The sequence below is a fragment of the Arthrobacter sp. TMP15 genome, assembly GCF_039529835.1.
In the GTDB taxonomy this organism is placed as follows: domain Bacteria; phylum Actinomycetota; class Actinomycetes; order Actinomycetales; family Micrococcaceae; genus Specibacter.
The window spans coordinates 115,344-346,029 of sequence record NZ_CP154262.1 but is presented as its reverse complement, the minus strand read 5'-3'; the positions used below and the strand labels follow the sequence as shown (position 1 = coordinate 346,029).

The window sequence follows — 230,686 nt, the reverse complement described above, 5'->3', positions numbered from 1 at the left end:
AAAGAGGAAGAAGCCGCCGTCGGTCACTATCGGGCCAAAGAGCACCCCTTTGGAGGCGCCAATGTTGGAGAGGATGACGATCACCGCCATGCAGGCCAGCAGAATACCGAAATAGGGGCTCCCTACGGAAGCAAAGGCGGGGGCGGCTCTCACGCCATTCTTAAGAGGGGTTGCCGAAGCATTGCTTTGCAGCGGGGACATAGTAGAGTCTCAAATTTCTTTAGCTAAGTGGTTCGCTCATACCCGCATAGTCAATGGAGCGTCTGCGGGCCGGCTGTATTATCACTGGGCCCGTCTGCACCCGGGCCATCCCCTATTCTGCCACGAACCCCACGGGTACGGCACACAGTCGGTGCAGCTCCGGCGGGAACCCCGGGGCAGCTATTTAGTGAAAGTGAGAATCTCCGCCGCCTTGGTCCACCCGTCAACGGATAAAAATCGTTCTCCTTGTTCTTCATTGGCAATCAGGTAGAGGGTGTCAACGCCGTGGGTGAAGGCTTCTTCGCCGAGCCCGGCGACCATGGCCTGTTCAAAAACGTGAACAAATTCCTGCGCTTGCTCATCCACTACCAACAGGGCCAGGACCCCCACGTCTTCTCCAAGACTGAGGCGGCCGCTGGCAACGGGCCGGTCAAAAAGGGCCACCTCAACCAGGTCATAGTTTTCCATTGGCGCAGCTGCGAGGTTGCCATCAGGTGGCAGTTGCGGCACAAGGTCAAGACTGTCTGTCTGTGCGCAGAGCAGAATCTGGTGCGACCCAGCATGGAGCCCTTGGGATTGGGCGAATTGAGTAGCTCCGGCCGGATCTTCTGTCACAAGAATCAGCTCAGATGCGGAGTCCATTTGTGCGCTCTGGGCAGAGCCGCCCGGTCCTGGCCAAACCATCGCGTGCTGGGTGCCTATGGTGAGAACTGCGTCCTCCACCACGGACTCTAGATCCTGCACTGCGGCCCATGCTTGAGCCCAATCGTGAAATGTGTCCTGCCAGATGGCCATTTTCTCACCCTTTTTCAGCGTGCCAGTCTCCCGCACGGAACCGTACGGTCACCGGAGTTGGCCGCACGAGTGCGCCCCTCAAGCATAAGCACAGATGCAAGGGGGCACAGATAATCACAGCCAAGGAGCAGTGCGGCAAGCGCGGATCGGCTGCACCCGCTAGCATCATGCCATGATCTCTTGGCAGCAGGACGTCCTTGGCCCGAATTTCCAACAGCTCACCATGGACCTGCCTTCGGGTTCCCCGGCAACGCTGGTGAAGTATGTGGCAGATGTGCCTGCGTGGCCATCCTCGCCGCTTGCTGGGGCGGATATTCTGTACGTACACGGCTGGTCAGATTATTTTTTCCAGTCTGAACTTGCCGAGTTCTGGCACCGAGCCGGCGCAAATTTCTACGCCCTGGACCTCCACAACTATGGCCGTAGTTTGCGTCCTGGCATGGTGCCCGGACAAGTCTCCTCACTGACCGATTACGACGCCGACATTGCCTCCGCACTGGACGCCATGGGGCGTAGCGGGGTCAGCGAAGGGGTGATGCCTTTGCCAACCGATGCACAAGCCCAAGACCAGCAATCATTTGAACTCGATTTTTTAAACGAAGCTCGCCATCGACTCAGTGCCGCCTTTGACGCGCTCGTTGGCCGGGAGCGGGTGGAAGAAACTCAGGAAATATCCAAAGAACGTCCACTAGTTCTCCTGGGTCATTCAACGGGAGGGCTGACACTGAGTCTGTGGGCCGCTCGGCACCCCGGCGCGGCGGCGGCCGTGGTACTTAACAGTCCTTGGCTTGAGTTTCAGGCCAGTGAAGTAGGCAGAGCCATGGTTGCACCTCTCATCGAGGCCCGGGCAAGGTTCCGCCCCCTTGTTCCGTTGCCAGGTGTCGACCCGGGTTTCTATACCCGGGCAGTATCAAAAAAGTACGACGGCGAGTGGGAGTATGAATCCGACTGGCGCCCCGATCGTGGGTTTCCTTTGGCACCTTCATTTTTGAACGCCGTGTTTCAAGGACAAGCGCAGGTGGCACGCGGCTTGGGCCTGCGGGTGCCTGTGCTTGTGATGCTCTCGGATAAGAGCTACCTGCAGCCAAAGTGGTCATCAAGCGCGTTGGCGGCAGACGTTGTACTGAACGTTGACGCCGTCGCCAAGCGAGCCTTTGACCTAGGCTCCAATGTGACCTTGCACAGGATTACAGGCGCGTTCCATGATGTGTTTCTCTCGCCATCGAAGATCCGTGCGCAGGCTTACGCTGGCATGGGTAGCTGGGTGGAGGCAGCCTTGGATACCGTTGCGCACAATCGCTGGCTTGAGCGGGCCGAACGGAAAGTACGTGCAGATGGCGAGTTGTAATTCATCTCACCTGACCCGTGCGCCGCGGTGAGCATGCCCTGAGAATGTGCCCTGAGAAAAGGGAATCTTTCAATCGCTTTAATAGTTGGAGCTGGTGGAGTCAACGAAAGGAATCAGCACCATGAGTTCATCAATGAAAGCTATGACCTACGCCCAATACGGTGGCATCGAGGTTTTGGAGCAAACTGAACAGCCCACACCCAAGGTCTCCCCTGGCTCTGTGTTGATCCGGGTCAAGGCCGCAGGGGTGAATCCTGTGGATTGGAAGGTCATGTCTGGCGGACTCGAGGCCATGATGGACGTTACGTTCCCTGTAACGGCGGGCTGGGATGTTGCCGGAGTGGTGGAGGCCGTTGGCTTTGATACTCCGGAGTTTCACGTAGGTGAGGAAGTTTATTCAAATGGCCGCCGCGACACGGTCCAGGGCGGCACCTTCGCGGAGTTTGTTGCCCTGCCGGCAGTGATGGTGGCGCACAAGCCTGCATCACTTTCTTGGGAACAGGCAGCGGCACTGCCTCTCACAGGTCTGACTGCCCAGCGCACTCTCGATGTTTTGGGCCTGGAAACTGGTCAGACGTTACTGATCCACAACGGCTCGGGAAGCGTGGGCCGCACCGCGATACAGCTGGCAAGCTTGGCAGGTGTGCGGGTCATCGCCACTGCATCTGCCAAAAACCATGAGCGTCTGCGCGTGTTGGGGGCCGAACCTGTTCAGTACGGGGACGGTCTGGCGGATCGTGTCCGCGCGCTGGTTCCTGACGGAGTCAATGCCGTGGCAGATTTCAACGGCGGCGTTCTTGCCGACACCCTTGCGTTGCTCAAGCATGGCGGTAAGCACGCCTCCATTGCCGACTGGTCAGTTCTTGAGCACGGCGGCGAGTACATTTGGGTTCGCCCTGATGCCCAGGAATTGAAACGCCTCAGCCAGCTGGTCCAGGACGGGAAGCTCAGCGTGGATGTGGCACAGACTTTTCCCATGCAGGAAGCCGCCAAGGCCTTCGAATCAAGTATGTCCGGCCACGGCGCCGGCAAAATTGTTCTGACAGAGTTCACTAACTAATAGATTTCGCTGCATTTTTTGTCTACGCGGTGGACGCTCCCTCCACGGTTCAAGGAGCGTCCACGCAGTGAAGTGAGAAAGGCTCGGTGCGGCTACGGTTAGAGGATCCCGCCCCGCTCACTGCAAGGAATCCTGTGGCCAAGAAGCCAACTATCACCAAGAAGTCCCGTTTCGGTAATCCTGTCAAAGCTGCCGCTGACGCTGCTGAACGCGCAAACGTTCTTTCCCTAGCTGACGTACGGCTGGATCGGGCTATGGAGGCTCTGTCCCCGGGGTTCGTTTTATGGCTTGAAGCCCAAGGGCGCAGTGAAGAGAGCGTAGACATCGCCTTGATGATTCTTGACGACTTTTTCGACATGTACCGTCTGCTTGAGCCAGCGACCAATGCAATGGCTCTTGTTCCGGAGGCAGTACAGGAAGTCCTGGAAGTCTCCGCCGATGTCAATCCGCAGGCAACCTTTGCGGTGCGCAGCGGTGTCCGTGACTATGTTGATTATTTACTGGCAGCCTCGCTCTGGACTGGGACATTACAGGATGTTTCAGCGCTCCAGGAAGTGCTCAAGCAACCCGATTGGCCCGGTTGGAACCCTGACGCGCAGCTGAAACTGGACGCTCTGGCGCCCAACCACGACGTCACTGGAACCGGCTCCGACTCCGACTCCGACCACAGTGACTTTGATCCGGCCGCTAGCGAGTTCCTTGACGTTTATATTCCTGAGCTGAGCGCCGAACTCCTGCGCGCGGCAGTGGCGGATTCGCCACTGTGGCAGAACATGGTGTGCCTGCTCATTTGGGTTGGGGATGGTAGAGCAGTCACCGGCAAGGGTTCACTGCAAAAAAAGGACCATGCAGAAGCTGCTGCAACATTGGTTCACACAGGTGCCAGCACTCTCGAGGCGGCCTTCCATTCCTCCGCGTCAGAGGGCGAACTTGAGGCAGAGACCATCAATAGGCTCAAACTGTATTGGCATCTGCTTAGCAGCTCCGGATTGATTCAGTTCAAGTCCGCGCGCGTGAAACTCTCCCCCCGCGCCAAGGAATGTGTAGCCACCCCTGAACCCATGGTTGAGGAGTTCCGGGATGCGCTGAGCCGCTTCATTTTCATTTCAACTCTGACCGGCTCCGAGCCCGGCTACTACGAGCCTTGGAACATCGATATGTCATCATTCCTTACCCGGTGTGCGTCCGTTTCACAGCCTGAATCTGCGTTCCTTGCCGCTGCCCTAGAAGCCCCTGACACCGCCGATCCTGAGGTTTTCATTTTGGCCAAAAACGTTGCAAGCTGGGCTGCCGAGGGCCTCGTTACAGTTGGCGAGCACCTCAGCGTTCCGCCTGCTTTTCGGCCGGATCTGGTTGAAGTCCTCCATGCTGATTTCAATATCAAGGCGGTTGGACCAGGGGCTGACACCAATGTGGCAACACTGCTTACCCACACCCGATAGTTGTTAGCTGCTCAGCCCTTGCGGAGCACTGCTATATCGTGAACGCGCAGCTGCATTAGCGCTAGGTCAAGCAGCGGTGTGGCTACCTCGTAGGTGGCTGCTCTGCGGGCAAAGTCACCGATGATGTGTTCGCCTTCATGGGCCAGCCCTGCTGTAACGTCGCGGTAAAGCGAGGATGTGAATGTGGAGCCGGGCTGGGTCAGGAAAGCTAATGAGTTCGCGTTCTCCTCTTCCGGCACAGGGAATCCGGCGGCGGCGGACACGCCGGCAACCTCCGCCAGGACAGAGGCCACGAATACGTCCCCGCCCTGAACCGCGGCGATGTCACCCACGGACCCACGCATCAAGCACGTCACAACGCCTGCTGCGGTGATGAAGGCCCATTTGTGCCACATGGCACTCAAGCCGTTGGGCACTGCTAGTAAGTCATACCCAGACACAGAGATCTCGGCTAGAACTGCCTGAATACGGGAGGTAAATTCTCCACGTTGCTCACCAACAGTCCACCGGGCCAGTGGGTTCAGGATTTCTATATCCCCATCGCTATTGATGGTGGAGACCAGGTGAATGACCGAGCCAAGCACTTTTCCGGTACCAAAGGCTGCCCCGAGGGCATCCATGTGCGCCATTCCGTTCAGAAAAGGAATAATGAGCGTCTGGGCTCCCACTGCGGGGGCCATATCGGCAATGGCCTGCTTTAGTCCCGTCGCCTTGACAGTAAGAATGACGACGTCGAAGGTCTTATCCAGCGTCTGCGCCGTGAGGAGTTTGGGTTCGATCCGGCTCACGTGCCCCGTGTCAGCAATACGCAGTCCACGTGCTTGTAAAAATTCGGCCCGTTTTTCGCGCACCAAAAAACTCACGTCACGCCCTGCCCGGGCAAGACAGGCACCAAAGTACCCGCCTGTGGCACCGGCTCCCACAACAAGAATTTTCACGTCTGTCCCTCCAGCTTTCGTCGTCGGTGCCGTCCGTATTCATGGCCTGTCAGCACAACGATCAGGATATCGAACACTGTCAGCGCAACCAGCCCCGCCGACGGCGTCAGCGTCAATTGGTAGAGCTGGTAAAGGATGAAGACCACCAGAACTGCGATCATCCAGGGGTACGCCCACAGCTTGTTCATCAGCAGTGCCAGCACGAGTACCACCTTCACGAGGCCATGGGCCAGCAAGTAAAGTGCGGTAAATAGGACCACATGGTCGCTGAGCCCTAAGGCTCCGCGCAGGATGTGGTTGGACAGAAAATCGTTGGGGTCCTCGGATAGTTCAGGCTGGGTAATAAGGACGGCAATGTCATGGATTGTCGCTGGTGCAGCGAACAGTAGGAGAGAGCCACCTAGAAGTTCAAGGACGCCGTCAAGGCCTTTGAGGATAATGCCAATGGCAAAGAACTTGTCCCACCAGTCGGTCATCCGCAGCATCCGCATTGCCCCTCCAACCCTTTTCTGACTGGAGCCTAGCACCGTCAGCCTGTTGGAGTCTGGGCGGCAATCGGCCCCGCTGCTCCGAACGTTTCAATGGCGAAATCGAGCAGGGCCTTTGCCCTGGGGCTCAGTCGGAAGTCTTCTGGCCAAATGCCCGCCATGCTCGTCTGGCTGCACGGCGGTGACAAGGGGCGGATAGCCATGGGGAGCCCTTCCAAGCTGACCGGGGCGCAGTTTGGTCGCGACATCAGCAGTGAATATCCCAGGCCACGGGCCACCAGCGCCTGAACCAGGATGACCTGCGGCATATGCGCCACGATGGTGGGCCGCAGCCCACGCTCCGCGAAGGCCCGGTGAGTATTCGCTGTGCTGGGGCTGGAGTCGTACATGATCAGGGGCTCCGCTACCAGTTCAGCCAAGTCCACGGATCCTTGCCCTGCCAGCGGATGGTCCATTGGCAGCACCGCCTGCAGCTCGGTCTCATAGATGATCCGCCGCTGAAAACCAGGTGGCAGCTCCATGTCGTAGACAATGGCTAGGTCCAGCCGGCCGCTCTCCAGCGCCGGCAGCAACTCGTCGTGTGTGCCCACCACCACCTCCACCGTGACCCCTGGATGGAGCTTGGGAAAACCATCCAGGATGGCTGGCAGTACGCTAGCGGCAAAACTGGCAAAGCAGCCCAATTTCACCGGTCCCTTAAGTTCACCTGTTTCTCCGCTCATCTCCACCAACAGATCCCCTGCGTCCTTCAGCAATCCCCTTGCCCGAACCGCAAAGTGCTCCCCTGCCGGAGTCAGTTGCAGCCCGCGGGACTTGCGGCGGATGCACAATTGCTCACCCACGGAGCTTTCCAACCGTGTGATGGCCTGGGAAAGTGCTGATTCCGAGAAGTGCAGGGACACTGCCGCCTCGCTCAGTGTAGGGAAGTCTGAGAGGGCCACAAATAGCTCCAACTGGCGGAAAGTGAACTTAACCAAAGCAACTTCTTTCATAAAACCGAATATGTATTGCTATTTTTATAAGTTTACTCATTGTTGAAGAAGTGTGACACTAGTTACATCCAGACTGATTCCGCCACGTTGCCGCATCACTGCCTCAGCCAGGGTCGAACAGTTCCCCCGGAGCAAAGTCAAGGACACGAACCCATGAGCATCCCTTCCGTCGTTGACACGCGACGCACGCAGCGTCGCGTGGCTATGGCTACCCTTATCGGCACCACCGTCGAGTGGTACGACTACTTTATCTACGCCACAGCCGCCGGCCTGGTGTTTGCGCACCTATTCTTCGAGCCCGCCGGACCCCAGATCGGCCTGCTGCTCTCCTTCGCCTCGGTAGGAATCAGCTTCTTGTTCCGCCCACTCGGCGCCTTCCTGGCAGGCCACTATGGCGACAGGATTGGCCGCCGGGCCATGCTGGTGCTGACGCTGCTGCTGATGGGCGGTTGCACCACGCTGATCGGTCTGCTGCCCACCTATGCGACGGCTGGCGTGCTGGCACCCATACTGCTGCTGATCCTTCGCATCCTGCAGGGCGTCTCCGCTGGCGGGGAATGGGGAGGCGCAGTTTTGATGGCCGTCGAGCACGCCCCTAGCGACAAGCGCGGGCGGGCAGGTTCCTTCCCTCAGCTCGGCGTACCGCTGGGTCTGCTCATGGCTTCAGGTGTCATGGCCTTGATGACCGGCGTGATTGCCCCGGGCGACGCCTTCATTCAGTGGGGTTGGCGCGTGCCGTTCCTACTCAGTGTTGTGCTGATCGGAGTGGGCTACTTTGTGCGCCGCGCAGTGGAGGAAAGCCCGGTGTTCCTGGAAATCGCCGAAAAGAAGCAGCAGCCCAAGGTGCCCATCGTGGAACTCTTCCGCAAGCACTGGCGCCTGGTGATCTTGGCAGCACTGATCTTCGCCGGCAACAACGCCTCCGGCTACATGGCGACCGGTGGTTTCATTCCCAGTTACGCCACAAACCCGGACGGCAACGTGGGACTGGAGAAGACACCCGTGCTGCTCGCCATGACCTTCGCGGCGGCCACTTGGCTCATCTTCACCGCACTGGCCGGCGGCATGGCTGACAAGATAGGGCGCAAAAACACCTACCTGATCGGCTTCACAGCCCAGGCACTAACTGTCTTCCCGCTGTTCCTGCTCATCAATACTGGTGAACTCTGGGCGTTGTTCCTTGCTTTGTTCCTGTTCACGTTCGGTCTGGGCCTGACCTACGGCCCGCAAGCAGCCTGGTACAGCGAGATCTTCCCGGCATCTGTGCGCTTCTCCGGCGTTTCAATCTCCTACGCGATCGGGGCCATTATTGGCGGCGCCTTTGCCCCCATGATCGCCCAAGCGCTTCTGCAAGCCACCGGCACCAGCCTGGCCATCTCCGCCTACCTGCTGCTGATGACGCTTCTTGGCCTGGCTGCGGTGATCATGCTCAAGGACCGTCCCGGGATCAACCTGAGCATCACCAACCAGGCGGAGCAGGAAGTCGGCGCCACCATCTTCGACAAGCGCCAGCCGGCAGTGGACGCAGCCAGCACGCAGGCCTGACTCCCCTCGAGAGCGAAACACTCTCCCGTGAAAGCAGAACGACGGCGGCACCCACCTTGCGTAGGTGCCGCCGTCGTCCGTTTTGCTGATTCAAGACGCCTTGCAGGAAGTTCTATAATTGAACTTCCGTCCCAAATAAGGAACGGCTGTTTCGGCGGTGACTGAAAAGGATGATGACGTGAGCACAGACGCAGTTGAGGGTTCCACGGAGAAGGCACCTGCCCATTCGCAAACCCTGTCCCGCGGCATCCGTGCCCTGGAAATCCTGGCCGCAGCCCCCGCCCCCATGACCATTGCCGAGCTCTCCGCCGCCTTGGGTGTGCACCGCTCCGTCGCCTACCGCATCCTGCGCACGCTTGAAGATCACGCACTGCTCACTCGGGATGATGCCGGCCGCGTCCAGGCCGGCCCCGGACTGGCCGCCCTTGCCCGCGGCGTTTCCCGCGACCTGCAAACTGCTGCCCTTCCGGAACTGACGGAGCTGGCCAATGAACTGTCCATGACGGCCTTCATAGCAGTGTGGGACCACCGCGATTCCGTCACGCTGCTGACTGTGGAGCCTAGGCGCTCCGGCGCCACGTTGGCCCAGCGCCCTGGCACGCGCCATTCCTTCAGCTCGGGTGCACCAGGCATCGCTATTCAGTCGGCCATCAGCGAGGACGCCTGGGCGCGTCTGGCACCAGGTCTGCCATACCGGCCAGAAGCACGCGCCGCCCGCACGGCCGGGTATGCCACCAGCCATGACGAAGTGCTCCCGGGAGTCTCCGCGATCGCCGCACCCATCCATATTCCCGGTGGCATGCCCGCCTCCATCTGCGTGGTTTTTCTGGGAACTGACAGCAATCAGGCCACTGTTGGTGCGCGGTTGGCTGCCAGCGCATGGGCCATCGAAGCGCAACTGCAGTAGTCCCCCAACCTGCCGCAAGCGCTGCTGCCATTCCAACCAGGGGCAACATGCCCTGCGACGCAGACTCTTGGCTAAATAGTTTCCCACCACCCCTTGACGTGATCGGGATAACACGATTACGCTGATCGTATACGATTTCGTACTTGATATGCGGGCCGGAAAGATCGTCCCCGCAACAGATCCCAGGAGAGTTTCGTGGAACAAGTCACCGCAGACACGCTCAAGCAGGCCGGCAAGGTCATCGCCGTCCACCTTGCCTACCAGTCGCGGGCCGACCAGCGCGGGCGCACCCCCGCCAAACCGTCCTACTTCCTGAAGGCATCCTCGTCGCTGAGCCTCAGCGGCTCGCACATCGAGCGCCCGGCAGGCTGCGAACTGCTCGCCTACGAGGGTGAAATCGCCCTCGTCATCGGCACGGCGGCAAGCCGCGTCAGCCTCGAAGACGCTTGGTCCCACGTCAGCCACATCACGGCCAGCAACGATCTTGGCGTTTACGACCTCAAGTACGCGGACAAGGGCTCCAACGTCCGTTCCAAGTCAGGAGACGGGTTCACCCCGTTCGGCCCGGGCCTCATTCCGGCAGCAGGGCTCAATCCGGCCGCCCTGCGCGTGCGCACCTGGGTCAATGGCGAACTTGTCCAGGATGACACCACCGCAGGATTGATCTTCTCCTTCAGCCAGATCGTGGCGGACCTGTCCCAGCTCATGACGCTGGAGCCCGGCGATGTGATTCTCACCGGCACCCCGGCGGGATCCTCCGTTGCTGGCCCTGGCGACGTGATTGAGGTCAAGGTGGACGCCCCGGAGGCAGGGCTGTCCACGGGACACTTGAGCACCACCGTCGTCCAAGGCACCATCGAGATGGCAGACTTCGGCAACGGCCCCAAGACCACCGATGCCGACCGCGTGGACGCTTGGGGTTCCCCCGAAGCATCCGGCTTGGCACCGAAGGGCCTCAGCGCCGAACTCAAGCGCAAGCTGACAAGCGTTGGTACCGCCACCCTCAGCGCCCAGCTGCGCAAGCGCGGGCTGAACAACGTCAGCATCGACGGGTTGAAGTCCACCCGCCCCGAACTGCGCATCGCCGGCATGGCCCGCACCCTGCGTTACGTGCCCAACCGTGAGGACTTGTTCAAGTCACACGGCGGCGGCTACAACGCCCAAAAGCGCATCATTAACACCTTGAACGACGGCGACGTGCTCGTCATGGAAGCCCGGGGCGAGCCCGGCACGGGCACCGTCGGGGACATCCTGGCCCTGCGTGCACAGATCAACGGAGCCGTGGCCATCGTTACCGACGGCGGCGTCCGCGACGTTGACGCCGTGGCAGCACTGGAGATGCCCACGTTCTTCACCGGAGCACACCCCGCCGTTTTGGGCCGCAAACACATTCCGTGGGACACCGATCTGACCATCTCCTGCGGCGGCGCCACGGTCCAGCCCGGCGACATCATTGTCGGGGACTCGGACGGCGTGCTGGTGATCCCGCCGTCGTTGGCACAAGAAGTCGCCGATGACGCCATCGCCCAGGAACACGAGGAAACGTTCATCGCGCAAATGGTCGCCGAAGGCAACAGCGTGGAGGGCCTGTACCCGATGAATGCCGCTTGGCAAGCAAAGTTCTCCGAGTGGGCCACCACGCACCCCAATCCGGCTGCACAGCCGTGATCACCGCGTCAGTCGGCGCACCTGCCGGCAGCAAGTCCGAGCAGGCCTACGCTGCCATCAAGGACAAGATCCTGGCCGGGAAATACACCCCCGGCTACCGGCTGGTGCTGGCCAAGCTCGCCAGCGATCTGGGATTCTCCGTGGTCCCCGTCCGCGAAGCCATCCGCCGGCTGGAGGCGGAAAGTTACATCACGTTTGAACGCAACATTGGCGCCACGGTGGCCGGGATAGACCCCACGGAATACCTGTACACCATGCAGACCCTGAGCATTGTAGAAGGCGCCGCCACGGCACTTTCCGCGCCGATGATCTCAGCAGCTGACATTGCCCGTGCCCGCGCAGTGAACACAAAAATGCGCGAGTGCTTAGCAGATTTCGACCCGATTCTGTTCACGGCGCTGAACCTGGACTTCCACAGCATCCTGTTTGAGAACTGCCCCAACCCGCACATCCTGGACCTTGTCCACCGCGGCTGGAACCGGCTGCAGGCGCTGCGTTCCTCCACGTTCAGCTACGTCCCTGGCCGGGCACAGCAGTCCGTGGCCGAACATGAAGCACTGCTGTCTTTGATCGAAAGCGGTGCCGGGCCCGACGCCGTCGAACATGCCGCCCGCGCTCACCGCACCGCCACTCTTGACGCCTACCTGGCGCGCACCAACCACCTAACCCAGCACTGAAGAAAAGGACCAACTCAATGGCTGATCACTACGTCCCGGAAAACCTTCCCACCCACATTCAGCACTACATTGACGGAAAGTTCGTCGATTCCGTCAACGGTGCAACGTTTGACGTCCTGAACCCCGTCTCGAACACCAACTACGCCACCGCTGCCGCTGGCCAGAAGGAAGACATCGACCTGGCCGTGGCCGCCGCAACCAGGGCCTTCAACGACGGGCCGTGGCCGCGCATGAAGCCGCGCGAGCGTTCACGCATCCTGAACAAGATCGCCGACGCCGTCGAAGCCCAGGAAGCTCGTTTGGCCGAGCTGGAGAGCTTTGACTCCGGCCTGCCCATCACCCAGGCACGCGGCCAGGCCATGCGCGCCGCAGAGAACTTCCGCTTCTTTGCCGACTTGATCGTGGCCCAGTTCGACGACGCCATGAAGGTCCCCGGCTCCCAGATCAACTATGTGAACCGCAAGCCGATCGGTGTTGCCGGGCTCATCACCCCCTGGAACACGCCGTTCATGCTCGAATCCTGGAAGCTGGCCCCCTCACTGGCTTCCGGTTGCACCGTGGTGCTCAAGCCGGCCGAGTTCACTCCGCTCTCCGCCTCACTGTGGGCCGGGATCTTCGAGGAAGCCGGACTCCCCCAGGGCGTGTTCAACCTGGTCAACGGCCTCGGCGAAGAAGCAGGAGACACACTCGTCAAGCACCCCGACGTCCCGCTGATCTCCTTCACCGGCGAAACCACCACCGGCCAAACGATCTTCCGCAACGCCGCCACGAGCTTGAAAGGCCTGTCCATGGAACTGGGCGGCAAGAGCCCGTGCGTGGTGTTTGCCGACGCTGACTTCGACGCCGCGATCGACTCCGCACTGTTCGGCGTTTTCTCCCTTAACGGCGAGCGCTGCACGGCTGGCTCACGCATTCTGGTTGAGCGTTCCATCTACGACGAATTCTGTGAAAAATACGCCGCACGTGCCAAGAACATCGTGGTCGGTGACCCGCACGACCCCAAGACCGAGGTGGGCGCCCTGGTCCACCCCGAGCACTACAACAAGGTCATGTCTTACGTTGACATTGGCAAGTCAGAGGGCCGACTGCTGGCCGGCGGCGGGCGCCCCGAGGGGCTGGAGCACGGCAACTACGTGGCCCCCACCGTCTTTGCCGATGTGAAACCCGAGGCACGGATCTTCCAGGAGGAAATCTTCGGCCCCGTTGTCGCCATCACCCCCTTCGACACCGACGAAGAGGCCCTGGAGTTGGCCAACGGCGTCAAGTACGGGCTCGCCGCCTACATTTGGACGCAGAACCTGACCCGTGCCCACAACTTCGCCCAGAACGTCGAGGCCGGCATGGTGTGGTTGAACAGTCACAACGTGCGTGATCTGCGCACCCCGTTCGGCGGGGTCAAGGCATCAGGATTGGGTCATGAGGGCGGCTTCCGCTCCATCGACTTCTACACCGATCAGCAGGCCGTGCACATCACGCTCGGTGCTGTCCACACCCCAAAATTCGGTGCCTCCGCCAGCGAATAAGCACCTCCCACCAGCATCTCGCATCAGGCATCCCCCACTCAACGAGGAGTACATCATGACCAACTTTGTCCCAACCCCCACCGCCCCGGCACCGGATATTGTCCGCTGCGCTTACATGGAGCTCGTGGTCACCGACCTGGCCAAGTCCCGCGAGTTCTACGTGGACGTGCTGGGTCTGCACGTCACTGAAGAAGACGAGAACACCATCTACTTGCGCTCCCTGGAGGAGTTCATCCACCACAACCTGGTGTTGCGCAAGGGCCCCCTCGCCGCCGTCGCCGCTTTCGCCTACCGGGTGAAGTCCCCTGCCGAGGTAGACGCCGCCGAAACCTATTACAAGGAGATAGGCTGCCGCACCGAGCGCCGCAAGGACGGCTTCACCAAGGGCATTGGCGACTCCGTCCGCGTTGAGGACCCACTGGGCTTCCCCTACGAGTTCTTCTACGAGACCGAACATGTGGAGCGCCTCACCCAACGCTATGACCTGTACTCCGCTGGCGAACTGGTCCGGCTGGACCACTTCAACCAGGTCACCCCCGATGTGCCGCGCGGGCGCAAGTACTTAGAGGACCTGGGCTTCCGCGTCTCCGAGGACATCAAGGACTCCGACGGCGTCACCTACGCCGCCTGGATGCACCGCAAGCAGACCGTCCATGACACGGCCCTGACGGGCGGCGACGGACCTCGCATGCACCACGTTGCCTTCGCCACGCATGAGAAGCACAACATCATCCAGATCTGCGACAAGATGGGTGCGCTGCGCATTTCCGACCGGATCGAACGCGGCCCCGGCCGCCACGGCGTCTCCAACGCGTTCTACCTGTACATCCTTGACCCGGATGACCACCGTGTGGAGATCTACACTCAGGACTACTACACCGGTGACCCGGACAACCCCACCATCACGTGGGATGTCCATGACAACCAGCGCCGCGACTGGTGGGGCAACGCCGTGGTCCCATCCTGGTACACCGAAGCCTCCCTGGTCCTGGACCTGGACGGCAATCCGCAGCCGGTCATCAAGCGCACCGACACCTCCGAAATGGCCGTCACGGTAGGCGCCGACGGCTTCTCTTACACCCGCGAACCGGGCGAGGAGCGCGGGTTCAAGTTGGGCACCCAGCTCTAACAAACAAATATCTTCGCCGGTCAGGCGATGGCCCCGCGCCCGTCCCCGGAAGCTCCCAACGCTCGCAAGCTCGCGGTGGACCCCTCGCTTCCGGGGGCCCCCCGCGGACGCCCGATAGATTCCGGTGCCATGCCTCACCCGGCTCCCGTCGATCGACTCACGACACTCGGGTTCAGCCCTTCAAACGTTAGGAGATACACCATGCTCGATGATGCAACTATTGCCGGCATTGCCGACGAACTTGTGGAGGCCGGTACAAGCCGGGTCCCGGTACCCCGGTTGACCCAGCGCTACCCGGAGATGACGGTGGAGGATTCCTACCGTGTCCAAAGGTTGTGGCGCGAACGCGGCGAGGCTGCCGGGCGCGTGCTGGGCGGGCACAAGATTGGCCTGACGTCCAAGGCCATGCAGTACGCCACCGGCATCACCGAACCGGACTACGGGGTCATTTTCAAGGACATGATCCTGGAGAACGGCTGCACCGTGGAGTGGTCACAATATTCGCACCCGCGCGTTGAGGTGGAGCTGGCGTTCCTGCTCAAGGAGGACGTGGAGGGGCCCAACGTCACGATCTTTGACGTGCTGCGTGCCACTGAATACGTGGTGCCTGCCCTGGAGATCCTGGATTCCCGGATTGAGATGGAGGGCCGGACCATTGTGGACACCATCAGTGACAACGCCGCCATGGGCGCCATGGTGGTGGGTGGCATCCCGGTGCGGCCCGACGACGTGGACCTGCGCTGGGTAGCCGCCATCCTGTACAAAAACCAGGCTGTTGAGGAAACAGGCGTCGCGGCCGGCGTGCTGAACCATCCGGCCCAGGGTGTGTCGTGGCTGGCCAACAAGATCGCCCCGCACGGGGACGGGCTCAAAGCGGGCGAGCTCATCCTCGCCGGCTCCTTCACGCGGCCCATGTGGGTCAATGCCGGGGACACCGTTTTTGCCGACTACGGAAAGCTGGGGACCATCACATGCCGCTTCGAGTGAGCCTTACCCCGTCTTTCAAGGACGCTCTGGCAGCAGCCGGCCGGCCGCTGGCGGGCATGTGGGTGTGCTCCGGCAGCCCGCTCGTGGCGGAAATTTGCGCCGGTGCCGGCCTTGATTGGCTGTTGGTGGACGCCGAGCACAGCCCCAACGGGCTCGAGGGCATCCTGGCTCAACTCCAGGCCGTCAGCGGGTATCCGGTCACGGCCGTGGTGCGTCCGCCCGTCAATGACACCGTGATCATCAAGCAGTATCTGGATTTGGGCGCCCAGTCGCTGCTGATCCCCATGGTCCACACGGCCGACGACGCCCGGGCTGCGGTTGCCGCTACCCGCTACCCCCCGCAAGGTGTGCGCGGTGTCGGCTCGGCCCTGGCCCGTTCGGCACGGTGGAACCGCGTCCCGGACTATCTGGCTCGGGCATCGGACACCGTCACCGTCTTGGTCCAGATCGAGTCCTCCGAGGCCGTGGGGAATATCGAGTCGATCATGGCCGTGGACGGGGTCGACGCCGTGTTCATCGGCCCATCCGATCTCGCAGCTTCGATGGGGGTGCTGGGGCAGCAGGAACACCCTGACGTGGTGGCCGCCGTGGAACATTGCATCACCCTGGCTAAGTCTGCCGGAAAGCCGGTTGGCGTGAATGCCTTCGGCGAAGCCACTGCCAGCCGATATTTGGATGCCGGGGTGGATTTCATCCTCACCGGCGCCGACGTTGCCCTGCTGGCCCGCGGCAGCGAAGCCCTGGCCAGCAAATACGTACCGGCCGTCGACTCCGGCCCGGCCACGAGCTACTAATCTCCACACCCGCTCGCAAGCTCGAGGCGGGTCCCTCGGGCGCGTGGGCCCAAAAGGGGTTTTTACGACAACCAGCAATTGGCCGCGAAGCGGAACTGCTCGCCTCCGTCCCCACTGGCTTACTCATCAGCAGGCAATGGCGCAACGCCGCCGTGATCTCCAACGCTTCCGCGCCCTTTGGTGGCGTCAAGCACTCGGGCCAGGGCCGGGAGAGCGGCAGCGAAGGCATCGCGGAATACACCACCTCCCCCGGCCGCCTACGCATGAGCCAACAACATACAGTTCAAAAATGGTGATGTAAGAGTCAGCCAAAGAAGCCTCCGGCTTGTATACCGAGGGTCTTCTTGCGGTAGCGTGGAAAGTCAAGACGCCCGGTGAATCCGGGCCCGGAAGGAGCACAAGTGTCCATCGTTGTCATTAACGCCCTCAAGGTTCCCGTTGAGGCAGGATCCGAACTGGAAGCGCGATTCGCTGCGCGCAAGCACTCGGTGGACGGCTCCCCGGGTTTCGAGGGTTTCAAACTGCTGCGCCCCGTCTCCGGTGAGGACCGCTACTTCGTCTACACGCAGTGGGCCACGCGAGAAGACTTCGAGAACTGGCGTGCCCTGCGGGCCGGTCACGACCACGCCGCCCAATCCCCCGTTGCAAGCGGCATGGACTTGCTGGAGTTTGAGGTTGTGGACCTAGGTTAAGCCGGCCAAGGAGCCCATGCCGTGATTGACCCGCGTAGCCAAGCCATCTTGATCCATTCCCGCGACGGGACGTTGTTCCAGGACAAAACCCAAAACGTTCTAGCGTACCGAGTGGACCGGTCCCGTACTTACGTCACGATGCAGGTCGGGGGTGGGGAAAAAGAGTACGGTTACGGCTCCGAGCGGGTCGTTATCTTGCACAATCCAAAAGTGGTCCCGCTCACCACCGGTACCCGGGTCCAAATTCACGGAGCCATGCGGAGCACTGCAACCGAAGCGCGGCGCTTCCAAGGTCCGCGCGGGCCGTGGTGGCGGATCTTCTTCGTCAGCGCTGGAGAGGACGTCTACCAGAACTACGCTGCAGAAGAGGTCAGTTTCCACCAGGATGCAGCGCAGTCATCCCGTGCATCAGGTGTCCTGGACTATTGGCGCCGCATCGTGTCCGGGCTGGACGCGCAGGATCCGCTCCGGTTTCCCTTCGGGAAGCTTGGGTTTGTGGACGCGGAGAGCGCCTTGGCCGCATACGTCAACGCCGTGCCCATCGAACGCTCCACCATCACCCAGCCCCTGATCTTCCCGTTCTCAGCAAACCTCAGCCAGCGCGAGGCCGTCACGACGTGCCTCAGTCACCCCATCTCGGTGATCGATGGGCCTCCCGGCACCGGGAAAACTCAAACCATTTTGAACCTCATCGCCAATATCATTGCCACCCCCGGCGCTACTGTCGGCATTGTGTCATTCAATAACTCAGCCGTGGACAATGTCCGCGAAAAACTCGAGGAGGAAGGGTTCGGCTATGTGGTCGCCGGGTTGGGCAGCCGTGAAAAAAAGGTGGAGTTCTTCGCCCGGCAATCCTCGAGAAATGAGAAAGTCAGCGGCTTGATCGAGAGTTCGGTGACGGCACTGCCGCCCGAGGAACAGCTCAGCAACGTCGACGAACGTCTGCAACTTTTGCAGCAGACGGAGTTGCAGTTGGCCCAGTTGCGGCAGGAGCACGATGCCTACCTGCTCGAACAGCGCCATTTCAGCAAGTACCTGCAGCGCCACGAGCCAGCCGAACTGGAAAATCTCCCGCTGCTGCATTCATCGTCGGGAACAATCTTGGACTATCTGGCCGAGACCGCACAGTGGCGTGCAGGCGAGAATCCGCTCCGACGCTGGGCGCGAGCGATCAGGGGATACTTCCGATACGGTCCCACTGGGAAACTTGACCCCACCGACACGGACACGCTGCTGCACCTTCAGCGCGCCTACTACGACAACAAGATCAGCGAGCTGCAACGCGAGATCAAAAAGTTGGAACAAACCCTAGAGCAGGCCAGCAGTGCCCAGCTTGCCAAGGAACACCGGCAACTCTCAATTCAGGCGCTGCGTGCCGGACTCCAGCAGCGGTACGGCCAGTCCATGCCGAAAAAATACGCGCTGGAGACATACAAACACGATTTTTCTGCGTTCACACATGACTACCCTGTCATCCTCAGCACCTGCCACTCACTGGGGCTCAGTCTCCCTGACGGATATCTGCTGGATTACCTAATCATCGACGAGTCCTCCCAGCTGAACCTGCTAGCCGCCGGATTGGTACTAAAAAGTGCCCGAAACGTGATCGTCGTGGGCGATCTGCACCAACTGCAGCACATTGCCCATAAGGCTGCAGGCGATGCTGCGAGCCCGGCACCAGCACCCGCCTACGACTACCAGCGACACAACATCCTGTCCTCCGTAATTGCACTTCACGGCGAAGCCCTTCCCCGGACAATGCTACGAGAACACTACCGCTGCGATCCGGCCATCATCGGTTTCTGCAACAAGAAGTATTATGACGGGCAGCTCGTGCCTTTCACAGCTCACAGACCTGAAATGCGCCCCCTGCGGATCGTGCGCACCGCCGCAGGGAATCACATGCGGGAACACCTTGACGGTGGCCGGTCCAATCAACGAGAGATCGACGTAGTCGTTCAGGAAGTCATCGAAGGGCAGTTCGCTGACACTGACAAGAAAACTATCGGCATTGCAACGCCCTATCGGATCCAGGCTGGCAAATTCACAGAACAACTTACAAGCATCCAGGCGGACACGGTCCACAAGTTCCAAGGCCGCGAAAAGGAAGTGGTCATTATGAGCACAGTCCTGGATGAGACGGCTCTAGGCCGGAAAGGCGTAGCCTTCGTCGACGACCCCCATTTGATCAATGTAGCCGTATCGCGGGCCTCGAAGCAGTTCGTACTTGTCACTAATCACGGCATGCTTCCCAAGAGCCGCAACCTGCGGGACCTCATTGACTACATCCAATACCAAGATCCGGACCAGGAAGTGCTCGAGAGCAACATCGTGTCCGTTTTTGACCTGCTGTACAAAGAATACTCACCACGCCTGGCACCGCTGGCAGCTCGGTTGAAGCACAGGACGGAATTCGCCTCCGAGAACATTATCTGGACGTTGCTCCATGAAATCCTTCAGGAGCGAGCGTACGTCGATTTCACGGTGGTGGATCAGGTCGTTCTGCACAACCTGCTTCCAGATCTCACAAAACTCACTCCCGAGCAGGCAGCGTACCTCAGGCACCGCACAACAACTCTGGACTTTGTGGTTTACAACCGAATCACCAACCGGCCAGCCTTCGCAATTGAAGTCGACGGGTTCGCCTTCCATGAAAACGATCCCATCCAGCTGGCGCGGGACGCTCACAAGGATGCGATCTGCGCCGTGTACCACATCCCCCTTCTACGACTGGCCACCACTGGCAGCGGGGAGGAAAACATCCTCCGCGGGTGGTTGGACGCCAAGGCGCTGGGCGGGGCGTGATGCAGGATGCCCGAGCACCTCTTCACAGCTTTTGCCCTTAACGAAACACCGCCCTGCTAAACGCGCTGGCCCGAATGGATCTGCGCGAAGAATGTGCCCAACTCGGCAGTGGCGGTCAGCGGCAGGATGTTGGCCACGTACTGGTCCGGGCGCACCACGACGACGGCACCGGTGCGGTCAATCTCGCGCACATCAAAGATGTCGTTGCCGGGGATGATCCCATAGGCCTTCTCGTAATCGGTGAGCTGGAATGGTCCCACGAGCGGCTTGAACGCTGCTGGAACGGCGTTGATGTCGAGGTCTTCATGTTTGTGCTGGTAGATGACCTTCACATCAAACCAGGCATCGGCGTCGAGCCCTGCCGGTGTTACCGCAAGGGGTGAATCCGGCGCCGTGGAGAGCCATTGCGCCAGGGCGTCGGTCGGTGAGCCGGTTCCTGGCAGGGCCGGGTCGGCAAAGACGTAGATACGCCAACGGCCATCTGCGGTGGCGTGGTGGCCAAGGTGAATCGGGTTCGTGTCACAGATGCGTGAAGCGTATGTGGATTTAAAGCGCTTGCCCACCGGGAAACCGACGGCAAGATGTTGGTGCACGGAATCAGCGGTAATCAGCGACGGCGCATATTCGGTCATGAACCCAGCCGGAAATTCGGCCGTGCGCACGTAGTAGTCCTCCAACTCCGCTGGATTCTGGAACTCCTCGGGCTTCTTGGCCATCAGCGCTGACCATTCCTTATCGAAGTCGATGAGGTTCTTGGCCACCACCTGACGCTCAGCCGAGTATGTGGACAGCAGGGTCTCGGGGCTGCGCCCGTCGAGGACGTGAGCGAGTTTCCACCCGAGGTTGAAGCCGTCCTGCATGGAGACGTTCATCCCCTGACCGGCCTTGGCACTATGCGTGTGGCAGCCGTCTCCGGTGATGAAAACACGCGGGGTGCGCCTCCCTATGTCCTCCAAGAGGACGTCATCAAAGCGGTCCGTCAGGCGGTGCCCCACCTCGTACACGCTGTTCCACGCAACATGACGCACGTCCAGGGTGTAAGGGTGGAGGATTTCGTTGGCCTTGGAGATGATCGCCTCCATGCTGGTGTTGCGCACGGCACCGTTGTCATCTTCGGGCACAACCCCGAGGTCCACGTACATACGGAACAGGTAGCCTCCTTCGCGCGGGATCAGCAGGATGCTTCCGCCAGTGTGGGACTGGATGGCGCATTTGGTCCGGATGTCCGGAAAGTCCGTGCTGGCCAAAATGTCCATGACGCCCCATGCGTGGTTGGACTTGTCTCCCGCCATGGTGGCACCGATCGACGCGCGGACCTTGCTGCGGGCCCCGTCGCAGCCGACGACGTACTTGGCGTGCACCACGCGAACGGATCCTTCGTCCGGGCCGGCGCTGCGTGCGAGGGTAACCTTGACGGGGTACTCGCCCTCATCGGCAACCTCAAGCGTTTGGAAGTCCCAGCCGTAGTCGGGTGTCAGGCGGGCGGGTGAGTTTTGTGCCACTTCGGCAAAGTAGTCAAGCACGCGGGCCTGGTTCACTATCAGATGCGGGAATTCGCTGATCCCTGTCGCGTCGTCAACAGCGCGGCCGCCCCGCACAATGCGTGTGGCATCCTTCGTGTCCGGGCGCCAGAACGCCATCTCCGTGATGTGGTACGCCTCGGCGATGATCCGCTCGGCAAAGCCAAAAGCCTGGAACGTTTCTACACTGCGAGCCTGAATGCCATCCGCCTGGCCAATCTCCAGACGGCCTCCCCGGCGCTCCACGATCCGCGTGGTGATGTCGGGGAACTGGGAAAGCTGGGCGGCGGTGAGCATGCCGGCCGGACCCGATCCGACAATCAAAACATCCACTTGCTCGGGCAGCTCTTCAGGGCGGTCGATCCCGGTCCCTGCTGCCTCGTGAATGCGCGGGTCACCGGAAACGTATCCGTGGTGGTGGAATTGCACAGGGTTCTCCTCGTTGCACTGGGGCGGCTCATTCACCACCACCCTCAAGGTGTTCACTATTTGAACACAACGTTCTAATAGCGCACACTAAGCATAATTGTGTGTGACAGATCACGCAACCCTGCCACTTGAAGATGCCAGAGGTGATGGCCTTGTTTGGGGTGATCAACGTGCTGGCCATTGGGATGGGCGTGATCGCCGACCACTATCTGAGACACACCATGGCTGAGGATGTGCTGCGTGGGTGGCCGCCGTCTCCAGAAGCTGCGGAACACCCGTCTTTAGTGCGGCACCGAACGTTTCATCCTCGGCGCGGGCCCCTTGCTGGACCGGCTGCTTGCCGGTACCTGCCAGCATTCGGGGGATTGGCGCCAGGGTCAAGAGATTCAGGGTCAAGAGGTTCAGCCCTTGTCGCGAAGGGCCCCCCGTTGTCCGGCGCTAGCAACGGCTGAAACGTGCAACTGAACCGGGGTGCTGCCATCACGATTCAAGGGTGGGCACAGCTCCACGCGCATAGCATCCTCAAGACTGGCGAGGCGCTCCAAGTCCTCAACAACGCAGAATGACATCCCCAGGTTACCCACCATCCAATTACTCAGGACCTCTTCGTCAGCATCTGTCAGCCGTGGGTGCGCTGACTTTCCATGCCATTGCGCCTGCAGTCCCAGAAGCGCCGCCAACGAACGGCGAAAAGTGGACTTAGATGTCTGCACATTGTGGTGCCGGGCACGGCTGCGCAAGTTCGTGGCTCGTCCCACATATATCAGGTCTCCACGTTTGAGCGGGCTCAATTCAGCAGGCCAGCTCATACCCTTCGGCATGGCACCGGTGAGATAACACTTGTAGATGCCGGGAGCAAAGGGCATAGCCGCCCACGCATTTTTGATGGCGGTTGTGTGCGTGAATTTGAGATCTTCCATCCGTTGACTTTATTACATCGCGACGGCTTTCCCTTTTTTCGAAAAAATCCCCTTGCGTGCCAGCCTTAGGCGAGGTCTGCCGGGTCAAACTCAACAGTTGCAAGGGTCTGCCTCGTTGCAGGATCAATCATGACAGCCTCGATGTCGTCGTCGAGCATAATAAAATCGCCCTTGTTAGTCCTGAAGTGCCAGGCTAAAACGGTGTCGCCGTTGCGGGCGTAGTGAGGATCTCCCATGATGATCTTCTCCAAGGTGTGGCCTGCCAGCTCACAAAGTTCACGAATGATCAGCTCAAACTCGGGGGCATCCTCTAGTTCAGCTTCCATTCGACGCTCTTCAAGGTCTGTCACAGTGCCAACGCGGGCTTCGATGTGAGCCCTCAGATCGTCGGCGTTCAGTATCAGCAGCCCATCCTGACCGCGCAGCCACTGCGCGTTCAGACCAGTGACGTCCTCGGTTTCCAGCAGTTCTTCAAATTCACTATCAAGGGCTTCAAGCGCTGCAACACCATCAGAGCGGTCAGCGCTTTGATCTACTTCATCTTCAAGGTAAGCGGCAGTATCGGCTTCGGAGAGGAGTTCATAAAGTGCCGCGGTACGGTTGAAAAGTTCCAGATGCCCTTTCGCCCCCATGCCTTCCAGCCCTTCCCGGATGTAGCCATCGAGCTCTTCTCGGTCTGGTGTCATGAAAACATACTGGGCGAATCCGCCGTCGAGCGCCGCGGTGAGGTAAAAGTCTACGAAGTAGCTGCGCAAGGCATTGGGTGCGATCTCATCGGCGTTCAACAGCGCCAAGTACATCTCGTTCACCACTGAAACGTTGTCGCCAACAACATCTTCGTTATCGGCGGCGGCGCCTTCAGTGGTCAATACGACGGGGAATTGTTGCGTGCTCATGAAAGTTCCTCACGTTTGGGAGCCTTATTGCCCTTGACACCTTCACGCTATGCGGCGCCGTCGGATAGGGACCCTAGACCAAGTGAACGTCAGAGGAAAATCAGTGGAACATATTGCGCCTTGCCCCTTAGCTAGCCCGTTTTACCTCCCTTGGTGGGCCTGCAGAAATTTGTACACTTCAGTCTCATCAACGCCTGGAAACGCTCCCTGGGGCATGGCTGCCAGCAAGTGTGAGTTGGCGCGCGTTGACGGCCAAGCAAGCCCCGCCCATTCAGCCGAAAGCTCCTCCGGCGGGCGACGGCAGCATGAAGGATCAGGGCATTTGGATGCCGAGCGCTCAGTGGTTTCCCGGCCACGGAACCACTTCACATGCGCATAAGGCACCCCGATGCTCAGTGAATAGTCACCCGAGGAATGCTTTTCCGTCCGGGCGGTGCACCAGAACGTTCCCACCTCTGTGTCGGTGTACTGATTAAAGGCCCTGAACTTATCTGGCACGTCAAAAACGGCTCGTGAGGTCCAGAATCTGCACACCGCCTGCCCTTCGATGGCACCTGTGTGATCGGCGGGGAAGTTCACGTCGTCATTCTCATACGCTTTGTGGATGATCCCGGATTCATGCACTTTTTGAAAATGTGTGGTGATGCCTAAATGTTCGGTGGCTAGATTAGTGAACCGGTGAGCTGCCGTCTCATATGAAACAGCGAAGGCATCACGAATGTCCTCGATGGCCAACTCTTTAGCTGCCTTGGCTTCTTTGAGGAAGCTGACAGTGGCGCGTTCTGGCATTAGCAGTGAAGCGGCAAAATAATTGGTGTAAACGCGCTGGCGTAAAAAGTCTGCGTAGTTACGGGGAGTCTTATGCCCCAAAACGTAGTGCCCCAGTGCCTGCAGCAGCACCGAACGGGGGTCATGATCCGATCGCTGACCCTGGGTGAGATAAATTCGGCGATTCTTCAAGTCCGTTACTGACCGGGTTGAATGTGGCAAATCTCCCACATAATGCAGGTCAAAACCAAGGTGCTCCGCCACGTCTGCAGCCACGTGGTGGGACAACGGGCCCCTGTCGTGCCCCACAGCTTTCAACAGGTCTTGAGCTTGACGTTCAATCTCCGGGTAATAGTTGTTGCGTTCACGCATTTCCATCCGCAACTCATTGTTGGCCCGCCGCGCTTCTTCCGGCGTGGCCGACTGCTCATCAAGGCGGCGTTCCAGCTCGTGCTGCAGACCAACAAGCGACTCCAAAACTTCCGTGGAAAGCCGCGAACCCACGCGCACTGTGGGTAATCCCAGCGACTGATAAAGCGGACCCCGCTGCGCCCGCTCCAGCTCAATTTCAAGAGCCGCCCGTCGGTTTGGCGGCTCCGCTCCCAGCAGTTGTTCAAGCCCAACTCCCAGTGCCACCGCCAGTTGCTGCAGCAGGGTTAGCTTGGGCTCCCGCTTGCCGTTCTCAATGAGAGAAAGTTGTGACGGGGCGGTCCCTACTTTCGCACCCAAATCATCCAGTGTCATGCCCAGATTCTTGCGCAGATGGCGGACCCTCCTGCCCAGCGAGATGATATCCAATTCACCCGCACCCTCGCCTCGCAGCGCCGGTGTTTTGCCCACATACCAACCCGTATTAGCCATTTCTTGAGTATATGCGAAGAAATGCGAATCTTTCCACTAAAGACCACTAGCTTTGGGCCGAAAACACCTGAATAGTTGAAATCACGAAGAAAGAACGTGGTTCTACAACCTCAGAGACGAGTTTGAGCCCGTGACTTCGGCAAAGGACACCCCCAACAAGGAGCCATCACCATGACTGCAGCATTCGAACCCGCAACGACGCCCGAGCAGACCAATGCACAGGCGGCCACAGCCCTCGAACTCGAGTGGGCAGCCAACCCCCGTTGGTCCGGCCTCGAACGCTCGTACCCTGCCGCCGATGTGATTAAGCTCCGCGGCCGGGTCCAAGAAGAGCACACCCTGGCCCGTCGCGGCTCCGAAAAATTGTGGGATCAGCTGCGCAACGCCGCCCCGGGTGGCTACACCAACGCACTGGGTGCCCTGACAGGAAATCAGGCAGTCCAGCAGGTCAAGGCTGGCCTGAAGGCCGTTTACCTCTCCGGCTGGCAGGTTGCTGCTGACGCCAACTCAAACGGCAATACCTACCCTGATCAGTCCCTGTACCCGGTGGACTCGGTGCCCAAGGTTGTGCGCCGCATCAACAATGCGTTGCTTCGCTCGGATCAGATCGAATTCTCCGAGGGTCTGAAAAGTGTTGATGATTGGCTAGTGCCGATTGTGGCCGACGCCGAAGCCGGCTTTGGTGGTCCGTTGAACGCCTACGAGCTCATGAAATCCATGATCGTTGCCGGCGCATCCGGTGTGCACTGGGAAGACCAGTTGGCCAGCGAGAAGAAGTGCGGCCATTTGGGCGGCAAGGTTCTCATTCCCACCTCCCAACATGTGCGGACACTGAACGCTGCACGCCTGGCAGCCGACGTTGCCGGCGTACCTTCAGTCATCATTGCCCGTACTGATGCCGAAGCCGCCACCCTCATCACCTCAGATGTGGATGAACGCGATCAGCAGTTCGTAACCGGCGAGCGCACAGCAGAAGGTTTCTACCACATCAAGAACGGTCTGGAGCCCTCCATTGCCAGGGCCCGCGCCTACGCCCCGTACTCCGACCTCATCTGGATGGAGACGGGAACCCCCGATCTGGAGCATGCGAAAAAGTTTGCCGAAGCCGTCAAATCCGAATTCCCTGACCAGATGCTCGCCTACAACTGCTCACCGTCATTCAACTGGAAAAAACACCTGGATGACTCAACAATCGCAAAGTTCCAACGGGAGCTTGGCGCCATGGGATACACCTTCCAGTTCATCACACTGGCTGGTTTCCACTCCCTGAATTACTCGATGTTTGATCTTGCCCATGGCTACGCCCGAGAAGGCATGAGTTCATACGTCGAACTGCAGGAGCGAGAATTCGACTCCGAAGCACGCGGCTACACCGCTACCAAGCACCAGCGCGAAGTGGGCACAGGCTACTTCGATCTGGTCGCGACAGCCCTGAACCCAAACAGCGGCACCCTCGCATTGGCTGGTTCCACCGAAGCCCAGCAGTTCCACTAACAGCTTTCACCTTTCTCATTTATGAGGCAGTTGATGGTGCAAAGAGGTCCAACCCGGTCTGCTTTGTTCCCCAGCTGCCTCATAGGTGAACCAGACTTGGAGAATTCCCATGAACTCGACTAACAGCCTGAACGGAATTACGTTCAACGGCATCACACTGACAGCCCCGCCGATTCACCGCCAGGATGAAATCCTGACTCCGGAGGCTCTGGATTTCATTGCGGCACTGAACCGCAAAACAACTGCACGCAGGCACGAGCTGCTCGCAGCCCGCCAGACTCGACGTCGCCAGATTCTCAGCGGCACCGATCCTCGCTACCTGCGCGAAACCTCCACTATCCGGGAAGATCCTAACTGGCGAGTAGCTCCGCCGGCACCCGGGCTGGAAGACCGTCGTGTAGAGATTACGGGTCCGGTTGATAAAAAGATGACCATCAACGCCCTGAACTCGGGGGCTAAAGTGTGGCTGGCTGACATGGAAGACTCCTCAACCCCTACCTGGGGCAACGTAATCCGTGGACAGCTGAACTTGATTGATGCGCTGGAACGCCGCATTGATTTCACCAGCCCCGAGGGCAAAGAATACCGTTTGGCCCCGCAGGAGGACCTGCCCACTATTGTTGTCCGTCCGCGCGGATGGCACCTGCCAGAGAAGCACCTGCTGATCAATTCCAAGCCGATGGCTGGTGGAGTTGTGGACTTCGGGCTGTACTTTTTCCACAACGCCCACCGTTTGATCGCCCAGGGCAAGGGACCGTACTTCTACCTTCCAAAGATTGAAAACCATTTGGAAGCCCGCCTGTGGAATGACATCTTCATCCACGCCCAGGACCTGTTGGGCATCCCGCAGGGCACCATCCGTGCCACGGTTTTAATCGAGACCATTACGGCCGCTTTCGAAATGGAAGAGATCCTCTACGAACTCCGTGATCACGCTGCCGGGTTGAACGCCGGACGCTGGGATTACCTGTTCTCAGTGATCAAGAACTTCCGTACCCGCGGGCCTCGTTTTGTACTCCCTGACCGCAACCAAATCACCATGACAGCACCGTTCATGCGCGCCTACACCGAACAGCTGGTAAGGGCCTGCCACCGCCGTGGCGCCATGGCTATCGGTGGGATGGCAGCATTTGTGCCCAACCGTCGCGATCCGGAAGCCAACGCCAACGCGATGGACAAGGTTCGCGCCGATAAGACCCGTGAAGCCAATGACGGCTTTGACGGCTCTTGGGTGGCCCACCCTGACCTGGTTCCGGTTGCCATGGAGGTCTTCGACGAGGTCCTTGGCTGGAATCCCAATCAGATCAGCCGGCTGCGTGAGGATGTGGAGCTTGATGACAGGGCACTGCTGAACGTTGCCGGCACCCTGGGCAATATCACCGAACAGGGAATCCGAGACAACATTTGGGTTGGTGTCCAATACATCGAGTCTTGGTTGCGCGGGCACGGTGCCGTTGCCCTGAACAACCTCATGGAGGATGCCGCCACCGCGGAGATCTCCCGCTCTCAGATCTGGCAGTGGATCAACAGCCAGGCCATCACAGACACAGGGGAACTGATTACCTACGACTGGGTCCACGAGATGGTTCAAGAGGAGTTCGCCAAACTTCCCCGATTCGATGCGGACCGTTTTGACGATGCCCTGGAAATCTTCACCGATGTTGCCATGGGCGAGGAATTTCCGGCCTTCTTGACCACATCCGCCTACGCCAACTACCTCCACGCAACACCGGAGCAGGCCTCCAGCGGAACACACCAGCTGGCGGCAGCATAAGTTTGGTTGTTTCCCGGACGCTAGCCACTGCAGGCCCGATCGTCGGGTCCCGGTGAAGCAACCTTAATAGTGAGTATCCATAAGTACGACGGCGTTTGGCGGGTTCACATGGAACCCGGCAAGCGCCGTCGTGCTTGGGCTGGAATAACGGGCGTGTTGCCATGGTTCTGGCAGGTATGAAGATCGAAATTTTCTCCGACGTGGCTTGCCCGTGGTGCTATATTGGCAAGCGCCGTTTTGAAACCGCCCTGAACGCGTTCCCGCACAAGGATTCGGTGGAGGTGCTGTGGCGCAGTTATCAGCTGGACCCCACACTTCCCCAGCACTACGACGGCACCGAGCTGGACTACCTTGTGGAGCGCAAGGGCATGGATCGCGAGCAGCTCATGGGCATGCTCGGCCAGGTCAAGGATGCGGCTGAGGGTGAGGGGCTGCACTACAAATTTGAAGAGATTGTGGTGGCGAACAGCTTCTCCGCCCACGAACTGCTCCATTTGGCCGCCGCACACGGCAAGGCGGATGCTGTTAAAGAAGCGTTGCTCTCAGCGCACTTTGAGCACGGTGCGGACATCGGCGACCGCGAGGCGCTGGTGAGCATTGGCGCCCGTGCGGGTCTTTCCGCCGTTGATATCAATGAGGCACTGGACACCGGCAAGTATGCCGATGAGGTCCGCAACGACTTCGCCGAGGCACGTGCCATTGGTGTTACCGGTGTGCCGTTCTTTGTGATCGATCGGAAGTACGGAATTTCCGGCGCCCAACCGGCGGAATTGTTCAGCCAAGCACTCGAGGAGGCGTGGCAGGAAGCCAACCCGCTGACAATGGTTGACTCAGGATCTGAAACCGCCGAGTCCTGCGGTCCCCAGGGCTGCACCCCTTGAGAGTCCCCGTCGCATTTAGCAACCAGGACTGAACTTTTTTCGCAAAAGCCGCCGTTTGGGAGATAAGCCACCCCGCGCGGGGTGGCTTATCTCCCAAACGGCGGCTTTTTTCGTATTCTGTGCCCGCGATAGAGTGGTTGAACTATGAGCATCCCCAAGAACGCGCCCGCTTCGGTGCGCATTGACGCGTGGTTGTGGTCAATTCGCGCGTACAAGACTCGTTCCGTGGCCACCGCAGCCTGCCGCGCCGGTCACGTAAAACTCAACGACGCCAACGCCAAGGCCGCGCACACAGTTGTCCCCGGGGACACTATTCGCGTCCGTCAACCCGGTTACGACAGAATCCTTGAGGTCCGCAGGCTCATCAACAAGCGCGTCGGGGCCGAGGCCGCCTCGCACTGCTTCACCGACCACACTCCCGCACGCCCCGCCCTTCCGGCGCTTGGTCTGCCGCAGCGTGATCGCGGCACCGGCCGGCCCACTAAGAAGGACCGTCGAGACATGGACAAATTGCGCACAGAAGACTAGCCCGCACCCAGGGCAAAGTTTGCAGCGCAAAGCAAAGTGCCGCCGTCGTTCTTGAAGAACGACGGCGGCACGCAACTTGCAGTGGTGCGGATTACGCTTCCACGATGATGACTGTGTAGACCGGCTTGCGGCGCAACGCCCTGTCCGACCAGCGCAGCAAGGAATCGGCAATAGCCTTTTCTGCGACTGGACCCGTCTTCTCGCCACGGAGACCGGAGATTGCCTTCTCCACAACGCCGGTGGCCTTTTCCAGGTCCTTCTCAGTGAGGTTGAAGCCAACCGGGAAGAATTCCGGGTCTTCTTCAATGCTGCCGGTGTCAGGATTGACGATCAGCAATAAGGTCACAGCGCCGTCTGCACCCAAGCGGAGACGGTCCTGCAAGGACTCCTCCGTGGCGGCACCGGCAACCATATTTTCTACGTAGACGTACGCGGCGGGAACACTACCGCTCACCCGTGCCACGCCGTCCTTGAGGTCGATCGTGGTGCCATCTTCAACGATCAAAGTGTGCTTGGGATCAACACCGGTGCGGATGGCAAGTTCGGCGTTGGCCTTCAAGTGCCTGTACTCACCGTGGACCGGCATCACATTGCGCGGGCGGACCAGGTTGTAGCAGTAGACGAGTTCACCGGCGCTGGCGTGGCCAGAGACGTGAACCTTCGCGTTGCCCTTGTGAATAACATTTGCGCCCTGCTTGGTGAGATCGTTGATCAACCGGTAAATAGAGGATTCGTTACCCGGGACCAATGAGCTGGCCAACAGGACGGTGTCACCCTCTGTCAGGTTGATCTGGTGGTCGCCGTTGGCCATACGCGCCAGAGCAGCCATCGGCTCACCCTGAGAACCGGTGCAGATCAGAACAGCCTTGTTCGGCGCCATCTTCTCCAGTTCCCTGGCTTCTACCAGCATGCCGCGCGGGATTTTCAGGTATCCCAGTTCGCGCGCAGTGGTCATGTTCCGGACCATGGAGCGGCCAACGAACGCTATCTTGCGGTTGTATTTGTGCGCAGAATCGATGATCTGCTGGATGCGGTGCACGTGGCTGGCGAAGCTGGAGACCACTACGCGGCGCGGGGCGGTGCGCATAACCTGGTCAATCGCTGGAATCAGGTCAGCCTCAGCTGCCAAAAATCCAGGGACTTCGGCGTTGGTGGAATCAGGCATGAACAAGTCAACGCCTTCTTCTCCCAAGCGGGCAAAGCCGGCCAGGTCAGTGATGCGCTTATCCAACGGGAACTGGTCCATCTTGAAGTCACCAGTTTCCAGCACCAAACCGGCGGGCGTGCGGATGGCAACTGCAAGGCCGTCCGGGATGGAGTGGTTTACTGCCAGGAATTCAACGTCGAACGGGCCGAACTTGCGGCGGTCGCCTTCCTTGACCTGGATCATCTTGCCCTTGATCCGGTGCTCATCCAGCTTGGTCTTCAGGAACGCCAGCGTCAGTTTGGCTGAGATCACGGGGATGTCCCCGCGGTGCTTGAGCAGGTACGGCACTCCGCCAATGTGATCCTCGTGGCCGTGAGTTAGCACCAAGCCAACCACGTCCTGCCATCTGTCCTTCAAGTAGGAGAAGTCAGGCAGGATCAAATCGACGCCGGGGTGGTGCTCTTCAGGGAACAAAACTCCGCAGTCAACGATCAGCAGTTTTCCTGCGAATTCGAAGACGGTCATATTACGGCCAATCTCCCCCAAACCACCAAGGGCAACAATGCGCATGGCACCATCGGCAAGGGCGGGCGGGGTTTGGCGGGCAGTTCTTCTCATGGATTCCAGACTTTATGCTGTAGTGGGCGACAGGCTGGCGAGGTTGCGCCGCCGTTTGTTGCGATTCTTTCGGTCAAGTTTCAGACCGGTATCGCTAAAAATTTTGGGGTTGCTTAGCTGATTTTACCACCGCCACCGCACTTGATTTCCCGCATCCACGAAGAGCATGCATCACTTCGACCAAACGCGGGGGTAGTTGATACTTTTTGCACCCGGTAGACCACGTGCAAAAAGTATCAACTACCCCCGCGTAGACGAAAAATGGGTCTCGACTACGCACCCACCCACAACACGTGCAGGCTTACGCGTCTTGCCGCCACGAGTTCCACAACGCAGCGTAGGATCCGCCTTGCGCCAGCAGTTCATCGTGGGAACCCAGCTCGGAAATTCGTCCCTTTTCCACCACCGCCACACGATCGGCGTCGTGCGCGGTATGCAGGCGGTGCGCAATCGCCACAACAGTCCGTCCGGCCAAAACGGCACTCAGTGAAAACTCCAGATCGCGGGCGGCCTGCGGATCGATCAACGAGGTCGCCTCGTCCAGCACCAGTGTGTGCGGATCCGCCAGCACTAGCCGGGCCAACGCCAGTTCCTGCGCCTGAGCGGGGGTCAGCGTGTGTGATCCCGAACCCACTTCAGTGGCAATACCTTCGGGGAGGGCACGCACCCAAGATAAGGATCCGACGTCGGAGAGGGCCTTTTCGATCTGCGCGTCAGTTGCATCGGCCTTCCCCAAGCGGACGTTGTCTGCCAGCGTTCCCACGAACACGTGGTGTTCTTGGGTGACCAAGGCGACCTCTCCTCGTAATTCATCCAGCGGGCGGTCAACCAACGGCACCCCGCCCACCGTGACGGAACCGGAAGTAGGTCCATGGATTCCGGCCAGCAACCGGCCAAGGGTGGACTTACCCGCCCCAGAAGGACCCACCATGGCCAGACGCTCGCCGGGACGGAGCGTGAGATCGATCCCGTGCAAAACGTTGTGGCCTTCACGGTAGGCGTAACGGGCGTTGTTGAGAATAATTTGCTCATCTGTGGGCACCGCATCCGTGGCGATCCTGTCCGGAGAAACGTTGCGGATGCCCACAATGCGGGCCAACGATGAGGCGCCCACCTGGATCTCGTCGATCCACATGATCAGCGTGTCCACGGGGTCGATGAGTTGCATGGCATACAGCGCAACCGTGGCCACCATGCCAGTGGTGACAAGGTCTTGGGATGACAGCCAGCCGCCCCACAACAGCACGGCAGCCACCGGGAGCCAGAAAGCGAGTTCGGTCACCGGGAACAGTATTGTGCGCAATCCCAGCGTGTACTTTTCACGTTCAAAGCAGTTTTTTAGAGCCGCATCGATCCTGTTGCGCCGGTGCGGCCCAAGACTCAGCGCGTCAACTGTGCGGGCACCCTCGATGGTCTCGGTGATGGCGCCATTGAGCACCGCGTAGCTTTCGCGCTCCGCCAAGTATCCGGCAGTGGCGCGCTTGAGGTACCAGCGTGTGACGGGAATCAGCAATGGTGTACCCACCAGCAGGGCCACGGCCACAAGTGGACTGGTCAAGAGTGCTGCGGTGGCCGTCAGCGCAATGGTTGCTACTGAAACCAGCACCTGTGGAACACCAAAGCGGACGGTGTGTGAGACCGAGTCAACGTCGTTGGTTGTGCGGGACACAAGGTCACCGGTCCCCGCCTTTTCCACGGTAGATAGCGGAAGCGAGGTGACCTGCTCCATGAATTCCTCACGGAGTTGGGCAAATACTTTCTCCCCCAACACCATGCCTTTACGCCTGGCCCATCGCGCCAGTATGGTCTGCACAATCACAAAGCCAGCCAAGCTCATCGCCACAGTGGCAATAAACCCGGCAGTGGTGCCAACGCTGATGGCGTCTACCAGCCTGCCCAAGAGGAACGGTCCGGCCAGACCTGCCGCAGCAGACACAACATAGAGCCCAACCACACCGGCCAGTGGCTTTTTGTGTGCGCTCATCAAACGCAAACCCTCTGCCTTAACCTGAGCGGAATCCGCCACAGGAAGCTTGTTATCAGCCATCAGTTTCCCCCACCGTTTGTGCCGGTATTGTTCACAACTTCGGCGCTGTGGCCATCCATACCTTCGCCGCGGATTACCACTTTTCGGTAATCCGGAACGGTGTCCAGGAGCTCGCGGTGCGTACCCTGCGCTAAAATTTTCCCGTCCTGCAGGAACACCACAGTATCCATAGCGCCCAGTAGCAGCGGGCTAACACTGACCACCACTGTGGTGTTCTCAGGTACCCCGCGAGTGCGTTGCAGGGCCGTGGCGATCCGGGATTCGGTGTGCGCATCAACGGCACTGGTCGGTTCAATCAGCACCAGCACTTCCGCTTCTGTCAGCACTGCGCGCGCCAAAGTTAAACGTTGGCGCTGCCCGCCGGAGAAACCGCGTCCTTTCTCCGTCACTTCGTCATCTAGTCCGTTGTCCAGACCATCAAATACGTCATGGGCACTAGCTACCTCAATGGCATCCATGATCTGGGCATCGGTATGCTTTCCCGTAGGATCCAGTTCCTCCCGCAGCGTTCCGGTGAATAACTGCGGCTCAGCATCAGAGACAACGATCCGTGAGCGGACCTCACGCAGCGGCATCAGGTGCAGCGCTTCGGCACCCCAGCGCACCTCCGCCTCACGCAACACCGCATCCTCAAACCGGCCAAGCCGCCGGGCTAGATTTGCTGACTGGGCAGGATCGCCGGAGACGACGGCGGTTAGCGTACCTGGTGCAATCACCACCCCCGTTGCCGAATCGAACAAAGCGCTCGGTGCGAAGGGGGCCGGCACTGTAGCCTCGACGTCGTGCACGGCAGAAGGGGTGGCCAAAACATCAATGATGCGCCGGGCTCCCACTTGGGCGCGAATAAAACGCGAAACTGCATCGGCTGCGGTGCGGATGGGGGACACCAGGAATACCGCGTACCCATAAAGAGCCACGAGCTGGCCGGTGTCGATTTGTCCGGATAATGCCTGCAGGGCGCCGATCCAGGTGAAGGCCACGCTGAACACGCCAACCACCAAGACCTGCGCAGCATCCAAATCGGCCAGCGAATACGCCACCTTATTACCCGCCAGCTGCGTAGTACGTGAACGCTCCCTGTAACGCTGAACGAAGATGTGCTCCCCGCCAATGCCCCGCAAAACGCGCAGGCCCGTTACGGTGTCTGCGCCCAAGGCAGTCATCTGGCCGGCGGCCTCACGCTGTTCCTTTTGACGCCTTTGCAAAGGCCGGATCACGAACATCAGTGCGGCACCGCATAGCGGCACACCAAATAACACCACCAATCCCAACTGCCACGATGATTGGAAGACCAAAAAGGAGACCAGCAGGTAGCCCACCACGGAACCGGCCAAGCGCGCGGCCACGTCAAAGATCTCCCCAATGCGCATGGCATCGGAGGCACAAGTGGAGACCACTTCCCCCGTGGAGAATTTTTGCGGCAACGCATCTCCACTGCGGGTCACCTTGTAACCCACCACTTGGGCGGAACGGTACGCGGCCTGCAACCAATTACTCACGGCTGCGCGGTGACGCAAGGTAGCGGAGATGGACTGCACGATTGTCAACGCAACCAATACGCCCACCCAGGTAGAGAGGCGGGCGAAGTTGCCGGGCAGAATGCCCTGGTCAATCGCCTGACCCAGTACATAGGGAGTCAGCGCTTGGCAAACAGTCCAAATGGAGCCGTACACGATGCCAATCAAGAGGGTCCCACGCTGAGCGCCAGCCAACCACAGAAGATAACGGCCAGGGGAGCTCAGATTCGGTTTTTTAGCGGATTTGTAAGGAAAAGAGCGCACTACGGCCTTCTAACACATTGCGGATTGGCAGGCATTTCTGACGCGATCCAGCAGTCCGCAGGCAATGCGGAGCGATCGGCGTGGGGCGGAGGCTGCGTTATCTATCTCACAAGTATTTACTCTAGTGCACATCGGGTTGAGATTGTTCACCAAAGAGCGGGCCACCACAAATTCATTGGCTGGCTGACCGCGTCCGGTGACTGGCTGGCTGTTGGGGAGCTCCCTAACAAAGCTCCTTAACCAACCGCTAGTAAAAAATCCTAGCGAAACAGCCCGCTGTAGGCGTTGAGCGCCAGTTGTCCGCCGAGGTGCGCGTAGAGGACGTTGCTAGTAGTCGGGATGTCCTTGGAGCTGACCAGATCAATGAGTCCGGCCATGGACTTGCCCTCATAGACGGGATCAATAATCATTCCCTCGAGTGTGCCGGAGAGGCGGATAGCTTCCAGGGTGGAATCCACGGGAATCCCGTAGTAGTCACCGGCCCAGCCTTCCAGGACGGTGATCTCATCATCGCGAATGTCGCGCTCCAAGCCAATCAGTGCCGCGGTATGGCGGGCGATCCTTGCCACCTGAGCACGAGTTTTTTCGATCGTTGCGGAGGCGTCAATGCCAATGACTCGCCGCGGGCGGTCCTGTCCGGCGAACCCCGCGATCATCCCTGCGTGGGTGGATCCTGTCACTGTACAGACCACGATCGTGTCGAAAAAGATGCCAAGTTCCTGTTCCTGTTTTTCAACTTCGTAGGCCCAGTTCGCGAAACCAAGTCCGCCTAGGTGGTGCTCCGAGGCTCCAGCGGGAATGGGATAGGGCTCGCCGCCAGCGTCTTGCACATCTTTGATGGCCTGCTCCCAGCTGTTGCGAATGCCAATGTCAAAGCCCGCGGAGTCGAGGTGGACCTCAGCACCCATGATGCGGCTTAGCTGGATATTGCCCACACGATCACTGAGTGGGTCAGGCCAGTCCACCCAGTTTTCCTGCACGAGCCGGGCTTTCATCCCGAGTTTGGCGGCAACGGCAGCTACTTGGCGGGTGTGGTTGGACTGGTAGCCGCCAATGGACACCAAAGTGTCAGCGCCTTGGGCGATGGCGTCCGGGACGATGTATTCCAGTTTGCGTGTTTTGTTGCCGCCAAAAGCCAGGCCACTGTTCACATCCTCGCGTTTTGCCCAGATTTTTGCCCCGCCCAGGTGCTCACTTAAGCGTGGCAGGTCATGGATGGGACTGGGGCCAAAAGTCAGGGGATAACGCTCGAAATCTGAGATTGCCATGACGTCCTTGAACTTTAGAGTGAAACACACTAGGTATGCAATATATTGCATTCCATTAATACACTCTTGTCAAGGGCGCCGTTCAGGTGTTGGCACGCCTTCAGCATTCTGGCTTTCAGCATTCGTACCGTCCCACGTGCGCCCACCACGCGGCTTGGCGATATATCCTATGTTGCATGCCCACTCCCCTGCCCCACGGAATCCACAAACGGTCTCTGCTGCGCAATGATGTCTATGAATCCATTCGCGACGCCATCATTGATGGCACCTTCGCCGCCGGCGAGCGGTTGCGTGATCCTGAACTGGAAGCGTGGCTGGGCGTGAGCAGGACCCCGATTCGGGAAGCTTTGCTTCGTTTGGAACGGGCCGGGCTGATTGTTTCCCAGCCGGGCAGGGCCACGATGGTGGCGTCCTTGGACCCTGCCGCCACAAAGGATGCCCGGCAGGTGGTGGCGGCGATGCATGAGCTGGCAACCAGATTGGCTGTCCCGGTCCTGACCGAAGAACATCTTGCCAATATGGTCACGGCCAACGCCAAGTTCTCCGCCGCGCTGGAGACCGACGACGTCGATGCCGCCTTAGCTGCCGACGATCAGTTTCATGCCGAAATGGTTGCAGCCTGCGCCAACGCAATGATTCCGCTGGTGCTTGATCAGAGCATGCCTGTGCTGCGGCGGATGGAGTATCAGCGCTTTAGTTCCGATCAGGCACGGCATTCGGTCACGGCACATGCGCAGATCATTAAACTGGCCAGCCTTGGGGACACCGAAGCCGCCTCGCTGGCCACCCGGGACAACTGGTTGTCACTGGATACTCAGATACAAAACTAAGTGCACCTAAAGTGCCAGCGGCGACTAGCTTTTCCTAACCACAGCGCTCACGGGTGTGGAGTTGCTGAGCATGTCCTGCACGGGACAGCGCGCCTCCACTGTACGGGCAAGTTCCTCATAGCGTTCCTGCGTTTCGGGGCCGGAGATCGAAACAGCCAACCGGATATCACTGAATCCAGGCCGCACGGCGGGGTCGATCCCAAACAGGCCGCGCACGTCCAAATCCCCTTCGGCGTTAATGGTGATGTCATCGATCTGGATCCCGAGTTGTTCGGCATATAGCCGGTACACCACCACCTGGCAGGCGATGACAGCGCCCAGCACGTACTCCACCGGACTGGCCGCCGCGTCGTCCCCGGCCAGCGCTGCCGGCTCATCCACAGTGAATTGGTGCTTGCCAGCGTTGAGTCGCGTGGCTACCGAGCCGACACCCACACCAGCCACCTTGTACGTCAGCTTGGCATTCTCGGCGTTGAGATCGATCCGCTGCGCCCAGGCTGCCCCGGCCTCACCCAACCGGGCCGAACGCTGTGCCGCGTCGTTGCTGTTTTCGGTAAGAGTTGCTTCGCTCATCTGCGTTTCCTTTGATTGCGGGCCAGTGCCTGTGGTTGAAATTCTTGATTCTTCAGTGTGACCACCCACCACTGGCGGCTTCAAACCGTTCGTCACATCTTGCAATACTTGGGCGGCTGTGGCCCCTTGCCCAGTACGACGCCGGGAATCATCTTCCAGCACCGGGCCACCCCCTTGCGGGTCAACAGATGCCAAGGAGTGAGAGGGCACACTTCGCTGAGGTTCAGAGAGTGCTCCGAAGCAACTTAAGATGGAGTCATGAGCGCAACACTTGTGGCAAAGGACCTTGCCGGCGGCCACGCACACCGCACCTTGTTCAATAACCTTTCTTTCACCGTGGCCCCAGGCGATGTGATTGGCGTTGTGGGCGCTAATGGTGCCGGGAAATCAACGCTGCTCAGTCTCTTAGCGGGTGCATCGATACCGCAGGGCGGCTCCGTCAGCACGGCCCCGCAGGATGCCTTTATCGGCTGGCTGCCGCAGGAACATGAACGGATTGAGGGCGAATCAATTGCCTCCTACATTGGCCGGCGTACCGGCTGCACCCAAGCAACGGTTGAGATGGAGACCTCAGCTGAGGCGTTGGGCACGGGCACCTCTGCGGATAATGACAGGTATGCTGCCGCGCTTGATCGCTGGCTGGCCTCTGGCGCCGTTGATCTTGCGGAGCGCATCCCTGCGATACTGGCAGAACTGGGACTCACCGTTGATCCCCATGGCGCCATGACAGGACTTTCCGGCGGTCAGGCCGCTCGCGTAGCGCTTGCCGCGCTGCTGCTGAGCCGTTTTGACATCGTCCTGCTGGACGAGCCCACCAACGACCTCGATTTGGCCGGACTTGCCCGGCTCGAAGATTTCGTGAAGGGACTACGCGGTGGTGTGGTGCTTGTTTCTCACGACCGGGAATTTCTTTCGAGGTGTATAACTTCGGTGGTGGAGCTGGACCAGGCACAAAACAAGGTAGCTGTTTATGAAGGTGGCTATGACTCGTTTCTGGAGGAGCGCGCCATCGCCAAACGGCACGCCCGCGAAGCTTATGACGAATTTTCCGATAAAAAGGCTGACCTCGTAGGGCGTGCACGGACCCAGCGTGAGTGGAGCTCTCAGGGTGTACGCAACGCCATGAAGAAGAGCCCGGACAATGACAAAATCCGTCGTCGCGCCAGCGCCGAGTCCTCCGAGAAGCAGGCCCAAAAGGTACGCCAAATGGAGTCCCGCATTGCCCGGCTCGATGAAGTAGAAGAACCACGCAAAGAATGGGCACTGCAATTTCGCATTGGTGAAGCACCGCGTTCCAGTACTGTCGTTTGCACATTAAATGCCGCCGTTCTCACTCAAGGCAGCTTCACCATGGGCCCGGTCTCGGTGCAAGTCAACGCTGGCGAACGGATTGGCATCACAGGCCCCAATGGCGCAGGCAAATCGACCCTGCTGCGATTGCTGCTTGGCCAGCGCGCCCCTGACAGCGGAACAGCGTCCCTGGGGGCAAATGTCTCAATCGGAGAAGTAGACCAAACCCGCAGCCAGTTCCCCGAAGACAAGCCCCTGGGTGCTGCTTTTGAAGAGCTTGTGCCGGAGCTAAACCAAGGCGAGGTCAGGACGCTCTTGGCCAAGTTTGGCTTGAAGGCTGACCAAGTGAGTAGCGTCGTGGGCGCCCTCTCCCCCGGGGAGCGCACCCGTGCATCCTTGGCGCTTCTGCAGGCACGCGGAGTGAACGTCCTGGTGCTGGATGAACCAACCAATCATCTGGATCTGCCTGCGATCGAGCAACTGGAGCAGGCTCTGGATAGTTACGAAGGCACACTGCTACTTGTCACCCATGACAGGCGGCTATTGGAGAACGTTTCCCTTGACACCAGGTGGGCTGTCGATGGCGGTCAGGTCACAGAGCTTTAAAACGCCTTGATCAGTAAGCAAAAATAAACTATTTGTTGATTTTGACTTATTTTTCCTAAAATGTTGCAATGGTTACAGGTTTGCTGCTTCTTGGATCTGCGGCAAACCGCTTAACGAATCCGGGTGCTCACAAACACCCAACCCCGGTTCCGGACAGTGCCACTGGCGCTTGAGTTCGGCATAACCGCAGGCGATCAACCGCCCGAACATTTGCCGCAGTCTTTATCTGCCGCCGCGCATTACGCGCCTTTGACGCTCTACCTTGAGGAACCGATCACGGCACCTCGCAACATAGCCACTGAGCGTGGATTCGAAGCGTCGATTCATGAAGACACAGAGGATCCAAGTGATGAGGAGAGCAGCATGAGATTACGAGTTGGAATCATTGGTGCCGGGCCCAGCGGTATGGCTCAGTTGCGGGCGTTTGAGTCTGCCCGGCAAAACGGCGCGGATATCCCTGAGATTTTGTGTTTTGAAAAGCAGAACAACTGGGGTGGCCAATGGAATAGTAGTTGGCGCACCGGTTTGGATGAGCATGGCGAGCCTGTGCACTCCAGCATGTACCGCCACCTGTGGTCCAACGGCCCCAAAGAGTGCCTGGAATTCGCCGACTACTCCTTTGATGAGCACTTTGGCCGCGCCATCTCATCATTCCCGCCCCGTGAAGTCCTTTTTGATTACATCAAGGGCCGCGTTGAAAGCTCCGATGTTCGCAAATATGTCCAGTTCAACACTGTGGCCCGCCACACCAGCTACAACCCGGACACAGAAGAATTCACCGTGACAGTGGAGGATCTAACCACGGCCACCACTACTGATCACGTCTTCGATAAACTGGTAGTCGCTACGGGCCACTTCTCCACTCCTGCCGTGCCGGAATTCACTGGTATCAACACCTTCCCCGGCGAAGTCCTCCACGCTCATGACTTCCGCGGTGCAGAACGCTTCGCAACCAAAAATCTACTCATGATCGGCAGCAGTTACTCGGCCGAAGACATTGGCATGCAAGCCCATAAAATGGGTGCGGCCTCCATTACTTTCAGCTACCGCACAGCTCCGATGGGCTTTGACTGGCCAGAAAACACAGTTGAACGCCCCCTCGTCAGCCACTTCCAGGGCAGCACCGCGCACTTCAGTGATGGCACCTGCGGGGAATTTGACGCCGTGGTACTTTGCACCGGGTACCAGCACAAATACCCGTTCCTACCCAGTGAGCTGAGCCTGAAATCCAAAAATGTGCTCTACCCTGCCAACCTGTACAAGGGCGTGGTGTGGCAAGAAAACACCAACCTGTTCTACTTGGGCGCGCAGGACCAGTATTACACCTTCAACATGTTTGACGCACAGGCATGGTTTGCCAGGGACGTCATCAGTGGCGCCATCGAGCTACCGGCCCCGGCTGAGCGCGAAGCAAATATTCAGCTCTGGTTGGAACGTCAAGCGGCCCTGCCCGATCACAACGCCCAAGCCGATTTCCAGTCGGAGTACCTGCGCGAGCTCATCGCAGCAACCGACTACCCGACCTTCGATCTTGACGCCGTTTCGCAGCTGTTTAAGGATTGGATGAGACAGAAGGAAACGGACATTCTGGGTTACCGCGACACTATCCACCGCTCGGTAATTACCGGAACGATGGCCACAAAACACCACACGCGCTGGATCAACGCTATGGATGATTCCCTAGGACGCTACCTCAACGGCCCATCGCAGGATATTGATACTGGCACGCTAAAAGCTGTCACAGAGGAAATGCCCGCCAAGTAGCTTTTTTTGCACCGGAGAACAGCGTGGCTTGGGGCTAGCCGGGAGGTTGATTCCGACAAGCCCCAAGCTGCAAAAAAATAAGACCCTTCGAGGCATTGACATGCAATCGCATCAGGCGCATTCTAAAAACATAAGAACAGTTTTTAGATGGAGGAGTCATGACAACGCATTCAATCCCCACCCCATCCAGTGGATGGAGATCACAGGCACTGACGCGGGCCAGGTCCGAGCCAGCCTACGGCGCATTCTTGCTGCTGCGGGTTGGCTTTATCGCAATCCCAATGATCATGGGACTGGATAAGTTCTTCAACGTCCTCGCCAATTGGGAAAGCTACTTGGCTCCGTGGATCGCGAATATTTCACCCTTGAGCGCCCAGGGCACCATGATGGCCATTGGCGTTGTTGAGATCATCGCAGCTATCTCTGTTGCCTTGCGGCCGCGGTATGCAGCCTATGTGGTGGCCTTGTGGCTGGCGGGGATCATCATGAACCTGCTCACCTACTCCGGGTTCTACGATGTGGCGCTGCGTGACTTTGGCCTGATGGTGGCAGCCATCGCCCTGGCCCTTCTTGCGCGCACATACACCAAGCCAGGTCTGCGCTCACCACAAAAGCGCTGATCAGGCCTATTGGGTGCACAAACAGCAACGCCCCAAAACGCGAAAATGCGTTCCGGGGCGTTGGCGCCTAACGGGGGTTAGCTGCCCACTCCTGCGTATGAGTGCAATCCGGAGAAGTACACGTTCACGATGGTGAAGTTAAAGACAACGCAAAGGTAGCCAACTATGGAAAGCCAAGCAGCGCGCGTCCCTGTCCAGCCCTTGGTAGCCCGGGCGTGCAGGTAGCCCGCGTAAACCACCCAGATTACGAACGTCCAAACTTCCTTGGTATCCCAGCCCCAGAAACGTCCCCACGCCTTTTCAGCCCAGATGGCACCGAACATGAGCGTCAATGTCCAGCCCACAAACGCAATACCGTTGATCCGGTAGGAGAGATTTTCAAGGCTTAGCGCGTTGGGCACAAGACGCAAAACAGGTGCCTTGTCTTTTTTGCCCAGAGCGATCGAGGCCTCGCGGCGGCCCTGAATAAGCTGCAGAACCGACATGGCAAAGGTAATAGTGAAGAATGCTGAGGACAGCACGGCAATGGAGACGTGGATGATCAGCCAGTAGCTTTGCAGAGCGGGCACCAGGTGGCCCACAGGCGTCCAGAACGAGACGGACGCGGCAACAATCATCACCAGCACCAGGCCAATGACGAACGTCCCAAGGAACCGCAGGTCCCGGCGGGTGAGGACCAGCAGGAACACTATCGCAACAACGAAGCTGCCCGTCGTGCAAAATTCGTACATGTTGCCCCACGGAACACGCCCTGCAGCCAGTCCGCGGAAAAGCACCGCAAAACCTTGTACGACGGCGGCCACAACTGTCAGTGCCACGGCCACGCGGGCAACAACCCGGCGTTCCTTGCCGTAAAGCATGGAGTCTCCGGCGGTAACACCGTCGGAGACGGTATGGGTCTTACTGCTGGGACGCGTGGCGCGGTCCAACGGGCCGGAGCCTAGATCCTGTCCCTCGGAGCTGCGCGCGCCAACACCACTAAGCGCCAGTTCTCTAGCCTCGGCGCCCTGACCAGCAGCCTTGCCTGCTGTTTCTTGGCCTGCCAAACCTTTCTTAACCGCTTGGTTAAATGTCACCAGGTCCCACGCGTAGGCACAAAACGCGACAGCATACGCCAGCCCGGCAACCAGCATGAGCTGCTCGCTGAGCTGGGCAAAGCTTTCATTGATCTCTGGCATTACTGATCCTTACTTGCCGCGGTGACGCTTTGTGCGGAGTCGTTGATTATTGGTTGTGCCTGCTCACCATTTTGCCCTGCAACATCAAATGGCACCAGCCATTTGGCATGCAGAGCTTTGTTGATTGCAGCGTATTCGCCAGCCAGCCGGTGGTCCTCACCTCGAGCGAGTAGGCCGAACTCGACCATGGTGCGTCCATCAGGGTGATTTCCTGTGCGTACCCATACACGACGACGGTTCAGGAACAGTGAGCCCATGAGCCCGGCCAGCGCTATAAGTGCGAACACCAAAACATATATCTGTCCCGGATCGTGCCTGATGTCCAGAGCAGCAAATCGTTTGATTCCATCAAAGCTAATGGTGCCGCTACCTTCAGGCAATGTGTAGCTTTGGCCCGGCACCAGCACAATGCCTCCCGAGTCAAGGCTCCTGGAGTTGATCTCTTTCAGCTCTGAGGTATCCAGCGTGTACACGTTGCGCGGTACACCATTATCCAAACCCAGATCGCCTGTATAAGCGTTCAGGTTCAGCTGGGGATTAAACGGATCAGGGTCGGAGCCGAAAGCAACGCCTTTTTCATCAATGAGTGCCGTAGGCAGAAAAAATCCGACAAAGCCAAGCTGCTTCGGCTTGGCGTCAGGGACCTTGACAACCATCAAAGACGTATAAGCACCATCAGTGGGGATGGTGATGACTGGGCCCTGAAAAGCAACTTTGCCCTGCCCGTCCTTGACAGTGATGATCGGGGCATAACCATTACCCACCAAATACACGTTCGTTCCGCCCACAGCTACCGGTTCGTTGACTTTAAGCGTCTTTTTTTCCGGCGCCGCTCCGGGCTTGTCTTTGAGCGTGAGCGTGGCGTTGAAGTCTAGCGGCTGCCCGTAATGAGCTTCTGTTGAGCGATCATATTTAACTACCAACCGGTCTAACTGAACAGAGTAGGGGCTCAAGCTCTCGTCACTAAAATTGGCTCCGGGCGTGAACGTGTCATAACCCGTGAGTGTATTGACGAATGTCTCGCCCTCCACCAAAACTCGCTGACCGCTGTAGCCAAAGAGCCCGCTGAACGCGATTGCCGCAAGGACACCAATCATGGCCGTATGAAAGAGCAGGTTCCCTACTTCTTTGAGGAAGCCCACCTCAGCGCCCACTGAGGGACGATCTGTATCAAGATCGCGCACATCCACCCGGTAGCGGCGGCTCTTAAGAATATCTGCTGCATCTTTTACTGCCGTCTCTGCGTCAATGCCACTGCCGGCGGGGATCTCCACCGTGCCGTATTCAGCCAGGCGCGAGAGACGTTTAGGCGTACGTGGCGGAGCCGAACGCATAGCCTTCCAGTGAATTTTGGCTCGCGGCAATACACAGCCAACCAGAGAAGTGAACAACAGCAGGTAGATGGCTGCGAACCAGGGTGATGAGTAAACATCGAAGAGTTTGAACCAGTCCATTACGGGCCCGGAGCCAGGATTGTCCTTCAGGTACTGAGCAACTTCCGCCGGTGCTGACGGGCGTTGCGGGAAGAGTGAACCGGGTACTGCAGCCACGGCAAGCATCAGCAGCAGGAACAAGGCCGTGCGCATGCTTGTCAACTGCCGCCAAGCCCAGCGGAGCATACCGACAAACCCGAGTTGCGGCAGGACGGCTTCCTGGCCACTCGTCTTCGGCTTTTTGCTCTTGGCTTCTTTCACCACTGTCTCTTTCATTAGATTGGCAATCTCACATCATTGGCAAACCAGAACTGCAGTTGATTGATCCATGTTCCCCACAACCCAGAAACCATCAGCAGACCCAACACAATCAACATGCCACCGCCAAAGTACTGCAACCCGCGGCGGTGTTTGCGGAAGAAAGCTAAAGCACCCAATCCCCTGCGTGCGCCCAGCGCAATCAGCAGGAAGGGCAAACCCAGCCCCAGGCAGTAAATAAACGTTAGGAACGCGCCCTTAATTGCATTTGGTCCGTCCGAGACCGCCAACAACTGTACGGCGCTGAAGGTGGGGCCTATACAAGGCGCCCAGCCCAATCCAAAGGTTAGCCCCAAAACAGGCGCACCCCACAGTCCAGCAGGCGGTTTCGCATGAATTTTGGCTTCTGACTGAAACCAACCCATGCCACCAAGGAAGACAACACCCATCAGGATCACAACAACACCAAGCACTTGCGTGACCCACGCGGCGTCGGGCCCCATCAGCCACGCACCCAACTGGCCGAATACGGCGCCGATGAGCATAAAGACAACTGAGAAGCCCAGCACGAAAAGGCCGATTCCGGCAAACATCCGCCCACGCCGCTGGTCCTGAAGATCAGCACCACTGAGCCCGCTCACATAGCCTAAATACCCTGGAACAAGCGGTAGTACGCAGGGTGACAGGAAGGAGACTAGCCCGGCGAGCAGGGCAACGGGGATGGCCAGCAGCATTGACCCGTTGAGGATTGTTTCGGCAAATGGATTGTTCATAGGGTGGGGGCGGCTGCTATTTTTCTGCCAGCGCGGTGGTGATAAGGGCTTTCAAAGTGCCCTTGTCGGCGACGCCCAGGATGCGGGCGGAGACCCTGCCCTTCTTGTCCAGAATCAGGGTGGTGGGAACGGCTGCCGGAGGAACAAACTTTGTCAGCGCCAACAGCACCCCGCCATCTTTGTCAGCGATGCTCGGGTAAGTCAGGGAGAAATTGCGTTCAAACGCTTCTGCGGTGGCTTTTTCATCCCTGACGTTGACTCCTAAGAAAGCAACACCCTGGGGTCCCATCTCCGCATGGAGTGCCTGCAAATCCGGAGCCTCCAGACGACACGGTGCACAAGCTGCATACCAAAAATTCATAACAGTGACTTGGCCAGGAAAATCGGCGGCATCAATCTTTCCACCATCGAAAAGTGTGCCTGTGAATGTGACGGGTTCCTTGCGGTCCGCTGCCCCGTACTCGGTTACTGAGCCGTCTCCGGCAATATAATTTTTATTATCACCGGCGTTAGCCTGCTGTGCCAGCGGGTCGTTGCTGGTGCAGGCGGCTAGTGCCATAGTGAGCACGGCGCCACCAGCGGCCAAAAGCGATCTACGGCTCATCGAAGAAGTCACGGCGCAAGTCTTTCATTTCATTGGGAAGCCACGTCACTGACGCAGACATGACACATTCTTCTACGCTACGTCGAAAAGCTGACTGTCAGCTGAGTGTAACGCCTTCGGCGCTAGGCCCCTGGGGTGGTGGCCGCACCGGGGAGCAGCGCGGCAGCGGGTTCGCTGTAGTGGACATCCACAATGTCATCGCCGTCAAATGTCAAAGAAGTCAGGGAGGCAAGTGTGCACTCTCGGTTCCGCGGGTCATGCCACAGCCGCTTCCCCTCTGCACTGCGCCGTGTGGACCAGATCGGCAACTGGTGGCTCACCATAACGGCCTGAGCGCCATCACCACCAATCTCCAGTGCACATCTGGCAGCATCCCGCGCCGCTTCAATCATGCGCTGAGCCTGCGCCGCGTACGCCTCGCCCCAGGAGGGGCGGAACGGATTGAGGAAATATGGCCAATGTTTGGGCTTGCCTAACTCAGTCTTGCTCATGCGCAGGCCCTCGAAATGATTCTCCGCTTCTATGATCCGCGGATCGGTCACAATCTCCAGACCCAACGCCTCAGCCGTGGGCTGTGCGGTTTCTTGGGCACGCGTCAGTGGTGAGGCAACAAGATAAACCGGTGCGCCGCCGTCGTTCGCCATAGCTGCGAAGTGCTCACTGACCATAACGGCCATGGCGCGGCCACGCTCGGAAAGATGAAATTCAGGGAGTCGACCGTAAAGGACGCCATCGGGATTGAATACCTCGCCGTGGCGCAGAAGATGAACTGTTACTCGGGACATGTCTGCCAGTTTCTCAAAGTTAGTGACCAAGAGGTTAATCCGGCTCTGGAAAGTTTTTTCAGGGCACGGGAATAGTATATGCAAACGCATGCTTATACGGGGTGGAAGTCAAGGACACGGGCCATTGCGCCCATGTGCGGACAAAATTAAAAGGAGCTCCACATGTCAGTCACCACCATTGAGTCAACCGGCCTCACCCAAGGCAACTGGAACTTCGACGCCTCGCACTCGGAGGTGGGTTTCACGGTTCGCCACGCAGGCATCTCTAAAGTTCGCGGAAAATTCACCGACCTCAGCGCCTCACTGACACTCGGGGAAACATTGGCACAATCCGTTGTCACGGCCACTATTCAGGCCGCGAGCTTCAACTCCGGCGATGAAAACCGCGACGGGCATGTCCGCGGCGCCGACTTCCTGGACGTTCAGGAGCACCCCACCCTGACATTTGTATCTTCCGCCGTGACTGGGGATGCACAGGACTTTGCGCTCACAGGCGAGCTGACGATCCACGGAATTACAGTCCCTGTCACGTTTAAGGGCGAGTTTAACGGCGTCGCAGTAGACCCCTTCGGCGCAACTCGTGCCGGCTTTGAAGCTAAAACCGTCATCAGTCGCAAGGAGTTCGGTTTGACGTGGAATGCAGCCCTGGAAGCCGGCGGAGTCCTAGTTTCAGATAAAGTCACAATTTCACTGGATGTGGCATTTGTGAAGAGCGCCTAGGCCGTTGCGCTAAAGTCCAGATCTTTAGCACACGCACCTCAAGGCCGGTCCGTCAGCGTGGTGGACCGGCCTTTTACGTGCTGTTTGCGTGCCTATACAACCGTTCTTCCCCCGACTAGGGTTCATGCTATGAGCACATCAAATGAGTTCCCAGGTCCCGAGCAGCCCGCCTCCGAGCCATCTGCTCCCGGTTATGGATCCCAGCGTGATCCAAATACGCCACCAGCACCCACTGGCGCTACGCCCACTGGTGCTACGCAGCCTCCCCCTGGCTACCAGGGCGCCCCGGGGCAACAGCCTCCTGCGGGCTACCAGCCACCTCCGAATAATCAGCCGCCAGCTGGCAATCAGCCTCCGCCGGGTTACCAGCAAGCCCCTGGCACATACCAGCAGCCTCGATACCAGCAGCCTGGAGCACCTGCGGGCAGCGGGAAGTTTGAGATGCCAGCGGACATGCCCCGGTCAATCAAAGATGTCATGCCAGCGGGTGGCTTCACCGGCATTTTTAAAATGGGCGATTTGCCTCAGCTACTGAAGATCTCTTACATCATCTGGCTGGTGACAGCGGCCCTTTGGCTGTTTTTCACTTTCTTCGCGTTTATCGGTTCGCTGTTCCTGTTGAGCTCTTCTTACTACCGCGGTTCAGGTGTGCGGGGAATCGTCATCTCCATCATTTCCTTGGCGCTGATCGCTGCGATCGTAGTCTGTGCCATGAAACTCAAGGAAGGAATGCAGTGGGCGAGGATAGCCCTTTCGACCATCGCACTGATCAGCATCTTCTTGTTCGTGACCAGCAGCCGTGGTGGCGGTTTGTTGAGCGTAGTGGCCGCCGTGTTGATGTGGCTGCCAGAATCCACTGCATGGCTGAATTCCAGGTCCAAGGGAGTTAGATAGTAGTTTGAGCACACAGTTCTAAGTCAACTTGATCAGGTGGTTGAGTTGGAGGAGGTCGCGTAGGGTTTGTAACAAACCCGACGCGGCCTTTCTTCTTCTGGTGCCACGTTCCGGCGTAATCATTTGGCCCGCACTTTCGGCCAAATCCTCAGCAATACCGAAATCGGCCACACTGAAAGAGCAGCTGTCATGAGCACCCATGGTGAAGAACCCCAAGAGCAACCTGCTTCCCGCCCGGGAAGCTACGGTGAGATCGCCCCAGGCGTGCCGCGCTACGGCCAGTACGCTCCGGTCGGGTGGGAACCGCCTCAGGACGTTATAGACGCACAGAAGGGCACCTCGCAGCCAGGCTCAATCACCCCATCGTCGGCGTATCCCGGATTTACGGGCCTACAGCCTGGCGCTCGGGAGGACTCTGGGGCACCTACGGAAGCGCCAAAGAGGGTGCTGCTGGCTACCAAGTTCATTATGGCTGCCGGAATCTTGCAACTCATTGCACTGCTAATTTGGGCGTTTGCCCTAACGACACCGGGCGGACAAGAGGTCCTGAGATCCGCCGTCGGGCAAGCCATGGCTACGAACCCGGAAGCGGCGGCCACCGTCAGCGCCCAGCAGCTTTTCATTACAGTGGCCATCTTTATGGGCATCATTCAGCTCACCTGCGCTGCCGGCTATTTTTGGATTGCCGCCAAGCTGCGCCGAGGCCGTAATTGGGCCCGGACCACCGCGCTAGTCTTCGCCATCGTCTCGATTGTTCTTGTCCCGGAAGGTGGATCATATGCGTTTTATTCCGGTGCCCGCATCATTTTGGGGTTAGTCGCCGTATTCATGCTGTTCAGGTCCCCGGCGAAGGAATTCTTCTTGGCACACAAGGCCAAACGGAACGCATTGAAGCGGTAATCCGTTCAAACCCGGCGCTGCGCGTCGCCAGTTGCCACTTATGGCGCCCAAACACACGTTTTGGGCGCCATAAGTGGCAACTGGCGAAGGATCGGCCACAAAAATAGCACCCGTAGGGGTTTATGCTCCCGGCAGATCCTGTATGAGGGAGGGTTCTTGCAGACGTTGGGCGTGATAAGCCAGAATCTGCAGCTCGGTAGCCATGTCCACTTTGCGCAGATTCACGTGATCCGCCACCGTCAGTGCAATGGGAGCAAAGCTCAGCACGCTGCGCACCCCGGCTGCCACAACCCTGTCGCATACCGCTTGAGCCACGGAAGCAGGGAGTGCTAAAACAACCATGTTCACCCTGGCGCTCTCAACCACATCTTCCAGATTTGCCGCATCGCTGACACGCAACCAACCGATTTCACTGCCAATGATCATCTGGTCTGCATCCAGTAGTGCCACAACGTCGAATCCACGCGATTCAAATCCGGCGTACCGTGCAAGAGCCCGGCCCAGGTTTCCCGCACCGACAATGGCTACCCGCCATTCGTTGGTTAAGCCAAGCGCTTGGGAGATTTTGCGGCTCAGATTGGCCACATCGTAGCCAACCCCACGTGTCCCGTAGGTCCCGAGGTAAGAAAGATCTTTCCTGACATTTGATGAGCCCACGCCGGCCGACTCCGCGAGAGCCTCAGACGATACGCTTTCGGCACCTTCAGCAAGGAGCGCGTTGAGCGTACGAAGGTACAGCGTCAAGCGCGAAACGGTGGCAGAGGGTAACTGCCGGGCTGGCTCGTCCGGCTGACCATCCGAGGTCTGCGCTGAGGTCAAGACTTCACTCCACATTCTCAAACTAAGGCCGCGCCCAGATGCTGAACACGTGTCCGTGAGGTCCGCACCGACCTTCACCCACTGTAAGTCGTGGCACGGCCATAGCCAAAAATACGCAGCCCAGACCAAGCATCAAGGCAGAGCATCAGGGCAAGCGGCTAGCTCAGGAGGCGCCGGAGACGGGCAGGGTCTATATGCCAGAAGTCTCTCTGGATCCCGTCCACAAGCACCACCGGGATTTCTTCCCCGTAACGCGCTATGAGCTCGGGGTTGTTATCAATGCTCAGCTCGGACCAGGTCAAGCCAAGACTGCCTGCTACTTCGGCGACGACTGTGCGGGCAGCCTCACACAAGTGGCAATTGGACTTGGTGACCAGCTCCAGTAATGGAACGTGAGCATTGCCTGCGGTAGAGACATCACTTGTGGCCGGATGGTTGGCAGCATATTCCATGTCTATAACGGTACCTAGTCAAAGTGTGTGGTGCCGCATCTGTTCCTTTGGCAGCGTCAGGACGGGCTCTGCTGCGTAAAGAGCGGGTTTCTCCACCAAACGGTAAATGAAAGTTTCACCACAGTTAACCGCTGCCTCCGGTGGCGGAGCGGGCAGAGCGTGTCTGGATTGACTAGACTCATTCCATGCCCGACGTGATTACCAACAGTGCCGAGGCCGCCTCGACCACTGCGCAACACCAGGGTGAGGCCGCTTTCTTTGATGTGGATAACACATTGATGAAGGGTGCCAGCTTGTTCCACGTGGCACGAAAAATGTATCAAAAAAAGGCATTCACGTTGACTGATGTCGCTGGCTTCGCGTGGAAACAAACCAAATTCATCATGCGCGGCGAGAACATGAACGACGTTCATTCCGTTCAGGACTCAGCACAGAAGCTGGCCGCTGGAATCAGTGCCGATTTTATCCGCCAACTCGGCGAAGAAGTCTATGACGAGATGATTGAATCTAAGATTTGGCCCGGCACCAAAGCCCTGACGAAAGAACACCTCAAATCTGGGCGGCAAGTGTGGCTCGTGACAGCCACCCCTGTTGAGGTTGCTGCTGTCATTGCGACTCGGCTGAACCTTACGGGCGCCCTTGGCACTGTGGCCGAGATAGAAGACGGCATCTACACCGGCCGCCTGGTGGGTGAGATCCTCCACGGCGCAGCAAAGTCACGTGCCGTGCGTGAACTGGCACACAGAGAAGGTGTGGATCTTTCGCGCAGCTGGGCCTACAGCGACTCTTACAACGACATCCCGCTGCTAACAGCCGTAGGTAATCCGGTTGCCATCAATCCCGACGCCAAGTTGCGAAAGCATGCACGGGAAAATAATTGGCCCGTTTACGATTACCGTTCAGGGCGTCGGGCCGCAACTCTGGGCCTACAAGCCGCAACGGGTGCCGGAGTGGTCTACGGATTGTGGAAAGGCGTCGCGATGGTGCGTAAGCGCTAAATGATGCTGGCCACGTACTAAACCGGAAGCAGAAATCTCACACGCTAAGTTTGCCCGGACATAAAAACACCCGCACACCACAACGGTGAACGGGTATTTTTGTGAAGACGAAGCTTTACTTCTTGTTACGACGCTGGTGACGCGTCTTACGAAGCTGCTTACGGTGCTTCTTCTTGGACATCCGCTTGCGGCGCTTCTTAACTACTGAACCCATGAAAGTTCCTCACAAACTGCATAGAACAACCTCGAATGAGGCCGTAAACGATTAGGTTGACCGATCGCAGGAATCGGTCTAGCCGAAAATGGATCTTTCCTAGGGTACCGCCTTTACCCTGTATGCGCCGAACCGGAGGGGCCGTGAGTCTCTGTGCCATCCACCACGGCCGAGCGCAAATAGCTCTCAACTGCGTTGGCAGGCACCCGATATGACCGGCCAAAACGTACGGCAGGCAGTTCTCCAGCATGAACCATGCGGTAGACGGTCATTTTGGACACGCGCATGAGCTCGGCCACTTCCTGAACCGTCAAAAAGGTCACATTGGAGAAATTCTGCTCCTGCGTCATCGCTGTCCTCGGTATCCATTTCCATTAGAAAAGATCTAGCTGCCGGAGCACAGCACCTTCCGCTCCTAGAGCTAACTGTAGGTGCTGAAGGTGCTTATGTGAAAGCTGTTCCCTCAAATGACGACCTGAGAGCGTGCTAGCCCCTCTTCTCTGTACGGCGTGCACTGGAGGCGTAAGCCAACTTTGCCAGCACCTCTGCCGTTACTTCCCAGTCCATGCAGGCGTCCGTGACGCTCTGCCCGTAGACCAGCTCTGAACCGCCGGCGGCAATCTGCTCCACGTTGAGGTTCTGGGCTCCGCCTACAAGAAAGCTCTCCAACATGACCCCGGCAATGGTGTGCGCCGAGGCGTCACCCGCTTCCAGCTGGGCACCAATTTCCAACGCAACCTGGGCCTGACGGTGGTGACTTTTCCCAGAATTTGCGTGACTGGCATCAATGATCAGGCGTGGATTGACTCCAGCCGTTGTCGCAGCCGCCGTGGCCTGGGCGACGTCAGCGCTTCGGTAATTCGGTGCGTCGCGCCCACCACGCAGGATGATGTGCGCATCCAAGTTCCCGGAGGTGCTGACAAGGGCGGCCCGGCCATCGGCGTCGATCCCTAAGAACGACTGAGCAGCCAACGCGGCGTTGCACGCGTCAAGGGCCACTTGAAGTCCGCCGTCGGTCCCGTTCTTGAAACCCACCGGCATGGACAGCCCCGAAGAGAGTTGGCGGTGAATCTGACTTTCGGCAGTCCTGGCCCCTATGGCGCCCCAGGAGATAAGATCTGCCGTGTACTGCGGGCTGATCGGTTCAAGGAATTCGGTGCCGGTAGGCACGCCCAGTCGGGCAACCTCCAGCAAGAAACTACGCGCCAGCTCAAGTCCCCTGGCCACATCGTGGCTGCCATCAAGTCCTGGATCGTTGATCAGCCCCTTCCAGCCCACAGTGGTTCGGGGCTTCTCAAAGTACGCACGCATCACTATCAACAGGTCCGCTTGATGCTCCGTAGCCACTTCGGCGAGCCGGCGAGCGTATTCCAGCCCGGCTTCGGTGTCGTGAATTGAGCAAGGACCAACCACCACCAGCAGTCTGTCATCGAGCCCGTTCATGATGGCCCGAACCTGATCACGGCCGCGTTCGACGACGGTGCTGGCGTAGTCGTCGATCGGTAGCTTAGCGGCCAACTCCGCAGGAGACACCAACGCGGTGAATTGGCTGACACGCAGGTTGGCTGTGGTGTGCGGCGTGGCCGGGATTTTTTTGGCTGCTGTAAGGCTCATGGAAAGAATTTCCTTTGGTGGGAGCTGGCAGCGAGCCCCCACTTCGGAACCCGCTTGAAAATAGCGAAGGACAGAGAAAGATTTCTCTGTCCTGTTGGCTCTGAAGGTGATTGGATGCGTGTCAGTTAGACGCAGGCCCCTCCAGAGCCAACGAAAAATACGCATACCAACGGTTTGTCATGCACACACCATACTCCCGAATTTATTCGGTCAACAAATCTGTTTCGTCACAAAGCAGCCCTCAGCCTGTCAGCAAATGTGCAGATCTTGCCCGACCTGAATTGCTCGCAGCGGTGGTAGCCCCGGATCGCCTCATCATCGCCATATCTATCCACACTCATGCTGCCCTAGGGGTCGCTGTCCTGGCCGCCGGCGCCGGTGTATATATGCAAAGAGCCAACAGCTGCCTCCATGTCACAATTCCAGGAGCTACGCGCCGTCGCAGAGCTCACACGCGGAGCGGTTTAAGTTGGCTTCCACTCGCGAGGTTCCCTAGCATTGCCGGGATTCACTCCGGGGATGCCGTTGAATCCGTAGAGACCGATCTGCACGGCGCCCACGACATCGAAGGCGATGACACTTCCACAGTGAGCATCACGCCTAGGGTGGGGCCACAGTTGTAAGCGCCTTGACGCTCTGTGCACCTTCTCAGATGGAACGATTCGTGAGCGTTCACGGCACTGCCGTGCTGGGCTCGCTAGAGAACGGCGGCGCCTTTGTGCGCGTACTGGAGGCAGTGCGCACGGCCGAGGCTCCCCAAATCATCCCCGCTACGTACATCAACTGCGTGGGAGAGGGGCAGGATGCATACCCAGTCATCGCCGACGCTGAGGCGTGGATAGGGCGCGCGATGTGGGCGCAAGCCACTTTTGCCGAACTGGGCGCCCGTGGGCCCGCCACCACAAGAACTGAAATGGTAGTGCGGACCCACTGAGCGTACTAGCGCAGGGGGTTGAAGTGGCGCATGCTCGGTGGCGGGGTGTTTGCCGTCATTTGTGCGGCAATCATTTTGCCCGTCAGCGGACCTAGCGCGATTCCCCACATACCGTGGCCGCCGGCAACGTGGACGCGTGGAGACCTTGTGGCCCCTACCAATGGGAAACCGTCGGTGGTGCACGGCCGCGCCCCCACCCATTCTTCGGCACGGTTCTCCCAGTCAATGCCTGTGAACATGGGAGATGCGGCCTCCACGATCGCCTTGATGCGCCGCGGATCCAAGGTTGCATCAACGTTGCGAAACTCCATCATCCCCGCAACCCTGAACCTGTCCCCCAAGGGTGTGCAAGCAACACGCTGCGCCGGAAAGTAGATGGGGTGACTGGGCATGGCTTCGGGAACCACCGTGAAACTGTAGCCGCGACCAGCCTGAACCACGGCTTTCACACCAAATTTACGCGCAAGGGCACCCAGCCACGCACCTGTGGCGAGGACGACGGCGTCGGCCGTAAGTGAGCGTCCTTCCGAGCCAATCACTTCCACTGCGGTGCCGGTGTCACGGACGTCAAGAACGTTGAAGGAATTCACCAGCGTGGCGCCTCTGGCCACCACAGTCTGCGCCAGGGAGTCCATAAACGCAGGTGGGTTAATGAACTTTTGATTGCGGATTTCTATTCCGGCAACAACGCCAGCACCCAGGGTGGGTTCCAGCTGCCGGATCTCATCCCCGGTGATGAGGTTGAAATCGACCTGGCCGCCCGTTTCGCGGATCACGTGGAACTCTTTGACGAGGGCGTCACGGTCCTTCAGTGAAGCGAATCCAGTCAGGAACGGTTCGGCTGGATGAGTCGTTTCAGTCAGCGGAGGCGTCCCGGCGGCAAGCTCGTCGAAGGCATCTATCCCAGTGCGGCCGATTTCGGCAAAGACTGCCATGGCCGCCCGCCATCTCGCTGGAGTGCAGTTCCGGGCAAAGCCAAGAAGGAATTTCAATAGCGAGGGGTCAGTGGAAAACGGAATATACAGCGGGGATGCCGGATCCAACATGGCCTTGAGCCCATATTTCAGCACGGCTGGCTCGCTCAGCGGCAATGTTAGTGCCGGAGTGATCCAGCCTGCGTTTCCCCACGAGGAACCTGCGGCCACACCGCCACGGTCAACGATGGTGACTTTAATGCCGTGCTCCTGCAGATACCACGCAGTGGACAGCCCAATGATTCCTGCACCTACAATAACCACATGCTCAGGCGCCTTTGCACTGACCACGATTCACTCTCCTCGCGCGTTGGCCGGCCACTTTACTGCCGGTACTAGCACCAGCCTAACCGCGTTTGGGTTGGAGGTTCTCGCAATCACGCGGATCCAAGGATTGCACCCTCAACCCAGCTCAGTGACCACAAGATTTCTATAGGCTGCCCGCAACGGTGCCATCTGCCGAAACCCTATATAACCGCCGCCTAACTGCGGCCCTGTGGAGGGATCGTCGTCCATCCAGTCAAAAATGACAAGATTATTGATGCGCAAACGCACCCGGGCACCGTCCTTACACACTTCCATCCGGTAAAAACCGTCCGCTTCTTCAGGTGGCGGCAGCGGATCTGCCCCTTGGGCAACCAGGTGCGCGCCGGGACTTTTGCGCAAATTACAGGTCCGAAAGGCCCGTTCAGAGGCAAATTTTCGCCGATGGTAAGAGACATGCAACGTATTGATATCTGAGGAATGATACTGCGGATAAACGCCCTTGCGCGAGGCGAGTTCCGGGGAGAATAAATCCAAATTCTCCTCGCCTTCTGCACTAAAGAACAACATGGCAAGACCCTGGCCCTCCAGAGGGTAGTATTCCCAGGAAATCCGGATGTGATCGGGGAATTTTTCCGGACACCACAAGAGGAAGTGGGCCTGTTTGCCGAGTTCCTCCGCGCCCGCATAGCTGCTCAGCACAGCACCACCCTCGCCATCAGCGACGGAGACCGGCCCCTCCCCCACCCAGTCCGCCAACGAATCAGCCGACATCTTATTGCTGTACAGGATGCGTTCTGGTTGGCTGGAGGCACTCATTTGTGTCCCCGGAGACGCAGAATCCTGCACCGGAGCGGCTCGGTCCCGAAGTAGCCACAGGTGGCTCCGTCTCCCACTACCCCGTCACCGGGGCCACCGGTGCCACTACTCTCGCCGCTCAGCAGGGTTCTCATTCTCCGACTCTCAGTTTCAGTTTCAGTTTCAGTTTCCATATACGGTGTTCTGACATACAAATATATAGCTCGGCAATAAATGCTGCGACGGCGCGCCCCGGGATGATCCGGGACGCGCCGTCGAGTGTTCAGAGACTTTGTACAGAAAAGCCCCTAGATGAGCCCTTGGGCCAGCATGGCGTCAGCAACTTTGACGAAGCCGGCAATATTGGCGCCAACCACGTAGTTCCCCGGTGATCCGTAAGTATCCGCAGTTTCAGCACAGCGGTCGTGAATGCCCACCATGATCTGCGCCAGGCGAGATTCCGTGTGCTCAAACGACCATGCGTCCCGGCTAGCGTTTTGCTGCATCTCCAATGCGGACGTTGCAACACCGCCGGCGTTAGCTGCCTTGCCCGGTGCGAACAAGATTCCGGCTTCCTGGAAGACGGCTATGGCGCCGCTGGTGGAAGGCATGTTGGCCCCTTCCGCGATGGCTGTCAGCCCGCTTTTGACCATGCGGGTGGCTGACTCGGTGTTGATCTCATTCTGCGTTGCACAAGGCAGAGCGACCGAGGCGTTGACGTCCCATACGGAGCCGCCTTCAACGTAGCTGACAGAAGCGCCACGGCGCACAGCGTATTCCTTGAGTCGTCCACGCTCTTTTTCTTTGATCTGGCGCAACATGGGAACATCAATACCGTTCTCATCCACAATGTAGCCGGAGGAATCAGAGCAGGCCACTACTTTGGCGCCGAGCTGTTGTGCCTTGGCGATCGCGAAGGTGGCAACGTTACCGGAACCTGACACCACAACGCGCTTGCCATCAAGGGAGGTGCCGCGTGTTTTGAGCATTTCCTGAGTGAACATCACAGTGCCGAAACCCGTGGCTTCTGGACGGACAAGCGATCCGCCCCAACCAATACCCTTACCAGTCAATACGCCCGATTCGTAGCGATTGGTGATGCGCTTGTACTGGCCGAACAGGTAGCCGATCTCCCGACCACCAACACCAATGTCGCCCGCCGGGACGTCGGTGTACTCGCCAATGTGGCGGTACAACTCGGTCATGAAGCTCTGGCAGAAACGCATGACCTCACCATCAGACTTGCCACGCGGGTCAAAGTCGGAACCGCCCTTGCCGCCGCCAATGGGCATACCCGTCAGGGCATTCTTGAAGATCTGTTCGAAGCCAAGAAACTTCACAATGCCCAGGTACACCGAGGGATGAAACCGTAGCCCACCCTTGTACGGGCCGAGAGCTGAGTTAAACTCGACTCGGAAACCGCGGTTGATCTGCACGCGGCCGGCATCATCCATCCACGGCACGCGAAAGATAATCTGCCGCTCGGGTTCGCAAAGACGCTGGAGAACCGCTGCATCTACGAATTCTGGATGTTTATCCAAAACCGGGCCCAGACTTTCAAACACTTCCAGAACAGCCTGGTGAAATTCTTTTTCCCCGGGGTTGCGTTCTAGAACCTGCTCGCGAATGGCTTCTAACCTAGTATCCATGCGTCTCCTGAAAGGGTACGGCGCCGATGCACGGCGCATAAATATGCTCAATGGCAATTTTCCAGTCAGGCATGCACTTCGACTAATTTTGCTCAATAATCGAAACAGTATGCAAGATCATGCGTATATTGTTAGTTCAGGACGAACATTCTGTGGTACTTTTCAGTCTTTTCGTCGCCTGAATGTAGGTAGAGCTGGGAGGTTCGCCAGTAAATCAGCAGCCTTGTTCGCCGCTCGGCCTACGCTGCGGCTAATTTGCCCCTGCACACCGCCGTCGGCCTCGCTCGATTGCACAACGCCCACCTGCGCTGAAGAGCTGGGGACGGCATTAAGCGAAGATTGACTGGGGGTTGCACCAGTGCCGTTGACAGTATTTTTTGCAGTCTGCGCTCCGGCGGCTGAGTCTGCTCCGGCGGCTGCCTCAGTGGCTAGAACATTAGCGGCATGAGAAGACTGGCGGTTCACAGCCGCTGCACTGACAGATGGCCTAACTATCTGCTGCCCCCTCTCTTCTCGCTCCGGAAGGAGTGCCGCCTTGGGCACCAGCTCAGATAGGGCCGCAGGTAGGGCCGTCCCAACGCCGTAATCGACTTTTCCGGGCTGCGCACCAGAAGCGGAAACGCGAGCAGCCGCTGAACTCGTGCTGGCGCCGTCAGGGGCGCCTGCGCCGAGCGATTCCAGCCAGAGCGAGACCAATGTCAAGGGCTCGGTGTTAATGCCGTAGAAGCGTTTCTGCCCCTGGGCTCGCATAGTCACCACTCCGGCCTCACGCAGAACACGCAAGTGTTTGGACACTGTTGGCTGCGAAACCCCGAGTTCATCCACCAGCTGGCCCACAGCTTTGCTCTCCTGGGCCAGCGCTGCCAAGATGTCCCGGCGGGTGCTTTCGGCAATTACCGCGAAGACTTTTTCTGCAACCATTCCACTACCCTAACGACATATGTCCGGCACAGCATCTTGAAAGATAAGATCCGCCGGTGCCTATGTGCAAAATGATCCAAACTGGTTAGGTTCTGCAGAGATTACTTCGGCGATTTATTCCGCAGGCTGGCGGGCACTAGTCAAACCACGGGTCAAGCCCGTACAAGGGAAAAACGGCTTTTCTGGTGGCCATGACTGTGCGATCCAACGCATCCGATGGGTTGTACCCAACTTCCCATGAGCGCCACCACGTATCAGCGTCTTCACCCATCAGCAGCGGAGCGACTTTGCCGTATTTTTCGGCCACGTAGTTTCGCCACGACTCGGGTACGGGGGTGCGCAGCGGTACCGGTTTTCCGGCCACTATCGCCATCAGATGTGACCAGACCCGTGGCACCACGGAGACAATGTTGTATCCACCGCCTCCGGTGGCGATCCAGCGACCACCGCACACCTTATCGGCCAAGGCGGCGATGCTCAGGGCTGCCTCTCGTTGACCGTCTACCGATGTGTTTAGGTGGGTCAGCTCATCGTCTCGGTGGGAGTCACAGCCGTGCTGGCTGACTATAACTTCGGGGCCGAAGGCTTCAACGAGTTGAGGTACCACGGCGTGGAAGGCTCGCAACCAGCCGGCATCCGAGGTGCCCGCTGGCAGGGCGACGTTCACGGCTGAGCCCACAGCCTGCGGGCCGCCTAGATCGTTGGCGAAGCCCGTGCCGGGAAACAGCGTCAGGCCTGTTTCATGTAGTGAAATTGTTAGCACGCGCGGATCATCCCAAAAGATGCGTTCGGTGCCATCCCCGTGGTGCGCGTCTATGTCGATGTAGGCAACTTTAGAAACACCGGAGTCCAGCAACTTCTTGATGGATAACGCCGTGTCGTTGTAAATGCAGAATCCACTGGCCTTTTCCGGAAAAGCGTGGTGCATACCACCACCGAAATTTACCGCCCGCGGGACTGCACCACTGATGAGGGCGTTGGCGCACACTATTGATCCACCGCCAAGCCGTGCACTGGCTTCATGAATTCCAGCAAACGCCGGGTCGTCTTCGGTGCCTAGCCCGTGATCAGGATCGGTCAGTGTGGGGTCATCTCCAACCCGGCGCACCGCCGCAATGTAGTCAGGGGTATGTACGGTGGCCAGTTCGTCGTCAGAGGCCACGTAAGACTCAACAACATCCACCTGTGGCATATCGAAGATCCCCAGCTCTCGCGCCAGCGAGGCAGTAAGGTCAAGGCGCTTGGGCGACATGGGATGATTTGGGCCGAAGTTGTACGCAGACATAGCTGCATCGCAGACTATGCTTGTCGGGACGGCCACTGGCCCTGAGCTGACAAAGGATGACATTCCTCACAGGCTACCGAAGTCTGGCCACAATTGCCGTATCCGCGGCATCTAAATAGTTTCTGGCAGGAGGGGCAATAGAGCGTTGAGCGCTAATTCGACACTTTCCCAGCGGCTGCCACAATGGCCTTTAAGAGTTGTGGTGAGCGTCCGCGACTTTGTTGACAAGGTTGCCAACAGCTCACCTGCCAGATTGGCGCTTATTGTTTTTGCCCTGGTCATCCTTGCCTTCACCCTAACGTTGTGCCTGCCCGCAGCGTCCCGTGACGGCCAGCCAACGGCTTTTCATGACGCATTGTTCACAGCCGCTTCAGCTGTCTGCGTGACGGGGCTGACAACTGTTTCAACTGCCTTGCACTGGTCTTTTTTTGGTCAGCTCGTCATTTTGATTGGTATTTTTGTTGGTGGTCTGGGCATCCTCACGCTGGCCTCCCTGATGTCACTCATGGTGAGCAAGCGCCTCGGTGTGCGTGGGAAACTTATTGCCCAAGAAGCCATGAATGCCGGGCGGCTAGGTGAAGTTGGTACCCTGCTGCGCATTGTTATCAGCACCTCCGTAGCCATTGAACTGGTGCTTGCCCTTGCACTGGCACCACGCTTTCTCATCTTGGGAGAGTCCTTGCCGGAGGCAATCTGGCATGCGGCCTTCTACTCCATCTCCGCTTTCAACAATGCTGGTTTCACACCACACTCAGACGGAGTTGTCCCCTACGAGGCGGACCTGTGGATCCTGACCCCGCTGATGATTGGCGGGTTCATCGGCAGCCTCGGTTTCCCAGTGTTGATGGTTCTGCTGGCCACCGGATTCCGCTTCAAAAAGTGGACCCTGCACGCCAAGCTCACCATTCAGGTCTCTTTGATGCTTCTTCTCACTGGCACCATTTTGTGGGGTGCCATGGAGTGGACTAATCCGGACACCATTGGCGGGTTAAGCGTGGGAGATAAAATCACGCACTCTCTGTTTGCTTCGGTGATGACACGCTCCCTTGGTTTCAACTTGGTGGATATGAATTCCATGCACTCCTCCACCATGTTGCTCACCGATGCCCTGATGTTTGTGGGAGGAGGTTCCGCCTCAACGGCCGGCGGTATCAAAGTCACTACACTGGCCGTGATGTTCTTAGCGATCGTCGCCGAGGCGCGAGGGGATAATGATGTAAAAATCTATGGCCGTACCATTCCCCAAGGCACCATGCGGGTCGCCATTTCAGTAATCATGATGGGCGCAACGTTCGTAATGATCGCCTGCGGTTTGCTGTTGGCAATCTCTGGGGAAAGCCTTGACAGGGTACTTTTTGAAACCATTTCGGCATTCGCCACGGTGGGCTTGAGCACGGGGCTCAGCGGGGAGCTGCCACCCTCGGGCAAGTACGTGCTTAGTGCCATGATGTTCTTTGGTCGCGTCGGTTCCATCACTCTGGCAGCCGCTTTGGCCTTGCGTCAGCGTCGTCAGCTGTTCCACTACCCGGAAGAAAGGCCAATCATTGGCTGAGAAAATAGACTCCAGCAATCGTCCCCCGCACAACGCGCCGGTACTCGTCATTGGACTGGGCCGCTTTGGGGCAGCCACCGCTCACCAACTTGTCAAACAGGGACGTGAAGTGCTGGCTATTGAGCGCGATCCCGCCCTTGTGCAGAAGTGGGCCGGCGTACTCACCCACGTGGTTGAGGCGGACGCCACAAATATTGATGCCCTCCGCCAGCTCGGCGCACAGGACTTCAGCTCCGCCGTCGTCGGAGTGGGTACCTCCATTGAATCCAGCGTGCTCATCACGGTGAATCTAGTGGACCTGGGCATCGCACACCTGTGGGTTAAAGCCATCACACAGTCGCACGGGAAAATCCTGACCCGAATTGGCGCCAATCACGTCATTTATCCTGAGGCTGACGCTGGCGTCCGTGCCGCACACTTGGTGGGCGGGCGAATGCTTGACTTCATTGAGTTCGATGACGATTTCGCCATCGTAAAAATGTACCCACCCAAGGAAACCCAGGGCTTCACTCTCGAGGAGTCCAAGGTGCGCTCCAAGTATGGGGTGACGGTGGTGGGAGTGAAGTCCCCGGGTGAAGATTTTACCTACGCACAGCCGAACACCCGGGTTTCCAGCCGGGACATGCTCATTGTCTCCGGCTATGTTGACCTCCTTGAGCGCTTCGCCTCCCGACCCTAAAACTCACGTTTTCCCATCGCGCCGCGTCTACAGGACAAGGAGGTAATTTTGATGCTCAGGCACTCAATTTTTGACTCGCCTTTGGGCCTGTTGACGGCAGTGGCGAACGACGGCGCACTGGCAGCTGTGTACATGGCGGAACATGTGCGCCGCCCGGCATTGGCTACGTTTGGTGAACGGGTGGCTGGCTCTGCCTGGCCCGTTCTGGCTGCGACGGAGGCACAATTGGGCGAGTACTTTGGAAGTGACCGGCGTACATTTTCTATTCCGTTGGCGCCGCAGGGCAGTGAATTCCAGCATCGTGTCTGGGCTGCGCTTAGTGAAATTCCTTTCGGTGAGCTACGCAGTTACGGTGAGCTCGCCGCGTTGTTGGGCGATAAATCCATGGCCCAAGCGGTGGGATCAGCCAACGGCCGCAACCCCATCAGCATCATCGTGCCGTGTCACCGGGTGGTGGGGGCCAACGGCTCCCTCGTTGGCTACGCAGGGGGACTTGAACGCAAACAGTTCCTGCTTGAGTTGGAAAACCCGTTGAGGTTCCACACAGAAGCGCTCTTTTGAGCACCGCTGCCGCGTTGCCACCCTTTGAAACTCTTGTGAGCGCCCACGGCGCCTGCGTATTGCGGGTGGCCCGGGGACTGGTGGGAGTTGTTGACGCCGACGATATTTGGCAGGAAACGTTCCTAGCAGCCTTGCGCGTCTACCCAAGCTCAACGAACGTGCACAACTGGGAGGCCTGGTTGGTCTCGATCGCCCGGAACAAGTCCATTGACCACCACCGTAAAGCTATCAGGCTCCCCATCCCCATGAATAACCCCCTGGACGGCTTTGGGTCCATTGCTGGCGCATCCCGGGACGGGCGGCCACCGGATGCCAGCCCGGTCGGGTCCCCACGACCGTCAGGAGGTGCTTCTGGCGACAATGGCTGTGACAGCGTGGTGCGCGCAGTGGAAGCCGGTGGGGCTGCCACTGAGGTATGGGCGGCGCTAGCCAAGCTGCCACCAACACAACGGGAGGCGGTGGTTTATCATCATCTGGCCGGGCTCCGCCATGCTGTGGTGGCCGAACTTTTGGGCAACTCCGAGGCTGCTTCACGGCGAGCCTCTGCGGATGGGATGAAGACGTTGCGCACGCTACTATCGCCACCGGAAACTAGCGCCACCGGAAGAAAAGGATGACGGGGATGCTCTCTAGGCATGAAGTACCTGAACGGCTCGAGTCCTTACACGATGCAGAGCCTACGAAACTGACGCACTTGGGCCGGGCACTGTCTCAGGCAGCTGTAGCTGCTGGGCTCGTCGATGTTGCTTACAGGATTGTGGACTCTCCTGTTGGAGAGTTACTCCTGGCCGCGACGAGTGCCGGTTTGGTCCGTGTGGCTTTCGCGCGGGAAGGCCACGAGGCAGTGCTGGAATCATTGGCAGCAACTATCAGCCCCCGCGTTTTATTTGCACCTGGCCGGCTGGATGATGCCGCGAGGGAACTCGAGGAGTACTTTGCGCACCGGCGCCAGTCCTTTGACCTACCCCTGGATTTCCGGCTGACTCAGGGCTTCCGACGCGAGGTCCTGGGATATTTGCCTCGTATTGCCTACGGCCACACAGCCAGCTACGCCGCCCTGGCAGCCATGACCTCAAGCCCGCGTGCGGTGCGGGCCGTAGGAACTGCCTGTGCCCGCAATCCTCTCCCGCTAGTGGTCCCGTGCCATCGAGTTATCCGTACCGATGGAGGACAGGGAGCCTATCTGGGCGGGCCGGAAGCCAAAGCAACCCTGCTGGCCTTGGAGCTGGAATTAACAACTTAGCCCCTGACAGCCTCAGCGTCCGCTGGCAGCCGCACCAGTGGCCCAGCTGCCACCGGCGCCGTTCGCAGTGCCGCCTACTTTGAGTTGAGCTCTTCGGTGATCTGAGCGGCCCTGGCAGCAGCGGCCTGAGCACCAGTTTTGATAACTTCTCCCAGATTGTCCCGTTCGAAGCTTTTAATGGCCTGTTCGGTAGTGCCGTTGGGGCTGGTGACAGCACGACGCAGCTTTTGTGCATCGGCACCGGGCTCGGTCAGCATGATGCCCGCGCCTGCGACGGTTTCGCGTGCCAGCACCTGAGCGACTTCGGGGGTAAGGCCCATGGCTTCGCCAGCGGCAGCCATGGCCTCGGCCAGGAAGAACGTGTAGGCGGGTCCGGAGCCACTGATGGCCGACACCGCGTTTTGTGCCTCCTCCGGTACATCCAGGACCACGCCAGCGCCATTGAAGATCTCGTGAACTGCGTTCAGGTGCTCCTCCTTGACGGCGGAGCCAGCAGAAAGGGCGACCACTCCGCGGCCCACCTTCAGCGGCGTATTGGGCATTGAGCGCACAGCAGGCTGCCCGGGTGAGAGTGCGCTTTCCATCTGCGCCAAGGAAACAGCAGCCGCGACGCTGACCACTACCGTATTGGAATCCAGGGCCTGGGCAACTTCTAGGCACATATCCATGATCCCGATGGGTTTAACCGCCAGAATCACTACACTGGCACCCTCGACGGCCTGGACGTTGGCCCCGGCTTCCTCATTTGTGGCCATAGCGGTGACGCCGTGGCGACTGGCTAGTTCAGTGGCCCGCTCCGGCCTGCGAACAGTAACAACCACTGACTGCGGAGATACACCGGAAGCCAACAAACCAGCAAGAATAGCTTCACCCATGGAACCACAGCCAAGAAATACAATCTTTTTCATCATCGTTCCATACTTCTATGCTGGGCCAAGGCATGCAAACGCGCGGTTGCTGCAGCCAACGAATCCCGCCAATAAATAGCCGTTCAGGGCAAACGCACAGCTTGTGCCCCGGCAATTCCCAAACGGGGGACGTATTCTTTTAATTACCTCATAAGGGTGCGAGTGATGATCGGATTGACCTTGTCCTGAAGGTCAATCAAATCGCCGGAGACCTCGCCAGTGAATCCCCCCTCCACTGGTGAAGCGTCTCCGGCGATTTCACGTTAACGCGCTGTTTAGCGCCGACCCTATTTGGCCTTCTGGCCCAAGTGCATCCGGGCAAACTCCAACGTTTCCGCCAGCCATTCTTCGCGCTGCCCGGCTCCCTTGGCTTTGCGGGTGGATATTTCCGCCACCACTGCGCCGTCGAACCCGTTGTTGGCAATGTGCTCCAACACCTCAACACACTCTTGAGTGCCGTGACCTGGAATCAAATGCTGATCCTTGGTGGAGGGTGAGACACCGTCAGTGAGGTGAATGTGCCGCAAACGTGAACCCAAGGCCTTCACAGCGTCAAGGCTGGAGGCTCCCGCAGAAGCTGCATGGGAGAAATCCCAGGTGACGTCTTTGTAATCTTGCGGAACCGGATCCCAATGCGGCAGATATGCTAACGCCTCGCGGCCGCGCAGCCTCCACGGGTACATGTTTTCAACAGCGATCTTGACCCCAAACGCATCAGCAATGTCACGCACACCCTGGGCGAACGTTTCCGCGTAATCGTTTTGCCAGCGGAACGGCGGATGCACCACAACAACGTCCGCGCCAACATCCACAGCCATTTGCGCGGAGCGCTGGACTTTATTCCATGCACTGCCCCAGACCTGTTGAGTCAGAAGCAGTGTAGGGGCATGGATAGCGAGAATGGGTTGCTCGTAGCGCTCCGAGAGCCGCATTAGTGCTGACGCATCCTGACTGTCGCCGTTATGCGTCACAAGCACCTCAACGCCGTCGTACCCGAGGTCTGCAGCCACGGCAAAGCCGTCATGAACCGAGAGCGGATACACCGAGGCGGTGGACAGTGCCACAGGAATGTGAGCGCGGGCCACACCGAAATCATCAGCGCCTTGATCGTCAGTGGAATTCATGGGTGTTTGGGTCATTTTTTCCTTGTTTTGTCTCCGAATTGCTCAGCTTACCAACGTGGGCGGGCGGGTCCAGCGGGCCGTCAAACACCAACTGATCAAGGCGGCGTAAAATCAGCCCTTCACGCAACGCCCACGGGCTAATCTGCATGCTCGTCACATTGAACATTTCTAATGCGGTTTGTGCCACCAGCGCCCCGGCCAGCACCTGTGGGGCTCGTGCGGCGGACACTCCTGGAAGGTGCAGCCTGTCGGCCGAGGACATTGCCGATAACCGTTGAGACCATAACCCTAAGTCACTTAGGTGCAGTTCCCTGCGAACATAGGGTCCCATGGACGACGGCGCTGCTCCCGTTATGCGTGCCAGTGCCCGGAACGTCTTGGAAGATCCAGTGACAATATTTGGTACGCCAAGAGTCTTGGTGGCGGCCACAGGATCCTTCAGTGTCTCTTTGATGTGCTTGCGCAGCCGTTTCACACTCTTGGCCGTGGGAGGATCCTCCTCCAGCCATTCCCGGGTCAACCGGCCCGCACCTAGCTGTACTGAATGTGCCAGCTCAGGCAACTCGTTGCTGCCTTGGGAGATTTCAAAGGACCCGCCGCCAATGTCCAGATTCAAAATCGTGCCCGCACCCCAACCATGCCAACGCCGCACAGCAAAGAAGGTCATAGCTGACTCTTCTTCACCGGTGAGTTCGGTCAGCCGGATGGTGGTTTCATGTTGCACCCGCTCCAGCACTGCGGCACCGTTGGTTGACTCCCGGATGGCGGAGGTACAAAACGCCAACAGGTCCTTGGCCTTGTGCTTGGCCGCGAATTCCCACGCTTCAAGAATGAACTCAATCAGTTCATGTTGGCCTTCATCACTGATGTTGCCCTCGGCATCCAAGTATTTCACCAGGCTCAACGGCCGCTTGTGCGAGGCGTATGGCACAGGATTAGCCCCCGGGCGGGCATCAACAAGGAGCAGGTGGACAGTATTTGAGCCGATATCGAGCACGCCTAATCTCATGAGGCCATTATTCCCCCTCCACCCCCTTTCCACGCCAATGGCCGCACCGCTCCTCCCACCCGAGGTGGGTTTGTGTCAGGATATGCACCATAAAAAAGCAGCCCCGCGCTCCCTTTCGGGAATGCGGGGCTGCTTTTTGCGGAGCGGTTTTCTCTTGATTACTTCTTAGCGGCGGCTTTTTTCTTGGGTGCAGCTTTCTTGGCTGGCGCTTTTGTAGCCCGCTTAACAGGTCCACGCTCACGTTTATCGGCCAAAAGTTCAACGGCGGTTTCCCGGGTCAGCTCCTCAACATCAGTACCGCGGGGCACAGTAATGTTGGTGATGCCGTCGGTGATGTAGGCGCCGAAGCGGCCTTCCTTGACCACAATATTTTTCCCTGAGACGGGATCTTCACCGAACTCAGCCAGCGGAGCCACTGCTGCACGAGCTCCGCGCTGCTTGGGCTGCGAGTAGATCTCCAGCGCGGCCTCCAAGGTGATGCTGAAGATCTCCTCCTCAGTGCCGATGGAACGTGAGTCTGAGCCCTTCTTCAGATAGGGTCCGAAACGGCCGTTTTGAACCGTGATTTCATTCTCTTCAGCATCGGTTCCTAGGACTCGAGGCAGGCTCATAATCGCCAGCGCCTCCTCCAAAGTGACACTGTCAACGCTCATGGTTTTAAACAACGAACCAGTACGCGGTTTGGCCTTGACTGGCTTCTTCGCGGGCTTTGGTTTCCCGTTCTTGTAGTACTCCACCGGCTGATTGGCGATCTCTTCTTCTGTCATCTCCGGGATCAGTTCGGTGACGTAAGGACCGTAGCGGCCGTTCTTGGCAACAATCGTGTGCCCGGAAACGTCGTCAATACCAAGAACACGCTCCTCGGGGGCGGCTGTATCCATGAGTTCTTGCGCTTTATCAGGCGTGAGCTCATCCGGGGCCAGGTCCTCGGGCACGTTGGCGCGTGCGGCCTCAATGATCTCGCCGGTTTTGGCATCCAGGGTGGGGACGGTGCTCTCCAGATACGGACCAAATTTGCCCACCCGCAGTACCAGGGTGTCGGTGATGGGCATGGAGTTGATGTCCCGTGCGTCAATCTCGCCCAAGTTATTGACAATGTCTTGCAGTCCACGGTTGCCGTCATCACCAAAGTAGAAGTGCTTGAGCCAGTCGGAGCCCTGCTCTTGGCCGTTGGCAATCCTGTCCAAGCCTTTTTCCATGCCGGCGGTGAACTCGTAGTCCACGTAGTCGGTGAAGTGCAGTTCCAGCAGGCGCACCACAGAGAACGCAATCCAGCTCGGAACCAGAGCCGAGCCCTGTTTGCTCACGTAGCCGCGGTCCATGATGGTGGACAAGGTCGAGGCGTAGGTGGATGGGCGGCCAATGCCGCGTTCTTCCATTTCCTTCGTCAGCGATGCTTCGGTGAAGCGTGGCGGTGGTGAGGTGTCATGGCCGTTGGCCTTGACTTCGGTGGCGCTGAGAGTGTCCTTTTCCTTGACGTTGGGCAGGCGGCGGTCCGAATCCTCGGAGTCGTTGCGGGACTCGTCACGGCCTTCCTCGTAGGCAGCCAGGAAGCCGCGGAAGGTGATGACAGTACCGGAGGCAGAGAACTCCGCATCCTGACCATCTGCAGCACCGCCGGAAGCGGTGGCGCCCAACTTAATGGTGGCCGTGGAACCTTTCGCATCAGCCATCTGGGAGGCAACTGTGCGCTTCCAAATCAGCTCGTACAGTTTGAACTCATCCTTGCCCAAGGCGCTTGCCACTTGTGCCGGGGTGCGGAATGAGTCACCGGCGGGGCGGATGGCCTCGTGCGCTTCTTGGGCGTTCGCGCTCTTGCTGGCGTAAACCCGCTTGGCGGCGGGCACAAATTCGGGGCCGTACAGCTCCGAGGCCTGGCGGCGTGCTGCGTTCACTGCCTCATCGCTGAGCGAGGATGAATCGGTACGCATATACGTGATGTAACCGTTTTCATACAGACGCTGGGCTGTCTGCATGGTGGATTTTGAGGAGAAGCGCAACTTGCGCCCGGCCTCCTGCTGCAGGGTCGAGGTCGTAAACGGCGCAGCGGGACGGCGGGTGTACGGCTTGTGCTCAACTGAGCGGACGGCGAAGGGCGCATCTTGCAAGGCTGAGGCGAGAGCCTTGGCGGCAACCTCGTCCAGGTGGGCAACGTTCTTGCCCGTCAACTCACCCTTGTCGTTGAAGTCCCGTCCTGAAGCCACCCGTTTGCCATCCAAAGCGGCCAGTTTGGCGTTGAACGGCTCTTGACCGTTCACTGAAGCGAACGTACCAGCTAGGTCCCAATAGTTGGCGGTACGGAACGCCATACGCTCACGCTCACGCTCAACCACCATGCGGGTTACCACGGACTGAACTCGACCCGCCGAGAGCTTTGGTGCCACCTTGCGCCACAGCACCGGGGACAGTTCGTAGCCAAACAAGCGGTCAACCACACGGCGCGTTTCCTGCGCATCCACCAAGTCAGTGTCCAGCTCCCGCAGGTTCCCGAGAGCGCGCTGCAGTGATTCCTTGGTGATTTCCGCAAATGTCATCCGGTGCACCGGCACCTTGGGCTTGAGCACCTCAAGTAAATGCCACGCGATGGCTTCGCCTTCGCGATCCCCATCAGTTGCGAGGTAAAGTTCGTCGGCGTCTTTGAGCTGTGCTTTGAGCTCCGCCACCTTCTTTTTCTTGTCGGAAGAGATGACGTAGTAGGGCTTGAAATCGTCCTCAAGATCCACGGCAAACTTACCGATTGAAGACTTCTTCAGCTCCGCGGGCAGCTCGGAAGGCTGCGGCAGGTCACGGATGTGACCAATGGAGGCTTCGACGACGAAACCCTCGCCCAGGTACTTGGCGATGGTCTTGCTTTTGGCCGGGGACTCTACAATTACGAGCTTTTTACCGGTCTTGGGCTTGCTGGCTGCTGCCTTGCTGGGCACTGTACTCCTACGGGGAATGAAAGGTGGACGAACGGCGTCCCCAAGAGCCTAGTTCACCATATTTTTGTCACGAACGCGTATTGGACCCAAATCTGAACGCAAAATCTAGGCCCCACACACCGTCGCTATTCGTTCTCATCGTCAAAGGAAATAGCCTTAATACCGGGTAGCGCCGAAAGCTCTTGGAGGAGCGTCCCACGTGGCGCCAGTCCCTCAATTTCCAGCTCAACTTCGATAAAGTCAGTTCCGTTGGCATCAGTTTCGTCATTGAGCACCCGGCCTAGTACCCCGCTGCCTGAATGTTCCAACGGCCGTGTGGTGAATCCCTGGACCTGAAAGCCAAGACTCGTACAATGTTGCAGGATTTCTCGCAGGGCACCTGTCCCGTCCACATACGTAACCTGCAGCGCGTGGTAACGCCGTCCGGATACCCGCAACCGCGCAATGACCTTGGCATACACCACTACCACCAGGAAATATGCACCGGTGGCGAAGACTGCTGGCAACACGAGCCCGGCCCCGGCTGCCGAACCCACGGCGGCCGTGAGCCAAACTGAGGACGCCGTGGTCAGCCCCCGCACCTTGTTTCTGCGCACAAACACCAGCCCTGCGCCAATGAAACCAATACCTGTCACAATCTGTGAAGCCACCCGAGACGGATCCAACCGGACCAGATCAACCTCAAGCACATCAGAAAATCCGTATTTGCTGACCACCACAAAAAGCGCCGCACCCAACCCAACGAGGGCGTGAGTACGCATGCCTGCTGACTTGTTGTTGATCTGCCGTTCCAGCCCAATCAGCGTGGGAAGCACGACGGCGGCAAGCAAGCACAGCAAAATGGCCCACCAAGGAGCATTGCTGGCCAACATCATATCGACTGCCTCATTCAGGTTCCCTTATTGTCCTCGTGCCGTGCCCTCACCGTACTACTCCACTGCCGTCCTGCGGGCCCACTGCTGTCATGCGGGGAGGAGAAAGCCATCGCGCACCAGGTTGCACACCTCGGAGTAGAGGTTCCGGGAAAATTCGGCGTCAGGCCGATCCAGGAGATCCGCGAGCGCACCAATCAGCGCTGCTACGGTGAGATCGCCGTCGCTGGCGGAGACGAACCCGGCGAGTTCGGTGCTGAGCAAGTTGGTGCGGCGCAGCCCAGCGCCCTGCCGCAGCAGGATGACTCCGGGATGTTCGGCGCCCGGGCGTTGATGGCGTTCCTCGGTGACATCCTCAGCCACCACAAGGAGTTCATCATGGATGGACTCTCGGTGCTCCAGCCACCTTTCCCGGTCCAACGCGGCGGCCAGGTGGGGACCTACGGGTTGTTCAATGGGGTACAGAATTTCCTCAAAGCGCGCTTCTGGCACACCCTCTCCTGCAGCGGGTGTGCGCAGCAAGATGTAGCCGAATCCAATTCCAGCCACGGCACGGGAGGCAAAGTCCAGCACATAGTTCTCGTAGGCGGTCACATAAGCCTGGGACTCCCGCCCTTGGGAAGCATCCTGCAGCCACGTTTCGGCGTAGCCGCCGGGACTAACCTGCTCTCGCTGGATAAACCAGGCCTGTACCCCCTCTGGTATCCACAGACGGGGGCGGTCGGACCACTCAACTGGGGCGCCGGCGTCGTTCGCGGTGGTCTTGATCTCCCAGTTGCCCAACATTTGCGCCGTACCACCGGGAGCAAGAACTGCAGGTAGTTCCCGAACCAGCCTCTCCACTATTGCATCCCCGGCCAGGCCGCCGTCCCGGTAGGTGAACTGTTGGCCCGCATCTTCACCGAAGTGACGAGGAGTGATGACGAAGGGCGGGTTGGAAACAATGAGATCGAAGCTCTCCCCGGCGACGGGCTCCAGCAAGCTGCCAAGGCGCAGAGAAACGCGCGGGGCAACCCGCTCTGGGTTCCCGGCAGGGTTCACATCATTGGGCTCCAAGTCACCAACGTTGAGGCCCAGTGCGGGAGCGTTCAGGAGCAGATTGAAACGGGTGAACGCTAGCGCGCGGACGGAAATATCGGTGGCTACAACGGTTTTGGCGTGCTGGAGTAGATGGAAAAGCTGGATGCCACAGCCCGTTCCCACATCCAATGCCTTATTTACTTCACGGCGGATGGTGCCCTGAGCCAAAGTCAGTGAAGCCTGCCCGATGCCCAAAACATGATCATGACGCAGAACCCCGGGACGCTGGTGTGCGCCGAGATCGCTAGCCACCCACAGATTTGTATCATTTCCACCTTTCCCGTCAGCCGGCCAGCCATAAGGACGCAGATCGATGGCAGCGCGCACCCTGTCCGCACCCGGAACCGCTTCAATGAGCCCAAGCAATGAAAGCGTCTCGATGCTCAAGCTGGGCAGTACCACGCTCAGCTCCTTGTTCTGGATGTCTTGGGCCAACAGCCAAAGCTTGCACACAGTTGCCAGTGGCTCCGTACTCTCACGCAACACCAGAACGGCGGGCACTGTCTGGTCCCTGCCCAAGGCTTGGTGAGCTTCCTCACCCAGGAGCTCCGCCACGCCGTCGACCGTGTAATCAAGGGCGAGCAAATCGGCAGCCAGGGCGGCTAGCAGGTCAGGGTTGTCGCTGCGCGGGGCATCTGGCACTGTGGAGAAGTCAGTCATACACCAAGCTTAACGACTCTTTCAGGCGCTTAGACGCTGTTGCGGCGCGTCCGCATTTCTAGGAAGTGCGGGTTTGTCATCACACCCAAAATGTTGCCGAAGGGGTCAATGAACGATGCAGTGGCGAACCCGGATTCGCGCTCCGTCAACGGCTCATATTCGCTGGCTCCCATTGCCACCAGTTCATTCACAGTCGCGGACAGGTCATCCACATGCCAAAATGCCACGGCACCGCCCGAACCGCTGGAGGCTGCGGACGGTGCATACTTGCGATCGATGAAACCAAGCTCGGCTTGGTCCCCGCCAACTCTAAACTCGATGTACGCCGCGGGCGCAGGCTGCGCAGGAAACACGTAATAAGGTTCGACCCCGAGCAACTCGGTGTACCAGTGTGCTGCCGCGACCAGGTCGTCCGCGTAGAAACTTATAGTGGCTAGTCCTTGAAACATCGTTGCTCCCTTTGCTGATGCGGTTATCTGAGCAGGTGTGTGGCTGCTCACTTGATATCCATCAGCATGACGGATGAAAGTGCTCACCTGGTGAGCACTTTCATCTGTCAAACTTATGCCATGAGAGCGGACAGGCTGCTTGCCACGTTGTTGCTAATGCAGGCCCGCGGCCGGGTTACCGCCGCCGAAGTCGCAGCAGAGCTCGAGGTGTCTCTGGCGACCAGCCGGCGTGATTTCGTGGCGCTGTCCACGGCGGGCATTCCTGTGTACGCGCAACCAGGGCGTGGTGGCGGCTGGACATTGCTCGGTGGTGCTCGCACGGATCTGACGGGCCTGACTTTGGGTGAAGTAAGGGCCCTGTTTTTGCTCACAGGTTCTGCCGCAACATTGGATTCCACGGCGCGTTCTGCTCTGTCGAAGCTTGTGCAGGCCCTGCCCCAGACCTTTCGCGCTCAGGCTCAAACGGCGGCCACTGCCATGGCTCTCGATCCCACGCCGTGGGGTGAGCATGAGCACCTCCGCCCCGAACCGGTTGCTGCACTTCAGGACGCCATTGTTGCTGGCCGCAAGGTCACGCTCGAATATGAAAATCATGCCCATGAATTAACCCGACGCTTGGTTGACCCGTGGGGCGTAGTTAGCAAAAACAATATCTGGTACCTCATCGCCGGAACCGAGGCGGGGCAGCGCACGTTCCGTATAGAGCGGATCATTGAGACAGTAGTTAGCGACCTTGCCTCTACCCGTCCCAGCAACTTCGAGCTGACGCGTGAATGGGGGCTTATAGTTGAGGACCTCGAGCAGCGACGCTCCCTGGTCCAGGCCACAATACTTACCGATCCTGGCCTGGTTCTGCCACTTCGCGAACATTTTGGCCGTCACTGCCAGGAGCTCGGCCTCGATGCTGACGGACGGGTTCGGTTGCAAGTCGCGGCGCCAATGGCCCGCTCGATCGCAGAACAGCTCGCGGGTTGGGGAGGTGGCGTGGAAGTACTGGAACCTGAAGCGGTCAAAACTCATTTGGCCGCTCTAGGGGCGGAGTTGGTTCACTTATACGGCCCTAATCCAGCAGGGCGTCCGCAGGCTCAGCAGGAGGGTTGACGCTGTCTTTTTTCGGCGTTCACACAGGTTGCGCTCGGGCAAGCAGTAGCCGGCGGAGGACTAGGGGACGGCTAGATATGATGCTGGAATTAGCTCCGCACCCTTCACATTGGCAAGAAACTCCGGTTCAATAGGGAAACCTGCTCGCAACACACTGATTTCTCCTGTCGATTCAAAGATCACACAGGCGACTTCCTTGCGGCTGCGGATACCGGCCACGCGTAGTCGCGCGGTAATTTCCGCCTCCGAGACGTGCGTTCTGCGAAGGTTTGAGACAACGATCTCGCTTCCAGCCATGAGTAGATACGCGCGGTTATTGACCGCGGCTAGGCCTCCGGGAAAGCGGCGCAGCTGCCCCGTGAGCGCCTGCAGAACCAGCAACGTCACCAAGCCCAAGGCTCCGGCCACCAACGTAGGGGTGTAACCCAGTATTGCCCGTCCCACAACAGCGCCGAGGGCAACCGCGGCCGCGAGATCAAAGCTGGACAAGTTCGCCATAGTGCGCTGGCCCATGAACCGAATCAGAAGCAGCACAAGAGCGTACAACCCCACTGCGGAGAGCACTACCCGGCCAGCATCGCCCCAAGTCAAGCCAAATTCATTCCACATGATGCTGCCTTCCTGAAGATCTATTTCTGTCATCCTGGCGCTACCTGGCACCAACAAACTTATGCAGATTCCTTTATGCCGATGACCGGTTACTTGATTGCTCGGCGTTACGTGCCTGAGGCAGGTGCTTCGTTTCTGTCCAGAGACCGGATGTAAGCTGCGTTTCCGCTAATAGCGCTCTTGTAACGATCTATATCGGAACTTTCTACGTAGTCCACCGTCAGCTCGAGTAGCGAAGCAAAAGCTTCATTTGCTCGTCCCTCTGCATGGAACGTGATTGCTTCAAATACAGCCAACGCAGGGGAATCGGGGAACTCTTTGCGGGCTGCTGCAAAAACATCACGGGACTTCCCGAACTCACCCACGTTCCGGAGGGTGGAACCATATTGAACATAGCATCGGCGAAGAAGATCACCTTCCAGACCGGCCTCAAGAGCTCGCTCGTAAAACCCCTGCGCTACTTGTTCTTGACCTGCCGTGTCATAAGCGCCCGCAACCTCATAAAGCACGCGAGCGTTCTCGGGATGAGCTGCATGGAGGCACACCACAGCCTTGATCGTTGGCGCCATGTTGTTGCGGTCCCGGGTGGCTAAAAGATGGTCAAGCTCGTCATTCAAGGTCATGCCGATCATTCTCCCACGCACCGATAAAGCGGGAGGGCGCCGGTAGTGCCACACTCACCAGATTCCCACGGGAGGCTGTGGAGGGCGTGGGTGGGCCCACGCGCCCGGGGGACCCGGCACGAGCTTGCGAGTGTTGGGAGGGCGTGGGTGGGCCCACGCGCCCGGGGGACCCGGCACGAGCTTGCGAGTGTTGGGAGGGCGTGGGTGGGCCCACGCGCCCGGGGGACCCGGCACGAGCTTGCGAGTGTTGGGAGGGCGTGGGTGGGCCCACGCGCCCGGGGGACCCGGCACGAGCTTGCGAGTGTTGGGAGGGCGTGGGGACTAGTCGGTGCAGCCTTGGGGGCAGAGCAACGTTTCGGGTGTGCTGGCGCAGTCAGCACAGTAAAGATTGAGATTTCGACAGCTCGGGTTGGAGCAGTTCTCAAACTTATTGCTGGGTTTATTGCATCGGATGCAATGGCCGATTTCTAGAGCTTCGTCACTGAATTCAAGGTGCATGCGCTTGTCAAACACATAGAGCGAGCCTTCCCACAGGCCTTTGTCCTTGAACGTTTCTCCGTAGCGGACTATGCCGCCGTCCATTTGGTAGACCTCTTTAAAACCACGGTTGATCATAAGCGAGCTGAGGACTTCACAGCGGATCCCACCCGTGCAGTACGTGACAACCGGTTTGTCTTTGAGCCCGTCGTATTTACCGGAGTCCAGTTCCTTGATGAAGTCTGCTGTGGTGGCGACGTCCGGGACTATGGCATCTTTAAACTTACCGATTTGGGCTTCGAAAGCGTTGCGGCCGTCGAAGAACACAACTTCATCGCCGTTGGCTTCCTTGGCGGCAACGAGCTCGTGGAGTTCTTCGGGTTGCAGGTGAGTGCCCCCTCCCACGACGCCGTTTTGATCTACTTTGAGCTCACCGGGCGCGCCGAAGCTGACAATTTCCTCACGGACTTTCACACTCAGACGAGGAAAATCATCCCCCATGCCATCGGACCATTTGATGTCCATGTCCTTAAAACCGGGATACTCACGCGTGGCTTTTAGGTATTGTTTCAGGTCTCTGATGTCACCACCCACAGTGGCGTTGATGCCATCCTTGGAGATGATGATGCGACCCTTGAGGTGCAGCTTCTCACCCAACGCGCGCTGCCACAGTCTGATCGCCGTCGGATCACTGAGCGGGGTAAAACCATAAAAAAGCACAATTTTGTTCATCGACACGTCTTAAAGCCTACTTTGCGCCACCAAATGCCGGCATTCACGGCTGACCCCACCGTCCGGGGCTAGGCTGAGGACATGTTGGTTGGTGCCAAAGAACTGAGAGAGCATGCAGAGGCATGGTTTACCGGCTGGAGCGCGCTACGAAGCTATCAAACCCGCTCGGGGGAAGACTATTGGGCCGCCCTAAGGCTTGATCGAAGCAGTGACTGGGAGTATTTCACCTGCGATCCTTCCCCTGCTGCTTTTACAGCCTTGGCTGCTGAAGTAGCGGCTTCGCCGAAACGGGCGTTATGCGTGATCGGACCTCGTGTGCATGAATATGTAAAGCTTGCGCACCACGCCAAAATGGGCATGGTCTCAACCTCTGAACATCTCATGATGTGTGACATGGAAAACCAAGATAACCAAGACCCTTTCCTTGGTGATCCTGAGTTGACTCTACTGGTCAAAAAATTTGGTGGAAAACGCACTACCTCTCCCTGCCAAGCCCGTTTTTCAGTGGCCATCGTGCGGGGAGAAACAGTCATGGCCAGAGGAACGGTCGGCATATATGGTGAGAATGCGATTTTTGACGGGCTAAAAACGCGTGCCGCCTACCGCCGCCGCGGATTCGGGATGCTCATGATGAAAACTCTCACCGCCAAGGCCCTTGACTACCCTGTGACCACCGGTCTGCTCTTGGCCAGCACGCGCGGCCAACGCCTGTACAGCAAACTTGGCTGGGCCTCTCTAAGCCCCGTCACTGTTCTGGTGCCCAAGGAGCGACTGGCGCAGATGACAAGGCTGTAATGGTAGCGGTGGCACAATGATGTGATGCCCACAAATACTTCGCTGATCTCTTTGCTGGGCGGAGGAATGAATCCTCCGCAATTGCAACACGTCCACAGGATTCCGTCCCGGCAAGCCATCAACGAGGCATGGCCCGAGTGGGTCCATCCCGACCTTGTCAGCGCCTATTCATTCCTTGGCGTGGTGCAGCCGTGGCGTCACCAGATACTAGGAGCTAACGCCGCCCACCAGGGCCAGCACACAATCATCGCAACAGGAACAGCTTCGGGGAAGTCCCTGGCGTATCAGCTGCCCGCGGTCGATGCTGTTCATAGAGCCGCACTTGCGGTAAGGGAAAATCCTGGCCAACTAGAGGCCAACGGCGCAGTTGCCTTGTATCTTTCTCCCACCAAGGCGCTCGCCGCAGACCAACTGGCCGCGTTGAACGCACTGAAACTGTCCACTCTTCGTGCTTCCACGTACGACGGTGACACTGCCACAACTGACCGTCGTTGGATTCGGGACCACAGTAATTTCATCTTGTGCAATCCGGATATGCTCCATTTTGGTGTCCTGCCCAACCACACATGGTGGGCCCATTTTTTCAAGCGTCTGAAATATGTCATCGTCGATGAAGCCCACAGTTACCGCGGCGTTTTCGGCTCCCATGTGGCCGTGCTCCTTCGTCGATTGCGCCGGATATGCGCGCACTACGGGTCAGAGCCTGTTTTCATTGGGGCTTCAGCCACTTCTGCGGATCCCGGCACTGCCTTTTCTCGTCTAATCGGAGCAGACGTCACGACCATCACTGAAGACTGCTCCCCTCATGGTGCAACCACAGTTGCCTTGTGGGAGCCGGAGTTAACCGACTTTAAGGGTGAGAACGGAGCCAAGTCCCGTCGCACTGCCATTGCTGAAACCTCTGATTTGTTAGCTAACCTTGTCTCCTCGCATGTTCGGACCATTGCATTCATAAAGTCCAGGCGCGGCGCTGAAACCATCTCTAGCGTGACCAAAAGACTCTTGGAGGACGTGGATCCGAGTCTTCCTCCTCGGGTTGCTGCTTACCGTTCAGGTTATTTGCCGGAGGAGCGCCGTGAGCTTGAGAAGGCTTTGCGTGCGGGAGACCTTCTGGGTGTTTCAAGTACTCCTGCACTGGAACTTGGCATTGACATCTCCGGCCTGGACGCCGTCCTAGTTGCTGGCTGGCCAGGCACTAGAGCCTCCTTCTTTCAACAGATCGGCAGGGCAGGGCGGTCCGGCCAAGACGCCTTGGCCGCGTTTGTGGCAAGCGATGACCCGTTGGACACATTCCTGGTTCACCATCCGGAAGCAATCTTTGACCGGGCGGTGGAGGCTACAGTGTTCGATCCTGCCAATCCATACGTTCTTGGTCCGCACCTCTGTGCAGCTGCCGCGGAGCTTCCCATCACTGAACAAGACTTGGCCCTTTTTGACTCAACTACTCCTGCTTTACTGGAGCAGTTGGTAGCGCAGGGATATTTACGAAAACGTCCAGCCGGTTGGTTTTGGACACATCCTCAAAACGCAGCCGCCATGGTAAATCTGCGTGAAGACGGTGGTGGGCCCATCAACATCATTGAGGCAGACACCGGTACTCTGCTGGGAACAATGGGCTCGCCGCAGTCCCACTATCAAGCTCATACAGGCGCCGTCTACGTTCATCAGGGGACAAATTACGTGGTGCTTGAACTCAATGAGGCAGAGCATTGCGCCCTGGTACGCCGTGGCACACCAGATTTCTACACCACTGCACGAGATGTCACACAGATCGAGGTGCTGGAATCGACAAAACACGAATTGTGGGGCCCGGTGGAAATGCACTTTGGATCCGTCCAAGTCCAAACCCAAGTTGTTTCCTTCCAACGTAAGGCCATCATCTCCAATGAAGTACTGGGCGAGGAACCGCTGGAGCTAGAAGCCAGGGACCTCTTCACCAAGGCGGTCTGGTTCACCGTGGACAATTCGACGCTGCTAGCCGGTGGCCTGGTGGAACCACAATTTCCGGGTGCCCTGCACGCCGCCGAGCACGCAGCCATCGGCCTGCTCCCACTAGTCGCCTCCAGCGATAGATGGGATGTTGGCGGCGTATCCACCGCCATTCACGCTGACACAGGACAACCAACAGTATTTGTCTATGACGGCCACCCCGGAGGTGCGGGGTTTGCCGAGCGAGGATTCGACATGGCTCGTGTCTGGCTCAGGGCCACCATGGAAGCTATCCAAGCGTGTGAGTGTCAGTCCGGGTGCCCCTCATGTGTCCAATCCCCTAAATGCGGCAACAAGAATAACCCCTTGGATAAAGCCGGCGCAGTCCTGCTGCTGCAGATCTTGCTTAACAACGCACCGTAACGATGGGGCCGCAATGAAGGTCCTGGAAGCAAATCACCGCAAAGAAGGACCTGGAGTAATTGGCCTGATTAGGCCCCGGGTAGTCATGGTGGAAAACAGCGTAGGAACCAACGTTAAGTCAGGCTTTGTGACATCTATCAGGGCTGCAGCGGTGGGCTGGAGTCCGGAGGTGGGCCTGCTCTGGCCTTACCGGTTGCCTGCAAGGGAACCCCCATACCAGTTGCAAAGTGCACCTCTACCTGTACCGAGAAATCACCTGCCGCAATGCACCCAGTAAGGATGGCTCCGTGCCGCCCTGCCACGTCAGCAGCAACGAGGCACGGCTCTCCCTCTGCAAGCCCTCGGTGAGCATCTGCCGCCGCAAGGGCGGCCATATCCGCGGCGGTGGCTGCCTTGGCAGCTGCGGCCGCTGCTTGAGCTAACCCTAGGATCAAAACCATGAGTATCAGCATGGTCAGCGCAAGCCCGGCAGCCAATACCGTTCCCGAGCCTCGCTCACCCGCGGACAACACAACTACCGCTCAGAGCTACGGCCGATCTCCCACACAGACCCGATCGAAACTGACATTCACCAGACCGGGCCCACCGCCACAGTGCGGCCCTGAGCGTCCTAGCTCCGCCAAGAAGATTCCTTTCTATTGGCTTGTGCCGGACAAGTAAAAGTGCCGTTTGTACTTCTACCTTGACGCTGGAATGCGCAGTTTGGGTCCATTGAATGAGACCGGAGAGAACCCCTCCAACTCTGCCCTGAACTGTAACGGTGGCATAGCCGCCGGACGTCCCCACGGAGACATCTACTTTCTGCCCCGACACCCGGGCCACAATTTCCAGGACCTCCACTGAAGAATCGCCTCGAGCCAGAGCGCGAGCCCCTGCTCTAGCACCCTCCTCCAAACGCAATTGCAAGATGCCAGCCGCAACACTGAACAGCAAAATAGCAAGAAGAACCGTCATCGCCGGCAGTAAAATGGCGAATTCAGCTGTCACCGATCCTGTATCAGCTTTCGCATTCCGGACTCCACCTAATGTCTCTTTCCTAAGGACAGATACTCTGCGGCCCCTGCCTGGCCAGACTGAATGCTGGCGCCGCATTCGGATCACCCGTCTATGTTTTTCCTGTGGCTGCATTACTTTCCTCCTCCCACACGCACGCCCGGTGATTGGTGCCTTTTTCCGGGGCTAGAAGCTCAGGGCTGTTCGGATAATGTTCAGCAAGAATCCCCGTACCTCGTCACTTTTGAGAATTACAACAAGGAGCCCGGCAAACCCCACAGCCGCCAACGTTGCGATGGCATATTCAGCTGTCGCCATGCCCGCTTCCCTGCCTGACTTTGCCCAACGGCTTGCCCAACGGCTTGTCCAACGGCTTGTCCAACGGCTTGAATGCTCATGCTTCCTCGCGTGGCCTGGTGGCACTAAATAGTTCACCACAGGCGGGCTGCTGCAGGCCCCCACAAAAATTTCGCGGACGTTCTCTGCCGCAAAAACTCCCTCTTTGCCTGGGAGGTGTCCTCTGGCGGCTTCGTTGGTGGTCATTTTCACTCCTTGAATTAATTTGAATCAATCGCTTGTGCGAATAGGTTGTACGAGTAGTTTTTCTCACTTGCTTTTTCTTGCCTTCACGCACTAAATGTTGTTGCGAGGTCTGCTGTGAACCCCGCCCACTTTCGGCTGGTAAAGCAACTCTTCTCCTCATCGGAGCTTCGCGAAAGGTACCTTCCAGCGTTAGTGGACTTGTGAGATGACAGCCCTACCTGTGGATAAATTGATCCCGTGAAGAACCAGCAAAAAACCTGTTTACCGACTCCCGGAGACGGCCTGACGGGGCTAGAAAAATGAAACTAGAAAGTCGGAATCATCGCCATCACTACCGGAACCACGCCCAACGCAATGAAAGCCGGCAACGAGCAGAGCCCCAGTGGCAGCACAAGCTTCACGCCCAGGGCTGCTGCACATTTCTCAGCACTGCGAGCGGCTGCTACTCGGCATTGTTTCGCCTCGGCGTACAGCAAGGGTGCTGCGGATGCCCCAGTGAGTGCCCCAAAACTTAGTGCTTCATGGATTTGTGCGACATCGCTACGGATAAAATTTCCATCCCACGAGTCTTGCCACGAGGCCCCAATCTCCATACCTGCCACCACCCTGAGCAAACTCTCACGCATATCTTGTTCTGCCACCGCGGCAACCACGCGCAAGGCGCTTGGGAGCGTAAGTCCGGCGTCCAAGGCTGTTCCAAGGAAGTCCAGTAAGAGTGGCACAGAGGTCACGCCGCCAGCGCTACCTTCAGCTGCGAAGGAGCCATAGCTATTTGGAATACCTGCAAGAAATCGCGTCCCAGAGGTTTTCTTTCTATCCCGCGCCACTTGGCCTCGGAATAGTCCTGGGCAGGACCCACCCCACAGACAGAGGAATGCCAGCATAGATAGCGTCATTGCTAGCCACCCATTCACGGTCACCGCCGCCCACCGGGCTTGGCATAAACGGGCCGTGCAGCATCACCGATCATTTTTGCTGACCATAATTTGCCCACCATAGTAAATCCCACCCCTACCATCAGCACCATCCAGCCCATAGGACTGCCAAGGAGTGCGGCCAATGGGTCAACGCCCATCACCATGCCTAATCCAAGCCCAATAAAAGGCAGCCAGCTTAACAGCCGTGCTGTTGCACGAGGACCCGCGAGCGCAGTTTCACGAAGCGCAGCGGCATCGTTATCGGCATCGATGCTGCACGCAAGACGCTCTAACACGGCCGCAACCGGAGCCCCGCTTGTCTCACACAGCTCAAAGCATGCCGCTAAATCCAACCAGGTCCTATGCTGTTGGGTTCTCCGAGCATTGCGGCCGTGCGTGATTCTGCGGCCATGCTCAAAATCAGCTGCGCAGGCATTGCGGATCGCTGTTGCAGTTGGCAGTCCCATGGCGCTGGCTCGTTGGACAGCAAGTACCAACAGTAGTGTGGCGTTCGATTCCCCAGCAGTGGGTGGAATTGCCCCTGCGCCTGGTATTTGTTGCGGCGTCCTAACGGCATTGACTGCCGAGACTCGGCGCAGAACCTTGGCACCATTGTCGACCCGGTATTGTTCCGCACCCAGAACATATGCCATGGCTCCCCACAGGGCTGGTCCGCTTCGGCCTGCTGCCAACAGGGATGCCAGTTGGCGAACCATCCGGGATAGGGACTCTGCTGACGGCACAGAACCACGAGTCCAGATTCTGTGCCGGCGCCTTGTGTATGACCTCGAGCCTGCCCACGAATGCGAGTTGTTGACGGCAAAGAGGAAAAATGCTGCGCCTACAAGGGCAAGCAATACACCGGCGTTCATGGCTTCTCATTGAGTTTGTCGGCAGCGATTTTGTTGGCAGTATATTTTTCGCTGGGTTGCGCATCGAGACGCTCATCGAAGCCTAGTCGCGCCGCCAGTATGGGCCAGCCGGGGCCTTTGATCAATTCGGATGATATCCGCTCAGAGTCTTTGGGAGTGAGGCTAGCTGAATCCCTACTGGCCAGACTGTCAGGCTGACCTGCGTGCCTGCCAGCCCTTCCTCGAGCCACCCACTGCTGTTCAACGGATTCCTTGGCCTCAGCCTCCATGCCGTTCCCACAAGCAGCAAGTGAGAGCGCTGGAATAATATCAAGTCCCTTGTTGTGCAAAGCTACGACGGCCACCTCAGAGACCACCCGGAGCCCCCTGATCCTCACTAGGTGGATGACAATATCCAATGCGCTGGCGCCTTGTAAAAACACCGCTTCCGGGCTCATGGAGGCAAGTGCTCCTAAAGCTGCCAACCTGGCTGGGACGTCGTGAGCGCTATTTGCGTGGATTGTTCCGCCGCCGCCGCTATGACCGGTGTTCATGGCCATCAACAGTTCGCGAACTTCCTTTCCTCGGCACTCGCCAACAATGAGCCGACCCGGGTTCATGCGCAGGGCGTGGCGGACCAATTCCGCCAAATCTAAAGCGCCAGCCCCTTCCGCATTTTCATGACGCGCTTCCAAAGTCACAACGTGCGGATGCTCCGGGTCCAGCTCGGCTGCATCCTCTATGAGTACCAGCCGTTCTCTGGCAGGGCACAAGCCCAAAAGCGTTGACAACAGTGTGGTTTTGCCAGCCCCTGTTGCACCACTGATGAGAAAGTTCAGCCTCCGCTCCACTACGGCAACCAGCACTTGGGCTAGAAAAGGGTGGATGCTCCCAGTCGCAACCATTTCTGCCAACGTCAGGACAGTGCGGCGTTTGATTCGGATGGAAAGCAGTGTCCCTGCGGCAGAGATCGGCGGCAAAACAGCGTGGATTCGATAGCCGCAGGCTATTTTCACGTCGACACACGGACTACTTTCATCGAGTCTGCGTCCGCCACTGGCAACCAGCCGCACTGCGAATGCGCGAAGTTCTTCCTCAGTGGAAAATTCCACTGGCACTCGTTCGGGCCCATCGCCACGGTCCTGCCAAACAGAGTCAGGGGCATTGACGAAAATATCGGTCACATGAGGGTCTTTGGCCAATCCTTGCAACGGCCCCAGTCCATTGAGTTCCGCCGCGATTCGCTCCATGGCAAGCAAAGATCCAGCTGCCCCAAGCAGCCTGCCGCTTTCCCTTACTGCCGCAGCCATCTGCAGGTCTGTCACCGGGCCCGATCGGGAAAGAACGCTGCGCCTGACAACGTCCAACAGGTCCGCGTCGACTGGCCCTCCCCAAGGGTCTGGTGTGTGGCTGCCGGTCTGCCGTTGCGCATTCATGGTTTGCTCCCGTTTAAACCGGTGCCAGTGTCACTGCGCGGGCTATCCCCAACCATCCAGTCTAAGATGTTGGCGACAACAACTCGCACGGGTCTACGCCGCAACAGTTCCAACAGGCGCTGCGACTCCAAAGCCTCGCTGACCCCGCGCAGTTGTGGCAGTCTGCCCACAAGAGGCAGCCCCACAGCGCTAGCAACCATAGTTGCATCCAGCCCCTCCCCCAGCGCCCCACGCACAACTGCACCTACCGGCATTGGCGGCAGGACAGTCATCATTTGCCGTGTAGCTGCTAGAGCACGCGCCCGTGCAGGGATCACCACCACTAACCCGTCGCATTGCAACGCCAACGAACTAAAGGCTTCCGGTGTTCTGCCCAAATCCACGACAATTAGTCCAAAGGCTCCACGTGCGGACCTCATCACCTCTCCAATAGCCGTCCGCGTGTGGGTGGCATCCTCTCCGGGAGCTGGAGTCGCGCCACCCCTAGATAGACCGGAGAATGACCCGTCCATGGTCCCGGCGTTCCCTGCGTTATGGCCGCTGCCCCAGGACAACAGGGTCAGCCCCGCAACCTGAGGAAGGGACATGGCAAGTTGTTCTGGATTAATCGCCCCGGAAGCCATTAATAATTCCGGCCAACGCAACCCTGGGCTGGCCTCGGCAGATAACGCGGCACATAAGCCGCCACCCCATGGGTCCCCGTCCACCAATAAAGTCCGGGTGCCTCGCTCAGCAGCCTCGGCTGCCACAAGCACGGCAAGCGTTGAGGCGCCTGCCCCTCCGCAACCCCCGACAACACCCACGACGCCGGCACCCGTTACGGGGTTCTTCAAACAACTCAGATAGTTCGCCAGCCAGGGAGCTGAATCTGGCAGAACAGCTACTCTGTCGGCTCCCAGCCGTTCGGCGCTATGCCACATCAACGCTGAATCCTGCGCAAGTCCAACAATTATTGTTGGTCCACGCCACCCTGCAAATCCAACGTCCAGTCCGATCTCCTCCGCTACGACCGCATCAATGAGTACTGCTGCCACTTCATCCCACGGCCCCGCAACCGCGTCCAACCGCTCCTCCACGATCAGTTCGACAGCCGCCGCAGCGCTGACTCGCCCCACTGCGCCTTGGAGCTCGGTGCCAACGGAGAGCAACAACACTGTGGTGTCGCGACGCGGGAGCCACTGTTCCGATCCGGGTCTGTTGGGCAAACTGTTTCGGTGCTTCATGAAGCAACTGTGCGCTTCTCTTCCGCCGAAGCACACAGCTATGGACATCAAAGTGTGGAAGATCAAGGACAGCCCTATCTGTGGAGGAACCACGGGCCACATCAGTGGAGAATAGGAGCTATGTACGCATTGCTGGCCGCAGGCCCTGAAGCTTCCACCGCCGTGGTTCAGCTCAGGTATGAAGACGGTGCCCCCGCTTCTTCCCTTCAAACCGTTGCCCTCGGCACCCTAGCCTCACTCGTGCGCGACATCGAAGATGCGCACCATCCTCGTTGGGTTTGGGATAGGGCCTCACATTGGTACCCCGCACTGCTCGCCGCCAATGTGCGTCTAGAGCGGTGCCACGATCTATCCCTGTGTCAGAACATTTTGTTGGACTCCGAATTTGCTGCACTCACCGAATACCACCAGCAATTCACTTCGTTGCCACCGGAAAGTCACTTGCTGCGAGAAGACTCATCGATCACGGGCGCACAGGCAGGGCAGGAAAGTTTATTTCAGACTCCCGCCACCCAGAGTGAGAGTCAAGATTGGGATCTTGCCACCGTAGCGAAGGAGCTTGGCGCCCAAAAAGCAGCCACGAGTTCCTCCACACATCCACCTAGGCTCACACTTTTGCTCAGTGCAGAATCTGCTGGTGCTTTAGTGGCTGCAGAGATGCAGTATGAAGGTATGCCTTGGAGAGAAGACCTGCATAGGAGGTTGCTGAGTGACTTGCTTGGTCCGGAACCACAAAATCAAGCCCGCCCGGAAAAATTGGAGGCGCTTGCCGCAGAGCTGCGCGCCGCTTTGAACGCCCCCGCACTGAATCCTGACTCTCCACAGGACCTCATCCGGGCCCTGCACAGAGCGGGAATTGACGTCAAATCAACTCGTAGCTGGGAGCTTATGGAGTTCAAGCATCCTGCCATAGAACCCCTGCTGACGTACCGCAAACTGAGCAGGCTTTTCACCACCAACGGCTGGAACTGGCTCAGGCAGTGGGTGCGTGTCGGTCGCTTTCACTCTGAGTATGTTGTTGGCGGTGTCGTGTCAGGACGGTGGGCTTCCCGTGGTGGCGGTGCCATGCAAATTCCCGCGCAGATTCGGGGGGCCGCCGTTGCCGACCCTGGGCACACGTTCGTGGTCGCAGACGCGGCTCAGCTGGAGCCTCGAGTGCTGGCCGCGCTCGCACAGGATAGCGCCATGGCCGCCGCCGGTCAGGACTCTGCCGGAAAAAACAAGGACCTCTACGCCGGAATTGCGGCTCAAGGATTTGGCGGTGACCGCAGCATGGCCAAGGTCGCTTTGCTTGGTGCCATCTATGGCGCCACCTCCGGGGAATCCGGCAGATTAGTGCCCCAGCTTGCCCGTATGTATCCCCGCGCACTGGATTTTGTGGAACAGGCCGCCCGTGCCGGCGAGCGCGGCGAACGCGTCAGCACCTACCTGGGCCGCAGCACACCCGCCACTACCCAAGAATGGCATGCTGGGCAGCAAAGCTCTACCGCTCAGGAACAGCGCCGGGCAGAGTCGGCAGCTCGCTCAAGAGGCCGTTTTACCCGCAATTTTGTGGTTCAGGGAACGGCTGCAGAATGGGCGTGTTGCTGGTTGGCTGAATTGAGACGTCGCTTGCGGGTCCTCGCTGCCACCCTCCCTCCTGCCGGTGCCAACCCAGCAATTGGTACACCGCAGTTGGTGGCTTTCCTCCACGACGAGGTGGTGGTGCATTGTCCGCTTGGCTTGGTGGATGAAGTCACGACTATTTTGCATGAGTCCTCCCGTGCAGCAACTGGACTGATCTTTGGCAACATTCCACTGGAATTTCCCGTCAAAGTCACCGTTGTTCCGTGCTACGCCGATGCGAAATAGGACGCAAATAATCACGCCCGGCCAAACACCTCCCCGACTGGTGTGCTCAGATGAGCTGGACGCCTGATTTAGAGCGGCGCCGGAATTTCGCGCTGCGCGTCCCACGGCACAGCCCAACCCATTTCCTCAAACACATACGTGAGAATGCCAGCCGTGAATCCCCACACCACCACGCCATTGATAGCGAACGCGGGGCCGCGATGAGTATGCCCCTCACGGACCAGCACAGCCGTAAAACGGTTGTCCGGGTCCAAGAGGTCCCGGACAGGAACCCTAAATACTTGGGCTGATTCGCCATAATCCACCACGTTGACAGGTGTTTGTTTTGCCCACCAGCCAACTACAGGAGTTACCACAAAATTACTCACTGGCAAGGGGACCTCGGGCAGCAGCCCCAGAACTTCAATCCCCAAGGGATCGAGCCCGGTTTCTTCCTCAGCTTCCCGCAATGCAGCAGCGGTGATGGATGCGTCTCCAACATCCACTCCCCCACCGGGGAAAGCCACCTGCCCCGGATGATCGTTTAACGTGAGTGCACGCTCAATCAGCAGTACATCCAAATCTGCTGAAGCGAGCGGTTTCGTTGAGGCCGCAGGTATGTCATCCAAGGCACCAAAGAGCATCAGCACAGCAGCTTTGCGAGTTGTGGCGGGATCCATAGGCATCTTCCACAGAGTGGCCCGACCCAATGTGGCCGCATCAGGAAGCGCCGCAGTGGCTGCTGCTTTCCCAGCCAATACTACTAAATCCGTGTAGGCACTCACCCTTGGGTTCCCGTGGCCAAAATTTCTTGGGACCCATTCTTGGTCCTTGCCGCCAGTTGGGATTCCTGACGGTAGCGAGCGGCATTATCCACATCAGCCAGCATCCGTGCCAGCAGTTCCTCTTGCCCGGGTGCCAACTCATATTTGAGCAGCTTCGCCGCTTTCACTGGATCGACCTCACCGTCCCCGTAGGAAGGGCACAGGTGGGCGATGGGGCAAACCCCGCACGCTGGCTTCCGTGCGTGGCAGATGCGCCTCCCATGAAACACAACACGATGAGAAACCATTGTCCAGTCTTTGGATTCAAACAAAGCCGCAACGTCTGCTTCAATGCGGACAGGGTCTGTGGACTCTGTCCAGCCAAAACGACGGGCCAATCTGATGAAGTGGGTGTCGATAGTGATCCCAGGAACCCCAAAAGCATTACCCAACACCACATTGGCCGTCTTTCTCCCCACTCCAGGCAGCGTCACTAAAGCCTCAAGCGACCCAGGCACCTCGCCGTCGTACTCATCAACCAGGCGGTTCGCCAGGGCAAGCAGATTCGCTGACTTGGCCCGAAAAAATCCTGTTGACTTGATCAGCTCCTCCAACTCCACGCTGTGCGCTTGGGCCAACATTATTGGCGTAGGAAAACGAGCGAAAAGTGCCGGAGTTACAGCATTGACACGGATATCAGTGGTTTGAGCTGAGAGTACCGTGGCCACCAGCAATTCAAACGGATTCCGAAAATCCAGCTCTGCGTGGGCATAGGGGTAGAGCTGCGCCAGCTCACGATTGATCTTGCGGGCACGACGCTTGAGACCCAGCGCCGATTCCGCTGCCACAACCATGGCCGTTAAGCACTATCCGAGGCGCGCTCAATTCCCACAATGTCCAGCAGAACACCCGTCTTGCCATGGTTGTTCTGAACGAGGAAGCTGGTCCCGCGGTCCTCCAAAGCCAGAATCCACGAGCCCGGTGTCAGCTTGAAAACAAATTGGCGTGATTTATCATCGATCACGTTCTGTGGCCGATCCACCGCAAACCAGAACGGCTCGGCAATCACGGCTGCGGCGCTGGTTTTGGGGCTAACCGTGGCAGCAATGCTCTCCTTAGCCGGTGACGCGTCACCATGAGTGGTGCTTGGGTCAGTGGTGCTTGGGCGCGAAAGAGCGGAGTCGCCCTTTGCGGGGGCGCTCTCCTTTGCTGGCACCGCAACCTGCGGGTTCAAGGTGGTTGCTGCGCCATCGTCGGAGCGAACGGCTGTGCTTGAATCCGAGGAACCGTGTGCCGGCGCGGGAGCTTGATTTGAAAGCTGTGCCGGAGCCGCAGCTGAGCTGGATGCGTGCCCGTGGGTGTCCGCGATATTTGCGCCGTCCCAGGAAACGCCCTCCGCTGCAACGGCTGCCGCGGCCGCAGCAGCCGGGGCATGGCTCGTGTCCGCCGCAGCGGATCCAGCCTGAGCTGGGCCCGTGGAGCTATTCGCCGGGGTGAAGATTTGGCCAGCGGAGGTGTGCCCGGAGTGTTCCTGTGCTGCGGGCCGAGCACCTGTCGGCTGGTTCTGCTGCCCACCTACAGGAGCCTGCGTCGTCTGGCCGGGCACATATTGCCCCTGAGCCCCGGGCCCTTGGGGCTTGCCCTGACCAAATGCTCCGCCGCCGTTCTGGTTGGCGACTACCGGCTTGGGTGCAGCGGGACGCTTGTGCGCTGGTACGGCGTCACGCGCCGCAATATGTGCAGGAACCTCAACGCGGCCGGCAAAGTCGGAGGCGAGGAAAGGTATCCACTGGGCGCAAACGGTGGCTGCCAGAAGGATCAACGATCCAACCAACCCCACCAGAAGAGCGAAACTGAAGTTGGTTACTGTGCCGGTGAAGAAGAAAAATGTGGCGAAGGCGGCCACCACTGAGGCGAACTGATCAATTGAAAGTGACCCAACCCGGACCTGGGTTTGCGGGCTCAGCCTGCGTGCCAGGAACAGGCCACCAACTACCAGCGGCAGGATGACTCCTATCCCAAGGAAGAACAGCCCACTGGTGTTCCAGATGTTCAGGCTGCCCGCGATTGTCACAATGATCGGCACCACTGAGGCGATAAAAATGATCGCTACGCCGCCCAGGACAACAAGGTCCCGTATGGTCAGCGGGCCAACTACGGCGTTGCTGACAGCCGAGTTCTCAGGGCTGGTAGCTGCCTGCTTAGAAGGCGTGTGTTGCTCTGTCATGGTCTTACTCCTCAAAGTCACGTTCGCTATCCAGCCTAGTTACCCCAGCCAAGCAACACTAGCCAGCCACAGCTTAAACAGCTCTAAAATGCCCTAATGGGGAGAACTACCCATCAACGTAGGGAGCCTGTGGATGCACTTGAGCGCAGATATGACGCCATTGGACCCGTTGAGCTGTGACGACAGACACGTTATGTTCCCCAAAGGGCTACAGTTAAAGCTGGAATAAAACGTTGCCCCCCCAGTAGCCATTTCGCGTATCTCCGCCTTCCCAAGAGGTAAAAGCCACGCATCTGGATTCAACGGGGCATCAGCTAAGAAGGAACGAAGGGATTTTAGATGTCTGAGGTCACAACCGCAGCGGACAACCAGTCCGGGGATGCGCTGGAGAACTTACTCACGGAGAGCCGCCAGTTCGAGCCGAGCCCGGAATTTGTCGCCAACTCGGTGATCCATGGTGACGAATATGCCAAGGCCGCCGCTGACCGTCCGGAATTCTGGGCCCAGCAGGCGCGCGAACTCCTGAGCTGGTCCAAGCCCTTCACAAAGACACTTGATTGGACCAACCCACCTTTTGCAACATGGTTTGAGGACGGCGAAATCAACGCTGCCTACAACGCGCTGGACCGCCACGTTGAGGCCGGCAATGGCAACCGCGTGGCCATCTACTTTGAGGGTGAGCCCGGCGACACTCGCACTTACACGTACGCGCAGTTGACTGAAGAGGTCAAAAAGGCCGCCAACGCTTTCCAGACTCTGGGACTTATTAAGGGTGACCGCGTGGCGGTTTACCTGCCCATGATTCCCGAAGCCGTCATCACGCTGCTTGCCTGCGCCCGCATTGGCGCCATCCATTCTGTTGTTTTTGGCGGCTTCTCCGCGGACGCCCTTCGTTCACGCGTAGATGACGCCGAAGCCAAGCTTGTTATCACCGCTGATGGAACTTTCCGTCGGGGCAAGCCAAGTTCCTTAAAGACTGCTGTTGACGAAGCCTTAAGTGCCCCCGGGCACAGCGTCCAGCACGTTGTTGTTGTCAAGCGCAATGGTCAGGACGTCGACTGGGTTGCGGGCCGCGATGTTTGGTGGGATGACACTGTGGGCACCGCATCGATCGAGCACACAGCCATTGGCCACGCCGCCGAGCATCCGCTATTCATTCTGTATACCTCTGGGACCACGGGGAAGCCAAAAGGCATCCTGCACACCACCGGCGGCTACCTCACACAAACGGCTTACACCCATCGCGCCGTGTTTGACCTGCACCCGGAAACGGATGTTTTCTGGTGTACGGCCGACGTCGGATGGGTCACCGGCCACTCCTATGTCACCTATGCGCCACTGATCAACGGGGCAACCCAGGTCATGTATGAGGGAACCCCGGATTCCCCCCACCAGGGCCGCTTTTGGGAGATCGTACAAAAGTACAAAGTATCGATTTTGTACACTGCACCCACCGCGATTCGAACTTTCATGAAGTGGGGCGAGGATATCCCCGCCAAGTACGATCTTTCCTCCATTCGACTTCTCGGTTCTGTGGGCGAACCCATCAACCCTGAGGCCTGGATGTGGTACCGCCGTGTCATTGGTGGGAACCAAGCACCCATCGTGGACACGTGGTGGCAGACGGAGACTGGGGCCATCATGATTGCCCCACTACCCGGGGTTACCAGCACCAAACCCGGATCGGCTCAGGTGCCCATGCCAGGGATCGCCGTTGACGTGGTTGATGAGATGGGCGCTTCAGTGGGCAACGGGCACGGCGGCTACTTGGTGATCCGCGAACCATGGCCGGCGATGTTGCGTGGAATTTGGGGCGACAACGAACGCTACAAAGACACGTACTGGTCTCGTTTCGATGACATGTACTTCGCCGGCGACGGCGCCAAATGGGATGAAGACGGCGACGTTTGGTTGCTGGGCCGCGTTGATGACGTCATGAACGTGTCCGGGCACCGACTTTCCACCACGGAAATCGAATCTGCCCTTGTCAGCCATCCCTCCGTTGCGGAGGCAGCAGTTGTAGGTGCAGCGGATGAAACCACCGGTCAAGCAGTTGTGGCATTTGTGATTCTGCGCGGTTCCGCTGTAGAAGATGACGACATCGTCACCACCTTGCGCAACCACGTAGGCAAGGAAATTGGTCCCATCGCCAAACCAAAAACCATCTTGGTTGTGCCGGAACTACCCAAAACCCGCTCAGGCAAGATCATGCGCCGTCTCCTCAAGGACGTAGCGGAGGGCCGTGCAGCCGGCGATTCCTCAACCCTTGCCGATAACACGGTCATGAACCAGATCGTCGAGTCGCTAAAGGCCTAGCAACTCCCAACTGACCCGCACTAGTTGTTGAAAATCCACAGTTTGTGATGATTTCCTGCCACTAGTGCGGGTTTGTTGCTTGTCTGAGGCATTATTAAGCCATGACCTCAACCACTGCTGCTGACCGCGGCGCTTTGCTGATCCTCAATGGACCTAACTTGAATCTGTTGGGTACCCGCGAACCACAGATCTACGGCTCAACCACACTTACCGACGTCGAAGCGCTCACCACAGAAGCGGCCGGGGCAGCAGGGTTCAGTACCATCTGCGTGCAGTCAAACCATGAGGGTGCCCTGATCGATGCAATTCATTCAGCACGCGGCACTGCCGTAGGTATTATCATCAACGCAGGCGCCTACACGCACACCTCAGTTGCGCTGCGCGACGCGATTGTCGCCGTCGAGCTCCCCGCAGTGGAAGTGCACATCTCAAACGTTCACCAACGCGAGGAATTCAGGCAGCATTCGTACCTGTCGGCGGTGTGCAGCACAGTCATTGTCGGGGCCGGAGTTCACGGTTACGTCCTGGCAGTGAGCGCTTTGGAGAAGTCGCTGCCGTAGCGCTCCGTTGCACCCAGTTAGTTCAGAATAATCCCAGCAGCTAGCCGACCCTACAGGCCCCTGAAGGAACAGCACTGTTGAGCATGGGCGCCGCTGAAATGACGGGGCCGGCTTCCTTCATTGTGAGTGCGAAGCCCACGTTCTCGGTTGTAGTGGCCTTCGCGAAGACCACACCGACCACCTGGCCCTTCGCATCAAGCAATGGTCCGCCCGAGTTGCCCGACTGAACGGTGCCGGCCAGCTGGTAGATATCCAGAAGCGACTTGGCGCCGCCGGTAATATCCGGGACAAGTACGGGGCCGGCAGACAGGACCGTTGCCGGCCGCACCTGCAAGGGTCCGCCCAAGGGATAGCCGGCAAATGCCGTGGCCGTGTTTGCCGTTACCGTGTCCGCCGCGGGTAGCGGGGCCGCAGCCAAGGAATCTACCGCGAGGATAGCCAGGTCTTGAACCGGGTTAAAGTACACCACCCGGGCAGGCAACGCACCCTGTTTTTGCGTCTGCACCACTGGCATCGACACGCCAGCAACTACGTGCGCATTTGTCAGCACCCGTTCTGGTGAAATGACGAACCCGGTTCCTGTCTGGTTTTGTCCGCACTGGAACGCCGTGCCTGAGATTTTCATGACTGACTGCGCCGCCTTATTCCATGCCGCTGTGTTCGTGTCCGCATTGGGGACTGCTATCTCAACGTTGGGTCCCGACGGGGCCAGCAACGCGGGGATGCCTTCCTCCAACACCAAGGAACGGATCTGGGCGACAGCAACTTTAACAGGATCGGGGGTCCAGGAATCGATTCTGGAAACAATCTGCGAACCGCTCAATGCTGTGGAGACGGCAGGGATACCCAAGTTGGAGACGCCAAAGGCAAGCATCGAGATAACGAGGGCACCAACAAAAAGATTCAGAGCACCACCCAACAGACGGTTGACGGCACGGATGGGTTCGGACTTAACCCTTCGTCCCATGGCTCGGCCCAAGCGGATGCCCACAGCATGACCAACAAGTATCAACACGATCGTGGCGCCGATCACCATAGCTGTTCGCCAGCTTGGACTTGGCGCGAATTGGTTGACGAGCGGCGCGGCGAAAAAGGCCGCAACGCCTCCCGCGACAAATCCGGCGAGACCGCCCAAACCAACCACGAGTCCAACGTTCAAGCCGTAGATCAATTGCCATAAAAGCCAAATGATCAGCACCGCATCCAGCCACGAGAACCCAAACACCCTTGTGCACAGCCTGTCCCGGGCAAAAGCCCACATTGCGTTTTATTGGCATCGTTATGCCCCGGATCCACATATTACCGGCCCAACCATGCCAGTGCTGACGTTTTTCGGTGTCTAATCTGCCAATATGCTGATAACGAACGCTCCGAATGCCAAATTGGTCACAAAAGCAGAAAAGTTCTGGAACAATCAGTATTAGGTCACAACTGATTAGTTACATACTGTAAGGAGTTTTCATGGACATCGAGGTACTACGCCGGGCACCATTATTTGCCACTCTCGACGATGAGGCTTTCCGCCTTGTCACCGATGAGCTGGCCGAGGTGGATCTTTCCCGCGGGGCTTCAGTGTTCCGTGAAGGCGATCAAGGCGATCAGCTGTATTTCATTGTTTCAGGCAAGGTGAAGCTAGGCCGAACATCCTCTGATGGCCGCGAATCACTGGTCGCGATCCTTGGACCAGGAGAGCTGTTCGGGGAAATGGCGCTCTTTGATCCGGCACCTCGCAGCACCACAGCTACTGCCGTGTCTGAAACTCGGCTCGCCGGTTTGAAGAATGAATCTCTTAACGCTCTGCTGCGCAACCGTCCCGAGGTGTCCATGCAGCTGCTGCAGGCTCTGGCCCGCCGTCTGCGACGCACCAATGACAACCTCTCCGATCTTGTGTTCTCCGACGTGCCTGGCCGCGTCGCCAAGGCCATCTTGGATCTAGCGGACCGGTTCGGTCGCCCGGCCACCGACGGCATCCTGGTAGCTCACGAACTGACCCAGGAAGAATTGGCCCAGCTGGTCGGCGCTTCGCGAGAGACTGTCAACAAGGCGCTGGCCGAGTTTGTTCAGCGCGGCTGGCTTCGTTTGGAAGCCCGCGCCGTTGTGATCTTGGACGTCAATCGTTTGCGCCAGCGTTCACGCTAGACACCAGGCTACCCGCCCACTTTAGGGCGCCCGCCTAGAAGAAACGGCCCGGCCACCTTAGGGTGGCCGGGCCGGAGTTATCTGCGCTGAAACCCATAATTCCTGTTTGGCGGATTGCCTTAGGTGGCATATTTTTACAGCCGGAGCACCAACGCGTTGGCGGTCAACCCGGCCGCCGTTCCAAAAAGAAGTACTGTCTGGCCCTCACGCACCCGTTCTTGCTCCATCACCTGCGCCAGCACATAGCCGACAGATGCGGAAACCATGTTTCCAATCTCGGCCACCCAGTCAATATAGCTATCCTTCGGGATTCCTATCCTCTGCATTGCCAAACCCAGGGCCGGGCTCGCCTGATGCGGGATAACAAGAGAAATATCACTTAGATCAAGACTCGAACGGGCAAGGAAATCGCCCAAGAAGTCAGGGAGTACCCGCATCATGTTCCGCAATGCTGCCCGGCCATTCATGTCAAAGAGATAATCGGCAGGGTCGGCCCCCGCATAGAGTTGAGCCGGGGAGCGGCTTAGCCCGCCTCTAATCTCGGTGTCATGGGCGTAAGCGGCCCACGTTCGTTGGGTGCTGGCCACGACTCCTTGAGAAGGGTCATCGGTGGAGGTCAGCACAAAGGCAACGGCGGCATCGGAGAACAGGGAAAAGCTTTCCTTCTGCTCCGGGTTCAGAAAACGGGAACCTACGTCCCCGGCTGTAATGAGAATGCTCTTGTATGTGCCGTCGGCAATATAACGGGAGGCAATATCCAAGGCAGTAATCATGGAAGTACAGGTGGAGTTCACATCGAAAGCCGCTGCCACCCCATGAGGTGCAATCTTTTCAAGTACCAGGGCAGCGGTGCAAGGAATAGGCTGGATGCCCGCTGCACTGGCGCCAATGACACATTCCAGCTCGTCCGCCTTGACACCGGCCCGGGCTAGAGCGTCCGCGGCTGCCGAAGTGAGCATGTCAAGCTGACTTACCCCCTCCGGAACCCGGTACCGTCTCTGATTCCCAAATTTTATTTGATTCTCCGGAAGGTACGTTCCGTATCCAGCAATACGGCAATTACGAATTCTGAGTATTCGACCAGGCTCCGTCATTGTATTTCCCCCTGTTGAGTGTTGTTGGTTCCTGCAGGTCATGAGAACAATTGCTTGCGATCTTGGGGATCATGACTGAAATATAGTTGAATTCCATTGCCTTTCATCCTTTGCACTCGCTGGACGGTTTCCTGGTATTCAACCCAGTTGTGCGTAATCGCCTTAGGCACTGCCTTCATACGCGGAACCTCCCCCATCAAGTCCTCGCCCCAGGAGGCATCCCCGGCCAGCAGGGCGCGCTCTTCAACCAGTGCACCCATGTGTCCTTGCGCATGCCCCGGCAGACCAACTAAGCGATAGCTGCCATCGCCCAGGAGGTCGAATTCACTTAATTCTGGATCAACAATCAGTTTCTGGGCTGCGCTAAACCACTGCGGCAGCAGCCCGGGAAGGAAACCTTCCTGCAGCTTGGCTTGAGAAAGCGTTGCCAGCATCGGTGTACTTAGGACAAAGGTGGTTTGAGGAAAGTACCGCGCTCCGCCAATGTGATCCGGGTGCAAGTGGGACAACACCACGTACGTGATCGAGTCCACGGATATGCCATCACGTGATAGCTGAGCGGCAATATTTTGTTCTTTTGCTAGGCGTACAGGCAGTAGCAGATTGTAAAGAAATCCCTTGATCCCGGCCCGCCAGGTTGCCGGTGCGTAGCCGGTGTCAAACAGCACGTTGCGCCCGTCTGGGTGCTGATACAGGAATACCCCAGCGGGAAAGGTTCTGCGCTCGCGTGGCGCAGAGCGCATCAGTTGTTTCATCTGATGAGTGGTGTATCCACAGGCGTAATAGCTCAGCCGTCCTTTAGGCATGTTCTCCCCCGTATCCGGTTGCAAAGGCGGCAAGTGCAGATTCAATATCCACCTGAGGCTCATAACCTAGCTGATCGCGGGCGCGCGAGATGTCCAGAGTCTGAGAATAGGCAATGGTGGAGACCATGTATCTTGTCAACGGCGGCTCGGGTGAACCCGGGACCAGCTCGAAAATATTCTCCAAGACCGCACCCAATGCGAAGAACAAGGAGGCGTTGGCCCGGCGGTAGCGTGGTGGCAGATCCAACTCCCGAAAGAGGATCTCCAGCAAGTCTTTGAAGGCCCGTGGCTGGCCGTTCGTGATGTTGTACACCTGCCCAGAAGCATCCTGAACACAAGCGGCCAGCCGCAGCGCGTACGCCACGTTCTGAACTGCTGTGAGGTCCACCAGGTTCTCCCCGCCGGCAAAAAGAGGGACACCAATCTTCCGATACGCAGAAAGTAGCCGCGGCGCAACACTTGTGTCGCCGGCACCGATGATGCCCCTCGGACGAATCATCACCAATTCCTTCACCCGTCCCAAGCCGTGAGCTTCTTGCAGAAGTGCCTCGGCTGCCACCTTGGAACGGATGTAGGAGTTTAGCGGTCGACGCCGGATAGGCTCGCTTTCCTTGATGGCAAGACGGTCCCCCCTATCCGCGTACACACTGGGGGAAGAGACAAAGACCAGACGCGGAACTGCGTTTCTTTCCATAAAGCTGACCACGTGGGCTGTGCCGGTTACGTTGTTGAGTTCAAAATCCGGCCACCGCCCCCAAGGGCTCGAAAGTGCAGCCGCGTGCACCACAACATCAACAGGTCTCCGAAGCTGCGAAAGCCCGGCAAGATCACCCACTATCGTTTGGGCGCCCATGAGCTCTAACCGCTGAAGCGCGGCAGGGTTGCGGCCATGGGCGAGCACGCGGAATCCTTGGGAGATGAATTCCTGGACTGCATATCCGCCAAGGAACCCCGTGGCTCCAGTAATCAGAACCACGGGCGGCTCACCGGAAGGATCAGTAGTCATTTGCCTATCGTAGAACCACAGAGCCAAACCACAATCCACCACGCGGACATCTGCCCATGTCCAGGTCGGCGCACTGGCGTTTGGTGTGGGGAGGAATCGCTGGGACGTCCCTATAGTTGAAACATGCACATTGCCATGGTGACCGACTATTACCTGCCAACGCTTGGCGGGGTACAGACAGCCATCAAGGCGGCAAAGGAGTCGCTGAGTCAACTGGGCCATCACGTTACTATCTTCGCCCCACTTCATACTCCTTCCACTGACCTGGATTCCCTTGACCCGGATGTGGTGGCTTTGCCTGCTTCCAAGGCGTTCAAACCGGATGGGTTTCCGTTCACGTGGCCACCTCAAAAAGCGTTTGAGGTGCTCACGGCAGCGCTCGCAGAGAGGAACGTTGATGTGGTGCATGTACATTCAGAAATTTTCGCCGCCCTTGCCGGTATAAAGGCCGCTCGGACGCTGAGTCTGCCTTTGGTGCAGAGCATGCACGGTCGCTTGGATGTCTACACAGCCAATGTTCTTCCCGTTCCCGAGATTACTACTCGCGTGCTTGCCGCAGTTCACCGACGCCACCTTGGCCATGGGTCTGCGCCGGAGCATCCCGAAGATGCTTATATGCATTCCGCGGTGGCGCGACGGATGTGGCAGCTGATGACCACCCAAGGTAATACCGCCGATGCTGTGGTGGTGCCATCAGCTCACTTTGCCGCCAAATTGGTCCGTCAAGGGCTCACGGCACCAGTTCACGTGATCTCCAACGGTCTAGAAGACTCCGTGCTAAATTCTGTGGGCACCGCCCAACCTCGCACCAAGGCTGCCCACGAGCCGCTTAAGTTGATGTGGTGTGGGCGGATCTCCCCGGAAAAACGGCCCGAAGTGTTTGTACAAGCTGTAGCCGCCGCTGGCGAGGCCGTGGTAGCCAATATTTACGGCGACGGCGCGGCTGCGGCCAAGCTCCAACGGCTCGTCAAACACCTTGGAGTGGACCATAGAGTACGGATGCACGGCAGTGTTGCACAGGAGGAAGTTCTGGCGGCCATGCAACAACACCACGCTTTTGTATCATCTTCTTATGGTTTTGATAATCAACCCATGGTGATACTTGAAGCAATGTCCTGTGGCTTACCAATTGTGCTTTCCGACCCTGATTTAGGGGAAGGGTTGCCGGTTGGCGCTTACGTAGTAGCCGCTACCCAGAGCCACCAGGATCTCGCAGCGGCATTTCGGTTGTTGATGGCCAACACAAGCACCCTGCCGTCAATGAGCACGACACTAGCTATCCCTCAACAGCGGGTTTCAGCAAGTGCACATGCAGAACTTCTCGTGGGCATCTACAGCAATCTGCTTGCAGCACGGAGCTAGCACGCTCACGCTGCAGAAGTGCCTACCGTTCCCGGCAGGGGCCACCTTCAGATGCTGGAGCCGTCGAGACTTCAAGGCTGAAATCCTCGTCGGTATCGGTGACAAGCTTCGGCTGGTACTCGTTGATGGCGCGTTTGTGGTTTAAGTAGGCAATACAGCCTCGGGCAGCAGCGATTTTTTCCAAAATTATTTCAACGCCCGGGACAACAAGTTCACCCAGAGCCAGTCCGGCCGTGGCGGGCACACCTATTTCATCGCCCAGGGCGGCGGTGGCACGGTCGCCAAGAATCTCTGCGGCACTTGCCCATCGGCCCCATACTCCCTTGCTTGTGAGCAGCGATGGTTCCTGATTCACTGGCCTTGCTGCCGCAAAATATCGTGTGTCGAATCGTCGGTGCGCGAAGTCCGGGCTCATCCAGTGGCTCAGCGGCTTGAGCAGATCGGTACGCAGGGCCAAGCCGTAGCGTTCCAGAAGTGCGGAGAATGTAGATTCCTGGGCCGCAATAGACTCACGTGCGCGCATCCAGTCTGCCCCAGAGATATTTTCCACCAGAGACGACGCGTCCGGTCCGGCAAGCAACACACCGGTCTCTTCAAACAGTTCACGGATAGCAGCCACCACGTGACGTTTGGCCAGGGAACTGTCAACAGTGCCCATGCTTTTGGCCCACGCAAGCGCCGAGGGACCCACCCAGTCGGTCACGTCGTCGTCCGCGGGATCAATGGTGCCGCCGGGAAAAGCAACTGTGCCCAGCGGTGATCCGCCGGGCCGGTACGTCAAAAACGTTTTCAACCCGGCTGGGCTGTCCTTCAACAACACCACGGATGACGCCTGCCGCGGTTTACTGGGGGTGCGCGCACCAAATTCAACCCAAGCCTGCGCAGCTTCCCGCTGATCATTGTTCAGCGGGAAGCACCGCGTACCGCCGGGTCTGAAGACGGCAGGATTATTACTGGAATTCGGCAATCAGCTCAACCTCAACGGGGGAATCCAATGGCAAAACGGAAACCCCAACAGCGGAGCGTGCGTGCACGCCTGCCTCGCCAAATATTTCACCGAGCAGTTCCGAGGCACCGTTAACAACACCCGGCTGACCGGTGAAAGACGGATCCGAGGCAACAAAGCCCACAACTTTCACGATCCGGATCACACGGTCAAGGTCACCAATGACACTTTTAACTGCCGCAATGGCGTTGATAGCGGCAGTTGCGGCCATGGAGTTTGCGTCCTCAGCGGAAACCTCGGCGCCCACCTTGCCGGTAGCTGTGAGTTTGCCATCAATAAATGGCAGCTGGCCTGAGGTATAAACGTGCTTGCCTGAGACCACGGCCGGCACATAGGCCGCCACCGGGGCGGCCACGGCAGGAAGGCTTAAGCCAAGCTCCGCCATGCGCGCTTCAATACGTGAAGTTCCTTGATCTGATGCGGTATTCAAGACTAAGCCTTCTCTCGTTTCAAATACGCAACAAGGCCTTTGCCATCCGGGCCAGGAACAACTTGGACCAGCTCCCAGCCCTCGTCACCCCACTGGTCAAGAATCGCCTTGGTGGCATGGATAATCAGCGGAATCGTAGAGTACTCCCATTTGGTCATACTTCAAAGCGTAGCCCCTGCAGCTAAGCTGAGAAAATGGCAGCAAAAAAACACCCTATTTTCGATACCGCCACAACTCTGGGCAAACTGGTCGCCTTCATGGGCATTAGCTCTATTTGTGGTGTCCTTGTGGCAGGACTCATGGTCCCGGCAGTAGCCCTGGCAGGCGGCACGGCGTCCTCATCGATCACATTCTTCGATGACCTTCCCGATGAGATGGCCATCGGCACTCCTGCCTTGTCATCGAAGATTCTGGCCTCAGACGGCTCGTTACTTGCCACTTTCTACGATCAAAACCGGACAGAGGTGGGGTTGGATAGCATCTCCGACTTCATGAAGGATGCAATCGTCGCCGTTGAGGACGCTCGCTACTACGAGCATGGTGGCATCGACACTCGCGGCCTGATGCGTGCTGTAACTGCCATGGCCAGAGGCGGTGACCGCCAAGGCGCCTCCACCATCACACAGCAATACGTGAACAACGTAATTATTCAGACATTCGCGGCCAACGGTGAACTGGAGAAGGTCAAACAAGGTGGGGACAAGAAAGTCGGGGACAAAGTCCGCGAAATTAAGCTCGCCATTGCTGTGGACAAAAAATATTCCAAGGATGAGATTCTTCAGGGTTATTTGAACTGGGTGTTTTTTGCCAACAACAACTACGGCATTGAATCGGCGTCCAACTTCTACTTTGGTGCCCATGCCAAGGACTTGAACTTGCCTCAGGCTGCGTTACTTGCAGGTGTGGTTAACCGGCCCAGTTATTACGATCCTCTGGTCAATCCCGAGAACGCTATTTCACGCCGAAACATGGTTTTGGATCATATGCTGGATCAGGGAAAAATTGATAAAAAGCAGCACGAAGAGGCCGTGGCCACGGACATTGGGCTCAATGTCCAACCCAATCAACGGGGCTGCACTACGGCGGTCCGTGCAGAGTACTTCTGCGAGTACGTCACTCATCTTTTCGTCAACGACCCTAGCTACGGAAAAACTGTGGAAGCACGGCAAAAACTGCTGCTGCAGGGTGGATTGACCATCACCACCACACTGGATGCCGGTCTGCAGGATGCGGCCCAAACCCAACTGCAAAACTTCACGCCAATGGATAACAACCCGGATAAAGTTGGTCAATCGCTGGTGACGGTCCAGCCAGCCAGTGGAAAGATTTTGGCAATGGCGCAAAACACCAAGTTGGCAGCACCGGAAGGACAGTGGAAGACCGACTACAACTTCAATGTTGATCGTGTTGATACCAAAGGCAATTCCCTCGGTGGCTCCGGTGGTTTCGATGTGGGCTCAACCATTAAGCCATTCACCTTTGCCGAATGGCTTAACTCCGGGCACAAGATCAACGACTCTGTGAATGCCGCGGTGCGCCGGTACCCGGCCTCCCACCAATGGAATAACTCCTGTGGGGCAACCGGAGGTATCTACGATTCCAGTAATCCGGAAGCCGCCGACGATCTCCAGAACGCGACTGAGGGCTATTACCGGACCGTGACGGCTCGGGAGGGCTTGTACAACTCCCTAAACACTGCCACGTTCGCCAGCGCTGACAAACTGGATGTCTGTAACATTCAGAAAATGATGACGGCAACCGGCATTCACTTGGGAGAAGACCCCAATAAGCCATACAACGTTGACTACATCAGCAGCCTGCTGGGTAGTGGCGAGGTTGCACCCCTGACCATGGCAGCCTCATTTGCCACCTTCGCCGCAGGTGGGATTCACTGCGACCCCATCGCGTTGATTTCCATCAAAAATGCGAAAGATGAACCACTTCCCGTGCCCAGCGCCAACTGCAATCAATCGATCAAGCCAGAAGTTGCTGCGGGTGTGAACAACGTGCTCCAGGAGGTCCTGGTTCGTGGCTCCGGCTACCAGCTGGGCTTGCAGTACCCGGCAGCAGCCAAGACGGGAACAACCAATGACTCCCAACACACGTGGACCATTGGTTTCACCCGCGGTTTGGCCACGGCCTCATGGCTGGGTAGCCCGGAGGATAAGAACGCATCCAACAACGGCAAACTGATCGCCAACCAGCGCATCGACTACGTTGACGGCGCAACCTACGCTGGGAAGGCCTGGCAGGGTTACATGAACCAGATCGCGGGGTTCTTTGATGTCAATGGCTTTGACCTCCCACCAGCCAGCATGGTCAACGCGCCGGTGATAATTCCGCCCAAGCCCAAGGATTCTGACAAGCCCAAGGACGGCGACGATAAAGGCAATAACAAACCTGACGATAAAGACAAGAAAGAGTAGAGCGTCGCCCTGATGTCACGAACGTACGCAGCCCCGTCCCGCTTATCCACATTCAGTGCGGCGGCGGGGGTTGTCTTGGCCGCTGGTGCCGGCGCTGTGGCGTACGGTGCCTTAATTGAACGGCATTGGTTTGCACTCCGGGAAGAATCTTTGGCCATTCTCCCGCCCGGTTCGGCGCCCTTTACTGTGCTGCATCTTTCTGACATCCACTTATCCCCGGGCCAGCACAAGAAGACCCGGTGGCTCAGGGAGTTGGCCTCGTTGCAGCCGGATCTTGTGGTCAACACCGGCGATAACCTTAGCCACCCGGATGCGATTGCTCCGCTTTTGGATGCCCTCGGTCCGCTAATGAAGTTCCCGGGGGTTTTTGTACCGGGCTCAAACGACTATTTTGCCCCTAGTTTCAAAAACCCTTTCTCCTATCTAACAGGTCCCTCTAAGCACCCATCCGGGACCAGGCACCATCCCATCCCGCTGGACACGCAGGCACTGCACACGGGCTTTGGGCTTGGTGGTTGGGTCGATCTGACAAACCGTGCCCAATCCCTTCCGATGAACGGCATTCGCTTCGATTTCAGCGGCGTTGACGATCCACATCTAAACCGGGAGCGTTACGCCGGTTGGCCGCAGGGTTCAATCAACCAAGATTCCGCCCCGCACGTGAAAATCGCTGTGGCGCATGCCCCGTATCAGCGTGTTCTTGACCATTTCACTCAAGAGGGCGCGGATTTGATCCTTGCTGGCCATACCCATGGCGGCCAGGTCTGCATTCCCGGCTACGGGGCACTTGTCAGTAATTGCGACTTGCCTACGTGGCGAGCTCGGGGCCTCAATGACTGGGAGGCCTATGGACGTACGACGCCGGTGAACGTCTCCGCAGGGATAGGCACCGCACGCACTGCCCCCTTCCGCTTCGCGTGCAGGCCTGAAGCTGTTGTGTTGACTCTCACGGCTCGACGCTAGGAACCTAAGAACCTAAGGAAACAGGCAGTTTGGTCAGTTCGTATTCACGTGTTTCCTTGACCTAATACCTCGTAATCTACGAGTCAGGGGCACGCCACGATTTCGTGATCATGGCCCCTGTCCGCTAGTCTTGAGTGGTTGCTTTTTCAGACCTTCGCAGGTTAGGTGAAAGCTACGGATCGGGGTGTGGCGCAGCTTGGTAGCGCGCGTCGTTCGGGACGACGAGGCCGCAGGTTCAAATCCTGTCACCCCGACCAGATTAAATAGCAGCGGCATCCATTGGATGTCGCTGTTTTTTATTCCGTACGTTTCTCAGGGCTTTAGTGCAGGCTGGTGGCTCCAAGACTAAAATGGGGATGCGGCTAAGATGGAGGCCATGAGTGAGACCCTTTCTCCGTGCCCCGTTTGCGCCTGTGAATACACCTACCAGATGGGCGAATTATTGGTTTGCCCAGAATGTGCACATGAATTTGTGCCGGTCCAAGCACCTGATGCGGCGCACGACGCGTTGGTTCAGGCGGTAGTTAAGGACGCTGTGGGAAATGTCTTGAACGACGGCGACACTGTGAGCATCGTGAAAACGATGAAGATTAAGGGTAGCCCGCAAGATTTGAAAATTGGTACCAAAGTTCGCAATATCCGCCTTATAGACCCCGTCAATGGGCATGACATTGACGCCAAGGTCGACGGCTTCGGCGCCATGAAACTTAAATCCAGTGTGGTCAAAAAGGCCTGACCCGGCCCAACAATCTAAGACAGGATGTTTGGGTGAGTTCATGGTTTGAAGCGCTGCCAGCTTTCATTGTGGCGTTGTTTATACTCACCCTGCCCGGCGCGGCTGTGCTGGCAACGTTGCGTGTACGCTCTTTGATGGCCTTTTGTCTGGCCCCTGCAGTATCTGTTTCGATTGTGGCTGTCAGCGCCATAGTTGCCCCCTTGATCCATCTGCCATGGCACATCCCGGTGGTGCTACTGGGGACGCTAGTTACGGCCGCGACAGCTGCTTCTGCACGGTACTTCATCCCGGCCCTAAAAATTGCGTTACCCCTGCGCAAGGAAAAGTTCAGGGCAAGCATCCTCCCAATGCTGGCGGGAGTCTTGCTGGCACTGGCAATGACAACGACATTGTTGGTCTTGGTTGCCCAAAATCCTGAACAGTTCACCCAAGGCTACGACTCGGTATTCCACCTGAACGCCACAGCGTTTGCCGTGGAAACATCCAACGCCTCCTCCTTCGCCCTCTCAAGCTTCATTCTTCCCACAGTTAAAGCCGCCTTCTACCCTGGCGCATGGCACGGTCTCACCAGTCTGCTTGCCATCCTCACCGGCATCAGCATTCCCGCTGCCACCAACATCATGTGGCTAGCAGTGGCCGGTTTTGTATGGCCGCTAAGTTGCGTGTTCCTCACGCGTGTGTTGTTCGGCGGCAAAGCTATGCTGCTCGTCTGCGCAGGTGCTTTTGCCGCAGCTTTTCCTGCTTTCCCGTGGCTTTTAGTGCAGTACGGCTCCGCCTATCCAAATGCTCTGTCCAACGCACTGGTACCTGTGGGGATCGGGTTGGTGTTGCTGATCCTGCGACCCACCGTCCATTCGGGCCTGAACCCTGCACAAGCGTTGGCTGTCGTGGCACTGTTCCTGCCTGGTGCAATCACAGCCCAGCCCAACGGCGTGTTCAGCGTCCTGCTGGTGCTAACACCCCTGTTGGGCTATTTGCTGTATTCCTGGATACGCACCGCTTTTGGCCGCAGCTCCTTCCATGGCTGGAAGCGGTTGGGTTTCTTTGTGATGGTGACAGCTGCCGTTTTAGCCGCGTTGTATACGCTTCCCCAAATTCGTAGTCTGTTCAATTACACAAGCCCAGCGTTTTTGTCCTTCCCGCTGGCGCTGATCCGCAATTTCACCCACGCTCCGGCGCCCATCTGGTTTCCGGCGTTGGCCTTGAGCGCATTGGTTCTCATAGGTGTGCGCGCCGGTTTTCATCTCACTGGATTGCGCTGGTTGCCGGCCTCTTTGGTGCTGCTAATTCTCACTTATCCACTATCAGCCGGCACAAACTTTGTGCTGGCGAACATCGCGATGGCTCCCTGGTGGGACAATCCGGAACGAATTGCTGCGCTGATGCCCCTGCTGGCGGTGCCACTGGCGGCCCTTGGCATGGTCACGCTTTCTGGCTGGTTTAGCCACCGTTTCCCAAAGATCTTTTCCGGTTCGGCCCTGTGGCAGCGCAAAGGCAAGACGGCGGCGGTGGCAGCGCTCGTCGTCGTACTGACTTTCACTAACCCGGGACTGTGGCAGATGAAAGAGCAGGTGGGCATTATGTATAACGTCCCTGCGAGTCCTAACGGGCTGGCGCAGGTGGATGCCCAGGAGCTTGCGTTGATCCACCGGCTCGGGAACTACACCACCAAGGATGATGTGATTGCCAATAATCCTTATAACGGCTCAGCTCTTGCCATGGCGCTGGCAGAGCGGACAATGCTCTTTCCTTATAGTTCCCAAGGCGATCTAAGTCCGGACTTGTACATGCTGCGGTTTTGGCTCAACCGCATCGGTACTGATCAAGAGGTTTGTGCGGCTGCAAAACGGCTGGGTGTGACATACCTCCTTGATTTTGGCACGGACTATATTCCAGCGTTTAATAACCCCCGATCCCTCTACCCGGGTGTGACTCTGGCACCAGATTCGGCGGCCTTTTCCTTGGTGGCCAGTGAGGGCCATGCCAAGCTGTACAGGCTGACCAAGTGTGGCGGCGTCTCGATCTCCGAAAAGCCCTAGGTGCTTCCCCAACCCTCTTTGACAGATTCTGTTAGGTTTTAGGCTAGACATGGTTCATCTGGCCTTAGGGTTGAGCCAACAGTGTGGTGAAACCCAAGCAAGGAGCAATAGAGTGGGCAGCAGTTTTGGTGACCGGCTGAAACAAGAACGCTTATCTCGGAGCCTGACTCAAGGCGAACTTGGCGGCGAACTTTATTCAGCGAGCTATATTTCACTCCTTGAAAGCGCCCGCCGCGAGCCTACAACGGACATCATCCGGGAGCTCGCACGCCAACTCCAACTCACACCTTGCACAGTTGCGGAGTGGGCAGAAACCGCCTCCCCGGAAGAAAGCGAATACCTCAGACTTTCCCTTAGTGCCCGGCAAAGTTGGGACACCCGTGATTACGTCGGTGCGGCAAATAGTGCCCAGTACGCCGCAAACCTTGCACGCGCCAGCAAAGACCCAGTCACATGGTGGGATATGACCTTTTTGGCAGCTAACTCGCTGCGTCAAAATGGGGACTACAGTGGCGCGTGCGAAGTCCTGCAATCACTGTTGGAGCACTCCCTCACCCGGGAAAACGATGCTCTCTCGCTGCGCGCCCATCAAGTCATGGCAGCGGCAATGCTTGACGCAGGTTCTTTGCAGGACTCGATTATCCACGCAACCCAGGCTGTTGAAATTGGCTCCGGCGATAGTGCCGAAGAGTTTAGCGCGTACCTGATGGCGCTACAGACACTTGTTGGCGCCCTTGCTGAGTCCGGCCGCCTCGACGAGGCCTGGACACATACCCTAACTCTTGCCGAAGCTGTCAATGAGGAGACCTCTGCGCAGATAGCGGGAGAAATTCATTGGGTCATCGGCAACGTGGCGTTCATTCGTCAAGACACTCGCGCAGGACTCAAACATCACGCCAAGGCGAGCCACCTTCTTTCCCCTTCTGTGGATCTTTCTCGTTGGGCCCAGTTCAACAAAGCAACAGCCTGGGTGCGGCTAACAGCAGGAGTCGTGGAACCAGCCACGCTGCAAGCCATTGAACGCAGCGAGCTGGCCCACTCAATAGTTGGTGCCACGACGGCTGAAAACTTAGAAATCTTGCTTTTGCGTGCCCGCTGGAATTATCTCAACGGGGACTTTCCCCAGGCTTTAGAACTTTTGGGGCTCATTGAAGCGCAGAAGACCGAGCTTGCTCCTCACATTGCCGGGGACAGCGCTTTGGTATTGGGCAATGTTTTGCAGGCATCGGGCCGTCTCCAAGAGGCCCTTGGTGCATATCGGGATGCTCAGGATAGGTATGTCCGGGCTGGCGCACTTGATCGTGCAGCCGTGGCTCGGGACCATGCCGCCCAGATTGCTACCGACCGTACCTAAACCACTTCGCGCGTGCGGCTAAATAAAAGTGCTGCCCGTCAACCGCTCAAAGGCTTCAATGTACCGTGCACGGGTACGCTCCACAACCTCTGCCGGGAGTGCTGGGGGCTCAGTGTCTGAGGATCGGTCCCAACCTGACTCCGGGCTAGCCAGCCAGTCACGCACGTATTGTTTGTCAAAGCTTGGTTGAGCCTGACCGGGAGCCCACAGCTCGGCATCCCAGAAGCGTGAGGAATCAGGTGTTAGCACTTCATCGCCTAAGGTGATGGCTCCGCTAGCAGGATCGGTGCCGAACTCAACCTTCGTGTCAGCTAAGATGATGCCGCGTTCCCGGGCCACTTCCTCTGCACGTGAATAAATTTCCAAAGTTAGCTTCCGCAAAGCTTCTGCAGCCGGAGCGCCAACAGAGCCCACCATGGTTTCAAAGGAGATGTTTTCATCGTGTTCACCCACTTCGGCCTTTGCTGAAGGGGTGAAGATGGCTTCTTTCAACCGTGAACCATCCAGCAGACCAGCAGGCAGTGGCAGGCTGCAGACCGTTTGTGAGGCACGGTATTCAAGCAGCCCGGAACCCGTGAGATAGCCGCGGGAAATGCACTCGATGGGGAACATTTGAAGTTTCTTGCACACCATTGCCCGGCCCGCCACTTCGGCGGGCACACCATCGGCAACAGTGGTTGCCAGCAGGTGGTTTGGCACGTTCAGCTGCTCAAACCACCACAGGCTCAGCCCTGTCAGAATTCTTCCCTTATCGGGGATTTCGGTGGCTAAGATATGATCGAATGCGCTGATTCGATCGCTAGCGACCACTAGAACAACGTCGTCACGACCTGCGAACGGAGTGCTAACAGAGTCTCCAGCAGAGTCCTGCTCGGGGCCCGCTGCTGGCACATACAGCTCACGGACTTTGCCCGAGTATACGTGTGTCCAACCAGCTAGAAGTGGTGCTGCCGGGATTGCTGAATTCATGGTGCGCCTTGGTCCTTATCCATGAGTGGCGGGGTCCGCCACGGTAATTTCGCCACGGGCAGCCTTCGCCGCAATGTCTGTGCGATACTGTCCGCCTTCGAGGGATATCTGCTCTATGCCGGCATACGCTCGCTCCCGAGCATCCTGCAGGTCAACGCCCAATCCGACAACTGCCAGTACGCGACCGCCAGTGCTGACAGTGTTCTCCTCCTGGTCAGTACCGGTACCCGCATGCAGAACATGGACGCCGTCGAGCCTGTTTGCCTTCTTCAAGCCGCGGATCTTCTCACCTGTGCGGGGGTTCTCTGGATAGTTTTCGCTGGCAAGTACCACGGCGACGGCGGTCTCTGGTGCCCAGCGCAGTTCCTCGATCTCATCTAACTGCCCCCTAGCAGCAGCCATCAGCACCCCGCCGAGCGGTGTTTTTAAACGGGCTAACACTGCCTGCGTCTCAGGGTCGCCAAAGCGGGCGTTAAATTCGATAACGCGGGTTCCCCGACTGGTCAGCGCCAAGCCGCAGTACAAAACACCCGTGAAAGGTGTCCCGCGGTGGGCCATAGCGTCGATAGTTGGCTGGGCCACGCGATCAATAACTTCCTGCACAAGACCTGCCGGCGCCCACTCAAGCGGAGAGTAAGCACCCATACCTCCGGTGTTCGGGCCCTCATCACCGTCAAAAATACGTTTGAAGTCCTGGGCCGGAGCCAGCGGGACTACGCTGCGTCCGTCGGCAAGAACAAAGAGGGAAACCTCCGGACCATCAAGAAATTCCTCAATGACAACCGTCCCACCCACGGTGAAGCAGGACTTCGCATGAGCCAGGGCCTCGGCGCGATCATTGGTGACAACAACGCCCTTACCTGCGGCCAATCCATCATCTTTGACCACATACGGGGCGCCAAAGGTATCGAGGGCATCAGCGGCCTCCGCCGCGTTGACGGCAACCATTGCCATTGCCGTAGGCACCTGAGCTTCTGCCATCACCTTTTTTGCAAAAGCCTTGGACGCTTCTAGCTGCGCCGCTTCCTTACTGGGACCAAATACGAGAATTCCGGCTTCCCGCACCGCATCGGCCACTCCGGCAGCCAGCGGAGCCTCGGGCCCCACAACAACCAAATCACTTCCAAGCCTGACAGCAAGAGCGGCAACCGCGACGGGATCGCAGGTGTCGAGCTGATGGGTAGGAACTATTGCAGCAATCCCGGCGTTGCCTGGTGCAGCATGGACCTCGCTGACGTTGGGGTCGCTGAGCAACGAGCGGACAATGGCGTGTTCGCGGCCTCCGGGGCCAATGACTAAAACCTTCACGATCCTAGGGTACTTGGCTTCAGCGTTGAGGCCGCAAAATGACGCTGGTCCAGCGGGGCACAGTTACCAACGGGCTTATCTACCGGGTTGTCTTCGAGTTGCGCGCGGCAGCGTTATGAGTCACCTCTGGCCACACACTCACGCGCAAACGTCACTGGTGAGTTCTGCCATCTGCGCCAAAGCTGGGCTGCGAGTCAAAATGTGTCGAAACTATCACACACATGTTGCATCGCCTTATTCCACTTGATAGCTTTATTTTTGGACTGCCTACTTTTTTTACACGCACCAGGCACGGGTGCTTTCTCGCCCACATCAGGCCCGGTGACTTTGGCATCATCACCGAACACCTTTTAATTCCTTCAGGGGGAACCTCTACATGCAAGCATCCAAACGCGCCTTTTTCAGCCGCGGCGGTGCGGCCTGCGCCGCAGCCGCGATTTTGATTGGCAGCTCACTGACGGCGAGCGCCGCCTATGCAGCACCCTCAACCGCGCTGGCACCGGCCCCGATCACGGCAGAGGTCCAGTCCTCGGCTGCAACCGACGTTGAATCGCTATTCGCCGCATATGTGGCCGAGTATGGCGTCCAGAAACTTGAGGCGGTCACGGTTGACGCCGCGGGCAACTTCACTATCCGCACCGGTGAGCCAGCTGCGGCCGCCCCAGCAACTTCCAGCGCCCAAAGCCGCTCCGCCGCCCCCGAGACCAAGCAGACGGACGAGGAGTTCAAGGCCACTGTCGGCGGGAATGTCACGATTGACCGTGAAAACGTTGCTGGCCCGGCAGCCGCCTTCGCTACGGACGTCACAAACGGCCAGGGCTATACGCTTGACAACAACAACTACACCTGCTCGATTGGCTGGAACGGTTTTAGTGCGGCAGGCGATCCTGCTGTAATCACGGCCGGCCACTGCGCGAACGATGGTGCCGCCACCAAGACGGAGCTTACCGACTCGGAAGAGGAAGTAACGGCGGGCGGTCCCGGATTTATAACCACCGGTCCTCTGGGAACTTTTGGCTTTTCACAGTTCGGCGGACCTGGCAACTCGCGCGCAACAAACGTTGACACTCCCAATCCGGGGAACATCGGCACGGATATTGCGGTCATCGACGGCATCGACACCGAGCTGAACCAGCTGGCCAAGGTCACCGACTGGACAACTCCCGCTGACCCCAAGGCCTCCGGCCCGAAGGTAACAGGCGTTTCCGAGGCCATCCCCGGTGCCAAAATTTGCAAGTCGGGCCGCACTACAGGCTGGAGCTGCGGAACCGTCGAGGCAAAGGCAATCTTCCTCGTTGGCGGCGGCAGCGGTGAAGCGGACGACGTCCGCGCCGTCCGCGGTTTCTCCTCAAAGAATCTTAAATCCGCACCAGGTGACTCCGGTGGAGCCATCATTTCCGACACGACAGCAGTGGGCATGATCAGCGCCGGTAGCAAAGACGGTAAGGTCGTTTACGGCGTCAGCATCAAGGACGCCCTGGCCGCAACTGACGGCTACACAGTGAAGATCTTCCTGAACGCACCCAAGGTCACCACCACGGCGCCCGTTTACCGCAAGGGCGCCATCACCGGCTCCGTTGCTGGCGCCCCTGCTGGTACCAAAGTTGCTGTCAAAATTGACGGTACAACTACCGAAGTTGCCGTTGACAGCGAAGGTAAGTGGACTGCAGCAGCTCCCAACAAGTTCGGCACCTTTGACGTGACTGCCGCAACCAAGAATGGTTACAGCACGTCAGAGACCACCGAGGCTTCCATTGAGGTCATCAAGGAGACCCTTGCCGTTCCGGCAATCACGGCACCTGCACAGGACAGTGAAGTCGCTGCTCCGGTTACTACCATCACAGGCACGGGTAAGGCTGGAGCAACCATCGAGCTGACCGGCGACGTTAGCGGCAACGCTGAAGTTGGTACAGACGGCACTTGGTCCTTCACCGTTTCCCCTGCCCTGAAAGTTGGCAACTACGCGGTCACCGCCAAGCAAACTCTGGACAACTGGAACGATTCCAAGACTGTCACAAACAAGTTCAACGTACTCCCGGCGGCCCCAGCAGTAACCTCGCCTACTGACGGCCAGAAGTTCGCCTACGATCAAGGTCCGTCGGTTCTCTCCGGCACCAACATTGCAGGTGCAACGGTTTCTGTGGATATCAACGGCGTGCAGCTAAAGGCCACCGTATCCGGCACCACTTGGAACGTATCGCTGGGTGAGAAGCTCAGAACCGGCCAATACAGCGTCTCTGTAGTGCAGAGCGTTGATGGCATCGACTCATTGCCAGGGACTTCCGCATTCAGTGTTTCCGAAGCTCCGGCACCGGCCCCCACCACGGAGCCTGCACCGGTTGTGCCGGCACCCACCACAGACCCGGCACCGTCAGCAACACCTGCACCCGCACCTAACGAGAACGATCTGGCCAACACAGGTGTATCCAACCCGGTCATGCTCCTCGGGGCAGCCGGTGGAGTACTCATGATCGGCGGAATTGCGTTCTTGCTCTTCCGCCGCCGCAACTCAATGAACTAGCAGCGAAAACCGCTAAACTGTAAAAAGTTTGCTGCAACACCATAAGCAGTGGGTCCCATTCAACAATGAATGGGACCCACTGCTTTATACCCACCGTTTTATCCCCGCTGCTCAAACAGCGGGCCCCCACCAGCGGCACAATTTCAAGAAGCCCAGGAGGCACCAATGACTAACAGAAAAATGGCAGCAGTGGTCTTGGTTGCCACCTTGACAGGAGGTCTCGTTATGAGCGCATGTGGACCAGTAGATGGCCCTGAAAAAGCACCGTCCGCAGAATCAACCGCCAGCACCGATTCCAGCGCCTTGCTGCTACTCAACGACACCTTGCGCACCAAACTGGGTGCTGCTTACTCGGATTCCTGGATCGAGGAGAACAAACTTCATATTGCCGTCACCACAGAGTCTGCAGCAGAAATTGTGAAAGAAGCCGGTGCAGTTCCAAAAATCGTCAGCATTGACGCCGCCCAACTTGAGGCTGCCCTGCAGGCAGTCTCGGCCTGGCAAGCAAAACTCCCTGAGGGTCAGGGCGCAGCCATTCACAAGATCGTCCCCGATGGCCGCACTGGAACCCTGACCATCTTCGTTGCTGCCGAGAAACTCGACGCCGTATCCATAGCCGCGAGCGCCGATAAACCTGCCGGTGAGGTACCCCTGGTAATTAAAGAATCTGCCGGACTTGCCACCCCTTACTAACAAGTATTAGCTTCCAACACTCGCTAAGATGACACCATGATCCATACCTTCAGGGCGCACGACGCCGTTGAACTCGCCGTCCTGGAACGCAGTGGTTTTGTTGAATCTGCTCACGTTGGCTCCGCCGTTGTTGTAGCAGCAGACGGTTCGGTTGTAACGGCGCTAGGCAATATTGCAGCTCCCATCTATCCGCGCTCGGCCACCAAACCATTTCAAGCTCTTGCCGCGATGCAGGCAGGAGTGCCGCTGCGAGGTGTCCAGGTGGCTATCGCAGCCGGCAGCCACACCGGCTCCCTTGATCACATGGATGTGGTGTCCGGGATGCTCAAGAACGCCGGACTCAGCGAAAACCATTTGCGCTGCCCCTCAGACTGGCCCTCTGACGGAGCCGCCCGAGCCTGGATGGTGCGTACGGATCGGGCCAAGTCCAAGCTGGCCATGAACTGCTCAGGTAAACACGCAGCTTTTCTTTGGGCCTGTGTTGAAAACGGGTGGGACCTTTCCGGATACTTGGAACCCAACCACCCAATGCAGAGGGCCGTGCGAACAGTTCTGGAGGAATATACCCAAGAACCAGTGCTCCACACAGGCGTTGACGGTTGCGGGGCACCCGTCATGGCGGTGACGCTCACAGGTTTGGCCCGCGCCTTCAGCACACTTGCGAAGGCGCCATCGGATAAAAATGCCAATGCTCGCGCCGCCACGATCGCCACCTCAATGCTTGATTATCCATGGGCAGTGCAAGGTCATGGCAAGCCCAATACCGTGGTTATGGAAGATCTGGGTATTCTGGCCAAACTGGGTGCCGAGGGCGTTCTGGCCATGGCCACACCCACAGGTGCCAGCGTGGCAGTAAAAATTCTTGACGGCAATGGCCGGGCCGCAACTCTTGTAGGGCTGACATTGCTGGCGGCAACAGGTGCCATCGACATCCCTGCTGCGGCTACCGTCCTGGCAAAAGTTGTCCCTCCCGTCATGGGTGGAGACGGCCCGGCCGGGAGCCTGCGCTTGGGTCAAGCAGTCTTGGCCCTTCTGGATTAACCCTTCAGGATTAACTACCCCGCTCGCATACCGGGTCAGATGGACCAGCCTGGGCCACCGCCGTCGAGCATCAAAAAAAATTAACTCAGGGAGAATCACACATGAGTGCACGGCGTCGCATAGACATTCTCGAGGGCCAGGCGGCACTGTCAGCCTGGCTCAACGGGGAGAGTTCGCGCCCCGTCACGGCCATGGCAGTGCGCTACACCCTAGAGGAATTGGCCGCTCGCGCGCCGGGCAACTCGGTCGAGGTGCGGGTACCTCCCTTTGGTGTCACCCAATGCATCGCCGGGCCCAGGCACACCCGTGGCACCCCGCCAAATGTGGTGGAGTGCGACGCCGGAACCTGGCTGGCGCTGGTGAGCGGCGGAACCAGCTGGGCTGACGCCGTCGGCCGCGGACTGGTGGCAGCCTCAGGCTTGCGTGCGGACTTATCTGCAGAACTACCCTTTTAGCGAACCCTTCCCACACGCTTAAACTGCTCTCATGTTGGGGCGGTACCCTTGATTCATGACCTCTCACCCTGAAACCACCGCAGGGGAGCCGCGCAAGCTCACTGTGCGCCGGGCCCCCAAGTATGTCCCGTTCCTGATAGCAGGAGCCTTGGCCGGTGTTGTAACTGCCGCAATTTTCACGTTCTCACTGCCAGCAGATGGAGAGTTCGCAGCTTCCAGCGTCTTTGGTCTGTTTGCCGTGCTCATGGTGCTGCCGGGTGCCGGATTGGGGGCCATCGTGGCTCTTGTCCTTGACCGTCAAGGCAGGCGCCGGGCAAGCACCTTGGTCGTGGAATCGTTGCCCGATGATGACAGTAACGCCGAGGCCGAGATCGCGTAGTTCTGCTGCAATGCAGGAAAGTCCCGCCAAGCCGTGGAGATCGGCTGGACGGGACTTTCCTGTGTGAACTCAGGATTTTGAGAACCCGAGCTTTTATACGTGAAGGGAACTTGCCCTTATTTACAGGCCCCTACATTTTCCCAGGCACCCCACTGTGAAGTACCGGGCTTCTCACCAACCGTCCACCACTTCGCCTTGTAGCTGGAGCCGTCAAGGGAAACCTTGGTACCGCCAACATAGGTCGCAGTTGCGTTCCACACCTCGCCACAGTTCGAATTGGCTGGCGGTGTTGTGGGGGCAACCGTCGGAGCGGTGGTCGGGGTGGGTGTCGGCGTAGGCGTCGGGTCTGTGGGAACTCCTGCGCAATTGGCTACCTTCTGCCACGCACCGTCGGCACCCGGTACACCACCTTGTGTCCACCACTTGGCTTTGTACTCAACTCCCTTATGGCTGACCTTCTCACCACCGTTATACACAGCGGATGCGGACCAAGGCGTTGCTGTACATTCCCCCGGAACGGGAGGATCAGTGGGACTCGGAGTAGGCGTTGCGCTAGGAGTGGGCGTGGGACCGGTGGTGCCTGGAGGGGCCGTCTCGGTGACCGGCCCCGGTGCTGCTGCCCGGAACTTATCAGACATGGCGCCAATCAGTTCACCATTGCGGTCACCTGAGAGCTCCCACCACATTCCGCCACCAAGACCCTTACTGACAATGTAGTCAGTTTTTTGTTTAGTGGTGGCAATGTTGTCATAGCTCCACCACTGTGTGCCGTCATAGCGCCATGCAGAGCCGGTTGCGGCGTCGTAGTGATCCGTACCAAGTGTCTTTAGCTTGTCGTAATCCTCATTTGCCTTTTCGTACGTGCCCGGAGCGCCATCGGTGGCCGGACCCCATGGGGCAACGCTCGTGGCCCCGGTCCAGCCGCGGCCGTACGCTGCCAAGCCCAGGCCCAGCTGCTTGGGATCAATGCCAGCTTCAAGGTACTTCTTCACTGCCTTGTCGGCACTGAATTTTTTGTTCGGCTCACGAGGATCCGCGGGGTCGTCGTAGAGGTTGGCCTGGTGACCGGTGAGCGTGGGGTTCCACGCACCATGCAGGTCATAGCCCTGGATATTGCCAAAGTCCAAGGACTTGAAGTTGGCCGGATCATTCCAGCCGCCTGCATCAATGTCCTCGGGGTTGGCCGGCAGGAAGGCACTCAGGACATACTTCTTGCCATTTGTGGTGCCGTACGCGTCGAGTTGCTTACGGAACTCGGCCAGCAGGGCCTTGAAGTTTGCACGGTCATTGACTGTGTCTACACCGTTGCCTTCTAGACCGGAGTTGGTACCCGGCCATTCCCAGTCAATATCAATGCCATCAAAGATCCCCGCAGCCGCACCAGGGCCGCCACGTCCTTCGAAGTTTGGCAGGTTGCCCTTGATGTACAGATCAATACAGCTAGAGACCAGTTTCTGGCGGGACTGCTCGGTGGCTGCTGCCTTCGAGAAGTTCTTGGACCAGGTCCAGCCACCCAGGGAGATCATGACCTTCAGCTTCGGGTTCTTGGCTTTGAGCTGTTTGAGCTGATTGAAAGAACCTGCCAACGGCTGGTCCCAGGTATCGGCCTTGCCAGAGACAGACTTATCTGCCGCGTAGCCCATACCAAAGTCGGCCCAAGCATCGCCTGCACCGTCGGAACCGTTGGGACCAGTCCCCTGCGCCTTATTTGCCATGAAACAGGTCAATGACTGGTTGTTGATGTTACCGAAGGAGTAGTTGATGTGGGTGAGATCTTTCGCAGTTCCGGAAACGTCGAGCTGCTTTGCTTGGAACGCACGCCCGTACACCCCCCACTGCGCAAAATATCCAACATTGCGGTAACCGTTGACAGTTGAGGTGAGCGGAGCATCTGCACCTGTGTCGACAGGTGCGGCATTTGCCCCGAGGGCACCCACACCACCTGCCAATCCAGCAACCATGGTGCCCGCAGCCACAGCAGCCCACACCTTCGTGAGGCGCTTGCGCCGATTGATTTTTTCTGACATTCGTAATCCCTTGAACAGTGAGGTGCGCTGATCGCACCGTCGTCCGGGAACAACGCTATTCTTCCGTGTCCCAAGTCACATCAGCATCTTCCACATACTTTCCCCAGCTGATAGTCACCTAGGTATTGATACCTAGGTTCTTGTGAGTGTTGGTTTCTGGAACCCTCATATCCGTTTCAGCTCGGTCCGTGTTTGCCTGCACCATCACGTAATAAACGCAAAAGTGGCGGGATTCCAAAGAACCCCGCCACTTCATGTTGCTTGCATCGCCTTAATTACGTTGCGATTGCCGCTCCAGCCCGCGGAGCTCGGCTCACTTACCGCACAGGATAGGAGAACCCCAGGCGTTGGCCGCACCGGAACCCGGGACTTCGCCCTGGTTCCACCACTTGGCCTTGTAACTGGAACCGCCGTGGCTAACAACGTCCCCGCCGGTGTAAACGGCCGCAGCGGACCAGGCACCGGCTCCGTTGCAGCTTTCAACTGGTCCCGCGCCGTTACCGCCGCCGGTGCCTGCGGAAGGCTCCACAACACTGACGCCACGAGGGTAGTCAGCCAAGATGGCGTACGTTTCCGAACCAATGCTGACCCGGAAGTTGGAGATCATTGCAGTGGGCAGCGTCCATGCCAGCTTGGTGCTGACAGTTGCGCCAGCCGCAATACCTCCGGATGGCACCTTGATCGTGTAGGTGTGGAAATCGCCTTTGAGCCCTCCAACATTGTTGCCGGAGTGGTCGCTGAATACCTTGGTGATGGACCACCCACTTTGTTCTTTCATCTCACCGGTGTCGCTTGTTGCACTGTCGAACGTGATTGTTGCACCGGCCGGTATGGCGGTTTTGGAGTTGTTTGTGAAGTGCACTTCCGGGTTGATGGGGTAATTATTGTCACCCAAGGCGAAGTTTTTCAGTTCAACACCAAGATCAATGGCCTTGGTGGGCATCTTCACGTTTGCCTTGGTTGCGCCGTAGGGCTTGGAATTTGACAAGGTGGAGTGGATCTTGTCCACGAGCGTGGACCCCATCTCGTACTGGCCTTTGCTGGCGTTGTACTCGTAGTCGCCTGCAAGCTCCCAAATCATGACCCCGCCAAGACCTTTGTCTGCCACATAGTCGGCCTTGGCTTGGATGGCTTGGTCGGCGTCTCCGGTAAGGAACGTCTTGGTGGTGTCATTCCACCACCACTCGTTTTTGGTGACGTTATCAAAATGGCGTGTATAGGTGCCCTTAAGCGCACCCGTTGGTGAACCATATGAAGCAGCGTAGTCGCCTACAACACCCTTTTGCAGGTTCAGCACATGCCATATTGGGTTAGCCCCTGCGGCCAATTCGCCGCCCATTGGGTCGCTGTCATGCCACAGGTTGTCGATGCCGCCGGCACCGTCACCACATTTGGAGTTTCCACCGGCTTTAGGGCCGGTTCCGGGAGCACACTTGTTCTGGTCGGCCAGCACGGAGCTACCGTAAAGGCCATTGGTTCCGCCCTTTACGTTTGTCCAGCCGCGAGTGTAGAACGGTACGCCCAGGTTGATGCGACCGGCCGGCATTGCGCCACGGAAGTAGTGGTACGCCCAGTCAGAGTTCAAGTAGCCAACCCCCTTGTAGGCGTTGTACACGCCTCCAGCTGCGAGTTCCGGGTCCTTTCCATCGTCGAAGAGCGCTGCGTTGCCGCCTACGTAGTTATTCCATGCACCGTGCAAGTCATAGCTCATCATGTTAACGAAGTCCAGGTATTTGACCACCTGATGCGCTTCCATGCCACGCAGTAGCCAGCCCGATGCTGGAGCGGCAACTGTGAGCTGGTAGTACGTGCCATCAGCAACACTGGCTTTGTCCAGTTTTTCGCGCAGGGTCTTCATCAGTTTCATGTAGTTCTCAAAGAGCACGGCACGGCGAGGCTCAGAGATGGCGAAGTCATCCGGGTTACCCGCCTTAGAGTTGCTGGTGGCATATTCGTAATCGATATCAACACCGCTAAAGCCATACTTACGGATAAATTCCACGGCTGAATCGGAGAAGGTATCGATCTTGGCCTGGGATTCTGTCAACGTATAGAAGCCGCCATCCCCCACACGAGTGCCATCAGCAGCGAAGTAACCACCGGTCTCCGCCCAACCACCAACCGAAACAAGAGTCTTCACTCCAGGGTTTTCCTTCTTGAACTTCTTCAGCAGGTTCAAGTGCCCCTTGTAGGGCAACGATGGGTCCAGCTCGGCCCCAGCAACGCCGGGCCAGGTCAGGTCAGTGGCCGCATTACCGGGCGCCTCTGCACCGACGGAAACTTTATTGTTGCCGTCAATGTGCGCAAAAGCGTAGTTGATGTGGCTGAGTTTCTTCCACGGGATATCACTGGCGAGGTAGCGCGGGGCGCCGTTCTCACCGGTGCGCCAGCTGGTGAAATAGCCGATCACGCGCTGTTCCAGACCATTAGGAAGAAGTTCCCTGCCCGTTTCGTCATATACGGAGCAATAGGGAACATCAACACCGGGGGTCTGGTACAGGCCGTCGGGCCGGCATTTCTCATCCGGGTTAGACGTCCATGGAGTTCCAGGAGCGTCAGTGGGCGGCGTTGTCGGGGTTGGGGTAGCCGTTGGGGTTGCGGTTGGTGTTGCGGTCGGAACCGCAGTGGGAGTGGAGGTTGAGGTGGCAGTGGGAGTCGGCGTCGGATCCGTCCCCGCCCCGCATGCCCCTTGACTGGTCCACGGCCCCCATGGATCAGCGCCCGGCACGTTGTTTTGAGTCCACCACTTGGCGGAGTAGTTCACGTTCTGATGGGAAACAACCGTGCTCCCCGTATAAACGCTGGACGGAGCCCAAGCGGGGGCGCACGCCTTTGTTGTCGATGTTTGAGACGGTGCGGCGTGAGCCATCTGCGTCGTTATGCCGATCGAGGCAACAAGGGCGAACCCCGTCACGATGGCGGCACTACGATGCCGCCATCCCGGCAATGTTGGTGTCTGCATGGATTTCCTGTTCTGCTGTGCGAATGAGACCGCTGCAGCGCAGGAAGTAAGCTCCTACGCTTGCTGGCCCAAGGTTATCCATGGCTAGGGTCACCGCACATCAGCACAACCACGCATAGGTGCGACTACGTATCGACCTGGTGCCATTCGCTACCCATGCGGTGCGCCAACACGCTTAACTCCACCCGTGAACGCACATCGAGTTTGGTGAACACATGGCCCAAGTGGACCTCTACCGTGCGCACAGAAACATGTAGCTGTGCCGCTACCTGCCGGTTTGGGGCACCGTCAACAACGAGCATGGCCACCTCAAGCTCCCGCTCAGTCAACACCTCGCCCCACTCTTGCCGACAGCGTTGCAGAGGACCGTCGTCGTACTCTTTCAAGGCTTTGGCGGGTGCCGCAAAGTTCCCCGGCCGCCTATGGAGCTGATCCTGCGCCGTCGTGGAGCTCATCGCTTTCCGCGGCCCAGCGTCCTCATCACTGGTTTCCTTTTCAGTAGCTACCCCCGGCCCCATTACACGGGCAGCGAGGTGACCATCAGGCGGTGGCAGACTGCTTAGCGTATTTTCCACGCAACGCAGCCACGCCATGGCACCCACTTCCCGGAAGAGGTCAGCGGCCACAACAAGATGTTCCCGGGCCATGGCAACAGTGCTGTGCAACAGGCATGCCCGACCAATAACGAACTCGGTGCGGGCTCGTTCGTAATGCGAGCGCAACATCACGCTAACACCCTCGGCATACTCATAATCCTTGGCAAACCGGGAGTTATCGGTGGAACAAAGGGCCACGCGGGCGGAGCTTGCTCGACGGTGCCCTGACGGCATTCGTGGTCCGGGGGCAACTCCACCATTGTGCGTTTGCCCCTGCTCATCAGCGGTGGCACTTCCCCGCGGTGCCATCTCATCAAAGCCGGGGACATACAGTGGCGACGCTGCGCCCCGCAACGCCCGCTGCGCTGCCAGCCTGCCCAACGTGGAGGCCTCTTCGACCCGGCCATCCAGGTAAGCGCTCAACGTCCTGTCCATGAGGTCTCCGGTGCGGATGAATGCTGAGCTGGCGGCTGGATAGCTTGCTTCCATGGCGTGCGCCAAGGTACCCACCTCGCCTGTTGTCAGCACGTCAAGGCGGCGGGCTACAATGACGCCCAGGCCAAAGAAAGGCAGACCCACGGGCACCGAAACTGCTGCTCGTCTCAGTTCGGCGGCCGCTCTGGAAACATCGCCGAGCCAAAGCTGAAGTAGTGCTGCGACTACTGCCCCGTATGCCAATCCCAATGGAGTTGGCGCCCACCGGACCTCACTGCCTCGGTTGCCACCGCTCACAGACCGTCCGGATTCTGGACCGTCGTGTAGTAAGCGCAGACCGGCGTAGGCATCATCATCAAGTCCAAGCGTTAACGCGTCCATAACAACGCGTGCATCCGAAAAATCAGGCAACCCATCCAGGCATTGGCGACACCGGCAGGCATATTCAGGCTCGACGGCGGGACCTCCGAAGGTGGCACACCAGAGTCGCGCTGCGCATAGCGGCAACCCGTCAACGTTATGTTCTTCCGCAAGCCGTTCTGCCTCATCGAGTAGCCGTGCGGCTTCTTCATGCGTGCCCCGTGCCGCACACAGGCCAGCTGCCAGACCCGTGGCCTTGGCAACTTGGCGGGCAACCGTGGCGGAGTCCGCGGCTTCCAGCGCCTCTGCTCTTTTGAGAAAGGAATCACTATGGCGGGCCAGAGCCACAATAGGTACCTCCCCTGCCAGGAGTGACTCGGCATGAACAAACGGCGGCAGCGCCCGTGCAGCCACCAACACATCCGGGGAAGACATTGCCCCGCCAAGCCAATTGGCTGCATCTTCCACTAACCCAAGGTTGAGTGCGGCCACGCCAGCACACAGCTGCGATTCAAAAAATTCTGCACCAAGAGCATGGCTGGAAGCTTCGCGAGCAATGGCATGTGCCCAGACGGCGTTGTCGGCAGCATTCGCTTTGCGTGAGAGCCTAAGCAGAGCCGGGACAAGCAAGTTATCACCCTCAAGGGTTGCCAAGGACTCGTGCCAAGTGGCCTTATCCGTGTCACCCAGGGCGGTATAGGCGCGCTGCATTTGAACATGTTCCGTTGTCCGCTCAGCCAATGTAGCTGACCCGTGGACCCATACGCGCATGCGTGGATCAACAAAGGAAAAGTGTCCTGCTACGAAGAGCAGGTGGGTGCCCAAACGGGTGGCTATGAGTTCGTTCATGGTGACCTGCTGTTGCTCCAGCAGTACTTCGGTCCGATCCTCAACGCAGATTGCTGCAGCCAGCAGACCAGCTCGCTCTTCGGCGTCGAGTTCTCCACCGACGGCTCCTACACGTGCCAGAAGACCCGGCAGCAAAGGCAAAGGGTCAGGGAGCGCGCAGTGCCCCGAGAGTTGGGAAGGGGTGAGGAATCCTGCCACTTCAAGCACCGCGTCAATGTCGGAGGACAAATCCGTGAACAAGGCCGATGCAACATGGGGAGCCAAGGTAAACCCCTTCTGGGAAAGGAGCTCCAGCAATGCAGGGACTGTGTCCACCGTTGTATGGGCCAAAGGGAAAACCGCCACCGTTCAAGTCCTCCATTCGAGTCGTCATCATTAACGCGCTGGTTGTATGTTAGCAGTCCTTACAAAGTGACCGCCATCACCATCCATAACTAGAATCAGGCCACGGATCCCACTAGGAAATATGAAGAACGCACCTTGTATCCCCGGAATATCGCCACGAGCACTCACCGCTTTTCATGGGCGTAGAGGCAGCCATGAAAGCCACACACAGCTAGGACAATAGCTTCGAACCCAAGGTGGCCCAACAGCCTCGCTGTGGATTAGTTTCGCTCAGCCCACTCCCCCGGTTACGGCCCGGGCCTTTACATGAGATAATTCTCAGGTGGCACGCGGAGACGGAAAATTATCCCATGATCTTTTACCCGGCGAAAAGGGACCTCAGGACGCTTGCGGCGTTCTGGGCATCTGGGCACCCGGTGAAGAGGTTGCAAAACTAACCTATTACGGACTGTATTCACTACAGCACCGCGGTCAGGAATCTGCTGGTATCGCTACAAGCGATGGCAAGCGGATCAGTGTGTACAAGGACATGGGTCTGGTATCCCAAGTCTTTGATGAATCCACGCTGAACACCCTGACCGGGCACATGGCCGTGGGCCACTGTCGGTATTCCACAACGGGAGCCGCCAACTGGGCCAATGCCCAACCCACTCTGGGCGCAACAGGCAGCGGCACAGTCGCACTGGCGCACAACGGCAATCTCACCAACTCAGCGGAACTGCATGAGATGGTCATTGCCAAGTACGGTGTCCCAACCTCTGGGGAAATGGCCCAAGGCAACACCACAGACACTGCTCTTGTTACCACCTTGCTGCAAGGCGATGAGGGCCGCTCCCTGGAAGACACAGCCATGGAGTTGCTACCCAAAATCCATGGTGCCTTTAGTTTCGTCTTCATGGACGAACATACGCTATACGCAGCCCGCGACCCCCATGGTGTGCGCCCGTTGGTACTCGGCCGCCTGGACAGTGGCTGGGTTGTTGCCTCTGAAGGCGCAGCGCTAAGCACCATCGGCGCTACTTTCATCCGTGAAATTGAACCCGGCGAATTCATTGCTATCGATGAAGACGGTGTCCGCGCACAGCGGTTTGCCCCGGCAACACCGGCCGGTTGTGTCTTTGAATACGTTTACCTGGCCCGCCCGGACGCCACCATTGCTGGCCGCTCAGTCTACGAATCCCGCGTGGAGATGGGACGTCAACTTGCACGTGAAAACCACGCAGAGGCCGATCTTGTCATCCCCGTCCCGGAGTCAGGCACCCCGGCGGCAATTGGCTACGCCGAGGAATCGGGCATCCCTTTCGCTCACGGATTCGTCAAAAATGCCTATGTTGGCCGTACTTTCATCCAGCCCAGCGAAACCTTGCGCAAACTCGGGATTAGGCTCAAACTCAGTGCCCTTGAATCGGTAATCCGCGGCAAACGCATCATTGTTGTGGATGATTCCATTGTCCGTGGCAACACTCAGCGAGCCGTTGTCCGCATGCTTAAGGAAGCCGGCGCAGCAGAAATCCATGTCAAGATTTCTTCCCCCCCAGTACGCTGGCCATGCTTCTACGGGATTGATTTTGCTTCACGCGCTGAGCTGATCGCCAACGGCGCCGCAATAGATGAGATCGCCAAATCAATCGGCGCCAATTCCCTGGAGTACATCTCCGAGGACGGCATGATCAACGCCACGCAGCAGCCGCGCGAACGCTTATGCACGGCCTGCTTCACTGGCACGTACCCCATTGAACTTCCCAGCAGCGACCGCCTAGGCAAAAATTTGCTTGAACGTACAGCAGCCGGCAATTCCACCCCCTCCACCGGATGCGACCCCGGCCCCGACTCGGAAATGGAATCCATCCTGTCCGAGCAAGACCGCGCCGTATCCAACGGTTCCTAAGAAATTCCACGAAAAGAGACGCCATGACCAACGCCTCCCATGATTCCGCTGCGGCAATCACTTATGCCAGTGCCGGCGTTGACACCGAAGCCGGTGACCTCGCAGTTGAGCTGATGAAGGAGGCCGTTAAGGCTACCCACGGCCCAAACGTTGTTGGCGGCTTCGGCGGCTTTGCCGGTTTGTTTGATGCTTCCAAACTGCTCAGTTACAAGAAGCCGTATTTGGCAACATCCACTGACGGTGTGGGTACCAAGGTGGCAATCGCCCAGGCCATGGATATCCACGACACCATTGGTTTTGACCTGGTGGGTATGGTTGTCGATGACATTGTTGTGGTGGGTGCCGAGCCGCTGTTCATGACGGACTACATTGCCACCGGTAAGGTTGTTCCCCAGCGCGTGGCAGATACTGTCCGTGGCATTGCTGCTGCCTGCAAGGTTGCCGGGACCGCCCTGGTGGGTGGCGAGACTGCTGAACACCCAGGCCTGCTTGCCCCGGATGAGTACGACGTCGCGGGTGCTTGTACCGGAGTCGTCGAGGCTGACTTGCTGCTGGGTCCGGAACGAGTACGCGAGGGTGATGTCATCATCGGTATGGCGTCTTCCGGCCTGCATTCCAACGGCTACTCGCTTGTTCGTCGCGTTATCAACCACGCGGGTTGGGCTCTTGAGCGTCAGGTGTCTGAACTCGGACGCACCCTGGGCGAAGAGCTCCTTGAACCAACCCGCGTGTATGCAGCCGACTGCTTGGATCTGACCCGGTACCTTCCTGTTACGCAGGAAAAAGCTGTGCACGGTTTCAGTCACATCACCGGTGGCGGTCTGGCTGCCAACTTGGCACGCGTCCTTCCGCAGGGCCTGATTGGCACGGTTGACCGTTCCACGTGGAGCCTACCGGCCATTTTTAACTTGGTTTCACAGCTGGGCAATGTCCCGTTGGCCGATCTCGAACGGACACTGAATTTGGGTGTTGGCATGGTGGCAGTGGTGTCAGCCGACGCCGCAGACTCAGCAGTTGAGCGGTTGAATTCTCGTGGCTTGCCGTCATGGGTCATGGGAACCGTCACCACGGAGTCTTCCAATTCAGATAAAACTGGCTCTGATTACACTCAGGGCGCCAAGGGTGTCAATGGCGGCGCTGTTCGCCTCGTGGGTAGCTACGCTTCCTGAGACGTAACGATGGTCCGTAAAAAGCCGCCGTTTGCGGATAAAGCCACCCGACGCCGGGTGGCTTTATCCGCAAACGGCGGCTTTTTCAGTAAGTGGACGAATTTCCTTGAGCGCAACAAAATCCCCACACGTCGCTTCAGCTTTTCTGCTGAGCGTCGTGCAGGGTTTGTTACGTTTGGTGTCTAAGCGTCCCTAGCCAATGCGGCGGGTGTCCACTTCGTCGTCGTCCTCAAACTGATCCGCATATTTATCTTCATATGCCGAATAATCCGGCTCTGCAGGAATCTCAACGTGATGGCTCGGGGCTCGCCGAGTAGTCGCACCGAGCTCTTTTTGCAGAGCAGAATAATCAGTGTTCGGGGAGTAGTACTTAATGTCCCGAGCCTGCTTGGTTGCCTTCGCCTTTTGACGGCCGCGCCCCATGGCGTGACCCCCTTTTTACACTTGGACCAGAGGTGGTCGCTCGGGCTAAGAGCGAGGCTCCGGAATATTCGGTCAATTTGTCGTATTCCTAGATTACATTAGTTCTGCGATGGTCGTGTCCCACCATGGGGTGTTCTGCCCATAGCCAAACCGTGGGATTGGGCCGGTTGGAACGCTTTATTCGGTAGAGTCACGTGTAAGTAGAGTATTTATTCCATGAGGGCGGCGTGCCGACGGCATCCACAAAGTGTCTGTAAACACTTTCCCTCACCACACGCACAACGTTTGCCCAAAGCAAAATGCGCAGCACGGAAGGTTAGTCCCCATGAACGAGAGCAGCAACGCCAACGATCAGGGCGCCCAGAACAGCCCTCCACCGGAGCCGCTTGAGCCAACCACGGCTCCAGAGCCAGCAGCACCAGCTCAGGAAAACCTCGAGCCTGTCATTTCAGGCTCGGACTACACCTTTGACGAGCCACAGCTTGGGGCCGCGGAAATCAGCGAGGAGGTCGCCGAAAGCGTTGACCTGCAGGCTGCTGCCGCTGAGGCAGCGAAGGTAGAACACGAAGCCGAATTGGCCGCCCAGGGAGTGTCCTCAACCCTCGCCACTGACATTCCCGCGCCTACATTCAAATCCCCTGAGTCCACCCCGGAGCAACCGATCGATTGGGACGATGCGCCTACTGTTATGCGCACGGATTTCTCTAAGCCTCCTGTTGCGAGCAATCCCTGGACCCAGGGGGAGGCCGCACAGGGAGAGACCGCCCAGGGAGAGACCGCCCAGGCAGAGGCCGCCGTAGGACAGGTCGCTGACGTGGAGCCAGTTCAGCAAATGGCTACCCCCACCGAATCGGTGACACCCCCGAGGCAGGTTCCCGCAACGCCTCCTGCGCCCCCGACCATGCCACCTGCTTCCTCTCCCCGAGAGCAGCCGCAGAACGAGCAGCCCACGCAAGAGTTTGCTACGCAGCCACAGAACCAGTCCGACGACGGCGCCCCTGCAGTTTCCGCTACTGAGGCTATTGAGGCTGCCGCGCTCACAGAGCAGGCAGCAACCGCAGACTCTGTCGGTGGAGGTGCCCCTGACGTGGCGCCTGAAGCATCCCCCGATGCATCAGGGCCCCTTGAAACTGCAGCTCCTGAAACTGCACCCCCTGCAGCTGCACCGCACTTTGGTCCTGGCGTGGCTGACGGTCACGGCTGGCGTCGTCCCGAAACCCAATGGCAGCAATCGGCTACGCCTTGGCAGCCGAAGGCTGGAGGCTGGCAATCCCCTGCCCAGCTGGCCCGCGGTGAAGCCGATGCTGCCGCCGCGGCTGCACTGGCAAGCTCGCAACAATCTGAAAATTCCGGCGCCCCTACCTCCGCAACCGGCGAAGTTCCCACTGCGGATCCAGGCTTCTCTGAGGCCACGCTGCCCCTTGAACAGCAGCAGTATCAGGCTGGGCACAGTGCACCGGCTCCGTTTGGCCAGCAGGCTGCTCCTGGCGGCCAAGCACCCTTTGGCGCAACAGGTCAGCAGGGAGCGCCCACCCAACCGGCCACACAGCAGTACGGTGCAGGTCAATACGGCGCAGGTCAGTACGGCGCACAGCAGTACGGCGCAGCCGGTGTTCCGCCGGCACCGGGAACAGGCACCCCTCCATACCAAGGCGGACCGCAAGGCCCCGGCTATCCAGGTAATCAGGGCCCCGGGTACCCCGGCGGCCCACAAGGACCAGGCTACGCCGGTGGGCCACAGGGGCCAGGCTATCCTGGCGGTCCCCAGGGCCCCGGCAGCCCCAATGGAAGTGGCCCTGGTGGAAACGGTGGTGGCAACGGTGGTGGCAAGAAGAAGCTCTTCATTATCCTCGGTATTGCCGTACTTGGTTTAGGTCTGATCATCTTCTTCGTGTGGCTTCTCCTTGGTTTGATCCTTGGAAATATCAACAAAGCAGACCCCAGCCCGGTCGCCGCTTCGCAGTCGCAGCAGCAGAGTCCAGCCACTGAGCCCAGTGACAACGCCACTGCGGCTACGAGCGCCTCACCCACCGAAGATGCAACGTCAACTGACGGAGTTGCGGATCCTGACACGGGCCTAATGTTCCCCGCTCTATCACCGTTGGAATGGCTGGAGGGGGATTGTTTGCGAGATTTTAAGAATGCTTCCACACCGGCCGACGTTGTACTTTGCAGCACACCTCACAACGCCCAGCTCGCAGGCACTTTCAACTATGAAATCTCGGACGACTTCCCGGGGGCAGAAGCGCTTAAAGCTAAAGCTGCTGACGTGTGCAACGGCGTTGAGTTAACGTCAGCGGCCGCTAAAATCACGACCCTGAAACAAACCACCGCTTATCCTTCCGAGTCCACCTGGACTGAACGCGATGATCGTCGGGTCGACTGCATGGTTCATGACACGCGGGACGGCAATCCGCTGGAAACCTCGCTGACAAAATAGCAAGAAGTAGGCCAGCACCGAGAAATACGAGAGGGGTGGGAAACGGATTACCCGTTTCCCACCCCTCTCACCAGTTAGGCGGCCAGGATTCCCTGGGTTCTCTATTTCCGGCTGACAGTCAGTCCGGAGGTAGCACCTGAAATCGGGTCCAGTTCATCGAAGTCGGCCGAGGTATCCACCAAAACTGTGTCGCCGTCGGTAATGGCACCAGCCAAAATTTCCTTGGCCAGCCTGTCACCGATCTGTCGTTGCACCAACCTGCGCAGGGGCCGCGCACCGTAGGCAGGATCGTAACCCGTCAGAGCCAGCCATGCCTTCGCAGCCTCGGTCACCTCAAGGCTCAGGCGCCGCTGGTACAGCCGGGCTGCCAGAGACTGCACCTGCAGGTCAACAATTCGCGAAAGTTCATCCACGGTGAGCGCATCAAACATGACGATCTCATCGAGCCGGTTCAGGAACTCAGGTTTGAATGAGGACTCCACAATGGACATGACTGCCTTGTGCTTTTCATCCTCTGACAGTGACTGGTCAACTAAGAACTGGGAGCCCAAATTCGAGGTCAGGACAATGATGACGTTGCGGAAATCAACTGTTCTACCCTGACCGTCGGTGAGCCGACCGTCGTCGAACACCTGCAGAAGGATGTCAAAAACTTCCGGGTGCGCCTTTTCAACTTCGTCCAACAGCACAACGGAGTATGGCCGGCGGCGTACGGCCTCAGTCAGCTGCCCACCCTCGTCGTAACCCACGTAACCGGGAGGCGCACCAACCAGCCTCGAGACGGAGTGCTTCTCAGAGTATTCGCTCATATCGATGCGGATCATGGCGCGTTCGTCGTCGAAGAGGAAGTCAGCCAACGCCTTGGCCAGCTCAGTTTTACCAACACCCGTGGGTCCAAGGAACAGGAACGAGCCCGTGGGCCTGTCCGGATCGCTGATGCCGGCGCGTGCCCGGCGGACGGCGTCAGAGACAGCGGTGACAGCTGAGGCTTGGCCGATTAGTCGGGATCCCAAAACCTGCTCCATTTGCAGCAGCTTTTGGCTTTCACCCTGCAACATCCGTCCGGCCGGAATCCCTGTCCAGGCCGAAATGACTTCTGCTATATCATCAGCGGTGACTTCCTCTGCCACCATGAGTTCTGCCTTATCAGCGGACTCCTCCTCAGCCGCAGCAGCCTCTAATTCGTGCTGTAAAGCCGGGATTTCCCCGTACAGGACCCGAGACGCCTGCTCAAGATCGCCGTCGCGCTGTGCCTTGTCCGCAATGGAGCGCAGCTCATCAAGTTTGGCCTTCAGATCACCCACACGGTTCAGGCCGGCCTTCTCGGCTTCCCACCGGGCGTTCAATCCGGAAAGCTCTTCCTTTTTGTCAGCCATATCCGCGCGGAGGGCATCAAGGCGTTCCATGGATGCCGCATCAGTTTCCCCGCTGAGGGCCAATTCCTCCATTGTCAGGCGGTCGACGGCGCGGCGCAGCTGGTCGATCTCCTCCGGCGCGGAGTCAATCTCCATGCGCAGCCGGGAAGCCGCCTCATCCATCAAGTCAATGGCCTTGTCAGGCAGGTGGCGGCCGCTGATGTAGCGGTTGGACAGTGTTGCGGCCGCGACCAGGGCAGAGTCTGCGATGGCCACTTTGTGGTGCGCTTCATAACGCTCCTTCAGCCCACGCAAAATACCGATGGTGTCATCAACACTGGGTTCACCAACGTAGACCTGCTGGAATCTGCGCTCCAAAGCCGGATCCTTCTCAATGTTTTCCCGGTACTCATCGAGGGTTGTGGCACCGATCAGGCGCAACTCACCGCGCGCCAGCATGGGTTTGAGCATATTGCCCGCATCCATGGAACCTTCCGAGGCACCAGCACCCACAACCGTGTGGATTTCATCGATGAACGTCACGATCTGCCCATCGGAGGCCTTGATCTCCTCAAGGACAGCTTTGAGGCGCTCCTCAAATTCGCCACGGTATTTGGCCCCGGCCACCATGGCTGAGAGGTCAAGACTGATCAACGACTTACCGCGCAGCGATTCGGGCACATCCCCTGCAACCATCCGCTGGGCCAGACCTTCAACAACGGCTGTTTTGCCAACGCCAGGCTCCCCGATCAACACCGGGTTATTCTTGGTGCGACGGCTCAGTACCTGGATGACCCGGCGAATCTCGGCATCGCGGCCAATCACCGGATCAAGCTTGCCGGAGCGGGCAATGGCTGTCATGTCAACACCAAATTTTTCCAGTGCTTCAAACGTGTTCTCGGGATCGGGGGTGGTGACCTTGCCATCGCCACGCACTGACGGAAGCGCCGCATCCAGCGCGGCTCTAGTGGCACCACTCTGGCGCAGGGCACTTCCTGTTGCTCCGGCGTCGTCCGCTAGACCCAAAAGCAGGTGCTCGGTGGAGACATAGTTATCTCCCATGCGCTCGGCGGTCTGCTGCGCGGCCTGCACCACCAACAGGGTGTTTCGGCTCAATTGTGCCTGGGCTACCGAGGTCCCGGACGACGACGGGAGGTTGCGAATGGCTGTACTGGCACCAACACTGACCTCATCCGGGTCCACTCCTGCGCCCTTCAAAAGGGCCACAGCAACGCTTTGGCGCTGATCCATGAGGGCCTTGAGCAGGTGGGCGGGCTCCACCGCAGGATTCCCGGCGGTGGAGGCGTTCATGGCGGCGGCGGAAAGAGCCTCCTGGCTCTTAGTGGTGAATTTGGCGTCCAAGAGAAGTCCTTTCATCGGCTGGGGGAGGGCGTAAAAACCCATCCCGATAAAGTTGAGTCTACTACGCTCAACTTTGAAATTGGGCGCCTTATTCCAAAGATTTTTTAGACCTCGAAAAATCCTGCGCCAAAAACGGCTCTTTAAGCACGGCTGTTGGCGGAATTATCCATCAACGCCAGGCATCAACCCATGCGGACGTCCCGGCAATCCCCGCCTGCCGGTAGCGTTCCTTTTGTCCGGGTTTTCAACGTGTGCGTTGAGGGAGAATTCCCTGAAGGGTTTCCCCTCCGTCCCACCCATCGAATAAAACATGGAAGTTTCCTCAGGTTGGCTTACGCGCCACCCAAATCATGTTGGTGCCCATGAACCTGGGCTTCACCTGGACGTGCTCAAACCCGGCCTGCTGGAACTTTTGCTCCAACGCCTTAGGGGTCAGGAAGCCCAGGGTGGAATCGACCAGGTACTGGTATGCCTCACGGTCGCGGCCAATGATTGCCCCCAACGTTGGGATGACTATGCGCATGCCAAGACGGATGAATGGGGAAAGCATGCCGCTGGGAGGGGACGATTCAAGAGCTGCCACTACTCCGCCAGGCTTGAGTACGCGGAACTGCTCGTTCAACACCGTATCCAGATCGCTGACATTGCGCAGGAGGTATCCGTGACTCACGCCGTCGAACGTATTGTCCTTGAAGGGCAGTTCATGGGCATCGGCAAACTGCCACTGGATATTTGTGTTGCCCGCTTGCTGGCGGGCCACCTCCAACATGGACTCGGAAAAATCAGCTCCAATGATGGTAGCCGCAGGGTGCACCGCTGCGATGGCCTTGGCAATGACGCCTGTCCCCGTGGCCAGATCAAGGTAGCTGCGTCCGGGCGCGGAGGTGGCAATGGCGGCAACGTCCCGGCACCAGCGCCTATGTGAATTCAGCGTCATGAGCCGGTTCATTAGGTCATAGCGCCGGGCGATGGCGTTGAAAGTAGCCTGAACTGAAGAATCTTCTTTTCGCATTGCCATTGACCTTCATTTGATGTGTTGGACCCAAACGATTCTATGCGGGCTCAGCTCTATGCGGGCGCAGCTTCGCGGCACATTCGCAGGGCAGTCCACTTGGAGCCAGGGCAGGAGCGAGCACCTAAGCTAAAAGCATGATCTTCATCGATCCGCCCTACTGGCCAGCGCACGGAACCGTGTTCTCGCATCTGATCTCCAACACCTCACTTGATGAGTTGCACGCCTTTGCGGCAGCCAATGGAGTCACCAGACGCGCTTTTGACCTTGATCACTACGACGTCGCGAAGCGCCGTTACGAGGGTCTGGTCGCAGCAGGAGCTATTCCGGTATCAGGCAAGGAGTTGGCCCGCACACTGATGGACTCTGGGTTGCGAATCAAAGCAAAATACCGAGTCAAATCTGTTGCCTCGGTATTGGGGTTGCGCTGGAACGCCCTCCTGCCGGGCCAGCCACACCTTGGCTCCGATATACTCACCCGCTGGAACGAGCCGCACAGGCACTACCACTCGGGAACGCACCTACTGGCGGTACTGGAAGCACTAGAGCTGCTCACTGAGCGCTGCGTCCCCCGCACCGTGGAACTAGCCGCCTGGTTTCATGACGCCGTCTACAACGGCACCGCCACGGACGAAGAAGAGTCGGCCAAATTAGCGCAACTGTACTTAAAAGATGTAGTGACCCCCGCGGAAGTAGCAGAAGTTGCTCGGCTTGTTCGCCTCACAGCTACCCATGCCCCCGAGCCTGGCGATAGCTCCGGGCACTTGCTTTGCGACGCCGACCTAGCCATCCTTGGCGGTACGCCGGAACTCTATTCCCGCTATATTTCTGGCATTCGCCGCGACTATTCACACGTTTCGGACTGCAATTTTACCAACGGAAGAGCTACCGTAGTACGTCAATTACTAGCCCTGAGACCGCTATTCCATACGCGCAAAGGCCAGGCGCTGTGGGCGGCGCAGGCACAGCACAATCTCAGTCGGGAACTAGAACAGTTGAACCAAATAAATGCCGTGGGTTCATAGTATGACTGACTGCAGCTCCCTGCCGATTGTTGAGTTCGCCTTCCCGGGACTGCTACGCGAACAACTGCTCGCAGCAATCTTGGACGGCTCAAAAACTTCCACTACCCCGACACTCATCGAAGATGAGGTTGAAAACGAAGAATTACCCCGCATTGGCCAGCAGGAGCTGGTGATTAATTCGGCCGGAAAAGGTGTTGCCGTCATTGAAACTACCGAGGTACGCCACGTGAAGCTGGCCGACGTTGATCTCCAGGACGTCATCGATGAGGGCGAGGACTACACCACCGTGGCACAGTGGCGGGCCGGACATGAAGAGTTTTGGCACTCCCCGGATATGCGCAAGGCCATGGGAGACCCAAAGTTTACGGTGGATGATGACACCATATTGGTGTTGCAGCGCTTTCGGGTCATCGCCAAACTCGAGTCCTAGCACCGGCGGCTTCCGTTCCCGCTGGTGGCTATCAGATTTTTTCGCTCACCGCGGCCGGGTACCCTGTGTGCATGGCTTCGAAGAATGAACCCCGCGCACCCCGCCTCTCTCCCCTAGAACTGCATGACCTTGTAGTAAATGACGATGCTTTCTTTGGTCCCGGTGAGACGTATGACGGGCAACGTTTTGAGCAGACCTCCTTTGATGAAGCCGATCTGAGCTCAACGGACTTTCTAGACTGTGAGCTCAATAGACCAACTTTGAATAACACCGAGCTTCGTGGTGTGCGGTTCCGTGGCACGGTCGTCAATGACAGCTTCGCCCCGATCATGAAGGGCGCCCGAACCAGCTGGCGGGATACCGAAATCACTGCACCACGGTGGGGCTCTGCAGAACTGTATGACAGCAGTTGGCAGTCGGTACGGATCGACGGAGGGAAGATCGACTTTTTGAACCTGCGCACCGCTAAGATCACCGACCTTCAGATCAGCGATGCCATCATTGGCGAACTTGACCTTGGCGGGGCAACAGTCACCCGCATGTCACTGAAGAACTGCCGGATTGGCACCCTCGACCTCCAGCAGGCCAAGCTCAAAGACCTCGATCTGCGCAGCACCGATTTTCGGATTCTCAACGGCATCGGTTCCATGTCCGGGGTTGTCATTGACGATTACCAACTAAGCCTGCTTGCCCCTTTCATGGCAGCGCACCTTGGCGTCACCATCGCCTAGCCCCTGGGCCATTGAGAAACCCGTGCCCAGAGATGATCGGGGCAGCGCTTAGTCCCTCACGCTTAGGTTCAGCAAAATCAACAAAGGCGAGCGCTAATTCCCCTCACCTAGCAATTTGCCAGCCAGGGACCCTTGCCCCACAACCCAAAGTACGGCAGCATTTTGCTTGGCAGCACCCATGCCGGACAATTCGGGTGGGCAGAGAGCCAAGTGAGGGCGCGAAGCAGTATGCAAACAGTGAAATTAGGCGGCCAAGGACTTGTTGTATCCGCTGAGGGACTAGGCGCCATGGGCATGAGTGCGTTTTACGGTGCCCGCGATGACGCCGAATCAACGGCCACGCTCAACCGCGCCCTTGATTTGGGCATCAGCTTGATTGACACGGCGGAGGTTTACGGGCCGTTCCTCAATGAGCAACTCATAGGCCAGGCCATTGGGCACCGCCGAGGCGAGTATGCCTTGGCCACGAAGTTTGGCAGCGAAGTTAACGATGATGGTTCCCGGCGGCCCGTCAATGGCAGCCCCGCCTATGCCCGCAGGGCGCTGGAGAGGTCCTTGCTTCACCTTGGCACGGACTACGTGGACCTTTACTATCTGCATCGCGTGGACCCCAACACCCCGATCGAAGAAACTGTGGGAGCCATGGCCGAGTTCGTTGCCGAAGGCAAGGTGCGGTTTCTTGGCCTTTCAGAGGCGGCCCCGGCGACACTTCGGCGCGCACACGCCACCCATCCAATAACCGCGCTACAAACCGAGTACTCCATGTTTGAGCGCGAGCCGGAGAGCAACGGAGTCTTAGCGACAGCCCGCGAACTCGGCATCGGCTTCGTGGCGTACTCCCCGCTGGGCAGAGGTCTTTTGACAGGCGGGATCACCAGTGAAGACGATCTCGCCGCGAACGACTGGCGTCGAGGCATGCCCCGCTTCACCCGTGAGAATATGGCAACGAACTTGTCCATGGTTGAGCAGATCACCGCAATTGCCGCAGCCAAGGAGGTCACGGCCGCACAGCTGGCACTGGCATGGGTCATAGCCCAAAACACTGTTCCCATACCTGGCACCAAACAACGCAAGTATTTGGAGGAGAACGCGGCAGCACCGGACATTGTGCTCACCACCGAAGATCTTGCCGCTATTGAAGCAGCCGTGCCTGCCGGCAGCGCGGCAGGCACCCGATACGATGAAGCCGGCCTAAAGTCCGTCTACAAGTAGTCCGGACAGCATGGACCGTGAACTGGAGGCAGTTCGGTGTAGTCATTCAGCCAACACAGCGGCACACAATACCCATGAACTCCCCGTGGCATCAGGGCTGGATATAATTCAAAGCTGGTCAGTTGGAAACCATGACGTTAGAGAGCCCAGGATTCCCCGCCAACCCGCCCATCCTGCTCTCGCTCGGGCATATCCAGGTCACCGAGCAATACGTCATAACTCCGGCCGGAACGTGGCCCTTGGCCGAAGTGACGTCACATCCGTTGATCAAACCAGGGTCACCACTTTCACCCCTACTTGGGCTATTGTCATGGTGTTTTTATTCATTTGGTTTTTCCTCATTAGCCTGCTTTTTCTCCTCGCCCGCGATACTCGCATGGAGGGTTTCATCGCCGTGAATATTCAGGCCGGTAAATACTCCTACACGGAGCAGCTTCCCGTGGGCAATGAGGTTCAAAGGATCGATGTGTTCAACAGGGTGCATTTCTTGCAAACCCAGATCGGTCGGGCCCGCTCAGTCGGTTAGCCCCACGCATCTGGGTTCCATCACGGCTAAGCTCATCATGTGACCACTCGTCCTACCTCCTCTGAGTTTGTTCTTGCCCGTCGCGGTGTTTCCGGGCACCGCCAGTACCGCATCCCGGCCCTCGCGGTATCCACTCACGGCACACTCCTGGCCGCCTACGACGGCCGGCCCAATTTGGATGACCTCCCCAACCCAATCGATCTGCTGATCCGCCGCAGCACCGATAATGGAACCTCGTGGGGTCCGCAACAAACAATCCGCACAGGCACCGGTTTGGACGGTTACGGGGATCCAAGTCTGCTTGTTGACACCGAAACCGGGCGCATTTTTTGCTTCCACGCGGCGGGGACCCACGCTGGTTTCTTTGAGGCAGTTGAAGGACTAGAGGATAAGGATGCCATCCAGCACGCGGACCTGAGCTTCTCAGACGACGACGGTCTCACGTGGCAGCATCGCAGCCTCACCGCCATGCTCAAACGCCCGGGTACAACCGGACTTTTTGCTGCTGCGGGCGCTGGCATTCAAATTCACACCGGCCCGTTCACGGGGCGTCTTGTGCAGCAGTTCGTGCTACTTCACCAGGGCCACATTAAGGCCGCCAGCGCCTATAGCGACGATCATGGCGAGATTTGGACTCTCGGTGAATTCATTTCTGGAGCCAATGAAAACAAGGTTGTTTGTTTGGCTGACGGATCACTGCTGATGCACTCCCGCGCCACACCACACAGGCTCACTGCCCTCTCCACAGACGGCGGTCACAGCTATACAACCGCGCAACCGCACAGTGAATTGCCCGACCCCAGCGACAACGGTTCGGTGGCACGCTTCGACGGCTTACCCAATGTGGCAGCGTGGGCCACACCTGAGACTGAGAACTGGCTCATCGCCACCCACAATCATGACCCCCTGCTGCGCCGCAATACGCTCCTGAAGCTAACTGTGGACAACGGCGCAACCTGGCCGTACGCCGTCGTACTGTGTGCAGGCAGTTCACAGTATTCCACCGCTGCCCGCCTGCCCGACGGCCGGATTGGTGTGTTGTATGAGAGCCAGGGTTACCAGGAAATCGTTTTTGTTGCCTTCGATCCGCAAGAGCTCCTCACCTCCCCTGTCGGCTCACTGAAGCACGACGTCGGCACCTCCTATGCCGGAAGCGTTGGGCTGAGCGTTGTGCTGCGTTCCATCACGCCGGGACGCCCAGTGGTTTGGAACAGTGTTGGCGAGACTGTTGTATTGGCTGCGACTGAAGGTGATTGGGACCCGGCCGCTTGGAAGGAAGTCGGTCAGGGCTATTCTGATGAGGCTCCCCAGGTACTTTCAAACCGCGAATCACAGGATGGAAACTACGGTGCCATCATTCCGGGCTACAAGGCTGGAGACGTTCTGGCGTTTGCCGGGAGGGTGGAGAATTCTGCGCAAACCAATGTTCAGGTGGTGTCGGTGCTTCGTGAGAACGGCTCTACCGAGGTTGTTGCCTGCCCTGAAGCGTTGCCAGCCGGGACGGCTCGTAGTTTCAATGCCACATACGAGGTGACTCAGGCCGACATTAACGCCGGCTGCCTCACCGTTGCATTCGTCATGGGTGTGCGGGACTGCGGCCAGGGTCTTGAGGCCAAACGATCCTTCACCTTCGACGTTGCCACTGGCGATATTTCCGAAAGCTGACGCTCGCGTCTTTGACTCCTGCGCACCGTGAGTTGTCATGGTGCCGCCACTTCGACGGTGGCGGCACGGGCTCAACTGACCATGCGCAGAGCTCAAACTACGGGCGCTCCGCCTGCCCTACCTCTGGCTTTTTGAATTCCTCGAGCGCTTGGGCGATGGCGTGATCGGCGTGCGCCGCAGATTGCGTGGCCTTGAGCGTTTCAACTGTGACGTTGAAGCCGCTGACGCGGGCTTGGAGCTGAGCTAGGGCGCCAATCAGCATGGTTTCCTGTTCGGCCAAGGCGTTGCGCTGGTTGACGATGTCCGCCAGCTGCCCGCCCATAATCAGGTGGCGGCCCATGGCAGTTTGGGCAGCTAGCTCATCCCCGTCAAGGCGAGATTTTTCCGCTTGCCGCACCAGTCTGTCAAGGGCCTGTTCTAGATCCGCGGCCTGGATGTCCAACCGCTGCCTACTCACCGAAACATCGGCAACTCCACGGCGCATCTTTTGCACGGCGTTCCTTTGCTTAAACTGGGCATCCCTCAAGGTGAGCGGGTCACGGCTGGAGGCTCCGCGGTCGTACTTCACCGAGAGCTTGGGGCGAGAAAAAATGCCCACAATCCGCGCAAAAAAACTCATCGTTCTCAGTTAGTCTTCGCCAAGGTCCGTGTATGTTTTAGACCAATTCTTAAGCATCGAAGCCTCAATTTCAAGCGTGCGGGTGAGGTCTTTGAGGTCAACTTCGGCAGTCGGCGCGCCAGCACTGGCGAGAGCGTTGCGGACTCCCCTGGCGGTCTGGGTGATCTGCTCCACTTGCACGCTGAGTGTCTTAGCATAGAGGGCCTGGACAGCGGGTTCGGGTTCCCGTTGTGCCACAATTAACTGGTGTTCCATGACGGCGGCTGTTTGCTGCAGGGTCTTGAATACGGACTCAAGATTTCCGGTATATTGCCCGGTGGACTGGGCCACACCCAACGACCTGTGCGTCGCTTCAAGGGATTCTTGCAGGGCCACACGCTGCTTGAGGATCTCCGCAACGGGGCCGGTACTGGAGCTGGCCCGAACTTTCAGGGCGCTACGCTTTGCCGACTCGATCCTGGGCTTAGAAAATTTCGCTAAGCCAATGACGCCCCGGGAAACTAATATCCCCAAGGTGACGGCGACGCCCAAAAAAATGGCAACGATCACCAAGAGAAGAATCAAAAAGACTGTGCCTAAGTCCATGGAATGGTAGGTTTCCTTGCCAGATTGAGGAACTGAGCCGTTGCAGATCAGCGTAACACCGCAAGGCTATCCCAGAGATTCACTCCTACAAGAGAGGTGTTATGCCGGGCGGCTCCTTCGTTTCAGTTCGAAAGCGCCCTTTGTCGGTGCCAGCGGGCAGAATGGGGGGATGAAGACAATTTTGAATGTCATTTGGTTGGTGTTCGGCGGCTTTTGGTTGGCGCTGAGCTACTTTTTTGCCGGAATTTTGTGCTGCATTCTCATCATCACCATCCCCTGGGGTATAGCCTCATTCCGCATTGCCGGGTACGCCCTGTGGCCTTTTGGCCGAACCGTTGTTGATAAGCCCGGCGGCACGGGCCTGGCCAGTACGCTGGGCAACGTCATTTGGATTTTGGTGGCGGGAATCTGGATAGTGATTGCACACGTCAGCACTGCAGTTGCCATGGCAATCACCATCATCGGTATCCCCTTGGCTATTGCCAATCTGAAGATGATCCCTGTTTCTTTGATGCCGTTGGGCAAGGAGATAGTGCCCACCAACCGGCCATTTGTGGCCAGTTACCGCTAGAACGGTCAGCCCCTGAACCATCCACGCCAAAGAGGAGTTGTCCACGAATCTGGTGAAGACGTTTGCCGCGTAAGCTTGTCTCATGCGCAATAAGACCGATTGGTTGGACGTCATCGTCAACTTCGCCAGTTTCGCGGCCATGATTTTAGTGCTGAGTTTTGCTAGATTCGGCCTGCCTGTAAAGATCGTGCTCGCCTTCGCTGTTTCCCTGGCCATCACAGGTGGTTGGTCTTATTACAAACGAAAGCTCCGCCGTCGTCCATCTGACCCGAAGCGGCTGCATATTTACAGCGTGAAGAATGCGGACGAAAAATAATGCAAATCATCCGCTACTCCGCACTCGAAGCAACGCCTTGGCACAATGGCGGTGGGCTAAGCCGGCAAATTGCTGCCGGCCCGGCAGGATCAGAGCCGTGGCAATGGCGTGTGAGTCTGGCAGAGGTTTCCAAAGCCGGCCCCTTCTCGGAACTACCAGGGGTGGATCGCATTATCACGGTGGTAGAGGGCGAACTGATCGCACTGACAATAGATGGTGTGGAGCAGGCACTTGAAAAGTACCGTCCGTTCCGTTTTTCAGGCGATTCACAGACCTGCGCAGCCCTACCAACAGGTGCTCTGAAGGACTTGAATCTCATGACCCGACGTGGCGCTTTCAAGGGCTACGCCGCCATCATCGAACTGTCCAAGAAGCGTCCACACCCGGTCTTTGCCGACCAGTTTGCCGTGCTGCTTCAGGGCTCGGCCAGCGTTACGCCAGCGCCCTCGACTGTTGCCCCGGACCATCCGCAGGCATCTTCCCCGGTGCCAGCCGCTGAGGCGCTTGGCAAGTTCGATACGGTGGTAGGTTCCGAGGATGCCCCGGAGGTTTCCGGCCGCGGCTTCCTTGCTGTGCTCAGCATCGACCCGGTCGGCACCTGAATAGAGCATCCAGCTCCAAACGAAGTGGGACCGCGATCCGGCTGTCCATCAGATGCCAGTCCACCAGGTGCCAGAGGGTTACACACTGGCATTAGTTAAAAAGAATCGGGCCCGCAGGAAGCGGGCCCGATTCTTTTGGTATCTAGCGGCTGCGACGCTGGTTCGAAGCCGGTGCAGAAGCGCGGCGGGGTCCGCCGGAGCGAGAGGATCCACCACCGTTGGCGTTGTAGCTGCCACCGGAAGTACCTCCGGTGTTGGATGACCAAGCAACACTGGAGCTGCTTCGTGCACCCTCGCGGGCGCCTTCACGTGAACCACTTGAATGAGGTGCGCGCTTGCCGCGGGCTCCCTCACCATCGCGTGCCGGACGGCCAGCACCAGCTGGGCGGCCCTCGCCGGAACGTGCCGGACGCCCAGCGCCAGCTGGGCGTGAAACCTGACCATCGCGACGCTCTGAACGGTTACCCTGTCCCGCAGGAGCCGAACGCTCGCCACCTTCTGATGAGACGCGGCCACGTCCACCACGGCCACCCCGGCCACCGGCTGTGGGAGCGGCACCGGAACGAACTGAGCGCTTGCGCTGAGCATTGGCTCCGGTTGATGAACCGCCACCCTGTGCCGGCGCCTTGGCGGCCAGGAGTGCCGCGCGGGTGCGTGGATCAATCTTGTCAGCTACGTTGCCCACCAATGTAGCAATGACCGGTGAGCTGGTGGTGACGCGCTCAAAGTTCACGTCAACGCCTGCTGCACGCATGAGCTTCTTGACGTCGCTCTGCTGCTCCGGCAAGGTCAAGGTGACAACAACGCCGTCGGACCCGGCCCGCGCCGTACGTCCTGAGCGGTGCAGGTATGCCTTGTGCTCTGTGGGCGGATCAACGTGGATGACCAATTCGATGTCATCGACGTGGACGCCGCGGGCAGCAACGTCGGTGGCAACCAGCACGCGGACGCCGCCGGTGGAGAATTCGGCCAGGTTCCTATCGCGTGCGTTCTGTGAGAGGTTGCCGTGCAGATCAACGGCGGGGATACCGGCGTCGGTCAGGGTTTTGGCCAGCTTGCGGGCGTGGTGCTTGGTGCGCATGAAAAGAATGCGGCGACCGGCGCCCGATGCCAGCTCAACGATGACCTGCTTCTTCACCGTCTGGTCACCAACAACGAGTACGTGGTGTTCCATGGTGGAGACAGCAGCCTTGGCCTCGTCTACCGAGTGGGTGAGCTGGTTGGAGAGGTAACGCTGGACGATCTTGTCCACGCCGTTATCCAACGTTGCGGAGAACAGCATGCGCTGGCCCTGCGTGGGAGTGGTGTCCAGCAGGCGCTTAACAACGGGCAAGAAGCCAAGGTCGGCCATGTGGTCAGCCTCGTCCAAAACGGTGATCTCAACATTTTCCAGCGACACGATGCGCTGCTTCATGAGGTCTTCTAGACGGCCGGGGCAGGCAATGACAATGTCAACGCCTGCGCGCAAAGCCTTTTCCTGACGAGCCTGTGAAACGCCACCGTAAATGACCGTGGTGTTCAAGCCCATGGACTTGGCCAGCGGCTCAATGGTGTTGTTCAGCTGTGTGGCCAGTTCGCGGGTTGGTGCCAAAACCAGGCCCATGGGACGGCCCGGCTTGCGGAAGTAAGGGGCTTCGCGCTCAGCCAAACGGGCAACGAGCGGGATGGCGAAGGCAATGGTCTTGCCGGAGCCGGTGCGGCCGCGCCCCAACACGTCCCGTCCTGCCAAAGTATCTGGCAAGGTCTTGACCTGAATGGGGAATGCTTCCTCAATGCCCTGAGCGGCGAGTGAAGCAACGATTTCCTTGGGCGCACCAAGGGCAGCAAAAGTTGTCATGTAAAGAGAGAATCTTTCGTAAGGCGGTTCAACGTCCCACGAGCAGTTTTGACCGCGGGTTCGCCGATTCAATGCCAGAGCGTGTCAACCGCGATTTGCCTGAAGCAAAATCAGTGCGGGACAAGTTGAATGCGTTCATCGACGCAGAATGCACTAGACGCGCATTAAGTAATGTCAGTCTAGCAGCGGTACGACGCCGGCGCTCCCCTTAGTGCCCCAACTCACGTTCGAGTACGTGTTGAACCCCTGCGCACCGTCAGTGGCGTACGTGCCGCACAAGTGGCTGTGGCGCACGCTCCCCACGCCAACCATGCGCAGGCGTGAAAGTCGCGCTACTGCCCGTGGTCACCGGTACGCTTAAGAGTGATGAGCGAAAACCCAGTCCCTGAACCCTCCGCACGCGTTAACACCTCCACCGGGCAGCCGGCCCCCCGCACCGAAGACGGCTCGGCACGCCCTGTCACCCCGGGAAGCCAGGCCGCAGAAGGTACCTACCGCGCCCAACCGGTGTCATTTGTGCGCCGCGGAACACGTCTGCAGGGTCGCCGCCAGCAGGCATGGGACGATCACTCAGACACTCTGGCAGTGGATGTTCCGCGCCACATTTCAGACACCTCGGTGCACCCCGAGTACGTTTTTAGCGCAGCCGAAGAGTTTGGCCGCACCGCGCCGCTCGTTGTTGAAATTGGCTCAGGTCTGGGCGATGCCGTGGTCTACGCCGCAAAAGAAAATCCCGCCATGGACTTTCTGGCCGTGGAGGTTTACACACCAGGACTGGCCCAGACCATCCAAAAAATCGTTGCCAACAAGCTGACCAATGTGCGGGTCGTCCAGGCTAACGCCCCTGAAGTTCTCAGTACTATGCTGCCGACTGGATCTGTCAGCCAGGTGTGGGTATTTTTCCCGGACCCCTGGCACAAGACCAAGCACAATAAACGTCGGATGGTGAAGGACACTTTCGCCCCATTGGTTGCCCGCGTACTCAGCCCTGGCGGCACATGGCGCTTGGCCACCGACTGGTCAACGTATGCCGAGCAAATGCGCGAGGTGGGCACTGACTCGAAGGAATTCACCAACCCGCACGACGGCGAGCGCAAGTCCGCCGAGAGCCCCCTCACCCAGGCGCGGCTCAGCGGCGTGGACTGCGAGCAAAGCAACGAACCGGATGACATTGGCGGTTGGGCGCCGCGCTTTGACGGTCGAGTTCTGACGAGTTTTGAAAACAAGGCCCACAAAGCGGGGCGTGTGATTTTCGATCTGGCCTTTCGCCGGAACTAGCAGGCTGGGAGCTAACACATGGGCGGAGGTAAACGTCCTGCTTTCGTCATCTAGGCGCTTTGCCATGACACAAAAGTCGGCACAAAATCCTAAAGTCGCATAATTTGGGCAAGAATTAGATCAGCCTTGTGTTGACTAATCAAATGGCTATAGAAATCGACCCAACCGCACCCTAGGGTGGGGTCATGACTGCTGAACCTTTAGTCGCTGGGGTCGATGGACCGGCGTCGGACGCCATGTTGAAATTGGGCCGCTTCTTCACCAAGTGGGACCAGACCGACGATTCCCGCGTGGTCTTCCGCGAGGGCGGACGCGCCGGTGACATCTTCTACCGTGACAGGTGGAGCCACGACAAAGTGGTGCGCTCCACGCACGGGGTGAACTGCACAGGATCGTGCTCGTGGAAGGTGTACGTCAAAGACGGCATCATCACGTGGGAATCCCAGCAAACCGACTACCCCAGCGTGGGCCCGGACAGTCCCGAATACGAGCCCCGCGGCTGCCCCCGCGGCGCCGCCTTCTCTTGGTACACCTACTCCCCCACCCGCGTGCGCTTCCCCTACGCCCGTGGCGTGCTGGTGGAAATGTACCGCGAAGCCAAATCCCGACTGAAGGACCCCGTCCTGGCGTTCGCCGAGGTCGCCGGAGACCCCGAAAAGCGCAAACGCTACCAAAATGCTCGCGGCAAGGGCGGCCTGGTCCGCACCTCATGGGCTGAGGCCCTGGAAATCGCCGCCGCAGCACACGTGAACACCATTAAAACGTACGGCCCCGACCGCTGCTCAGGGTTCTCCCCCATCCCGGCCATGTCCATGGTCAGCCACACCATCGGAACCCGCTTTGTCCAGCTCGTGGGCGGGGTCATGACCTCCTTCTACGACTGGTACGCGGATCTTCCCGTGGCCAGCCCGCAGGTCTTTGGCGACCAGACGGACGTCCCCGAATCCGGCGACTGGTGGGACGCCACCTACCTGATGATGTGGGGCTCCAACGTCCCCGTCACCCGCACCCCGGATGCCCACTGGATGACCGAGGTCCGGTACCGCGGCACGAAGGTCATCGCCATCAGCCCCGACTACGCGGACAACACCAAATTCGCCGACGAATGGCTTCCTGCACAGGCCGGCACCGACGCCGCGCTGGCCATGGGCATGGGGCACGTGACGCTGAAGGAATTCTTCGTTGACCGTCAGGTCCCCTTCTTCCAGGGATACGTGCGCCAGTTCACCGATCTGCCGTTCCTGGTGCGTTTGGTGAAGAACGACGACGGGACGTACTGTCCCGGGAAATTTCTCACCGCCGCCTTCGTCCCCGGCAACGAGAACGAAGAAGATGCAGCCTTCAAAACGATGCTCTTTGACAAGGTCACCGGCACGGCCATCATTCCCAATGGAACGCTGGGCCACAGGTACTCCAAGACTGGTGAGGGCAAATGGAACCTTGACCTAACAGGCATTGAACCGGCCTTGAGCTTGGATGAAATTTCCACCGAATCCGCAGAAATTCTGCTGCCATGCTTTGAGGATCCGGGCGGGGCAGGCTCTGTGTTGCGGCGCGGCGTACCTACCACTCGAGTGGGTGAACACCTGGTCACCACGGTGTATGACCTGATGCTCGCCCAGTACGGCGTAGGCCGTGACGGTCTCCCCGGAGACTGGGCCAAAGACTACAACGACACCAGCACTCCTTACACCCCTGCGTGGCAGGAGGAGATCACCTCTGTTCCCGCACAGGCCTGCATCCGGATTGCCCGCGAGTTCGCTCGCAATGCCGAGCAGTCCAAGGGCCGCTCCATGATCATCATGGGCGCCGGTATCTGCCAGTGGTTCCACGGCGACACCACCTACCGCGCCATTTTGGCTCTCGTCATGTTGACAGGCTGCATGGGCCGCAACGGCGGTGGCTGGGCGCACTATGTGGGCCAGGAAAAGACGCGTCCACTCACCGGTTGGGTGTCGTTGGCCAACGCCCTTGACTGGTCGCGCCCGCCGCGGACCATGATTGGCACCGGCTACTGGTACATGCACACTGACCAGTGGCGTCAGGACGGGTACTCGGCGGATGCGCTGAAGTCGCCGCTATCCACCGGCAGCCTTGACGGCATGCATACCGCCGACGCCTTGGCGCAGTCCGCCCGGCTGGGCTGGATGCCCTTCTACCCGTTCTTTGATAAGAACCCATTGGACATCGCCGATCGGGCCATTGCGGGGGTTGCCGCCGGCGAAGCCCCGGATGAAAAGACGTGGGTGGCGCAGGAACTCAAGAACCGTCATCTGGACCTGGCCATCGAGGACATCGACGCCCCGGAGAACTGGCCGCGGACCTTAATCCTGTGGCGCTCCAACCTGTTTGGCTCCTCTGCCAAGGGCAACGAGTACTTCCTGCGCAACCTATTGGGCACGCACAACAATGTGATGGGCCAAGACAGTGAATCCTCACTGAAACCGAAAACCGTCAAATGGCATGAAAAGGGCCCGGAAGGAAAGCTTGACTTCTTAATGTCAGCGGACTTCCGCATGACCAGCACCACCTTGCTCTCCGACGTGGTATTCCCCGCAGCCACCTGGTATGAGAAGCACGATCTCTCTTCCACTGACATGCACCCGTTTGTGCACGCCTTCACCCCGGCCATCGATCCGCCGTGGGAAACCAAGACTGACTTTGAGATGTTCCACCTCCTCGCCGAGGAATTCTCCCGCCAGGCAGCCAAACATTTGGGCACCCGCAAGGACCTGGTGACGGTGCCGATGATCCACGACACCGTGGGCCAGATCGCCCAGCCCGGCGGAGTGGTTCGCGACTGGCGCGAAGACGGCATCGACGGCGTACCGGGGCAAAACATGCCGAACTTCACCATTGTGGAGCGGGACTACACAGCCATCGCACACAAGTTGTCCGCCGTCGGGCCGCTAGCTGACAAGCTGGGTTTCACCGTCAAGGACGTCAACTACAAGCTGGATAAAGCCCTCGACCATCTGGCCAAACAAAACGGTGTCATGATGGGCGGATTCGCGCACGGGCGCCCCGCGATCGACACGGACGCGAAAATGGCAGAAGCCATCCTGACATTCTCCGGAACCTGCAACGGTCAGCTGGCCGTCAGCGGCTTCAAGGAGTTGGAGAAGCGCACCGGCGTTAAGCTGGCGGACCTGGCCGAGGGTTCAGAAGAGAAGATCATCTCCTTCGCCATGACCCAGGCCGGGCCGGTCCCTGTCATTACTTCCCCGGAGTGGTCGGGTTCGGAAACTGGTGGGCGGCGCTATTCACCGTTCACGCAGAACATCGAACGGCTCAAACCGTTCCACACGCTGACCGGGCGCATGCATTTCTTCCTGGACCACGACTGGATCATCGACATTGGCGAGGCCTTGCCGATCTACCGTCCGCCGCTGGATATGCAGCGCCTGTTTGGTGAACCGAAGTTTGGTCCCAATGGGGAGAAGGAGGTGGTGGTGCGCTACCTGACCCCGCACTCCAAGTGGTCCATCCACTCCGAATATCAGGACAACCTACTGATGCTCTCGCTCTCCCGCGGTGGTCCCACCGTGTGGATGAGCCCGCAGGACGCCAAATCCATCAAGGTCAAGGACAACGACTGGGTGGAGGCCGTGAACATGAACGGTGTGTTCGTTGCCCGAGCCGTGGTCAGCCACCGCATGCCAGAGGGTGTGGTGTACGTCTATCACGCACAGGAGCGCACCATCGATGTACCCAAGTCCGAGGCCACCGGACGCCGCGGGGGCATTCACAACTCCCTTACCCGGTTGCTGGTCAAGCCATCGCACCTGATCGGCGCCTACGGGCAGCTGACCTACGCCTTCAACTATCTTGGCCCCACCGGAAACCAGCGTGACAACGTTTCCACTATCCGCCGTCGTTCCCAGGAGGTGCAGTACTAATGCGTGTAATGGCTCAAATGGGCATGGTCATGAATCTGGACAAGTGCATTGGCTGTCACACGTGTTCTGTCACGTGCAAGCAGGCATGGACCAACCGGGCTGGGGTGGAATACGTCTGGTTCAACAATGTTGAGACCCGCCCTGGGCAGGGTTACCCGCGCCGCTACGAGGATCAGGAAAAGTGGAAGGGCGGCTGGGAACTGAACAAGCGCGGCCGCCTCAAGCTCAAGGCCGGCGGACGTGTGAAGAAGCTGTTTGGGCTCTTCGCCAACCCCATCCAGCCCGAGCTCAAGGACTACTACGAGCCCTGGACCTACGATTACAAGACCCTTGTTGACGCTCCCCTGGGTGATGACTTCCCGGTGGCCCGGCCCAAGTCCCTGATCACCGGCAAGGATACGAAGATCACCTGGAGCGCCAACTGGGACGACGACCTGGGCGGCACCGAGGAAATGGGTCACCTTGACCCGATCGTGGAGAAGGTGCGCCGCGAGTCCGAGGACAAGATCAAGTTTGAATTTGAACAGACGTTCATGTTCTACCTGCCCCGCATCTGTGAACACTGCCTGAACCCGTCCTGCATGGCCTCCTGCCCCTCCGGCGCTATTTACAAGCGGGTGGAGGACGGCATTGTTCTGGTTGACCAGGACCAGTGCCGCGGCTGGCGCCAGTGCATGACGGGTTGCCCGTACAAGAAAATTTACTTCAACCACAAGACCGGCAAGGCCGAGAAGTGCACGTTCTGCTACCCGCGGATCGAGGTGGGCCTGCCCACCGTGTGCTCGGAAACCTGTGTTGGCCGGCTGCGTTATTTGGGTCTTTTCTTGTACGACGCCGACGCCGTCACCGCGGCGGCCTCCGTCACCGACCCAAAGCACCTGTACCAGGCACAGATGGATGTGCTGCTGGACCCCAACGATCCTGCTGTCATCAAAGCTGCCCGCGAACAGGGCATCGCCGAAGACTGGATCGATGCGGCCCAGAAATCGCCCGTCTATGCGCTGACAAAGGTGTACAAGCTGGCGCTTCCGCTGCACCCGGAATACCGCACCATGCCCATGGTTTGGTACATCCCGCCGCTGTCCCCGGTGGTTGACCTTCTGCGCGAGCAGGGGCACGACGCCGAGAACCAGGACGTTCTCTTCGGTGCCATTGACGCTTTGCGCATCCCGGTGGAATACCTGGCCGAGCTGTTTACGGCCGGAGATACCGAGCTGGTCACCGAGGTACTGCGCAAGCTGGCAGCCATGCGCTCCTACATGCGCGGTATCTCCTTGGGTAACGATCCCGATGAGTCCATTCCCGCCTCCGTGGGCATGGATGGGGAAACCATGTATGAGATGTACCGGCTCATGGCCATCGCCAAATACGAGGAACGCTATGTGATTCCCAAGGCGCACGCCGAGCAGGCCCATGACCTGGAGGAGATGGGCTGCTCCCTGGACTTCGACGGCGGACCCGGCATGGGCGCCATGGGAGACTCCCCGTTCGGGGAAGCCAGCGGACGGCCCACCCCCGTCGCCGTGGAAACCTTCAACGCCCTGCGGGACCGGCAGACTTCTGACTCGGTGGCCGGGGCTGATACCTTGCGCGGCCGGGTGAACCTGCTCAACTGGGACGGCAACGGCGCACCCGCCGGACTGTTCCCGCAACACCATCCCACGGAGCCGCCACGGGAGATTGACCGCGAAGATGCCCTCGAAGGCGGTGGGGGGGCATGAGCCGCAAAGATCAGGTAACATTTCTGGCCGCAGCCTGGTGCCTGTCCTACCCGGATGAGCAACTCCTTGAACGCATTCCGCTGATGAGGGCAGCCCTCGGTGAGTTTCCCGGCGCAACCAAGCCATTCGACGTCGTACTTTCCACCTTGGAAAGCAAAGACTTAATGGCTTCGCAAACCCAATATGTCAAGGAGTTTGACCTTGGCAAGCGGCATGCGCTGCACCTCTCCTACTGGACCGATGGCGATACGCGTCGCCGCGGCGAGGTGCTGGGAGCGTTTAAGAAGGTGTATCGCGGATCGGACACCTTAGTGGATACCCGAGGCGAACTTCCCGATTATTTGCCCATGGTGCTGGAGTATGCGGCCACCGTAGACATGGGCGCGGGCAAGGATCTCCTGCAGCAGTACCGGCCCAGCCTTGAGCTGATTAAATTTGGTCTGCTTCGGGACGATCTGCCGCATACCCACATTGTGCAGGCCATTTGCAACACGCTTCCGGGAGCTTCTCCGGCGGACGAACAAGCCGTGATGCGCATGGCAGGCTACGGACCGCCCACTGAATCCGTGGGCCTTGACCCTTACGACCCGCGACTGCTGCCCATGAAAGGTGCTTGAGCAATGGACATATTTTTGTGGGGCGTGCTGCCGTACCTCATGGTGGTCATCCTGGTGGGCGGCTCCATCTGGCGGTACAAATATGACCAGTTTGGGTGGACAACCCGTTCCTCCCAACTTTATGAATCCAGGCTGCTGCGCATTGGCTCACCGGTCTTCCACTTTGGTTTGCTGGCCGTCATTGCCGGGCACTTCTTTGGTCTGGTCATCCCCAAATCGTGGACAGAAGCTGTGGGCATGAGCGAGAACATTTACCATTTCAACGCCCTTTTTGTGGGTACTGTTGCCGGGGTTGGCACGCTGGGCGGGATCATTCTCTTGATCTACCGTCGCCGCAAAACCGGGCCGGTCTTTATGGCAACCACCAAAAATGACAAGTTGATGTATGTGGTGCTGGTGGCCGCCATTGTGTTTGGTTTGTGGACAACGTTGGCCAGCGTTTTTTGGCCCGATCACGACTTGACCTACCGGGACACGGTGTCACCGTGGTTCCGTTCACTGTTTATCTTCAGCCCCGACGTTGCCGCCATGGCTGCTGCGCCGACGGCCTTCCACATTCACACACTGGTAGGAATGGCATTGTTTGTCATCTGGCCGTTCACCCGTTTGGTGCACGCCTTCACAGCCCCCTTGCACTACCTGTTCCGGCCCTACATTGTGTACCGCTCACGGGACAAGGGCCCCACGGTAGCCAACCAGCATGGTTGGTCAGATGTGGGCACGCACGACCGGGACACCAAACACCGTTAATTACTGCTTTTTGAACCGCCACTAGTTGCACGGCTACTAGTCGCATCAGCCATTGCCTGCACCAGCCACTACAGGAGAAATCATGGCACGAGAAACCACAATAAGCGCGCCTGCGCTTGAAGCAGTCAAGGGCCAGGCCCTGAACCTTATTTTGGCCACAGCCGCCTCGGTGGTGGGCTTCTGGGCGTGGAACGTCATAGCCACGTTAAGCACACACTATGCAAAGAACATGGAACTCTCTGCCGGGACCATGGGTATTTTGGTGGCTATGCCCATCTTTGTGGGTTCTTTGGGTCGCATTGTGGTGGGCGCCATGACTGACAAGTACGGCGGACGGGCACTGTTCACCTTTGTTTTGCTGGCCACCATCCCCACAGTTCTGCTTGTAGCTTGGGGCGGGGCAATAAACTCCTTCCCGATGGTACTCGCCGCCGGTTTTTTGCTGGGCGTAGCCGGCACGGTCTTTGCTGTCGGCATCCCCTTTGTCAGCGCGTGGTACCCGCCGGCCAGGCGCGGATTTGCCACGGGAGTTTTTGGGGCCGGAATGGGCGGCACGGCCCTTGCCGCCTTCTTGAACCCGCGCCTTGTTAAGTCCATAGGCTACGTTCCCACCCACCTATTGATTGCCGTTCTCTTGGCTGTCATGGCAGGCCTTGTCTGGTTTTTCATGAAGAACTCCCCCGACTGGGTGCCCAGTAAGGAACCAGTACTACCTAAACTCTTGGACGCCTCAAAACTGGCTGTCACCTGGAAACTGTGCTTCTTGTACGCCGTGGTCTTTGGCGGGTTCGTTTCCTTCGCCACGTATCTGCCCACATACCTGCGTGACGTCTACGAATTTGATCCCAGCGCGGCCGGTGCCCGAACAGCCGGGTTCGCGTTGGCAGCAGTGCTGGCCCGCCCCATTGGCGGCGTGCTGGCTGATAAAATTGGTTCCAAACCTGTAGTGATTGCATCGCTTGTGGGCGTGGGCATTTTGGGCTTCATAGTAGCTCTTGAACCGGCCGCCGATGTGCAGGCCGGCCCCATTTTCATTGGCCTGGCTGCCGCGCTTGGGCTGGGTACCGGTGGTGTGTTTGCTTGGGTAGGCAAACTATCCCCTGAAGGAAAAATGGGCACAGTGGGCGGTATTGTCAGTGCCGCCGGTGGCCTGGGCGGTTACTTCCCACCACTGATTATGGGTATGACGTACAACGCCGACGCCGAAAGTTACAAGTACGCCATAGGACTTTCACTCCTGGTGGTCACGGCCGTGGTGGCTTTGCTGTTTGCATTGATTTTTGTGAAGACGCCCGCAATGGAGCCCGTACCAGCCACGAAATAGTTCCTTCTCCGTGCTGCGCCCCTTCCTCTCCTTCGTGGGTTGAGGTTGGAGGTAATGACGTCCCTCCGGGACGTCATTACCTCCAACCTCAACCTCGTGTGGCGGGCTTGTCACGCTGTCGGGTAAATGAGTCTCTCAATACTGCGTAGGATTGATAGATGTGGTTCTTGCTCTTGGACCACCCTCAACCGACAGGTGGAAAAGTTCCGTGACGCACTCCTCCGCTGATTCTCGTCTCCTAACCCGAATCGCCGAGTTCACCGAGAATTCCATTGCCGCTGGCCGGGTCTATGCTGATCAGGGCCGGGTCAGCGACATTGTTTTGGAACCTGCCACCGGACTGCTTTCGGGCAGGGTGACCGGAACCCACGAATACCGGAGCACGGCGAAACTTGTGCGTGAGCATGACGGCGTCATTGCCTGCCGAGTGGGCATCTGCAACTGCCCTGTACGCCAAAATTGCAAGCATGTTGTTGCCCTCATCTCTGCCGCCGAACACGACCAGGCATTCACGGACTTTTTTGTTCCCGATGAAGCACCCCGGGAACCAACATTCCTGGAGACCCTGCTGGCAAAAGCCAAGGACGGAAAGTCAGCAGCAGCCGCGGCGCCCATTCACAGCGAAGACGAACCGGCCGTTGATTCCTGGGAAGCTGCATTGTCAGCGCTGCTGCCACCCGCGGCGGCCGCTCCCAGCCAGGACACGCCCGCGCTTGGACTGCAGTTTGAACTTCATCTGCCGCCACCGCGCTTTTCCTACCGTGGCCGCGGCAACACAGTGCCCTCCGAACCTGTTCTGAACGTCCGCCCCGTTGTCATGGGCACCCGCGGAAAATGGGTCAAGACAGGAGTCAGCTGGGCAACCCTGGGCTACCTTGCCTACGGTGGCGCGCATGACCGCACCCAGTTGGAATGGCTCAGCGAATTCCTGTCCTCACACAGCCCGCGCCAGTACAACCACGGAAACGCCGGTGCGTGGCTATCCATAAATGACTTCGCTGGCCGTAACCTGTGGCAGCTGCTGTCCAGTGCCCACAAGAACGGCATAGCCCTGATCCAGTCAGGCGGCGGGGACCCCATCAGAGTTGTCAGTCAGGAAGCATCACTGCAGTTGGATGTTAGCCAGGCGGACTCAGGGGGACTGGATGTTAGTCCGCTGATTGACCTTGATGGTGTCCGGATCGAGGCTGAGGTTCTTGGCCGAGTTGGGTCTCCCGTCAGTGGACTCTTTTTCAGCTCCAAAGCCGAGACCGGCGGCACCGCAGGGAGCACTGCCCAAGGCCGCGACGCCGTCGTCCGCGGAAGTATCACGCTGGCACCTCTGCCCGCAGATGTCTCTGCCCAAATGCTCGATTTTGCACTGCGGAAGGAAACAGTCCACGTCCCTGCGCAGGCGCGGGATAAGTTCCTCACCCAGATTTATCCGCAACTCAAGCAGGCTGCCGCAGTGGTTTCGGCCGATCATTCGGTGGAATTGCCCGCATACGTGGAACCTACCTTGTCGCTTCTGGCGGCGTATGGCGGTGACCACACTGTGCGTTTGCATTGGGAGTGGCATTACCCTGTGGGCTCCCGCGTGACGTCCCTGCCCTTGTGGCCTGAGCTCGGGGAGAGCGCTGTCCGGGATGCCGGGGCAGAGGCCCGCTTAATCGAGAGTGTGGGCCAGCCGTGGGAGGACATCACGGCTATGGGCGTTGCGGCTAACCATGCGTGGGGGGAGCCTTCACTTGCAGGTTCCGCTTCCTTGACAGATTTGGACACGCTCACATTTACCGAGACTGTGTTGCCTAGACTAGAGGCACTGCCCGGGGTTCAGGTTGAAACTTCCGGCAACATTGCCAGCTACCGTGAAGTTACCGAAGCACCCATCGTCACTATTTCAACCAAGGCTACCGACGAGCGCGACTGGTTTGATCTGGGCATTGTCATTACGCTTGAAGGCCAGTACGTCTCCTTTGCCGCCGTCTTCTCGGCTTTGGCTGCCGGAAATTCACGCATGCTGCTGCCTAGCGGAGCTTACTTCTCCTTGGACCGCCCCGAACTCCATCAGCTGCGTGCCTTGATAGATGAAGCTCGCAGTCTCAATGACAGCAAAGATGGCGAACTGCGCATCAGCCGGTTCCAGGCCGGGCTTTGGGATGAGCTGGCCCAGCTTGGCATCGTTGACGAGCAGGCACAGGCTTGGCGCAAGACCATCTCTGGCCTGCTCGACGGCGGACCCCCCGTTGCACTGCCTGCGCCCCCAGGGTTGAATGCAACCCTGCGCCCCTACCAGCTGGATGGCTTTAACTGGCTGCACTTTTTGTATAGCTTTGGTTTGGGCGGCGTCCTTGCAGATGACATGGGTTTGGGAAAGACAGTCCAGACCCTGGCGTTGATGTGCCAGGTCAAGGCCGATAACGATGCACGCGGTTCGAGCAACCCGCCGTTTCTTGTAGTTGCACCCACCTCCGTGGTGGGTAACTGGGCCAGTGAGAGCATTAAGTTTGCGCCTGGGCTCAAGGTCGTGACAGTCTCTGAAACCTTTGCCAAGAGCGGGCTGGACTCGGCAGAATTCTTTGGCGATGCCGACATTGTCATCACGTCCTACGCACTGTTCCGCATCGATTTTCCTGAATATGGAATGCAGGATTTTGCCGGACTGATTTTGGATGAGGCGCAGTTCGTCAAGAACCACCAGTCGAAGGCATACCAGTGCGCACGGAAATTGAGGTCCCCCTTCAAGCTGTCCGTCACAGGAACACCCATGGAAAACAACCTCATGGAGTTGTGGGCGTTGCTGTCCATTGTGGCTCCTGGACTTTTCCCCAGCCCAAAGCGATTCGCCGAATTTTACCAGCGTCCCATTGAAAAGAACGCAGACTCTGAGCTGTTGGCGAAGCTGCGTGCGCGCGTCAAGCCACTCATGCTGCGACGCACCAAGGAACAGGTTATTGCTGATCTGCCTGCCAAGCAGGAACAGATACTGGAAGTGGAGTTGAATCCGCGTCACCAGAAAATCTACCAAACGCATTTGCAGCGGGAACGTGCCAAGATCCTTGGCCTGCTAGAAAATGTTAATAAGAACCGCTTCACTATTTTCCAGTCCCTGACATTGCTTCGTCAGCTCAGCCTGGACGTGTCCCTTGTTGATGAAAATCATGCCGGAGTACGCTCCTCGAAGCTGGATGTGTTGTTCGAGCAGCTAGAAGACGTGGTCAGAGAAGGCCACAGGGCACTGATATTTAGCCAGTTTACGGGTTTCTTGGGTAAGGTTCGTGAGCGTCTCATAGCTGAAGGCATTGACTTCACGTATCTTGACGGAGGCACACGCAACAGAGCCGCCGTCGTTGATGAATTCAAGACGGGGACGGCACCACTGTTCTTGATTAGTCTCAAAGCCGGTGGTTTTGGATTGAACCTGACGGAGGCGGACTACGTGTTCATTCTTGATCCGTGGTGGAACCCCGCCTCGGAGGCGCAGGCGGTGGACCGTACTCACCGCATCGGGCAGAAGAAGAACGTCATGGTGTACCGATTGGTTGCCAAAGACACGATCGAAGAAAAGGTCATGGCGTTGAAGGCGAAGAAATCCCAGCTGTTCTCAGATGTAATGAGTGGAGATTCGCTCTCCAGCGGGGCACTGACGGCAACCGACCTGGCCGGGCTCTTCCGGGACTAACGAATTTTCCACCTGAGGGCGTGCCATGCTGGCGGGGGCGTATGAACTTTCATACGCCCCCGCCAGCATGGCACGCCCTCAGCGCTGTGGACGCCAGATGACAACTGCCTGGCTACGGGGACGCGGGCGCTGACCGCGGGCCAGCGCAACAATATCCCCGCCGGTGAGCCCACCGGCAAATACTCGGGTGTTGGCACGGGGCGGACGCGAGGCCATCTGCGCTGCGGCGTCTTCGAGTGCATCGCTGAGCTCCACGACTTTTGCGCGCAGGACATCCACCTCGTTTTGCAGCTCCATGACCCGTCGGATCCCCTCAAGGGAGATCCCTTCTTGCGACAGTCGCTGAACTTCACGCAGCATCTCAACATCGTGTTGGGAATAGCGGCGCGACCTGCCCGGGGCACGGCGGGGCTTGACGATGCCCAACCTGTCATATTGGCGCAGCGTTTGTGGGTGCATCTCTGCCAGCTCGGCCGCCACGGAAATCACAAAAATGGGTGAGTGGGGATCAACAAACATTGCAACGTCCTTTCTTTGGCGGCTCTGGTGTCTTTGGCGGCTCTGGTGCTCACGGAGCCTGCCGTCCCTCGGGCCCCGTTATGGGTCCGCGAGAGTGGTCAGGTAGCAAGCTACAGCTTTGCTTTGTCCTTGAGTGCAGCACGGACGTCCTCGTCAGCTGTTGCTGAAGCGAAAGCGCGCACGGCGGCTTCAGCTTCCTTGTTCAGCTTTTGCGGCACTGTCACGTCAATGGTGACGAGAAGGTCACCATCACCCTTCTTGGTTTTAACGCCTGCCCCCTTGACGCGTAGCGTCCGTCCGGAAGGGGTTCCGGCCGGAACGCGGACACGCACAGTTTCTCCCGTCAGCGTGGGCACGCTGATGTCTGCCCCTAGCGCGGCTTCATGGAATGCCACGGGGACATGGACACGAATGTTGTTGCCATCACGCACGAAGAAGTCGTGCGGCTTGACCTTAACAGTGACCATTAGGTCACCCGGGCCGGCAGCACCTGACTGGCCCTTGCCTCTGACCCTGACCTTCTGACCATCCTTGATACCTGCGGGAATCCGTACATCGATCACGTCGCCGTTAGGCTCACGCAGACCAATCTTGGTTCCGGTAATTGACCCGCCAAAGGAGATGGTTGTTGAGGCGCTGCGGTCAGCACCTTTCGTAGGTGTTGACTGGAAGCCGCCAAAACCGCCGCCACCGCCGCCAAAGAGGTCCGCGAACTCCGGCGGTAAGCCTGAGCCGTATCCTGGGTTCCCACGAGGTGAGCCACCAAATCCGGGATTCCCCCGGGGCGCTCCGCGGCCGCCACCAAAGAGGTCGCCAAAGACATCCTCGAAGCCACCGCCTCCGCCGTGTCCACCAGTGCCGCCTGCGCTGAAGCGGGCGCCGCCACCCATGGCACGGATGGCGTCATATTGTTCGCGATCTTCTTTACTTGAGAGTACTGAATACGCTTCGGAGACGTCCTTGAAAGTTTTTTCCGACGCAGGATCACCAGAGTTTGTGTCCGGGTGATACTTACGGGCTAACTTCCGGTAGGCCTTCTTGATGTCGGTGTCCGATGCATCTTTGGACACTCCGAGGATTTTATAGAAGTCTTTCTCGACCCAATCCTGACTTGCCAAGACGCCTCCTTTCTAAAAGTTTGTTGGGGGTAATGCTTCGCCAAGGGCGGGGCTGACCGGGACACAAGTGCCTCGATCAACCCCACCGGTGGCTTAGGCCCACCAGAGGGCCCCGGGACGAGCTTGCGCGTCCCGGGAGGCACTGGTGGGCCCACAGTTCCGAGGCCCCCGGTCGAATCTGCGCCAGCGGATTCAACCGGGGAGGAACCGGGGACTATTCAGGTACTGCCACGATGACCTGTGCGGCGCGCAGAATTCGCTCACCGGACTTGTATCCGTTGCGTAGCACCTGACTAACAGTGTCAACCTCAATATCGGCGCCAGGCTGCTGAATGAGTGCCTCGTGAATGGTCGGATCAAATGCCACACCAGTTGTGTTGATCTTTTCCAAACCGTAGGTAGCCAAAGCTGTTTCCAGCTTTGCCGCGATGGCCGAAAAGGGGCCATCGGTGAGGTCGCCGTGCGCACGCGCCGCGTCAATGTCATCCACCACGGGCAGTAGCGAGTTCAGTACGCCAATGACGGCCATCTGTCCTGCCACTGCTCGGTCGCGTTCAACACGCTTGCGGTAGTTGACGTATTCGGCTTGTAAGCGAAGAAGGTCATTCTTCCACTCGGCAGCCTCATCGGTGAGCACACCTTGGGCAACTGACTCATCAGCCGGAACCTCAACACCGTTGAGGATATCTTCCGCCTGGGAGAGCGCATCGCCCTCGTTAGTAGCGTCTTCGGGGATTCCGTCTTCCGGAACCTCTTCAGGGTTTACTGACTCAGACATGCTTACTTCTTCTCGTCTGCGTCTTCGTCGATGATCTCGGCGTCAACGATGTCTTCTTCGGCGTCACCTTCCGGTGCGGCGCCTGTGGCACCTTCGGAAGCTCCGGCGTCGGCCGTTGCACCCTCAGCCTGCGCTGCGGCGTAAATTGCCTCGCCCAGGGTTGACTGTGAAGCCTGCAACTTCTCAAACGCAGTCTTCACTGCTTCGTCGTCGTCGCCGGCCAGGGCTGTCTTGAGCGCGGTGACATCTTCCTTCACCGGGTTCTTGACATCGTCAGCGAGCTTGTCGTCGTTATCAGCCAAGACCTTGTCCACGGAGTAGTGGAGCTGCTCTGCGGAGTTGCGCAGATCGGCTGCCTCGCGGCGGGTCTTGTCTTCAGCTGCGTGCTCTTCAGCTTCCTGAACCATGCGCTCAATGTCTTCCTTGGACAGTGAGGAGCCGCCCGTGATGGTCATTGACTGCTCAACACCGGTGCCCTTGTCCTTAGCGGAGACGTGCACAATACCGTTGGCGTCAATGTCGAAGGTGACCTCAACCTGCGGGACGCCGCGCGGAGCCGGCGCAATACCGGTCAGCTCGAACGTGCCCAGCGGCTTGTTATCGCGTGTGAACTGACGCTCCCCCTGGAAGACCTGAATGGCCACCGAGGGCTGGTTGTCATCAGCGGTTGTGAAGGTCTCGGAACGCTTGGTGGGGATGGCCGTGTTGCGTTCGATCAGGTTGGTCATCACTCCGCCCTTGGTTTCAATTCCGAGGGACAACGGGGTGACGTCAATGAGCAGAACGTCCTTGCGCTCACCCTTGAGGACACCGGCCTGCAGTGCTGCGCCAACGGCCACCACCTCATCCGGGTTGACGCCCTTGTTGGGCTCCTTGCCGCCAGCCAATTCCTTGACCAGTTCAACAACGGCAGGCATACGGGTGGAGCCACCGACCAGAACAATGTGATCAATGTCAGAAACCTTGATCCCGGCTTCCTTGATGACGTCATTGAACGGCTTCTTGGTGCGCTCGAGCAGGTCCTTGGTCAGCTCCTGGAGCTTGGCACGGGTGAGCTGCTCGTCCAGGTGCACCGGTCCGTCAGCGGTAACCGAAAGGTACTGCAAGGAGATGTTGGTGCTGGATGCCGAAGAGAGTTCCTTCTTGGCCTGCTCTGCTGATTCCTTCAGACGCTGCAGGGCGATCTTGTCCTTCGACAGGTCGATGCCCTTGACCTTGAGCTGGTTCAGCAGGAAGTCAACGATCCGCTGATCCCAGTCGTCACCACCGAGGCGGTTGTCACCGTAGGTCGCGCGAACCTGAATGGTGGAGAACTCGTCTTCATCCTTGCCAACTTCAAGCAAGGAAACGTCGAACGTTCCGCCACCGAGGTCGAATACCAGGATGAGTTCGTCTTCTTTGCCTTTTTCCAAGCCGTAGGCCAGCGCTGCTGCAGTGGGCTCGTTAACAATGCGCAATACGTTCAGACCGGCAATTTCGCCGGCTTCCTTCGTTGCCTGACGCTCAGCGTCATTGAAGTAGGCCGGGACGGTGATAACAGCGTCGGTGACCTTCTCGCCCAGGTAAGCTTCGGCGTCGTTCTTGAGCTTCATCAAGGTACGAGCGGAGATTTCCTGCGCCGTGTACTTTTTGTCATCGATCGAAACTGACCAGTCGGTGCCCATGTGGCGCTTGACGGATGCGATGGTGCGATCAATGTTGTTCACTGCCTGGCGCTTGGCGATCTCGCCGACCAGGACTTCGCCGCTCTTGGAGAAGGCGACTACTGAGGGGGTGGTGCGGCCGCCTTCAGCGTTGGCGATGACTGTGGGCTCGCCACCTTCGAGGACGGATACAACAGAGTTGGTGGTTCCGAGGTCAATACCTACGGCACGTGACATAAGTGGTTCCTTTCATGAGCCGCTGCGTGAACTTATCCGCCATGATGGCGGCGGGTCGCTCAACCAGCGGTATTGAGCGTTCTGGACTCAACTTTACTCAGCCTCGCCGCCATGTCAAATGAACTTGAGCGTAGTAGGCTCAACTTTCACTTTAGGCGAACATGCGCGACGTCGGATGGCTGGCTTGGGCTGGCAGACCCGCCACCGGGCCAGGAGGCCAGCAGGTGTTGCTATATGGACAATCGTCAATCGCGGGGATAATGGGGCCATGGACACTTCGCCCTCACTCAGCCCGGGCTCAGCTCTCGCCAGCTCTGCTCTCGCGAGCCCTGCTCCCATGGGCCCAGCATTGGTCAGCCCGGCAGCTGCGTGCGGCCCCGGCACTGAACCAACTCTGAGCGCAATCCAGGCCCAACAGACCGCCCGGCTACTTAAAGCTCTCGCCGATCCCAACCGTTTACGGCTGCTCTCCATCGTTAAAGCGGGCAACGGCGGTGAGGCCTGCGTATGCGACCTCACTGAGCCACTGGACCTTGGCCAGCCCACCATTTCCCACCACCTAAAAATCCTGGTGGATGCAGGCTTGCTGAGCCGCGAAAAACGCGGCACATGGGCTTACTACTCCTTGGTGCCAGGGGCACTCGAGGCTGCCTCAACAAGTATTCTTAGCCTATAAACTCCAGGGTTCGCAGGCTGAGGGCCCAGAGCCGACCCTGTCAGCACGAACCCGCTTCCGCACCCTAAACTGAACGGGTGCAATTCTCCCTTTGGCTAGCCCTAGCAGGCGCTGGCGCCATGATCTCCCTGACTCCCGGCGCGGGCGCCATTAACACCATGTCCAACTCGTTATCGGCAGGCTTCCGCCGCTCATTTTGGGGCATCCTGGGCCAGCAATTGGCCTTGGTAATTCATATTGTCATCGTGGCCGCAGGAGTTGGCATCATCGTTTCCAGCTCCCCGATCCTCTTCCTCCTCATCCGTTACGTGGGCGCCGCCTACCTGGTTTATCTAGGCATCAGGTCGCTGCTGGCTAAGGTTGAGAAGAACGACGGCGGGAAATCCGCTGCCGCTGTTGAGCCGGGCCTCTCGATGTTCCGTCGCGGCCTGTGGGTGAATCTCCTCAACCCCAAAGCGATCGTCTTCTTCCTAGCGTTCATGCCCCAGTTCATTCGGCCGGCGGATCCGCTGCTCCCGCAATACGTAGTCCTGACCGCGACGGTGGTGCTCATTGACATCATTGTCATGTGGTTTGTTTTTGCCGCCGGCGCAAAGCAACTCAAACACCTAACGGCCAGCGAGCACGGGCAATTACTGCTCAACAGAATTTTTGGCGTGATGTTCATTGTTGTTGGGATCCTGCTCGCGCTGGTCTAGCGTCGCGCTGGTCCGCAGGCTAATCCACCCAACTTCACGCCGATAGACTAACCCCATGACCACTCCTTATCGGATCATGACCGTTTGTACCGGCAATATCTGCCGCTCCCCTATGGCCGAATACATGTTGGTCAGCGCCGCAACAGAGGCTGGCCTGGATCTCGAGATTGATTCCTGCGGGACTACGGCATGGGAGGTTGGGAACGCGATTGACCCGCGTGCCAAAGCACTCTTGGCGCGCCACGGCATTGAGAGCAGTGACCATCGTGCTCGGGCATTTAATCCTCGTTGGTTCACCGAACGGGACCTCATCCTGGCCCTGGACATAGACCACTTCCAAGCTCTGCAGGCGCTTGCCCCGGACGCAGCTGCAGCCGCCAAGATCCGCATGTTACGCTCCTTCGATCCGGCGTTGTCCGGCGCCAAACCCAAACAACAGGGCATCTACGATCCTTGGTTTGGGGACGCGAAAGACTTTCAGGTCAGCTGGGATCTGATTGCGGCAGCAATTCCCGGTATTTTGGCACACACTCGTGGCTAGTACCCCACGGCCTGTCATCATCGCCATTGACGGCCGCTCCGGTGCGGGAAAAACTACCGTGGCAGTGGAGCTGGCCGCACTACTGCGCCGCCATAGGCCCGTGTCGTTGTTTCATCTGGAAGACATCTACCCGGGGTGGGATGGCTTGGCCGGCGGCGTGCAGCGCTACATCGACTCCGTTCTGCGCCCCTTGCACCAGGGCCTGCCCGCTACCTGGACCGCGTGGGATTGGGAGTCCAAGAACGACGGCGCCCCGCGCGACGGCGCCCCGCGCACCACCGCCGTGGCCCCGGTGGTGCTCGTGGAGGGTGTGGGTTCCTCGCATGGGAAGGCTGCCGAGTTCCTCGACGCGATCATTTGGGTTGATGCTCCAGGCTTGGTTCGCAAGCAACGCGCTTTGGCCCGTGACGGGGACACCTATGCGCCGTTCTGGGATATTTGGGCCGAGCAGGAGGAACGGCTGCTGGAGCAGGAAGCAGGTGAGAGCGCGTCAGCTGCTGTGGCCGACATTATTATTGACGGCACCCACGGCGTCGCTGACGCACCTCCGGTGGTTCTTCAGGCGCTCTCAACTCTTCCCGCCATGGAGCATGTGCTGGGGCCCGAGCTTGCACGCCGCCGCGGCCTGGACTTTTCAGTAGTTTGCCTTGACGGTCTGCCACCTGCCGCTATCCTCTTTGACGTACTCTATGGCAACGCACAAAACGCCGTGTGGTTGGACAGTTCCGACTCCGCCACGGATAAGCAAGCGGCCTCCCGTTCACGGTTTTCCATCATGGCCGATGATTCCGGTTGCTTCGGCCAGCTCGCCCGCCATGAGCATGGTGTGACAACTGTGTTGGCCGGTCAGGTCACAACCCGTATTGGCGGCCCCTTCTTCCAGTGGCTGGATTCTGTCTGGGGGAGAAAAGCTGTGCGGGCCCCATCGCATTACCCCGGTGATTTCACCCTGGGCTGGCTAGGCTATCTGGGCTACGACCTCAAAGCTGAAACCGGCGGCTGCGCGTCCCCCACCCCAAGGAGCACCACGCCCCCTGGTGACACGGCCCCTGATGACACGCCCCCCGGCGTGACTGTCCCCGCAGCGGCTTTGCTCTTTGCCGGCCGCGCCGTGGTTCTTGACCATCTCCAAGACTGCCTCTACGTTTTGACGCTGACAAGCCCCCACCAGCCTGGCTCCACCCAAGAAGCAGCGGACTTTTGTGCCAGGGTCCGCGCGGCCATTGCCGCGGCAAGGGCCGCCGCACCCAACGAACCTGGCCAGTCGGCGTCGTCCGTCTGTGGAGCCGCGCCGCAGTTCACAATCCGTGACGGGGAACTGCGCTACAAGTCGATGATCGCCGCCGCGAAAGCTGAAATTCACGACGGCAACAGCTATGAAATTTGCCTGACCACCCAGTTGGAGGCCCGCTTACCGCTCAGAATGGCGCCCTTGAGCACCTATGCAGCGTTGCGAAAGCGGAACCCAACACCGTTTTCGGCCTTTGTACGCCTTGGCACAATGAGTGTTTGCAGCACCTCCCCCGAACGTTTTCTGCGCATTGACTCTGAGGGACTCATGCGCGCCGAACCCATCAAGGGCACGCGCCGCCGCGATGCAGATCCGGAGTTGGACGCCGCGCTCAAGGAAGATCTGGGCGTCTCGGAGAAGGACAGGGCGGAGAACATCATGATCGTGGATCTGCTCCGGAACGACCTCTCCCGCTTCGCCATCCCGCAATCCCTGACGGTCCCGCGCCTGTGCCAGATCGAAACTTACGCCACCGTGCACCAGATGGTCAGCACCATCGAAGCCCGGCTGGCCCCCGGAAGTTCGCGGGCACAAGCCGTTGCCGCAGCTTTCCCGGCCGGTTCAATGACGGGCGCCCCCAAAATCAGCACCATGGCCATCCTTGACGCGCTCGAGGCCGGGACCCGCGGGATCTATTCGGGCGCCATTGGCTACTTTTCGCTTAACGCGGCCACCGATCTCTCTGTTGTGATCCGTACCTTAATCTTGCAGGACACGCACGACGGCGGCACGCACCTTTCCCTAGGTATCGGCGGCGCCATTACGGCTGACTCCCAGGACGAGGCAGAGTGGCAGGAAATCCAGACCAAAGCCCATGGCATCCTGTCTACGTTGGGCTCAACCTTTCCTGCGCACCATTGTTGACCAATAGTGCGCCACGGGCACTGTGGCGCACCATTCGTTAACAATGGCGCGCAGAAGCGACGCTACTGCAGGGTGGCCGTCAGCCTGGCCACGTTATCCACATACCGGGCAAGAATAGGTCGGTTGCGCCACTCCTCCAGTTTGAGCTCACGCGACATGGCGCGGTAATTATCTTCCACCAAGTGCATTTGTTTGACCACGTCGCGATCAATCATCATCACAGTCACTTCAAGGTTCAGGGAGAAGCTGCGCATGTCCATATTCGAGGATCCAATCACCGCAACGTCGTAGTCAACTGTGAAGTGCTTGGCATGCAGAACCAATGGCTTGGGATACAAGAAAATGTGCACCCCAGCCTTCAGTAAAGCCTCATAGTAAGAACGCTGGGCGTGGTGGACAAGAAACTGATCTCCCACCTCAGAGACAAATAGCTCCACGAGCACCCCGCGCTGGGCGGCCGTTGTGATGGCGTAGAGCAGCGAGTCATCGGGCACAAAATAGGGGCTGGAGATGGTGATGCACTCCTCCGCGGAATACAGCAGCGTGTTGAATAAGCGCAGGTTATTCTCCGTAACGAATCCCGGACCACTGGGTACCACCTGACACAACGAACCACCCGAGAACGAGTCCCAGTGGTAGGCCGCGAGCTGCGATTCAAGAGTCTCTTCAGTCTCCGCAGACCAGTCGGTGGCGAACATGACGTTCAGCGTTCCCACAATGGGGCCTTCTAGACGAGACATCAGTTCCACCCATTGGCGGCCAACCCTGTGGTTTTTCCTTTTATGATAAGAAGGCTCAATAATATTTTGGGATCCCGTAAACCCGATTCGACCATCCACCACCAGTATTTTGCGGTGGTTGCGAAGATCTGGTCTACGCCACTGCCGCTTGACGGGCATCAGGGGAAGCATTCGTCGCCACTGAATCTGGCTGGCATTTAAACGCCGAATCATGGTCCTATATCCGGACACCCGTAAAGAACCGATGTGATCAAAGAGAACCCTGACTCTGACCCCACGCTCCGCTGCCGCCTCAAGTTCGCAAAACAACCTATTGGTGCAGCTGTCCGAGCTCATAATATAAAACTCGGCGTTGACGTACTCGGTGGCCTTGCTCACCTCATCAGCCATAGCATCAAGTGAGGCTTGGTATCCATCTATGAGCTGTACCGAATTTCCACCCAACGCCGGGAAGAAACCAAGGTTCTGGTTCAGTTCCATAGCCGATCTCACCCAGGCGGGTCCCTCATATGTCCCCACTTGAGAGGCCACTTCCCGGGTGCCCTCAACGATGCGTTTGTTAACCGCATCCTGGGCCTCGCGTCGGCGCCTGGAAAGCCGGAAGTTTCCAAACATCAGGAACAAGATCAACCCAATATAAGGCAAGAAAAAAATGCACAAAAGCCACGCCATGGCAGTTGTGGGACGGCGGTTTCCAGGGATGATGCCAAGCACAACGATTCGAATCGCTAGATCCACCACGATAATGAGCACCGAAAACCAAGAACCAGCTGTGGGCAGACTAAACGCCGTCCAGATCATGCAGGTGACTCCTAGTTTGTTTCCAAGCAATCCACACAGCGTATGCCACCGCTAGTGACAATAGCCTAACCGCATGAGGCATCTGCGTAGCCTGTGCCGCTCCGGACACTGTCGCGGCTATGCTGTGCATAAAGTGCAGTTCAACAGCAGAAAGAAGCGCCGTCATGAGTAGCACGGACAGCCCCCACAGCAACACCGACGTCTTTGCTCTTGATCCGCACAGGCTTACCCAAACAGCGGTCAAGGGACTGCGTATTGCGTTTGCCATCAGCGGCGCAGTGGCCCTGGTCCTAGGTCTGCTGCTTTTGCTCTGGCCCACCAAGACGTTGGCTGTCGTGGCCATTTTCCTTGGCATCAACTTTCTCATCACCGGAGGCGTGAAAGTAGCGCTCGGAATTTTCAGCCACAGCCTCTCCGCAGGCATGCGCGTCTTAGATATCCTGCTCGGTCTATTCGTTATGGTTGCAGGCATCATCGCCCTGCGGAACTCTGCCGCCACCGGCGAAGCCCTTTTGGTGTTCACTGTCATCTTGATCGGCATCGGCTGGATCTTCGAGGGCATCATCGCTATGGCCGAAGCTGGCAAGGGCCCCACCCGTCTCTGGGCCATAGTCTTTGCCGTCATCAGTGTCCTAGCGGGAATCATGGTGCTGGCGGTTCCCGCTTGGACGGCCATGTGGTTGCTGCTGATGACTGCCATCATGTTGATCATTCTGGGCATAGTTGGTCTGGTTAGGGCGCTAACGTTCGGCAAGAAAATCACCCACACCCGCTAAACTCCGAACATGACAGTTTTGGTATTTTTGGACCCCGCCCATCCGGCAGGACGGTTGGCGGACGCCGCCTCGCCCACCATTTTGGCCACGGATCAGGGCGTCACCAGGGGAGATGGAATCTTCGAATCCCTCCTAGCCATTGACGGTGTCCCGCGCAAAATTCAGGCGCACCTTGACCGTTTTGCCGTATCCGCGAACACCATGAGCTTAGAGATACCCGCGGCAAAGGTATGGCAGGCGGCAATTACGACGGCGTTGCAGGCCTATGCTGGCGCCACCGACCAAGCCGTTGTGAAACTGGTAGCCACGCGTGGCCCCGAGGGAGCCAACACCGCCTCCGCTTGGGTGCAAGTCTCGGAAATTTCGCCAAAGCTGGCGCAACAAAGGGCCCAAGGTTTGGACGTTATTTTCTTGGAGCGTGGCTACGACAGCCAGATTGCCGCCCGCGCACCGTGGCTGCTGATGGGCGCTAAAACACTCTCCTACGCGCTCAACATGGCAGCCCTGCGGTATGCGCACCAGCAAGGTGCTGATGACGTGATCTTCACCAGCTCAGACGGATTGGTGTTGGAAGGCCCAACATCGTCGGTGCTTTTGGCCCACATTACAGATGAATTCGGTGCGCCCATCAAACGACTCATCACACCCCACTTAGACACGGGTATTTTGCCCGGCACCACCCAAGGGGCACTTTTTGCTGCTGCAAAGTCCGCCGGATGGGAGTTGGGATACGGCCCCGTTGCCCCAGCGGATTTGCTCGATGCAGACGCGGTGTGGCTCATCTCCAGCCTGCGCTTGTTGGCGCCGGTGAATACGATCGATGGCACGGAAATTGGTACCCCCAAGATCCGGGCAGAACTGAGCACCGAACTTGGGGAGCTATTGGCAAAAACCCTTTAGGTGGCACTAGCGACGGGCGCAATAGCGGGACGCAGCTTGTTTCCCAGCGCAATCATCAACACACTCATGATCACAAAAGTAACCGCGATGATCAGGCAGGTCAACAAAACTGCACCGTAGCCGCCGTCGTCCGGGTTCAGGAACGGGTAGGCATACCAGTTGGTAGCCGCCCCACGAATCAGCGAATACGCCAGGTACACGAGCGGGAACACCATGGCGATCCCAACTCTTTTCAAGGGAATCCGCTGGCGAGGCGGTTGGATCAGCCAGTCTGCCACCACAACCACGGGCATCACATAGTGCAGCCATGTGTTGATCCATGGAAGTAACGCACCCAAATCCACATCGCGCAGCAGCGCCTGAAAAACGATACCAACCAACGCCATGCACACCACCGAAATACAGCGCAACAGCTGCCACACCGGGCCTAATTCTTTCCCGCGCCACGTCAGCACGGACTCTACAACGAGGACGACGGCGGCGAAGATGTTTGAGAGGTTGGTGAAGTAGCTGAAGAAGTTCAGCACACTGAAGCCGTGGCCGGCATGGATGCCCAGTTGGATTCCTACGGCGGTGAGGGCCACCGCTCCAAACAGGAAGCGGATAGCAGCAAATGTGCGGTGCGAAGTCATGGTTTCATAGTGCCAGTACAGTGGGCCGCGTGTCTGTAGCGCAGCCGTCATGTTCCGCCACACTTCCCAGTTTTTAGTATTGGCAAGGGATCGGTGTGTTAGCTTCAAAGTGAGTAATGAGTGCCAGTGTCAAGCCCTGACTTGCTGGCCGGCAACCCTCTTTCCGGCGGGGTGCCTCAGGTGAATACTCGGCAAATCAAGCTATCAACGGCTTAAGTTTGCAAGCGTGGACGTAACTTGCAGCGTGTATTTAGGAGCTCAGTTTCTAACTACCTGCACAGCTCCCCCTTGCAGCCCTCCGGCCATTTGCAATGAGGAGAAATCATGTCCACTGACCCATCCAGCTTGGCCTACAGGCTCATTACAGGTCCCGATGACCGTTCCTTTTGTGAGCGCATCTCAACGGCCCTGGATGAGGGCTATGTTTTGCACGGGGGTCCTGCGCTCACCTTCGATGGCAGCTCCGTGATCTGCGCCCAAGCGCTCATCCTCCCGCAGGCCGTTGCCACCAGTGACGCCGCAGTGGCCACGGCAATAGACGAGCTGGATACAGAGTTGGCACTTCATGGAGAGGTCATCAAATGAGCTACGCAGGGGATTTGCCGCCGGTAACAGCATGGGAGCATGTGGCGGCCGGCGCTGTTCTGTTGGATGTGCGCACCCGCAGTGAATGGGAGCATATTGGTGTTCCCGATACTTCCGCCCTTAATACCGAGCCGCTTTTTATCCAATGGAACCTTGCCGACGGCAGCCACAACCCCGAATTTTTGGCGCAGCTACAGGCCGCGGTACCCCGTCAGGCACCCCTTGTGGTGCTGTGCCGTTCGGGCGCCCGCTCCATTGCCGCTGCCGAGGCTGCTACGGCCGTCGGCTACACGGCGTACAACGTCTTGGAAGGCTTCGAAGGCGTCCCCGACCCCTACGGCGACAGGGTGATCAACGGCTGGAAGAACCAACAACTACCCTGGCGCTGAACCGCCGTCGCACTTTATGACACGCCACTGAGAGACCACCAGCGAAAGCCAAGGATACATAATTGAGCAACTTTAACCAGCACGCAGCCACCTGGGCAGAGGACACCCAAGCCGTACGGGGCGGCCTTGACCGCAGCAATTTTCAAGAAACCTCCGAAGCCCTCTTTTTAAACTCCGGCTTTGTGTATGAATCGGCGGAAGCCGCAGAAGCCGCTTTCACCGGCGAAACGGAGAGGTTTGTGTACTCCCGGTATGGGAACCCCTCAGTGGCCACCTTTCAGGAACGGCTGCGACTGTTGGAAGGTAAAGAAGCTTGCTTTGCGACGGCGTCGGGAATGTCTGCTGTATTCACCGCCTTGGGTGCATTACTGGCGGCCGGGGACCGCGTGGTTGCCTCACGCTCGCTCTTTGGCTCCTGCTTTGTCATCCTTAACGAACTGCTGCCGCGTTGGGGAGTGGAGACCGTGTTTGTTGACGGACCCGATTTGGATCAGTGGCGAACCGCCCTCTCGGTTCCCACAACAGCTGTGTTCTTTGAATCCCCCTCAAACCCCATGCAAGAAATCATCGATGTAGCGGCTGTGTGCGATCTTGCCCATGCAGCCGGTGCGCAGGTGGTGGCCGATAACGTTTTCGCCACTCCTCTCCTACAACGCTGCGGGGACTTTGGTGCTGACATTATTGTGTACTCGGGCACCAAACATATTGATGGCCAGGGCCGGGTATTGGGTGGCGCCATCTTAGGTACCCAGGAATTCATCCAGGGCCCCGTCAAAAACCTGATGCGCCACACCGGACCGGCATTATCTGCCTTCAACGCCTGGGTGTTGACGAAGGGGCTGGAGACTATGAGTTTGCGCGTTTCACATTCATGCAGGAGCGCGCTGGCATTGGGTGAGTTCTTGGAGTCTGCGCCAGCTGTCAGCCGTGTCCTCTACCCGCACCTGCCATCGCACCCACAGTTTGAACTAGCTAAAAAACAGATGAAAGCCGGCGGAACTGTCCTGACGTTTGAGCTGGCAGAACCTACTGTAGGCACCGCAAAAGATGCGGCCTTTTCGTTTTTGAATGCGTTAAAGATTATCGATATCTCCAACAATCTTGGCGACGCAAAGTCCCTGATTACCCATCCAGCAACAACCACCCACCGCGCCATGGGGCCCGATGCCCGCGCCGCTATCGGACTCAGCGATGGCCTTTTGCGCCTCTCCATTGGCCTGGAGGACGTTGACGATTTGCGCGCCGACGTGGCTCAGGCCCTGGCCGCCATTTGAACGCTTAGGCCCTGGGCCACCACCAGCCGCGCAGAGCGCGGGCTAGTCCTGGAAGTACTCGATCTCAGCACCCACTGTGTTCAGCCGCTCGGCTAGGTCTTCATAGCCGCGTTCAATGACGTATATGTTGCGTAACTCGGAGGTGCCCTTCGCAGCGAGCATAGCCAGTAATATGCAGGCCGCAGGGCGCAGGGCCGGGGGACAGCCGATTTCTGCGGCGCGCCATGCGGTGGGTCCGGTGATGTCAATCCGGTGCGGATCCAGCAAGCGGACACCGGCCCCCAAACGGTTTAACTCCGTCAAATAGATGGCCCGGCCCTCGTAGACCCAGTCATGGATCAAGGTGGTGCCCTCTGCGCAGGAAGCAATGACGGCAAAGAACGGTAGATTATCTATGTTCAGGCCGGGGAAGGGCATGGGGTGGATCTTATCCGGAGCGGCCACCAGGTCAGAGGGCAAAGTGGTGATGTCCACTAAACGTGTTTTGCCGTTGCGAGCCATGTACTCGGCAGATTTCAGGTAGTGGAACCCCATCTGCTCCAGCACCTTCAGTTCGATTTCCATGAATTCGATGGGTACGCGCGTTACCGTCACCTTTGACTTTGTCACGATGCCGGCAGTAATCAGGCTCATGGCCTCGATGGGGTCCTCAGAAGGTGCGTATTCAATATCAATATCAATCCGGGCCTTGCCGGTGATGGTCAACGTGGTGGAGCCAACGCCCTCAACTTGCACTCCCAAACCCTGGAGATAAAAGCATAGATCCTGCACCATATAGTTGGGGCTGGCATTGCGGATGACTGTTTTGCTTTCCCGGTGGGCAGCGGCCATGATGGCATTTTCCGTCACTGTGTCACCCCGCTCGGTTAACACAAAGGTCCTGTCCTCGGTGTCACTGAACGGGGCCTGTACTTGGTAGAACCCGTCGTGCGCATTGACCGTGAGCCCAAACTCTCGAAGTGCCTGCATATGCGGTTCAACCGTGCGCGTGCCAAGGTCGCAGCCTCCGGCGTACGGGATACGGTAAGAGTTTTCTTCATCCAGCAGCGGGCCCAGGAGCATGATGACACTGCGGGTGCGCTTCGCTGCTGCGATGTCCATAGAAGCCAAGTCCAGCGTGGCGGGACGGCGGATTCGCAGGTCGTTGTCCTCCAGCCATGTGCATTCAACGCCGATGGAGGTCAGCAACTCAACAATACGGTTGACTTCTTCAATGCGTGCCAGGCGCCGCAACGTGGTGGTTCCTCGGTTGATTAGACTGGCACAGAGCAGGGCTACACCTGCATTCTTGCTGGTATTAACCTCAACACTGCCAGAGAGTTCACGTCCACCATGAACCCGCAGGTGTGTCACGGCGTTCTTGCTTGCCGCACCAACGTTAAAGAGATTTGCTTCCAGCAGCGTCTCCATTCGCTGGATCATTTTTAGACTCAAGTTCTGCTTGCCTTGTTCCATCCGGGCTACAGCACTTTGGCTAGTTCCCAGCTGGGTGGCCAGTTCCCCTTGGGTCCAGCCTTTTTCGGCTCGCGCATCTCGGAGCAATACGCCAACGGTTTCTGCAGCCATTTGAGTCATTATACTTTTATATCATAGGGTGCATATTTCCAAGGAATCAGATGACCTTTGGGGCCGTTTCGGGACAATTCTGGACGATTTTGGACGATTCATGCCAAATTGTTCATCAAATAACCGTTTCATGCGATAATTTCCATGGCCGGATCAGCCAGCCTCGCAGCATCCCTCCACGTTACCCCCTCTGGAGATTTTTAGCTGAAACGGCAGGCTTGCCCGCGGTGACGCTGCACCGTGTTGACGCTTTAGCCCAGTACCGGATTAGCCCAGTACCGGATTCCATGTTCCCAGAACAAGTGCGGCACCCATCGACAGTGCTGCAATCGCTACTCCGCCGGCGGCCACCACCAGGTCCCTGCGGACGAAGACGGATTCCCGCGCCCAAGTCCGCGGTCCCGCTCCGAAGCCCTTTGCTTCCATGGTGACGGCAAGTCGCGAGGCACGCCGCACAGCCTGCACCAACAAGGCCATGGCCTGGCCCAGCTGTGATTTGATCCCGCGGAAGAAACCGGGCTCTCCGCCGACACCTCGTGCGCGTCTGGCCATGCCGAGTGTTTGCCACTCAGCAACAAGCAGTCCGACCAGGCGCATGGCTGCCAATGCCCCCAGTACAAAGCGGTGCGGAAGGCGCAGCTTCTGCGCCAAGGCGTCGGCCAGATCCGTGGGGTCGGTGGAGAAAAGGACAATGATGCCAGGCAAAGCTACCGCCAAACCACGCAAGGCAATTGCCACACCGGCTTCCAAGGATCCGGAGGTAAAAGTGACTGGGCCGAAGGCGAGCAGCAGTTCCCCGGTTTTGGGCGCCAGCAACGCCGTGCCATACCCGCCCACAACGGCCGCAATGAGAATGGGCCAGCCGCGCAGCAAGAGCAGCCGGGCGCTCACACCGGCCAGCGGCAGCAAAGCACATTCGATCACCAGCGCAACCGTGGCCGAGACCCAGTCCACACTGATCAGCAGCACCACGGTCAGGAACATCCCCGCCCCCAGCTTCGCCAGCGGGTTGATTTGCGCCAGCCAGGCCGCTGAGCGCTGGGTCTGGATAATCTGCGCGCTCATCGCCGCACCGGCTTCGTTAGCTCGTCTTTTGTGGCAGCAGGAGGGGCACTTTCAAACGGCTCAACGCCGGCCCCCAGTACCAGGCGGTCCCCGCCCAGGACGGCACTAAATGCGGCATCATGTGTCACAGACACCACGGCAGTTCCTGCATCAAGTAATTCGCGCAGCAACGATGCCAGCTCCGCCCACGTGTTGGCATCCTGACCAAAAGTGGGCTCATCCAGCACCAGGACTTGCGGACTGGCCGCCAGAACCGTCGCCACGGACAGTCGCCGTTTCTCGCCTCCAGAAAGAGTAAACGGATTCGCCTCCGCTAGATGCTCTAACCGCAGCCGCACCAATAACTCGTCCACGGAATCTCCACCACGGCCCAGTAGTTTCGGGGCAAAAAGCAGCTCGTCCCGGACGCTGCCGGTAACGAACTGGTGCTCTGGTTCCTGAAAAACGGTGCCAATCCTGCTAATCAGTTCCTTGCCCCGCCACTTCACTGGGGATATTCCGGCCCCTCGTGCCAGCTCAGGTAAGGCTGTTAGCTCGCCACCAACAGCCGGCAGCAGTCCCGCCAACGTCAGTGCCAGAGTAGATTTTCCCGAACCGTTGGGTCCTGTCACGCTCAGGGCTTCCCCTGCCCGCACCAGCACGGATGGCACCACAGCGGCCGGCACCACAGGATGTTTGCGTCGACTTTTGGTGCGGGAGACAGCCAAATTGTGCGCTTCAAGGAGAAGTGGGGAGCCGCCGTCGTCCAGGGAATGCTGGAACTGCGGACGCGTGCGCGGCCGAACCGCTGGGATATGCCCAGGTACCCAAATCCCTGCACCGGCCAAGAGCTCCTTACTTTGCGCAAGAACCGTGGCGGGCGGGCCGTCAAAAAGGACGCCGCCAGGTTCACCGAGCCGTGTTGGGGCCAGCACCACGATCCGATCCACAACATCCAACCAGACCGACACCCGGTGCTCCACAACCACTAAGGTTGCCCCGGTTTCAGCCAAACTACGACTAACGGCGTCGCGCACCTCCACAACTCCCGCGGGATCCAAATTGGCTGTGGGCTCATCAAGTAACAACAAACCGGGGCGCATAGCCAGCATTCCGGCCAACCCCAGGCGCTGCTTTTGCCCACCGGAGAGGGCGGAACTGGAATGATCCAACGGTAGATCAAGACCAACAGATTCCAGCGCTGCATTGACCCGGCGCCAGATTTCATCCCGTGGGACTGCCAAGTTTTCCGCTCCAAAGGCAACGTCGTCACCAATACGCGAAAGGACCACCTGCGCATCCGGGTCCTGCTGCATGAGCCCTGCCCGGCCGCGGGATTCCACTGCGGGACGGCCATCTATGAGCAGTTCACCGATCTCATTCGCGTCCTCGTTCTCTCCCAGGACACCAGCCAAGGCGTGCAGCAAAGTGGACTTTCCGGCCCCGGAAGGCCCCAACAGCAGGACCCGCTCACCCGGCTCGATCACCAGATCCAGTCCGTGCACGGCCCGGGCAGCGCGGCCGGAATGCTGCCAACCCCAGCCCTTGGCATTCACTCGCGCCGGTGCTCCGCGGTTCTGCACACCAGCCATGACTAAACCGCTCGCTCTGTGGCAGCGCCCCGGGATGGCAGATTCGCCAGCGCACCCGTGCGGGCTAGTCCGCGCACAGCCAGCCACGGCACCAGTCCGGCAATGAGCGCACCGGAGATCATGGAGAACAGAACGTAGACCAGCTTCCATTCAATTGCCCAGGCGACGTTATAAATAAAGGCTCCATTGACGCCCATGGCCAACCCAGCCAGCACCCCTGCCAATGCTGCTACGGGGAGGTTGAACTTGCGGTAGCGGAACAGTGCAAAGCCCAACTCGGCACCCAGGCCCTGGACCAGTCCGGAGATCAGTACAGTGAATCCAAAGTGTGTGCCCAGCAAACCCTCAACGGCTGCGGCAATGAGTTCGCAATACAAGGCGGCGCCCGGTTTGCGGATCACAAGCCCACCCAGGATGCCAGCGATCAACCAGCCGCCGCCGTACAGGGCCCCGGCGGGTGGAAAGGCAATCGAGAGTGCGCTGATCAACCCGTAGCCGGCGGACCAGAGCCAGAAAATAACACCCACGGCCACGCCCAGCACTGAGAGGACAACAATATCCACTACACGCCACGTGCTCTTTTTGGCTGGTGCAGCGTTGTTAGGTGTGTTTTGATTTTGCCTGGCGTTTTCGCCCGCTAATGACTTGCTCATGTTTCCTCCTTTTCAGGAGGGGCGGTTGCGGCGGTATTTCCGCGCAGCCGAAGAGAACTCGACTTCCTTCGCCGGTACTAGCCGGGGCAGGTTCGAGGGTCTGCGGCGAACCGCACTCTCAGCGTCGATACCCGGGTCGGGTAGACGCTCCCCTGTCGTGTTTGAATTGCGGCTTCATCATACCTCGCTCATGTAGAGAGGGACAATGCGTGAACCACGATGAAGTCACACGGCAGAAGCTCTGCGCATCGTAGTTGTGCGAACACGGATTTGCACAAACATGCAGAGGGCCCCTGTGGAGGGAAGGGAGCGGCTAGGCTAACATTAAGGTTTTGCCCGCCACGGGGCCCGAAAAGACTAAAGGAGTCCTTCATGAACATCGTCTTCAAATTGCTTGGAACCGGAGTGAGCCTGGGTGCCGGGTTTTTGGCCAGCAAACTCGTTGATAAGGCTTGGGAAAAGAGCACGGGCAATAAGCCGCCCAAGGACGGAGCTGATCTAGAGAATAGTCTCCGTTCAGCGCTGACGTTTGCGCTGGTTTCTTCGGTTGTTGCAGCCATAATCCAGACACTGGCCAGCCGGACCACTCAAAAAGCGATAGCACGGTTCAACAAACACCCAGAAGAGGTCTAGGCGCCCGCGGCTCTCACCCCACGACCGCGAGTTGCCACTTGTGGTGTCCAAAACGCAATTGTGGACACCACAAGTGGCAACTCGCGTTAGTTGGGTGAGGCGTCCTCGATCACGGCAGCCACAACCTCATCGAGTTCATCAACGCTGAGCAGTTCCGGACGTCGATGCTTGGTACGGTATCCGGCGCGTCCCACCATGTGCGCTGATACCGGAACGGTAAGAAGTTGAAAGAGCCACGCGACAAGCAGGATCGGCGCCAGCACCCATAAACGCAGTTGCAATCCCATGGCTGCAAGCATCAACAATAAACCTAAAACCTGTGGTTTCGTGGCAGCGTGCATGCGGCTCATCAGATCCGGGAATCTCAAGAGCCCGATGGCCGCTGCCAGACTCATGAGAGCACCAAGGAGCAGGCAGATGGCCGTGAGCACATCTAGAAAAGTGTTCATGCATCCTCCTTTTTATGTCCCACGAATCGAGCCACAGTAACTGACCCTAAGAAGCCGATCACTGTTAGCACCACCAAGAGTGCCAGGTTGTCCATGTGCTTGTTCACAGCCATTTCCGTAGCCAGCGCAGCTCCAAAAATGGCCAGTAGAACATCTGCGGCAATGACCCTATCAAGCAGAGACGGCCCCTTGGCAATACGGTAGATAGTCCCAGCGCCAGCCAATGAGAGCACCACAGCGACGATTATTGCAATAATTTCCAGGACCGTCATTATCCCTCACCTTCACGTTTTTTCGTAGCCGTTGTGGCCTCTCGTCCGTGGGAATGAGCTTCGGCATCGGAGTGATTCGCTAGTGCCCGGACGCGATCCGCGTGCGTAAGCATTAACTCCCCTGCCTTCTCCGATTTCAAGGCCGCGAGTTCAGCTTGGGTCCCCATGACACGGATTAGCCGGGCCTCGATATCCTGAATACCTGCACGGACCTGTTCAACACTTTCCGCCGTTGGTGCGTTCATCGCATGAACATAAAGCGTCGCCGAACCTCTATTCACCTCAACCACCAGTGAACCCGGAATCAGCGACAACACGTGCCCTACTGCCGTCATGAGCAGGTCCGAGGGGCTGCGCAAAGGCACCGCAATGACCGCATTGCGTATGCGTGGGCCCTTCATAACGGCCCAATACAGGACCTGAAAGCTGGCAATGGTGACCTGCTTGAGGAACCACAGCAAGAAAGTCACTGCACGCAGGACATTGAATCGGCCGCTCAATTCAATGGGTGGGAGATAGAACGCTTGGAAAACGACGAGCGATATCAGCGCACCAAAAAGAAGGTTCCCCGCACTGAAATCCTGCCACAGAGCACCCCACACCAGTACTAGCCAGATCAGCAGCGGCAGTTTTTGCACAAGATTCCACTTCGGAGTCTTAGAGAGGTTCATCGCGTTCCCGCCCCTAGACCCAGCACAGCTTCAATATAGGGAGTGCGTTCAAGCATGCCTGTGGCTGCTGTCTGGCACAACTCAAAGAGCGGTCCCGCAAAGACTGTCATGGCCACCCCAAGAACTACCAAGCCCATCGTGGAATACACCATTGCACTGGGCAGGATCGGAATCTCATTGTCTCCGGCAAAACGCCCCTTGGTGGCATCAACATGTTTACTGGTGCGAAGTGCCCGCATACTTGGCGTACCCGAAGCGTCGGGGGCAGTTGCCAGCAGCACTGGATCCGGGTCCTGTGCATCTGCGGTACTACGCCAAAATACACGGTTCCACACTCTGGCCATGACTAGCAGTGTGAGCAAACTGGCCACCACTGCGCCCACCACAAGGGCGTAAGCGAGCGGCGTACCGTCAGCCACACCTGCCTGCAGCAAGCCCAGTTTGCCCAGGAATCCGGAGAACGGCGGGATTCCGGCCAGGTTCATGGCGGGGACAAAGTACAGCACCGCCAGTATGGGAGAGAGCTTCGCCAGACCCCCCAGACGCGCAATCGAGGAGGTCCCGCCACGCCGTTCGATCAGCCCCGTCACCATGAACAGACTGGTTTGGACGGTGATGTGGTGAATGACGTAGAAGATTGTTGCGGCCAAACCCAGCACCGATGAAAGTGCGACGCCGAAGATCATGTACCCGATGTGGCTCACCAGGGTGAAGGAGAGCATGCGCTTGATATCAGTTTGTGCCACGGCCCCAAGGACACCCACGATCATGGTCAGCAGGGCCACAACCAGAAGCGCAGAGTTAAAATCATTCGAGGGGAAGAGTAGTGTTTCGGTTCGGATGATGGCATAGACGCCAACTTTGGTGAGCAGCCCCGCAAATACTGCTGTGACCGGTGCTGGAGCTGTTGGATAGGAGTCCGGGAGCCAAAAGGACAACGGGAAAACGGCTGCCTTGATCCCAAAGGCCACCAGCAACAACACATGCAATAGGTTCTGCGTGCCTTGGTCCAGTTCGCCAAGCTTCACCGCCAGATCAGCCAAGTTCACTGTTCCCGTTGCACCATAAACCATCCCAATGGCAATCAGAAACAGCAATGAGGAAACCACGCTGACAACTACATAGGTGATGCCAGCCCTGATCCGGGAGCCGGTGCCGCCGAACGTCATGAGGACGTAACTGGCAGTCAACAGGATCTCAAAGCCCACATAAAGATTGAATAAATCTCCTGCTAGGAACGCATTGGAAACCCCTGCCACCAGAATCAAATAGGTGGGGTGGAAAACCGAAACGGGTCCACCTTCTTCACCGTCCGCGGCACCCTGACCTGTGGCATAAGCAAGGACCGCCAAACTTACAGCAGAGGAGACAACTAACAGTAATGAAGAGAACTGGTCGGCAACCATCACAATGCCGAAAGGAGGGGACCAGCCACCAAGCTGAACGGCAATGGGTCCGCTTGTCCAAACGCTGGCCAACACCCAGACTTCCAGTGCCAAGGTGGCGCTGATGGTTGTGAGACTGACCCGGCGCTGCGCTCCGGGGCGCCTGATCAGCACGAACGCCAAAGCCGCGCCCAGAAAAGGCAGGACTACGGCCAGTGGCGCAAAACTAGCAACATTCATTCCTGCTCCTTCCCTGGCTTCTTAGGTGCTGACTTCTTCGGGGCCGGCTTCTTAGATGCTGACTTCTTCGGTGCCGGCCTACTGGGTGCTGGCTTCTTCGGATCAATTACCTTGCGATAATGCATGCCAGGGACTGTCTCACGTTTGTTCGCTGGCTGGTTGTTCTCGTGAAAATCGGAGATCTCAATGGCAATCTCGGAGTCCTCCTCGTTGTCATACAGGTCTTGTTTGGCGACCCGGAGATCCTCCGTATCAACTTGAATATCATCTGCGCGGCTCAACAACCATGAGCGGTATATCAGGCTCAACATGAATGCTGTGACCGCAAAAGAAATCACAATCGAGGTCAGGATGAACGCTTGAGGCAAGGGATCATTGAACTCTGTGGGGGAAATATCCTTATCAAAGATCGGTGCCAAACCTGCGTATCCACCAGTTGTTAGCAGGAGCAGGTTTGTGGCATTGGCCAGCAGCATCAGGCCCAGCAGCACACGGGTGAGGCTTCGTTCCAACAATAGGTAAATACCCACGGCAAACAGGACACCCATCACCAGGAGCAGGGTCAGGTTTACACTCATCGACCAACCTCCATTGGTTCGTCGTCTTCAATTAGTTCAAACCCATCCATGCCGTTTTCTTCATGCTGGTCAATTTCTGAACCAAGGCTGCGCAGCACATCAATGACCAAGCCCACCACCACTAAATACACGCCAATGTCGAAGAGAGTGGAGGTCACGAATTTCACGTGTCCAAAAATGGGTAGATCGAAAGCGAAAATGGCACTTTGGAAGATTTCTCCACCAAAGAATAGCGGTACCAGTCCTGTCAGCGCGGCCATGGCCAGTCCGAGGCCCAACAACGTACCAGCTGAAATCCGGGTAGCTTCTTCCAGCTCAAAACGGCCGCCAGCCAAGTAACGGGTGGTGAGCGCAAGCCCGGCTACCAAGCCACCGGCAAAGCCGCCCCCTGTGCCGTTGTGCCCTGCCAAAAGCAGGTAAACGGAAATGATGATAATGCTGTGGAACACCAGCCGCGTAACCACCTCAATAATGATCGAACGCCGCTCCGGGGCTAGTGTGCGGCCGGCTACGAGCCAGGGATTCCCTGACGAAGCCGTGAACTTTTTAGCGACTTGAATGGCTGGGTGGAACCCCGGCTGCGCCAACTTGCCAATGCTGCCCGTCTCCACGGTCTCAGCACGCGGCAACCGCTGGCCACGGCCCCTGACAAAGATCAAGCTCGCCACCCCTGTGGCGGCCATGGCCAGGACAGAGATCTCGCCAAAGGTATCCCAGGCGCGAATATCCACCAGGGTCACATTGACAACGTTGAGTCCACCACCACCTTCATACGCCAGTTTCGGCAAACTCAAGCTGACGGGGTCGTGAATGCGCGCACCCATGGCGACGATGGCTACCACCACCATGGTTGCACCAAAACCAACCCCAATAATCAACCGCACAATACGGTGCGTACCGGTTGCCGTGCGCTCAAGCAGACGCGGCGGCAGAGAACGCATGGCCAAGACAAACGCCACCAAAATTATTGTTTCCACAAGCATCTGGGTTAACGCCAGGTCGGGGGCACCTTGTAACGCGAAGAGCAGTGCGACGCCGTAGCCGGTGACTGACACAAGCAAAACAGCCATGAACCTTTTATTCGCTCTAGCGGCTGCAACGGCGCCAATGACTATCACTGCACCGGCGATCATTTGGAACGGGGATGAAGGATCTATGAAATAAATATTCGTAGTCCACTGCTGTTCGTTCAGGAACAGTACCGCCAACACCGCAGAAATCGCTGTTGATAAAATTACCGCAAGGTAAAAGAACAAGGAACCACGCTGAGTGCGTCCGGTAACCCAAATGGCCACGGCATCCAAGGCCACAACTGATTGGCGGTATCCCCGTTCAAAGTCAATGACGCCTTGGATCCGACGCTGCCAGCTTTCCAGCGTGCCGCGCATCAGGAACAGGCCGATTCCTCCCGCAACCACGATGGCACTGAGTCCCAGCGCCGGGGTGAACCCATGCCACAACAGCAGATGCATACCTGCCGCGTCATATGCGGGAAACTGTGCGCTGTAGGGTGCAATCCAGCGTTCAACCACATGGGGTAGGAAACCGAAAATAAGCGTTAACGCACTTAGTGTGGCTGGGGCGGCAAGGAACAACCAGTCAACTCGCTTAAACGCGGTAGCCATACCCTTGGCCTTGGTACCGAAACCACCCCAGAAGAACCTTGCACTGTAGGCAAATGTCAGCACCGAACCCACCACCATACCTGCCAAAACTAGCCAGCCAACTAAAGGACCAGCAGGGCCGTTAACGGCCGAGGCGATGAACGCCGTAAAGATAGCTTCCTTGGCAACAAACCCAGCCAGAGGCGGCAACCCGGCCATTGATGCCGCACCTATCAGTGCCACAACCCCTAATTTTGGTGCGGACTTAAAAACGCCAGATAGCTGGCGTATATCGCGGGTTCCGCTTTGGTGGTCAATAATGCCGACGACCAGGAATAGGGATGCCTTGAATAGGCCGTGCGCCAGCACCATCGCCATACCTGCCATGGCCGCTTCTTGACCCCCCAACCCGACAACTAGGGTGATAAAACCCAGTTGACTGACGGTTCCGTAGGCCAAAATTAACTTCAGGTCATGCTGCCGAAGTGCACGCCAACCGCCCAGGAGCATGGTGCTTAGACCTAGCACTACAATTATTGTCTGCCAATACTGGGTCTGGGAGAAACCTGGTGCCAGGCGTGCAATGAGGTAAATTCCAGCCTTCACCATTGCGGCAGCATGTAGATACGCGCTGACGGGGGTGGGCGCAGCCATAGCGCCCGGAAGCCAGAAGTGGAAGGGCAGCAGAGCCGATTTTGTCACGGCCCCCACGAGGATCAACGCGATGGCAATATCGATGATTGTGCCAGAACTTCCGACGGCGCTCATCAGCTCCGGTGCTCTGTCCAAAACCCCGGAAATACTGTACGTTCCGGCACTTTCGCCCAGCATGATCAAGCCCACCAGCATGGCCAGCCCACCAAAGGTTGTCACCATCAGCGCCTGCAACGCTGCACGCCTTGCGGCAACGCGTGTCCGGGCATAGCCGATCAGCAGGTAGGAAAGTACTGTGGTTAGTTCCCAAAAAACAAACAACAAGATCAAGTTGTCTGCGGTTACCAGCCCAAACATGACTCCGGCAAAGGCCAGGAGTTGCGCGCCGAACCCGCCCAATCCGGCGTCGTTGGATTTAAAGTACCTGGCACAGTAGGCGAGCACCAGAGCACCAACACCCAGGACCAGCAGAGACAGCAGCCAAGATAGTGGATCCATGTGAAAGGAGAGTTCCAGGCCCAACGCGTGAACCCAGGAGATCTCTAACGAAGGGTTAGCGTGTGTGAGTGAATACACATTTTGGTATTGCGACACGAGCCAGATGAAGCTGATTCCAGGAACCGCAGCAAGAAAATAAAATGCTGCTCTGCCGAATCGAGAAAATAATATGGGCGCGAAAATGGCGACGATGAAGTGCGCGCAAAGGACAAACAACACTGAAGACTCCGCATGTTTCGGGCTGAAGATGAGCGAATCACGGGGGTTAAAGTCGGTTCCCGACCCCTGTAGTCTACCAACTCGCACCCCGGAATTTACCCTCCCGCTGCATGGCCGGCCCCAATTGTGGCACCGCAAAAACTGGCCAGAGGAAGCGGTCCGCCCAAAACGTTCATCCGAGGTTACCTCCTTGATCGTTTTCCCCGGATAACATGTGCCCTATGACTGACTACCCTTCCGTAGCCGCCTCGCCGCCATCGGGCACGAGCAAAACGACCGGTACAACATGGCAAATTGTTGCGTGGTCGTTGTGGGATTGGGGTGGTGCAGCATTCAACGCCGTCATGACCACTTTCATCTTCACAGCTTTGTATCTCACAGGGGATGCTTTCGGAGGTGCTGACCGCGCCTCGGCGCTACTTGGTCTAACCATGTCCATAGGTGGCTTAGCCATCGCGCTACTTGCCCCAGTCTCGGGACAACGCACCGACCATAGCGGACGGCGCAAGATGTGGCTAGGCATCAACACTTTAGTGGTGGCATTGTTGACCGCGGCCTGCTTTTTTGTCCAACCGCAGGAGTCCTATCTACTCCTGGGATGCCTGCTCATCGCGGCTGGGCATGTCTTCTTTGAGATCGCGGGCGTCAATTACAACGCCATGTTGCTGCAAATCTCCACCAAGTCAACGATTGGCAAAGTCAGCGGCTTTGGTTGGGCGGCCGGATATCTTGGCGGCATCGTGGCCTTGCTGATCGTTTATTTCACCTTGATCCAGCCGGATGTCGGGATCTTCGGGATCACCAGCGAGAACGGCATGACCTACCGCGTGGTGGCATTATTCTCCGCCGTGTGGATAATTATTTTCGCCATCCCGGTCATGTTCGCCATCCCCGAAGCGCCGCGCAACCCGAACATGCCCAAAGTGGGCTTCTTTGCGGCCTACCTAGAGTTGTGGCACACAATCGTCAGGCTTTACCGCACCTCCCGTCACACCCTGTTTTTTCTGATTGCCAGCGCTGTTTTCCGCGACGGGCTGGCCGCGATCTTCACTTTTGGTGCCGTCATCGCAGTGGGAACATTTGGATTCAAGACGGCCGATGTGCTCATCTTCGCCATTGCCGGCAATGTTGTGGCTGCTGCGGGAGCCCTATCCGCCGGATTCTTCGATGACAAATTTGGTCCCAAGGCAGTCATTGTGACGTCCCTGTTGGGCCTAATCATCAGTGCCACTTTCTTGTTTTTCCTCCACGGCCAAACAGCATTCTGGGTCTTTGGACTGTTGCTGACCCTGTTCGTGGGCCCAGCCCAATCATCCTCACGGACGTTCATCGCCAGGCTTGCACCGGATGGACAAGAGGGCGAACTCTTCGGCCTCTACGCCACCACAGGGCGGGCCGTATCCTTCATGGCACCGGCACTCTTTACCCTCTTCATCACCCAATTCGGCTCCCAGCGCTGGGGCATCTTAGGGATCCTGGTGGTCCTGGTGCTGGGCCTGGTACTGCTATTACCTGTCAAAAAGCCAGAATTTCACACAGCCGCACGCGTCTAATTATGGTGCGCTCATCCCGCTGAAGTACGACGACGGCGGGCGCCTTCTTAAGGGAAGGGCAGGTTCTGGGTGCGTACTTTAAGCGAACCCCGGTTCACTAGGACTTCGTGTCCACTAGATCTTCGTGCGGTGGAAGTTAAGGAAGGAACGTGACGCTGTTGGGCCGCGCTGACCCTGATAGCGGTTCTGGTGCGGGCCCGTGCCGTACGGGTTCTCGGCGGGTGAGCTCAGCTGGAAGAAACAAAGCTGACCAATCTTCATCCCGGGCCAGAGTTTGATGGGCAGAGTCGCCGCATTGGAAAGTTCCAAGGTGATGTGACCGGAAAACCCCGGATCAATGAAGCCCGCCGTGGAGTGCGTAACAAGACCAAGACGGCCCAGAGAGGATTTTCCTTCTAGGCGCGCGGCGACGTCGTCCGGCAGAGTGACGGTTTCATAGGTGGAGGCTAAGGCGAACTCCCCCGGATGCAGAATGAAAGGTTCCTCCGGCGCAACCTCAATCATCCGAGTCAGCTCGGGCTGCTCCTCCGCCGGATCGATGTGAGCGTAGCGGTGGTTATCGAACAGGCGGAAATACCTGTCAATGCGCACGTCAACACTCGACGGCTGCACCATGGCAGGGTCATAGGGGTCCAAGACAATGCGCTTGGCTGCAATTTCGGCACGTATATCGCGGTCAGAGATCAGCACCTACTAAAAATAGCGCATTTACCCCCAAGAACTACAGCAAGAGTCCTGCGTGGGCCTTGTGCGCGTTCCACAGCTAAAGTAAGAACCATGAATATTGAAGAGACGCCTCTTCCAGGCATTGGTGTGCGCAGAGAACTGCGGCTAGCCACCGGACGGCGCGTTGGTGTTGTAACCCATCGTGACGGCCACACAGAACTGATCCTCTCGCGTGTGGATGACCCGGACGCTTGTGCCGCTTCCATACCGCTCAGCGCCGAGGAAGCCGCAGCGCTGGGAACGCTCTTGGGATCAGCCCAGCTCATTGCTCAACTCAGCGCCGAGCAGGAAAGTGTTTCGGGTGTCAGTACGCACCAAATCATGATTCGCAAGGGCTCCGCATTCGCTGGACGGCCCTTGGGCGATACACAGATGCGCACACGGACAGGGACCTCCATAGTCGCCTTGCTGCGGGACGGTGACGTGGTTGGTTCACCGCGTCCGGACGCAACCCTGCATGTAGGTGACATGGTTGTCATTGTTGGTACCGATGAAGGGCTTGCGGAAGCTGCACTCATCTTGCAGTCACGGTTGTAGTTCGCCGTGGAAGCAACGACCCTCTCCCTCATCCAGCTTGGAATAGTCTTTTTCGGGCTCGGTTTTTTGGGTCGTCTCGCGGGGCGCATTGGGATGTCTCCCGTACCGCTTTACTTGCTTGGAGGCCTGGCTTTCGGTGAAGGTGGCTTCGTTAACTTGGGTGGGATTGACGGCTTCGCCCATATTGCCAGCGAAATTGGTGTCATCCTCCTGCTGCTTATGCTTGGTTTGGAATATACGGCAAAGGAGCTCGTAACAGGCCTGAAACAGTCCTGGTTGGCAGGTTTGGTTGACCTGGTTCTGAACATGCTGCCAGGGGTAGGAGTTGCGTTGATCCTGGGCTGGGGTCCCGTGGGTGCCCTGGTGATGGCCGGTATCACCTACAGTTCTTCCTCCGGCATCATTGCTAAGGTTCTTGGCGATCTTGGCCGGCTCGGAAACCGTGAAACTCCTGTCATTTTGGCTATTTTGGTGATTGAAGACCTCGCCATGGCGGCCTATTTACCTATTTTGACTGCCGTTTTATCGGGCATGTCTTTCATGGGAGGATTCACGGCCGTGGGTATTTCGCTGGCCGTCATCACCTTGGTCCTGCTGGGTGCGCTGCGATACGGGCACATGGTCTCCAGCGTTTTAGACAGCCCCGACCGGGAATCTTTTCTACTAAAGCTGCTCGGTGCGGCACTGCTTGTGGCTGGGGTGGCATCAGCGTTGCAGGTCTCGGCAGCCGTTGGGGCGTTCCTGCTAGGGATCGCAATATCAGGGGGCACCGCAGAGAACGCCACACGGGTCCTTGAGCCCTTGCGTGATCTCTTCGCCGCCATGTTCTTTGTTCTTTTCGGACTGAACACCGATCCGCGCAGCATCCCTCCTGTTCTCGGTGTGGCACTCCTCCTAGCTCTTGTCACAACGATCACCAAGGTGGCCACCGGCTGGTGGGCGGCGCAGCGGCAGGGCATTGGCATCCCCGGCCGTGCCCGTGCCGGTGCCGCTTTGATTGCGCGTGGAGAATTCTCAATCGTCATTGCCGGCTTAGCCGTGGCCTCCGGAGCAGTACCTGGGGAGCTTGCCGCCCTGGCCGCCACATATGTGCTCATCATGGCCGTCAGCGGCCCCATTGCCGCCCGTTATGTGGAGCCACTGGTCCGCGCCCTCCAGGGCAAGAAGCCGGAGCCGGTCTTTTAGTTCACCGACTGTGCCCGTCCGCCGACAATGCTCGGCTGTTGACTGCCCCAGCCCGCCCACGGTGATATCCCGCCCACGGTGCTTTCCCGCCGAAGGCGGAGTGCCACGAGTGAGGTATTTGCGTTGCCAGACGCTAAAAAGTGCGTGTCACTGGTAATAAGCAGGCCCGCAGACCGGCTACAATCAATAGCGGAACATTGAGTCAGCTTGCTGGATCTTTTCCAATGCGGGCGTAGCTCAATGGTAGAGCGCTAGCTTCCCAAGCTCGATACGCGGGTTCGATTCCCGTCGCCCGCTCGTTTCGAAACACCCCGGCCCAATGGGCCGGGGTGTTTCTTTTTGCGCCGCTTCACACACAGCATGAAACGCACATTCTCATGCTGCCAACGTCCTTGTCACAGCCCGGGGAGTGTAAGGTCAGGCCATGGGGTCACTTTGACCCGACCTTAGGGAGCTGACATGGGCGACAAATCACCACGGCAAACTGCATCAAAGAAATCAAGCAAATCCATCAAGGAAAAGCGCGCTGACAAACGGGCCGGCGAATCCACAGCCCCCATCGCGGACAAGCCCACACCCGCAAAGAAGAAATGAGCGCCCAAACAAACGGGCTGCGTCTGGGTGTATTGGGAGCCTCGCGCAAGCCTGATGAACGGCGGGCACCGATCCATCCCGAACATTTCGTCCGGCTGGAACCGGAGATTCTCGCCCAGATGGTGGTCGAAGAGGGTTACGGAGACCGTTTTGGTATGTCCAATGCCGTCTTGGCCACCTTGGTGGGCGCTGTCGCCTCCCGCGAGCAAGTCATTGCGCAGTCTGACGTCATCCTGCTACCGAAGCCACAGGCCTCAGACCTGGCAGATCTCAAGGACGGACAAATCCTCTGGGGTTGGCCGCACTGCGTCCAGGACCGCGCCATAACCCAACTTGCTATCGATAAAAAGTTGACGCTGATCGCCTTTGAAGTCATGAACCACTGGGCCTCAGACGGAGGTTTCGGGCTCCACGTGTTTCACAAGAACAACGAACTCGCCGGTTATTCCTCAGTCATGCATTCCTTGGCGTTAACAGGTTCAACAGGTGACTACGGACGGCGCCTCAGTGCGGTGGTAATTGGTTTCGGTGCCACGGCTCGTGGCGCGGTGACAGCCTTGAAGGCACTGGGCATTTACGATATTCAGGTTTTGACCAGCCGCTACGTTGCAGCAGTTGCAGCACCTATTCACTCGGTTGAAATGGTGCAGTTTGATTTTGCTCCTGAGCCGCCGTACATGGGTTTTGTCATGCTCGATGATGGCGATGTGCCGTTGAGCGACTTCCTGGCTGATGCGGACATAATTGTGAACTGTACTTTGCAGGATCCCAACGCGCCCATGACCTACTTGACGGAAGCGGACCTGGCCGCACTCCGGCCGGGCAGCTTGATTGTTGACGTTTCCTGCGATGAAGGCATGGGGTTCAGCTGGGCCCGCAGCACAACCTTTGCCGATCCCATGTTCACTGTTGGTGACCACATCAATTACTACGCGGTTGACCACAGCCCCAGTTACCTGTGGAACTCGGCTACGTGGGAAATAAGTGAAGCGCTGATGCCGTTCATTGAACCGGTCCTGGCTGGCCGTGAGACGTGGGCCCAAACAGATACCATCCAACGCGCTGTTGAGATTTCCGACGGCGTCATCATCAATCCGGCAATCCTGGAGTTCCAAAAACGCCAAGAAAGTTATCCGCACCTCCCGCTTGACCAGGCTTAATCTCCGAGCTTAGTCTCCGGGGCTGAGTCTCCGGGCTGATCGTGGGCAGCTGGGATGTATTTACCTCTGGGTAAAACAGCCCAGCTGCTGTGCAGCCCAAAGCAGTTGCTCAGCCAGTCTTTGGCACAATAAACACGGGTCGTCGCACGCTACGCAGATTCACCTGCAATGTCAGCTGCCCCTTCTTAGCCAGCACAAGGCCAAACACCAGGGCTGCCATCGCTAGCATCCCGCCGGCCATCAGCATGGCCCACTGCACGCCCAAACGCTCGGCCAGCCAGCCCATCAGTGGGCCTCCCAGCGCCTGGCCCCCTATTAAAACCATGATGTACAGGCTCATGACGCGCCCGCGGATCAGTACGTTCGTAGACATTTGCACCAATTGGTTGGCGCTCGTAAGGAAAAGTAACGAGGCGAGCCCCGCAACTACCATGACTGCCCCAAAGGTGAGCATATTTGGTGCCCGCGAAGCGATGATCAACACCACACCATATGAACCAGCAGCCGCCATGACCCCGCGTAGCCTAAGGGTGGCAATGCGAGTGGAGGCAAGCGCCCCGCAGAGCGCGCCCAGCGCAACGAGGGTATTGAGCAGACCATAGCCTCCGGCACCGACGTCGAACACGTTGTTGGCATAGGCAGCCATCAGCACGGGAAGACTCAGCCCAAACAATGCGAATACGGCCGCCATAGCCGCTGGCCAAACAATGGTCGGCTTACTCACGGCGTACCGAACACCCTCCATCAGCTGACCTTTGGCACGTTTTACCGGCGGCATCCGGATGAGGTCATTGGTGCGGATGAACAGCAGCGAGAGCACCGTGACTGTGCATGCCACCGCATTGGCGGCAAAGGCCCAGCCGCCGCCAACAGCCATGATCAGCACGCCGCTGACGGCCGGGCCGATCATTCCACCCATTTGAAAAATGGAGGAATTCAAGCTGATGGCGTTTCGTAGCTGCTGCGGGCCAACAAGCTCATTGACAAAGACTTGACGTGCGGGCTGGTCGGCAACCACCACCAGGCCCAGAACGAAAGCAATGACGTAAATGTGCCAGACCTCCAGGTGTCCGGACAGCGCCAGGACAGCCAGGATCGCCGCAAGGCCACCAGCCACACCTTGGCTGATCATCAAGATCATCCGCTTTGAATACCTGTCGGCAAGAATTCCACCCAACGGCATAAGGACAAGGGAAGGAATGAACTGCATAAACACGGTAATTCCGACGGCGGTGACCGACCCCGAGAGTTCGAGCACCATCCAGTCCTGCGCCACGCGCTGCATCCACAAGGCGATGACGGCAAGGAGGTTCGCCGAGGCAAAGATTCGGTAGTTGCGGATTTTTAGTGACGAGAAAGTCTGGTTCCACGGCGGACGTGTTCTCACTAGGTTGATTGGTGCGGTCATGGCGGCATCTGGTGAAACTGGAGGGGGCGTCAACGCTTTGGTCCTGGGACTTTGAGGGCGGAAGGGGTTTACCTCTTCAAGCCTAGGCGGTGGGGATCTATAACGAAATAGTATGATGCCTATAAGTACTATTGGAGTTCGTAATTACGCAAGGGAGTCCTACAGTGTCCGACACCCCCATTTTTGATCCCATCCAACTCAAAAGTTTCTTAGTTCTAGCCGAAACGCGTAACTTCACCCGGGCCGCCGAGCGTCTTGGTATTAGCCAACCCACAGTCAGCCAGCATGTTCGCAAACTCGAGCAGGCGGCCGGCCGTGTTCTTGTCACCCGTGACACGCGTGAAGTACGTCTGACCGATAATGGCGATGCAATGGCAGGGTTTGCCAGAACCATTCTGGCCGCCAACAATGTAGCCACACGGTACTTCTCCGGTGCTGCGATGCGCGGTCGGTTACGCTTCGGGACCGCTGATGATCTTGCCATCACGGGCCTGCCCAGAATTCTGCGCGAATTCCGTCAGCTGTACCCACAAATCAACCTCGAGCTGACAGTGAGCCAGAGCGATCAGCTGCACCGCCGCCTGAAAGCCGGGGCACTGGATTTGGTGTTTGTTAAGTGGGTTTCAGGTGCGCAGGAGGGTGAAGTCGTCAAGCAAGATACGTTCGCGTGGGTGGGATTGGAACAAACAGTACTTGAGCCTGGCGCCCCGGTTCCTGTCATTGTTTATCCGGCGCCGAGCCTCAGCCGGAAACTCGCTCTTGATGCTTTGGAAGATGCTGGCCGAACATGGCGGGTCACCTGCACCACTAAACAAATCAGTGGTGTCCTTGCTGCTTTGCGTGCCGGAATCGGTGTTGCTGTCATGCCGACTTCGCTTGTTCCGGAGGACCTGAAAATCATCACGAAGCGCTTTGAGCTCCCGCCTGTGGGCGCTGTGGACTTCACCCTGATCCGAAATCCCCTTGCGAACACTGAGGTTGTGGATGCTTTGACTCAAGCGATCATGGGGCGCAAACTCACACCAGTGGGCAGGCGGTGAGCACCCACCGTGAGGACGGACACATCACGGCCCTGTCCTTACGCGGTAGACTCGAGAGGTTATGATTCGAACAATATTTAAATCCAAGATTCATCGCGCAACCGTCACTCACGCCGATCTGCACTACGTAGGCTCGGTAACGGTGGATTCGGACCTGCTCGACGCCGCCGATATCCTACCCGGGGAGCTTGTCTCAATTGTGGACATCACTAATGGTGCCCGGCTGGAAACCTATACGATTGCCGGTGAACGCGGTTCCGGTGTCATAGGTATCAATGGCGCAGCCGCTCACCTGGTGGATGTTGGCGACCTTGTCATCTTGATGACCTACGCCCAGATGACCACGGCGGAGGCTCTGGACTTTGCCCCATCCGTAGTGCACGTTGATGCGGCGAACGCCATAGTTCATTTGGGCACGGATCCCGCCGAGGCCATCCTGCCGGGCCTGCTGCGCCCCGCCATGGCGCAAAGCCACTAGCCGTTTCTCCTCCCCTGCCCCTCAGTGTTAGCTGCCCCTAAATGTTAGCTGTCATCGAGGGATTCTCCGTCGTTTGGCTCGTCATCCTAGTGGGGTGGTTTGTTGGCAGACGAAATGTACTTGGCGAGAATGCGCCGTTGGTGCTTAGCCGGCTTTCGTTCTTCGTAGCTAGCCCGGCGCTGCTGGTAGAGACTCTTGCCAAAGCAGACCTGGCGAGTGTTTTCGCAGAACCTCTTTTAGTGGCTGCGGTAAGCGCTGTCATCACTGGTGGAGCGTTTCTACTGATCGTGAAGTTCTGGCTCAAACGATCGCTGGCGGAATCTCTTCTTTCTGCCATGTCTTCTTCTACGGCAAATGCGGCCAATCTAGGCATCCCGATCGCCGCCTACGTCCTAGGGGACGCAGCACTCATTGCTCCTGTACTGGTGTTTCAACTGGCCTTCTACACTCCCTTCTATCTGTTGTTGCTTGACAGCCTCACCAGTGGTCGCCGCGCCACACCGGGACGTGTTTTGTTACAGATCATCAGTAACCCGATGATCGTGGGAACAATGGTGGGACTTGTTTTAGCTGCAACTACTTGGCACCTGCCGAACCTCGTTGCCGAACCACTGCACCTGATAGCTGGGGCCGCCATTCCTGCCATCTTGATCGCCTTTGGCATGTCGCTGGGCTCCAGTAAACCCCTATCAGCAGCCGACGGGCGACGAAGCGATATTTTGTTGGCCACCGCTTTCAAGCTCATTCTCCACCCAACGGTTGCGTTTCTTCTGGGACACTTTGCCCTAGGTATGAGCGGGGCAGGACTGTTTGCGGTGGTAGTTGCCGCAGCACTTCCCACCGCCCAAAACGTGTACGTTACTGCCCAGCGCTACCAAGTGAGCGTCACAGTTGCCAAAGACACGGTGCTGGCCACGACGGTTCTGGCCATTCCCGCCATGTTCGCGGTTGCCTTCCTCTTGGGCTGACCTCTTGGGCTGGGGCGCGGTACGCTGTCGTTATGGCTACAAAAACCCCAGCAGAGTTGATCGCCGCCTTTCAAATCGGCTACACGTTCAGCGGTTCTTCCATCGCTCTCGGTGCAGCGATCGTGGACGGAGAAATCACCCCCGAGGCGCAGATTTGTCTCCCATTAGCCATGATGAACAGGCACGGACTGGTAGCAGGCGCCACAGGAACGGGTAAAACCGTCACCTTGCACATGATTGCCGAACAACTCTCCACCGCTGGGGTCCCCGTTTTCATGGCCGACATCAAGGGCGATCTCACCGGCTTGGCCACAGCGGCTGAAGGCAACGAAAAGCTGACAGCCCGCACCCAAACACTTGGCCAGCAATGGCAAGCTCAGGCCTTCCCGGTAGAATTCCTGGCACTTGGTGGCAACGGCAACGGCGTCCCGGTACGTGCAACTATCACCTCGTTTGGCCCCATCCTGCTTGCCCGTGTGCTTGAGCTCAATGAAACACAAGAGTCCAGTTTGCAACTTGTTTTCCACTACGCGGACATCAAAGAGCTTGAGCTATACGATCTGAAAGACCTACGCGCAGTCATTACCTTCCTAACCTCGGATGAGGGCAAACCGGAACTGCATGACCTCGGAGGACTATCCAAGGCCACAGCGGGAGTGATCCTGCGCAAACTGATCACCCTTGAGGCCCAGGGCATGGAAGAGTTCTTCGGAATGCCTGAATTCGACACGGCAGAACTGTTGCGCAAAGCTCCGGATGGGCGCGGGGTCATTACCGCACTGGAGCTCCCCAGCATCCAGGACAAGCCCCTGCTGTTCTCCACTTTTCTGATGTGGCTCCTGGCGGACTTGTTCCGTGATCTGCCCGAGGTGGGCGATCTAGACAAGCCCAAACTCGTGTTCTTCTTTGACGAGGCGCACTTGCTGTTCAACGGTGCGAGCAAAGCATTTTTAAACGCCATCACCCAAACGGTCCGGCTGATCCGCTCCAAGGGTGTGGGGATCTTCTTTGTCACCCAAACGCCTAAAGACGTGCCATCAGATGTCCTGGCACAGCTAGCCAACCGGATCCAGCATGCCTTGCGCGCCTTCACTCCCGAGGACGCCAAAGCACTCAAGGCCACAGTCTCAACTTTCCCTATAAATGACTACGACCTGGCCGAGGTGCTCACCAACGCTGGAATCGGTGAGGCAGTTGTCACTGTCATGAATGAAAATGGCGCGCCCACACCTGTTGCTCTGACACGTTTGCGGGCCCCCGGGTCGGTGATGGGAGCCTGCTCAGCGGAAACACTCAAGGCCGTCATTGCGGCGTCCGCGCTTTTACCCACCTATGGAACCGCCGTCGACCCCATTTCTGCGTACGAGAAACTACAGGCAGCTCCTGCAGCCGAGCCCGCACCGAAGACTGGCCCGGCGGCGGGTTCGCCACTTCCGCCACCACCTCCGGTGTCTCTTCCTGCGCCAAACAACGACGGCGGGATGGCCTCAGATGTCATGGACGTCTTGGGTGGGGCGCTGGGTGGTGGACTTAAAAGTATGGTCCGTTCCATGGGAAGCTCACTTGGCCGAAATCTGATGCGAGACATGTTTGGGACTGCTCCACGAAGGCGTCGTCGTTAGCGTACAACGAGGGGTAGATGACGCGCTGAGCACCGAGAAGGAACCCCAGATTCAAGAGCCAGCACCTGAACCCGGTACAGTTGACGGGGTGAAGAACGGTACCCAGCTCGTCAAAATCGCAGCAACGTGGCTGCTCATATTTATGCTTGCAGTCGCCGCTTCAATCGTGACCATTGCAGTTGTCAACACCAACGACTTTGGTCCCGAAAAGTCCGTTGCCAATTATTTGTCGGCGCTTAAAGAAGGTGATGGGGCCAAGGCTCTTGGTCTTCTGAACGCCAAAGTACCCGCAGCGAATGCCGCAGTCCTGGACGGGGAAGCGCTGGCGTCCTCCCAAGAAGCAATGACGGACCTGATGATTGCTGACGCCGTGGATGGCCCTGACGAGAGCAAAATTGTGAGCGTCAGTTACACACTCAACAAAAAAGCTATGAGCACCGATTTCAAACTTACGCAGGGTCCCCAGCAATGGCTTTTCTTTAACAGCTGGGTCATGGTGCCGCGAACTCTGCCGGTAATAAACGCCTCAGTTGTCAACGCCAATCAAGCAATAATCAACGGCGTAGACGTCAATATGCCGGAGGGCAAAAACTCTTTCGCCGTGCTCTACCCCGGTAGCTATGAACTTGAATACCGTTCCCCCCTCTTCGCAGCGCCTCCCGTTACACGCACTGTAAGCGCTCCGGGCGAGGCCATTCCTGCGGTAGGGCTCGCAACCGGGCCCACAAGTGACCTTTTGGCGCAGGTAGGCGGTGCCATCGGTAAATATCTTGACACCTGTGCCGAGCAAGCAGTCTTGCTACCCACCGGATGCCCCATGAGTGCAGGCACAAACAACCGGGTACTCTCCCCTGTGGAATGGTCCATCGTTGAGTATCCGGCCATCACAATCACGCCCTACGGCGGCCAGTGGATCATCCCACCGCTCAGCGTAAAAGCTCAGGTCCAGTATCAAGAACAGGACCTGTTCACCGGTCTCGTCTCCGAGGTCAAAGAGGTAGAAGACTTTGGTTTCACGGCCAAGCTGTCAATCACGGGGACCGACGTTTCAGTTACCCCCGTTGTCAGCTACTAAGACTGACCACTCATTCGGCACCTGGATCCCGCCGCTAGATCCCACGCAGGTCCAGTGCCAGCTCGCTCGCCCCGTCAGCACTCATCAGAACTGGGATACCCCAATCTTGTTGGTAGAGGTGGCACGCTGCATGATCCGGGATCTCCCCGTTGGCATCTTCGCCACCGTCACATGCCGCTGCACGCGCAGTGAAATGCAGGACACCTTCAGGCACGTCCGCTGATAGCACTAGGGTCCTGGAGAGACCCACCGACGTCCCCTCCCCCTCAAGCAGCAGTTCCGGCGGTGTCGAAGAGACCTTCAGCTGGGTGGGATCCCCCCACCGATCATCAAGTTTCTGCCCGGTCGGTGCGGAGAAATTGATTGTCAGGGCAAGTTCACCCGGGGCAATCCCAGTTTTGGGCCGCTGCGTCTGGGCAGCACCCTCATCCACCTGCAGAGCATTCTTTGGCAAAGGGAGCCTGACAAGCTGGTGTTTATTGGCTTCAACCACAATGAGCAGCGGTATCTCACCAGATTCATCAAGCAAAACATCACTGGGTTCAGCCAAGCCACGGGCCAAGGTGCTAACAGTCTTAGTAGCCGGGTCATAACGGCGGACAGCACCGTTATAGGTGTCCGCCACAGCTACTGAACCATCCGGCAGAACCGCAACGCCCAAAGGGTGCTGCAGGCGGGCCGCCGCGGCCTCGCCGTCCCGGAAGCCGAAGTCAAAAAGACCCTCGCCGATGACCGTCTCAACCAGCACGCCGCCGTCGTCCGTAAATTTCAGCACGCGCAGTGCAGAGGTTTCCGAATCCGCAACCCAGATGTTGCCTTGTGCGTCCTCAGTCAGGCCGGATGGTTGCGCAAACCAGGCCTGCTCCGCCGCGCCGTCGAGCAACCCTTCCAAACCGTTCCCAGCCACCACAGTGAGTGCACCGCTTGCCGGATCAAAATCGAAGATCTGGTGCGTGCCGGCCATGGCGATGACAATTGTTTTCAGCGTCGAGGAGTAAGCAACATCCCATGGTGATGACAGCGCCACGTCAAGGGGTGCTGTGCCAAGGTGGGTATCGCTGATGGTTGCACCATCTGCTGCGACTCTGGCAGGTCCAGCGTCAAGGAGCCGCTGGACCCCGTTTCCGGCCAGCGTACGCACCTCTCCCGTCGCCAGTGATACCCCGCGCAGACGGTGGTTCACCGAATCGGCAACCACGACGTCGTAGCCCACTGCTGCTGCCACCTCACCCGGGAGCAGGGCAAGACCCTGAGGCTCGTTGAATTCTGCCTCTTGGGCCGATCCGTCCACGAAGCCCCGCTGGCCAGAGCCAATAGTACGAACCACTGTTGTCAGGTCAGGACCGGTCTCGACCAGTCGGTGATGACCTGTGTCGGAAACCAGAAAGTTCCCATCCGCCAGAGGCAGGACCTTGCCGGGGAAACGCAGGTCGCGAGAGACTGGCTCTGGTGCAACATAGGGACCGTCACCTCGGTGGAGCGTGCCCTTAGCCTCGTGTTCGGCAATGAGTTCAGGAATAAATGAAGCCAGCCCGGCAGCATGCCCCTCGCCCGAGAGGTGCGCAACAATATAGCCCTCCGGGTCAACGACAACGAGCGTTGGCCACGCTCGGGCCGCGTATGCCTGCCATGTCACTAGTTCAGGATCATCGAGCACTGGATGTTGGATATCGTAGCGCTCCACCGCAGAAGCCAACGCTACGGGGTCCGCTTCATGCTCAAATTTTGGCGAATGCACCCCCACGGTGACAAGGACGTCCTTGTATTGCTCTTCTAGTGGGCGCAGTTCGTCAAGGACGTGCAAGCAGTTGATACAGCAAAATGTCCAAAAATCCAGGATGACAATCTTGCCGCGCAACATTTCCAAGTTCAGCTCTGCACCGCCGGTATTCAACCAGCCGCGACCTTCAAGTTCCGAAGCCCTGATGCGGACGGGGCTGGTTTTCATTGCGGAATCCACTAGTACGTTTCTCCTTGCCTACCGGCCGGGGACCCCGGCTCACTTTCTCATGCTGCTATTGAACCTTGTGTTGCTGGCGTGTTTGCCTACTGGGACCTGCTGTTGTCCTTCGCACTGGCCTCTGGCTTTGTCTCGCTGCTCTTATGCTGCAGCCGATGAGGCATAGCCGGACCCCGGTGTGAGCTGTCCGTGACGGCGTCACGAGCGGCAAGTTGGGCAAACATGTCATTGTAAGCGCCCAGCTCGGCGTCCTTATTCCTGTCAGCGGCCCGATCCTTGCGTTTAGTTTCACGCGCATCGGATTTGGACCACATATAGGCAACCCCCAACGCGATCAGCAAAGTGGGAAATTCCCCCACACCCCAGGCAATTCCACCGGCTGTCTGTTGGTCGATCAGTGCCGCATCACCCCAGGGCCTGCCCATGCTGCCGAAGTATTCACCCGAGAGCAGTGCGGTGGCCATCATCAAAGACACACCAAAGAAAGCATGGAAAGCCATGGTGGCCAGCAGGAGCACCAGTCGCAGTGGGTAGGGCGCACGGAACGGCAAGGGGTCGGCGCCAATCATGCTCTGCACAAAGATGTAACCAGTGAGCGTGAAGTGAATGATCATTAACTCGTGGCCCACGTGATAACGCATAGCTAGATTGAATGCGGGCGAGTAGTAGAACAAAATCAGGCTGCCGGAGAAGTTCGCCGCAGCAAACAACGGGTGCGTGATGAGTTTGGAATATTTGGAATGCACAAGGACAAGAATCCACTCGCGCAGACCACGGGAACCATCGCGCCGGGGCACCAGGGCCTGCAAAGCCAGAGAGATCGGTGAGCCCAACGCCAAAAATAGCGGGGCCACCACCATCAACGCCATGTGCTCAACCATGTGCGCACTGAAAAGTACAGCACCGTAAACTGCCGGTCCACCTGAGGTGATATAAACCAGGGACAGGAGCCCAACAAACCAAGAGATGCTGCGCAGCACAGACCATTTATTGCCCCGCTTGTAAAGCTTCACCATCCCAATGATGTATGCCGCTCCAGCCAACACGGCAAAGGCCACCCACAGCCAGTCCATGCGCCATTCGCTAAACCAACGGGAAAATTCAAGTTCTGGTGGCAGCGGATACCCGGTAAGGATCTGGGCAGGTGTGAGAGCTTCTTGCGCGAGTTCTCGTGACTGAGGCGGTGCCGAGCGGCTCAGCCCCACGGCCAGCCCGCTAACAATGCCCATAATCAGCAGTTCCACGAAGATCAGCTGCCACAGCAACCGCCGTGTGTTTGCCGTGCCGTTGTTGCGTTCGCCACCGGCCAGTCGAGGAATAACCCATTCACGGTGCATCCAGCCAATAACACCAAGGACAATGGTGGCAGCCGATTTTGCCAAAATCAGCTGACCGTAGGAGGAGTAAAAGAGGTCATGCCAATTGGTGATGCGGATGGCCGCGTTGATGACCCCGGACCCTGCCACGGCAACAAAGGCAAAGATCGCCAGGGCGGAAAAGCGTTTGAGTGTCTGGGCTGTGATTTCACCCAACACTCCGGAGACAACCACCAAGACAATGATGCCGCCCACCCACAGCGAGGCACCGGTGATGTGTAGGAAGAGCGAGTTTACCGCACCCTTGTGGTCGGCACTGGAAGCCGAGTGACCAATCAAGGCCTGCGGAACGAACGAGAGAATGGCTAGCACAAGGGGTACGGCCAACGCGCTGATGTTGCGCAGACCAATCACCATGGTGGTGACAACTGCCGCCGCAATAGTGATCAGCAACCACGCCTGCCCCACGGGCAGCTCAGTCATGAAGAACACCAGCATATTGGTGTATTCATTGGATCCAGATAGCGCGAGTCCGGAAATACTTGAATATGTCAGCACGAGAACTGCAATAGAGGACACTGTCCATACGCCACCGGCAACCATGGCCAGCGTCATTACGCGCGTGAAGGCGGGGTGTTCCGGCACTTGCGTCCGTTTTGCAGAATCCTCTTTGATCCTGCCCGTATGCGGGCGGTGAGCGTGGAGGTCTTTGGGCAAGATCACCACTGCGAAGATCAGCGCACCAATGACAGCTGAAAGAGACAAATCGTGAATGGTGGTGGCAATGGGAAGCCCCCACCGGGTAAACGCGCCAGGGTCGGCAAGTTGGGCTACAGCCGCTGCACCGGTCCACATCAGGGACGCAACAACCGCGGCCATCGCGAACGCCAATCCGAGCCACCACCAACGGCTACGAATACCGTCAGCGAAGGTGCCCCCGCGTGAAGCGGGTGCAGGGCGGATTGACGTGGCTTGAGCAGAATCTACGGGGGGCACACTCCCATTCTCCTGCAACTGGGGAACATAGTGCGAATCAGGCAGTTCTCAGGAAGTGGGGCGTGCACCTTTTGCAAGCCTGGGGGTGGATAATACTTCTCGCCCCTGGTGGGCATGGTGCGAAAAGTATTATCCACCCCCGAGCCTAACTAGGTGAGGGTTAAATAGGTGAGGGCGGCCAGCAAATGCCGGCCGCCCTCACCTATTGCAGTGAAGAAATTACTTCTTGACAGCAGCCTTCAGCTTGGAGCCAGCGGACAGCTTGACGCTGTGGCCTGCCGCAATCTGGATGGTCTCGCCGGTCTGCGGGTTGCGGCCTGTGCGAGCTGCACGGTCTGTGCGCTCGATCGAGAGCCAGCCCGGGATGGTGATCTTTTCGCCGGCTGCAACGGAGCTCTCGAATACTGAGAAGAGTGCATCCAGTACGCCGTTTACTGCTGTCTGGCTGGTCTCAGCCTTTGCTGCAACTTCAGCAACCAGTTCGCTACGATTCTTAGCCATGTTTGTCCTCCTGGACGTAAAGTAAATCCAATTCCACGCGGTTGCGTGTCAACCACTGCTAGCGAACTTACCAGTTATTCCGCGGGATTCCGGTAAATTTCGGTATTTTGCGGCGTTTTCTGGGTCAATTTCCCCGGAATCTAGGCATATTTCGCTCTCAGCCAACTACTCTGTCCGTGATTTGTCCCCGCTTAGGGGCCTATGGTGCAACCCTCACGGCTGTGAACGTGGTGGCGGAGGGGTGATCAGTAAAAGTGAGAAGGGCAGCAAAAAGGGCGGTGACCCGAAGGTCACCGCCCTAATTAGAACTGGGTATTACCAGCTGGACTTCTTGATGCCGGGCAGTTCGCCAGCGTGCGCCATCTTGCGGAAGCGTACACGGGAGATGCCGAACTTCTGGAGCGTTCCACGGGGACGGCCGTCAATGGCGTCGCGGTTACGAACACGTACCGGCGATGCATTGCGCGGGAGCTTCTGCAGACCCAGGCGGGCCGCTTCGCGCTCTTCGTCGGTGGAGGTCGGGCTAACGAGGGCCTTCTTCAGGGCGAGACGCTTCTCGGCGTAACGCTCTACGATGACCTTGCGCTGCTCGTTCTTCGCGATCATGGACTTCTTAGCCATAGTCTTAGCGCTCCTCTCGGAATTCAACGTGCTGACGGATCTTGGGATCATACTTTTTCAGAACCAAACGGTCCGGAGTGTTACGACGGTTCTTGCGGGTTACGTAAGTAAACCCGGTGCCCGCAGTGCTCTTCAGCTTGATGATCGGACGTACGTCCTTGTCTTTTGCCACTAGAGCTTCACCCCACGAGCGAGAATTTCTGCGACGACGGCGTCAATACCGCGCACGTCGATGGTCTTGATGCCCTTGACGGACAGCTGCAACGTAACGTTGCGGCGCAAGGACGGTACCCAGTAGCGCTTCTTCTGGATATTCGGATCGAACCGACGCTTGTTGCGGCGGTGCGAGTGCGAAATGCTATGTCCAAAGCCCGGCTCGGCTCCGGTCACCTGGCAGTGTGCTGCCATGATCACTCCTAAAAAATGAATGGAAACGGTTCACTGGTGTAAACCGTGCGAAGAGGCAGCGTCCGCCCTTGGACAGCATGATTCCCCACCGTCATTTCCATGATGAGAGGGAACTCGGCTGTCCGGAGAATACCCGAATGCACGCAACTTGAGCCCCTAACTACCGGCCAACGGGAGGATAATCACCGCAAACCGGAGCAATTGCACACGCTCCGCGCTACCTAGCGCTAACCCAGTCTAGTTGCAAACGGGGTAATTGTACTAATTGACATATCACGCCTTTGAGCGAACAAGGCTCAACAGCAGCCCCGGCACGGTCACAACTTTTACGCGGAGCCTTATACAGGCCTTTATATGAGCCTTATCGTAGGCCCGGTAGTTAGCCCAGCGGCGTACGCAACGCGGGCCAGCGCGCGCTGAGATTGTCCCCCGAGGACACACCACGGAGGCGGCGCCCCACCCACGGCCCAACATATTCCCTAGTCCACGCGGCATTGTCTTTAATCGACTCAGCGGTAGTTTTGACAGGCATTGGCGGCAGATCCGGCATCGGTACGCGTACAGTCTCGCCGAGCTGCCCCAGCACCCTGTTCGCCATATTAATGTGGCCGGGGGTGGACATGTGAGTACGGTCAATACCCCATAGGCGCCAGTCGCAGTACTCTCGGAAGCGCCAGTAGTCAACGAGTTCGGCACCGTGGTCCTCGGCTACTTCGCGGACAAGCTCGTTGTAGACGGCTGTGCGGCCACGGATGCTTGCAAAAACTTTGGAGGAACTGGCGTCGTAGCCGGTAAAGATCAGTACCCGCGCGCCGGTAGCTGTCAGCTTGGCAATTCCGTCCGCGTAGTTGGCGATCATGGCATCGATGTCTACTCTGGGCCGCAGGATGTCATTGATGCCGGAGTAGATGGTGACAAGAGTGGGCGCCATGGCCACCGCACCATCAATTTGTTCCGCCAGGATCTGCTTCATTTTTTTACCGCGAATGGCGAGGTTGGCGTACCCCACCGTTTCTTCTGGATGAGCTAGCACAAGCTGCCCGGCCACCCTGTCCGCCCAGCCTCGCACCTGATTGGGAAGCTGAGGGTCCGTGTCACCAAGACCTTCGGTAAATGAATCACCCAAGGCTACGTACCGTAGTGAAAATTCCATGCCTGCTCCTTGCCGCCGGCAGCCCCCGGACAAATATCTGCTCGACTCGTGAGGTCTTTAGTTCCTAGTCTAGGTGCTGCCAGCGCGAACAGTTGTGACTACCTTGCCGGTTCCAGCGCACTCTGGGAGCGCTCCGCTTCTCTGGCAGCGATGAGATCGGCATAGGCACCTCCGGCGTCGCGCAGAATTGCAGGCTCCCCCACTTCGACGACCGATCCGCCTGAAAGCACGGCCAGCTGGTCGGCATCTTCCACAGTAGAAAGTCTGTGGGCGATGGTCAGCGTGGTGCGGCCCACCGCCAAATGATCCAATGCTAACTGCACGGCAGCTTCCGTGGTGTTATCCAAGGCGGATGTGGCTTCATCAAGAACCAGCACCCGGGGGTTGCGCAGGATAGTCCTGGCAATCGCCAACCGCTGCTGCTCACCGCCTGAGAAACGGTGTCCACGGGCACCAACAAGGGTGTCCAGTGTCTCTGGCAGTGCGGCCACGAGGTCAGCAATCTGGGCTGAAGCTAATGCCTTCCATAAGGTGGCGTCATCGGCTTCGGGCGCCGCTAACTGGAGATTCTCACGGATGCTCGCGTGAACAAGATATGACTCTTGGGACACCACTCCCACAATGCGGGCCAAAACATCCGGGGCAATTTCGCGTACGTCGACTCCATCAATTGTGACTTCGCCCGAGGTGACATCGTGCAGTCGCGGCAGTAATGCTCCCAGCGTTGACTTGCCGGAACCCGTGGGGCCCACCACTGCCGTTGTGGTGCCAGCCGGTAGCGCAAGGTCGATTCCACACAACACTTCAGCGCCGCCGTCGTACGCGAAACGGACGCCTTCAAACCGAACCTCGCCACGCACAAGTTCCGGATCCAGCGGAACGGGTTTTTCGGAGGCGGTGATATCCGGGACAAGATCAATGTACTCAAAGATGCGGCTAAAGAGCGCCATCGCAGTGACCCACTGGACTCCGAGGTTTAGCAGCCCCATGATCGGGCGGAAAATAGTGGCTTGAAGTGCCGTGAACGCCACGATAGTGCCGATGGTCATCGAGCTGGCCGGCAACCCGCCAGCGAAATAAATGATCGCCGGGATGGCAGAGAAAATGATGCTCATAGTTGCCATGCGCCAACGGCCGGCTAACTGCGAGCGCAGTTCCAGACCAATGAGACGTTCGGAGCTCTCTGTGTAGCGTTCGGCGTCGCGGCCGGTGGTGCCGAGCGTTTTGGCCAATCGCACCCCAGAGATGCTTAGGCCTTCTTCCACATAGGTGTTCATGGTGGCCAGCTCGGCCTGCATGGTGGAGGTGATGTCGCGCCGGAGCAGGGCTACCCGGCGCGAGAACCAGATGGCCGGCGGGATGACTATCAGTGAGAGTAGGGCTAACTGCGGGGACAAGACCACCATGGCGATCGCTGTCCCCACCGCGGTTGTCAGATTCGAGGCGACTCCGGTTGCCGTGGATGTAATAACGGACTGCATGCCTGAAATGTCATTATTTAGCCGCGATTGCACTTCGCCGCTGCGGGTTTTTGTGAAGAATGAGAGCGACTGCTTTTGTAGGTGTGTAAATAGTCTTGTTCGCAGTGTGTGCATAATTTTTTGGCCCATGGCCGTGGTCATCCAGGTTTGCACCACCCCGATCAGGGCAGTGGCCGCGGCGACGGCGATCATGGCACCGGCCAGCCATGCCAGTAGCTTGAGATTCTTTTCCGGCAGGGCTGAATCAATGACCCCGCGGACAAGGAACGGCTGGGCCAGCGAGATCAGGCTGGAGGCACTGATCAAGAGTACGACGGCGGCAATACTCGCCTTGTGTGGTGCGAACAAGGCCACAATGCGGCGCATGCTCACCGGGTGGCGCTTGATTTGCGCTTCATCCCCGGGTTTCACGCGGGCGGGCCCGCGTGAATTCAGGCCTGGTGAGCCGGACAGTTCACGGCTGGGCCTTTGTTTTTGGTTGACGTTTCTTTTAGTCAAGGGCGCCACCTCCAGATGGTGTGCGGGGCGCGGGACTCGCACCAACTATTAGCGAGGTTACCTCACTATGTGGTTGGGGGTCAAATTTAGTATGCTGTTTTTATGGCATCCATTGACGACGCGACCGATCTGGGCGAACTCTTTCACGCGGCATTTCGGGGGCTGCGCCGGACGTGGTCCCAACAGCTGGCCCCTTGGGAATTAACCCCGCATCAGTGGCGGGCACTGATGACATTGCAGCGCAATCGTCCAGCGCCGGGTGAGCCCGTCCCGGGTGAACCAGCGCCGGCGCAGCAGGAGCGGGCGCAGCCGGATGTCTCACCGGGCTCTGCCAGCTGCAATGCTGCGAACCGCAATGCTGCGAACTGCAATAGCGGGGCATCCGGTGCGGTCGGTGTGACTCGGCTAAAGGATCTGGCCGAGCGTTTGCGTATTGCGCCACGTTCGGCCACTGAAGTGGTTGACCAACTCGAGGCTAAGGGGCTTCTGTGCAGAGAACCGGACCCCACCGACAGGCGAGCCAAGCTCATCGTGGCCACCGATGCCGGAGCCGAGCTTTATAACAGCATCCGTGCCGAGCGCCGCGACAAGTCCACGGAGTACTTTGCCACCCTCAACGCACACGACCGTGCCGAACTAGCCAGGATTCTCGGGCAGTTACCCCACTAAATACCTGCTTCACTCCTCGCTCAGAAGCCTCTTCATCATAAAACGTGTCATGCCTGTGGAGTCATATCAATGTTAAGCATCCATGGCACACCAAACTTATCGGTGCACATGCCGAAGACGTCTCCCCACGGAGCCGCCTCGAGCGCCATCACAATCTGGCCACCGGTGGAGAGCTTGTCCCAATAATCGCGCAGCTCTACCTCGTCCTGGCCACTGAGGGACACGGCATGGTCAGTGCCCCGGGAAATTTCCATGGAACTGGGTGTGTCTGAACCCATCAGCACCAACGAGTTCTCACTCACCAGCCTTGAATGCATGATCTTGTCCGCGTCGCCCGGGTCCGAAGCCATCGCAAAATCTCCAAACGTGCTTAGCTCCAGCTCACCACCAAAAACACCATGATAGAACTCCATGGCTTCCCGTGCGTTACCGCTAAAATTCAAATACGGGTTCAGTTGTGTTGCCATGGTGTTGCTCCTTGCGGACATTTTACTGAATGGAAAACCTCGTGGGGATGAGTGAAATTATGCCCCGGTTCGCCACCAAAGTCAGTAGTTGGCAGGGAGCTGCCACCAATTATTATGAAAGCGCCTGACCTTTGCGCCAATATCCCATGAACGCCACCGCGTTCCTGTCCATACCCACATCCCGGACCAGGTAGCGGCGCAGCTCTCGGATTGTTGCCGCCTCTCCAGCAATCCAGGCGTATAAGCCATGACCGGTGGCCGTAGCGGGGGTTTCCCACAGGATGGCAGAGTCAATATCCACCTCTTCGGGCTCCTCTCCCACCGCGCACGCTGCCGGCACAACAAGGGATCTCACCTGCGCTGACATCACCTCACCGTGCGGATTTCCCCCACGCGCCAACCACCGAACTTCCACATTGGCCGGCGTCGTAATATCAAGGAAATCGTCAGCCAGTGGCACTTCCAGCACGGCATGGCCGCTGACATGCGGGGGCAGGGTTTCAAGAATGGCGGCAATTGCGGGAACCGCCGTCTCATCCCCAACGAGCAGGACGCGCTGAGACTCCCCGGGCGCAAACTCAATGCCCACACAATCCCCCCAGCGCGCACACGGGCCCACCAACGTCAGCGAGTCCCCCGGTTGTGCAGCGGCGGCCCATTCGGCCGCTGGTCCAGATCCGGCATCCAAATGCAGCACAAAATCGATGTCCAGCTCAGCAGGAACGGCTGGCTTCCCACCCGAAGCCGGAACCTCGGGGCGCAGGGCACGGACCGTGTAAGTGCGCATCACTCCCCGCACCGCCTCATCCAAGGCAAGCCAATTCCGGTACCAGTCATCCTGCAAAGAGCCACGGATGTTGTTCAGCTCAGGCAGCGCGTGGCCCGGTGAGGGGATCATGACCTTGACACGCAAATCCAGGGTCTCACCGGCAGCATTGGAGCCAAAGAGTGCAAGGTCGTCACCAACTAAGGTGATACGGCGGAAGTGCTCGCTCAACCGCTGAACGGCACTGACCCGTAAATCAAATGACCGCATGGGCTTGATAGGGTCCGCAACCAGAGGTTCCTGCATGGAGGTCGCTGCCAGAATTGCCGCACTCATACCTGAACTCCTTCTACGGCGGGAACGCGTCCCACACCGGCATTAGATAATAGGGTTGCCGCTTTATCAGCCAACGCTGCAGCACGGCGCCCTATGGGAACCACCATCGGAGTGCCCACTACAGGGTCCGGGACCACCACCGAGTCCAGTCCGAACACCTTGTACACCAGCTCAGCGTTCAGGATCTCCCCGGGTGGACCTTGGGCCACAATGGCGCCGGATTTCATGGCAATCAGGTGATCGGCATAGCGTGCGGCCAAATTTAAATCATGCAGCACGATCGCTACGGTGATGCCCCGGCGGGCGTTCAGCTCTGACACCACATCCAAAACCTCTACTTGGTGCGCCAAATCCAAATACGTTGTGGGTTCATCAAGCAACAAAACCTTGGTCTCCTGGGCCAGCGCCATGGCTACCCAGACTCGTTGGCGTTGCCCACCGGAAAGCTCATCAATACTCCGGTCGGCTAGCTCCTGTGTGCCGGTGACATTCAGCGCGGCGGCCACGGCATCGTCGTCGGCCGGGGTCCACTGCCGGAACCAGCCCTGGTGCGGACTGCGACCGCGGCCCACAAGATCTGCCACGCTAATGCCGTCCGGCGCGGTGGGACTTTGCGGAAGGATGCCTAACTGGCGGGCTAATTCGCGGGTGGGGACCTTGTGGATGTCCTCCCCGTTGAGGTGTACGACGCCGGCGCTTGGCTTGAGCAGCCTGGCCAGACCGCGCAGCAGGGTGGATTTACCGCAGGCGTTGGCACCAACAATGATGGTGATTTTGCCGGCGGGTAGCTCAACGTTCAGATTTTCTACGATGGAGCGTTCGCCATAGCCCAATGACAGCTCACGGGCGGATAGTTCTGCGGCGGGATTCGATGCGCTTTTGGTCATCTCAGCCTCCTTGATTGGCACGATTGGATGTGATGAGCAGCCAGAGCAGGAACGGCGCACCCAACGCCCCTGTGACCACGCCGACCGGTAGCGATGTTCCGGGAATGGCGTTGACTGCGGCAAAGTTTGCGGCGAGCACAATGCCCGCACCGACCAGGGCTGACAGGGAAAGATTGGCAACTCCGCCGTTGAGCCTCTTTGCAATGGGCCCGGAAAGGAATGCCACGAAGGCAATGGGGCCAGCCGCAGCCGTGGGGAGCGCAGCGAGCAGCACACCCACAACTGTGAGTAGTAGGCGGGCATGCGGGACGTTCAAACCCAACCCGGCAGCCGTGTCATCGCCTAAGGCCAGACCGCGTAGATCGCGTGATCCGATCGCCGTGAAAGGGACAAGTAGTAGTAACGCCACGGCCAGGATCGCCACCCGCTCCCAGTTAGCTGAATTCAATGACCCGGTCAGCCACACCATGATCTCTTGGGCGTTATTAATGTCAGCCCGGGACAGTAAAAACGTGACGACTGCTTGCATGAATGCGGCCGCGCCAATGCCAATGAGAATTAGCCCTGTACCCCCGCGACCGCGCGCCAATGCTGTGATGAGTATGGCCACCAGCAACGCTCCCAAAATTGCCGCCACTGAGATACCCGCCCCACGGGCACCGAAAAGAACGATCGCGGCAACGGCCGTGGCACTGGCGCCATAGCTGATGCCGATGACGTCCGGGCTCGCCAGAGGGTTGCGCAGCATCGACTGGAAAATAGTGCCAGCCATTCCGAATGCGGCGCCCGCCAAGAGGCCAAGCAGAGCCTGGGGAAGTTTATTTTCCATGACGATGAAGCTGGCGCCGGGGATAGTCTCACCCCCAAGCATGGCAAAGAAATCGGCGATGGTGACGGTGTAACTGCCCAGTAGGACGTTCACGGCCAGTAGTCCCAGGACCACTAGGCTCATGATGCTCAGCAGAATAGTACGACGGCGGCGCGGAGCCCTGCGCTGTTCGCGCACCCCTGCACCACTTGCCATAGCTACCCCACTTGCCGGAGCCGCTTCACGCAACAGGCGTCCATCGGCTTTTTCCATAATGCTCACAGCTCCGCCTGCTTTCCGCGGCGTACCACTGCGATGAAGACCGGGGCACCGAACAACGCCGCCAAAATACCTGCCGGCACTTCACTGGGGAGCAGGACCACTCGGCCCACCACATCGGCCAGGAGCAAAATTGCTGGAGCAGCTATAAGAGACAGTGGTAACAGCCACCGGTAATCGGGGCCCACCAGGCCGCGAAGCAAGTGCGGGACAACAAGGCCGATAAAAGCAATGGGACCTGCGAGCGCTGTGGCGGAACCGCACAACAGCACAATCCCTAGTGCTGAAACCGCACGTCCAAGTCCGGGATGCTGACCCAAGCCGCGGGCCATGTCATCCCCCAGCGCCAAGGTGTTCAGGAGTTTGCCGGTGCAGAGCAAAATAAGGACACCCAGCACAACAAATGGCAGGACTGACACTATGGATTCCCACGATTTTCCTGCGAGCGCACCTACCTGCCAGCTGCGGAAAAGCTCTAAGGAATTCTGACTCGTGACGAGCATGGCGCTCATGAGCGAACCCATACCGGCCGCCATGGCAGCCCCAGCCAGGGCCAACTTCACAGGGGTTGCCCCGCTTCGGCCCAGACTTGCCACCAGATAAACCACCACGGCGGCAACAGCACTGCCGATGAAAGCAAACCACAAGTAGCTGGAGACGTTTGTGGCACCAAAGAAGAAAATACCGGCCACAACAGCAAGTGCGGCACCCGCGTTCACACCCAGAATTCCCGGATCTGCCAACGGATTTCGGGCCACGCCCTGCATGGATGTTCCAGCCAAGCCAAGCGAGAGTCCAACAATCAAGGCAGTTGCTGTACGCACCAGACGCGCAGAAACAACAGCGTGATCACCGTTGGCCGGATCAAAATTCACGAGGGCATCCACCACTGCAGGCAAGGGGATGCTGCGCGCACCAACAGCTAAAGACAGCAGCACCATCAGGGCCAGGGCCGCCGTGAGGGCTAGCAGCCACACCAGGCGGCGGCGATTACTGACCCTTTTGCGTCCAGCCTTCTTGCGCGCAGGCCCTCTCTCCGCAGGCACGGTGTCTGCGTCTGCGTCGGCAGGGTGGGCCAGGAGCGAACCCGGTTCCACGCATTGGCGTTCCTTTGTTGGCGTGCTTGTCACGAGCGGATCCTTAGACCTTGTCCGCTGCCTCTGCCAGCTGCGGCAGGAAGGTATCCAAAGCCCAAGGCAGGCTCAGGGGTGATGATGCCGAAATGGCCAAGGTTAACATTTCATCGGTATCGGCAACGAAGGCGCCCGACTTGATGGCCGGGATCTGGCCCAGCAGGGGATCCTTGGCGATGGCTTCCTTTGTCTGGTTATCGGGGACCCAACTGATAAACACATCAGAATCAAGTTCGTTTGCCTTCTCAGCAGACCAGAGCAGGAAGAAATCCTTGACACCTTTCTCCGCTTTCACCACCACAGGGGCCAGTACCATTCCGATGCTGCTGAGGAACTTGGGTCGGTTGTCGCCTGAGAGGTAGACGTTAACGCCCTCACCCTTGCCTGGCTGGAGGTTGCCGTAGATAAAGGTCTTCCCGGCGATCTGCGGGTATTTTTTCGCCTGATCTGTGATGGTTTTTTCAGTGGTGGCTATGAGATCTCTCGCGGCCGCGGACTTGCCTAGTGCCGCACCAATCATGGTGGTGGAATCTTGCCAGGACGTGCCATAGGCGGTTTCCGGGAACGCAATGACTGGGGCAATCTTGCTCAGTTTGTCATAGTCTTCCTGGCTCAGGCCCGAGTAGGCAGCCAGGATGAGATCAGGAGTGGTTTTGGCGATCTCCGTGAAGTTGATGCCATCATCCTCGGAATACTGGGCGGGAGCCTTCTCGCTACCAATGGCTGCACCGGCCTTCTCCAACGCGGCGTCCTTCCAGGCGGTGGAGAACTTCTCATTTCCGCCATATTCATTCCTGGGCATCCCCACCGGCACCACACCGAGAGCGATCGCAATATCATCATTGGCCCAAGAAACTGTTGCCACGCGCTGGGGAACGGACTTGATGACGGTTTCGCCATAAATATGTTTGACAGTGACGGGGAAGGCGTCAACTGATGCTTGCGCCTTCTGCGAGTCGGATTCGCCGACTGCGCCGGTGGAGCAGCCAGCTAGGCCCATTCCTAATGCCGCAACTGATGTGAGCAAGCCTATTTTCAGACCTTGGCGACGCGAAAAATCCACTACATGTCCTATCGGTGATCCCAACACTAACCTTGCCTATTTAGGCAAGCCTTAGCTACATTACGGCATTGGGTTCCATTAAGAAACATTTTGCTGCCCTAATCCGGGAATGGAAATCTCACATCACCTTCAAGGTCCCCAGGCGTCCACTGGATGGGTACGGGCCGTTCCTTTCCCGAAGGGGCGTCCACCCACAGACTCCCGCCCATGCGCCGTCGTCCATCTCAAAGCTCCATGAACAGGAATCGTGCGTGGGCCGCAAACTCCCAATGAAATGGCATCTTCGAAGCCCAGCAATCGAAGCACAATAGTGACTCTTGGAGCCCTCGGCCAGGCTCGGGAAACTACCAGCCGGTACCGTCCAGATTTACAGCGTCCCGTACGACCCGTGTTTCGATGTAAGTCGCGCCCTTGGCGTACTCCGCACCCGTCACATAACTACCTTTGGGCTGAACTTGTCATCAACGCCACAGTCGTTAGAATCCACAACCCTGCTCCATCCATTACGGATCTGGATGGAGCGTGTCTCCATAGGTATTGCACTACATTCCGCGAAAATTCGGCTCTGACTCGCGAGGCTTTCCGCAAATACCGTCGGGGTCACCACAAGACGCATCTCCCACGGAGTATCTTGGGTCTGCACCGGGATACCCAACAATCTAATGCTGTCCACAAAGTAAGAGGGCAATTTTATGAGTTTCATGCCCCGCACCGTCCGCGCCTAGCGTAAACTACACAACTCGCCCTGTGGGCGCTTTGCCGGTCAAAAGGACCCTGCTTATGATCAACAAACGCTTATGATCAAAAGAGATACCGAGTGAACGATCCGCACGCATTCCACCAACAGTGAGGACCTCAGATGCCGGCCCACGAATCAATCGTCGCAGCACCGGACTCTCTTATTTCCGCCCGAGACGCCATCGCCCTAGCTGGAGATGCCATGGTTGAATTCCACGGTGTCAGTAAAATTTACGAATCGGCCCAGCCAGCGGTGGCAAACCTTGACCTGAGTGTTGAGACCGGGAAGATCACAGTGTTTGTGGGTCCCTCAGGATGCGGAAAAACCACATCCTTGCGCATGATCAACCGCATGGTGGAACCAACTTCTGGCACGATCACCGTTGGCGGCCGGGACGTCAGCTCTATCCCGGCCCACGAGCTACGCCGCTCAATGGGCTATGTCATGCAGCAGGCCGGACTCCTGCCCCACCGCACCGTGATCGACAATGTCGCAACCGTGCTTCGGCTAAACAAGGTCCCGCGCGCGCAGGCACGCAAGCGCTCTCTGGAATTGTTAGAGACAGTGGGTTTGCCAGCTTCCATGGCCGACCGCTACCCCAATCAACTCTCTGGTGGACAGCAGCAACGCGTTGGCGTGGCCCGCGCTTTAGCCGCAGATCCCCCTGTTTTGCTCATGGATGAACCCTTTTCCGCTGTGGATCCCGTGGTCCGGGCCGAACTTCAACAGGAACTGTTGCGGCTCCAGCGCGAGCTGGCCAAGACCATAATTTTTGTTACCCATGACATCGATGAAGCCACCATCATTGGGGACAAAGTGGCTGTGTTTGCCAGCGGTGGTCGCGTGGCCCAGTATGCGCCGCCCGAGGAAATTCTGCGCGCACCGGTGGATGACTTTGTAGCAAACTTCGTGGGCCGCGACCGTGGTTTCCGAAGGCTTTCATTTAGCACGGGTGAATCCGTGCCCGTCCATAACGCCAACGCTGTGGTGTGGGATGAAACCGACCTCAACAATTCAGCCATCAACGGGGCCAACTGGGTGTTGACTGTTGACACTAACCGGCGACCGATGGGCTGGTTACCTCCCGGATCACAACAGTCCAAAAGCTCGCTCATTCCCGGAGGATCGCTCTTTCATGCCGGCGACCCGTTGCGCAACGCCTTAGATTCGGCTTTGTCCTCGCCCTCCGGGCTCGGCGTTGCCGTTGATGCTGATGGCCGGGTCAGGGGATTAGTTAAGGGCTCTGAGGTGTTGGCAGTCATTGATGCCGTGCGGGAAGAGCGCAGCTGATGCAGTGGTTTCTGGCTAACCTGCCCCAGGTACTCAATCTCACCGGTTACCACCTGATTCAAGCCGTGGTGCCACTGGTGCTGGCCGTTGTCATCGCCATTCCTTTGGCCCAATTGGCTCGAATTAACAAAGCTGTCAGCGCCATTGTTCTCTCTGCAGGATCACTGCTTTACACGGTCCCGTCACTGGCGTTGTTTGTGATTCTGCCCAGTATCTTGGGCACGAAGATCTTGGACTTCACCAACATCATTGTGGCGCTGACCATCTACGCTGTGGCACTACTGGTGCGTTCAACCCTGGATGCGCTTAACTCAGTCGATGACACTATCCGCAAGTCGGCTGCGGCCATGGGCTTCAGACCTCTTCAGAGATTCCTGGTGGTGGATTTACCGTTGTCCATTCCCGTTCTTTTTGCCGGGCTACGGGTCATCTCGGTGAGTAATATTTCTTTGGTGACAGTTGGTTCACTGCTGGGTATTCCCAGCCTGGGTTTCTTCTTCACCGACGGTCTGCAACGCAACTTCCCCACCGAGATCATTGTCGGAATAGTCGGCACTCTGGTGCTGGCCCTGCTCATGGACGTGGTTCTAGTGTTCCTGCAGAAAATGCTAACGCCTTGGTTGCGACAAGCTAAGTTACCTGCTCCGACCTCAAGCACCATGGAGGTGGCGGCATGAGCTTTCTTGCAGCGACCCTGCCGGGCACTAAATACACAGCGAGGGACCCCTTCAGTCAGGGTTGGCAATGGCTTACCGACCCGATGAACTGGCAGGGTTCCATGGGCGTGCCCACACGAGTCGTTGAGCATTTGGGGTACGCAGGGCTGACGCTTCTAATCTCAGTTGTCATCGCGGTTCCTATCGGGCTCTATGTGGGCCATACCGGACGCGGACGTGCAGTAGTCGTCTCGCTGGCAGGGATGCTGCGGGCACTGCCAACTCTGGGAATCATGACATTGTTTGCTTTACTGGCAACATCTTCACTTTCCTTGATGCCCGCCATTTGGTCTCTCGTACTCCTGGCGGTACCGCCGATTCTGACGGGCACATATGCAGGAATTGCCGCTGTGGACCGAGAACTTGTGGATGCTGCCCGGAGCATGGGCATGAGAGAACACCAGATTCTCTTCGGAGTGGAAGTCCCCAACGGGCTCTCCGTGATGCTCGGTGGATTCCGATCTGCCGTGCTGCAGGTAGTCTCAACCGTGGCTGTTGTGGCCTTTATTAGTCTTGGGGGGCTAGGGCGCTACATTATTGATGGACTTGCAGTGCAGGATTACGGTCAGGTACTTGGCGGGGCCGTGGTGATCGCCGCCGTCGCGATTGTGATTGACGGTTTGTTAGCCTTACTGCAGCGTTCAGTTGTTTCACCAGGGTTGCGGACCGCAGGAACGCCCTCGGAGCAGGCTGCTCCTAATGAGGTGGCCCTTGACGGCGAAACTATGGAAGAAAAAGTTCTTACTACAGGAGATAAATCATGAATAAAAATTCCACGTCCACACGCCGCGGGTTCCTTGGAGCTGCCGCTGGACTCTCCGTAGCTTTTGCCATTACCGCTTGCGGTGGCGGCGATCCACTGGCGCAGAACACCTCCAGCGGCGCAGCCGGTGGCGGAGAGGCCGTTGTGGTTGGCTCGGCTAACTTCCCAGAGAACGCAATTTTGGCTGAAATTTATGCCGGCGCCTTGAGTGCTGCCGGCATGGATGCCACCACGCGGCTGAACATTGGCGCCCGTGAGGTTTATTTGAAGGCTCTCGAAGACGGCTCAATCGATGTTGTGCCCGAATACACAGGTAACCTCTTGGGCTATCTCGATGCCAGCAACACCGTGGTTGATGGAGCCGGTATTCTTGCCGCATTGCCCGCTAAGATGCCAGCAGGAATCAGTGTTTTGGACGCCTCATCCGCCGAAGACAAGGATGCCATTGTTGTGACTGCGGAAACTGCTGCCAAGTACAAACTGAAATCGATTGCCGATCTGACCCCCGTATGCAGTGAACTGACGCTGGCCGCGCCATCAGAATTTCAGACCCGCCCCTACGGTCTGCCCGGTTTGAAAAAACTTTATGATTGCGTGCCCAAGGACTTCAAAGCGTTCAGCGCAAGCAGCGAAGCCTTGAATTTGAAGGCGCTGCTCAACGATGAGGTCCAGTTCGCCGATATCTTTACTACCTCTCCTGAAATCACCGCCAACAAGCTGGTGGTTCTGCAGGACCCCAAGTCCATGATCGGGGCACAGCAGGTTATCCCCATTATCAAGACTGACAAGGTCAACGAGGCTGGCCAAAAAGCACTGAACAACGTCTCCAAGCAGCTCACCACCGAAGACTTGATTGCCTTGCGCACACAGGTTGAGGGCGATCAGAAGATGGATCCCAAGGCCGCCGCAGCACAGTGGCTCAAGGACAAGGGCATCACCAAGTAAGGAGCTTTCATGGCCACCACGGTTGAACCGGATGAAGTTGATGTTGTAGTCCTCGGCATGGGACCAGGTGGTGAGTCCGTGGCCGGGGACCTAGCCGCTGCGGGCTTAGACGTTGTGGGCGTGGAGTCCCGGCTTGTAGGTGGAGAATGTCCATACTTTGGCTGTGTCCCGTCCAAAATGATGATTCGGGCTGGCAACGTGGTGGCCGAAGCACTTCGTATTCCGGATCTTGCCGGCAGCGTGGAGGTCACACCGGACTTTTCCAAGGTGGCCTCCCGCATCCGTTCTGAAGCTACGGACAACTGGGATGATGCCGTCGCCGCCAAGCGGTTCACGGATAAGGGTGGCCGCTTAGTTCGTGGTACCGGCAGGCTCACTGGAGCCCGAGAAGTCTGTGTTTCTATGCCCGACGGCGGTGAACGCACCTTTCGGGCCCGGCGGGCAGTGGTGCTCAACCCCGGCACTAACCCCGCAGTCCCCGACGTTGCGGGACTGGCTGAGACCCCGTTTTGGACCAACAGGGAAGCCCTGCAGACGGAGGTGGCGCCGAAGTCTCTGATTATTTGGGGAGGCGGCCCCATTGCGGTGGAATTGGCCCAGGCATTCACCAGATTCGGCACCAAGGTAACAATGGTGTTGCGCGGTTCCAGCCTGCTTTCGCGCGAAGAACCCGAAGCAGCAGATCTGCTGGCCAAGGTTTTCCGTAGCGAAGGCATAAAGATACTGAATAACCGGGACATCACAGCTGTTGCTCATTCAGATGGGATCTTTAAAGTGCAACTGGCGGCATCCAGTCGCACTGCTCCTGGCGCCGGCGTTTCAGAGCTTTCGGCGGAGAATTTCTTGGTCGCCACGGGTCGAACACCGCAGTTGGCGACGCTTGAGCTGGCAGCAGCGAATATTGACTGGGACGGCAAACATGCGCCGTCATTCGATGAGCACATGCAGTTGACCGACGGTCTTTATCTGATCGGTGACGCCGCAGGTGCCGGAGCGTTTACCCACATGTCCATGTACCAGGCCAATATTGTGACCGGTCATATCCTCGGTGAGGACCGAGGCTCCGCTGAGTCTCATGCAGTTCCACATGTAACCTTTACCGACCCGGAAATTGGCGCCGTCGGTCTGAGCGAAAATCAGGCTCGAGAAGCTGGCCTGACCATTAGAGTTGGCTACTCCGAAATCAGTGCATCCGCGCGAGGGTGGATTCACAAGTCCGGAAACCAGGGCTTCATCAAGGTGATCGAAGACACCCAGGCCGGCGTTCTGGTGGGTGCCACCTCCGCCGGACCCACAGGTGGGGAAGTACTGTCCCTGCTGGCCTTGGCTGTGCATGCCCGCATCCGCGTTACTGAACTAAAAACGATGATTTACGCCTACCCCACGTTCCACCGAGCTATCCCCGAGGCATTGGCAGATCTAAAGTAGCCCTCCGTTTTGAGCCTGCCCTGGTGAGATTGGAGATAATGACATCTCCGGTGCCTGAACCTGTCGGCTAGGACTATCTCCTCAACTTCCCAGCTGGAGCGGCCCCCAGCCACCGGAGCCAATTCTTGACTGCACACCAAAGCGCCCCTTTAGCATTGGGTAGTGGTGCAGGTTTCCGGCACGGTCACGCGCTAAAATGCCCCACTGATGGGTGCCGAGGTGGTTATTGATGCCTGAAAGGTGCGTCATACCATTCCAGCCGGAACCAATCACCTTGCGTGGCTCATCGATGAATCCGCCGCCTCCGTTGCCCCGGTATAGCAACAATGCTCCGGCAGTATTGCGGGCCAGAACATCACTGCGTCCATCACCATCGAAGTCCGCTGCAAGAACGTTTAATGACCCCCATCCGGTTCCGATCCTTGTACGTACAGAGAATCCGCGACCATTCGGAGACGGGTAGAGGAACAGTTCGCCGGTGACGCGCGATTTAGCTACAACTGCCGGAAATTTGTCGCTGGTGCGCCATTTGATGACCATGATGTCAAAAGATCCCCACCCTTTGCCGATCTGCAACGGTGTGGAAAGTGTGCCATTTGCTTGCCCGTACCTCACGGTCAGATGCCCACTTGACCATTTAGCCACGATGTCTTGGCGGCCATCGGAATTGAAGTCGACGATTTCCAGCTGCTGCACGCCGCTCCAGCCCCCTGAGATGAATCGACGCTGCCATAAGTCACCTCCTTTGGCTGATCCGTAGATGAAAAGATTCCCGGCTTGGTCGACGGCTGCCACATCTCCCGCGGTGGCTACAGGAACCGGTGCGGGTTGCGGCTGAACGGCCCGTGATGACGCATAACCTGCCAAATTGGCCACCACCACCGACGACCCGTTCCAGCCAGCCATAGAGATTTTGACCTGTCCTATGCCTATGTCAGTAGCCTGCTTGTTCAGCAAAGCCGCACGGTGCGACGGAGATCCCATCCACCAGTCAACAATCTGTTGAGCTGATCCGTTGATACCAATGATCTCCGAGTACATGTCCGCACCTGCAGGCAAAATAGATCGCCCGGCGTCGGCTCGATGCAGATTGTTTATGTCCAGAGAACCTTTGTTGATTCGCGTATTCAACGTTGTGGCCCACTGCTGAGATCCGGTGGAAATATTCTTGTTCCACACCAGCGGACCTGCTCCATTGGCTGCCCGATATTTATTCGCTAAAACCAGCACCTGAGCCGTGTAAGGGTTACTGGCAGTGGCCGCATCCGCCAAAGGCTGGGCCAAAGGAGTCCGAACACCTACTGGGGGCTTACCCGGGCCTGGTGTCACCGGCTTGGCAGTCGCCGGAACAGGCGCGGGCACCGCCGGCTTAGCAGTCGCCGAGGGGGCCGAAGGGGCCGAAGGCGCAGGCTTAGTTGCAGTCGGAGCGGGGGCAGTCGACGCTGAAGACGAAGGAGTCGGGGTGGGAACAAGTTCTGGAGTCGGCGCGGGCTTAGGAACAGGCTCCCCCAGATTTTTTGGCGCCTCGGGCATCGCCGACTCTGTTGTGGGCGAAGGAGTCTGCCACTGCACCATGGAACCGGGTGAAACTGAACGCGCCGCAGCAACAGGACCCACACCTGCGCTCAGCAGGGTAGCCGTGAGAGATAGCGCTGCGATGCGCCTAAGTGTGTTGCGCAAATTCGTTTCCTTATTTTTATGGGCGTGTTCCCCGGAACCAAGAGAACGAGGAGACTAGGATGCCAAAATTACTTTTCGTACGGCTGCACTGAGCTGCATAGCTCTGCCCCCGGTTGCGCCCGCCTCGTTCCATGCTGGGACGTATCCAAACCCTATTCCGTAGAGGGGGTCAGCATAGCCCAATGAGCCGTTGGCCCCTTCATGTCCAAAGGCTTGGGCGCTGCCAAAGTCCATGCGCGGGTGGGCTTTCATGAAAGTAATGGCAAATGAGCTGGTCTCACAAAAGACCCTGTCTAGCCCCCACACCTGTTCCTGGCTCATGAGTGCAATAGTTTCAGGATTCAAATAGGGTGGAAGTAAGTCGATCCCGGTAGTTGCACCGGCATAGACACGGGCCAGCCCATCAGCTGATCCCACCCCTGCACCGCTGGAACTTCCTGCCGCTCGGACACTTCGGACATTGGGCATTCCTAGAAGATTTCCTGCAAACACATTCGCTGAGACGCCTGCAATGGAACCCGGCTCAAAAAACCCGGCCGTAGGCTCTTCCTGGAACAGGACAGGGCGGAAGCGTGACTCTTCAGATTCGGGTAGGCCCAGGTACATGTCAGCCGTGTAGGGTGCTCGAATACGACGGTTATACAGGTCCTGTAACCGCTCTCCGCTGACGCGTCGGCACAACTCCTCAAGGAAGACACCCATGGTGAGCGCGTGGTAACCGAACGTTCCGCTGCCTGGCCGCCACATCGGCTCTAGCGCGGCCAACCGCTCGGCCACGGCAGAAAGATCGTTGTACTCCTCCATGGCAAAACCACCCTGTACACCCAACAAGCCAGCTTGATGAGAAAGCAGCTGCCTAACTGTCAGGGCACTCTTGCCGTTCTCAGCAAATTCCGGCCAGTAGGTGGCAACGGTTGCGTCTAGATCGATCAGGCCATCCTGCACCAGGAGGCTGAAGGCGAGCGCAGCAATTCCCTTGGAACACGAGAACACGCCCGTAAGTGAGTTCTCGGAAGAATCAGGGCCGCCCACGAGTTCAACCACCTTGGCGCCGTTGAAGTAAACGGCCAGCTGCGCGCTGTAGCCGGGGTCGGCGTCGAGCATGGAATCAAAAAGTTCCCGAACACCGGCAAATTGTTCGGTGGCGAGGCCCTGGGATGCGCCGGTGCTCGGCTGCTGTGAAAGTGTCATGGAACCACTCTAGGGAATACCGCACCCACGGCGCCTCATGGTGGATCAGGGGTTGACCCGCTGCACGTTCTACGGAGATGAACTAGTGACTCCCGGCGCGCCTGTAAATACTCAGTCCGTTCGCTCGCGGTGTTTGCACCCCGGCCAGCAGCAGGGCCGTCGCTGACCTTGCTCAAGCTCTTCCTGAGTTCGGCGAATGCGGCGCACTCGAGTCGTCTTTTGTTTGGCATCTTCAACCCAACAGATAAATTCATTGCGAGCCAACGGCGTAATGTCGTCCCACAGAACTCGCGCCACAGGGTTGGCGAGCAGGGCCTCTCTCAGGTCTGCCGGCAAAGCGTGGACCACCCCTCCGGGCACTGGCTCGCTACTCATACCACTACGATAGCGGGCCGGTGTGCCAGCAGGTCCGCTTGACCACGGACCCGGAGAGTTTCGGCTAGCGGCTGGCCCGTAGCATACGTTGCACTCCGGTGATCGAAGATAAATTGGGACCACGCGCTCTCGTGGCTGTTGCTCACCATAGGCGTATTCGCCACACTCGCCACACTCGCCAACGGTAAAGGTGCAGCGTTGGAACTGCTCCGGACTACGCCGATGGAAAATGAGAACAAAACCGCAGATCTCTGAATCGACGCGAAGGTCTCTGGGCCAGCCACCGGGTTCATAACAGCATTCACGGGTGCTGGTTTCCCCATAGCAGCGGCTCCCAGGTGCCACCGCCAAGTGCCACCGTCCAGTGCCAGTGCCAGTGCCAGGCAAGGCGAGGCAAGGAGAGTCTTCCACCGTGCTTTGACCGTTAACGTTTTAACCGCTAGCCGATGACGGCACGGAAAATCGCGGCCAGCGATGCGTCTTCTGTGCTGGTCTCAATCGCCACAGGGTACACCCACCCCACTAGACTGGCGGTTGCGTCCCTTCGCCACCCGTTTCTGGAAGGTTTCTGCCCATGCATGACAAACACGACCTAATCCAAAGCCGGCTCAAACGAGTCCTGGTTGAGCGGATCATCCCGGCCATCCACACACCCATCGCTGCCCTGACCTTGACGGCTTGGCATGTTGCAGGTGGCCAGGGCGAACCTGTCTCTCCGGCTGAGGCGCTTCCCCAGGGAACAACGGACGACGGCGGCACCGCGGCAACGGGGTCTCCCAGCACGGGGTCTCCCAGCACAGGCGTGGATTACCAGCCCTTCGCAGTGGGAGACCAGTGGGGGCCACCGTGGGGCACCAGCTGGATTCATCTCAGCGGTACCGTTCCCGCTGAGGCGAGGGGTCACACAATTGAACTCGTGGTGGACTTGGGTTTTAGCCAGTCGTGGCCTGGATTCCAGGCCGAAGGGCTCATTTATCGTCCTGATGGGAGCACTCTCAAGGCGCTGAACCCTTTGAACACTTGGGTTCCAGTGGCGGAATTGGCTCAGGGCGGGGAATCAATTGACCTTTATGTTGAGGCTGCGGCGAACCCTTTCGTATTTACCGATAACCCCTTTGTCCCAACCCAGCTGGGCGAGAAGTTCACCGCCGGGGATACCCCGCGTTACACCATGGCCCGGGCAGACATCAATATTTTCAACGCCGAGGTGTGGGAGCTCGTCCAGGATTTTGAGGTTCTGGACCAGCTTCAAAATGAGCTTGATCTGGGCAACCCACGCCGCTGGGACATCCTCTACGCTCTGGAACGCGCGCTCGACGCCGTTTCCCTCACCGATGTTCCCGGCTCGGCTGCCGCTGCCCGCGCACAACTTGGCAACGTGCTCGCGCAGCCAGCCAACGCCAGTGCCCACCAGATCACCGCCATTGGGCACGCGCACATTGATTCGGCGTGGTTGTGGCCGGTAAGGGAGACAGTACGCAAGGTGGCTCGCACCACCTCCAATGTCATTAATCTGCTAGCCGGAGACCCCGAATTCCAGTTCGTTATGTCTTCCGCCCAACAATACGAGTGGCTGGCGGAGCACCGCCCGGAGGTGTTCGCAAAGGTCAAGGCTGCCGTCACCGAGGGCCGCTTCATCCCGGTCGGGGGTATGTGGGTTGAGTCAGATACCAACATGGTGGGCTCCGAGGCCATGGCCCGCCAGTTCACCTACGGTCAGCGTTTTTTCACCGAAAACTTCGGCATACAGTGCCAGGAAGTGTGGTTGCCGGACTCCTTCGGGTACTCCGCCGCGCTGCCACAGATTGTGAAACAGGCAGGTGCCAAATGGTTCCTGACTCAGAAGATCTCCTGGAACACAGTTAATAAGTTTCCGCACCACACCTTCAACTGGGAGGGTATCGATGGGACCCGAGTGTTCACCCACTTCCCTCCCGTAGATACCTACAACTCTCAGCTCTCAGGAACTGAACTGGCCCATGCCGTGCGCAACTTCCGCGACAAAGGTGCGGCAAAGAATTCACTTGTCCCCTTTGGCTGGGGCGACGGCGGAGGTGGACCCACGCGCGAAATGCTGGCCCGGGCCAAGCGAACCAAAAATTTAGAAGGCTCCCCGCAGGTCACCATCCAAACTCCCACAGCGTTCTTCACGAGCGCTGAGGCCGAATACCCGAATGCTCCCGTGTGGAAGGGTGAGCTGTACCTTGAACTACACCGCGGCACGTACACCTCGCAGGCCCTGACCAAACAGGGCAACCGGCGCAGCGAACACCTGCTGCGCGAGGCAGAGCTATGGAGCACCACGGCAGCCGTGCGCGGCCTCATCGACTACCCCTATGCAGAGTTGGACCGGATTTGGAAGCTGGTGCTCTTAAACCAATTCCACGACATCTTGCCTGGTTCCTCGATCGCGTGGGTACACCGTGAAGCAGCCGAAAGCTACGCCCGGATTGCGGCAGACCTGAAAGCAATCATCTTTGCAGCGGTGGACGCCCTCGCCGACTCTGGACAAGACCGCTCTGGGCCGGCCGATTCTGGGCCAGACGGCTCTGAACCACGCAGCTCCGGCCCCGCCGCGGTGGGAGAGAGGCTAGGGACCGCCCTGCATTTCAATGCCTCTCCCTACCCGCGCCGCGGCATTGCCCCTCTCAGCGCAGGCGTCCCGTCACCGGACACCACGGAAGTGACGGTGGAGCGGGACGGGAACGGGGAAATAGTTGTCCAGAACACACTCATCCGTGTCCGTTTCGGTGCCGACGGCGTCATCATCTCCATTGTGGATATTGCGGCCAACCGCGAGCTGGTACCGTCCGGGCAGGGCGCCAACCTGCTCCAGTTACACACCGACTTCCCAAACATGTGGGATGCGTGGGACATTGACGAGTTTTACAAAAACACAGTGACGGACATTCGCGAGCTGGACTCGATGGAGGTCACGATCTTGGACAGTCTGGCCCAGATCACCATCAAACGCAGTTTCCGCAGCTCACACATCACCCAACGCGTGCGCATCGCTCCGGACTCTAAGACCATCACAGTGCACAACGATGTCGATTGGCATGAGCAGGAGACCCTACTTAAAGCTGCCTTCCCGCTCGATCTGCACGCCGATCACGCCCGTTTTGAGACCCAGTATGGACACATTCAACGCGCCACGCATGAGAACACGTCCTGGGATAACGCCCGTTTTGAGGTCTGCGCGCACCGCTGGGTACATGTGGGCGAACCCGGCTTTGGCGCTGCGGTGATCAACGATTCCACCTACGGCCACGACGTCTCTCGCCACCCCGGAACCAACGGCTCAAGTTTCACCACCGTGCGCCTGTCGCTGCTGCGCGGGCCCCGCTTCCCCGACCCAACCACTGACCAGGGCCAGCATTCTTTCAGCTACGGGCTCGTGGTAGGCGCGGACGTGCAGGACGCGGTGGCCGCCGGGTACGCACTAAATCTGCCGTGGCACGGCGTGCCGGGCGATGGGTCCGGCCGTACCGTCATCGAACCACTGGTGCGCACCGATTCGCAGGCCGCCATCATCGAGGCCGTCAAATTGGCCGACGATCGCAGTGGTGACGTGATCGTCCGTCTCTACGAACCGCTCGGTGGCCGCGCAAAGGTGACCCTCTCGGCGTCGTTCCCGGTGGCAAATGTGCTGGAGAACAACCTCCTAGAGCAGCCGTACGACGCCGGATCCCTCACCTTAGGTACTGACACCCCGGGCAGCATGGAGTCCAACAATCCTCTTATTTTGTTGGCCTTGCGCCCCTTCCAGATCCTTACCTTACGCTTGCAGAAAGGCAGCAAATGAGCCGCCCCGATATCACAACCCCCACCAACCGGGACCAGAGAGCTGCTGCCCGAAAAAATCCCTTGCGCTGGGGCGTGAATTACACGCCCAGCGAGGGCTGGTTCCACTCGTGGCAGGACTTTGATGCTGATGCCGTGCGGGCCGATTTTGAGTCAATTGCCAAGCTGGGTCTTGACCATGTGCGGATTTTCCCGCTGTGGCCGTTACTGCAACCCAACCGGTCACTGATCCGTCCGGCCGGGATTGCCGATGTGGGCCGCGTGGTGGATGCCGCTGCGGAGTTCGGTTTGGACGTCTCCGTGGACGGCTTGCAGGGGCACCTTTCAAGCTTTGATTTTCTGCCGTCGTGGGTGACGAGCTGGCACCGGCGCAACATCTACACCGACCCGCAGGTAGTGGACGCCGAGGCGCAGCTGATTGTGGCCCTGGCCGCCGAGGTGACCTCACGTCCCAACGTGCTGGGCATGACGCTGGGCAATGAAACGAACCAGTTTGCTGTAGCGCGCCACCCCGAACAGCAGGTCACCTCACCGGCGGAGATGGGCGAATGGTTCGCAACCTTGCTAGCTGCCGCCCGCAAAGCATGGCCTACAGGCATGCACCAACACAGCTTTGATGACAACGCCTGGTTTGTGGATAGCTGTCCGGTTACTCCCCGACACGCGACATCCCTGGGCGACGTGACCACTGTGCATTCGTGGGTATTCGTGGCCGTGGCGCGTTTGTTCCCGCAGGGTCACCCCGCTCGCACCCTTTTCGCTGACTACCTGGTGCAGCTAGCGGATGCCTATTCCAACGACCCCACACGGCCTATCTGGCTACAGGAAATCGGTGCCCCACATCCGGCTGTCCCTGTGGAAGGTGCCGCGGACTTCCTCGAGCAGAGCCTTAGGCCAGTGCTGGACACTCCTAATTTGTGGGGTGTGACGTGGTGGTGTTCTCATGATGTCAGCAGGAAACTAGCCGACTTCCCCGAGCTGGAATACTCTCTAGGCCTACTGGATTCTGAGCGTCGGGTTAAGCCGGGCGGGCAGCGATTGGCGGAACTGATTGCCGCGGAGAAGACCAACCCCACGGCGCCAGTCTGGCGATCCACGGCCCTGTCCTTTGACCCGGGTGATGAAGCCACAGGTGTTGGGCGCTCAGTGGCTGATCCTTCCGGCGCCTTGTTCCCGGCGTGGTTGGAACTAACCGCTTCCGGTCAGAAGCCCGCCCTGGTGCGAGCATCCCAGAGGGAGAACTCCCGCTACCTCGCTGCCCGCGGCATCACCGACGTGAGAAATATCAGCGATGCTCACAGCAGTACACACTCCGGGTGCCAAGACTAGAAAGCGGGGAACTCCATGTGGGATGAGGTGCAGCCTAGGGACTGCGAACAAGGTTGGGAACTATTGCCAGAAAGCGGCTGGTTTGCACTGATGGCATGGACGGCCGGTCCGGAGAATCTCAGCCGATCCGCCCAGGAAGATGCGGAGAAGAAGGTGCGCGTTATGCAAGTCCTTCACGAAGTGGAATCCCACACCGCCGCGCCTTTCACCGCGAAAGACAGGCATACCGTGAACGAGGCAGTAAATGAGTTTCTGCTCGATGCCGGGGTCGCCGCCCGGCCCCCGGGTTTTGACTGGTTCCTGCGCCTCCCGCAAGGTTGGCCGGTGGTGATTTCGTTAGCTGAGGAGCTCGGGTCACAAATCACCCTGGCTTGGGAAAACGGGACTCATCCGGCCAAGCTTCGACCGCTGTTTCACCGGGTAGTGCAAGATTTTTACGCCACTGCCCCGCGCTAGGTTGCCCCGGCAGCCTAGGCGCGGAGGGCCCGTGGGAACCGAGGATTCGCGCGGCCCCTAGCCGCCATTCCTACGCCCGTGAAGCATCAAGGCATGACCCGTGTTTCACCCCGAGCCGACGGTGGCAGCGGCCAGTCCGCCGGCGGAATTGAGGAAGCCATGAGCCACGATGGCGCTGCCGAAGCTGCGCGTGAAAATGCATGGGTTCGTCCCAGTTTCGCCAAGGGGCTGTACTTGGGCAATTTTGACATCGATCTGATCCATCCCCACCCGCAATCCACTGCCGATGACGCCGAACGCGGTGAAGCATTTCTGAAAAAGGTTGATGCCTATGCCAGAAGCCTTGACGGCGCCAAGGTCGAGCGGGATGCAAAAATCCCCGACGAGTACTTTGCTGGACTGGCGGAACTGGGCGCCTTTGGTATGAAAATCCCTGTGGAGTACGGCGGCCTAGGTTTGAACCTCACATACTACGGCAGAGCGCTGGCCATCTTGGGTAGCGTTCATCCGGCCTTTGGTGCACTACTTTCAGCTCATCAGTCTATTGGGGTACCCGAACCCGTAAAAGTATTTGGTACAGCTGAACAAAAACAGAAGTACTTGCCGCGCTGTGCCGCGGGTGCTGTCACAGCGTTCCTGCTCACCGAGGCGGACGTTGGCTCCGACCCTGCCAGGATGGGTTGTTTAGCTGTGCCCTCGAAGGACGGGTCCGAGTACATTTTGGATGGCGTAAAACTATGGACAACCACCGGCGCCATTGCAGAACTTGTGGTCGTCATGGCTCTTGTTCCCTCACGGGGGCTCGATGCTCTAGGACGCATAACAGGCGGCATCACAGCGTTCGTGGTGGAGGCAGACCCCCCCCGGCATCACAGTGGAGAATCGCAACGAATTCATGGGACTTCGCGGTATTGAAAATGGTGTGACTCGTTTCCACCAGGTGCGTGTTCCCGCTGAAAATCGTTTGGGGCGGGAGGGCCAGGGTTTGAAGATCGCCCGGGAATGATCCAATGCAGGGGCCCAGTGGGGCTTGCCCGTTGGACAGCATGAGGCGGTTGGCAAGAAACTGGCCTTCATGGCGGCCACTACTTTCGCCCTGGAAGCTGTGTTCGAGCTCTCCGCAGCCCTAGCCGATGCGGGCATGAAGGACGTCCGTATCGAAGCGGCACTCGCCAAACTATGGTCCTCCGAATTTTCCTATACGTGTGCCGATGAACTGGTTCAGATCCGCGGCGGTCGCGGCTACGAAAGCGCCGCGTCCCTCGCCGCACGAGGAGAGCGTGCCATCCCAGCCGAACAGCTGTTGCGTGGCAGTCACGGCTCCGCGTAGAAACCTTGTTCAATGAGCTGTGGCACAACACCGACGATTCGGATGAGTCACTCAGCGAGGAACTCTTGGCCGGAGACTTCACCTGGCTTGAAGAGGGAGTGCTCGATCCTTCGGAGGGTACAGGAGCCTGGATTGCCGACGCCTCAGACGGGGCGTCTCTTCAGGAAAATCAACACCGCAAATATCGCTGACACGGTCCATGCTCGGCAAAAAACAACGCGGGGGTGGTTATTACTATTCGCAGTGCGTCTACGCACTGCGAATAGTAATAACCACCCCCGCGTCGGGTGAAACGAGAAATATTAGCCGTCAGTCTTGACGATGTACACATCGCACGGGGCGTTATGTGAGACGGCGTTCGCCACGGAGCCCAGAACGCGGGCCAAGCCCTGCATGCGCACGTTGCCAACAACGATCAATTTGGCTTTGAGCTTGGTGGCCTCTTCGATCAAGACGTCGGCAGGCTTGCCCAAGGCGGAGGAGTACTCGGTCTTGACACCGCTAATCTTCAGCTCTTCCGCAACGCGCTGTGCAACGCGCTCAGCCTCATCGGCCGTGGAGAGGAACCACTCGTCGTTGCCGATGGAAACCTTCTCGGTTCGGTCTTCGCCAAATGCTGTAACCACGCGCAAGGTGTAGCCAAGTGATTTGGCTAGTTCTGCCGCAACGCGTGCAGCCTTCATGGACGTTGTGTTGCCGTCGACGCCGACGATGATGATTCCAGCCATTTGCTTCATCCTTTGGTTGCTCCGAAACACCGGTGCTTTGCGCACCAGCACCAATCTTGTCCCCTACTTTAGCCACAAATGCCTGCACTTTGGCCTAAACGTGCCCGAACTTACCCTCCTGTTACGCCGCCAATAGTAATCGTCTGCGCTCCACGGATGCTCCGTTGCCTACAGCTACGAGGGTTCGGTGAGCGCATCGGCCAGGATCTCCAGCACGTGGCGGTACTCTTCCCCCGTGGCTCGGCTCATACCCAGTTCACACGTCCTATTGCAGGAAGCATGGGCGGAGGCGCCCATCGTGGCCACCTCGGCTGCCTGGGCTTGCGTCGCTGAGGCCGTCAATTCCGGGTGCAGCATGCCCCGGTCCCCGGCAAAGCCGCAGCAGCCCCAGCTTTCCGGGACGTAAACCGAGTTCGCAACGGCCTGTGCCAGCTCCACCAAGGATGGATTCAGTCCCAAGCGCACCGACGAACAAGTTGGATGCAACGCAAGGGAATCCAGCCGCGCCCATGTTCCACCCAAGAGCGGCAGTAAACGTTCGGCCGTGAATGCCACGGCGTCAAGGACCCGCAGCGGCCGCTGTCCCGGGCTCAAAACCTCGTTTTCTAGGGTGTGCAGCAATCCTTCGGTGCAGCTGGAGGCATCACAAATGATCTCCAACTCCCCGTCCCGCGTTGCCTGGCGCAACAGGGCCAGCGTTCGCGTGTGCATCTGCGCCAACCCATCCACCATCCCCTTCGATGACCACGGCGTTCCACAGCACGCACTGTCAATACCATCCGGGACCAGCAACTCAACCCCAGCCGCGAAGCACAATTGCTCAAAACTTGCCTGCACTCCAGCCGAACCACTGGCAGCAGGACCAAACATGACGTTCACACAGGCGGGAAAATACACGGCCACCGCTTCCCCCACAGGTGCTGGCCGACGTCGCGCCTCCCCTCCTGCGGGAAGCTCCCCTGAATACAGGGGGAGGGTGTCAGCACCAAGCACCTTGCGCCCGAGCTTATTGGCGGGAAGTACGACGGCGGCTGGCACCTTCGCGGCCACGTCCAGTGCCAGCGAGGCCCCCTGAGTCACGGGCCCCCAATGCTTTGCAGCCGTACCCCACACCGCCTTTTCCACTGTCCCGGCAGCCTGCGCACGCAGCCGCTTCACCAAAGTACCCGTGTTGATGTCCACAGGGCAGGCGGTTTGGCACATGCCATCCACGGCGCAAGTGTCTACGCCGGCGTAATCATAATCCGCCGCTAGGGCATCGGCGAGAGCATCATCGCCATCTGCCCGGGCCGTCGCCATATCGCGGAGAGTGACAATGCGCTGGCGCGGGGTCAGCGTCAGATTCTTGCTGGGGCACACCGGTTCGCAATAGCCGCAGGAGACACAACGGTCCACTTCCGGGTCTACGGCCGGGGGCGCAGACTTTATATGGTTCAAGTGTGCTAATGGGTTCTCTTCGAGAATTACCCCTGGATTCAGCATGCCCGTTGGGTCGCACAATGCCTTGATCCGGCGCATCACCTCATACAACTCATCCCCGTACTGGCGCCGCACAAACGGTGCCATGACCCGCCCTGTGCCATGCTCGGCCTTAAGCGAGCCACCCTCCCCGAGCACCACGTTCACCATGTCCTCGGTGAAGGCGGCATAGCGGTCAAGCTCGTCCTTGCTGGCAAAATTATCCGTCAGCATGAAGTGAATGTTGCCATCTTTGGCGTGCCCAAAAGTAACCGAGTTTTCGTAGCTGTATTTGGTAAACAACGTCCCCAGCTCCCGGCACGTGCGCGCGAGCGCAGGAACCGGAACAACCACATCCTCAAGCAGTGCGGTGGTGCCTGGAGGGCGAGCCCCGGCCACCGCGGTGTACAGCCCCTTGCGCAAGTGCCACAACTCTGCACGCAC

The 230,686-nt window shown here is 58.3% G+C and carries 204 protein-coding genes, 2 tRNA genes, 2 pseudogenes and 2 riboswitches (2 of these 210 only partly in view); of the genes and pseudogenes, 104 read left to right on the top strand and 104 right to left on the bottom strand.

Annotated features, from left to right (window positions below):
- Both AAFM46_RS01520 and AAFM46_RS01515 read right to left on the bottom strand, forming a co-directional pair.
- Positions 1-153 carry the 5' end (the start) of a queuosine precursor transporter gene (locus AAFM46_RS01520; RefSeq protein WP_283531326.1) on the bottom strand. 525 nt of this gene lie to the left of the window's left edge, so only the first 153 of its 678 coding nucleotides appear in the window; it begins with the start codon at positions 151-153; its stop codon lies off the left edge, out of view.
- Between the two features lie 228 nt (positions 154-381).
- Positions 382-996 carry a hypothetical protein gene (locus AAFM46_RS01515; RefSeq protein WP_283531325.1) on the bottom strand — a complete coding sequence of 205 codons (615 nt, stop codon included), beginning with the start codon at positions 994-996 and terminating at the stop codon, positions 382-384.
- A 172-nt stretch (positions 997-1,168) separates the two neighbouring features.
- Between AAFM46_RS01515 and AAFM46_RS01510 the strand changes: the two genes are divergently transcribed.
- From AAFM46_RS01510 to AAFM46_RS01500, 3 genes are all read left to right on the top strand, one after another.
- Complete coding sequence (locus AAFM46_RS01510; RefSeq protein WP_343319148.1) at positions 1,169-2,344, top strand: alpha/beta hydrolase; 1,176 nt, start codon at positions 1,169-1,171, stop codon at positions 2,342-2,344.
- Between the two features lie 133 nt (positions 2,345-2,477).
- Positions 2,478-3,404, top strand: coding sequence for an NADP-dependent oxidoreductase (locus AAFM46_RS01505; protein ID WP_343320319.1), 927 nt, complete (start codon positions 2,478-2,480; stop codon positions 3,402-3,404).
- A gap of 134 nt (positions 3,405-3,538) precedes the next feature.
- Positions 3,539-4,846, top strand: a complete 1,308-nt coding sequence (locus tag AAFM46_RS01500) for a hypothetical protein (RefSeq protein ID WP_343319146.1) — start codon at positions 3,539-3,541, stop codon at positions 4,844-4,846.
- Positions 4,847-4,857: 11 nt separating this feature from the next.
- On the opposite strand, the gene AAFM46_RS01495 is transcribed toward AAFM46_RS01500, so the two are convergent.
- From AAFM46_RS01495 to AAFM46_RS01485, 3 genes are read right to left on the bottom strand one after another with little or no spacing between them, the layout of a single operon-like run.
- Positions 4,858-5,784 (bottom strand): ketopantoate reductase family protein, encoded by a 927-nt coding sequence (locus tag AAFM46_RS01495; protein ID WP_343319145.1) that lies wholly within the window; start codon positions 5,782-5,784, stop codon positions 4,858-4,860.
- Positions 5,781-6,275: a DUF2127 domain-containing protein gene (locus AAFM46_RS01490; RefSeq protein ID WP_343319143.1), complete on the bottom strand. Its 495-nt coding sequence runs from the start codon at positions 6,273-6,275 to the stop codon at positions 5,781-5,783. Before AAFM46_RS01490 ends, AAFM46_RS01495 begins: the two co-directional genes overlap by 4 nt.
- A 38-nt stretch (positions 6,276-6,313) precedes the next feature.
- The gene (locus AAFM46_RS01485) at positions 6,314-7,264 is read right to left on the bottom strand and encodes a LysR family transcriptional regulator (RefSeq protein WP_343319141.1); all 951 of its coding nucleotides are present in this window, start codon (positions 7,262-7,264) and stop codon (positions 6,314-6,316) included.
- A gap of 153 nt (positions 7,265-7,417) precedes the next feature.
- On the opposite strand from AAFM46_RS01485, the gene AAFM46_RS01480 reads away from it, so the two are divergent.
- From AAFM46_RS01480 to AAFM46_RS01430, 11 genes and pseudogenes are all read left to right on the top strand, one after another.
- Complete coding sequence (locus AAFM46_RS01480) at positions 7,418-8,809, top strand: MFS transporter (RefSeq protein ID WP_343319140.1); 1,392 nt, start codon at positions 7,418-7,420, stop codon at positions 8,807-8,809.
- 178 nt (positions 8,810-8,987) lie between these two features.
- Positions 8,988-9,716: a helix-turn-helix domain-containing protein gene (locus AAFM46_RS01475; RefSeq protein ID WP_343319139.1), complete on the top strand. Its 729-nt coding sequence runs from the start codon at positions 8,988-8,990 to the stop codon at positions 9,714-9,716.
- Between the two features lie 195 nt (positions 9,717-9,911).
- Positions 9,912-11,384, top strand: coding sequence for a fumarylacetoacetate hydrolase family protein (locus AAFM46_RS01470; protein ID WP_343319138.1), 1,473 nt, complete (start codon positions 9,912-9,914; stop codon positions 11,382-11,384).
- Entirely contained in the window at positions 11,381-12,061 is a 681-nt protein-coding gene (locus AAFM46_RS01465) for a GntR family transcriptional regulator (protein ID WP_283531441.1), read from the top strand. Before AAFM46_RS01470 ends, AAFM46_RS01465 begins: the two co-directional genes overlap by 4 nt.
- Before the next feature lie 17 nt (positions 12,062-12,078).
- Positions 12,079-13,584 carry a 5-carboxymethyl-2-hydroxymuconate semialdehyde dehydrogenase gene (hpaE, locus tag AAFM46_RS01460; RefSeq protein WP_343319137.1) on the top strand — a complete coding sequence of 502 codons (1,506 nt, stop codon included), beginning with the start codon at positions 12,079-12,081 and terminating at the stop codon, positions 13,582-13,584.
- 55 nt (positions 13,585-13,639) lie between these two features.
- Entirely contained in the window at positions 13,640-14,713 is a 1,074-nt protein-coding gene (gene hpaD, locus AAFM46_RS01455; RefSeq protein WP_343319135.1) for a 3,4-dihydroxyphenylacetate 2,3-dioxygenase, read from the top strand.
- Positions 14,714-14,914: 201 nt separating this feature from the next.
- Positions 14,915-15,700, top strand: coding sequence for a 2-oxo-hept-4-ene-1,7-dioate hydratase (gene hpaH, locus AAFM46_RS01450; protein WP_283531313.1), 786 nt, complete (start codon positions 14,915-14,917; stop codon positions 15,698-15,700).
- Positions 15,685-16,494, top strand: coding sequence for an aldolase/citrate lyase family protein (locus AAFM46_RS01445; protein ID WP_343319134.1), 810 nt, complete (start codon positions 15,685-15,687; stop codon positions 16,492-16,494). The genes hpaH and AAFM46_RS01445 overlap by 16 nt, the downstream gene beginning before the upstream one ends.
- A gap of 146 nt (positions 16,495-16,640) precedes the next feature.
- Positions 16,641-16,790: pseudogene (locus AAFM46_RS01440) on the top strand (aldehyde dehydrogenase family protein); the annotation flags it as partial.
- 105 nt (positions 16,791-16,895) lie between these two features.
- Positions 16,896-17,186, top strand: coding sequence for an antibiotic biosynthesis monooxygenase (locus AAFM46_RS01435; protein WP_283531311.1), 291 nt, complete (start codon positions 16,896-16,898; stop codon positions 17,184-17,186).
- A gap of 21 nt (positions 17,187-17,207) precedes the next feature.
- Positions 17,208-19,991, top strand: a complete 2,784-nt coding sequence (locus tag AAFM46_RS01430) for an AAA domain-containing protein (RefSeq protein ID WP_343319131.1) — start codon at positions 17,208-17,210, stop codon at positions 19,989-19,991.
- Positions 19,992-20,047: 56 nt separating this feature from the next.
- Here AAFM46_RS01430 and AAFM46_RS01425 read toward each other — a convergent pair whose 3' ends face one another.
- The 4 genes from AAFM46_RS01425 to AAFM46_RS01410 all read right to left on the bottom strand — a co-directional run bounded on the left by AAFM46_RS01425 (position 20,048) and on the right by AAFM46_RS01410 (position 25,385).
- A complete protein-coding gene (locus AAFM46_RS01425) occupies positions 20,048-21,940 on the bottom strand; it encodes an FAD-binding monooxygenase (protein WP_343319129.1) in 1,893 nt (630 codons plus the stop codon).
- Positions 21,941-22,341: 401 nt separating this feature from the next.
- Complete coding sequence (locus AAFM46_RS01420) at positions 22,342-22,860, bottom strand: GIY-YIG nuclease family protein (protein ID WP_283531309.1); 519 nt, start codon at positions 22,858-22,860, stop codon at positions 22,342-22,344.
- A gap of 65 nt (positions 22,861-22,925) precedes the next feature.
- Positions 22,926-23,756 carry a hypothetical protein gene (locus AAFM46_RS01415; protein WP_283531308.1) on the bottom strand — a complete coding sequence of 277 codons (831 nt, stop codon included), beginning with the start codon at positions 23,754-23,756 and terminating at the stop codon, positions 22,926-22,928.
- 141 nt (positions 23,757-23,897) lie between these two features.
- Positions 23,898-25,385, bottom strand: coding sequence for a helix-turn-helix domain-containing protein (locus AAFM46_RS01410; RefSeq protein WP_283531307.1), 1,488 nt, complete (start codon positions 25,383-25,385; stop codon positions 23,898-23,900).
- A gap of 171 nt (positions 25,386-25,556) precedes the next feature.
- Here AAFM46_RS01410 and aceA point away from each other — a divergent pair, with 171 nt between their 5' ends.
- The 4 genes from aceA to AAFM46_RS01390 all read left to right on the top strand — a co-directional run bounded on the left by aceA (position 25,557) and on the right by AAFM46_RS01390 (position 30,062).
- On the top strand, positions 25,557-26,879 hold the full coding sequence (gene aceA / locus AAFM46_RS01405) for an isocitrate lyase (protein WP_283531306.1): 1,323 nt from the start codon (positions 25,557-25,559) through the stop codon (positions 26,877-26,879).
- A gap of 109 nt (positions 26,880-26,988) precedes the next feature.
- Positions 26,989-28,653, top strand: coding sequence for a malate synthase A (gene aceB, locus AAFM46_RS01400; protein ID WP_343319127.1), 1,665 nt, complete (start codon positions 26,989-26,991; stop codon positions 28,651-28,653).
- 176 nt (positions 28,654-28,829) lie between these two features.
- Positions 28,830-29,534 carry a DsbA family oxidoreductase gene (locus AAFM46_RS01395; RefSeq protein ID WP_343319125.1) on the top strand — a complete coding sequence of 235 codons (705 nt, stop codon included), beginning with the start codon at positions 28,830-28,832 and terminating at the stop codon, positions 29,532-29,534.
- A 144-nt stretch (positions 29,535-29,678) separates the two neighbouring features.
- Complete coding sequence (locus tag AAFM46_RS01390; protein ID WP_343319124.1) at positions 29,679-30,062, top strand: RNA-binding S4 domain-containing protein; 384 nt, start codon at positions 29,679-29,681, stop codon at positions 30,060-30,062.
- 91 nt (positions 30,063-30,153) lie between these two features.
- Here AAFM46_RS01390 and AAFM46_RS01385 read toward each other — a convergent pair whose 3' ends face one another.
- The 4 genes from AAFM46_RS01385 to AAFM46_RS01370 form a co-directional block, all read right to left on the bottom strand.
- The gene (locus tag AAFM46_RS01385) at positions 30,154-31,827 is read right to left on the bottom strand and encodes a ribonuclease J (protein WP_283531302.1); all 1,674 of its coding nucleotides are present in this window, start codon (positions 31,825-31,827) and stop codon (positions 30,154-30,156) included.
- A 301-nt stretch (positions 31,828-32,128) separates the two neighbouring features.
- Entirely contained in the window at positions 32,129-33,874 is a 1,746-nt protein-coding gene (locus AAFM46_RS01380; protein WP_283531301.1) for an ABC transporter ATP-binding protein, read from the bottom strand.
- The gene (locus tag AAFM46_RS01375; protein ID WP_343319122.1) at positions 33,874-35,655 is read right to left on the bottom strand and encodes an ABC transporter ATP-binding protein; all 1,782 of its coding nucleotides are present in this window, start codon (positions 35,653-35,655) and stop codon (positions 33,874-33,876) included. The genes AAFM46_RS01380 and AAFM46_RS01375 overlap by 1 nt, the downstream gene beginning before the upstream one ends.
- A 260-nt stretch (positions 35,656-35,915) precedes the next feature.
- On the bottom strand, positions 35,916-36,923 hold the full coding sequence (locus AAFM46_RS01370; protein ID WP_343319120.1) for a 1-aminocyclopropane-1-carboxylate deaminase: 1,008 nt from the start codon (positions 36,921-36,923) through the stop codon (positions 35,916-35,918).
- A gap of 176 nt (positions 36,924-37,099) precedes the next feature.
- Between AAFM46_RS01370 and AAFM46_RS01365 the strand changes: the two genes are divergently transcribed.
- On the top strand, positions 37,100-37,753 hold the full coding sequence (locus AAFM46_RS01365; RefSeq protein ID WP_343319119.1) for a GntR family transcriptional regulator: 654 nt from the start codon (positions 37,100-37,102) through the stop codon (positions 37,751-37,753).
- Positions 37,754-37,777: 24 nt separating this feature from the next.
- On the opposite strand, the gene AAFM46_RS01360 is transcribed toward AAFM46_RS01365, so the two are convergent.
- The gene (locus AAFM46_RS01360; protein WP_283531297.1) at positions 37,778-38,326 is read right to left on the bottom strand and encodes an OsmC family protein; all 549 of its coding nucleotides are present in this window, start codon (positions 38,324-38,326) and stop codon (positions 37,778-37,780) included.
- Positions 38,327-38,584: 258 nt separating this feature from the next.
- Between AAFM46_RS01360 and AAFM46_RS01355 the strand changes: the two genes are divergently transcribed.
- The 3 genes from AAFM46_RS01355 to AAFM46_RS01345 all read left to right on the top strand — a co-directional run bounded on the left by AAFM46_RS01355 (position 38,585) and on the right by AAFM46_RS01345 (position 42,606).
- The gene (locus tag AAFM46_RS01355) at positions 38,585-40,222 is read left to right on the top strand and encodes an ABC-F family ATP-binding cassette domain-containing protein (protein WP_343319117.1); all 1,638 of its coding nucleotides are present in this window, start codon (positions 38,585-38,587) and stop codon (positions 40,220-40,222) included.
- A 123-nt stretch (positions 40,223-40,345) separates the two neighbouring features.
- Positions 40,346-41,986, top strand: coding sequence for an NAD(P)/FAD-dependent oxidoreductase (locus AAFM46_RS01350; RefSeq protein WP_343319115.1), 1,641 nt, complete (start codon positions 40,346-40,348; stop codon positions 41,984-41,986).
- Positions 41,987-42,144: 158 nt separating this feature from the next.
- Positions 42,145-42,606 carry a hypothetical protein gene (locus AAFM46_RS01345; RefSeq protein WP_343319114.1) on the top strand — a complete coding sequence of 154 codons (462 nt, stop codon included), beginning with the start codon at positions 42,145-42,147 and terminating at the stop codon, positions 42,604-42,606.
- A 77-nt stretch (positions 42,607-42,683) separates the two neighbouring features.
- Here AAFM46_RS01345 and ccsB read toward each other — a convergent pair whose 3' ends face one another.
- The 5 genes from ccsB to AAFM46_RS01320 form a co-directional block, all read right to left on the bottom strand.
- Complete coding sequence (ccsB, locus tag AAFM46_RS01340) at positions 42,684-43,784, bottom strand: c-type cytochrome biogenesis protein CcsB (protein WP_283531293.1); 1,101 nt, start codon at positions 43,782-43,784, stop codon at positions 42,684-42,686.
- The gene (locus tag AAFM46_RS01335) at positions 43,784-45,493 is read right to left on the bottom strand and encodes a cytochrome c biogenesis protein ResB (RefSeq protein WP_343319112.1); all 1,710 of its coding nucleotides are present in this window, start codon (positions 45,491-45,493) and stop codon (positions 43,784-43,786) included. Before AAFM46_RS01335 ends, ccsB begins: the two co-directional genes overlap by 1 nt.
- Positions 45,493-46,248 (bottom strand): cytochrome c biogenesis CcdA family protein, encoded by a 756-nt coding sequence (locus AAFM46_RS01330; RefSeq protein WP_343319110.1) that lies wholly within the window; start codon positions 46,246-46,248, stop codon positions 45,493-45,495. The genes AAFM46_RS01335 and AAFM46_RS01330 overlap by 1 nt, the downstream gene beginning before the upstream one ends.
- A 16-nt stretch (positions 46,249-46,264) precedes the next feature.
- Positions 46,265-46,852, bottom strand: coding sequence for a TlpA disulfide reductase family protein (locus AAFM46_RS01325; RefSeq protein ID WP_343320317.1), 588 nt, complete (start codon positions 46,850-46,852; stop codon positions 46,265-46,267).
- Between the two features lie 122 nt (positions 46,853-46,974).
- Entirely contained in the window at positions 46,975-47,637 is a 663-nt protein-coding gene (locus tag AAFM46_RS01320; RefSeq protein ID WP_283531290.1) for a histidine phosphatase family protein, read from the bottom strand.
- Positions 47,638-47,799: 162 nt separating this feature from the next.
- Between AAFM46_RS01320 and AAFM46_RS01315 the strand changes: the two genes are divergently transcribed.
- The 3 genes from AAFM46_RS01315 to AAFM46_RS01305 all read left to right on the top strand — a co-directional run bounded on the left by AAFM46_RS01315 (position 47,800) and on the right by AAFM46_RS01305 (position 50,151).
- Complete coding sequence (locus tag AAFM46_RS01315; protein ID WP_343319108.1) at positions 47,800-48,357, top strand: YceI family protein; 558 nt, start codon at positions 47,800-47,802, stop codon at positions 48,355-48,357.
- Between the two features lie 129 nt (positions 48,358-48,486).
- Entirely contained in the window at positions 48,487-49,251 is a 765-nt protein-coding gene (locus tag AAFM46_RS01310; protein ID WP_343319106.1) for a hypothetical protein, read from the top strand.
- Positions 49,252-49,440: 189 nt separating this feature from the next.
- Entirely contained in the window at positions 49,441-50,151 is a 711-nt protein-coding gene (locus AAFM46_RS01305; RefSeq protein WP_283531287.1) for a hypothetical protein, read from the top strand.
- Positions 50,152-50,271: 120 nt separating this feature from the next.
- On the opposite strand, the gene AAFM46_RS01300 is transcribed toward AAFM46_RS01305, so the two are convergent.
- Together AAFM46_RS01300 and AAFM46_RS01295 are read right to left on the bottom strand one after the other, a co-directional pair.
- Entirely contained in the window at positions 50,272-50,970 is a 699-nt protein-coding gene (locus tag AAFM46_RS01300; protein ID WP_343319104.1) for a redox-sensing transcriptional repressor Rex, read from the bottom strand.
- A gap of 158 nt (positions 50,971-51,128) precedes the next feature.
- Positions 51,129-51,422, bottom strand: a complete 294-nt coding sequence (locus AAFM46_RS01295; RefSeq protein WP_343319102.1) for a glutaredoxin family protein — start codon at positions 51,420-51,422, stop codon at positions 51,129-51,131.
- Positions 51,423-51,607: 185 nt separating this feature from the next.
- On the opposite strand from AAFM46_RS01295, the gene AAFM46_RS01290 reads away from it, so the two are divergent.
- Positions 51,608-52,420 carry an HAD-IB family hydrolase gene (locus AAFM46_RS01290; RefSeq protein ID WP_343319101.1) on the top strand — a complete coding sequence of 271 codons (813 nt, stop codon included), beginning with the start codon at positions 51,608-51,610 and terminating at the stop codon, positions 52,418-52,420.
- A gap of 115 nt (positions 52,421-52,535) precedes the next feature.
- Here the strand turns inward: AAFM46_RS01290 and AAFM46_RS01285 are convergent, their stop codons facing one another.
- The 3 genes from AAFM46_RS01285 to AAFM46_RS01275 form a co-directional block, all read right to left on the bottom strand.
- A complete protein-coding gene (locus AAFM46_RS01285; protein ID WP_074712200.1) occupies positions 52,536-52,634 on the bottom strand; it encodes an AURKAIP1/COX24 domain-containing protein in 99 nt (32 codons plus the stop codon).
- Between the two features lie 113 nt (positions 52,635-52,747).
- The gene (locus AAFM46_RS01280) at positions 52,748-52,984 is read right to left on the bottom strand and encodes a helix-turn-helix domain-containing protein (RefSeq protein ID WP_283531283.1); all 237 of its coding nucleotides are present in this window, start codon (positions 52,982-52,984) and stop codon (positions 52,748-52,750) included.
- 136 nt (positions 52,985-53,120) lie between these two features.
- Positions 53,121-54,248, bottom strand: coding sequence for a 3-deoxy-7-phosphoheptulonate synthase (locus tag AAFM46_RS01275; RefSeq protein WP_283531282.1), 1,128 nt, complete (start codon positions 54,246-54,248; stop codon positions 53,121-53,123).
- Positions 54,249-54,912: 664 nt separating this feature from the next.
- Here AAFM46_RS01275 and AAFM46_RS01270 point away from each other — a divergent pair.
- Positions 54,913-55,182 carry a hypothetical protein gene (locus AAFM46_RS01270; protein WP_343319094.1) on the top strand — a complete coding sequence of 90 codons (270 nt, stop codon included), beginning with the start codon at positions 54,913-54,915 and terminating at the stop codon, positions 55,180-55,182.
- A gap of 5 nt (positions 55,183-55,187) precedes the next feature.
- Here AAFM46_RS01270 and AAFM46_RS01265 read toward each other — a convergent pair whose 3' ends face one another.
- The 5 genes from AAFM46_RS01265 to AAFM46_RS01245 all read right to left on the bottom strand — a co-directional run bounded on the left by AAFM46_RS01265 (position 55,188) and on the right by AAFM46_RS01245 (position 61,073).
- The gene (locus AAFM46_RS01265; RefSeq protein ID WP_283531280.1) at positions 55,188-56,447 is read right to left on the bottom strand and encodes an FAD-dependent oxidoreductase; all 1,260 of its coding nucleotides are present in this window, start codon (positions 56,445-56,447) and stop codon (positions 55,188-55,190) included.
- 111 nt (positions 56,448-56,558) lie between these two features.
- Positions 56,559-57,239, bottom strand: coding sequence for a DUF1961 family protein (locus AAFM46_RS01260; protein WP_343319091.1), 681 nt, complete (start codon positions 57,237-57,239; stop codon positions 56,559-56,561).
- A gap of 287 nt (positions 57,240-57,526) precedes the next feature.
- A complete protein-coding gene (gdhA, locus tag AAFM46_RS01255; protein WP_283531278.1) occupies positions 57,527-58,867 on the bottom strand; it encodes an NADP-specific glutamate dehydrogenase in 1,341 nt (446 codons plus the stop codon).
- Positions 58,868-59,029: 162 nt separating this feature from the next.
- Positions 59,030-59,788, bottom strand: a complete 759-nt coding sequence (locus tag AAFM46_RS01250) for a metalloregulator ArsR/SmtB family transcription factor (RefSeq protein WP_343319089.1) — start codon at positions 59,786-59,788, stop codon at positions 59,030-59,032.
- A 136-nt stretch (positions 59,789-59,924) separates the two neighbouring features.
- Positions 59,925-61,073, bottom strand: coding sequence for an acetoin utilization protein AcuC (locus tag AAFM46_RS01245; RefSeq protein WP_343320315.1), 1,149 nt, complete (start codon positions 61,071-61,073; stop codon positions 59,925-59,927).
- A gap of 175 nt (positions 61,074-61,248) precedes the next feature.
- Between AAFM46_RS01245 and AAFM46_RS01240 the strand changes: the two genes are divergently transcribed.
- From AAFM46_RS01240 to AAFM46_RS01220, 5 genes are read left to right on the top strand one after another with little or no spacing between them, the layout of a single operon-like run.
- Positions 61,249-62,625 carry a potassium transporter TrkG gene (locus AAFM46_RS01240; protein WP_283531437.1) on the top strand — a complete coding sequence of 459 codons (1,377 nt, stop codon included), beginning with the start codon at positions 61,249-61,251 and terminating at the stop codon, positions 62,623-62,625.
- The gene (locus AAFM46_RS01235; RefSeq protein ID WP_283531276.1) at positions 62,618-63,304 is read left to right on the top strand and encodes a TrkA family potassium uptake protein; all 687 of its coding nucleotides are present in this window, start codon (positions 62,618-62,620) and stop codon (positions 63,302-63,304) included. Before AAFM46_RS01240 ends, AAFM46_RS01235 begins: the two co-directional genes overlap by 8 nt.
- A gap of 51 nt (positions 63,305-63,355) precedes the next feature.
- Entirely contained in the window at positions 63,356-63,865 is a 510-nt protein-coding gene (locus AAFM46_RS01230) for a methylated-DNA--[protein]-cysteine S-methyltransferase (RefSeq protein WP_343319087.1), read from the top strand.
- Positions 63,862-64,482, top strand: a complete 621-nt coding sequence (locus AAFM46_RS01225) for an RNA polymerase sigma factor (RefSeq protein WP_343319085.1) — start codon at positions 63,862-63,864, stop codon at positions 64,480-64,482. Before AAFM46_RS01230 ends, AAFM46_RS01225 begins: the two co-directional genes overlap by 4 nt.
- Before the next feature lie 5 nt (positions 64,483-64,487).
- Positions 64,488-65,108, top strand: a complete 621-nt coding sequence (locus tag AAFM46_RS01220) for a methylated-DNA--[protein]-cysteine S-methyltransferase (protein ID WP_283531273.1) — start codon at positions 64,488-64,490, stop codon at positions 65,106-65,108.
- 74 nt (positions 65,109-65,182) lie between these two features.
- Here the strand turns inward: AAFM46_RS01220 and proC are convergent, their stop codons facing one another.
- From proC to AAFM46_RS01185, 7 genes are all read right to left on the bottom strand, one after another.
- Positions 65,183-66,019, bottom strand: a complete 837-nt coding sequence (gene proC / locus AAFM46_RS01215; protein WP_343319083.1) for a pyrroline-5-carboxylate reductase — start codon at positions 66,017-66,019, stop codon at positions 65,183-65,185.
- 284 nt (positions 66,020-66,303) lie between these two features.
- Entirely contained in the window at positions 66,304-67,140 is an 837-nt protein-coding gene (locus tag AAFM46_RS01210) for a sugar phosphate isomerase/epimerase (protein WP_283531436.1), read from the bottom strand.
- Positions 67,127-68,149, bottom strand: coding sequence for a Ppx/GppA phosphatase family protein (locus AAFM46_RS01205; protein WP_343319081.1), 1,023 nt, complete (start codon positions 68,147-68,149; stop codon positions 67,127-67,129). The genes AAFM46_RS01210 and AAFM46_RS01205 overlap by 14 nt, the downstream gene beginning before the upstream one ends.
- Before the next feature lie 158 nt (positions 68,150-68,307).
- A complete protein-coding gene (topA, locus tag AAFM46_RS01200; RefSeq protein WP_343319079.1) occupies positions 68,308-71,073 on the bottom strand; it encodes a type I DNA topoisomerase in 2,766 nt (921 codons plus the stop codon).
- A gap of 125 nt (positions 71,074-71,198) precedes the next feature.
- Positions 71,199-71,948 (bottom strand): MgtC/SapB family protein, encoded by a 750-nt coding sequence (locus AAFM46_RS01195; protein WP_283531269.1) that lies wholly within the window; start codon positions 71,946-71,948, stop codon positions 71,199-71,201.
- An 87-nt stretch (positions 71,949-72,035) separates the two neighbouring features.
- A complete protein-coding gene (locus tag AAFM46_RS01190) occupies positions 72,036-73,685 on the bottom strand; it encodes an SAM-dependent methyltransferase (RefSeq protein ID WP_343319077.1) in 1,650 nt (549 codons plus the stop codon).
- 29 nt (positions 73,686-73,714) lie between these two features.
- Positions 73,715-74,134, bottom strand: coding sequence for a VOC family protein (locus tag AAFM46_RS01185; protein WP_283531267.1), 420 nt, complete (start codon positions 74,132-74,134; stop codon positions 73,715-73,717).
- Between the two features lie 120 nt (positions 74,135-74,254).
- Here AAFM46_RS01185 and AAFM46_RS01180 point away from each other — a divergent pair, with 120 nt between their 5' ends.
- On the top strand, positions 74,255-75,235 hold the full coding sequence (locus tag AAFM46_RS01180) for a YafY family protein (RefSeq protein ID WP_343319075.1): 981 nt from the start codon (positions 74,255-74,257) through the stop codon (positions 75,233-75,235).
- A 60-nt stretch (positions 75,236-75,295) separates the two neighbouring features.
- On the opposite strand, the gene AAFM46_RS01175 is transcribed toward AAFM46_RS01180, so the two are convergent.
- The 3 genes from AAFM46_RS01175 to AAFM46_RS01165 all read right to left on the bottom strand — a co-directional run bounded on the left by AAFM46_RS01175 (position 75,296) and on the right by AAFM46_RS01165 (position 77,682).
- Positions 75,296-75,877, bottom strand: a complete 582-nt coding sequence (locus AAFM46_RS01175; protein ID WP_343319074.1) for a YetF domain-containing protein — start codon at positions 75,875-75,877, stop codon at positions 75,296-75,298.
- Positions 75,878-75,951: 74 nt separating this feature from the next.
- Entirely contained in the window at positions 75,952-76,467 is a 516-nt protein-coding gene (locus AAFM46_RS01170) for a tetratricopeptide repeat protein (RefSeq protein ID WP_343319072.1), read from the bottom strand.
- A 321-nt stretch (positions 76,468-76,788) separates the two neighbouring features.
- Positions 76,789-77,682 carry a rhodanese-related sulfurtransferase gene (locus tag AAFM46_RS01165; RefSeq protein ID WP_283531263.1) on the bottom strand — a complete coding sequence of 298 codons (894 nt, stop codon included), beginning with the start codon at positions 77,680-77,682 and terminating at the stop codon, positions 76,789-76,791.
- Positions 77,683-77,757: 75 nt separating this feature from the next.
- On the opposite strand from AAFM46_RS01165, the gene AAFM46_RS01160 reads away from it, so the two are divergent.
- Both AAFM46_RS01160 and AAFM46_RS01155 read left to right on the top strand, forming a co-directional pair.
- Positions 77,758-78,471: a GNAT family N-acetyltransferase gene (locus AAFM46_RS01160; protein WP_283531262.1), complete on the top strand. Its 714-nt coding sequence runs from the start codon at positions 77,758-77,760 to the stop codon at positions 78,469-78,471.
- A 24-nt stretch (positions 78,472-78,495) separates the two neighbouring features.
- Positions 78,496-80,823: a DEAD/DEAH box helicase gene (locus tag AAFM46_RS01155; protein ID WP_343319070.1), complete on the top strand. Its 2,328-nt coding sequence runs from the start codon at positions 78,496-78,498 to the stop codon at positions 80,821-80,823.
- Between the two features lie 137 nt (positions 80,824-80,960).
- On the opposite strand, the gene AAFM46_RS01150 is transcribed toward AAFM46_RS01155, so the two are convergent.
- A complete protein-coding gene (locus tag AAFM46_RS01150) occupies positions 80,961-81,263 on the bottom strand; it encodes an Rv3654c family TadE-like protein (RefSeq protein WP_343319068.1) in 303 nt (100 codons plus the stop codon).
- Here AAFM46_RS01150 and AAFM46_RS01145 point away from each other — a divergent pair.
- Positions 81,262-81,483 carry a hypothetical protein gene (locus tag AAFM46_RS01145; RefSeq protein WP_343320488.1) on the top strand — a complete coding sequence of 74 codons (222 nt, stop codon included), beginning with the start codon at positions 81,262-81,264 and terminating at the stop codon, positions 81,481-81,483. The two genes, AAFM46_RS01150 and AAFM46_RS01145, sit on opposite strands and share 2 nt — an antisense overlap.
- Positions 81,484-81,525: 42 nt before the next feature.
- Here AAFM46_RS01145 and AAFM46_RS01140 read toward each other — a convergent pair.
- The 6 genes and pseudogenes from AAFM46_RS01140 to ssd all read right to left on the bottom strand — a co-directional run.
- Positions 81,526-81,915, bottom strand: a pseudogene (locus AAFM46_RS01140) (TadE family type IV pilus minor pilin); the annotation flags it as partial.
- Between the two features lie 87 nt (positions 81,916-82,002).
- Positions 82,003-82,359, bottom strand: a complete 357-nt coding sequence (locus tag AAFM46_RS01135) for a DUF4244 domain-containing protein (protein ID WP_343319066.1) — start codon at positions 82,357-82,359, stop codon at positions 82,003-82,005.
- Between the two features lie 305 nt (positions 82,360-82,664).
- Positions 82,665-83,090 (bottom strand): type II secretion system F family protein, encoded by a 426-nt coding sequence (locus tag AAFM46_RS01130; RefSeq protein WP_343319064.1) that lies wholly within the window; start codon positions 83,088-83,090, stop codon positions 82,665-82,667.
- Between the two features lie 185 nt (positions 83,091-83,275).
- Positions 83,276-84,148, bottom strand: a complete 873-nt coding sequence (locus AAFM46_RS01125; protein WP_343319062.1) for a hypothetical protein — start codon at positions 84,146-84,148, stop codon at positions 83,276-83,278.
- Entirely contained in the window at positions 84,145-85,563 is a 1,419-nt protein-coding gene (locus tag AAFM46_RS01120) for a TadA family conjugal transfer-associated ATPase (protein WP_283531240.1), read from the bottom strand. The genes AAFM46_RS01125 and AAFM46_RS01120 overlap by 4 nt, the downstream gene beginning before the upstream one ends.
- Entirely contained in the window at positions 85,560-86,786 is a 1,227-nt protein-coding gene (gene ssd / locus AAFM46_RS01115; RefSeq protein ID WP_343319060.1) for a septum site-determining protein Ssd, read from the bottom strand. Before ssd ends, AAFM46_RS01120 begins: the two co-directional genes overlap by 4 nt.
- A 120-nt stretch (positions 86,787-86,906) precedes the next feature.
- On the opposite strand from ssd, the gene AAFM46_RS01110 reads away from it, so the two are divergent.
- Positions 86,907-88,637, top strand: a complete 1,731-nt coding sequence (locus AAFM46_RS01110; RefSeq protein ID WP_343319059.1) for a bifunctional 3'-5' exonuclease/DNA polymerase — start codon at positions 86,907-86,909, stop codon at positions 88,635-88,637.
- A 68-nt stretch (positions 88,638-88,705) separates the two neighbouring features.
- On the opposite strand, the gene AAFM46_RS01105 is transcribed toward AAFM46_RS01110, so the two are convergent.
- Genes AAFM46_RS01105 through AAFM46_RS01095 form a run of 3 tightly spaced genes read right to left on the bottom strand, consistent with a single transcriptional unit; the run spans position 88,706 to position 91,607 of the window.
- Positions 88,706-89,401 (bottom strand): CoA pyrophosphatase, encoded by a 696-nt coding sequence (locus AAFM46_RS01105; RefSeq protein WP_343319057.1) that lies wholly within the window; start codon positions 89,399-89,401, stop codon positions 88,706-88,708.
- On the bottom strand, positions 89,398-90,234 hold the full coding sequence (gene nth, locus AAFM46_RS01100; RefSeq protein WP_283531236.1) for an endonuclease III: 837 nt from the start codon (positions 90,232-90,234) through the stop codon (positions 89,398-89,400). Before nth ends, AAFM46_RS01105 begins: the two co-directional genes overlap by 4 nt.
- Before the next feature lie 5 nt (positions 90,235-90,239).
- Complete coding sequence (locus tag AAFM46_RS01095) at positions 90,240-91,607, bottom strand: hypothetical protein (RefSeq protein WP_343319055.1); 1,368 nt, start codon at positions 91,605-91,607, stop codon at positions 90,240-90,242.
- A 339-nt stretch (positions 91,608-91,946) separates the two neighbouring features.
- Between AAFM46_RS01095 and acs the strand changes: the two genes are divergently transcribed.
- Positions 91,947-93,923: an acetate--CoA ligase gene (gene acs / locus AAFM46_RS01090; RefSeq protein ID WP_283531234.1), complete on the top strand. Its 1,977-nt coding sequence runs from the start codon at positions 91,947-91,949 to the stop codon at positions 93,921-93,923.
- Positions 93,924-94,024: 101 nt separating this feature from the next.
- Positions 94,025-94,483 (top strand): type II 3-dehydroquinate dehydratase, encoded by a 459-nt coding sequence (aroQ, locus tag AAFM46_RS01085; protein WP_283531233.1) that lies wholly within the window; start codon positions 94,025-94,027, stop codon positions 94,481-94,483.
- 40 nt (positions 94,484-94,523) lie between these two features.
- On the opposite strand, the gene AAFM46_RS01080 is transcribed toward aroQ, so the two are convergent.
- Positions 94,524-95,744, bottom strand: a complete 1,221-nt coding sequence (locus AAFM46_RS01080; protein ID WP_343319052.1) for a MarP family serine protease — start codon at positions 95,742-95,744, stop codon at positions 94,524-94,526.
- Positions 95,745-95,944: 200 nt separating this feature from the next.
- On the opposite strand from AAFM46_RS01080, the gene AAFM46_RS01075 reads away from it, so the two are divergent.
- Entirely contained in the window at positions 95,945-96,622 is a 678-nt protein-coding gene (locus AAFM46_RS01075; RefSeq protein ID WP_283531232.1) for a Crp/Fnr family transcriptional regulator, read from the top strand.
- A gap of 134 nt (positions 96,623-96,756) precedes the next feature.
- On the opposite strand, the gene AAFM46_RS01070 is transcribed toward AAFM46_RS01075, so the two are convergent.
- From AAFM46_RS01070 to AAFM46_RS01060, 3 genes are all read right to left on the bottom strand, one after another.
- On the bottom strand, positions 96,757-97,581 hold the full coding sequence (locus AAFM46_RS01070) for a 3-oxoacyl-[acyl-carrier-protein] synthase III C-terminal domain-containing protein (RefSeq protein ID WP_343319050.1): 825 nt from the start codon (positions 97,579-97,581) through the stop codon (positions 96,757-96,759).
- Positions 97,582-97,754: 173 nt separating this feature from the next.
- Positions 97,755-98,471: an MBL fold metallo-hydrolase gene (locus AAFM46_RS01065; protein WP_343319048.1), complete on the bottom strand. Its 717-nt coding sequence runs from the start codon at positions 98,469-98,471 to the stop codon at positions 97,755-97,757.
- A gap of 43 nt (positions 98,472-98,514) precedes the next feature.
- Positions 98,515-99,528 carry an NAD(P)-dependent oxidoreductase gene (locus AAFM46_RS01060; protein ID WP_343319046.1) on the bottom strand — a complete coding sequence of 338 codons (1,014 nt, stop codon included), beginning with the start codon at positions 99,526-99,528 and terminating at the stop codon, positions 98,515-98,517.
- A 123-nt stretch (positions 99,529-99,651) separates the two neighbouring features.
- Between AAFM46_RS01060 and AAFM46_RS01055 the strand changes: the two genes are divergently transcribed.
- Positions 99,652-100,890, top strand: coding sequence for a glycosyltransferase (locus tag AAFM46_RS01055; protein ID WP_343319044.1), 1,239 nt, complete (start codon positions 99,652-99,654; stop codon positions 100,888-100,890).
- 22 nt (positions 100,891-100,912) lie between these two features.
- Here the strand turns inward: AAFM46_RS01055 and AAFM46_RS01050 are convergent, their stop codons facing one another.
- The 3 genes from AAFM46_RS01050 to AAFM46_RS01040 are packed head-to-tail and all read right to left on the bottom strand — an operon-like array spanning position 100,913 to position 102,484.
- Positions 100,913-101,797: an NUDIX hydrolase gene (locus AAFM46_RS01050; RefSeq protein ID WP_283531434.1), complete on the bottom strand. Its 885-nt coding sequence runs from the start codon at positions 101,795-101,797 to the stop codon at positions 100,913-100,915.
- A gap of 43 nt (positions 101,798-101,840) precedes the next feature.
- Complete coding sequence (locus tag AAFM46_RS01045) at positions 101,841-102,281, bottom strand: RidA family protein (RefSeq protein WP_343320312.1); 441 nt, start codon at positions 102,279-102,281, stop codon at positions 101,841-101,843.
- Between the two features lie 47 nt (positions 102,282-102,328).
- Positions 102,329-102,484, bottom strand: coding sequence for a hypothetical protein (locus AAFM46_RS01040; protein WP_233913031.1), 156 nt, complete (start codon positions 102,482-102,484; stop codon positions 102,329-102,331).
- A gap of 36 nt (positions 102,485-102,520) precedes the next feature.
- Here AAFM46_RS01040 and AAFM46_RS01035 point away from each other — a divergent pair, with 36 nt between their 5' ends.
- The 6 genes from AAFM46_RS01035 to AAFM46_RS01010 all read left to right on the top strand — a co-directional run bounded on the left by AAFM46_RS01035 (position 102,521) and on the right by AAFM46_RS01010 (position 109,844).
- Positions 102,521-104,752 (top strand): transglycosylase domain-containing protein, encoded by a 2,232-nt coding sequence (locus tag AAFM46_RS01035; protein ID WP_343319041.1) that lies wholly within the window; start codon positions 102,521-102,523, stop codon positions 104,750-104,752.
- A gap of 12 nt (positions 104,753-104,764) precedes the next feature.
- On the top strand, positions 104,765-105,715 hold the full coding sequence (locus AAFM46_RS01030) for a metallophosphoesterase (RefSeq protein ID WP_283531226.1): 951 nt from the start codon (positions 104,765-104,767) through the stop codon (positions 105,713-105,715).
- Between the two features lie 180 nt (positions 105,716-105,895).
- Positions 105,896-105,972: transfer RNA gene (locus AAFM46_RS01025), tRNA-Pro, on the top strand.
- Between the two features lie 119 nt (positions 105,973-106,091).
- Positions 106,092-106,451 (top strand): zinc ribbon domain-containing protein YjdM, encoded by a 360-nt coding sequence (locus tag AAFM46_RS01020; RefSeq protein ID WP_283531225.1) that lies wholly within the window; start codon positions 106,092-106,094, stop codon positions 106,449-106,451.
- 32 nt (positions 106,452-106,483) lie between these two features.
- Complete coding sequence (locus AAFM46_RS01015; protein ID WP_343319038.1) at positions 106,484-108,490, top strand: DUF6541 family protein; 2,007 nt, start codon at positions 106,484-106,486, stop codon at positions 108,488-108,490.
- 112 nt (positions 108,491-108,602) lie between these two features.
- Positions 108,603-109,844 carry a helix-turn-helix transcriptional regulator gene (locus tag AAFM46_RS01010; protein ID WP_343319036.1) on the top strand — a complete coding sequence of 414 codons (1,242 nt, stop codon included), beginning with the start codon at positions 108,603-108,605 and terminating at the stop codon, positions 109,842-109,844.
- 18 nt (positions 109,845-109,862) lie between these two features.
- Here the strand turns inward: AAFM46_RS01010 and AAFM46_RS01005 are convergent, their stop codons facing one another.
- Positions 109,863-110,813, bottom strand: a complete 951-nt coding sequence (locus AAFM46_RS01005) for a phosphoribosylaminoimidazolesuccinocarboxamide synthase (RefSeq protein WP_343319034.1) — start codon at positions 110,811-110,813, stop codon at positions 109,863-109,865.
- A gap of 15 nt (positions 110,814-110,828) precedes the next feature.
- Entirely contained in the window at positions 110,829-112,121 is a 1,293-nt protein-coding gene (purD, locus tag AAFM46_RS01000) for a phosphoribosylamine--glycine ligase (protein WP_343319033.1), read from the bottom strand.
- Between the two features lie 376 nt (positions 112,122-112,497).
- Here purD and AAFM46_RS00995 point away from each other — a divergent pair, with 376 nt between their 5' ends.
- The 5 genes from AAFM46_RS00995 (at position 112,498) to AAFM46_RS00975 (ending at position 117,210) form a co-directional block, all read left to right on the top strand.
- Positions 112,498-114,642, top strand: a complete 2,145-nt coding sequence (locus tag AAFM46_RS00995) for an LPXTG cell wall anchor domain-containing protein (RefSeq protein WP_343319031.1) — start codon at positions 112,498-112,500, stop codon at positions 114,640-114,642.
- Between the two features lie 165 nt (positions 114,643-114,807).
- Positions 114,808-115,335, top strand: coding sequence for a hypothetical protein (locus tag AAFM46_RS00990; RefSeq protein WP_343319030.1), 528 nt, complete (start codon positions 114,808-114,810; stop codon positions 115,333-115,335).
- Positions 115,336-115,371: 36 nt separating this feature from the next.
- Positions 115,372-116,376 carry an asparaginase gene (locus AAFM46_RS00985; protein ID WP_283531218.1) on the top strand — a complete coding sequence of 335 codons (1,005 nt, stop codon included), beginning with the start codon at positions 115,372-115,374 and terminating at the stop codon, positions 116,374-116,376.
- Between the two features lie 101 nt (positions 116,377-116,477).
- The gene (locus AAFM46_RS00980) at positions 116,478-116,831 is read left to right on the top strand and encodes a sterol carrier family protein (RefSeq protein ID WP_343319028.1); all 354 of its coding nucleotides are present in this window, start codon (positions 116,478-116,480) and stop codon (positions 116,829-116,831) included.
- A 55-nt stretch (positions 116,832-116,886) separates the two neighbouring features.
- Positions 116,887-117,210: a hypothetical protein gene (locus AAFM46_RS00975; protein ID WP_283531216.1), complete on the top strand. Its 324-nt coding sequence runs from the start codon at positions 116,887-116,889 to the stop codon at positions 117,208-117,210.
- A 116-nt stretch (positions 117,211-117,326) separates the two neighbouring features.
- Here AAFM46_RS00975 and AAFM46_RS00970 read toward each other — a convergent pair whose 3' ends face one another.
- The 3 genes from AAFM46_RS00970 to AAFM46_RS00960 form a co-directional block, all read right to left on the bottom strand.
- A complete protein-coding gene (locus AAFM46_RS00970) occupies positions 117,327-119,237 on the bottom strand; it encodes a glycosyl hydrolase family 18 protein (RefSeq protein WP_343319025.1) in 1,911 nt (636 codons plus the stop codon).
- 313 nt (positions 119,238-119,550) lie between these two features.
- A complete protein-coding gene (locus AAFM46_RS00965; protein ID WP_343319023.1) occupies positions 119,551-122,199 on the bottom strand; it encodes a glycosyl hydrolase family 18 protein in 2,649 nt (882 codons plus the stop codon).
- 125 nt (positions 122,200-122,324) lie between these two features.
- The gene (locus AAFM46_RS00960) at positions 122,325-124,784 is read right to left on the bottom strand and encodes a helix-turn-helix transcriptional regulator (protein WP_343319021.1); all 2,460 of its coding nucleotides are present in this window, start codon (positions 124,782-124,784) and stop codon (positions 122,325-122,327) included.
- 322 nt (positions 124,785-125,106) lie between these two features.
- Here AAFM46_RS00960 and purF point away from each other — a divergent pair, with 322 nt between their 5' ends.
- Complete coding sequence (purF, locus tag AAFM46_RS00955; protein ID WP_343319019.1) at positions 125,107-126,672, top strand: amidophosphoribosyltransferase; 1,566 nt, start codon at positions 125,107-125,109, stop codon at positions 126,670-126,672.
- A 23-nt stretch (positions 126,673-126,695) separates the two neighbouring features.
- Positions 126,696-127,841, top strand: coding sequence for a phosphoribosylformylglycinamidine cyclo-ligase (gene purM, locus AAFM46_RS00950; protein ID WP_343319017.1), 1,146 nt, complete (start codon positions 126,696-126,698; stop codon positions 127,839-127,841).
- Between the two features lie 192 nt (positions 127,842-128,033).
- Here purM and AAFM46_RS00945 read toward each other — a convergent pair whose 3' ends face one another.
- Complete coding sequence (locus AAFM46_RS00945; RefSeq protein ID WP_283531855.1) at positions 128,034-128,264, bottom strand: DUF3073 domain-containing protein; 231 nt, start codon at positions 128,262-128,264, stop codon at positions 128,034-128,036.
- A 325-nt stretch (positions 128,265-128,589) separates the two neighbouring features.
- On the opposite strand from AAFM46_RS00945, the gene AAFM46_RS00940 reads away from it, so the two are divergent.
- Positions 128,590-130,704, top strand: a complete 2,115-nt coding sequence (locus AAFM46_RS00940; RefSeq protein ID WP_343319015.1) for a hypothetical protein — start codon at positions 128,590-128,592, stop codon at positions 130,702-130,704.
- 101 nt (positions 130,705-130,805) lie between these two features.
- On the opposite strand, the gene clpB is transcribed toward AAFM46_RS00940, so the two are convergent.
- Together clpB and AAFM46_RS00930 are read right to left on the bottom strand one after the other, a co-directional pair.
- A complete protein-coding gene (gene clpB, locus AAFM46_RS00935) occupies positions 130,806-133,421 on the bottom strand; it encodes an ATP-dependent chaperone ClpB (RefSeq protein ID WP_283531857.1) in 2,616 nt (871 codons plus the stop codon).
- Positions 133,422-133,743: 322 nt separating this feature from the next.
- A complete protein-coding gene (locus AAFM46_RS00930) occupies positions 133,744-134,439 on the bottom strand; it encodes a ubiquinone/menaquinone biosynthesis methyltransferase (protein WP_343319013.1) in 696 nt (231 codons plus the stop codon).
- Between the two features lie 131 nt (positions 134,440-134,570).
- Between AAFM46_RS00930 and AAFM46_RS00925 the strand changes: the two genes are divergently transcribed.
- From AAFM46_RS00925 to AAFM46_RS00900, 6 genes are all read left to right on the top strand, one after another.
- Positions 134,571-135,458: a DUF4031 domain-containing protein gene (locus tag AAFM46_RS00925; RefSeq protein WP_343319011.1), complete on the top strand. Its 888-nt coding sequence runs from the start codon at positions 134,571-134,573 to the stop codon at positions 135,456-135,458.
- A 1-nt stretch (position 135,459) separates the two neighbouring features.
- Positions 135,460-135,888 (top strand): ASCH domain-containing protein, encoded by a 429-nt coding sequence (locus AAFM46_RS00920; protein ID WP_343319009.1) that lies wholly within the window; start codon positions 135,460-135,462, stop codon positions 135,886-135,888.
- Positions 135,889-135,959: 71 nt separating this feature from the next.
- Positions 135,960-136,619: a pentapeptide repeat-containing protein gene (locus AAFM46_RS00915; RefSeq protein WP_343319007.1), complete on the top strand. Its 660-nt coding sequence runs from the start codon at positions 135,960-135,962 to the stop codon at positions 136,617-136,619.
- 228 nt (positions 136,620-136,847) lie between these two features.
- Positions 136,848-137,831 (top strand): aldo/keto reductase, encoded by a 984-nt coding sequence (locus tag AAFM46_RS00910; RefSeq protein ID WP_343319005.1) that lies wholly within the window; start codon positions 136,848-136,850, stop codon positions 137,829-137,831.
- 232 nt (positions 137,832-138,063) lie between these two features.
- Positions 138,064-138,357 (top strand): hypothetical protein, encoded by a 294-nt coding sequence (locus AAFM46_RS00905; RefSeq protein WP_283531863.1) that lies wholly within the window; start codon positions 138,064-138,066, stop codon positions 138,355-138,357.
- 39 nt (positions 138,358-138,396) lie between these two features.
- Entirely contained in the window at positions 138,397-140,022 is a 1,626-nt protein-coding gene (locus tag AAFM46_RS00900) for a sialidase family protein (protein WP_343319003.1), read from the top strand.
- A 97-nt stretch (positions 140,023-140,119) separates the two neighbouring features.
- On the opposite strand, the gene AAFM46_RS00895 is transcribed toward AAFM46_RS00900, so the two are convergent.
- On the bottom strand, positions 140,120-140,641 hold the full coding sequence (locus AAFM46_RS00895) for a hypothetical protein (protein ID WP_343319001.1): 522 nt from the start codon (positions 140,639-140,641) through the stop codon (positions 140,120-140,122).
- 9 nt (positions 140,642-140,650) lie between these two features.
- Positions 140,651-141,226 (bottom strand): hypothetical protein, encoded by a 576-nt coding sequence (locus AAFM46_RS00890; protein ID WP_343318999.1) that lies wholly within the window; start codon positions 141,224-141,226, stop codon positions 140,651-140,653.
- 169 nt (positions 141,227-141,395) lie between these two features.
- Here AAFM46_RS00890 and AAFM46_RS00885 point away from each other — a divergent pair, with 169 nt between their 5' ends.
- The 3 genes from AAFM46_RS00885 to AAFM46_RS00875 all read left to right on the top strand — a co-directional run bounded on the left by AAFM46_RS00885 (position 141,396) and on the right by AAFM46_RS00875 (position 142,715).
- Positions 141,396-141,797, top strand: coding sequence for a YccF domain-containing protein (locus AAFM46_RS00885; RefSeq protein ID WP_283531867.1), 402 nt, complete (start codon positions 141,396-141,398; stop codon positions 141,795-141,797).
- An 82-nt stretch (positions 141,798-141,879) separates the two neighbouring features.
- Entirely contained in the window at positions 141,880-142,113 is a 234-nt protein-coding gene (locus tag AAFM46_RS00880) for a hypothetical protein (RefSeq protein WP_343318997.1), read from the top strand.
- On the top strand, positions 142,113-142,715 hold the full coding sequence (locus AAFM46_RS00875) for a HutD family protein (protein WP_283531870.1): 603 nt from the start codon (positions 142,113-142,115) through the stop codon (positions 142,713-142,715). Before AAFM46_RS00880 ends, AAFM46_RS00875 begins: the two co-directional genes overlap by 1 nt.
- A 142-nt stretch (positions 142,716-142,857) precedes the next feature.
- Here the strand turns inward: AAFM46_RS00875 and AAFM46_RS00870 are convergent, their stop codons facing one another.
- Positions 142,858-144,552, bottom strand: coding sequence for a DEAD/DEAH box helicase (locus tag AAFM46_RS00870; protein WP_343318994.1), 1,695 nt, complete (start codon positions 144,550-144,552; stop codon positions 142,858-142,860).
- Positions 144,553-144,918: 366 nt separating this feature from the next.
- Between AAFM46_RS00870 and trmB the strand changes: the two genes are divergently transcribed.
- The 7 genes from trmB (at position 144,919) to AAFM46_RS00835 (ending at position 157,802) form a co-directional block, all read left to right on the top strand.
- Positions 144,919-145,830 (top strand): tRNA (guanosine(46)-N7)-methyltransferase TrmB, encoded by a 912-nt coding sequence (gene trmB, locus AAFM46_RS00865; protein ID WP_343318992.1) that lies wholly within the window; start codon positions 144,919-144,921, stop codon positions 145,828-145,830.
- Between the two features lie 185 nt (positions 145,831-146,015).
- Positions 146,016-149,729, top strand: a complete 3,714-nt coding sequence (locus AAFM46_RS00860) for a nitrate reductase subunit alpha (protein WP_343318990.1) — start codon at positions 146,016-146,018, stop codon at positions 149,727-149,729.
- A complete protein-coding gene (gene narH / locus AAFM46_RS00855) occupies positions 149,729-151,450 on the top strand; it encodes a nitrate reductase subunit beta (RefSeq protein WP_283531874.1) in 1,722 nt (573 codons plus the stop codon). The genes AAFM46_RS00860 and narH overlap by 1 nt, the downstream gene beginning before the upstream one ends.
- Positions 151,447-152,067 carry a nitrate reductase molybdenum cofactor assembly chaperone gene (gene narJ, locus AAFM46_RS00850; protein WP_283531875.1) on the top strand — a complete coding sequence of 207 codons (621 nt, stop codon included), beginning with the start codon at positions 151,447-151,449 and terminating at the stop codon, positions 152,065-152,067. The genes narH and narJ overlap by 4 nt, the downstream gene beginning before the upstream one ends.
- A gap of 3 nt (positions 152,068-152,070) precedes the next feature.
- Positions 152,071-152,817 carry a respiratory nitrate reductase subunit gamma gene (narI, locus tag AAFM46_RS00845; protein ID WP_283531876.1) on the top strand — a complete coding sequence of 249 codons (747 nt, stop codon included), beginning with the start codon at positions 152,071-152,073 and terminating at the stop codon, positions 152,815-152,817.
- A gap of 82 nt (positions 152,818-152,899) precedes the next feature.
- Positions 152,900-154,141, top strand: coding sequence for an MFS transporter (locus tag AAFM46_RS00840; protein WP_343318989.1), 1,242 nt, complete (start codon positions 152,900-152,902; stop codon positions 154,139-154,141).
- A 208-nt stretch (positions 154,142-154,349) separates the two neighbouring features.
- A complete protein-coding gene (locus tag AAFM46_RS00835) occupies positions 154,350-157,802 on the top strand; it encodes an SNF2-related protein (RefSeq protein WP_343318988.1) in 3,453 nt (1,150 codons plus the stop codon).
- Positions 157,803-157,880: 78 nt separating this feature from the next.
- Here the strand turns inward: AAFM46_RS00835 and AAFM46_RS00830 are convergent, their stop codons facing one another.
- The 4 genes from AAFM46_RS00830 to dnaK all read right to left on the bottom strand — a co-directional run bounded on the left by AAFM46_RS00830 (position 157,881) and on the right by dnaK (position 162,097).
- Positions 157,881-158,321, bottom strand: a complete 441-nt coding sequence (locus AAFM46_RS00830) for a helix-turn-helix transcriptional regulator (protein WP_283531879.1) — start codon at positions 158,319-158,321, stop codon at positions 157,881-157,883.
- A gap of 110 nt (positions 158,322-158,431) precedes the next feature.
- Positions 158,432-159,439, bottom strand: a complete 1,008-nt coding sequence (locus tag AAFM46_RS00825; RefSeq protein ID WP_283531880.1) for a DnaJ C-terminal domain-containing protein — start codon at positions 159,437-159,439, stop codon at positions 158,432-158,434.
- Between the two features lie 214 nt (positions 159,440-159,653).
- Entirely contained in the window at positions 159,654-160,217 is a 564-nt protein-coding gene (locus tag AAFM46_RS00820) for a nucleotide exchange factor GrpE (RefSeq protein WP_283531881.1), read from the bottom strand.
- A gap of 2 nt (positions 160,218-160,219) precedes the next feature.
- Positions 160,220-162,097, bottom strand: a complete 1,878-nt coding sequence (gene dnaK / locus AAFM46_RS00815) for a molecular chaperone DnaK (RefSeq protein WP_283531882.1) — start codon at positions 162,095-162,097, stop codon at positions 160,220-160,222.
- Between the two features lie 337 nt (positions 162,098-162,434).
- Here dnaK and AAFM46_RS00810 point away from each other — a divergent pair, with 337 nt between their 5' ends.
- From AAFM46_RS00810 to pabB, 4 genes are all read left to right on the top strand, one after another.
- The gene (locus AAFM46_RS00810; protein WP_343320310.1) at positions 162,435-162,773 is read left to right on the top strand and encodes a metalloregulator ArsR/SmtB family transcription factor; all 339 of its coding nucleotides are present in this window, start codon (positions 162,435-162,437) and stop codon (positions 162,771-162,773) included.
- Between the two features lie 77 nt (positions 162,774-162,850).
- The gene (locus AAFM46_RS00805; RefSeq protein WP_343318985.1) at positions 162,851-163,471 is read left to right on the top strand and encodes a LysE family transporter; all 621 of its coding nucleotides are present in this window, start codon (positions 162,851-162,853) and stop codon (positions 163,469-163,471) included.
- A gap of 55 nt (positions 163,472-163,526) precedes the next feature.
- Positions 163,527-164,012, top strand: a complete 486-nt coding sequence (locus AAFM46_RS00800) for a low molecular weight protein-tyrosine-phosphatase (RefSeq protein ID WP_343318983.1) — start codon at positions 163,527-163,529, stop codon at positions 164,010-164,012.
- The gene (pabB, locus tag AAFM46_RS00795; protein WP_343318982.1) at positions 164,005-166,167 is read left to right on the top strand and encodes an aminodeoxychorismate synthase component I; all 2,163 of its coding nucleotides are present in this window, start codon (positions 164,005-164,007) and stop codon (positions 166,165-166,167) included. The genes AAFM46_RS00800 and pabB overlap by 8 nt, the downstream gene beginning before the upstream one ends.
- 62 nt (positions 166,168-166,229) lie before the next feature.
- Here the strand turns inward: pabB and cls are convergent, their stop codons facing one another.
- Positions 166,230-167,708, bottom strand: coding sequence for a cardiolipin synthase (gene cls / locus AAFM46_RS00790; RefSeq protein ID WP_343318980.1), 1,479 nt, complete (start codon positions 167,706-167,708; stop codon positions 166,230-166,232).
- Between the two features lie 164 nt (positions 167,709-167,872).
- On the opposite strand from cls, the gene AAFM46_RS00785 reads away from it, so the two are divergent.
- Positions 167,873-168,484 (top strand): DUF308 domain-containing protein, encoded by a 612-nt coding sequence (locus AAFM46_RS00785; RefSeq protein WP_283531888.1) that lies wholly within the window; start codon positions 167,873-167,875, stop codon positions 168,482-168,484.
- Positions 168,485-168,493: 9 nt separating this feature from the next.
- On the top strand, positions 168,494-169,384 hold the full coding sequence (locus AAFM46_RS00780; protein ID WP_343318978.1) for an aminodeoxychorismate lyase: 891 nt from the start codon (positions 168,494-168,496) through the stop codon (positions 169,382-169,384).
- Here the strand turns inward: AAFM46_RS00780 and AAFM46_RS00775 are convergent.
- Positions 169,381-170,016 (bottom strand): Pr6Pr family membrane protein, encoded by a 636-nt coding sequence (locus AAFM46_RS00775; RefSeq protein WP_343318976.1) that lies wholly within the window; start codon positions 170,014-170,016, stop codon positions 169,381-169,383. The genes AAFM46_RS00780 and AAFM46_RS00775 overlap by 4 nt on opposite strands.
- A gap of 112 nt (positions 170,017-170,128) precedes the next feature.
- Positions 170,129-170,249: riboswitch (SAM riboswitch) on the top strand.
- Positions 170,250-170,340: 91 nt separating this feature from the next.
- Here AAFM46_RS00775 and AAFM46_RS00770 point away from each other — a divergent pair.
- From AAFM46_RS00770 to AAFM46_RS00760, 3 genes are all read left to right on the top strand, one after another.
- The gene (locus tag AAFM46_RS00770) at positions 170,341-170,601 is read left to right on the top strand and encodes a DUF1737 domain-containing protein (protein ID WP_343318974.1); all 261 of its coding nucleotides are present in this window, start codon (positions 170,341-170,343) and stop codon (positions 170,599-170,601) included.
- A complete protein-coding gene (locus AAFM46_RS00765) occupies positions 170,598-170,990 on the top strand; it encodes a rhodanese-like domain-containing protein (RefSeq protein ID WP_283531892.1) in 393 nt (130 codons plus the stop codon). The genes AAFM46_RS00770 and AAFM46_RS00765 overlap by 4 nt, the downstream gene beginning before the upstream one ends.
- A 62-nt stretch (positions 170,991-171,052) precedes the next feature.
- A complete protein-coding gene (locus AAFM46_RS00760; protein WP_343318972.1) occupies positions 171,053-172,264 on the top strand; it encodes an O-succinylhomoserine sulfhydrylase in 1,212 nt (403 codons plus the stop codon).
- Between the two features lie 42 nt (positions 172,265-172,306).
- On the opposite strand, the gene AAFM46_RS00755 is transcribed toward AAFM46_RS00760, so the two are convergent.
- The 4 genes from AAFM46_RS00755 to AAFM46_RS00740 all read right to left on the bottom strand — a co-directional run bounded on the left by AAFM46_RS00755 (position 172,307) and on the right by AAFM46_RS00740 (position 177,119).
- Complete coding sequence (locus AAFM46_RS00755) at positions 172,307-173,839, bottom strand: UDP-N-acetylglucosamine 1-carboxyvinyltransferase (RefSeq protein ID WP_343318971.1); 1,533 nt, start codon at positions 173,837-173,839, stop codon at positions 172,307-172,309.
- Positions 173,840-174,097: 258 nt separating this feature from the next.
- Positions 174,098-174,895 (bottom strand): energy-coupling factor transporter transmembrane component T, encoded by a 798-nt coding sequence (locus tag AAFM46_RS00750; protein ID WP_343318969.1) that lies wholly within the window; start codon positions 174,893-174,895, stop codon positions 174,098-174,100.
- The gene (locus AAFM46_RS00745; protein WP_343318967.1) at positions 174,892-176,466 is read right to left on the bottom strand and encodes an ATP-binding cassette domain-containing protein; all 1,575 of its coding nucleotides are present in this window, start codon (positions 176,464-176,466) and stop codon (positions 174,892-174,894) included. Before AAFM46_RS00745 ends, AAFM46_RS00750 begins: the two co-directional genes overlap by 4 nt.
- A gap of 2 nt (positions 176,467-176,468) precedes the next feature.
- Positions 176,469-177,119 (bottom strand): ECF transporter S component, encoded by a 651-nt coding sequence (locus AAFM46_RS00740; protein ID WP_343318965.1) that lies wholly within the window; start codon positions 177,117-177,119, stop codon positions 176,469-176,471.
- A gap of 46 nt (positions 177,120-177,165) precedes the next feature.
- Positions 177,166-177,283: riboswitch (TPP riboswitch) on the bottom strand.
- Positions 177,284-177,491: 208 nt separating this feature from the next.
- Between AAFM46_RS00740 and AAFM46_RS00735 the strand changes: the two genes are divergently transcribed.
- On the top strand, positions 177,492-177,752 hold the full coding sequence (locus AAFM46_RS00735; protein ID WP_343318963.1) for a DUF4235 domain-containing protein: 261 nt from the start codon (positions 177,492-177,494) through the stop codon (positions 177,750-177,752).
- A gap of 86 nt (positions 177,753-177,838) precedes the next feature.
- Here the strand turns inward: AAFM46_RS00735 and mnhG are convergent, their stop codons facing one another.
- The 6 genes from mnhG to AAFM46_RS00705 are packed head-to-tail and all read right to left on the bottom strand — an operon-like array spanning position 177,839 to position 184,322.
- On the bottom strand, positions 177,839-178,201 hold the full coding sequence (gene mnhG, locus AAFM46_RS00730) for a monovalent cation/H(+) antiporter subunit G (RefSeq protein ID WP_343318961.1): 363 nt from the start codon (positions 178,199-178,201) through the stop codon (positions 177,839-177,841).
- Positions 178,198-178,473, bottom strand: coding sequence for a monovalent cation/H+ antiporter complex subunit F (locus AAFM46_RS00725; RefSeq protein ID WP_283531900.1), 276 nt, complete (start codon positions 178,471-178,473; stop codon positions 178,198-178,200). Before AAFM46_RS00725 ends, mnhG begins: the two co-directional genes overlap by 4 nt.
- A complete protein-coding gene (locus tag AAFM46_RS00720; protein WP_343318959.1) occupies positions 178,473-179,144 on the bottom strand; it encodes a Na+/H+ antiporter subunit E in 672 nt (223 codons plus the stop codon). Before AAFM46_RS00720 ends, AAFM46_RS00725 begins: the two co-directional genes overlap by 1 nt.
- The gene (locus tag AAFM46_RS00715; RefSeq protein ID WP_343318958.1) at positions 179,141-180,769 is read right to left on the bottom strand and encodes a Na+/H+ antiporter subunit D; all 1,629 of its coding nucleotides are present in this window, start codon (positions 180,767-180,769) and stop codon (positions 179,141-179,143) included. The genes AAFM46_RS00720 and AAFM46_RS00715 overlap by 4 nt, the downstream gene beginning before the upstream one ends.
- On the bottom strand, positions 180,766-181,347 hold the full coding sequence (locus tag AAFM46_RS00710) for a Na(+)/H(+) antiporter subunit C (RefSeq protein ID WP_343318957.1): 582 nt from the start codon (positions 181,345-181,347) through the stop codon (positions 180,766-180,768). The genes AAFM46_RS00715 and AAFM46_RS00710 overlap by 4 nt, the downstream gene beginning before the upstream one ends.
- Positions 181,344-184,322, bottom strand: a complete 2,979-nt coding sequence (locus AAFM46_RS00705; protein WP_343318955.1) for a Na+/H+ antiporter subunit A — start codon at positions 184,320-184,322, stop codon at positions 181,344-181,346. The genes AAFM46_RS00710 and AAFM46_RS00705 overlap by 4 nt, the downstream gene beginning before the upstream one ends.
- Positions 184,323-184,543: 221 nt before the next feature.
- Between AAFM46_RS00705 and AAFM46_RS00700 the strand changes: the two genes are divergently transcribed.
- Positions 184,544-185,875, top strand: a complete 1,332-nt coding sequence (locus AAFM46_RS00700; RefSeq protein WP_343318953.1) for an MFS transporter — start codon at positions 184,544-184,546, stop codon at positions 185,873-185,875.
- Between the two features lie 114 nt (positions 185,876-185,989).
- Here the strand turns inward: AAFM46_RS00700 and dcd are convergent, their stop codons facing one another.
- Entirely contained in the window at positions 185,990-186,565 is a 576-nt protein-coding gene (gene dcd, locus AAFM46_RS00695) for a dCTP deaminase (RefSeq protein ID WP_283531905.1), read from the bottom strand.
- An 87-nt stretch (positions 186,566-186,652) separates the two neighbouring features.
- Here dcd and AAFM46_RS00690 point away from each other — a divergent pair, with 87 nt between their 5' ends.
- The 5 genes from AAFM46_RS00690 (at position 186,653) to AAFM46_RS00670 (ending at position 190,077) form a co-directional block, all read left to right on the top strand.
- Positions 186,653-187,138, top strand: coding sequence for a TrkA C-terminal domain-containing protein (locus tag AAFM46_RS00690; RefSeq protein ID WP_343318951.1), 486 nt, complete (start codon positions 186,653-186,655; stop codon positions 187,136-187,138).
- Positions 187,139-187,144: 6 nt separating this feature from the next.
- Positions 187,145-188,323: a cation:proton antiporter gene (locus AAFM46_RS00685; protein ID WP_283531907.1), complete on the top strand. Its 1,179-nt coding sequence runs from the start codon at positions 187,145-187,147 to the stop codon at positions 188,321-188,323.
- Positions 188,324-188,549: 226 nt separating this feature from the next.
- A tRNA-Gly gene (locus AAFM46_RS00680) sits at positions 188,550-188,620 on the top strand.
- Between the two features lie 162 nt (positions 188,621-188,782).
- Positions 188,783-188,917 (top strand): hypothetical protein, encoded by a 135-nt coding sequence (locus AAFM46_RS00675; RefSeq protein WP_283531908.1) that lies wholly within the window; start codon positions 188,783-188,785, stop codon positions 188,915-188,917.
- Entirely contained in the window at positions 188,914-190,077 is a 1,164-nt protein-coding gene (locus AAFM46_RS00670; protein ID WP_343318948.1) for a N(5)-(carboxyethyl)ornithine synthase, read from the top strand. Before AAFM46_RS00675 ends, AAFM46_RS00670 begins: the two co-directional genes overlap by 4 nt.
- Positions 190,078-190,186: 109 nt before the next feature.
- On the opposite strand, the gene AAFM46_RS00665 is transcribed toward AAFM46_RS00670, so the two are convergent.
- Positions 190,187-191,485 (bottom strand): MFS transporter, encoded by a 1,299-nt coding sequence (locus tag AAFM46_RS00665; protein ID WP_343318946.1) that lies wholly within the window; start codon positions 191,483-191,485, stop codon positions 190,187-190,189.
- A 179-nt stretch (positions 191,486-191,664) separates the two neighbouring features.
- Between AAFM46_RS00665 and AAFM46_RS00660 the strand changes: the two genes are divergently transcribed.
- From AAFM46_RS00660 to AAFM46_RS00640, 5 genes are all read left to right on the top strand, one after another.
- Positions 191,665-192,525 (top strand): LysR substrate-binding domain-containing protein, encoded by an 861-nt coding sequence (locus AAFM46_RS00660; protein WP_283531990.1) that lies wholly within the window; start codon positions 191,665-191,667, stop codon positions 192,523-192,525.
- A 61-nt stretch (positions 192,526-192,586) separates the two neighbouring features.
- The gene (gene panD, locus AAFM46_RS00655) at positions 192,587-193,003 is read left to right on the top strand and encodes an aspartate 1-decarboxylase (protein ID WP_283531911.1); all 417 of its coding nucleotides are present in this window, start codon (positions 192,587-192,589) and stop codon (positions 193,001-193,003) included.
- A gap of 41 nt (positions 193,004-193,044) precedes the next feature.
- A complete protein-coding gene (locus AAFM46_RS00650; RefSeq protein WP_343318944.1) occupies positions 193,045-193,971 on the top strand; it encodes an AEC family transporter in 927 nt (308 codons plus the stop codon).
- 32 nt (positions 193,972-194,003) lie between these two features.
- On the top strand, positions 194,004-195,593 hold the full coding sequence (locus AAFM46_RS00645; protein WP_283531913.1) for a helicase HerA-like domain-containing protein: 1,590 nt from the start codon (positions 194,004-194,006) through the stop codon (positions 195,591-195,593).
- Entirely contained in the window at positions 195,562-196,668 is a 1,107-nt protein-coding gene (locus AAFM46_RS00640; RefSeq protein ID WP_283531914.1) for a hypothetical protein, read from the top strand. Before AAFM46_RS00645 ends, AAFM46_RS00640 begins: the two co-directional genes overlap by 32 nt.
- A 34-nt stretch (positions 196,669-196,702) precedes the next feature.
- Here AAFM46_RS00640 and AAFM46_RS00635 read toward each other — a convergent pair whose 3' ends face one another.
- The 8 genes from AAFM46_RS00635 to AAFM46_RS00600 form a co-directional block, all read right to left on the bottom strand.
- A complete protein-coding gene (locus AAFM46_RS00635; RefSeq protein ID WP_343320307.1) occupies positions 196,703-198,616 on the bottom strand; it encodes an NHL domain-containing thioredoxin family protein in 1,914 nt (637 codons plus the stop codon).
- 98 nt (positions 198,617-198,714) lie between these two features.
- Entirely contained in the window at positions 198,715-200,823 is a 2,109-nt protein-coding gene (locus AAFM46_RS00630) for a cytochrome c oxidase assembly protein (protein WP_283531992.1), read from the bottom strand.
- Between the two features lie 336 nt (positions 200,824-201,159).
- On the bottom strand, positions 201,160-201,441 hold the full coding sequence (locus AAFM46_RS00625) for an HU family DNA-binding protein (protein WP_038465691.1): 282 nt from the start codon (positions 201,439-201,441) through the stop codon (positions 201,160-201,162).
- A gap of 315 nt (positions 201,442-201,756) precedes the next feature.
- Positions 201,757-202,062, bottom strand: coding sequence for a 30S ribosomal protein S14 (gene rpsN, locus AAFM46_RS00620; RefSeq protein ID WP_062285947.1), 306 nt, complete (start codon positions 202,060-202,062; stop codon positions 201,757-201,759).
- A gap of 4 nt (positions 202,063-202,066) precedes the next feature.
- Positions 202,067-202,234 carry a 50S ribosomal protein L33 gene (gene rpmG / locus AAFM46_RS00615; RefSeq protein WP_044574616.1) on the bottom strand — a complete coding sequence of 56 codons (168 nt, stop codon included), beginning with the start codon at positions 202,232-202,234 and terminating at the stop codon, positions 202,067-202,069.
- The gene (gene rpmB, locus AAFM46_RS00610) at positions 202,234-202,470 is read right to left on the bottom strand and encodes a 50S ribosomal protein L28 (protein ID WP_038465685.1); all 237 of its coding nucleotides are present in this window, start codon (positions 202,468-202,470) and stop codon (positions 202,234-202,236) included. Before rpmB ends, rpmG begins: the two co-directional genes overlap by 1 nt.
- A gap of 379 nt (positions 202,471-202,849) precedes the next feature.
- Positions 202,850-203,623 carry an SGNH/GDSL hydrolase family protein gene (locus AAFM46_RS00605; RefSeq protein WP_283531916.1) on the bottom strand — a complete coding sequence of 258 codons (774 nt, stop codon included), beginning with the start codon at positions 203,621-203,623 and terminating at the stop codon, positions 202,850-202,852.
- Between the two features lie 98 nt (positions 203,624-203,721).
- A complete protein-coding gene (locus AAFM46_RS00600; RefSeq protein ID WP_283531993.1) occupies positions 203,722-205,557 on the bottom strand; it encodes an ABC transporter ATP-binding protein in 1,836 nt (611 codons plus the stop codon).
- Positions 205,558-205,704: 147 nt separating this feature from the next.
- On the opposite strand from AAFM46_RS00600, the gene AAFM46_RS00595 reads away from it, so the two are divergent.
- Positions 205,705-206,271, top strand: a complete 567-nt coding sequence (locus AAFM46_RS00595; protein WP_343318938.1) for a MarR family transcriptional regulator — start codon at positions 205,705-205,707, stop codon at positions 206,269-206,271.
- A 47-nt stretch (positions 206,272-206,318) separates the two neighbouring features.
- On the opposite strand, the gene AAFM46_RS00590 is transcribed toward AAFM46_RS00595, so the two are convergent.
- From AAFM46_RS00590 to AAFM46_RS00565, 6 genes are all read right to left on the bottom strand, one after another.
- Positions 206,319-206,738, bottom strand: a complete 420-nt coding sequence (locus tag AAFM46_RS00590; protein WP_343318937.1) for a VOC family protein — start codon at positions 206,736-206,738, stop codon at positions 206,319-206,321.
- A gap of 112 nt (positions 206,739-206,850) precedes the next feature.
- Positions 206,851-207,840, bottom strand: coding sequence for a siderophore-interacting protein (locus AAFM46_RS00585; protein WP_343318936.1), 990 nt, complete (start codon positions 207,838-207,840; stop codon positions 206,851-206,853).
- Positions 207,837-208,727, bottom strand: coding sequence for an ABC transporter ATP-binding protein (locus AAFM46_RS00580; protein WP_283531920.1), 891 nt, complete (start codon positions 208,725-208,727; stop codon positions 207,837-207,839). Before AAFM46_RS00580 ends, AAFM46_RS00585 begins: the two co-directional genes overlap by 4 nt.
- Position 208,728: 1 nt before the next feature.
- The gene (locus AAFM46_RS00575; RefSeq protein ID WP_343320303.1) at positions 208,729-209,679 is read right to left on the bottom strand and encodes an iron chelate uptake ABC transporter family permease subunit; all 951 of its coding nucleotides are present in this window, start codon (positions 209,677-209,679) and stop codon (positions 208,729-208,731) included.
- Between the two features lie 134 nt (positions 209,680-209,813).
- Complete coding sequence (locus tag AAFM46_RS00570; RefSeq protein ID WP_283531996.1) at positions 209,814-210,755, bottom strand: iron ABC transporter permease; 942 nt, start codon at positions 210,753-210,755, stop codon at positions 209,814-209,816.
- A 199-nt stretch (positions 210,756-210,954) separates the two neighbouring features.
- Complete coding sequence (locus tag AAFM46_RS00565) at positions 210,955-211,947, bottom strand: ABC transporter substrate-binding protein (RefSeq protein ID WP_343320301.1); 993 nt, start codon at positions 211,945-211,947, stop codon at positions 210,955-210,957.
- A gap of 1,003 nt (positions 211,948-212,950) precedes the next feature.
- Between AAFM46_RS00565 and AAFM46_RS00560 the strand changes: the two genes are divergently transcribed.
- From AAFM46_RS00560 to AAFM46_RS00540, 5 genes are read left to right on the top strand one after another with little or no spacing between them, the layout of a single operon-like run.
- The gene (locus AAFM46_RS00560) at positions 212,951-214,039 is read left to right on the top strand and encodes an ATP-binding cassette domain-containing protein (RefSeq protein ID WP_283531998.1); all 1,089 of its coding nucleotides are present in this window, start codon (positions 212,951-212,953) and stop codon (positions 214,037-214,039) included.
- On the top strand, positions 214,039-214,716 hold the full coding sequence (locus AAFM46_RS00555) for an ABC transporter permease (RefSeq protein ID WP_343318934.1): 678 nt from the start codon (positions 214,039-214,041) through the stop codon (positions 214,714-214,716). Before AAFM46_RS00560 ends, AAFM46_RS00555 begins: the two co-directional genes overlap by 1 nt.
- Positions 214,713-215,519, top strand: a complete 807-nt coding sequence (locus tag AAFM46_RS00550) for an ABC transporter permease (protein ID WP_343318933.1) — start codon at positions 214,713-214,715, stop codon at positions 215,517-215,519. Before AAFM46_RS00555 ends, AAFM46_RS00550 begins: the two co-directional genes overlap by 4 nt.
- Entirely contained in the window at positions 215,516-216,463 is a 948-nt protein-coding gene (locus AAFM46_RS00545; RefSeq protein ID WP_283531922.1) for an ABC transporter substrate-binding protein, read from the top strand. The genes AAFM46_RS00550 and AAFM46_RS00545 overlap by 4 nt, the downstream gene beginning before the upstream one ends.
- A gap of 9 nt (positions 216,464-216,472) precedes the next feature.
- Positions 216,473-217,891 carry an NAD(P)/FAD-dependent oxidoreductase gene (locus tag AAFM46_RS00540; protein WP_343318931.1) on the top strand — a complete coding sequence of 473 codons (1,419 nt, stop codon included), beginning with the start codon at positions 216,473-216,475 and terminating at the stop codon, positions 217,889-217,891.
- Positions 217,892-217,972: 81 nt separating this feature from the next.
- On the opposite strand, the gene AAFM46_RS00535 is transcribed toward AAFM46_RS00540, so the two are convergent.
- The 3 genes from AAFM46_RS00535 to AAFM46_RS00525 all read right to left on the bottom strand — a co-directional run bounded on the left by AAFM46_RS00535 (position 217,973) and on the right by AAFM46_RS00525 (position 221,137).
- Positions 217,973-219,571, bottom strand: a complete 1,599-nt coding sequence (locus AAFM46_RS00535; protein WP_343318930.1) for an FG-GAP-like repeat-containing protein — start codon at positions 219,569-219,571, stop codon at positions 217,973-217,975.
- Positions 219,572-219,625: 54 nt separating this feature from the next.
- Positions 219,626-220,762, bottom strand: coding sequence for a serine hydrolase domain-containing protein (locus AAFM46_RS00530; protein ID WP_343318929.1), 1,137 nt, complete (start codon positions 220,760-220,762; stop codon positions 219,626-219,628).
- 111 nt (positions 220,763-220,873) lie between these two features.
- On the bottom strand, positions 220,874-221,137 hold the full coding sequence (locus AAFM46_RS00525) for a YdeI/OmpD-associated family protein (protein ID WP_283531927.1): 264 nt from the start codon (positions 221,135-221,137) through the stop codon (positions 220,874-220,876).
- A 574-nt stretch (positions 221,138-221,711) separates the two neighbouring features.
- Here AAFM46_RS00525 and AAFM46_RS00520 point away from each other — a divergent pair.
- The 6 genes from AAFM46_RS00520 to AAFM46_RS00495 all read left to right on the top strand — a co-directional run bounded on the left by AAFM46_RS00520 (position 221,712) and on the right by AAFM46_RS00495 (position 228,247).
- Positions 221,712-224,942 carry a glycoside hydrolase family 38 C-terminal domain-containing protein gene (locus AAFM46_RS00520; RefSeq protein ID WP_343318928.1) on the top strand — a complete coding sequence of 1,077 codons (3,231 nt, stop codon included), beginning with the start codon at positions 221,712-221,714 and terminating at the stop codon, positions 224,940-224,942.
- On the top strand, positions 224,939-226,270 hold the full coding sequence (locus AAFM46_RS00515) for a glycosyl hydrolase (protein ID WP_343318926.1): 1,332 nt from the start codon (positions 224,939-224,941) through the stop codon (positions 226,268-226,270). Before AAFM46_RS00520 ends, AAFM46_RS00515 begins: the two co-directional genes overlap by 4 nt.
- A gap of 15 nt (positions 226,271-226,285) precedes the next feature.
- On the top strand, positions 226,286-226,726 hold the full coding sequence (locus AAFM46_RS00510) for a DUF5956 family protein (RefSeq protein ID WP_343318925.1): 441 nt from the start codon (positions 226,286-226,288) through the stop codon (positions 226,724-226,726).
- 93 nt (positions 226,727-226,819) lie between these two features.
- Positions 226,820-227,641, top strand: a complete 822-nt coding sequence (locus tag AAFM46_RS00505; RefSeq protein ID WP_343318924.1) for an acyl-CoA dehydrogenase family protein — start codon at positions 226,820-226,822, stop codon at positions 227,639-227,641.
- 160 nt (positions 227,642-227,801) lie between these two features.
- A complete protein-coding gene (locus tag AAFM46_RS00500) occupies positions 227,802-228,056 on the top strand; it encodes an acyl-CoA dehydrogenase family protein (protein WP_343318922.1) in 255 nt (84 codons plus the stop codon).
- 5 nt (positions 228,057-228,061) lie between these two features.
- The gene (locus tag AAFM46_RS00495; RefSeq protein ID WP_343318921.1) at positions 228,062-228,247 is read left to right on the top strand and encodes a hypothetical protein; all 186 of its coding nucleotides are present in this window, start codon (positions 228,062-228,064) and stop codon (positions 228,245-228,247) included.
- Between the two features lie 111 nt (positions 228,248-228,358).
- Here the strand turns inward: AAFM46_RS00495 and AAFM46_RS00490 are convergent, their stop codons facing one another.
- Complete coding sequence (locus tag AAFM46_RS00490) at positions 228,359-228,784, bottom strand: universal stress protein (RefSeq protein ID WP_283531932.1); 426 nt, start codon at positions 228,782-228,784, stop codon at positions 228,359-228,361.
- A 174-nt stretch (positions 228,785-228,958) separates the two neighbouring features.
- A protein-coding gene (locus AAFM46_RS00485; protein WP_343320300.1) for an FAD-binding and (Fe-S)-binding domain-containing protein crosses the window boundary here: on the bottom strand, positions 228,959-230,686 show its 3' portion. It continues 1,065 nt past the right edge of the window; the window shows 1,728 of its 2,793 coding nt (coding positions 1,066-2,793); its start codon lies beyond the right edge, outside the window; it ends in the stop codon at positions 228,959-228,961.

Coding starts and splice junctions, on each gene's coding strand:
- AAFM46_RS01175 (WP_343319074.1), bottom strand. CDS start 75,877: ATGACAGAAATAGATCTTCAGGAAGGCAGCATCATGTGGAATGAATTT.
- AAFM46_RS01135 (WP_343319066.1), bottom strand. CDS start 82,359: ATGACCACCAACGAAGCCGCCAGAGGACACCTCCCAGGCAAAGAGGGA.
- AAFM46_RS00870 (WP_343318994.1), bottom strand. CDS start 144,552: ATGACAACTTTTGCTGCCCTTGGTGCGCCCAAGGAAATCGTTGCTTCA.
- dnaK (WP_283531882.1), bottom strand. CDS start 162,097: ATGTCACGTGCCGTAGGTATTGACCTCGGAACCACCAACTCTGTTGTA.
- AAFM46_RS00545 (WP_283531922.1), top strand. CDS start 215,516: ATGAATAAAAATTCCACGTCCACACGCCGCGGGTTCCTTGGAGCTGCC.
- AAFM46_RS00775 (WP_343318976.1), bottom strand. CDS start 170,016: ATGACTTCGCACCGCACATTTGCTGCTATCCGCTTCCTGTTTGGAGCG.
- aceB (WP_343319127.1), top strand. CDS start 26,989: ATGAACTCGACTAACAGCCTGAACGGAATTACGTTCAACGGCATCACA.
- AAFM46_RS00690 (WP_343318951.1), top strand. CDS start 186,653: ATGAATATTGAAGAGACGCCTCTTCCAGGCATTGGTGTGCGCAGAGAA.
- AAFM46_RS01170 (WP_343319072.1), bottom strand. CDS start 76,467: ATGACCTTGAATGACGAGCTTGACCATCTTTTAGCCACCCGGGACCGC.
- AAFM46_RS01490 (WP_343319143.1), bottom strand. CDS start 6,275: ATGCGGATGCTGCGGATGACCGACTGGTGGGACAAGTTCTTTGCCATT.
- AAFM46_RS00510 (WP_343318925.1), top strand. CDS start 226,286: ATGTGGGATGAGGTGCAGCCTAGGGACTGCGAACAAGGTTGGGAACTA.
- rpsN (WP_062285947.1), bottom strand. CDS start 202,062: ATGGCTAAGAAGTCCATGATCGCGAAGAACGAGCAGCGCAAGGTCATC.
- AAFM46_RS00820 (WP_283531881.1), bottom strand. CDS start 160,217: ATGTCTGAGTCAGTAAACCCTGAAGAGGTTCCGGAAGACGGAATCCCC.
- AAFM46_RS00965 (WP_343319023.1), bottom strand. CDS start 122,199: ATGCAGACACCAACATTGCCGGGATGGCGGCATCGTAGTGCCGCCATC.
- AAFM46_RS00665 (WP_343318946.1), bottom strand. CDS start 191,485: ATGACCGCACCAATCAACCTAGTGAGAACACGTCCGCCGTGGAACCAG.
- AAFM46_RS01040 (WP_233913031.1), bottom strand. CDS start 102,484: ATGACCAAATGGGAGTACTCTACGATTCCGCTGATTATCCATGCCACC.
- AAFM46_RS01290 (WP_343319101.1), top strand. CDS start 51,608: ATGCCCGACGTGATTACCAACAGTGCCGAGGCCGCCTCGACCACTGCG.
- AAFM46_RS01390 (WP_343319124.1), top strand. CDS start 29,679: ATGAGCATCCCCAAGAACGCGCCCGCTTCGGTGCGCATTGACGCGTGG.
- AAFM46_RS01155 (WP_343319070.1), top strand. CDS start 78,496: ATGCCCACAAATACTTCGCTGATCTCTTTGCTGGGCGGAGGAATGAAT.
- AAFM46_RS00830 (WP_283531879.1), bottom strand. CDS start 158,321: ATGTTTGTTGATCCCCACTCACCCATTTTTGTGATTTCCGTGGCGGCC.
- AAFM46_RS00585 (WP_343318936.1), bottom strand. CDS start 207,840: ATGAGTGCGGCAATTCTGGCAGCGACCTCCATGCAGGAACCTCTGGTT.
- ccsB (WP_283531293.1), bottom strand. CDS start 43,784: ATGCCAGAGATCAATGAAAGCTTTGCCCAGCTCAGCGAGCAGCTCATG.
- AAFM46_RS00520 (WP_343318928.1), top strand. CDS start 221,712: ATGCATGACAAACACGACCTAATCCAAAGCCGGCTCAAACGAGTCCTG.
- AAFM46_RS00550 (WP_343318933.1), top strand. CDS start 214,713: ATGAGCTTTCTTGCAGCGACCCTGCCGGGCACTAAATACACAGCGAGG.
- panD (WP_283531911.1), top strand. CDS start 192,587: ATGATTCGAACAATATTTAAATCCAAGATTCATCGCGCAACCGTCACT.
- AAFM46_RS00890 (WP_343318999.1), bottom strand. CDS start 141,226: ATGGACTTAGGCACAGTCTTTTTGATTCTTCTCTTGGTGATCGTTGCC.
- AAFM46_RS00995 (WP_343319031.1), top strand. CDS start 112,498: ATGCAAGCATCCAAACGCGCCTTTTTCAGCCGCGGCGGTGCGGCCTGC.
- AAFM46_RS00745 (WP_343318967.1), bottom strand. CDS start 176,466: ATGGCTGGTGTGCAGAACCGCGGAGCACCGGCGCGAGTGAATGCCAAG.
- AAFM46_RS00650 (WP_343318944.1), top strand. CDS start 193,045: ATGTTAGCTGTCATCGAGGGATTCTCCGTCGTTTGGCTCGTCATCCTA.
- AAFM46_RS00940 (WP_343319015.1), top strand. CDS start 128,590: ATGAACGAGAGCAGCAACGCCAACGATCAGGGCGCCCAGAACAGCCCT.
- AAFM46_RS01035 (WP_343319041.1), top strand. CDS start 102,521: ATGGCAGCAAAAAAACACCCTATTTTCGATACCGCCACAACTCTGGGC.
- AAFM46_RS01160 (WP_283531262.1), top strand. CDS start 77,758: ATGTTGGTTGGTGCCAAAGAACTGAGAGAGCATGCAGAGGCATGGTTT.
- hpaH (WP_283531313.1), top strand. CDS start 14,915: ATGCTCGATGATGCAACTATTGCCGGCATTGCCGACGAACTTGTGGAG.
- AAFM46_RS01480 (WP_343319140.1), top strand. CDS start 7,418: ATGAGCATCCCTTCCGTCGTTGACACGCGACGCACGCAGCGTCGCGTG.
- AAFM46_RS01275 (WP_283531282.1), bottom strand. CDS start 54,248: ATGAGCCTTACAGCAGCCAAAAAAATCCCGGCCACGCCGCACACCACA.
- AAFM46_RS00735 (WP_343318963.1), top strand. CDS start 177,492: ATGAACATCGTCTTCAAATTGCTTGGAACCGGAGTGAGCCTGGGTGCC.
- AAFM46_RS01205 (WP_343319081.1), bottom strand. CDS start 68,149: ATGAGATTAGGCGTGCTCGATATCGGCTCAAATACTGTCCACCTGCTC.
- AAFM46_RS00800 (WP_343318983.1), top strand. CDS start 163,527: ATGACCACTCCTTATCGGATCATGACCGTTTGTACCGGCAATATCTGC.
- AAFM46_RS00920 (WP_343319009.1), top strand. CDS start 135,460: ATGACTGACTGCAGCTCCCTGCCGATTGTTGAGTTCGCCTTCCCGGGA.
- AAFM46_RS01055 (WP_343319044.1), top strand. CDS start 99,652: ATGCACATTGCCATGGTGACCGACTATTACCTGCCAACGCTTGGCGGG.
- AAFM46_RS00595 (WP_343318938.1), top strand. CDS start 205,705: ATGGCATCCATTGACGACGCGACCGATCTGGGCGAACTCTTTCACGCG.
- AAFM46_RS01360 (WP_283531297.1), bottom strand. CDS start 38,326: ATGAGCGAAGCAACTCTTACCGAAAACAGCAACGACGCGGCACAGCGT.
- trmB (WP_343318992.1), top strand. CDS start 144,919: ATGAGCGAAAACCCAGTCCCTGAACCCTCCGCACGCGTTAACACCTCC.
- AAFM46_RS00715 (WP_343318958.1), bottom strand. CDS start 180,769: ATGAATGTTGCTAGTTTTGCGCCACTGGCCGTAGTCCTGCCTTTTCTG.
- AAFM46_RS00710 (WP_343318957.1), bottom strand. CDS start 181,347: ATGAGTGTAAACCTGACCCTGCTCCTGGTGATGGGTGTCCTGTTTGCC.
- AAFM46_RS00720 (WP_343318959.1), bottom strand. CDS start 179,144: ATGAACCTCTCTAAGACTCCGAAGTGGAATCTTGTGCAAAAACTGCCG.
- AAFM46_RS01190 (WP_343319077.1), bottom strand. CDS start 73,685: ATGACTGACTTCTCCACAGTGCCAGATGCCCCGCGCAGCGACAACCCT.
- AAFM46_RS00755 (WP_343318971.1), bottom strand. CDS start 173,839: ATGACTCAAATGGCTGCAGAAACCGTTGGCGTATTGCTCCGAGATGCG.
- AAFM46_RS00770 (WP_343318974.1), top strand. CDS start 170,341: ATGTCCACTGACCCATCCAGCTTGGCCTACAGGCTCATTACAGGTCCC.
- AAFM46_RS01095 (WP_343319055.1), bottom strand. CDS start 91,607: ATGACAGAGCAACACACGCCTTCTAAGCAGGCAGCTACCAGCCCTGAG.
- AAFM46_RS01120 (WP_283531240.1), bottom strand. CDS start 85,563: ATGAATGCGCAACGGCAGACCGGCAGCCACACACCAGACCCTTGGGGA.
- AAFM46_RS00700 (WP_343318953.1), top strand. CDS start 184,544: ATGACTGACTACCCTTCCGTAGCCGCCTCGCCGCCATCGGGCACGAGC.
- AAFM46_RS01355 (WP_343319117.1), top strand. CDS start 38,585: ATGAGCGCAACACTTGTGGCAAAGGACCTTGCCGGCGGCCACGCACAC.
- AAFM46_RS01005 (WP_343319034.1), bottom strand. CDS start 110,813: ATGAATTCAGCAATCCCGGCAGCACCACTTCTAGCTGGTTGGACACAC.
- AAFM46_RS00675 (WP_283531908.1), top strand. CDS start 188,783: ATGGGCGACAAATCACCACGGCAAACTGCATCAAAGAAATCAAGCAAA.
- AAFM46_RS00765 (WP_283531892.1), top strand. CDS start 170,598: ATGAGCTACGCAGGGGATTTGCCGCCGGTAACAGCATGGGAGCATGTG.
- AAFM46_RS00530 (WP_343318929.1), bottom strand. CDS start 220,762: ATGACACTTTCACAGCAGCCGAGCACCGGCGCATCCCAGGGCCTCGCC.
- AAFM46_RS00645 (WP_283531913.1), top strand. CDS start 194,004: ATGGCTACAAAAACCCCAGCAGAGTTGATCGCCGCCTTTCAAATCGGC.
- AAFM46_RS01505 (WP_343320319.1), top strand. CDS start 2,478: ATGAAAGCTATGACCTACGCCCAATACGGTGGCATCGAGGTTTTGGAG.
- AAFM46_RS01485 (WP_343319141.1), bottom strand. CDS start 7,264: ATGAAAGAAGTTGCTTTGGTTAAGTTCACTTTCCGCCAGTTGGAGCTA.
- AAFM46_RS00980 (WP_343319028.1), top strand. CDS start 116,478: ATGAGTGCACGGCGTCGCATAGACATTCTCGAGGGCCAGGCGGCACTG.
- AAFM46_RS01195 (WP_283531269.1), bottom strand. CDS start 71,948: ATGATGTTGGCCAGCAATGCTCCTTGGTGGGCCATTTTGCTGTGCTTG.
- AAFM46_RS00785 (WP_283531888.1), top strand. CDS start 167,873: ATGAGTAGCACGGACAGCCCCCACAGCAACACCGACGTCTTTGCTCTT.
- AAFM46_RS01260 (WP_343319091.1), bottom strand. CDS start 57,239: ATGAGTGCCTCCAGCCAACCAGAACGCATCCTGTACAGCAATAAGATG.
- AAFM46_RS01345 (WP_343319114.1), top strand. CDS start 42,145: ATGACAACGCATTCAATCCCCACCCCATCCAGTGGATGGAGATCACAG.
- acs (WP_283531234.1), top strand. CDS start 91,947: ATGTCTGAGGTCACAACCGCAGCGGACAACCAGTCCGGGGATGCGCTG.
- AAFM46_RS01060 (WP_343319046.1), bottom strand. CDS start 99,528: ATGACTACTGATCCTTCCGGTGAGCCGCCCGTGGTTCTGATTACTGGA.
- AAFM46_RS00945 (WP_283531855.1), bottom strand. CDS start 128,264: ATGGGGCGCGGCCGTCAAAAGGCGAAGGCAACCAAGCAGGCTCGGGAC.
- hpaD (WP_343319135.1), top strand. CDS start 13,640: ATGACCAACTTTGTCCCAACCCCCACCGCCCCGGCACCGGATATTGTC.
- AAFM46_RS01125 (WP_343319062.1), bottom strand. CDS start 84,148: ATGAACGCCGGTGTATTGCTTGCCCTTGTAGGCGCAGCATTTTTCCTC.
- AAFM46_RS01150 (WP_343319068.1), bottom strand. CDS start 81,263: ATGGTTTTGATCCTAGGGTTAGCTCAAGCAGCGGCCGCAGCTGCCAAG.
- AAFM46_RS00875 (WP_283531870.1), top strand. CDS start 142,113: ATGCAAATCATCCGCTACTCCGCACTCGAAGCAACGCCTTGGCACAAT.
- AAFM46_RS00885 (WP_283531867.1), top strand. CDS start 141,396: ATGAAGACAATTTTGAATGTCATTTGGTTGGTGTTCGGCGGCTTTTGG.
- AAFM46_RS00810 (WP_343320310.1), top strand. CDS start 162,435: ATGGGCCCAGCATTGGTCAGCCCGGCAGCTGCGTGCGGCCCCGGCACT.
- AAFM46_RS01080 (WP_343319052.1), bottom strand. CDS start 95,744: ATGTGGGCTTTTGCCCGGGACAGGCTGTGCACAAGGGTGTTTGGGTTC.
- AAFM46_RS01315 (WP_343319108.1), top strand. CDS start 47,800: ATGTCAGTCACCACCATTGAGTCAACCGGCCTCACCCAAGGCAACTGG.
- purM (WP_343319017.1), top strand. CDS start 126,696: ATGACCAACGCCTCCCATGATTCCGCTGCGGCAATCACTTATGCCAGT.
- mnhG (WP_343318961.1), bottom strand. CDS start 178,201: ATGAACACTTTTCTAGATGTGCTCACGGCCATCTGCCTGCTCCTTGGT.
- AAFM46_RS01230 (WP_343319087.1), top strand. CDS start 63,356: ATGCTCAGGCACTCAATTTTTGACTCGCCTTTGGGCCTGTTGACGGCA.
- AAFM46_RS01110 (WP_343319059.1), top strand. CDS start 86,907: ATGTACGCATTGCTGGCCGCAGGCCCTGAAGCTTCCACCGCCGTGGTT.
- AAFM46_RS00725 (WP_283531900.1), bottom strand. CDS start 178,473: ATGACGGTCCTGGAAATTATTGCAATAATCGTCGCTGTGGTGCTCTCA.
- AAFM46_RS01515 (WP_283531325.1), bottom strand. CDS start 996: ATGGCCATCTGGCAGGACACATTTCACGATTGGGCTCAAGCATGGGCC.
- AAFM46_RS01045 (WP_343320312.1), bottom strand. CDS start 102,281: ATGGCGGAGCTTGGCTTAAGCCTTCCTGCCGTGGCCGCCCCGGTGGCG.
- AAFM46_RS01065 (WP_343319048.1), bottom strand. CDS start 98,471: ATGAAACAACTGATGCGCTCTGCGCCACGCGAGCGCAGAACCTTTCCC.
- AAFM46_RS01285 (WP_074712200.1), bottom strand. CDS start 52,634: ATGGGTTCAGTAGTTAAGAAGCGCCGCAAGCGGATGTCCAAGAAGAAG.
- AAFM46_RS01395 (WP_343319125.1), top strand. CDS start 28,830: ATGAAGATCGAAATTTTCTCCGACGTGGCTTGCCCGTGGTGCTATATT.
- AAFM46_RS01185 (WP_283531267.1), bottom strand. CDS start 74,134: ATGTTTCAAGGACTAGCCACTATAAGTTTCTACGCGGACGACCTGGTC.
- nth (WP_283531236.1), bottom strand. CDS start 90,234: ATGGTTGTGGCAGCGGAATCGGCGCTGGGTCTCAAGCGTCGTGCCCGC.
- AAFM46_RS00915 (WP_343319007.1), top strand. CDS start 135,960: ATGGCTTCGAAGAATGAACCCCGCGCACCCCGCCTCTCTCCCCTAGAA.
- AAFM46_RS01180 (WP_343319075.1), top strand. CDS start 74,255: ATGAGAGCGGACAGGCTGCTTGCCACGTTGTTGCTAATGCAGGCCCGC.
- AAFM46_RS01020 (WP_283531225.1), top strand. CDS start 106,092: ATGAGTGAGACCCTTTCTCCGTGCCCCGTTTGCGCCTGTGAATACACC.
- AAFM46_RS00625 (WP_038465691.1), bottom strand. CDS start 201,441: ATGGCTAAGAATCGTAGCGAACTGGTTGCTGAAGTTGCAGCAAAGGCT.
- AAFM46_RS00750 (WP_343318969.1), bottom strand. CDS start 174,895: ATGAGCGCGCAGATTATCCAGACCCAGCGCTCAGCGGCCTGGCTGGCG.
- AAFM46_RS00525 (WP_283531927.1), bottom strand. CDS start 221,137: ATGAGTAGCGAGCCAGTGCCCGGAGGGGTGGTCCACGCTTTGCCGGCA.
- AAFM46_RS00565 (WP_343320301.1), bottom strand. CDS start 211,947: ATGGGCCTAGCTGGCTGCTCCACCGGCGCAGTCGGCGAATCCGACTCG.
- AAFM46_RS01420 (WP_283531309.1), bottom strand. CDS start 22,860: ATGGAAGATCTCAAATTCACGCACACAACCGCCATCAAAAATGCGTGG.
- narI (WP_283531876.1), top strand. CDS start 152,071: ATGGACATATTTTTGTGGGGCGTGCTGCCGTACCTCATGGTGGTCATC.
- AAFM46_RS00575 (WP_343320303.1), bottom strand. CDS start 209,679: ATGAGCCTAGTGGTCCTGGGACTACTGGCCGTGAACGTCCTACTGGGC.
- AAFM46_RS01510 (WP_343319148.1), top strand. CDS start 1,169: ATGATCTCTTGGCAGCAGGACGTCCTTGGCCCGAATTTCCAACAGCTC.
- AAFM46_RS00555 (WP_343318934.1), top strand. CDS start 214,039: ATGCAGTGGTTTCTGGCTAACCTGCCCCAGGTACTCAATCTCACCGGT.
- AAFM46_RS00975 (WP_283531216.1), top strand. CDS start 116,887: ATGACCTCTCACCCTGAAACCACCGCAGGGGAGCCGCGCAAGCTCACT.
- narJ (WP_283531875.1), top strand. CDS start 151,447: ATGAGCCGCAAAGATCAGGTAACATTTCTGGCCGCAGCCTGGTGCCTG.
- narH (WP_283531874.1), top strand. CDS start 149,729: ATGCGTGTAATGGCTCAAATGGGCATGGTCATGAATCTGGACAAGTGC.
- AAFM46_RS01220 (WP_283531273.1), top strand. CDS start 64,488: ATGCTCTCTAGGCATGAAGTACCTGAACGGCTCGAGTCCTTACACGAT.
- AAFM46_RS00990 (WP_343319030.1), top strand. CDS start 114,808: ATGACTAACAGAAAAATGGCAGCAGTGGTCTTGGTTGCCACCTTGACA.
- AAFM46_RS00635 (WP_343320307.1), bottom strand. CDS start 198,616: ATGAAAACCAGCCCCGTCCGCATCAGGGCTTCGGAACTTGAAGGTCGC.
- gdhA (WP_283531278.1), bottom strand. CDS start 58,867: ATGGATACTAGGTTAGAAGCCATTCGCGAGCAGGTTCTAGAACGCAAC.
- hpaE (WP_343319137.1), top strand. CDS start 12,079: ATGGCTGATCACTACGTCCCGGAAAACCTTCCCACCCACATTCAGCAC.
- AAFM46_RS00840 (WP_343318989.1), top strand. CDS start 152,900: ATGGCACGAGAAACCACAATAAGCGCGCCTGCGCTTGAAGCAGTCAAG.
- AAFM46_RS01305 (WP_283531287.1), top strand. CDS start 49,441: ATGAGCACCCATGGTGAAGAACCCCAAGAGCAACCTGCTTCCCGCCCG.
- AAFM46_RS00560 (WP_283531998.1), top strand. CDS start 212,951: ATGGTTGAATTCCACGGTGTCAGTAAAATTTACGAATCGGCCCAGCCA.
- AAFM46_RS00860 (WP_343318990.1), top strand. CDS start 146,016: ATGACTGCTGAACCTTTAGTCGCTGGGGTCGATGGACCGGCGTCGGAC.
- AAFM46_RS00500 (WP_343318922.1), top strand. CDS start 227,802: ATGGCGGCCACTACTTTCGCCCTGGAAGCTGTGTTCGAGCTCTCCGCA.
- rpmB (WP_038465685.1), bottom strand. CDS start 202,470: ATGGCAGCACACTGCCAGGTGACCGGAGCCGAGCCGGGCTTTGGACAT.
- AAFM46_RS01445 (WP_343319134.1), top strand. CDS start 15,685: ATGCCGCTTCGAGTGAGCCTTACCCCGTCTTTCAAGGACGCTCTGGCA.
- AAFM46_RS00910 (WP_343319005.1), top strand. CDS start 136,848: ATGCAAACAGTGAAATTAGGCGGCCAAGGACTTGTTGTATCCGCTGAG.
- AAFM46_RS00540 (WP_343318931.1), top strand. CDS start 216,473: ATGGCCACCACGGTTGAACCGGATGAAGTTGATGTTGTAGTCCTCGGC.
- AAFM46_RS00970 (WP_343319025.1), bottom strand. CDS start 119,237: ATGTCAGAAAAAATCAATCGGCGCAAGCGCCTCACGAAGGTGTGGGCT.
- AAFM46_RS01030 (WP_283531226.1), top strand. CDS start 104,765: ATGTCACGAACGTACGCAGCCCCGTCCCGCTTATCCACATTCAGTGCG.
- AAFM46_RS01070 (WP_343319050.1), bottom strand. CDS start 97,581: ATGCTCACTTCGGCAGCCGCGGACGCTCTAGCCCGGGCCGGTGTCAAG.
- aceA (WP_283531306.1), top strand. CDS start 25,557: ATGACTGCAGCATTCGAACCCGCAACGACGCCCGAGCAGACCAATGCA.
- AAFM46_RS00570 (WP_283531996.1), bottom strand. CDS start 210,755: ATGGTGCTGCTGTCTTTAGCTGTTGGTGCGCGCAGCATCCCCTTGCCT.
- ssd (WP_343319060.1), bottom strand. CDS start 86,786: ATGAAGCACCGAAACAGTTTGCCCAACAGACCCGGATCGGAACAGTGG.
- AAFM46_RS00490 (WP_283531932.1), bottom strand. CDS start 228,784: ATGGCTGGAATCATCATCGTCGGCGTCGACGGCAACACAACGTCCATG.
- AAFM46_RS01075 (WP_283531232.1), top strand. CDS start 95,945: ATGGACATCGAGGTACTACGCCGGGCACCATTATTTGCCACTCTCGAC.
- AAFM46_RS01325 (WP_343320317.1), bottom strand. CDS start 46,852: ATGAGCCGTAGATCGCTTTTGGCCGCTGGTGGCGCCGTGCTCACTATG.
- aroQ (WP_283531233.1), top strand. CDS start 94,025: ATGACCTCAACCACTGCTGCTGACCGCGGCGCTTTGCTGATCCTCAAT.
- AAFM46_RS00780 (WP_343318978.1), top strand. CDS start 168,494: ATGACAGTTTTGGTATTTTTGGACCCCGCCCATCCGGCAGGACGGTTG.
- AAFM46_RS01295 (WP_343319102.1), bottom strand. CDS start 51,422: ATGGAATATGCTGCCAACCATCCGGCCACAAGTGATGTCTCTACCGCA.
- proC (WP_343319083.1), bottom strand. CDS start 66,019: ATGATGAAAAAGATTGTATTTCTTGGCTGTGGTTCCATGGGTGAAGCT.
- AAFM46_RS00505 (WP_343318924.1), top strand. CDS start 226,820: ATGACCCGTGTTTCACCCCGAGCCGACGGTGGCAGCGGCCAGTCCGCC.
- AAFM46_RS01410 (WP_283531307.1), bottom strand. CDS start 25,385: ATGGCTAATACGGGTTGGTATGTGGGCAAAACACCGGCGCTGCGAGGC.
- AAFM46_RS00590 (WP_343318937.1), bottom strand. CDS start 206,738: ATGGCAACACAACTGAACCCGTATTTGAATTTTAGCGGTAACGCACGG.
- AAFM46_RS00630 (WP_283531992.1), bottom strand. CDS start 200,823: ATGGCCGCGGTTGTTGCGTCCCTGATGTGGACCGGTGCAGCGGCTGTA.
- AAFM46_RS01370 (WP_343319120.1), bottom strand. CDS start 36,923: ATGGCAATCTCAGATTTCGAGCGTTATCCCCTGACTTTTGGCCCCAGT.
- AAFM46_RS01415 (WP_283531308.1), bottom strand. CDS start 23,756: ATGAGCACGCAACAATTCCCCGTCGTATTGACCACTGAAGGCGCCGCC.
- AAFM46_RS01250 (WP_343319089.1), bottom strand. CDS start 59,788: ATGGTTGCAGAAAAAGTCTTCGCGGTAATTGCCGAAAGCACCCGCCGG.
- AAFM46_RS00580 (WP_283531920.1), bottom strand. CDS start 208,727: ATGACCAAAAGCGCATCGAATCCCGCCGCAGAACTATCCGCCCGTGAG.
- AAFM46_RS01210 (WP_283531436.1), bottom strand. CDS start 67,140: ATGAATTCCACTGACGATCAAGGCGCTGATGATTTCGGTGTGGCCCGC.
- AAFM46_RS01145 (WP_343320488.1), top strand. CDS start 81,262: ATGAGTATCAGCATGGTCAGCGCAAGCCCGGCAGCCAATACCGTTCCC.
- AAFM46_RS00895 (WP_343319001.1), bottom strand. CDS start 140,641: ATGAGTTTTTTTGCGCGGATTGTGGGCATTTTTTCTCGCCCCAAGCTC.
- AAFM46_RS00880 (WP_343318997.1), top strand. CDS start 141,880: ATGCGCAATAAGACCGATTGGTTGGACGTCATCGTCAACTTCGCCAGT.
- AAFM46_RS00925 (WP_343319011.1), top strand. CDS start 134,571: ATGATCTTCATCGATCCGCCCTACTGGCCAGCGCACGGAACCGTGTTC.
- AAFM46_RS01380 (WP_283531301.1), bottom strand. CDS start 33,874: ATGGCTGATAACAAGCTTCCTGTGGCGGATTCCGCTCAGGTTAAGGCA.
- AAFM46_RS00605 (WP_283531916.1), bottom strand. CDS start 203,623: ATGGAATTTTCACTACGGTACGTAGCCTTGGGTGATTCATTTACCGAA.
- AAFM46_RS00670 (WP_343318948.1), top strand. CDS start 188,914: ATGAGCGCCCAAACAAACGGGCTGCGTCTGGGTGTATTGGGAGCCTCG.
- AAFM46_RS01330 (WP_343319110.1), bottom strand. CDS start 46,248: ATGAACAATCCATTTGCCGAAACAATCCTCAACGGGTCAATGCTGCTG.
- AAFM46_RS00985 (WP_283531218.1), top strand. CDS start 115,372: ATGATCCATACCTTCAGGGCGCACGACGCCGTTGAACTCGCCGTCCTG.
- AAFM46_RS01320 (WP_283531290.1), bottom strand. CDS start 47,637: ATGTCCCGAGTAACAGTTCATCTTCTGCGCCACGGCGAGGTATTCAAT.
- AAFM46_RS01385 (WP_283531302.1), bottom strand. CDS start 31,827: ATGAGAAGAACTGCCCGCCAAACCCCGCCCGCCCTTGCCGATGGTGCC.
- AAFM46_RS01280 (WP_283531283.1), bottom strand. CDS start 52,984: ATGACGCAGGAGCAGAATTTCTCCAATGTGACCTTTTTGACGGTTCAG.
- AAFM46_RS01245 (WP_343320315.1), bottom strand. CDS start 61,073: ATGTCTGCGTACAACTTCGGCCCAAATCATCCCATGTCGCCCAAGCGC.
- AAFM46_RS00930 (WP_343319013.1), bottom strand. CDS start 134,439: ATGGCAATGCGAAAAGAAGATTCTTCAGTTCAGGCTACTTTCAACGCC.
- AAFM46_RS00740 (WP_343318965.1), bottom strand. CDS start 177,119: ATGAGCAAGTCATTAGCGGGCGAAAACGCCAGGCAAAATCAAAACACA.
- AAFM46_RS01335 (WP_343319112.1), bottom strand. CDS start 45,493: ATGAAAGAGACAGTGGTGAAAGAAGCCAAGAGCAAAAAGCCGAAGACG.
- AAFM46_RS01310 (WP_343319106.1), top strand. CDS start 48,487: ATGAGCACATCAAATGAGTTCCCAGGTCCCGAGCAGCCCGCCTCCGAG.
- cls (WP_343318980.1), bottom strand. CDS start 167,708: ATGATCTGGACGGCGTTTAGTCTGCCCACAGCTGGTTCTTGGTTTTCG.
- AAFM46_RS00515 (WP_343318926.1), top strand. CDS start 224,939: ATGAGCCGCCCCGATATCACAACCCCCACCAACCGGGACCAGAGAGCT.
- AAFM46_RS01365 (WP_343319119.1), top strand. CDS start 37,100: ATGCCCACTCCCCTGCCCCACGGAATCCACAAACGGTCTCTGCTGCGC.